This is a genomic window from Klebsiella sp. C239, assembly GCF_048822715.1.
Lineage (GTDB): Bacteria > Pseudomonadota > Gammaproteobacteria > Enterobacterales > Enterobacteriaceae > Klebsiella > Klebsiella quasipneumoniae.
In genome coordinates this window covers 281,214-508,059 of the sequence record NZ_JBMEZK010000002.1, presented here as the reverse complement: position 1 = coordinate 508,059, position 226,846 = coordinate 281,214, and the positions used below count along the sequence as shown (strand labels likewise).

Annotated in this window: 222 protein-coding genes, 1 tRNA gene, 1 other RNA gene, 6 pseudogenes and 1 riboswitch (2 of these 231 only partly in view); of the genes and pseudogenes, 137 read left to right on the top strand and 93 right to left on the bottom strand. The window is 55.6% G+C overall.

The genetic code is table 11. From position 1 onward, the window contains the following. From ACOI6Z_RS07625 to ACOI6Z_RS07515, 23 genes are all read left to right on the top strand, one after another. Window positions 1-191: the 3' portion of a hypothetical protein gene (locus tag ACOI6Z_RS07625; RefSeq protein ID WP_074424936.1), read on the top strand. Its footprint begins 163 nt before the window's first position; 191 of the gene's 354 nt are visible here — the last part of the coding sequence; the start codon falls outside the window, past its left edge; it ends in the stop codon at window positions 189-191. Next, window positions 188-679, top strand: a complete 492-nt coding sequence (locus tag ACOI6Z_RS07620) for a glycoside hydrolase family protein (protein ID WP_338260792.1) — start codon at window positions 188-190, stop codon at window positions 677-679. Before ACOI6Z_RS07625 ends, ACOI6Z_RS07620 begins: the two co-directional genes overlap by 4 nt. A 26-nt stretch (window positions 680-705) precedes the next feature. Beyond that, window positions 706-1,038: a hypothetical protein gene (locus tag ACOI6Z_RS07615; RefSeq protein WP_139102936.1), complete on the top strand. Its 333-nt coding sequence runs from the start codon at window positions 706-708 to the stop codon at window positions 1,036-1,038. 17 nt (window positions 1,039-1,055) lie between these two features. Next, complete coding sequence (locus ACOI6Z_RS07610; RefSeq protein ID WP_065762104.1) at window positions 1,056-1,289, top strand: phage protein; 234 nt, start codon at window positions 1,056-1,058, stop codon at window positions 1,287-1,289. A 17-nt stretch (window positions 1,290-1,306) separates the two neighbouring features. Then, window positions 1,307-1,588 carry a putative phage head protein gene (locus ACOI6Z_RS07605; protein ID WP_074424946.1) on the top strand — a complete coding sequence of 94 codons (282 nt, stop codon included), beginning with the start codon at window positions 1,307-1,309 and terminating at the stop codon, window positions 1,586-1,588. A 2-nt stretch (window positions 1,589-1,590) separates the two neighbouring features. Further along, complete coding sequence (locus tag ACOI6Z_RS07600; RefSeq protein WP_074424937.1) at window positions 1,591-1,905, top strand: phage tail protein; 315 nt, start codon at window positions 1,591-1,593, stop codon at window positions 1,903-1,905. A 17-nt stretch (window positions 1,906-1,922) separates the two neighbouring features. After that, window positions 1,923-3,575, top strand: coding sequence for a portal protein (locus ACOI6Z_RS07595; RefSeq protein WP_074424938.1), 1,653 nt, complete (start codon window positions 1,923-1,925; stop codon window positions 3,573-3,575). 50 nt (window positions 3,576-3,625) lie between these two features. Continuing rightward, window positions 3,626-4,483 carry a capsid assembly protein gene (locus ACOI6Z_RS07590; protein ID WP_074424939.1) on the top strand — a complete coding sequence of 286 codons (858 nt, stop codon included), beginning with the start codon at window positions 3,626-3,628 and terminating at the stop codon, window positions 4,481-4,483. Between the two features lie 132 nt (window positions 4,484-4,615). Further along, window positions 4,616-5,599, top strand: a complete 984-nt coding sequence (locus ACOI6Z_RS07585; RefSeq protein WP_420687158.1) for a hypothetical protein — start codon at window positions 4,616-4,618, stop codon at window positions 5,597-5,599. An 83-nt stretch (window positions 5,600-5,682) separates the two neighbouring features. After that, window positions 5,683-6,273, top strand: coding sequence for a hypothetical protein (locus ACOI6Z_RS07580; protein WP_074424940.1), 591 nt, complete (start codon window positions 5,683-5,685; stop codon window positions 6,271-6,273). Between the two features lie 14 nt (window positions 6,274-6,287). Further along, the gene (locus ACOI6Z_RS07575; RefSeq protein ID WP_420687155.1) at window positions 6,288-8,672 is read left to right on the top strand and encodes a hypothetical protein; all 2,385 of its coding nucleotides are present in this window, start codon (window positions 6,288-6,290) and stop codon (window positions 8,670-8,672) included. 86 nt (window positions 8,673-8,758) lie between these two features. Then, complete coding sequence (locus ACOI6Z_RS07570) at window positions 8,759-9,217, top strand: phage protein Gp13 family protein (RefSeq protein ID WP_100663580.1); 459 nt, start codon at window positions 8,759-8,761, stop codon at window positions 9,215-9,217. Between the two features lie 2 nt (window positions 9,218-9,219). After that, window positions 9,220-9,915, top strand: coding sequence for a virion core protein, T7 gp14 family (locus ACOI6Z_RS07565; protein WP_139102938.1), 696 nt, complete (start codon window positions 9,220-9,222; stop codon window positions 9,913-9,915). Between the two features lie 11 nt (window positions 9,916-9,926). Beyond that, window positions 9,927-10,136: a hypothetical protein gene (locus tag ACOI6Z_RS07560; protein ID WP_420687152.1), complete on the top strand. Its 210-nt coding sequence runs from the start codon at window positions 9,927-9,929 to the stop codon at window positions 10,134-10,136. A 45-nt stretch (window positions 10,137-10,181) separates the two neighbouring features. Then, window positions 10,182-12,284: a hypothetical protein gene (locus ACOI6Z_RS07555; RefSeq protein ID WP_420687151.1), complete on the top strand. Its 2,103-nt coding sequence runs from the start codon at window positions 10,182-10,184 to the stop codon at window positions 12,282-12,284. A gap of 66 nt (window positions 12,285-12,350) precedes the next feature. Continuing rightward, entirely contained in the window at window positions 12,351-16,856 is a 4,506-nt protein-coding gene (locus ACOI6Z_RS07550) for a transglycosylase SLT domain-containing protein (protein WP_074424942.1), read from the top strand. 77 nt (window positions 16,857-16,933) lie between these two features. Then, window positions 16,934-18,685, top strand: a complete 1,752-nt coding sequence (locus tag ACOI6Z_RS07545) for a phage tail fiber protein (protein ID WP_420687150.1) — start codon at window positions 16,934-16,936, stop codon at window positions 18,683-18,685. 58 nt (window positions 18,686-18,743) lie between these two features. Next, window positions 18,744-19,013 (top strand): hypothetical protein, encoded by a 270-nt coding sequence (locus ACOI6Z_RS07540; RefSeq protein ID WP_065762112.1) that lies wholly within the window; start codon window positions 18,744-18,746, stop codon window positions 19,011-19,013. A 2-nt stretch (window positions 19,014-19,015) separates the two neighbouring features. Then, window positions 19,016-19,186, top strand: a complete 171-nt coding sequence (locus ACOI6Z_RS07535) for a hypothetical protein (RefSeq protein WP_170347676.1) — start codon at window positions 19,016-19,018, stop codon at window positions 19,184-19,186. Beyond that, entirely contained in the window at window positions 19,170-19,667 is a 498-nt protein-coding gene (locus ACOI6Z_RS07530) for a lysis system i-spanin subunit Rz (RefSeq protein ID WP_065762113.1), read from the top strand. Before ACOI6Z_RS07535 ends, ACOI6Z_RS07530 begins: the two co-directional genes overlap by 17 nt. Before the next feature lie 60 nt (window positions 19,668-19,727). Further along, the gene (gene terL, locus ACOI6Z_RS07525) at window positions 19,728-21,482 is read left to right on the top strand and encodes a phage terminase large subunit (protein ID WP_420687204.1); all 1,755 of its coding nucleotides are present in this window, start codon (window positions 19,728-19,730) and stop codon (window positions 21,480-21,482) included. 275 nt (window positions 21,483-21,757) lie between these two features. Continuing rightward, a complete protein-coding gene (locus ACOI6Z_RS07520; protein WP_149302024.1) occupies window positions 21,758-22,000 on the top strand; it encodes a hypothetical protein in 243 nt (80 codons plus the stop codon). Between the two features lie 103 nt (window positions 22,001-22,103). Next, complete coding sequence (locus tag ACOI6Z_RS07515; RefSeq protein ID WP_065762115.1) at window positions 22,104-22,664, top strand: hypothetical protein; 561 nt, start codon at window positions 22,104-22,106, stop codon at window positions 22,662-22,664. Here the strand turns inward: ACOI6Z_RS07515 and ACOI6Z_RS07510 are convergent. Further along, a complete protein-coding gene (locus ACOI6Z_RS07510; protein WP_139102941.1) occupies window positions 22,636-23,331 on the bottom strand; it encodes a hypothetical protein in 696 nt (231 codons plus the stop codon). The two genes, ACOI6Z_RS07515 and ACOI6Z_RS07510, sit on opposite strands and share 29 nt — an antisense overlap. Before the next feature lie 302 nt (window positions 23,332-23,633). Between ACOI6Z_RS07510 and ACOI6Z_RS07505 the strand changes: the two genes are divergently transcribed. From ACOI6Z_RS07505 to ACOI6Z_RS07480, 6 genes are all read left to right on the top strand, one after another. Next, window positions 23,634-24,425: a hypothetical protein gene (locus tag ACOI6Z_RS07505; RefSeq protein ID WP_065762118.1), complete on the top strand. Its 792-nt coding sequence runs from the start codon at window positions 23,634-23,636 to the stop codon at window positions 24,423-24,425. A gap of 13 nt (window positions 24,426-24,438) precedes the next feature. Next, window positions 24,439-24,918, top strand: coding sequence for a hypothetical protein (locus ACOI6Z_RS07500; RefSeq protein ID WP_139102942.1), 480 nt, complete (start codon window positions 24,439-24,441; stop codon window positions 24,916-24,918). A 714-nt stretch (window positions 24,919-25,632) separates the two neighbouring features. Continuing rightward, window positions 25,633-26,019: a hypothetical protein gene (locus tag ACOI6Z_RS07495; RefSeq protein ID WP_065762120.1), complete on the top strand. Its 387-nt coding sequence runs from the start codon at window positions 25,633-25,635 to the stop codon at window positions 26,017-26,019. Beyond that, entirely contained in the window at window positions 26,003-26,401 is a 399-nt protein-coding gene (locus tag ACOI6Z_RS07490; protein WP_065762121.1) for a hypothetical protein, read from the top strand. The genes ACOI6Z_RS07495 and ACOI6Z_RS07490 overlap by 17 nt, the downstream gene beginning before the upstream one ends. 512 nt (window positions 26,402-26,913) lie before the next feature. Next, window positions 26,914-27,888, top strand: coding sequence for a type IV pilus twitching motility protein PilT (locus tag ACOI6Z_RS07485; RefSeq protein ID WP_420687146.1), 975 nt, complete (start codon window positions 26,914-26,916; stop codon window positions 27,886-27,888). Between the two features lie 348 nt (window positions 27,889-28,236). Then, window positions 28,237-28,890, top strand: coding sequence for a LuxR C-terminal-related transcriptional regulator (locus ACOI6Z_RS07480; protein WP_420687145.1), 654 nt, complete (start codon window positions 28,237-28,239; stop codon window positions 28,888-28,890). A 51-nt stretch (window positions 28,891-28,941) separates the two neighbouring features. Here ACOI6Z_RS07480 and ruvX read toward each other — a convergent pair whose 3' ends face one another. The 9 genes from ruvX to ACOI6Z_RS07435 all read right to left on the bottom strand — a co-directional run bounded on the left by ruvX (window position 28,942) and on the right by ACOI6Z_RS07435 (window position 36,518). Beyond that, window positions 28,942-29,358: a Holliday junction resolvase RuvX gene (gene ruvX, locus ACOI6Z_RS07475; protein WP_004205178.1), complete on the bottom strand. Its 417-nt coding sequence runs from the start codon at window positions 29,356-29,358 to the stop codon at window positions 28,942-28,944. Beyond that, the gene (locus ACOI6Z_RS07470; RefSeq protein WP_002916603.1) at window positions 29,358-29,921 is read right to left on the bottom strand and encodes a YqgE/AlgH family protein; all 564 of its coding nucleotides are present in this window, start codon (window positions 29,919-29,921) and stop codon (window positions 29,358-29,360) included. Before ACOI6Z_RS07470 ends, ruvX begins: the two co-directional genes overlap by 1 nt. A gap of 174 nt (window positions 29,922-30,095) precedes the next feature. Then, on the bottom strand, window positions 30,096-31,046 hold the full coding sequence (gshB, locus tag ACOI6Z_RS07465) for a glutathione synthase (protein ID WP_004205176.1): 951 nt from the start codon (window positions 31,044-31,046) through the stop codon (window positions 30,096-30,098). A 20-nt stretch (window positions 31,047-31,066) separates the two neighbouring features. After that, window positions 31,067-31,798 carry a 16S rRNA (uracil(1498)-N(3))-methyltransferase gene (gene rsmE, locus ACOI6Z_RS07460; protein WP_023290991.1) on the bottom strand — a complete coding sequence of 244 codons (732 nt, stop codon included), beginning with the start codon at window positions 31,796-31,798 and terminating at the stop codon, window positions 31,067-31,069. Between the two features lie 91 nt (window positions 31,799-31,889). Continuing rightward, window positions 31,890-32,597 carry a deoxyribonuclease I gene (gene endA, locus ACOI6Z_RS07455; RefSeq protein WP_065812828.1) on the bottom strand — a complete coding sequence of 236 codons (708 nt, stop codon included), beginning with the start codon at window positions 32,595-32,597 and terminating at the stop codon, window positions 31,890-31,892. 94 nt (window positions 32,598-32,691) lie between these two features. Further along, on the bottom strand, window positions 32,692-33,192 hold the full coding sequence (locus ACOI6Z_RS07450) for a SprT family zinc-dependent metalloprotease (protein WP_032428989.1): 501 nt from the start codon (window positions 33,190-33,192) through the stop codon (window positions 32,692-32,694). A 77-nt stretch (window positions 33,193-33,269) separates the two neighbouring features. Continuing rightward, window positions 33,270-34,664 (bottom strand): sugar porter family MFS transporter, encoded by a 1,395-nt coding sequence (locus ACOI6Z_RS07445; protein ID WP_004205171.1) that lies wholly within the window; start codon window positions 34,662-34,664, stop codon window positions 33,270-33,272. A 381-nt stretch (window positions 34,665-35,045) separates the two neighbouring features. Then, complete coding sequence (gene metK / locus ACOI6Z_RS07440; protein WP_004205170.1) at window positions 35,046-36,200, bottom strand: methionine adenosyltransferase; 1,155 nt, start codon at window positions 36,198-36,200, stop codon at window positions 35,046-35,048. Window positions 36,201-36,359: 159 nt separating this feature from the next. After that, the gene (locus ACOI6Z_RS07435; protein ID WP_065812829.1) at window positions 36,360-36,518 is read right to left on the bottom strand and encodes a hypothetical protein; all 159 of its coding nucleotides are present in this window, start codon (window positions 36,516-36,518) and stop codon (window positions 36,360-36,362) included. A 148-nt stretch (window positions 36,519-36,666) separates the two neighbouring features. Here ACOI6Z_RS07435 and ACOI6Z_RS07430 point away from each other — a divergent pair, with 148 nt between their 5' ends. The 4 genes from ACOI6Z_RS07430 (at window position 36,667) to speB (ending at window position 40,171) form a co-directional block, all read left to right on the top strand. Then, window positions 36,667-36,816, top strand: coding sequence for a hypothetical protein (locus ACOI6Z_RS07430; RefSeq protein ID WP_418272254.1), 150 nt, complete (start codon window positions 36,667-36,669; stop codon window positions 36,814-36,816). An 84-nt stretch (window positions 36,817-36,900) separates the two neighbouring features. Beyond that, window positions 36,901-37,032: an acid stress response protein YqgB gene (yqgB, locus tag ACOI6Z_RS07425; protein WP_002916578.1), complete on the top strand. Its 132-nt coding sequence runs from the start codon at window positions 36,901-36,903 to the stop codon at window positions 37,030-37,032. Window positions 37,033-37,040: 8 nt separating this feature from the next. After that, window positions 37,041-39,017, top strand: a complete 1,977-nt coding sequence (gene speA, locus ACOI6Z_RS07420; RefSeq protein WP_004205167.1) for a biosynthetic arginine decarboxylase — start codon at window positions 37,041-37,043, stop codon at window positions 39,015-39,017. Between the two features lie 233 nt (window positions 39,018-39,250). Continuing rightward, window positions 39,251-40,171 carry an agmatinase gene (speB, locus tag ACOI6Z_RS07415; RefSeq protein WP_004205166.1) on the top strand — a complete coding sequence of 307 codons (921 nt, stop codon included), beginning with the start codon at window positions 39,251-39,253 and terminating at the stop codon, window positions 40,169-40,171. 131 nt (window positions 40,172-40,302) lie between these two features. On the opposite strand, the gene ACOI6Z_RS07410 is transcribed toward speB, so the two are convergent. Both ACOI6Z_RS07410 and ACOI6Z_RS07405 read right to left on the bottom strand, forming a co-directional pair. Continuing rightward, window positions 40,303-41,571, bottom strand: coding sequence for an OprD family outer membrane porin (locus tag ACOI6Z_RS07410; RefSeq protein ID WP_065812830.1), 1,269 nt, complete (start codon window positions 41,569-41,571; stop codon window positions 40,303-40,305). Window positions 41,572-41,948: 377 nt separating this feature from the next. Further along, window positions 41,949-42,707 carry a M48 family metallopeptidase gene (locus tag ACOI6Z_RS07405; protein ID WP_017899781.1) on the bottom strand — a complete coding sequence of 253 codons (759 nt, stop codon included), beginning with the start codon at window positions 42,705-42,707 and terminating at the stop codon, window positions 41,949-41,951. 279 nt (window positions 42,708-42,986) lie between these two features. On the opposite strand from ACOI6Z_RS07405, the gene tkt reads away from it, so the two are divergent. The 7 genes from tkt to ACOI6Z_RS07370 all read left to right on the top strand — a co-directional run bounded on the left by tkt (window position 42,987) and on the right by ACOI6Z_RS07370 (window position 51,455). Continuing rightward, the gene (gene tkt, locus ACOI6Z_RS07400; protein ID WP_044524697.1) at window positions 42,987-44,978 is read left to right on the top strand and encodes a transketolase; all 1,992 of its coding nucleotides are present in this window, start codon (window positions 42,987-42,989) and stop codon (window positions 44,976-44,978) included. A 385-nt stretch (window positions 44,979-45,363) separates the two neighbouring features. Next, the gene (gene epd / locus ACOI6Z_RS07395) at window positions 45,364-46,392 is read left to right on the top strand and encodes an erythrose-4-phosphate dehydrogenase (RefSeq protein ID WP_004205289.1); all 1,029 of its coding nucleotides are present in this window, start codon (window positions 45,364-45,366) and stop codon (window positions 46,390-46,392) included. Window positions 46,393-46,431: 39 nt separating this feature from the next. Continuing rightward, the gene (gene pgk / locus ACOI6Z_RS07390; protein ID WP_023290986.1) at window positions 46,432-47,595 is read left to right on the top strand and encodes a phosphoglycerate kinase; all 1,164 of its coding nucleotides are present in this window, start codon (window positions 46,432-46,434) and stop codon (window positions 47,593-47,595) included. 97 nt (window positions 47,596-47,692) lie between these two features. Continuing rightward, window positions 47,693-48,772: a class II fructose-bisphosphate aldolase gene (fbaA, locus tag ACOI6Z_RS07385; protein WP_008806452.1), complete on the top strand. Its 1,080-nt coding sequence runs from the start codon at window positions 47,693-47,695 to the stop codon at window positions 48,770-48,772. Window positions 48,773-48,962: 190 nt separating this feature from the next. Further along, window positions 48,963-49,820: a small-conductance mechanosensitive channel MscS gene (locus tag ACOI6Z_RS07380; RefSeq protein ID WP_420687139.1), complete on the top strand. Its 858-nt coding sequence runs from the start codon at window positions 48,963-48,965 to the stop codon at window positions 49,818-49,820. A gap of 151 nt (window positions 49,821-49,971) precedes the next feature. Next, window positions 49,972-50,607, top strand: a complete 636-nt coding sequence (gene argO, locus ACOI6Z_RS07375; protein ID WP_049014206.1) for an arginine exporter ArgO — start codon at window positions 49,972-49,974, stop codon at window positions 50,605-50,607. 89 nt (window positions 50,608-50,696) lie between these two features. Continuing rightward, window positions 50,697-51,455: an oxidative stress defense protein gene (locus tag ACOI6Z_RS07370; RefSeq protein ID WP_023290983.1), complete on the top strand. Its 759-nt coding sequence runs from the start codon at window positions 50,697-50,699 to the stop codon at window positions 51,453-51,455. 54 nt (window positions 51,456-51,509) lie between these two features. Here the strand turns inward: ACOI6Z_RS07370 and argP are convergent, their stop codons facing one another. Next, on the bottom strand, window positions 51,510-52,403 hold the full coding sequence (gene argP, locus ACOI6Z_RS07365; RefSeq protein WP_002916497.1) for a DNA-binding transcriptional regulator ArgP: 894 nt from the start codon (window positions 52,401-52,403) through the stop codon (window positions 51,510-51,512). A gap of 167 nt (window positions 52,404-52,570) precedes the next feature. On the opposite strand from argP, the gene rpiA reads away from it, so the two are divergent. Further along, window positions 52,571-53,230, top strand: coding sequence for a ribose-5-phosphate isomerase RpiA (gene rpiA / locus ACOI6Z_RS07360; RefSeq protein WP_002916495.1), 660 nt, complete (start codon window positions 52,571-52,573; stop codon window positions 53,228-53,230). Window positions 53,231-53,499: 269 nt separating this feature from the next. Further along, complete coding sequence (gene serA, locus ACOI6Z_RS07355; protein WP_008806446.1) at window positions 53,500-54,732, top strand: phosphoglycerate dehydrogenase; 1,233 nt, start codon at window positions 53,500-53,502, stop codon at window positions 54,730-54,732. An 83-nt stretch (window positions 54,733-54,815) separates the two neighbouring features. On the opposite strand, the gene ACOI6Z_RS07350 is transcribed toward serA, so the two are convergent. The 3 genes from ACOI6Z_RS07350 to zapA all read right to left on the bottom strand — a co-directional run bounded on the left by ACOI6Z_RS07350 (window position 54,816) and on the right by zapA (window position 56,066). Next, window positions 54,816-55,412: a 5-formyltetrahydrofolate cyclo-ligase gene (locus ACOI6Z_RS07350; protein ID WP_072413555.1), complete on the bottom strand. Its 597-nt coding sequence runs from the start codon at window positions 55,410-55,412 to the stop codon at window positions 54,816-54,818. Between the two features lie 99 nt (window positions 55,413-55,511). Further along, window positions 55,512-55,695: non-coding RNA, 6S RNA (gene ssrS, locus ACOI6Z_RS07345), on the bottom strand. Between the two features lie 41 nt (window positions 55,696-55,736). Further along, on the bottom strand, window positions 55,737-56,066 hold the full coding sequence (gene zapA, locus ACOI6Z_RS07340) for a cell division protein ZapA (protein WP_004205298.1): 330 nt from the start codon (window positions 56,064-56,066) through the stop codon (window positions 55,737-55,739). A 166-nt stretch (window positions 56,067-56,232) separates the two neighbouring features. Here zapA and ACOI6Z_RS07335 point away from each other — a divergent pair, with 166 nt between their 5' ends. The 8 genes from ACOI6Z_RS07335 to ACOI6Z_RS07300 all read left to right on the top strand — a co-directional run bounded on the left by ACOI6Z_RS07335 (window position 56,233) and on the right by ACOI6Z_RS07300 (window position 66,294). Continuing rightward, the gene (locus ACOI6Z_RS07335; RefSeq protein WP_002916486.1) at window positions 56,233-56,811 is read left to right on the top strand and encodes a YecA family protein; all 579 of its coding nucleotides are present in this window, start codon (window positions 56,233-56,235) and stop codon (window positions 56,809-56,811) included. Window positions 56,812-56,834: 23 nt separating this feature from the next. Next, on the top strand, window positions 56,835-58,151 hold the full coding sequence (pepP, locus tag ACOI6Z_RS07330; protein WP_004205299.1) for a Xaa-Pro aminopeptidase: 1,317 nt from the start codon (window positions 56,835-56,837) through the stop codon (window positions 58,149-58,151). Then, the gene (gene ubiH / locus ACOI6Z_RS07325; RefSeq protein WP_065812832.1) at window positions 58,148-59,326 is read left to right on the top strand and encodes a 2-octaprenyl-6-methoxyphenyl hydroxylase; all 1,179 of its coding nucleotides are present in this window, start codon (window positions 58,148-58,150) and stop codon (window positions 59,324-59,326) included. The genes pepP and ubiH overlap by 4 nt, the downstream gene beginning before the upstream one ends. A 10-nt stretch (window positions 59,327-59,336) precedes the next feature. Next, complete coding sequence (ubiI, locus tag ACOI6Z_RS07320) at window positions 59,337-60,539, top strand: FAD-dependent 2-octaprenylphenol hydroxylase (RefSeq protein ID WP_032454040.1); 1,203 nt, start codon at window positions 59,337-59,339, stop codon at window positions 60,537-60,539. A 422-nt stretch (window positions 60,540-60,961) separates the two neighbouring features. Further along, entirely contained in the window at window positions 60,962-62,056 is a 1,095-nt protein-coding gene (gene gcvT, locus ACOI6Z_RS07315; RefSeq protein WP_004205303.1) for a glycine cleavage system aminomethyltransferase GcvT, read from the top strand. A gap of 24 nt (window positions 62,057-62,080) precedes the next feature. Continuing rightward, window positions 62,081-62,470 (top strand): glycine cleavage system protein GcvH, encoded by a 390-nt coding sequence (gcvH, locus tag ACOI6Z_RS07310; protein WP_023290979.1) that lies wholly within the window; start codon window positions 62,081-62,083, stop codon window positions 62,468-62,470. A gap of 145 nt (window positions 62,471-62,615) precedes the next feature. After that, window positions 62,616-65,489, top strand: coding sequence for an aminomethyl-transferring glycine dehydrogenase (gcvP, locus tag ACOI6Z_RS07305; protein ID WP_065812833.1), 2,874 nt, complete (start codon window positions 62,616-62,618; stop codon window positions 65,487-65,489). Between the two features lie 61 nt (window positions 65,490-65,550). After that, on the top strand, window positions 65,551-66,294 hold the full coding sequence (locus tag ACOI6Z_RS07300; RefSeq protein ID WP_023290977.1) for an SDR family oxidoreductase: 744 nt from the start codon (window positions 65,551-65,553) through the stop codon (window positions 66,292-66,294). Between the two features lie 110 nt (window positions 66,295-66,404). Here the strand turns inward: ACOI6Z_RS07300 and ACOI6Z_RS07295 are convergent, their stop codons facing one another. The 6 genes from ACOI6Z_RS07295 to ACOI6Z_RS07270 all read right to left on the bottom strand — a co-directional run bounded on the left by ACOI6Z_RS07295 (window position 66,405) and on the right by ACOI6Z_RS07270 (window position 72,334). Continuing rightward, window positions 66,405-66,908: a protein disulfide oxidoreductase gene (locus tag ACOI6Z_RS07295; protein ID WP_065812834.1), complete on the bottom strand. Its 504-nt coding sequence runs from the start codon at window positions 66,906-66,908 to the stop codon at window positions 66,405-66,407. Next, window positions 66,898-67,509, bottom strand: a complete 612-nt coding sequence (locus ACOI6Z_RS07290) for a DsbA family protein (protein WP_023290975.1) — start codon at window positions 67,507-67,509, stop codon at window positions 66,898-66,900. The genes ACOI6Z_RS07295 and ACOI6Z_RS07290 overlap by 11 nt, the downstream gene beginning before the upstream one ends. Window position 67,510: 1 nt before the next feature. Beyond that, window positions 67,511-69,520, bottom strand: coding sequence for a protein-disulfide reductase DsbD family protein (locus ACOI6Z_RS07285; RefSeq protein WP_065812835.1), 2,010 nt, complete (start codon window positions 69,518-69,520; stop codon window positions 67,511-67,513). Between the two features lie 49 nt (window positions 69,521-69,569). Beyond that, a complete protein-coding gene (locus tag ACOI6Z_RS07280) occupies window positions 69,570-69,929 on the bottom strand; it encodes a hypothetical protein (protein ID WP_023290973.1) in 360 nt (119 codons plus the stop codon). Window positions 69,930-70,053: 124 nt separating this feature from the next. Further along, window positions 70,054-71,487: a 6-phospho-beta-glucosidase gene (locus ACOI6Z_RS07275; protein WP_044524684.1), complete on the bottom strand. Its 1,434-nt coding sequence runs from the start codon at window positions 71,485-71,487 to the stop codon at window positions 70,054-70,056. Window positions 71,488-71,605: 118 nt separating this feature from the next. Beyond that, complete coding sequence (locus tag ACOI6Z_RS07270; protein ID WP_032454033.1) at window positions 71,606-72,334, bottom strand: MurR/RpiR family transcriptional regulator; 729 nt, start codon at window positions 72,332-72,334, stop codon at window positions 71,606-71,608. 50 nt (window positions 72,335-72,384) lie between these two features. Between ACOI6Z_RS07270 and yqfB the strand changes: the two genes are divergently transcribed. Both yqfB and trhA read left to right on the top strand, forming a co-directional pair. Continuing rightward, window positions 72,385-72,696 carry a N(4)-acetylcytidine aminohydrolase gene (gene yqfB, locus ACOI6Z_RS07265; protein WP_023290970.1) on the top strand — a complete coding sequence of 104 codons (312 nt, stop codon included), beginning with the start codon at window positions 72,385-72,387 and terminating at the stop codon, window positions 72,694-72,696. Window positions 72,697-72,859: 163 nt separating this feature from the next. Next, the gene (gene trhA, locus ACOI6Z_RS07260) at window positions 72,860-73,519 is read left to right on the top strand and encodes a PAQR family membrane homeostasis protein TrhA (protein ID WP_008806429.1); all 660 of its coding nucleotides are present in this window, start codon (window positions 72,860-72,862) and stop codon (window positions 73,517-73,519) included. A 156-nt stretch (window positions 73,520-73,675) separates the two neighbouring features. Here trhA and ygfZ read toward each other — a convergent pair whose 3' ends face one another. Then, window positions 73,676-74,659, bottom strand: a complete 984-nt coding sequence (gene ygfZ / locus ACOI6Z_RS07255; protein ID WP_023290969.1) for a tRNA-modifying protein YgfZ — start codon at window positions 74,657-74,659, stop codon at window positions 73,676-73,678. 245 nt (window positions 74,660-74,904) lie between these two features. On the opposite strand from ygfZ, the gene sdhE reads away from it, so the two are divergent. Further along, on the top strand, window positions 74,905-75,171 hold the full coding sequence (gene sdhE / locus ACOI6Z_RS07250; protein ID WP_002916312.1) for an FAD assembly factor SdhE: 267 nt from the start codon (window positions 74,905-74,907) through the stop codon (window positions 75,169-75,171). Next, window positions 75,152-75,562: a protein YgfX gene (locus tag ACOI6Z_RS07245; RefSeq protein WP_023290968.1), complete on the top strand. Its 411-nt coding sequence runs from the start codon at window positions 75,152-75,154 to the stop codon at window positions 75,560-75,562. Before sdhE ends, ACOI6Z_RS07245 begins: the two co-directional genes overlap by 20 nt. 6 nt (window positions 75,563-75,568) lie before the next feature. Here the strand turns inward: ACOI6Z_RS07245 and fldB are convergent, their stop codons facing one another. After that, window positions 75,569-76,090: a flavodoxin FldB gene (fldB, locus tag ACOI6Z_RS07240; protein ID WP_004205324.1), complete on the bottom strand. Its 522-nt coding sequence runs from the start codon at window positions 76,088-76,090 to the stop codon at window positions 75,569-75,571. Window positions 76,091-76,190: 100 nt separating this feature from the next. Here fldB and xerD point away from each other — a divergent pair, with 100 nt between their 5' ends. From xerD to lysS, 5 genes are all read left to right on the top strand, one after another. Further along, window positions 76,191-77,087: a site-specific tyrosine recombinase XerD gene (xerD, locus tag ACOI6Z_RS07235; RefSeq protein WP_044524682.1), complete on the top strand. Its 897-nt coding sequence runs from the start codon at window positions 76,191-76,193 to the stop codon at window positions 77,085-77,087. Window positions 77,088-77,109: 22 nt separating this feature from the next. Then, complete coding sequence (gene dsbC, locus ACOI6Z_RS07230) at window positions 77,110-77,823, top strand: bifunctional protein-disulfide isomerase/oxidoreductase DsbC (protein ID WP_002916301.1); 714 nt, start codon at window positions 77,110-77,112, stop codon at window positions 77,821-77,823. Between the two features lie 5 nt (window positions 77,824-77,828). Beyond that, window positions 77,829-79,562 carry a single-stranded-DNA-specific exonuclease RecJ gene (recJ, locus tag ACOI6Z_RS07225; protein WP_032454029.1) on the top strand — a complete coding sequence of 578 codons (1,734 nt, stop codon included), beginning with the start codon at window positions 77,829-77,831 and terminating at the stop codon, window positions 79,560-79,562. An 85-nt stretch (window positions 79,563-79,647) separates the two neighbouring features. Further along, a protein-coding gene (gene prfB / locus ACOI6Z_RS07220; RefSeq protein WP_101862173.1) for a peptide chain release factor 2 occupies window positions 79,648-80,746 on the top strand; the annotation gives its coding sequence in 2 pieces (ribosomal slippage) (window positions 79,648-79,722 and window positions 79,724-80,746; 1,098 coding nt in all). Window positions 80,747-80,755: 9 nt separating this feature from the next. Continuing rightward, window positions 80,756-82,273, top strand: a complete 1,518-nt coding sequence (gene lysS, locus ACOI6Z_RS07215) for a lysine--tRNA ligase (protein ID WP_080820262.1) — start codon at window positions 80,756-80,758, stop codon at window positions 82,271-82,273. 203 nt (window positions 82,274-82,476) lie between these two features. Here the strand turns inward: lysS and idi are convergent, their stop codons facing one another. Then, window positions 82,477-83,031 carry an isopentenyl-diphosphate Delta-isomerase gene (gene idi, locus ACOI6Z_RS07210; RefSeq protein ID WP_032454025.1) on the bottom strand — a complete coding sequence of 185 codons (555 nt, stop codon included), beginning with the start codon at window positions 83,029-83,031 and terminating at the stop codon, window positions 82,477-82,479. 315 nt (window positions 83,032-83,346) lie between these two features. On the opposite strand from idi, the gene actS reads away from it, so the two are divergent. From actS to ACOI6Z_RS07185, 5 genes are all read left to right on the top strand, one after another. Beyond that, window positions 83,347-84,060: an amidase activator ActS gene (actS, locus tag ACOI6Z_RS07205; RefSeq protein WP_420687129.1), complete on the top strand. Its 714-nt coding sequence runs from the start codon at window positions 83,347-83,349 to the stop codon at window positions 84,058-84,060. An 80-nt stretch (window positions 84,061-84,140) separates the two neighbouring features. Then, a tRNA-Gly gene (locus ACOI6Z_RS07200) sits at window positions 84,141-84,214 on the top strand. Window positions 84,215-84,303: 89 nt separating this feature from the next. Further along, window positions 84,304-84,540 (top strand): DUF6538 domain-containing protein, encoded by a 237-nt coding sequence (locus ACOI6Z_RS07195; RefSeq protein ID WP_256565316.1) that lies wholly within the window; start codon window positions 84,304-84,306, stop codon window positions 84,538-84,540. Continuing rightward, window positions 84,534-86,255: a site-specific integrase gene (locus ACOI6Z_RS07190; protein ID WP_420687127.1), complete on the top strand. Its 1,722-nt coding sequence runs from the start codon at window positions 84,534-84,536 to the stop codon at window positions 86,253-86,255. The genes ACOI6Z_RS07195 and ACOI6Z_RS07190 overlap by 7 nt, the downstream gene beginning before the upstream one ends. 162 nt (window positions 86,256-86,417) lie before the next feature. Beyond that, window positions 86,418-87,575: a Shedu immune nuclease family protein gene (locus tag ACOI6Z_RS07185; protein WP_063613488.1), complete on the top strand. Its 1,158-nt coding sequence runs from the start codon at window positions 86,418-86,420 to the stop codon at window positions 87,573-87,575. An 87-nt stretch (window positions 87,576-87,662) separates the two neighbouring features. On the opposite strand, the gene ACOI6Z_RS07180 is transcribed toward ACOI6Z_RS07185, so the two are convergent. Then, the gene (locus ACOI6Z_RS07180; RefSeq protein ID WP_420687125.1) at window positions 87,663-87,989 is read right to left on the bottom strand and encodes an NIPSNAP family protein; all 327 of its coding nucleotides are present in this window, start codon (window positions 87,987-87,989) and stop codon (window positions 87,663-87,665) included. A 969-nt stretch (window positions 87,990-88,958) separates the two neighbouring features. After that, window positions 88,959-89,491 (bottom strand): annotated as a pseudogene (locus ACOI6Z_RS07175) (GNAT family N-acetyltransferase). 189 nt (window positions 89,492-89,680) lie between these two features. Here ACOI6Z_RS07175 and ACOI6Z_RS07170 point away from each other — a divergent pair. Then, window positions 89,681-90,241 carry a recombinase family protein gene (locus tag ACOI6Z_RS07170; RefSeq protein ID WP_420687123.1) on the top strand — a complete coding sequence of 187 codons (561 nt, stop codon included), beginning with the start codon at window positions 89,681-89,683 and terminating at the stop codon, window positions 90,239-90,241. 200 nt (window positions 90,242-90,441) lie between these two features. Here ACOI6Z_RS07170 and ACOI6Z_RS07165 read toward each other — a convergent pair whose 3' ends face one another. The 3 genes from ACOI6Z_RS07165 to ACOI6Z_RS07155 form a co-directional block, all read right to left on the bottom strand. Further along, window positions 90,442-90,978 carry a hypothetical protein gene (locus ACOI6Z_RS07165; RefSeq protein WP_253320035.1) on the bottom strand — a complete coding sequence of 179 codons (537 nt, stop codon included), beginning with the start codon at window positions 90,976-90,978 and terminating at the stop codon, window positions 90,442-90,444. Next, the gene (locus tag ACOI6Z_RS07160) at window positions 90,975-92,090 is read right to left on the bottom strand and encodes a hypothetical protein (protein ID WP_000110610.1); all 1,116 of its coding nucleotides are present in this window, start codon (window positions 92,088-92,090) and stop codon (window positions 90,975-90,977) included. Before ACOI6Z_RS07160 ends, ACOI6Z_RS07165 begins: the two co-directional genes overlap by 4 nt. A 236-nt stretch (window positions 92,091-92,326) precedes the next feature. Continuing rightward, on the bottom strand, window positions 92,327-93,079 hold the full coding sequence (locus tag ACOI6Z_RS07155) for a hypothetical protein (RefSeq protein WP_420687121.1): 753 nt from the start codon (window positions 93,077-93,079) through the stop codon (window positions 92,327-92,329). 122 nt (window positions 93,080-93,201) lie between these two features. Between ACOI6Z_RS07155 and ACOI6Z_RS07150 the strand changes: the two genes are divergently transcribed. Together ACOI6Z_RS07150 and ACOI6Z_RS07145 are read left to right on the top strand one after the other, a co-directional pair. After that, window positions 93,202-93,660 carry a helix-turn-helix domain-containing protein gene (locus ACOI6Z_RS07150; RefSeq protein WP_139070342.1) on the top strand — a complete coding sequence of 153 codons (459 nt, stop codon included), beginning with the start codon at window positions 93,202-93,204 and terminating at the stop codon, window positions 93,658-93,660. 175 nt (window positions 93,661-93,835) lie between these two features. Continuing rightward, entirely contained in the window at window positions 93,836-94,708 is an 873-nt protein-coding gene (locus ACOI6Z_RS07145) for a DUF6998 domain-containing protein (protein WP_065813335.1), read from the top strand. 291 nt (window positions 94,709-94,999) lie between these two features. On the opposite strand, the gene ACOI6Z_RS07140 is transcribed toward ACOI6Z_RS07145, so the two are convergent. Further along, window positions 95,000-96,388: an MFS transporter gene (locus ACOI6Z_RS07140; RefSeq protein ID WP_065813334.1), complete on the bottom strand. Its 1,389-nt coding sequence runs from the start codon at window positions 96,386-96,388 to the stop codon at window positions 95,000-95,002. A gap of 129 nt (window positions 96,389-96,517) precedes the next feature. Between ACOI6Z_RS07140 and ACOI6Z_RS07135 the strand changes: the two genes are divergently transcribed. Further along, the gene (locus tag ACOI6Z_RS07135) at window positions 96,518-97,447 is read left to right on the top strand and encodes a LysR family transcriptional regulator (RefSeq protein ID WP_065813333.1); all 930 of its coding nucleotides are present in this window, start codon (window positions 96,518-96,520) and stop codon (window positions 97,445-97,447) included. Between the two features lie 362 nt (window positions 97,448-97,809). Here ACOI6Z_RS07135 and ACOI6Z_RS07130 read toward each other — a convergent pair. Beyond that, a pseudogene (locus ACOI6Z_RS07130) lies at window positions 97,810-98,511 on the bottom strand (carboxymuconolactone decarboxylase family protein); the annotation flags it as partial. Between the two features lie 216 nt (window positions 98,512-98,727). On the opposite strand from ACOI6Z_RS07130, the pseudogene ACOI6Z_RS07125 reads away from it, so the two are divergent. Beyond that, window positions 98,728-98,990 (top strand): annotated as a pseudogene (locus ACOI6Z_RS07125) (hypothetical protein). 3 nt (window positions 98,991-98,993) lie between these two features. On the opposite strand, the gene ACOI6Z_RS07120 reads toward ACOI6Z_RS07125, so the two are convergent. Then, window positions 98,994-99,566, bottom strand: a complete 573-nt coding sequence (locus tag ACOI6Z_RS07120; RefSeq protein WP_420687118.1) for a DUF1349 domain-containing protein — start codon at window positions 99,564-99,566, stop codon at window positions 98,994-98,996. Between the two features lie 18 nt (window positions 99,567-99,584). Further along, window positions 99,585-99,878 (bottom strand): YciI family protein, encoded by a 294-nt coding sequence (locus ACOI6Z_RS07115; protein WP_049013765.1) that lies wholly within the window; start codon window positions 99,876-99,878, stop codon window positions 99,585-99,587. Window positions 99,879-100,095: 217 nt separating this feature from the next. Here ACOI6Z_RS07115 and ACOI6Z_RS07110 point away from each other — a divergent pair, with 217 nt between their 5' ends. The 6 genes and pseudogenes from ACOI6Z_RS07110 (at window position 100,096) to ACOI6Z_RS07085 (ending at window position 103,849) form a co-directional block, all read left to right on the top strand. Then, window positions 100,096-100,425 (top strand): metalloregulator ArsR/SmtB family transcription factor, encoded by a 330-nt coding sequence (locus ACOI6Z_RS07110; RefSeq protein WP_065813329.1) that lies wholly within the window; start codon window positions 100,096-100,098, stop codon window positions 100,423-100,425. 51 nt (window positions 100,426-100,476) lie between these two features. Continuing rightward, window positions 100,477-100,620, top strand: coding sequence for an ArsB/NhaD family transporter (locus ACOI6Z_RS07105; protein WP_111459414.1), 144 nt, complete (start codon window positions 100,477-100,479; stop codon window positions 100,618-100,620). Next, window positions 100,554-100,907 (top strand): annotated as a pseudogene (locus tag ACOI6Z_RS07100) (ArsB/NhaD family transporter); the annotation flags it as partial. The gene ACOI6Z_RS07105 and the pseudogene ACOI6Z_RS07100, both read left to right, overlap by 67 nt. Before the next feature lie 9 nt (window positions 100,908-100,916). Next, window positions 100,917-101,338, top strand: a pseudogene (arsC, locus tag ACOI6Z_RS07095) (glutaredoxin-dependent arsenate reductase). Window positions 101,339-101,811: 473 nt separating this feature from the next. Further along, complete coding sequence (locus ACOI6Z_RS07090; RefSeq protein WP_023290949.1) at window positions 101,812-103,365, top strand: peptide MFS transporter; 1,554 nt, start codon at window positions 101,812-101,814, stop codon at window positions 103,363-103,365. A gap of 184 nt (window positions 103,366-103,549) precedes the next feature. Then, window positions 103,550-103,849, top strand: coding sequence for a DUF1889 family protein (locus ACOI6Z_RS07085; protein WP_004205347.1), 300 nt, complete (start codon window positions 103,550-103,552; stop codon window positions 103,847-103,849). A 438-nt stretch (window positions 103,850-104,287) separates the two neighbouring features. Here the strand turns inward: ACOI6Z_RS07085 and ACOI6Z_RS07080 are convergent, their stop codons facing one another. From ACOI6Z_RS07080 to ACOI6Z_RS07065, 4 genes are read right to left on the bottom strand one after another with little or no spacing between them, the layout of a single operon-like run. Continuing rightward, window positions 104,288-105,736, bottom strand: a complete 1,449-nt coding sequence (locus ACOI6Z_RS07080) for an MdtP family multidrug efflux transporter outer membrane subunit (protein ID WP_044524654.1) — start codon at window positions 105,734-105,736, stop codon at window positions 104,288-104,290. After that, window positions 105,733-107,670 carry a multidrug efflux transporter permease subunit MdtO gene (gene mdtO / locus ACOI6Z_RS07075; protein WP_044524652.1) on the bottom strand — a complete coding sequence of 646 codons (1,938 nt, stop codon included), beginning with the start codon at window positions 107,668-107,670 and terminating at the stop codon, window positions 105,733-105,735. The genes ACOI6Z_RS07080 and mdtO overlap by 4 nt, the downstream gene beginning before the upstream one ends. 12 nt (window positions 107,671-107,682) lie before the next feature. Further along, entirely contained in the window at window positions 107,683-108,708 is a 1,026-nt protein-coding gene (gene mdtN, locus ACOI6Z_RS07070) for a multidrug transporter subunit MdtN (RefSeq protein WP_065813327.1), read from the bottom strand. Between the two features lie 6 nt (window positions 108,709-108,714). Further along, window positions 108,715-108,987, bottom strand: coding sequence for a YtcA family lipoprotein (locus ACOI6Z_RS07065; protein WP_032454006.1), 273 nt, complete (start codon window positions 108,985-108,987; stop codon window positions 108,715-108,717). A gap of 224 nt (window positions 108,988-109,211) precedes the next feature. On the opposite strand from ACOI6Z_RS07065, the gene yjdI reads away from it, so the two are divergent. Further along, window positions 109,212-109,442 carry a 4Fe-4S mono-cluster protein YjdI gene (yjdI, locus tag ACOI6Z_RS07060; protein WP_004205354.1) on the top strand — a complete coding sequence of 77 codons (231 nt, stop codon included), beginning with the start codon at window positions 109,212-109,214 and terminating at the stop codon, window positions 109,440-109,442. Window positions 109,443-109,453: 11 nt separating this feature from the next. Further along, window positions 109,454-109,726, top strand: a complete 273-nt coding sequence (locus ACOI6Z_RS07055; protein WP_002916201.1) for a GNAT family N-acetyltransferase — start codon at window positions 109,454-109,456, stop codon at window positions 109,724-109,726. A gap of 267 nt (window positions 109,727-109,993) precedes the next feature. On the opposite strand, the gene ACOI6Z_RS07050 is transcribed toward ACOI6Z_RS07055, so the two are convergent. The 9 genes from ACOI6Z_RS07050 to fimB all read right to left on the bottom strand — a co-directional run bounded on the left by ACOI6Z_RS07050 (window position 109,994) and on the right by fimB (window position 118,721). Continuing rightward, window positions 109,994-110,899 carry a fimbrial protein gene (locus ACOI6Z_RS07050; protein ID WP_049013376.1) on the bottom strand — a complete coding sequence of 302 codons (906 nt, stop codon included), beginning with the start codon at window positions 110,897-110,899 and terminating at the stop codon, window positions 109,994-109,996. A 17-nt stretch (window positions 110,900-110,916) separates the two neighbouring features. Next, window positions 110,917-111,402, bottom strand: coding sequence for a fimbrial protein (locus ACOI6Z_RS07045; RefSeq protein ID WP_072199039.1), 486 nt, complete (start codon window positions 111,400-111,402; stop codon window positions 110,917-110,919). A 27-nt stretch (window positions 111,403-111,429) separates the two neighbouring features. Continuing rightward, window positions 111,430-111,960: a fimbrial protein gene (locus tag ACOI6Z_RS07040; protein ID WP_065813326.1), complete on the bottom strand. Its 531-nt coding sequence runs from the start codon at window positions 111,958-111,960 to the stop codon at window positions 111,430-111,432. A 10-nt stretch (window positions 111,961-111,970) separates the two neighbouring features. After that, window positions 111,971-114,583, bottom strand: a complete 2,613-nt coding sequence (locus ACOI6Z_RS07035) for a fimbrial biogenesis usher protein (RefSeq protein ID WP_420687114.1) — start codon at window positions 114,581-114,583, stop codon at window positions 111,971-111,973. Between the two features lie 81 nt (window positions 114,584-114,664). Further along, on the bottom strand, window positions 114,665-115,348 hold the full coding sequence (locus tag ACOI6Z_RS07030; RefSeq protein ID WP_369808580.1) for a fimbria/pilus periplasmic chaperone: 684 nt from the start codon (window positions 115,346-115,348) through the stop codon (window positions 114,665-114,667). Window positions 115,349-115,418: 70 nt separating this feature from the next. Then, window positions 115,419-115,955 (bottom strand): fimbrial protein, encoded by a 537-nt coding sequence (locus ACOI6Z_RS07025; protein WP_012967260.1) that lies wholly within the window; start codon window positions 115,953-115,955, stop codon window positions 115,419-115,421. A 71-nt stretch (window positions 115,956-116,026) separates the two neighbouring features. Next, window positions 116,027-116,575 (bottom strand): type 1 fimbrial major subunit FimA, encoded by a 549-nt coding sequence (gene fimA / locus ACOI6Z_RS07020; RefSeq protein ID WP_004205364.1) that lies wholly within the window; start codon window positions 116,573-116,575, stop codon window positions 116,027-116,029. Between the two features lie 479 nt (window positions 116,576-117,054). Beyond that, entirely contained in the window at window positions 117,055-117,663 is a 609-nt protein-coding gene (gene fimE, locus ACOI6Z_RS07015) for a type 1 fimbria switch DNA invertase FimE (RefSeq protein ID WP_032454002.1), read from the bottom strand. Between the two features lie 452 nt (window positions 117,664-118,115). Further along, on the bottom strand, window positions 118,116-118,721 hold the full coding sequence (gene fimB, locus ACOI6Z_RS07010) for a type 1 fimbria switch DNA invertase FimB (RefSeq protein WP_050533775.1): 606 nt from the start codon (window positions 118,719-118,721) through the stop codon (window positions 118,116-118,118). A gap of 168 nt (window positions 118,722-118,889) precedes the next feature. On the opposite strand from fimB, the gene ACOI6Z_RS07005 reads away from it, so the two are divergent. Further along, window positions 118,890-119,150 carry a hypothetical protein gene (locus tag ACOI6Z_RS07005; protein WP_032428979.1) on the top strand — a complete coding sequence of 87 codons (261 nt, stop codon included), beginning with the start codon at window positions 118,890-118,892 and terminating at the stop codon, window positions 119,148-119,150. Between the two features lie 348 nt (window positions 119,151-119,498). Here the strand turns inward: ACOI6Z_RS07005 and ACOI6Z_RS07000 are convergent, their stop codons facing one another. Next, the gene (locus ACOI6Z_RS07000; RefSeq protein ID WP_023290936.1) at window positions 119,499-119,744 is read right to left on the bottom strand and encodes a hypothetical protein; all 246 of its coding nucleotides are present in this window, start codon (window positions 119,742-119,744) and stop codon (window positions 119,499-119,501) included. A 399-nt stretch (window positions 119,745-120,143) separates the two neighbouring features. Here ACOI6Z_RS07000 and ACOI6Z_RS06995 point away from each other — a divergent pair, with 399 nt between their 5' ends. After that, window positions 120,144-121,100, top strand: coding sequence for a nickel/cobalt transporter (locus ACOI6Z_RS06995; RefSeq protein WP_065813440.1), 957 nt, complete (start codon window positions 120,144-120,146; stop codon window positions 121,098-121,100). On the opposite strand, the gene ACOI6Z_RS06990 is transcribed toward ACOI6Z_RS06995, so the two are convergent. Further along, window positions 121,097-121,603, bottom strand: a complete 507-nt coding sequence (locus tag ACOI6Z_RS06990; RefSeq protein WP_023290934.1) for a MarR family winged helix-turn-helix transcriptional regulator — start codon at window positions 121,601-121,603, stop codon at window positions 121,097-121,099. The two genes, ACOI6Z_RS06995 and ACOI6Z_RS06990, sit on opposite strands and share 4 nt — an antisense overlap. An 81-nt stretch (window positions 121,604-121,684) precedes the next feature. Between ACOI6Z_RS06990 and ACOI6Z_RS06985 the strand changes: the two genes are divergently transcribed. Beyond that, complete coding sequence (locus ACOI6Z_RS06985) at window positions 121,685-122,581, top strand: EamA family transporter (RefSeq protein WP_023290933.1); 897 nt, start codon at window positions 121,685-121,687, stop codon at window positions 122,579-122,581. A 95-nt stretch (window positions 122,582-122,676) separates the two neighbouring features. On the opposite strand, the gene ACOI6Z_RS06980 is transcribed toward ACOI6Z_RS06985, so the two are convergent. Further along, complete coding sequence (locus ACOI6Z_RS06980; protein ID WP_002916131.1) at window positions 122,677-122,886, bottom strand: DUF1471 domain-containing protein; 210 nt, start codon at window positions 122,884-122,886, stop codon at window positions 122,677-122,679. Window positions 122,887-123,591: 705 nt separating this feature from the next. Here ACOI6Z_RS06980 and mrkA point away from each other — a divergent pair. The 5 genes from mrkA to mrkF all read left to right on the top strand — a co-directional run bounded on the left by mrkA (window position 123,592) and on the right by mrkF (window position 129,130). Next, complete coding sequence (gene mrkA / locus ACOI6Z_RS06975; RefSeq protein ID WP_000756959.1) at window positions 123,592-124,200, top strand: type 3 fimbria major subunit MrkA; 609 nt, start codon at window positions 123,592-123,594, stop codon at window positions 124,198-124,200. A gap of 95 nt (window positions 124,201-124,295) precedes the next feature. After that, a complete protein-coding gene (gene mrkB / locus ACOI6Z_RS06970) occupies window positions 124,296-124,997 on the top strand; it encodes a type 3 fimbria chaperone MrkB (protein ID WP_048298224.1) in 702 nt (233 codons plus the stop codon). Between the two features lie 11 nt (window positions 124,998-125,008). Then, window positions 125,009-127,495 (top strand): type 3 fimbria usher protein MrkC, encoded by a 2,487-nt coding sequence (mrkC, locus tag ACOI6Z_RS06965; protein WP_044524639.1) that lies wholly within the window; start codon window positions 125,009-125,011, stop codon window positions 127,493-127,495. After that, entirely contained in the window at window positions 127,486-128,481 is a 996-nt protein-coding gene (gene mrkD / locus ACOI6Z_RS06960; protein ID WP_023290930.1) for a type 3 fimbria adhesin subunit MrkD, read from the top strand. The genes mrkC and mrkD overlap by 10 nt, the downstream gene beginning before the upstream one ends. Window positions 128,482-128,494: 13 nt before the next feature. Next, window positions 128,495-129,130: a type 3 fimbria minor subunit MrkF gene (gene mrkF / locus ACOI6Z_RS06955; protein ID WP_065812385.1), complete on the top strand. Its 636-nt coding sequence runs from the start codon at window positions 128,495-128,497 to the stop codon at window positions 129,128-129,130. Between the two features lie 33 nt (window positions 129,131-129,163). Here the strand turns inward: mrkF and mkrJ are convergent, their stop codons facing one another. The 6 genes from mkrJ to ACOI6Z_RS06925 all read right to left on the bottom strand — a co-directional run bounded on the left by mkrJ (window position 129,164) and on the right by ACOI6Z_RS06925 (window position 134,513). Continuing rightward, window positions 129,164-129,880: a phosphodiesterase MrkJ gene (mkrJ, locus tag ACOI6Z_RS06950; RefSeq protein ID WP_023290928.1), complete on the bottom strand. Its 717-nt coding sequence runs from the start codon at window positions 129,878-129,880 to the stop codon at window positions 129,164-129,166. Window positions 129,881-130,023: 143 nt separating this feature from the next. Beyond that, on the bottom strand, window positions 130,024-130,596 hold the full coding sequence (locus tag ACOI6Z_RS06945; RefSeq protein WP_074423613.1) for a LuxR C-terminal-related transcriptional regulator: 573 nt from the start codon (window positions 130,594-130,596) through the stop codon (window positions 130,024-130,026). A 17-nt stretch (window positions 130,597-130,613) separates the two neighbouring features. Next, complete coding sequence (gene mrkH, locus ACOI6Z_RS06940) at window positions 130,614-131,318, bottom strand: transcriptional activator MrkH (protein WP_420687108.1); 705 nt, start codon at window positions 131,316-131,318, stop codon at window positions 130,614-130,616. Window positions 131,319-131,699: 381 nt separating this feature from the next. Then, a complete protein-coding gene (locus tag ACOI6Z_RS06935; RefSeq protein WP_065812383.1) occupies window positions 131,700-132,578 on the bottom strand; it encodes an aldo/keto reductase family oxidoreductase in 879 nt (292 codons plus the stop codon). A gap of 120 nt (window positions 132,579-132,698) precedes the next feature. Then, a complete protein-coding gene (locus ACOI6Z_RS06930) occupies window positions 132,699-133,928 on the bottom strand; it encodes an amino acid permease (RefSeq protein ID WP_023290924.1) in 1,230 nt (409 codons plus the stop codon). 123 nt (window positions 133,929-134,051) lie between these two features. Beyond that, entirely contained in the window at window positions 134,052-134,513 is a 462-nt protein-coding gene (locus tag ACOI6Z_RS06925) for a multidrug/biocide efflux PACE transporter (RefSeq protein WP_065812382.1), read from the bottom strand. A gap of 102 nt (window positions 134,514-134,615) precedes the next feature. Here ACOI6Z_RS06925 and ACOI6Z_RS06920 point away from each other — a divergent pair, with 102 nt between their 5' ends. The 3 genes from ACOI6Z_RS06920 (at window position 134,616) to ompK26 (ending at window position 137,727) form a co-directional block, all read left to right on the top strand. Next, the gene (locus tag ACOI6Z_RS06920; RefSeq protein WP_032453992.1) at window positions 134,616-135,485 is read left to right on the top strand and encodes a LysR family transcriptional regulator; all 870 of its coding nucleotides are present in this window, start codon (window positions 134,616-134,618) and stop codon (window positions 135,483-135,485) included. 118 nt (window positions 135,486-135,603) lie between these two features. Further along, window positions 135,604-136,782, top strand: coding sequence for an acetyl-CoA C-acetyltransferase (locus ACOI6Z_RS06915; protein ID WP_065812381.1), 1,179 nt, complete (start codon window positions 135,604-135,606; stop codon window positions 136,780-136,782). A 249-nt stretch (window positions 136,783-137,031) separates the two neighbouring features. Next, complete coding sequence (ompK26, locus tag ACOI6Z_RS06910; protein ID WP_004205398.1) at window positions 137,032-137,727, top strand: KdgM family porin OmpK26; 696 nt, start codon at window positions 137,032-137,034, stop codon at window positions 137,725-137,727. 132 nt (window positions 137,728-137,859) lie between these two features. On the opposite strand, the gene ACOI6Z_RS06905 is transcribed toward ompK26, so the two are convergent. After that, window positions 137,860-139,035, bottom strand: coding sequence for an oligogalacturonate lyase family protein (locus ACOI6Z_RS06905; protein ID WP_032453989.1), 1,176 nt, complete (start codon window positions 139,033-139,035; stop codon window positions 137,860-137,862). 483 nt (window positions 139,036-139,518) lie between these two features. Between ACOI6Z_RS06905 and kduD the strand changes: the two genes are divergently transcribed. Continuing rightward, window positions 139,519-140,280, top strand: coding sequence for a 2-dehydro-3-deoxy-D-gluconate 5-dehydrogenase KduD (kduD, locus tag ACOI6Z_RS06900; protein ID WP_023290920.1), 762 nt, complete (start codon window positions 139,519-139,521; stop codon window positions 140,278-140,280). Between the two features lie 296 nt (window positions 140,281-140,576). Then, on the top strand, window positions 140,577-141,998 hold the full coding sequence (locus tag ACOI6Z_RS06895; RefSeq protein ID WP_004205402.1) for a sugar porter family MFS transporter: 1,422 nt from the start codon (window positions 140,577-140,579) through the stop codon (window positions 141,996-141,998). On the opposite strand, the gene ACOI6Z_RS06890 is transcribed toward ACOI6Z_RS06895, so the two are convergent. Next, on the bottom strand, window positions 141,995-142,990 hold the full coding sequence (locus ACOI6Z_RS06890) for a LacI family DNA-binding transcriptional regulator (RefSeq protein WP_065812388.1): 996 nt from the start codon (window positions 142,988-142,990) through the stop codon (window positions 141,995-141,997). The genes ACOI6Z_RS06895 and ACOI6Z_RS06890 overlap by 4 nt on opposite strands. A gap of 94 nt (window positions 142,991-143,084) precedes the next feature. Between ACOI6Z_RS06890 and ACOI6Z_RS06885 the strand changes: the two genes are divergently transcribed. The 4 genes from ACOI6Z_RS06885 (at window position 143,085) to ACOI6Z_RS06870 (ending at window position 147,391) form a co-directional block, all read left to right on the top strand. Beyond that, a complete protein-coding gene (locus ACOI6Z_RS06885; protein ID WP_032429210.1) occupies window positions 143,085-143,219 on the top strand; it encodes a hypothetical protein in 135 nt (44 codons plus the stop codon). Between the two features lie 12 nt (window positions 143,220-143,231). Beyond that, on the top strand, window positions 143,232-144,473 hold the full coding sequence (locus tag ACOI6Z_RS06880; RefSeq protein WP_023290917.1) for an MFS transporter: 1,242 nt from the start codon (window positions 143,232-143,234) through the stop codon (window positions 144,471-144,473). A gap of 19 nt (window positions 144,474-144,492) precedes the next feature. After that, the gene (locus ACOI6Z_RS06875; protein WP_032429209.1) at window positions 144,493-145,926 is read left to right on the top strand and encodes a glycoside hydrolase family 32 protein; all 1,434 of its coding nucleotides are present in this window, start codon (window positions 144,493-144,495) and stop codon (window positions 145,924-145,926) included. A gap of 121 nt (window positions 145,927-146,047) precedes the next feature. Beyond that, entirely contained in the window at window positions 146,048-147,391 is a 1,344-nt protein-coding gene (locus tag ACOI6Z_RS06870) for a carbohydrate porin (RefSeq protein ID WP_065812380.1), read from the top strand. 59 nt (window positions 147,392-147,450) lie between these two features. On the opposite strand, the gene ACOI6Z_RS06865 is transcribed toward ACOI6Z_RS06870, so the two are convergent. From ACOI6Z_RS06865 to ACOI6Z_RS06850, 4 genes are read right to left on the bottom strand one after another with little or no spacing between them, the layout of a single operon-like run. Then, window positions 147,451-148,737 (bottom strand): ABC transporter substrate-binding protein, encoded by a 1,287-nt coding sequence (locus ACOI6Z_RS06865; RefSeq protein ID WP_065812379.1) that lies wholly within the window; start codon window positions 148,735-148,737, stop codon window positions 147,451-147,453. Window positions 148,738-148,753: 16 nt separating this feature from the next. Next, on the bottom strand, window positions 148,754-149,881 hold the full coding sequence (locus ACOI6Z_RS06860; protein WP_017899248.1) for an ABC transporter ATP-binding protein: 1,128 nt from the start codon (window positions 149,879-149,881) through the stop codon (window positions 148,754-148,756). A gap of 12 nt (window positions 149,882-149,893) precedes the next feature. Next, window positions 149,894-150,796, bottom strand: coding sequence for a carbohydrate ABC transporter permease (locus ACOI6Z_RS06855; RefSeq protein WP_023290913.1), 903 nt, complete (start codon window positions 150,794-150,796; stop codon window positions 149,894-149,896). After that, entirely contained in the window at window positions 150,789-151,679 is an 891-nt protein-coding gene (locus tag ACOI6Z_RS06850) for a carbohydrate ABC transporter permease (protein WP_002915995.1), read from the bottom strand. The genes ACOI6Z_RS06855 and ACOI6Z_RS06850 overlap by 8 nt, the downstream gene beginning before the upstream one ends. Before the next feature lie 259 nt (window positions 151,680-151,938). Between ACOI6Z_RS06850 and ACOI6Z_RS06845 the strand changes: the two genes are divergently transcribed. Next, window positions 151,939-152,136, top strand: coding sequence for a hypothetical protein (locus ACOI6Z_RS06845; RefSeq protein WP_032428974.1), 198 nt, complete (start codon window positions 151,939-151,941; stop codon window positions 152,134-152,136). On the opposite strand, the gene ACOI6Z_RS06840 is transcribed toward ACOI6Z_RS06845, so the two are convergent. Continuing rightward, a complete protein-coding gene (locus ACOI6Z_RS06840) occupies window positions 152,133-152,459 on the bottom strand; it encodes a cupin domain-containing protein (protein WP_023290912.1) in 327 nt (108 codons plus the stop codon). The two genes, ACOI6Z_RS06845 and ACOI6Z_RS06840, sit on opposite strands and share 4 nt — an antisense overlap. 139 nt (window positions 152,460-152,598) lie before the next feature. Here ACOI6Z_RS06840 and ACOI6Z_RS06835 point away from each other — a divergent pair, with 139 nt between their 5' ends. Beyond that, window positions 152,599-153,312, top strand: a complete 714-nt coding sequence (locus tag ACOI6Z_RS06835; protein ID WP_023290911.1) for an aspartate/glutamate racemase — start codon at window positions 152,599-152,601, stop codon at window positions 153,310-153,312. On the opposite strand, the gene ACOI6Z_RS06830 is transcribed toward ACOI6Z_RS06835, so the two are convergent. After that, a complete protein-coding gene (locus ACOI6Z_RS06830) occupies window positions 153,278-154,204 on the bottom strand; it encodes a LysR family transcriptional regulator (protein WP_023290910.1) in 927 nt (308 codons plus the stop codon). The genes ACOI6Z_RS06835 and ACOI6Z_RS06830 overlap by 35 nt on opposite strands. A gap of 136 nt (window positions 154,205-154,340) precedes the next feature. Here ACOI6Z_RS06830 and lysA point away from each other — a divergent pair, with 136 nt between their 5' ends. Further along, a complete protein-coding gene (lysA, locus tag ACOI6Z_RS06825) occupies window positions 154,341-155,603 on the top strand; it encodes a diaminopimelate decarboxylase (protein WP_023290909.1) in 1,263 nt (420 codons plus the stop codon). On the opposite strand, the gene ACOI6Z_RS06820 is transcribed toward lysA, so the two are convergent. Then, window positions 155,596-156,597, bottom strand: a complete 1,002-nt coding sequence (locus ACOI6Z_RS06820; RefSeq protein WP_004229436.1) for a LacI family DNA-binding transcriptional regulator — start codon at window positions 156,595-156,597, stop codon at window positions 155,596-155,598. The genes lysA and ACOI6Z_RS06820 overlap by 8 nt on opposite strands. A gap of 299 nt (window positions 156,598-156,896) precedes the next feature. On the opposite strand from ACOI6Z_RS06820, the gene ACOI6Z_RS06815 reads away from it, so the two are divergent. The 4 genes from ACOI6Z_RS06815 (at window position 156,897) to ACOI6Z_RS06800 (ending at window position 160,986) form a co-directional block, all read left to right on the top strand. Beyond that, window positions 156,897-158,234, top strand: coding sequence for a PTS sugar transporter subunit IIC (locus ACOI6Z_RS06815; RefSeq protein ID WP_050533523.1), 1,338 nt, complete (start codon window positions 156,897-156,899; stop codon window positions 158,232-158,234). 7 nt (window positions 158,235-158,241) lie between these two features. After that, complete coding sequence (locus ACOI6Z_RS06810) at window positions 158,242-159,669, top strand: glycoside hydrolase family 1 protein (RefSeq protein ID WP_420687102.1); 1,428 nt, start codon at window positions 158,242-158,244, stop codon at window positions 159,667-159,669. 67 nt (window positions 159,670-159,736) lie between these two features. Then, complete coding sequence (locus tag ACOI6Z_RS06805) at window positions 159,737-160,510, top strand: GntR family transcriptional regulator (RefSeq protein ID WP_004205433.1); 774 nt, start codon at window positions 159,737-159,739, stop codon at window positions 160,508-160,510. Then, the gene (locus ACOI6Z_RS06800) at window positions 160,507-160,986 is read left to right on the top strand and encodes a GNAT family N-acetyltransferase (RefSeq protein ID WP_065812378.1); all 480 of its coding nucleotides are present in this window, start codon (window positions 160,507-160,509) and stop codon (window positions 160,984-160,986) included. The genes ACOI6Z_RS06805 and ACOI6Z_RS06800 overlap by 4 nt, the downstream gene beginning before the upstream one ends. On the opposite strand, the gene galR is transcribed toward ACOI6Z_RS06800, so the two are convergent. Continuing rightward, window positions 160,947-161,963 carry an HTH-type transcriptional regulator GalR gene (gene galR, locus ACOI6Z_RS06795; RefSeq protein WP_002915981.1) on the bottom strand — a complete coding sequence of 339 codons (1,017 nt, stop codon included), beginning with the start codon at window positions 161,961-161,963 and terminating at the stop codon, window positions 160,947-160,949. The genes ACOI6Z_RS06800 and galR overlap by 40 nt on opposite strands. Before the next feature lie 620 nt (window positions 161,964-162,583). Here galR and aas point away from each other — a divergent pair. Both aas and lplT read left to right on the top strand, forming a co-directional pair. Then, the gene (gene aas, locus ACOI6Z_RS06790) at window positions 162,584-164,743 is read left to right on the top strand and encodes a bifunctional acyl-ACP--phospholipid O-acyltransferase/long-chain-fatty-acid--ACP ligase (protein WP_032453978.1); all 2,160 of its coding nucleotides are present in this window, start codon (window positions 162,584-162,586) and stop codon (window positions 164,741-164,743) included. After that, window positions 164,736-165,929 (top strand): lysophospholipid transporter LplT, encoded by a 1,194-nt coding sequence (gene lplT, locus ACOI6Z_RS06785; protein WP_023290904.1) that lies wholly within the window; start codon window positions 164,736-164,738, stop codon window positions 165,927-165,929. Before aas ends, lplT begins: the two co-directional genes overlap by 8 nt. A 198-nt stretch (window positions 165,930-166,127) precedes the next feature. Here the strand turns inward: lplT and ACOI6Z_RS06780 are convergent, their stop codons facing one another. The 5 genes and pseudogenes from ACOI6Z_RS06780 to ACOI6Z_RS06760 form a co-directional block, all read right to left on the bottom strand. Further along, window positions 166,128-167,168, bottom strand: a complete 1,041-nt coding sequence (locus tag ACOI6Z_RS06780) for an NADP(H)-dependent aldo-keto reductase (protein WP_008806332.1) — start codon at window positions 167,166-167,168, stop codon at window positions 166,128-166,130. A gap of 221 nt (window positions 167,169-167,389) precedes the next feature. Beyond that, window positions 167,390-167,608, bottom strand: a complete 219-nt coding sequence (locus tag ACOI6Z_RS06775; RefSeq protein WP_002915974.1) for a YgdI/YgdR family lipoprotein — start codon at window positions 167,606-167,608, stop codon at window positions 167,390-167,392. 123 nt (window positions 167,609-167,731) lie between these two features. After that, a complete protein-coding gene (locus ACOI6Z_RS06770; RefSeq protein ID WP_023290903.1) occupies window positions 167,732-168,445 on the bottom strand; it encodes a TerC family protein in 714 nt (237 codons plus the stop codon). Between the two features lie 63 nt (window positions 168,446-168,508). Then, entirely contained in the window at window positions 168,509-169,204 is a 696-nt protein-coding gene (mutH, locus tag ACOI6Z_RS06765; RefSeq protein WP_048298206.1) for a DNA mismatch repair endonuclease MutH, read from the bottom strand. A gap of 88 nt (window positions 169,205-169,292) precedes the next feature. After that, window positions 169,293-169,433 (bottom strand): annotated as a pseudogene (locus ACOI6Z_RS06760) (hypothetical protein); the annotation flags it as partial. Window positions 169,434-169,886: 453 nt separating this feature from the next. Between ACOI6Z_RS06760 and rppH the strand changes: the two are divergent. From rppH to recD, 12 genes are all read left to right on the top strand, one after another. Then, window positions 169,887-170,417, top strand: coding sequence for an RNA pyrophosphohydrolase (rppH, locus tag ACOI6Z_RS06755; protein WP_004205443.1), 531 nt, complete (start codon window positions 169,887-169,889; stop codon window positions 170,415-170,417). 12 nt (window positions 170,418-170,429) lie between these two features. Continuing rightward, window positions 170,430-172,676 (top strand): phosphoenolpyruvate--protein phosphotransferase, encoded by a 2,247-nt coding sequence (gene ptsP, locus ACOI6Z_RS06750; protein ID WP_023290901.1) that lies wholly within the window; start codon window positions 170,430-170,432, stop codon window positions 172,674-172,676. 244 nt (window positions 172,677-172,920) lie between these two features. Beyond that, window positions 172,921-173,796 (top strand): prolipoprotein diacylglyceryl transferase, encoded by an 876-nt coding sequence (lgt, locus tag ACOI6Z_RS06745; RefSeq protein ID WP_004205445.1) that lies wholly within the window; start codon window positions 172,921-172,923, stop codon window positions 173,794-173,796. A 6-nt stretch (window positions 173,797-173,802) separates the two neighbouring features. Beyond that, window positions 173,803-174,597, top strand: a complete 795-nt coding sequence (gene thyA, locus ACOI6Z_RS06740) for a thymidylate synthase (protein WP_065812376.1) — start codon at window positions 173,803-173,805, stop codon at window positions 174,595-174,597. Window positions 174,598-174,786: 189 nt separating this feature from the next. After that, on the top strand, window positions 174,787-175,338 hold the full coding sequence (locus tag ACOI6Z_RS06735) for a prepilin peptidase-dependent protein (RefSeq protein ID WP_065812387.1): 552 nt from the start codon (window positions 174,787-174,789) through the stop codon (window positions 175,336-175,338). Beyond that, entirely contained in the window at window positions 175,335-175,892 is a 558-nt protein-coding gene (locus ACOI6Z_RS06730; protein WP_032453975.1) for a prepilin peptidase-dependent protein, read from the top strand. Before ACOI6Z_RS06735 ends, ACOI6Z_RS06730 begins: the two co-directional genes overlap by 4 nt. Beyond that, window positions 175,889-176,296 carry a DUF2509 family protein gene (locus tag ACOI6Z_RS06725; RefSeq protein WP_263063126.1) on the top strand — a complete coding sequence of 136 codons (408 nt, stop codon included), beginning with the start codon at window positions 175,889-175,891 and terminating at the stop codon, window positions 176,294-176,296. The genes ACOI6Z_RS06730 and ACOI6Z_RS06725 overlap by 4 nt, the downstream gene beginning before the upstream one ends. Next, window positions 176,281-176,604, top strand: coding sequence for a prepilin-type N-terminal cleavage/methylation domain-containing protein (locus ACOI6Z_RS06720; RefSeq protein ID WP_065812374.1), 324 nt, complete (start codon window positions 176,281-176,283; stop codon window positions 176,602-176,604). The genes ACOI6Z_RS06725 and ACOI6Z_RS06720 overlap by 16 nt, the downstream gene beginning before the upstream one ends. Window positions 176,605-176,616: 12 nt before the next feature. Then, complete coding sequence (recC, locus tag ACOI6Z_RS06715) at window positions 176,617-179,994, top strand: exodeoxyribonuclease V subunit gamma (RefSeq protein ID WP_065812373.1); 3,378 nt, start codon at window positions 176,617-176,619, stop codon at window positions 179,992-179,994. A gap of 120 nt (window positions 179,995-180,114) precedes the next feature. Continuing rightward, window positions 180,115-183,000, top strand: coding sequence for a pitrilysin (gene ptrA, locus ACOI6Z_RS06710; RefSeq protein ID WP_065812372.1), 2,886 nt, complete (start codon window positions 180,115-180,117; stop codon window positions 182,998-183,000). Next, on the top strand, window positions 182,997-186,533 hold the full coding sequence (recB, locus tag ACOI6Z_RS06705; protein ID WP_065812371.1) for an exodeoxyribonuclease V subunit beta: 3,537 nt from the start codon (window positions 182,997-182,999) through the stop codon (window positions 186,531-186,533). The genes ptrA and recB overlap by 4 nt, the downstream gene beginning before the upstream one ends. Further along, on the top strand, window positions 186,530-188,374 hold the full coding sequence (gene recD / locus ACOI6Z_RS06700; protein ID WP_064154995.1) for an exodeoxyribonuclease V subunit alpha: 1,845 nt from the start codon (window positions 186,530-186,532) through the stop codon (window positions 188,372-188,374). The genes recB and recD overlap by 4 nt, the downstream gene beginning before the upstream one ends. Before the next feature lie 208 nt (window positions 188,375-188,582). On the opposite strand, the gene argA is transcribed toward recD, so the two are convergent. Then, window positions 188,583-189,914, bottom strand: coding sequence for an amino-acid N-acetyltransferase (argA, locus tag ACOI6Z_RS06695; RefSeq protein WP_004149616.1), 1,332 nt, complete (start codon window positions 189,912-189,914; stop codon window positions 188,583-188,585). 226 nt (window positions 189,915-190,140) lie between these two features. Between argA and amiC the strand changes: the two genes are divergently transcribed. Further along, window positions 190,141-191,394 carry an N-acetylmuramoyl-L-alanine amidase AmiC gene (gene amiC, locus ACOI6Z_RS06690; protein WP_023290890.1) on the top strand — a complete coding sequence of 418 codons (1,254 nt, stop codon included), beginning with the start codon at window positions 190,141-190,143 and terminating at the stop codon, window positions 191,392-191,394. Between the two features lie 17 nt (window positions 191,395-191,411). Then, window positions 191,412-192,488 (top strand): threonine-phosphate decarboxylase CobD, encoded by a 1,077-nt coding sequence (gene cobD, locus ACOI6Z_RS06685; RefSeq protein ID WP_065812370.1) that lies wholly within the window; start codon window positions 191,412-191,414, stop codon window positions 192,486-192,488. Between the two features lie 3 nt (window positions 192,489-192,491). On the opposite strand, the gene ACOI6Z_RS06680 is transcribed toward cobD, so the two are convergent. The 21 genes from ACOI6Z_RS06680 to pduA form a co-directional block, all read right to left on the bottom strand. After that, window positions 192,492-193,358, bottom strand: coding sequence for an L-threonine kinase (locus tag ACOI6Z_RS06680; RefSeq protein WP_032429207.1), 867 nt, complete (start codon window positions 193,356-193,358; stop codon window positions 192,492-192,494). Window positions 193,359-193,449: 91 nt separating this feature from the next. Beyond that, the gene (locus ACOI6Z_RS06675; RefSeq protein WP_064154997.1) at window positions 193,450-194,664 is read right to left on the bottom strand and encodes an acetate/propionate family kinase; all 1,215 of its coding nucleotides are present in this window, start codon (window positions 194,662-194,664) and stop codon (window positions 193,450-193,452) included. After that, window positions 194,649-195,101: a propanediol utilization protein PduV gene (pduV, locus tag ACOI6Z_RS06670; RefSeq protein ID WP_065812369.1), complete on the bottom strand. Its 453-nt coding sequence runs from the start codon at window positions 195,099-195,101 to the stop codon at window positions 194,649-194,651. The genes ACOI6Z_RS06675 and pduV overlap by 16 nt, the downstream gene beginning before the upstream one ends. Window positions 195,102-195,105: 4 nt before the next feature. After that, window positions 195,106-195,456: a propanediol utilization microcompartment protein PduU gene (gene pduU / locus ACOI6Z_RS06665; RefSeq protein ID WP_000441103.1), complete on the bottom strand. Its 351-nt coding sequence runs from the start codon at window positions 195,454-195,456 to the stop codon at window positions 195,106-195,108. Then, window positions 195,456-196,010 carry a propanediol utilization microcompartment protein PduT gene (gene pduT / locus ACOI6Z_RS06660; protein WP_000075777.1) on the bottom strand — a complete coding sequence of 185 codons (555 nt, stop codon included), beginning with the start codon at window positions 196,008-196,010 and terminating at the stop codon, window positions 195,456-195,458. The genes pduU and pduT overlap by 1 nt, the downstream gene beginning before the upstream one ends. Before the next feature lie 2 nt (window positions 196,011-196,012). Beyond that, window positions 196,013-197,368 carry a cobalamin reductase PduS gene (gene pduS / locus ACOI6Z_RS06655; protein WP_101881267.1) on the bottom strand — a complete coding sequence of 452 codons (1,356 nt, stop codon included), beginning with the start codon at window positions 197,366-197,368 and terminating at the stop codon, window positions 196,013-196,015. Further along, entirely contained in the window at window positions 197,365-198,477 is a 1,113-nt protein-coding gene (gene pduQ / locus ACOI6Z_RS06650; RefSeq protein WP_023290884.1) for a 1-propanol dehydrogenase PduQ, read from the bottom strand. Before pduQ ends, pduS begins: the two co-directional genes overlap by 4 nt. A gap of 11 nt (window positions 198,478-198,488) precedes the next feature. Further along, window positions 198,489-199,880, bottom strand: a complete 1,392-nt coding sequence (gene pduP, locus ACOI6Z_RS06645) for a CoA-acylating propionaldehyde dehydrogenase PduP (protein WP_065812367.1) — start codon at window positions 199,878-199,880, stop codon at window positions 198,489-198,491. Beyond that, window positions 199,877-200,887, bottom strand: a complete 1,011-nt coding sequence (gene pduO, locus ACOI6Z_RS06640) for a two-domain cob(I)yrinic acid a,c-diamide adenosyltransferase PduO (RefSeq protein ID WP_102003806.1) — start codon at window positions 200,885-200,887, stop codon at window positions 199,877-199,879. The genes pduP and pduO overlap by 4 nt, the downstream gene beginning before the upstream one ends. Before the next feature lie 9 nt (window positions 200,888-200,896). Next, complete coding sequence (gene pduN, locus ACOI6Z_RS06635) at window positions 200,897-201,172, bottom strand: propanediol utilization microcompartment protein PduN (protein WP_000549823.1); 276 nt, start codon at window positions 201,170-201,172, stop codon at window positions 200,897-200,899. 3 nt (window positions 201,173-201,175) lie between these two features. Next, a complete protein-coding gene (gene pduM / locus ACOI6Z_RS06630) occupies window positions 201,176-201,667 on the bottom strand; it encodes a microcompartment protein PduM (RefSeq protein ID WP_016809891.1) in 492 nt (163 codons plus the stop codon). Then, a complete protein-coding gene (locus ACOI6Z_RS06625; RefSeq protein ID WP_065812365.1) occupies window positions 201,664-202,296 on the bottom strand; it encodes a phosphate propanoyltransferase in 633 nt (210 codons plus the stop codon). The genes pduM and ACOI6Z_RS06625 overlap by 4 nt, the downstream gene beginning before the upstream one ends. Continuing rightward, on the bottom strand, window positions 202,296-202,778 hold the full coding sequence (locus ACOI6Z_RS06620; protein ID WP_087775372.1) for a BMC domain-containing protein: 483 nt from the start codon (window positions 202,776-202,778) through the stop codon (window positions 202,296-202,298). The genes ACOI6Z_RS06625 and ACOI6Z_RS06620 overlap by 1 nt, the downstream gene beginning before the upstream one ends. A gap of 3 nt (window positions 202,779-202,781) precedes the next feature. Then, the gene (gene pduJ, locus ACOI6Z_RS06615) at window positions 202,782-203,057 is read right to left on the bottom strand and encodes a propanediol utilization microcompartment protein PduJ (RefSeq protein WP_001057755.1); all 276 of its coding nucleotides are present in this window, start codon (window positions 203,055-203,057) and stop codon (window positions 202,782-202,784) included. Window positions 203,058-203,076: 19 nt separating this feature from the next. Continuing rightward, window positions 203,077-203,427 carry a propanediol dehydratase reactivase beta subunit PduH gene (pduH, locus tag ACOI6Z_RS06610; protein ID WP_050533537.1) on the bottom strand — a complete coding sequence of 117 codons (351 nt, stop codon included), beginning with the start codon at window positions 203,425-203,427 and terminating at the stop codon, window positions 203,077-203,079. After that, window positions 203,417-205,249, bottom strand: a complete 1,833-nt coding sequence (pduG, locus tag ACOI6Z_RS06605; RefSeq protein WP_065812364.1) for a propanediol dehydratase reactivase alpha subunit PduG — start codon at window positions 205,247-205,249, stop codon at window positions 203,417-203,419. The genes pduH and pduG overlap by 11 nt, the downstream gene beginning before the upstream one ends. 15 nt (window positions 205,250-205,264) lie before the next feature. Further along, on the bottom strand, window positions 205,265-205,786 hold the full coding sequence (pduE, locus tag ACOI6Z_RS06600; RefSeq protein ID WP_016809888.1) for a propanediol dehydratase small subunit PduE: 522 nt from the start codon (window positions 205,784-205,786) through the stop codon (window positions 205,265-205,267). 14 nt (window positions 205,787-205,800) lie between these two features. Further along, the gene (gene pduD, locus ACOI6Z_RS06595; protein ID WP_004105135.1) at window positions 205,801-206,475 is read right to left on the bottom strand and encodes a propanediol dehydratase medium subunit PduD; all 675 of its coding nucleotides are present in this window, start codon (window positions 206,473-206,475) and stop codon (window positions 205,801-205,803) included. 10 nt (window positions 206,476-206,485) lie between these two features. Then, window positions 206,486-208,150 carry a propanediol dehydratase large subunit PduC gene (gene pduC, locus ACOI6Z_RS06590; RefSeq protein ID WP_004105132.1) on the bottom strand — a complete coding sequence of 555 codons (1,665 nt, stop codon included), beginning with the start codon at window positions 208,148-208,150 and terminating at the stop codon, window positions 206,486-206,488. Between the two features lie 18 nt (window positions 208,151-208,168). Beyond that, window positions 208,169-208,981: a propanediol utilization microcompartment protein PduB gene (gene pduB / locus ACOI6Z_RS06585; protein ID WP_004105122.1), complete on the bottom strand. Its 813-nt coding sequence runs from the start codon at window positions 208,979-208,981 to the stop codon at window positions 208,169-208,171. Further along, window positions 208,978-209,262: a propanediol utilization microcompartment protein PduA gene (gene pduA, locus ACOI6Z_RS06580; protein ID WP_001183618.1), complete on the bottom strand. Its 285-nt coding sequence runs from the start codon at window positions 209,260-209,262 to the stop codon at window positions 208,978-208,980. Before pduA ends, pduB begins: the two co-directional genes overlap by 4 nt. Before the next feature lie 525 nt (window positions 209,263-209,787). On the opposite strand from pduA, the gene pduF reads away from it, so the two are divergent. From pduF to cobU, 20 genes are all read left to right on the top strand, one after another. Further along, complete coding sequence (gene pduF, locus ACOI6Z_RS06575; RefSeq protein WP_004105118.1) at window positions 209,788-210,588, top strand: propanediol diffusion facilitator PduF; 801 nt, start codon at window positions 209,788-209,790, stop codon at window positions 210,586-210,588. Between the two features lie 188 nt (window positions 210,589-210,776). Continuing rightward, window positions 210,777-211,688, top strand: coding sequence for a transcriptional regulator PocR (pocR, locus tag ACOI6Z_RS06570; RefSeq protein WP_023290877.1), 912 nt, complete (start codon window positions 210,777-210,779; stop codon window positions 211,686-211,688). A 301-nt stretch (window positions 211,689-211,989) separates the two neighbouring features. After that, a riboswitch (cobalamin riboswitch) is annotated at window positions 211,990-212,281 on the top strand. Between the two features lie 87 nt (window positions 212,282-212,368). Next, window positions 212,369-213,748, top strand: coding sequence for a cobyrinate a,c-diamide synthase (locus tag ACOI6Z_RS06565; RefSeq protein ID WP_065812363.1), 1,380 nt, complete (start codon window positions 212,369-212,371; stop codon window positions 213,746-213,748). Next, window positions 213,745-214,704: an adenosylcobinamide-phosphate synthase CbiB gene (gene cbiB, locus ACOI6Z_RS06560; RefSeq protein WP_065812362.1), complete on the top strand. Its 960-nt coding sequence runs from the start codon at window positions 213,745-213,747 to the stop codon at window positions 214,702-214,704. Before ACOI6Z_RS06565 ends, cbiB begins: the two co-directional genes overlap by 4 nt. Before the next feature lie 10 nt (window positions 214,705-214,714). Then, window positions 214,715-215,347, top strand: a complete 633-nt coding sequence (locus tag ACOI6Z_RS06555; RefSeq protein ID WP_065812361.1) for a cobalt-precorrin-8 methylmutase — start codon at window positions 214,715-214,717, stop codon at window positions 215,345-215,347. After that, window positions 215,344-216,483 carry a cobalt-precorrin-5B (C(1))-methyltransferase CbiD gene (gene cbiD, locus ACOI6Z_RS06550; protein WP_065812360.1) on the top strand — a complete coding sequence of 380 codons (1,140 nt, stop codon included), beginning with the start codon at window positions 215,344-215,346 and terminating at the stop codon, window positions 216,481-216,483. Before ACOI6Z_RS06555 ends, cbiD begins: the two co-directional genes overlap by 4 nt. Then, window positions 216,477-217,082: a cobalt-precorrin-7 (C(5))-methyltransferase gene (locus ACOI6Z_RS06545; protein ID WP_060591999.1), complete on the top strand. Its 606-nt coding sequence runs from the start codon at window positions 216,477-216,479 to the stop codon at window positions 217,080-217,082. The genes cbiD and ACOI6Z_RS06545 overlap by 7 nt, the downstream gene beginning before the upstream one ends. Further along, window positions 217,072-217,641, top strand: coding sequence for a decarboxylating cobalt-precorrin-6B (C(15))-methyltransferase (locus ACOI6Z_RS06540; protein ID WP_032453946.1), 570 nt, complete (start codon window positions 217,072-217,074; stop codon window positions 217,639-217,641). The genes ACOI6Z_RS06545 and ACOI6Z_RS06540 overlap by 11 nt, the downstream gene beginning before the upstream one ends. Then, entirely contained in the window at window positions 217,634-218,407 is a 774-nt protein-coding gene (locus tag ACOI6Z_RS06535) for a cobalt-precorrin-4 methyltransferase (RefSeq protein WP_060591996.1), read from the top strand. The genes ACOI6Z_RS06540 and ACOI6Z_RS06535 overlap by 8 nt, the downstream gene beginning before the upstream one ends. After that, complete coding sequence (gene cbiG, locus ACOI6Z_RS06530; RefSeq protein ID WP_049013369.1) at window positions 218,388-219,443, top strand: cobalt-precorrin 5A hydrolase; 1,056 nt, start codon at window positions 218,388-218,390, stop codon at window positions 219,441-219,443. The genes ACOI6Z_RS06535 and cbiG overlap by 20 nt, the downstream gene beginning before the upstream one ends. Further along, on the top strand, window positions 219,443-220,168 hold the full coding sequence (locus ACOI6Z_RS06525) for a precorrin-3B C(17)-methyltransferase (RefSeq protein ID WP_004124467.1): 726 nt from the start codon (window positions 219,443-219,445) through the stop codon (window positions 220,166-220,168). The genes cbiG and ACOI6Z_RS06525 overlap by 1 nt, the downstream gene beginning before the upstream one ends. Next, window positions 220,165-220,950 carry a cobalt-precorrin-6A reductase gene (locus ACOI6Z_RS06520; RefSeq protein WP_004105100.1) on the top strand — a complete coding sequence of 262 codons (786 nt, stop codon included), beginning with the start codon at window positions 220,165-220,167 and terminating at the stop codon, window positions 220,948-220,950. Before ACOI6Z_RS06525 ends, ACOI6Z_RS06520 begins: the two co-directional genes overlap by 4 nt. A gap of 10 nt (window positions 220,951-220,960) precedes the next feature. Beyond that, a complete protein-coding gene (gene cbiK / locus ACOI6Z_RS06515) occupies window positions 220,961-221,755 on the top strand; it encodes a sirohydrochlorin cobaltochelatase (RefSeq protein ID WP_014226628.1) in 795 nt (264 codons plus the stop codon). Beyond that, window positions 221,752-222,465, top strand: coding sequence for a cobalt-factor II C(20)-methyltransferase (locus ACOI6Z_RS06510; protein ID WP_023290868.1), 714 nt, complete (start codon window positions 221,752-221,754; stop codon window positions 222,463-222,465). The genes cbiK and ACOI6Z_RS06510 overlap by 4 nt, the downstream gene beginning before the upstream one ends. Next, window positions 222,462-223,199 carry a cobalt ECF transporter S component CbiM gene (gene cbiM / locus ACOI6Z_RS06505; protein ID WP_048335175.1) on the top strand — a complete coding sequence of 246 codons (738 nt, stop codon included), beginning with the start codon at window positions 222,462-222,464 and terminating at the stop codon, window positions 223,197-223,199. Before ACOI6Z_RS06510 ends, cbiM begins: the two co-directional genes overlap by 4 nt. A gap of 1 nt (window position 223,200) precedes the next feature. Then, complete coding sequence (locus ACOI6Z_RS06500) at window positions 223,201-223,482, top strand: energy-coupling factor ABC transporter substrate-binding protein (RefSeq protein WP_004105092.1); 282 nt, start codon at window positions 223,201-223,203, stop codon at window positions 223,480-223,482. Continuing rightward, the gene (locus ACOI6Z_RS06495; protein ID WP_014839396.1) at window positions 223,469-224,146 is read left to right on the top strand and encodes an energy-coupling factor ABC transporter transmembrane protein; all 678 of its coding nucleotides are present in this window, start codon (window positions 223,469-223,471) and stop codon (window positions 224,144-224,146) included. Before ACOI6Z_RS06500 ends, ACOI6Z_RS06495 begins: the two co-directional genes overlap by 14 nt. 8 nt (window positions 224,147-224,154) lie before the next feature. Next, window positions 224,155-224,970: an energy-coupling factor ABC transporter ATP-binding protein gene (locus ACOI6Z_RS06490; protein ID WP_420687081.1), complete on the top strand. Its 816-nt coding sequence runs from the start codon at window positions 224,155-224,157 to the stop codon at window positions 224,968-224,970. Next, a complete protein-coding gene (locus ACOI6Z_RS06485) occupies window positions 224,967-226,490 on the top strand; it encodes a cobyric acid synthase (RefSeq protein ID WP_065812357.1) in 1,524 nt (507 codons plus the stop codon). Before ACOI6Z_RS06490 ends, ACOI6Z_RS06485 begins: the two co-directional genes overlap by 4 nt. After that, window positions 226,484-226,846 carry the 5' portion of a bifunctional adenosylcobinamide kinase/adenosylcobinamide-phosphate guanylyltransferase gene (cobU, locus tag ACOI6Z_RS06480; protein ID WP_065812356.1) on the top strand. It continues 183 nt past the right edge of the window, so 363 of the gene's 546 nt are visible here — the first part of the coding sequence; it begins with the start codon at window positions 226,484-226,486; its stop codon lies off the right edge, out of view. The genes ACOI6Z_RS06485 and cobU overlap by 7 nt, the downstream gene beginning before the upstream one ends.

Below are 226,846 nucleotides of genomic sequence, written 5' to 3'. Positions count from 1 at the left end.
GGACTAGTGAAGATAGAACTAAGCATAAGTTAGTAAGAGAAGCTAACCCTGATTTAGATATAAGATTTCTATTTCAGAAAGATAATAAATTAAGTCCAAAATCCAAAACGCATTACTCCGACTATTGTAAAAAGAAAGGTTGGAAGTTTTCTATTGGAAACGAAATACCAAAGGATTGGTTAAACGAATGAATATTTTTGAAATGTTAAAATATGATGAGGGTATTAAAAATACTTTATATAAAGACACGCTTGGATATTACACAATTGGCATAGGCCATTTAGTAACTAAAGAAGCAAATAAAACAAGGGCTATTGAAATTTTGGATAAAAAATTTTCAAGAGCAACTAATGGAACATTAACTGATAAAGAAGTAGAGATACTATTCAATGAAGATGTTCAAACTGCAATAAATCAAATTAAACAAAACAGAGTAGTAAACGATGTATATCAAAGTCTAGATAGTGTAAGGCAAATGGCATTAATCAACATGGTTTTTCAAATGGGGATTGGTGGCGTAGCAACATTCACTAATAGTCTTGCACTACTTAAAAACAAAGATTGGGAAAAGGCCACAATTAATTTATCAAAGAGTAAATGGTATTCTCAAACGCCTAATAGAAGTTATCGAGTCATTGAAGTATTCAGGACTGGAACACTTAAGGCATATATGAAATAACAATAAAAATAAAGGAAATTAAAAAAATGATTAAATTCAAAGAAAGGAGTGTCACAGAATATGTAGAAATTCAACTAACTAATACGACCGATGATGAAGATTTATCTATACGTGAATTACGAAGAATGGAACTTAAAAATGGTTCTTTAGAAATAAGAGCGAATTATGTTTTACATCGTTCTGGTGACTTAGTGGAAGTAAGAGGATTACATAGTGTATCCGGTCAAGGTGATAATAATATTATAATTCTTGTTGTAGGTAGTAATACGAACTCAAATCAAAATGAAGCAATAAAAACTATCTACGCAAGAATAGCAGAAGAGTTTCCAAATATAAAAATTGTATCCTATAAGGAATAACAATAAAAGGGAGTTATATGATTACTAATGACATTCAAAATGTTTTTGATGCTGAATCAACACCTTCTATCTCAAAAGAGTTAACCGAACATCTAGTAACTGTATTTTCATATGAATACTTAAAGATGAGTGGTGTAGTCGATAATATGAGAATGAATGGTTTTAATGAGGCGTTTATCAATGGTTATATTGAGGGTGTATATTCAGCACTTCAGGAAATTATAAAACTATCAAATCCCAATTGGGATTAAAAAAGGAGAAAAATAAAGTGTGCTTTTCCCCAAAAGTGAAAATGCCAAAGACTACAGTTACTACGACTCCAATTGATCCAGCTCCGATTTCTGATGAAGTTGCAGGTGTTCAATTTGGAGATTCATCTGATGATGATTCTAAATCAACTGATGACTTTGCTATTGAAAAAGACAAAACAACTGATGATTCCACTGATAAGGATGATTCACTATCAAATAAAGCTACTAGTTCAGCAGACATTACTGCTTCAACTATTGGCAAATCAATTAAACGAAAATCCGTATTTGGAGGAAAATAATAATGGGTTTATTCAAAAAAATTAAAAAGGCAGTAAAGAAAGCTGTTAAACAAGTTACTAAACCAGTAGAAGACGTTGCCAAAGGAGCCGTTGGTCTAGTTGCAGGTGGTAATGATGGTGTAACTGTTATTGAAAAAGAAACACCAGCGGCAACAGTTTCTGCACCAACACCAGCAGTAGCCATTGACGCACCGTCACAAGACGATATTGAAAGTGAAGATGATGCAACTACTGAATCTGCAAAAAGGAAAATTGCTGCAAGTGGTAAACGTTCACTAAGTATTGCTCGTTCAAGCGGAACTGGTATCAATATCTAATAATAGGAGAATTCATTATGTCTTCAAGGAAGAAGAAATTAAAACAACCTAAACCTCGTTTTGGTCTAGGTCGCAATGGAGCAGAAAATGCTTACAGTAGTTTAATTCAAGATCGCGATATGTATATTCAACGTGCTCTAGATTGTGCTCGTGTAACTGTTCCATCTTGGTTTCCTGATTGCAGTGATAATAGCTCTACTTACTATGTAACCCCATATCAAAGTATGGGGGCAATGTGTGTTAATAACTTAACTGCTAAATTAGTTAATGCATTGTTTCCGATGTCTCAACCTTGGTTTAAATTAAATCTTAATGAATTCGTTCTAAAACAAGTTGAAAGTGATAAGTCACAGATGGCTCTTGTTGATCAAGGCTTGAGTATGTGTGAACGTATTCTAATGCAATGGATGGCAGATAATAGTTATAGAGTTACATTAACCGAAGCTATCAGACAGCTAGTAATTAGTGGTAATGCCTTACTATACATTACTCCACCAGAAAGTATTGCTGGATATAACCCATGCAAATTATACAAGATTCACAACTACGTGGTTCAACGTGATGGTTATGGAAATATTCTTCAAATTGTTACTACTGAAAAGATTGCATTTGCAGCATTACCTGATGATTTAAAAGAATCATTGGATTATCCAGATGCTTATGAAGATACGTCTGAACTGGATGTATATACTCACGTATATCTTGATGATAAAACTGGTCAATATCTTTCATATGAAGAGATTGATGGTAAAGAGATTCCGGGAACTGCTAGTTCTTATCCAGTAGAGTCACTTCCATGGATTGCTATTCGTATGAATCGTCTTGATGGTGAAAGCTATGGACGTAGTTATACAGAAGAATACTTGGGTGATTTACGTGCTCTAGAGAATCTTAATAAGAGTATTCTAGATATTACAATGATTAGCTCTAAAGTAATTGGTATTGTTAACCCATCTGGTGTTACAAAACCTAACCGTTTAGTTAATGCTCGTAATGGTGATTTTGTTCCGGGTAATCCTAATGATATTCAATATCTGCAAGTTAATAAAAGTGGAGACTATCAACTAATTCAAAATCTACTAAGTCAAATTGAACAACGCCTAGCCTCTGCTTTTCTATTAAATAGTGCAGTTCAACGTCAAGCTGAACGCGTAACTGCTGAAGAAATACGTTATATGGCTGATCAATTGGAACAAGTAATGACTGGTGTGTATTCAGTTCTTAATCAAGAAATGCAATTACCAATTATCCGTGTATTACTAAATCAACTTCAGGCAACTCAAAAGATCCCAAATCTACCCAAAGAGGCACTATCACCAAATATTTCAACTGGTGTTGAGGCTCTTGGGCGTGGTCAAGATCTAGATAAATTAAATCAGTTTGTTACTGCTATGAGTGCAGTTAGTCAACTAAGTCAAGATCCTGATGTGAATATGTCAACGCTTAAATTACGTATATGTAACTCACTAGGTATTGATACGGATGGTTTACTACTAACCGATGCAGAGAAACAACAACAACAAATGCAAGAAATGAGACAGCAAGGTATGCAAAATGCAGCAGCGGCTGCTGGTCAAGGTGTGGGTGCATTAGCTACTCAATCACCAGAAGCATTAAGTCAGACAATGCAAAATATGAATATTGATCCTAATAATCTAGGGTCTCAATAAGAAAACAAAAGGGGTATTAATTTACCCCGAACATAAAGGAAAATAAAAAAATGAGTCAATCAAATAGTGATGTATATGCAGAATTTGGTGCAACTAGTGAATCGATTATTAGTGATGGTTCTCTTTCAGAACATGACCTAGCAATGCTTGAGATGGATGTTTCTGTACGAGATGGCGATGATAGTATTGAACTTGGTGAAGATATCGACTTTGATGAAATTGAAGAAGAAGAAGAAACTGAAGAAGAAGTGGAAGAAATTAATGAAGTTGAAACACCTAAAACTTCTAATGAAATTTCTGAGTTAGTTGATAGTAACTCTCGTGAAATTCAAGAAGGCCGTGATGGTCTTGAGAGTATGATTGAATCCGCAGTTGCTAATGGTATGCCACAAGAAGCAGTAAATTCAATCATTGGTGAATATCTTGAAGATTCACAACTATCTGAAAAGTCACTAGCAACACTAGAACAATATGGTTTTAATCGTAAGTTTGTTGCTAATTATATTGCTGGTCAACAAGCAATGGTAGACCGTATGGCTAACAGTCTTGTTGAATATGTAGGTGGTGTAGATAAATGGAACACCATTATTTCACATCTTGAGACCAATGATAGTGACACACTAGATGCTCTTCAAGATGCGTTGGATAACAATAATATTAAAGTCGTTAAATCAATTCTATCTCTAACTAATAAAACAATTACTACTTCTAAATCTCAAAAGTTTGGTAATAAAGCACAACGTTCAGTTACTAAATCTGCTCGTCCTCAAATTCAAACTAGAGTAGATACAGTCAAAGGTTATGCTACTTCACAAGAAATGGTAGAAGCAATGAGTGATAAACGTTATTCACGTGATCCAAAGTATCGTGCAGAAGTAGAACAACGTGTAATGCGTAGTAATTTCTAAAATGTATCATACAGGGGAATTACCTTTTCCCCTTTACAACTAGGTAATTCCAAAAGAATTATAAAAGCCGAAATGGATTTCGGTAATTAAAAATCAATTAAAAAAATAAAATTATGAAATGGAGGTCATTAAATGGCTAATATTAACGGTGGTTCTTTCCAAGGTCTAGATCAAGGTAAAGGCTCAACTTCAACTGACAAACTAGGTATGTTCCTAAAGGTCTTCTCTGGTGAAGTCCTAACTGCTTTCCAACGTCGTTCTGTGACTATGGACAAAATTGTTGTTCGTACAATCACCAGCGGTAAATCTGCAACTTTCCCTGTATTGGGTCGTGCTACTGCTCACTATCTACTCCCTTCTGAGAGTCTAGATGATAAACGTGAAGCGATGAAAGCAACTGAAAAAGTAATTAATATCGATGGTCTACTAACTGCTGATGCTCTAATCTTTGATATAGAATCTGCAATGAACCATTATGATGTTCGTGCTGAATATGCTAACCAACTCGGTGAATCTCTAGCAATTGCTAATGACGCCTCTGTTCTAGCTGAAATTGCAAAACTAGCTAATAGTGATGAAAACATTGCTGGTCTAGGTGCACCAACTGTTCTAGAAGTAGGGACCGCAGCAGATCTAGCTGAACCTAAAACTCTAGGTGAGAAAGTAATTGAGTTTCTAATGAAAGCTCGTGGTTCTCTAACCCAGAATTATGTTCTAACTGGTGATCGTTATGCTTATGTTCTACCAGAAACCTACTCAGCTATCCTAGCTGCTCTTGGTCCAAATGCTGCTAACTACAGTGCTCTAGGTAATCTAGAGAAAGGTATTCTAACTAATGTTGCCGGTTTCACTATTGTTGAAGTTCCACACTTCACCACTGGTGGTGCTGATGGTAAACATGCTTTCCCAACTACTGGTAAAGTAACTGCTTCTAACGTTGTTGCTCTTATTGCACACCGTTCTGCTGTTGGCGAAGTTAAAATAAAAGACATGAGCCTAGAACGTGCTCGTCGTCCAGAATATCAAGCAGATCAAATCATCGCTAAAATGGCGGTTGGTGTTGGTGGTCTTCGTCCAGAAGCTACTGCTGCTCTAGTGTTCACTGCCGGCGAATAATAGGTTTAAATAATCTAAAAAAATATACCCATATCCACTTTTGTGGGTATGGGGTTTTTTTCAAAATAATAGGAGGCCAAGGAATGGCTACAGAATATATAACTAATATCTACAGTTCAAGAGCATTAGATTGTGTAAATGATATTATTGGTTCTATCGGTGAACCTTCAGTTACATCACTCGATACATCTAATGTAGATGTAGTAAACGCATTAAGAATTTTAGATAGAGAAAATAGAGTTGTTCAATCAGAAGGATGGACATTCAATACTCTATTAAACAAGAAACTTCTACCTGATGTTTTCAGTAATCAAATTATGTGGCTACCAAGTTACATTTCGTTGATTGAACCAAGTAATAGAACACGTTATATAAATCGTGCTGGATTTGTTTATGACAGAGTTAATGAAACTAATTATTTCTCATCACCAATAATTGTTAATTTGATTGAGTATCAAGATCTTGATGAAATGCCTGATTGTTTCATACAACTAATTGTTGCCCGTTCAATCAGACGTTTCAATAGTGAATACTTTGGTGCAGCAGAAATTGATGGTAAATGGGAAATTTCAGAAGCACAAGCAAAACAACGTTGTATGGAATATGAACTTGATTATGGGAAATACAATATGTTCTCAGATGATGCATTTGTAATGTTTCAAAAATATAGATAACAGGAGACAAAGGAATGGCTTTAGTCGGTCAAGAAATTAAAAACCTAATTGGGGGTATAAGCCAACAACCAGATAATCTTAGATTTCCAGAACAATGTGAAGAACAGATTAATGGATTTAGTTCAGAAACTGATGGACTACAAAAACGCCCACCTTCAAAGTTTATAAAGTGTATGGCTGCACAAGGAACATATGGTTCTAAGCCATTGGTTCACTTTATTAATCGTGATGCTACTGAACAATATTATGTGGTTTTTACTGGTAATAATATTTACACAGTAGATTTAGCTGGTAATCAACGAACTGTCAGTGGTGATAAATCATATGTAACAACTTCAAATCCTCGTGATGATTTACGTTGTATTACAATTGCTGATTACACATTCATTATCAATAAAAAGAAAGTAATACAGTCGGGTGGTGGAACTACTCAAGCTTTTGATAGTGATAGACATGCAATCATTAACGTTCGCGGTGGTCAATATGGACGTACACTCAAAGTTTGCCTAAATGATGTTTGGACAGATGATTACACATTACCGAATGGTTCAGCAGCAGACGATGTGAAAGCATGTGATGCACAAGCAATTGTTGCACAATTAGCAATCAAATTACGAGCTAAATTTCCTTCGTGGGCCTTCAACGAAGGTGAAGGTTTTATTGAAATCGTGGCTCCAAGCAATGCTACTATAACAATGGTATCTACACGCGATGGTTATAATAATGATTTAATCAATCCAGTTTGGAAACAAGTGTCACAAGTAAGTAAACTACCATTGGTTGCCCCAGATAATTACGTAGTGAAAATTAATGGTGTAAGTAATTCCACCAGTGATGATTACTATGTTCAGTTTAATAGAGCTAACCGTGTTTGGAAAGAATGTCCAAAACCGGGGATTACTGCTGGTCTTAATGGTGCTACCATGCCATATGTATTGATTCGCCAAGCTGATGGTAGTTTTACATTTCAACAATTTTCATGGGGAACACGTAAAGCCGGTGATACGGATACTAACCCTGATCCATCTTTTGTTGGTTCTACAATAAATGATGTGTTTTTCTTTAGTAACAGACTTGGATTTTTAAGTGGTGAAAACGTAATACTATCTCGTCCTGCAAAGTATGGTGATTTTTATGTTCCTTCAGTTTCTGTGTCCAGTGATGATGATCCAATTGATATTGCAACATCAGATAATAGAATTAACATTCTTAAATTTGCTGTTCCCTTTAGTGAGCAATTACTATTGTGGAGTAATGATAGTCAGTTTATTCTTAGTAAATCAGGAACCCTAACTACAAAAAATATTAACTTAGACTTAACGACTAACTTTAGTGTTAGTGATTATGCAAGACCTTTTGGATTGGGTCGTGGTGTTTACTTCTGTTCACCTCGTTCATCATTCAGTTCTATTAATAGATTCTATGCAGTCCAAGATGTTACATCAGTTAACAACTCTGATGATATATCTGCTCATGTCCCAAACTATATCCCAAATGGAGTTTTTAATGTAACAGGTAGTAACACTGAAAACTTTGTTACAATTCTTACAGAAGGTGCAAGGAATAAGATCTTTATCTATAAGTTTCTTTATATTCAGGAGCAAATTAGACAACAAAGTTGGTCTTCGTGGGAATTCCCATCTGATTTTCACATTTTAGCTTGTAACTGTATTAATAGTAAAATGTTCTTACTATATGAAGCTACTGGTGGTATTTGCTTAGAATCAATTGATTTTACACAAAACACAGTTGATATATCTGGTGAACCATATCGTCTTTATATTGATGCTAAAACTAAGTTTACACCAACTGCTGCAATGTATGACCAATACACCGATACAACAAACTTTAGTCTAATTGTTAACTATGGGTTGAATGGATCAATTGGTCCTCAAACTGATTATTCGGTTATATTGAGTGATGGTTTTGTCTATGTTTTTGAACAACCAGCTGAAGGTTGGAATGCTAATAATATAAAACTATCTTTAGCTGGTAACTTAACTGGTAAGACCATTTTCATCGGTAGGAATATTAACTTCCTTTATACATTCAGTAAATTGTTAATCAAGAATACAGCAGATGATGGAACTACATCAACTGAAAGCTCTGGTAGATTACAGCTTAAGAGAACGTATCTTAACTATAAAGATACCGGGGCGATGGACTTGATAGTTGATAATGGGTCAACCTCATATGTATACAATCAAGCCGGAGCGTTAATAGGGACTGAACAATTGAGGACTAACAGAGTTAATATTCAAACTGGTCAAGTAAGATTCCCAACTACTGGTAATGCAAAAAACATTACTATAAGTATATTCAGTGCTCATCCAACACCAATATCAATTGTTGGTTGTGGTTGGGAAGGAACTTATATTCGTAGAACAAATGGCATTTAATTAATTAACCCATATTCACTTAATTGTGAGTATGGGTTTTTTTTGTAGCCTATAAGGAAGAATATTTTAATTAAAGGAAAAACAACATGAAACTAATTAATACCACAGTAGAACACATCGATGTAGTAGTTAAAAATATATCAGAAGAAGATTTCAATGAATATATTGCTTATAAAAAGTATATTATCGGTAATGAGGATATACAATTATACGACCATCTAGTATTGGCATTAAGTCAATATCAACTATTAACACTAATACATAGTGATATAGTTATTGGAATTGGTGGTGATATCAATGGCAATTCTTGGTTTTTAGTTACAAAAGAACTTGCTACTCTTTCCAAAGAAGAGAAAAAAGAATTTTTTATAACAATGAATCAACATAAAGAAAAAGTTTTAGATGAATCTGGCCTCATCTGGAATTATGTATGGGAAGGAAATATAACTCACATTGAATTTCTTAGGAGATTGGGTGCTGTCTTTCCACTAAATATCCCAAATGTGCCAGAACAATTTAAATATTTTGAAATTCGGAGGAATTAATTATGTGTGGACCAATCGCAGTAGCCGCAGTAATGGCAGGTGCCTCAGCTACTCAATCTGCAATGTCTGCAAAAAATGCAGCTAAGGCAGAAGGTAATCGTGCCGATGCAGCACGCTTACAAGCACAAGAGTATGTTAAAGCTAATAACATTACTCAAGCAAATTTAAACTTATCTAATAGAGATGCATATGAAAATGCGGTATCTAAAATGACCGCAGCTAATATGCAAGGCATCCAAAATATGGGTGCATTGAATACAGCAATAGCTGAGTCTGGTATTAAAGGTAATAGCATTAATAGACTAAGACGTTCGCAAGAAGCATCTAACAGTGCAGAACAACTTTCTATTACTAATGAATACAAACGAAACTATGCTGAGATATTCGGTAAACAATTAGAAAGTCAACAGAATACAATATCGGCAGTAAGTGGGCTAGATCAGGACGCTCATAAAACGAGCGGTTTACAGCAAGCTTTAGGGATAACTATGGCAGGTGCACAAGGTGCAGCTCAAGGTTATTCAATGGGGTCTGCAATGTCTGGTGCAATGTCTGGTGGTGCATCTTCTGCTGGAGCTAGTGCAGGAACATCTGCTGGAGCTAGTGCCGCATCAACTTCAACTGGAACTGCTATCCAAAATTACGGATATAGTAACGCGGGACAACTATCAACAAACTTTTCAACTTACACTAGATAAGGAGTGAACCAATGGCTAAGAATACCATAGGTCAAACTATAAATAATTTCCAACAAACTAATATGGCTGTAGGTGGTTCTTCGACTGTTGGGACAAACTTTTCATATACACCTACTCGAATTAGAACACCTTACAATGATGATTCAGCATCTAAAATGTTAGGTTCTCTAATGGACTTTGCCAAAACAGGAACAGTCTTAATTCAAGAATATGACAAATAGAAGAAACAAGATGCTGATGAAAGAAGTAATCAGATTTTACAATCATTGAGTCCTGAACAACGTGCAGCAGCATTAAAAAATGGAACATTACTATATCAAGATGATCCATATACAATGAATGCACTAAAACGTAAAGTTGCTCAAAACGCAACTGTAATGGCTGATAGTCAAATTCTTGATGGTATTAATAAAGGCCAATTCAACTCTACTAAAGAACTAGATGATTACATTTATACACAACGTGCACAAGCCGCAAAAGATGCTGCTGAATTGAACGGTTTTGATTTTAATGATTCGGAGTTTCAATATGGATTTTCTTCCAATGCTGATGAAAGAAATATGAAACTCCAAGAGGGTTATGCTCAATGGCAATCTGGGCAGATTCAAAAGACTAAAGCACTTCATGATTCTGCATCAATTAATGGTATTGTTAGTGTAGTTCCACAATCTGATCCTAATATCAGTGCTCAACAGTTGCATGGGTATATTATGACATCTGGTGGTTCCGACGATGATAAAGTTAATCTTTTAAATCAAACCATGAAAAATCTATCCGGTGTTAGTGGTGGTGCACAAGTAATACAATCTCTTCGTAGTATGGACTTTAATCTTTATGGTCAAAGAACTACTATCGATGGATTATATGGTAAAACAGGTGCTGAGAAGTTGATTAGTGATGCAGGTGCATCTAATTATTCTTCTGATCGTGCTGCTCGTGACTCGTTCAATGATCGTCTTGCTACTGGTATGTCATCCAATGATCCAACAGTTGCGTTGCAAGTTTATCAGGACTTGTCATCTGAACTTGATCGTACACAACCCGGTCAATATGATACACCACAACGTCAAGCTCTAGCTAATTACAAAGAATCTATTGCTCGTAAACAAGCTGCTTTGGCACAGCAAACACAAGAGTTAACTACTAAGCAAGCTCAAAAGGACAACCGTGCTGATGTATTGTATCAACAATATGTCCATGCCGCTCAAGGTGATACTAATGCAGTAACTGATTTTAATGCTCAAACAACTAATGAATCATCGGGTAACTATACAGCAGAAGATTCTATTAACGCAGGTAGACGCTATTATGAACACGTTATGGGTAGTAAAGATTTAACTCCAGAACAAAAATCAACTGCCATTAGTAACCTATCTTTGAATACACCTAAAGATCAAGGTATCAACGTTATATTGAAGAACAAGATTGGACAAGCTAATAATGAGTTAATGTCTGCTGCTTTACAAGGTAAATTAGATTTTAGTAAAACACCTAATACTAATAACCTTATTCAATTGTATAGATCTAATCCAGCGGCTTTAGCCAATATAATGTCTACTGATCCATCTTATGCAGATTCCTATGCAACTATAGCATCTATTGTTGGTTTTTCAGATAACGGTATAGACCCAACTATATTACTAACTGGAAAACAAAAGATCGCTAGTATGTCAGATATTCAAAAGAATGATCTACGAACTAATGGTAATAAGTTTATTACTAAAACTTCTACTGATAGTAGATTTAGTGGTATGGGTGGATTACCTATGCAGATAGCAGGAAGTATTTTCAATAACGTTTATGCTTCAACTGGTGATATTGATACAGCTACTAATATGGCTCGTAGTTTCTTAGTTAATAACGTAACTGATATTTCTAAAGGTGGTGATTACACTGGTCAAGTATTGAAGTCTTCTCTTCAAGTTTCATCTGATGTTAAGTCAGTTGAAATTGGTCGTGGAATTTTACAAGATAAAGTTAATGACCTTGTAACACAATATCCCGGACTAAAAGGTAAACTTACAGTTTCTACTGATAGTGATGGTTCTATTATCATTCAAGATCCTTCTACCGCTTTAAAAGCATATACAGGACAACCATATATTAGAATATCTCGTTATGATTTAGTTAGTGAATACAATGAACGTAACAAAGCCAGTTATGCTAAAGAACAACAAGCTGTTACTGCTGAAGAGAATCGTATTAGATCCAATCAAGGAAAATACAATCCTACTAAACCAACTGGTAATGGAAACGTTACAAGTATGGAAGATGCTTATAATCAAGCATCAACTAAAAAATCTAAGCCTAGTAAATTAGAAGAGGCTAATAACCAACTTCAAGGTTTAACTAATCCAAGAGGTAAATAAAACAAAAGGTATTGCTCATAATGGGTAATACCTTCTTATAATTAATTTAATAAAAGGGGTCATTAAATGGCGACTAACAATAAAAAAATAAATCCTTATCAAGACCAAATCAACGCAGCAGCAGCAAAATATAATATCGATTCTGGTTTTTTAACTCGTCTACTCGAAGTTGAAAGTGGATTTAATCCAAATGCACAATCTAAAACTGGACCACGTGGTATCGCTCAGTTTACGAAAGCGACCGGTGCTAAGTATGGTCTAGTAAAAGACTCAGACTTTTACGATCCAGATAAATCAATTAATGCTGCTGCTGCTCATGTTAGTGATTTACTTAAAACTAATAACCAAGATTATGTTCGTACAGCTTTAGCTTACAACCAAGGTGAAGGGACTGCTGGTAGACCACAACTAGTAGCATATGATTCCGGTGACTTCACTATGATTTCTAATGAAGGCCAAAACTATATCAAGAAGTTTCGTGATTGGGATAATGGTTCAAATGCTCAAAGAACACAATACTTAATTAATGATAATAACATTCAATATAAATCCCAGCAAAGTTTCCCATCTGCTAATGGTTCTACTACAACATTCGAAGGAACAACTAAAGCAGAGATTAAATCAAATCCTGATAACTTTCCTACTCCTGTTACAATGGATATCAATGGCGGAGCACCAGTTCAAGTTCCTTCTATTGGTAATAACTATGAAGCGGATATGTTTACTCAAACAGGTAGAAATGTTGAAGACAACGAAGATCCTACATTAACACAACGTGCCAGTGACTTTGGTTCAACCGTTTCTGATTATGCACAAAAATCTGTTGGTTATGGCGTTTATCGTTCTATTCAATATGGTCCACAGAATGTAACGGCTGATAGATTCCGTTCAATAGAAACTAACCAATATGCTCCAGATGATGATGATTTTAAATACGCTCGTGATAATGGAGTGATGGCTAGTAACTACGGAATGATTGAGGGTGCTAGTTCGAAAGAAAACTGGAAATTCCTTGTTGATGAAGTTAAACGTACGCAAGGATTACAAGCAAGTATCGACGCCAGTGATTCTACTTCTGGTAAAATAGTTGGTTTCGTTGCTGATATCGCATTAGATCCAACTTCATATATTCCATTCATGGGTGGTTCGATGCGTGGCGTTAAACTTGGTAACGCTATGCTTACTCGTGCTGGACAAGGTGTTGTAGCTGCAAACTCTTCAGCTTTCATGCATCAACAATTTAGCGGTGAACAAGCAGATTATGCAACTGCAACTGTATTTGGTGCTTTTTTGGGTTCCGGTTTTGGTGCTGTTGAAAGTCGTGGTGCTCGTAACCTTTTTAAACGTGGTGGAAACACAGCTAATGAAGCTGTTCCTACTAGTATTCCTCATGCATCACAAGAAGCAGCAGATAATTTTAGTTCCAATGCTCAAACTATTAGTCAACGTATCGAAGCTCGTGAATCAGCCGATACGCTAAATGGTGTGCATCTAGAGCGTGTTATGCCAGATCCTAATACCAAACCTGATTTTGTCAGTGATGGTAATCTGTTCTGGAACCATCCACATGATCCTAATGCTGTAGTTATGGCTGATGGTTCTGTTATTGAAGGTGGTAACATGCTTAACCCTAAAACTATGATGAATGTTAGAGAGTTGATGAATGGTAATATACCAGCAGGACAAGTTGGTGGTGATGTTGCTAACGCATTTGAACGTGCTGCTAATGAAGCTGTTCCTGATAATATTGGTTCCAGTAAAGTAGCGACTAATTCCTCTGATAGTATCATGCCTGAACAATCTACAACTAAAACTTCTGATAGTGGTGATATTGTAAGTAATGCAGTTGAAGGTAAAGATGCCAGTGGTAAATCAATTAATGCTACTCAAGAAACTACACAACCTAAAGCAACTGATGAGGCTAGTGTAACTCCACCATCTAATTCTGCTGATGAGTTAGTTAAAGATGCTAGTAGTAAATCAACTAAATCATTCCATTTAAATTTAGGTAGTTTTACTGAGATTGGTAACAGAATGATTGGTAGTGATGATGATGCGGTTCGTGGACTTGGTGCAATGTTTTTCCGTCCAACTATGGATCGTAATGGTTCACGTGGTCTTGCTGAAACTACATCATCCGATATTATCCAACGAATGAAAGGTGTTGATAATCTTTGGTATAGTAAGTTTTCTGATTTAAAATCTAAAGCATTAAATGATATTAAGTATTCTACTTTAACTCGTTCCGAACGTGAACTTCAACTTAATAGAAATGTTGTCGAAGCAGTAGAGGATATAAGTGGTTCTAAGTTGAATTCTTTGTCTAAAGATGAAAGAAATCTTGCTGAACATATTCGTAATAACTTTATTGCTAAAGAAGACTATGCTGTTAATCCAGCACAGTTGGGTAACTATAATGCTGTTCCTGTTATGGATAGATCATTCAAGTCTGGTAACTATGTTCCTCGTTATTATAACCAACATAGTATTATGGAATTGAAAGATAAACTACTTAACATGGGTATTAAGCAAGAAGACGTAGCAGTAGTTGCTAAAGATATGGTTAAGAAGAGTTTCAAGCAAGCTTATCTTAAAAATGCTGATGAAGCTGCTGAACTCAATAGTCGCATTATTCGTAAGTTATATGGTAAGAAGGGCAAAATGTTAGAACGTCCTGATATTAACGATTTCCCAACACGTGATGAATATAATGTAGCTAAGAAAGCTTTTGATGAACAACAAGCAGCATTACACAATGCAGTTGAAGAACATATTGAAAAGTTATCTTATGGTATTGTTAATGGGGGCGAAGATAATATTGGTGGAATTGTTGCTAACTTATATGGACATGGTGATGGTGCAGTAACTAAAAATGCTGCTGACTTTCTTAAAGAACGTTCGCCTCTATCAACTGATGAAGTTGTTCGTTTACCAGATGGTTCTGCTTTTAGTGTTAACGATATTCGTGATTTTGATTTACATACTATTATTCCTTCATACAACTCTAATATGAATCATAAACTAGCTACTCATGGTGTTGGATTTACTGATGATGAGTTAAGAGACTTTGTTAATACTAACATGCAAAGACTTATGAAAGAAGGTAAGAAACGTGATTCAGAAGCATTAGAGAATGGTTACAAAATCATTACTGGTCAAAATCGAAGAGACACAATGGAAGGTGTTTTAGATAACTTTATGTCTGCTGCTCAAACAGCTACATTTGGTTCTCGTAACACATACTTTGGTGCAATGACTGCTACTGAAATTAACAATATGCTAGCTCAAGGTTCTTGGAGGGCTATGCTAGACAATATTCCAATTTTACGTGATGCATTTGCATATAACACAAAAGCTGGGCGTGAAACATTGGAAGAGTTGCACAACTTAACATTTGGTTCGTATCTAGATGATTCAATCCGACCTCGTTATAAAGATCGTGTTGCTGCTATCAATGCTAATCCGAATGCTGCTGAGTCCCAAATTCTTGTAAAATCAGCAGCGGGAGCAAGAACAGCGGCTGATGTATATGCTCATTATAATCCGTTTACATATATACTACGTGAAACTACCAATGGTGTTATTAACACTGCTCGTAAAACACTCGTTAGTGATATTGTAAGAAACGTATTTGATGGTGCAGGTATGCCACGCTATCTACGTAACGAAGCAAAGTTGAATGGTTTATCTATAACAGAAAAGCAAATGGATGAAGTAAGAGATTTGATTAAAGACCATATTGAATTTAAAGGTAAAGGGAACTATACACTTAAAGATCAAAAAGCGTGGGTATCAGATCCCCGTACAGCTATTCTGTTTAGACTTGCTGATAATTACGCTGATAAAGTTATTTTACGTCCTGAGACTATTAGTAGTGCTCAAACTAAGTTGTTCCCTCGTTCATTGAATATGTTAACTCAGTTTAAAATGTTTTCTGTACGTTCTATCAACGGTCGTATGATGAGTATGTTAGGTGATACACGTTTCAATCAACAATATCTAGATAATGCGATGGAGTTAACTTTAGGTTTCTTAACTGCTGGACTAGGTTATATGGGACAAACATATGGTCAATCATATGCTCTACCTCCTGAAAAACGTGATGAGTATTTGGCTAAAGCCTTAGATAATAATAACTTCATCTGGAATGTTATGTCCCGTAGTTCAGTAATTGGTGGTCCAATCGGTCTAGCTTCTACTGCTTATACTATCGTTACGGGTGAAGGTCCGGGGCAATATCTACGCTCTACTGTAACCCCAAGTATTAACGATAAAGATGATAGTAGTATATTTAAAGGTCAAACTAGCCAGAATCCATCATTCACTGGTGCTTTTGGTCGCTTAGTCCAACAAATGCCACCTTTATCTTATACCGTTAATCTATTGTCGGCTCCGTATTATACAAGTCGTATGTTAATGAGTGATGAGTATAGTTACGATAAATCTGATTATGCTACTGCTGCGTTTAATAACTGGCGTGGGATATTACCAAATAACCCACTAACTTATGCATTTCTTGATCAAGTATTCAGAACACAAGGACTAGATACAGATTACTTACGTAATCACTAATAATAAAAAACAAAGATAACTTTAGGAGGGTTAGCAAAGGAAGCTAACCCACTATTAATTAAATGGAGATTTTCTAAATGGCATATATTACAAATATATCAACTGTCATTACATATGCACTCGATGGTTCAACCAAAAACTTTACAATTCCGTTCGAGTATCTATCACGTAGTTTTATCGTGGTAACATTAATTGGTGTAGATCGTAAAGTATTGACTTACGTTACTGATTACACTTTTAACTCAAGTTCAGTTATTACAACTAATAAAGCATGGGGTGTTTCGGATGGCTATACAACTATAGAAATTCGTCGCCAAACGTCTGCTACAGAACGTATCGTGGACTTCCAGAACGGCTCTGTTCTTCGTGCTAATGACCTTAACACTGCACAGATTCAAGCTATCCATGTTGCTCAAGAAGCACGTGACTTAGTGTCAGATACTATTGGTGCTGATGCTGACGGTAACTTAGATGCTCGTGGGCGTCGTATTGTTAATCTTGGTGATGCAGTAAATGAGTCTGACGCTATAACTCTTCGTCAAGAAAAGGCATGGGGTCAGTCTGCCCTTAACCAAGCAAACGCATCTGCTACTAGTGCTGCTGCGGCTAAAGTTTCTGAAACGAATGCTAAGACTTCAGAGACCAATGCTAAAGCATCAGAGAACGCTGCTAAAGCCTCTCAGACAGCCGCTAAGACTTCAGAGACCAATGCTAAGACCAGTGAAACTAATGCTGCTGCAAGTGCTGCTACGTCCACTACAAACGCTAATCAGACAGCACAAGACCGTACAGCAGTAGCTGCTGATAAAGTGAATGTCCAAGATAATCGCGATTATGTTCAAAGTGTACGAGATGAGATGATAACAATCGCAGGTGGACCAGTAATGGTAGGGACTAATAACCTATCTGAAATTACTAATCCGACTACTGCTCGTAACAATATTGGAGCATTTGCTACATCAGGTGGAACCATTACTGGTGCAGTAACAATTAACAATGGTAGTTTAAACGTTGGTCTTTCTACACAGACTACAACAGTTAAATTATCGGCTTCATCTCAATTACGTGATAACGGAATTGGTGCATTAATCATTACTTCTAACTCAAGTGGTTTTAGTGGCACTGCTAAGGGGATTTATCTACGTCCATTGGGTGATACAGTTTCATCTATTCAACTTTTAGGTAGCGATACCGGATTCTATTTTACTGGTAACGTAACTATAAATGGTAACTCTACTGTTACGGGGTCTTCTACTTTACAGGGTGCAACAACTATTACTGGTTCTCTTACTAATACATCACAAGCGTTTTTAGAAAAGACTGGTTTTTATACTACTGGTTCTAATAGATCTACTAATGGTGTGAGAATTAGAGGTAATAGTGATTTATATGCTGATTTGTTTCACTATGAAAGAGTTGGTCAAGAACACTTTTTTGGCGTCCATGTAGCTAATGGTGGTGGTGATTCATATTATGAATTCTCTAATGGTGGTGAATTTAGAAGCAACTCTATTAGAATGGGTGGTTCAGGTGGACAAGGTTTTATTGATTCATTCGGTAATATAAGGTCTTCAAAGTGGGGTAATCGCTGGTTAGACTCAGTAATACTCGATCCGGGAACAGATATCGGAACTGTAATGATGTGCCGTTGGACTGGTTCTGGTTCTGTTGGATATGGTGGAACTGTTGCAGGATCTACACTAGTTCCAGCAAATGCTGAGGGTGCAAGCGGTAGTAATGGAACACTAAGTGGAACATGGCGTTGCATGGGCTTTGCTCAAACTACTAACGATGGTCATAGAACAACGTTGTGGCGTCGTATTAGTTAATAAAAAATAAATCAAATACAGGGGATATCATATCCCCTTTTTTATAAGGATAAAATATATGAGTGCATTCGATATAAACTCATTCGAGGATATGCTTCTATCTATTAAGTCTGAAACAGCTAATATGTTGTTAGCAGATTTACTAGATGAGGAAAAACGTACACCTCAATTGTATAACGCAATTATCAAATTCCTAGAAATGAATAAAGAACATATAACAAAGTATATGAATGAAGACTTAGAAGTAACTGATGAAATGGAAAGTATATTAAATTCTATTCCAGATTTGCCAGAAGTCCAAAATGTCTATCATATGAAAGGAGCATAAAAATGGAAGGATTTTCTTTCAGTGCTCTCTTTATATTTGTTTTAAAGTTAATAATTGTTCGTATTTTTTGGGCAGGAATATTGTGGTGTATAAGAACGATAAGGAAAAAACTTAAAAATAATAAAGTCACTAAAACTAACATGGAGGATAGTGAATATGATGGCAAAGGTTAAATTTCTAATCTTAGATATAATTCTCGTAATTTTGTTAACAGTTGGTGCTTATAACTTTGGACATAGTAGAGGTGTTGATGATCAACTTCTAGTTTCACAAAATGAAATCACCACTATGAAACTTAATTACCAAAAAGAAATAAATCAACTCAAAGAGGATAAACAAAATGATGTTAATCAAATTAAAAAAGATTATCAAGCAAAATTGGACGACTTGCAAGGTATTACTGATGGCGTTATTGATAGTATTAATAACGACAATAAGCGGTTGCAACTCAAGGTCAAACGTTGCTCCAGTCCAGAAACCGGAAGTAATAACAGTTCAACTACCGGACAATCTGATGCAACAGCCGAGCTTTCAGAAGGATCTAGTCGGTTTCTTGTCGGACAATCAATAAAAGCAGATGAGTGGATTAAACACTTACAGCAACTCGTTTTAAAGCTAAATGAGGAAAATAAAGAATTAAAGAATAAAAAATAAAAAGGATTTTATATGGCAACAACACAACCAAAATGAAAAGCCTCTAAACAACAACAGCAGATTAAAGAGTTAAAAGGTTCTTTCGTAAAGTTTCTATACGTTCTCTGGAATCAATTAAAATTACCCCAACCAACACGTATTCAAATAGACATTGCTCAAAGTCTTGAAGCATGTGGTAAAGATGAACGATATATCATTCAAGCTTTCCGTGGTATCGGTAAATCATTTGTTACTTGTGCTTTCGTAGTATGGAAACTATGGAATAACCCCGATTTAAAAATTATGATTGTTTCTGCAAGTAAAGATAGAGCTGATGCGAACAGTGTTTTTATTAAACAGATTATTGAACTACTACCTTTCTTACATGAATTAAAAGCTGATAGTTCCAAAGGACAGCGTGATAGTAAGTTGATATTTGATGTAGGTCCAGCTAAACCTGATGCTTCACCTTCTGTTAAGTCAGTAGGTATCACTGGTCAATTAACTGGTTCTCGTGCTGATATTCTAATCGCTGATGACGTTGAAGTTCCTAATAACAGTGGAACATCTACTACAAGAGAAAAACTTTGGGAAAGTGTAAAAGAATTCGATAGTATTCTAAAACCGGGTGGAATGATTATCTACCTTGGAACACCACAATCAGAAATGACTCTTTATAAGGAATTAGAAAATCGTGGATATCATACTAACATTTGGCCTTGTCGTTATCCTCGTAACTATCAAGAGTTAGAGCAATATGGTGATAGGATTGCTTCTATCATCCGTAATGATATGGAAGAACAAGGCCATGAGGCTCTATTCTGGCTACCAACTGATCCTGTACGTTTTGATAATGAAGACTTAGTTAAACGTGAAATCTCGTATGGTAAAGCTGGCTTTGCTATGCAGTTCATGCTTAACCCTAACTTATCCGATGAAGCTAAGTATCCTCTTAAACTTAAAAACCTTATTATTGCTGACGTAGAACGTGATAAATCACCTCTTACTTGGAAATGGCTTCCTAATCCAGATAAAGTAATGAAAGATTTGCCAATGGTAGGACTGAAAGGTGATAACTACTATTTGTATGCTGGTAGTAGTGAACAATTCCATGAGTATACTTCTAGAATTTTAGTCATTGACCCATCAGGGCGTGGTAAAGATACAACTGCTTATGCCGTATTGTATTGGAACAATGGATATATATATTTGATGGATATCGGAGGGTTTAATGATGGATACGGTGATTCTACTCTTGATAGTCTTGCTAACATAGCTAAACAACATAAAGTTAATAAGATTTGTATAGAAAGTAACTTTGGTGATGGTATGTTTAATAAACTACTCATGCCAGTAGTGAATAAAATCCATGCCACTGAATTAGTAGAGATTCGTTCTAATAAGCAAAAAGAAGTTCGTATATGCGATACACTTGAACCTGTATTGGGTGCTCATAAACTAATTGCAACTCCTGAAGTTATTACTAAAGACTACCAATCATCCAAAGATAAAGATGGTAAGCATAGTATCATTCATTCTTTAATGTATCAGTTAACTCGTATAAGTAGGGATAAAGGTGCTCTGAAACATGATGACCGTTTAGACGTTCTTGCAATGGGTGTTGCACAGTTTACAGAAATGATGGCTATCGATGCTCAAGAGAATATGGATTACCTAATGGAAGAGTTTTTGATTGATCACTTAGAACGTAGTATGAAAACTACTCTAAGCACTGCTTATAAGTCAGTTGGTGGTGATATCACTATTTCTTGGGAAGATGACGATGACTGGTGTAACTCCAATATTCTGAACGGAAGAAATGACGACTGGGTGTAACTCTGGTTGTAAGTATAAACAAGGGGACACGAAGTGGACTCTGGTTGTAAGTCCATTAAGAATTAAAAGAGATCAATGGCGACGGCGAATGCCTCGCAACTCTGTTATTATATAGAAAATACATGACTTGAGAGGCGAATGCCTCTCAACTGGACTCAATTACTTTAAAGTATAAACAATAAATGGACTTACAACCAGCAACTACAATAATTCCAAAACCGACTCGTACAGGGAGATATTCAATCTCCTAACTCTTGCTATGGAGGTATATTATTATGAAAACTAAAATTTCTGATAACCTCAAAGGTGCTATTAAATTTGTTTACAGTAAAACCATTTCGGTATTAAAACTAAAAACTACTTGGGTATCCGTTGGTTCAGCAATCTCTTATTACATTAGTCATAAGAAAGATGAACTTGGTAACTCAGTCTTTGATGCAGGTGATGCCAACACTGTCGATATTATCTTACATGGCGTTGAGGTTGCTGTTTGTACAATCCTTGATGGTTGTAGTTAATCATTTTCCTTTTCTTAAATTCCTTATGTAAAAACCCATATTCACTTCATTGTGGGTATGGGTTTTTTTTAATAATCCACAACAACAAGAGATTACAACTATTATGATAACTTCAAAAACACTAAATTATTTCATTACTGAAAATGTATTAAACAACAGTAATGATAAACTTAAAATCAATAAAATTATTAATAGAAAAGATATACTCAACACTGATCAAAAGTGGAAGTGTATTAATTGCAATAAAGAAATATTCCATCCAGTTCAAGTATTACCCCTCATCCACTGTAGATGTGAGTATGAAGACTGGCAATTCAAAAATCAATCACTATACATCCAGAAAATATATAGAGATGAAAAACAACAAGAATTAGTAGCTATTAAAATAGGTATAACTAAACAAGACGGTAACGTAAGAAAAAACTTCACAGACTCTTTTAGTATCTATCACCATAAACTCTTCTTTGAAGTCCGTATGGAGTATGCCCTAGCAGCACGCATAGAACGACGTATAAAGAAAGAATTGCCAGTAGGGTATCTTTCTAAGGATGAGATGAAAGATGGCTACACAGAGTCGTGTAGCCCCTTATATTTGGATGATATGATGCGTATCTACGAAGAAGAAATAGCTACTACTACTCTACCTTTTTTGAGGGTGATGTGATGAATATATCGTTAAAAGTTGAGTGGTTTAACTTATCCATATATTCGCTTATGGCTTTAAGTTTTTCCTTGTAGATACTTTCATTTTCATCTAACGATATGTTCTGTGATGGTTGTGCTCTCTTTATTGTTGATGTTGTATCTATTACTATATCCCGATATTCCTTGACGCAATCAAGTAAGGTGATCGGATTGTATTCTTCCTTTATATCAAATCCCCATATATTAAGGTGCATATAATGACCAACTATTGTGTTTCGTATTTCGTTAATCTTAAGTATGGATTCATGTATGTTTTCAATTTTTTTTTCTATTTTCACACTATCTAGTATAATTAGTTTGTTCTTGTATAGTATGGTAATGTCGCTATTGATTCGTCCTATTTCAATTGCTATTTCTTGAATCTTATCAATTATCGATTCGCACTTCTTGAATCCTTTCTCATTAACTTTATTTCCTAACCATTTCTTAACTTGAAATGCTGAGTATATAGCCAAAACTAAAGCACAAACGGCAATAAGTGATGATAATCCTGGTGCAGTTACTCGTTTAATATCTTTATATAATAACCAGTTAAATCCTTCTGCTAGAAGAACTCCAGCCAATAACCACGCTATGTGAGAAGGTTGTAACTTATTCAATATTTCTTTTACTTTCTTTTTCATCATAACTTTACCAAAGGTTAATTTTTAACAACACGGAGAATATTACTATGGACAGTTTTAGACAACAACTAAAAGCAGGAACATACCAACGTTCCAGTAGTATCAAATCGAGTATCCATAAGTTCATTGGCAACTTCACGATAACTGATGAGGGTTACTGTGATTTCAACGATGTAGCGGATGAAAACTTCTTCCTTCTAAAAGCCTCCAGAAATCATTCTAAGAGGTGCAAAGGGGTGATGCGGTAAGTGTATCAGGTAGTGTAAGATAGTGGCTTACAAAGGGTTAGGGAAGGATTCAGTCTTGTGAATGTGATCAAGAAAGTGTGGCACCTCGCGAAACCATACATCTTCAAATACTATGTTGCTTTCTTTTGTGGCGGCCTCGCTTGGATGCTACTTGATGTATACGTTACTAAAGGGATTGACGCTTCTTTCGTTTCTGCTGTTATGGATTCAATCATGGCAGGAACTGCTATCTTGGCGGTATTAGCTGCAAGAAATTACTTAGCTCAATTTACTGCACAAGAAGGGTATAAACTTGCGATTCACTTTGTTAATTTTTCCTTTCATGAACTTCTATCACTATCAACTGAGTTAAAAGAATACAGCGTTTCTTTAGAAAACTATTATAAAGGTTTAGTTGATAAAGAAAAGACTACAGTGGACTTGAATGGTTTTACAAAATATCCTGAAACTTTTAAGGGTAAACTTCAAAAGATTAATGAGTGCAAAGCAGCATTAGATAAAGAATTGGCTTCAATTAAAACGTATGGCTTGCATCTTAATTTAGAGCGGTTTTTTTTGTATGAGCAAATTCCAGAATTTTTAAAACAATTAAACGATATATTTGATGATTTCACCGACCATAACAATTATTATATAGATGCACTTGATAGAGAACTCGACCTTGAAATGAGAAATCCATTTCCTAAACTTCCTATCAGTAGAGATAAATTTGCTAAAACAAATGATACCGCTTTAAATAATTTAGTTACTTACTCATTACGTATTAAATGCATATCTAAGGATATTAATTCATGCTGTGATGAATTCATTAGTAAGTCTGAAAAAATCACCAAAATCTTTGTAGTTTAATGAGGGGTCTATTGTGGATAAAGATATGATAATAGTTGTATCTTCTTTAATCGCAGTTAGCGGAGTGATTCTGTCTGCTTTTATTAATTTTTGGATAAATAGTATTAACCGTGATAAGTCTCGCAATGAATGGAAGCGTGATAAACTGTTATCTTTAACCAATGAATTTATAAAGATATTTTACAAAGATATTAAGTATGCTAAAGCTAATGGAGATGGTAGCGGAGTTAACAACGTACAGGATTATGTGCCAACGCTTTTCTCAAGTAGTGAACAGGCTATGTATCAACTATGTATGCTGTTAGATGTAGATGCCAGTAGAAAAGCTTATGAACATTATATTGGTATGAGGGTTGTAGCTTCAGATTTTGTGACTTCTCGTATACTCAAAATGCACTTAGGCGATTTTGAAGCACAGTTCGAAACAATGAAAAATAAAGAAGTTAGACTCTTTATTCAGTTCATTAGTAGTGAAATAAGTAAATTGAAATAGAGGGAGCAAGTTGAGTTATATTTTTGGCGAAAAATTTGAAACGTCTTCTAATAATTTGAGGGAAGTCGATTTTCCCCATTATCCCTTAAAAATCAGCCTCTTAATTATTTTTCTCACGGTCTCCAGCATTATTAGAAAAACTGATGATACCGATCTCATTTACACTTTGTAACGTACAGAAGAATTGATCTCAGTAGGGGAGGGGATAGTGTTTTTTATAGTTATCCTCACTATTTAACATAATCTTTGTTATCGGAACTGATATTAGAAAGATTGATAAATTATTGGTGGACTCAGTTTTGCTATTAATCTTACCTCTATTATGCCTGTACGTTATTATCATTATCTTTTTCTAGTATGGTAGTGTATTTGATTGTTTTTCCAGATGTCTAGCCGTCTAGACATCTAAATGTCTATCTCTGTTTTTCACACCATCTGTGGTTCCAAAGCCTCTTAACTATATCAATAATAGTCTCTTAACTTTAGTCTTCAATGATAACAATAATAGTCTCTTAACTATAACATGAAAATCTGCTTTAACTATATCTACTAGTTTAATCACTCACTCATTAACTCTTCAACTCGTAAGTATTAATTTACTCTTAACTTTATAGCTGTTCACTTATCCATGTTGGTTCATTATGTATCCTATTAGAGACTATTATTATAAATAGTTTTACATATGAGTTATTTAACAACAAGGAGTAGACGTTAATGAACATAGATTTAAGTAAGAGTTATACAATAGCCTTTGATTGCATGTATATGGAAGAGAGTGATGCATACAATGGATATGTATTGAGTATTGAGCAATACAGGACTGATGGTGTTGGTGATGTATTGAGTATAGAAGTTAAGTTATCAATGGTTGGTAACAGTCAATATAGTTTTAAGTTTATTGAGAGTAGTAATGTAGTTAATCATAGAAGTAGTATTGGTGGTGAAGAAGTATATGGGTTTGTTGTTGATGTATCTGATTGTGGAGAGGATAGATTATTTCAGTGTAGTTTATTAGCTCCAATGGATGGTGTTTCGTTAGCTATGATGATTAGGATGTATGATGGATTGAAGAAGGTGTATGAAGATGTTGTGGGTAATTAAGGATAGAGATGTAGAGTTAGGGAAGTCAGGTGAGTTAGTATTGTTTACTGTTAGTGATTCATTGATGTCTTTGATTGAGGCGTATAACTATAGGTATAATAGTAGAGTAATATTTGAGATTATAGATAGCGATAGGAAAGGGGAGGAATCATTCTTTGATCCATTAACTAAGAGTTATACTATATTGATTCCTTTCAGTGATACTCATAGTTGGTTTTGTAATCGTGAGTATATAGATTTGCCTTTAGAGTTTGATTCAGACTTTATCTTTCAGTTAGAGGTGTTGCATGATATATCTTGTATTGATGTAATGCTTGAGAGTTGTAGCTGTGGTTGGAGTTGCATACAAATTCGTGAGATTGGCTTTGTGCAGGACTGGTAAAAAATATTTGGTGGGTGTAACTCTGGCTGTAAGTCTATGATGGTTTATACTTTAAAGTTATTGAGTCCAGTTGAGAGGCGAATGCCTCGCAGGTCATGTATTTTCTATATAATAACAGAGTTGCGAGGCATTCGCCGTCGCATTAACTCGCTACTTTATGTCTTGTATCATTAATGGACTTACAACATGAGGTCACCTCGTAATTCACTTCGTTCATTACTTACGTTCTCAGTTTGATTTGGTGTCTACTTAGTGGAGGCCACTGGTTGTAAGTCGATAAAGGGACTTATAGATAAGTAATAACAAGTATGAATTGATAGCTCGATTTAAGTAGAGCGTTCTTTGAACGCGAATACTTAGGAGAGATAGCAAGAGATTTAGATAGGGACGAAGTTCCTATGTGAATCTAGAGACCTCGCAACTCTGTTATTATATAGAAAATACTACACCTGCGAGGTCTTCACTTCGTAACTCCCTTTGTTCGCTACTGCGTTCGTGTTGACCTCGATACTATGAGTATCAACTTTAGTGTAGATAGAAACTACAAACCCTCCGATCTACACCTGTGCAATTCCGCCGCACCGCGCTGGCGGCGGCAGGGCAAGCTGGAGGCCGCTCCCTTTCCCGCGCCGGATATCGCGGATTTACTCAACGACTGGCTCGATGCCGCACAGTTCCAGCACTGGCAGGAGCACGGCCAGATTGACTTTGCGCTGACTCTGGCCTGCGGTTCGCGGCTACGCGCCAGCGCTTTCGCCCATACGCGCGGAATATCGCTGGTGCTGCGTCTGCTGCCCGTCCAGTGCCCGCGTCTGGAGACGCTGGGCGCGCCGCCTGCGCTAAGCGAGCTGCTGGCGGAAGAGAGTGGCCTGCTGCTGGTCACCGGGGCGACGGGCAGCGGCAAGTCGACTACCCTGGCGGCGATGGTCGGGCATCTCAACCAGCATCTTGATGGCCATATTCTGACGCTGGAGGATCCGGTGGAGTTTATTCATCACAGCGAGCGCTGCCTGATCCAGCAGCGGGAGATTGGCCGTCACTGTCCTTCGTTCTCCGCGGCGCTTCGGGTGGCGCTGCGCCAGGATCCGGATGTGATCCTGCTTGGGGAGTTACGCGACAGCGAAACCATCCGTCTGGCGTTGACGGCTGCGGAAACCGGGCATCTGGTGATGGCGACATTACACACCCGCGGCGCGGCGCCGGCGGTGGAGAGATTGATCGATGTCTTTCCGGCAGAGGAGAAAGATCAGGTTCGGAGTCAGCTGGCCGGAAGCCTGTGCGCGGTGCTGGCGCAAAAATTATTACCCGCACGTCAGGGCGGCAGAGTTGCGCTATACGAGCTTCTGGTCAATACGCCGGCGGTGGCGAATTTGATCCGCGAAGGAAAAGTGCACCAGCTGCCCGGTGTTATGCAGACCGGGATGCAGGCCGGAATGCTGACATTTACCCAGAGTTTTCAGCAACGTGTGGCCGCAGGCCAGCTGTAAGGGGGGCGTGAAGCGGGTTGGGTGGTTAAAATGATGTGTTAACTGAATGTTTAAATGCTGTTTCTGGATATTATTTGATAATACAAATAATCTTTCTGAATAAATTCAAATAAGACATTCAGCTAAGATATTTCGACAGTGAATACGCATTTCCAGGAAAAAAGTTTGATTACCTTTTGACAGCTTTGCGGTATTCGATTTATGCTGTTTACGGGAATAGGATGATTCTCATGGAATAACGTTTCAATTTGTGAATTGCTAAGGCTATTTATAAATTCATGACTGATTGTATATTTTTTTACTCATTTAACCACCATGACGGTGGATAGCAGCTAAGGAGAGTTTTAAGTGATTAATTTAAATGGAAATTCATCATCTTCTCGTCAGGTTACATTTATTACCCACCCGTCAATCCAGAGTAAAGCCTTTGCCAGCTATCTCAGCGAAACCCTGATGGCACCGGTAGTTTTACAAAATATTAATAAACCGCTGGCACAGCGACTGGCGAAAGACTCTGTAATATTATTTGATATCGCCGTTTCAAATAAGAAATTAAATGGGGTGTGGCGAGATATTATTCGGCTGCAGTCACATAATCCCCGCTTGCTGATTATCAACAGCGCGCAAAAGTATGAGTTATACGAAATGGCGCAGTGGCCGGCTTTATATGGCGTGTTCCGTCATGACGATGATGAATCGCGCTTAATTGAGGGCGTCAAGGCCGTGCTGAACGGCGAACAGACGGCTGAATTGAGCGTGATGCACCCGGCGATGTACGCTGCGGACCATACATCGGCGCCGGTTGAAAACTCGCCGCTGACCGAACGAGAATGCGAGATCCTCAACGAACTGCGCTGCGGCGCGACCAACCTGGATATTGCCCGCGCGCTGTTTATCAGCGAGAACACGGTGCGGACGCACCTGTATAACGTGTTCCGTAAGCTGAGCGTTAAGAATCGCACCCAGGCGGTGAGCTGGGCTAACGAACATCTGCGCCACTAGGCGGGAGGATCTGCGCCGTTAGCGGTTCGCCGGCGGCGCAGAAGACAGAGCTTAAAAGCTCTGCTCGAAGTAGCTTTCCAGAATGACCACCGCAGAGGCCGAATCGACGCTGCCTTTATTCAGCGCCCGATAGCCGCCGTGTTCGAACAGGCCCGCCCGGGCCTCAACCGTACTCAGACGTTCATCGTGGAGAAGGATCGCGACGCCAAAGCGGCCATGAATTTTATTGGCGAAATTACGTGCGCGCGCCGTCAGCGGTTGCTCGGTGCCGTCCATATTCAGCGGCAGGCCGACGATCACCGCCTCAGGCTGCCACTCCTTAAGCAGTTTTTCGATGATATTCCAGTCCGGTTTGCCGTCCTGCGCCTTCAGCGCCGGCAGTGGCCGGGCGGTGGCGGTGATGCGTTGCCCCACCGCCACACCGATGCTTTTCGTCCCGAAATCAAAGCCGAGAAAGGTTCCGCTCATCATGCATGCCCCGCGACGCCTGGCATCGTCACGATGTCGATGCCAATCAGTTTAGCCGCCTCGCGCCAGCGATCGGCGATGGGCGTACGGAAAAGAATATTCTGGTCCGCCGGGGCGGTGAGCCAGGCATTATCTAAAATCTCCTGCTCCAGCTGCCCTTTCTCCCACGAGGAGTAGCCCAGCGCAACCAGCACGTTGCCCGGCTGCCGGTCGGTGCCTAAGGTTTCGAGGACATCCCGCGAGGTGGTGATCACCGTGTTATCCGAGATACGGATGCTTGAGGAAAAGTCAGAGGGCGGGGTATGTAAAATAAAGCCGCGGTCTTCCGCCAGCGGGCCGCCCAGCATCACCGGTTTATCCAGGCGGATCTCCGGATTACGCGGCTCCGGGACAATTTTGAGCTTCTCAAGGATCCCTTCCACCTGCAGATTTTCCAGCGGCTTATTGATAATAATGCCCATGGCACCCTCGTCGTTATACTCGCAGATATAGACCACGGAGCGGCGGAAAATGGGGTCCTGAAGCGCAGGCATGGCAATCAGAAAGTGATGCTGTAAATTCATTGTCAGAGGTTCTGTTCCTGGTTCAAAAAGCAACACCCAGTATGCGGGCAAAGTAGAATGGTGTCGATGCACTTTATCTGGCAGGCGCCTGAGCGGCGCCTGGCTGGAAGGGTTTCACCAGCGCGGCGATCCGCGCTCGCTGTGCCCTGAGCGGACGTTCGTCCGCCGTAGTGCTTATCGGGCGAGACGTCTTTCAATAGCGTCCATCAGCATGCCGGTGATCGAAATATCCGGGAAGGCGGCTTCGATCTCACGTACGCAGGTGGGGCTGGTGACGTTAATTTCCGTCAGACGGTCGCCGATGATATCCAGGCCGACGAAGATAAGACCTTTGGCCTTCAGCGTCGGGCCGACGCGGCGGGCGATGTCCCAGTCGCTTTCGGTTAGCGGGCGAGCTTCGCCGCGGCCGCCGGCGGCCAGATTGCCGCGGGTCTCGCCGCCCTGCGGAATGCGCGCCAGGCAGTAAGGCACCGGCTCGCCATCCACCACCAGCACGCGCTTGTCGCCATCTTTAATGGCTGGCAGATAGTTCTGCGCCATGCAGTAGCGGCTGCCCAGCTCGGTCAGCGTCTCGGCGATCACCCCAAGGTTCGGATCGCCGGCTTTGACGCGGAAAATAGAGGCGCCGCCCATGCCGTCGAGCGGCTTCATGATGATATCGCCGTGCTTTTCCCAGAAGGCTTTCAGCTGGGCTTTATTGCGGGTGACCAGCGTTTCCGGGGTCAGCTCGGAGAACCAGGCGGTGAACAGCTTCTCGTTACAGTCGCGCAGGCTCTGCGGCTTGTTGACGATAAGCGTGCCTTTCTCTTCCGCTCGCTCCAGAATATAGGTCGCATAAATAAATTCGGTATCAAACGGCGGATCCTTACGCATCAGAATGACGTCAAGATCCGCCAGCGGCAGGTCCTGTTCGCCGGTGAAGTCATACCATTTGTCGTAGTTCTGTTCGACGCTCAGCGTGCGCGTCCGGGCGCGGGCTTCGCCGTTGATCAAATAGAGGTCGTTCATCTCCATATAATGGAGTTCATAGCCGCGACGCTGCGCCTCCAGCAACATAGCGAAGCTGGTGTCTTTCTTGATGTTGATGGTTGCGATGGGATCCATCACGATGCCGAGCTTGATCATGGTTCTTCTCCGTTAACGCCTCAACCTAAGTCGCCAAAACGCACCTGCAGGGCGGTGATGGCGGTGAGCGCAGTAGTCTCTGTACGCAGAACGCGCGGTCCCAACAGGATATCAGTAAACTGGTATTTCGCGGTCATCGCTATCTCTTCAGCCGACAGCCCGCCTTCCGGGCCAATCAGCAGACGGACGCGTTCAACCGGCAGCGGCAGCGTGTTAATGCTGGCGCTGGCGCGCGGGTGCAGGTTGAGCTTCAGCCCGCTGTCCTGCTCGGCGCACCACTCCTCCAGCTGCATCGCCGGACGAATTTCCGGTACCACGTTACGACCGCTCTGTTCGCAGGCGGCAATAGCGATTTTCTGCCACTGCTGGATCTTTTTCTGCAAACGTTCGGCGTCCAGTTTAACGCCGCAGCGCTCGGAAAACAGTGGCGTTATGAGGCTTACCCCGAGTTCGATCGATTTCTGGATGGTGAATTCCATTTTTTCGCCGCGGGACATCACCTGGCCTAAATGGATATGCAGCGGCGATTCCCGATCGTCGGGTTCGCCACTGAGGACTTCAACCGCGACGTTTTTCTTACCGGCCTCGGTGATGACGGCGTCAAACACCTGGTTACTGCCGTCGAAGAGCTGAAGGTGCTGACCAGCGGTCATGCGCAGGACGCGGCCGACGTGGTTGGCCGCGTCATCGCTCAACGCGATCAGGCTGCCGACAATGAGGCGTTCTGGATGATGGATGCGAGGAATGCGCATGCTTGATATTCCGTTCTTTGCGCAGATGCCAGCTTCCCGCCATTGGGCGGGAAGCACAGGGCTGCAAATTAACAATTGCCGCTAGTGTAGGTTAGCTCTTTTGCGCCTGGCAAGCCTGCAGGACATACGGATTATGGTTGCCCTGTACTTTCGCGATGCGTTCATCGCGTTCACACTCCCAGGCGGTGACCGGGTACTGTTTATTCCAGGCGGTAAACAGCTGAGTTTGCTGGCGGGAAAGATTCAGCTGGTAGCGGTCGCGCATATAGAAGTAGGTGCGGGCGATGGAGCCGCGTGCGCGGGCAGGGGGCTCGGCGATTTTATCTTTAAAATCGACCTTCATGGTGCACTGGCCGTACTGGCCTTCACCGCCGTTCCACTGGCTGTACATAAAGTTGCCGCGATCGCCATTCACTTCTCCCACCGCCGGCTGCAGATTGTGCATGTCGCTTTCCATCTTGCGGTACTCCGGATCTTTGGCGCAGTTTTTACGTCCGCCCTCCTGCCAGCACTGGCGCTGATGGCCGAACTGCCACGCCGGCACCACGTGTTCCCACTCAACCCGGCTGGCGCGGTTCTCATTTTTACGCACTTTATAGCCGCAAGATTCCAGATCGATAACGCCTTTTTTACCCTGCCAGTCAATTTTACAGCCGCAGTAAAAGTCGCCGGGAACGTCGGCGTTTACTTTGACGCCAGCGGCCTTGGCCTGGGAAAAGCTGGTAATTTCGGCGGCCGCAAGCGGGCCACTCACTGCCGTGCACAATACTGCAACGGCTAAAACATGCATACGGGACATCGTTCACTCCGTGTCAAAACGAGCCCGCAACGTAGCGAATGAGGGTGCCGGATGCAATCAGTCAGATCAGAAAGTTTCTAATTAATTCCAATGGTTATTTTTCAGCCACCAGCAGATCGCCGCAGCGCACGCAGCGGTAAGTGGCTTCGCCGCGCACCACCCGGTTATGGCGACGAACGGTGAGCTGATGCTGCTGGCAGCGGCAGCGGTAGGGGAAGGTATTCTGGCGGACCGAATCAAGTTCAAAACGGTGGGTGCGACGCGCGGGAACGCCCAGGACGCTCTCCATCATCCATTTCCACTCTTTGCCGTGCGGGGCTACCCGGCCAAAGTGTTGCCACACCAGCAGGTGCGCCAGCTCATGGGGCACCACTTCATCGATAAACTCCTGCTGATTCTCCAGCAGCAGCACCGGGTTTAAACGAATTTCGTTTTTCTCCAGCCAGGCGGTGCCGGCGGAGGTACCGCGCTGCTGGTAGACCAGCGTCGGCTCCGCGTAGCGGCGTTCCAGCTTGAGGTTCGCTTTGGCGAGATGCTCCCGCAGGCTGCGCATCACGGCCTGCTGAATAGCGATGGGAATACGGGGTGTTTTCATAGCGCCAGAGGATAGTGCGGCGGAGGGGGGAGAGCAAGAGGAAGCTTCCTCCCGTGAGGGGAGGAAGCTCAGGCGGGTTAATCGCGGGCGCCGATCTCGCGCAGCGGACGACCCTGCATCAGGTTGCGTTCGATATGTTCCAGCGAGACGTTTTTGGTTTCCGGGATCAGCCACAGCGTCAGCAGGATAAACAGCACGTTCAGACCGCCGTACACCCAGAAGGTGTTGGCGCTGCCCAGCGAATTGAGCATGGTCAGGAAGGTAGCCCCGACAATCATGTTGGCAATCCAGTTGGTCGCTGTGGAGCAGGTGATACCGAAGTCGCGGCCTTTCAGCGGCTGGATTTCGGAACACAGTACCCAAATCAGCGGGCCGGCGCTCATGGCGAAACCGACGATAAACATCAGCAGCATCAGGACGGCGATGTACTGGGCGGTTGAGGAGTGAATGCCGATGTGCATCATGCTGCCCAGCACGCCCATCCCCGCGGCCATGACGATAAAGCCAAGGATCAGCGTCGGTTTACGGCCCCAGCGGTCGACCAGACCGATGGCGATAAAGGTAGCCAGCACGTTAGTCAGGCCGACGATCACCGTCCCCCACATCTGCTCGGTGGTGTTGGCATAGCCCGCCAGCTCAAAGATCTTCGGCGCGTAGTACATGATGACGTTCATCCCGGTGAACTGCTGCATCACCTGCAGCAGAATGCCGAGGAACACCGCGCGGCGGAAGTTGCTGTTGTCTTTAAACAGCGACCAGCCGGACTGTTTTACCTTCAGGCTTTCGCGGATCTCGTCGAGTTCGCGTTTCGCTTCGGCGCTGGTATCGCGCAGGCGCAGCAGCACGCGCTCGGCATCGACAAAGCGACGTTTAGCGGCGAACCAGCGCGGGCTGTCCGGCAGGAAGATAACGCCGATCAGCAGCAATACCGCCGGAATAATGATTACGCCGAGCATCCAGCGCCATGCGCCGCTGTAGCTGAAAGCGGTGTCGGAGAGGTAGGCGCCAAGAATACCGATGGTGATCATCAGCTGGTACATGGAAATCATACTGCCGCGAATTTTCTCCGGAGCGATTTCCGACAGATACAGCGGCGCGGTGTAGGAGGCGACGCCCACCGCCAGGCCCAGCAGCACGCGGGAAACCAGCAGGATCTCGACGTTTGGCGCGGCGGCGGAGAACAGAGAGCCGGCGACGAAGAGGATGGCGCCGATCATCAGGCTCTTTTTACGGCCCAGTTTGAAGGAGAGCCAGCCGCTGCCGACCGCACCGACGGCGGCGCCGAACATCATGGAGCTGACCACCCACTCCTGAGTGTGAGCGGAAATCTGGAACTCATTGGCAATAAAGGGTAAGGCACCCGCAATAACACCGATATCAAGGCCGAACAGCAGGCCAGCCAGCGCGGCGAGGAAACAGACGAAGAACGTCATGGTCTTGTTTGAACGCCCTTGTTTTTTGTTGTCAGGCATAACGCCCTCCAGTTGAGTTATTGATTCTGTCGATGGTTAGCGTAGGACACTCGTCGGTAAAAAAACGTGATTATAGTCACGGCTGTGTAATCGTTTCCACAAAGGTAAAGAAACGTAATTCATTAAATGCTTTTTAAATCAGCAATATAAATAAGGATAGACGACAATTTTAAAAACGGTAATCAGAGTTAACCGAAACAATATGTAACATTGTGAAAAATGCGCGCATATGGAGGCGCTTGCAGGCAGCAATCGACCATTATCATGATGTAATCGCTTTCATTGCATCGCCGCGGTTCGCTGAAGCAGGGCATGGGAGGGTGGGTAACGGACATAAAAAGGCCAGCGCGAGGCTGGCCTTGAAGAGTGGAAGCGGGGAGATTATTTCAGACCAGCCGCTTCGCGCAGCAGGGCCGCTTTGTCGGTTTTTTCCCATGGGAAATGTTCGCGACCAAAGTGACCGTAGGCAGCGGTTTCTTTGTAGATCGGGTGCAGCAGATCCAGCATCTGAATCAGGCCGTACGGACGCAGGTCGAAGAACTCGCGCACCAGCAGGGTCAGCTGTTCAGAAGGCACTTTTTCTGTACCAAAGGTTTCCACCATGATGGAAGTCGGCTCTGCAACGCCGATGGCGTAGGAAACCTGAATTTCGCAACGGTCAGCCAGGCCTGCGGCAACGATGTTTTTCGCCACATAGCGCGCCGCATAGGCTGCGGAACGGTCAACTTTAGATGGATCCTTACCGGAGAAGGCGCCGCCGCCGTGACGAGCCATGCCGCCGTAGGTATCGACGATGATCTTACGACCGGTCAGACCGCAGTCGCCCATCGGGCCGCCGATAACGAAACGGCCGGTTGGGTTGATGAAGAATTTAGTGGACGCGCTCAGCCATTCGGTTGGCAGAATGGGTTTGATGATCTCTTCCATCACCGCTTCCTGCAGCGATTTCTGGTCGATATCTTCCGCGTGCTGCGTGGACAGCACCACCGCGTCGATGCCGACGATTTTGCCGTCGTCATACTGGAAGGTCACCTGGCTTTTCGCATCCGGACGCAGCCACGGCAGGGTGCCGTTTTTACGTACTTCAGCCTGGCGCTGCACCAGACGGTGAGCGTAGGTCACCGGCGCCGGCATCAGCACGTCGGTTTCGTTGGTGGCGTAGCCAAACATCAGCCCCTGGTCGCCTGCGCCCTGTTCCAGCGGATCGGCACGGTCAACGCCCTGGTTGATGTCCGGAGACTGTTTACCAATGGCGCTCAGTACGGCACACGAGTTGGCGTCAAAGCCCATATCGGAATGCACGTAGCCAATTTCGCGGACGGTGTTGCGGGTGATCTCTTCGATGTCAACCCATGCGCTGGTGGTGATTTCGCCGCCTACCAGCACCATGCCAGTTTTGACATAGGTTTCACATGCGACACGCGCTTTCGGATCCTGCTCGAGGATCGCATCCAGCACGGCATCAGAGATTTGGTCAGCAATTTTGTCAGGATGCCCTTCTGATACGGACTCAGACGTAAAAAGGTGTTTTGCCATATTTTATTTCACCTGTGGACGATTCGGATAGCTCATACTGTTGTGTAATGTGGCTTTGGTGGATAATCAGCGCAAAGCCGCGCAGGTAGCGACACGAGCAGTCTGAGTGTTAATCAGTATAGACGGATTAACTTCTGGACGGCTATTTTAGGTCAAATCTTAAGCCCATTTCCAGCCTTTTTTGATGGCGGTCGCATTTATCGGAAAACTCGCCTGGCAAAATTTCCTGACAACCGCGCAAACCTGCACATTTTTATTTTGCTTTTTACCCCGCTTCTCGGTATAAAACGCCGCGCGCGGCTCATTAAAAAAGCGCACGGGGATCTCCCCGTGGTGCCACTTCCAGCCGGGTTAAGCAGTCTGTATTTACAGAATCTCGCAACGGCATAGCGCCTGTTGCCCGGTATGTATAGCTTTGGCTTGTCGCCGACCCTGACCCAGGGCGGTGTGGAGGTGATACCAGATAATGAACCAACGTTTTTCGCTTGATTCGTCGCGTCGTTCTGTCGCGCGTCAGCACTCCGCAACCTGCATCTCTCTCATGCAAACCAGCCGATGTTCACCCCATCTCGGCGCTTCTCAGGATTCCAGGGCCGGTCGGTCGTCAGAAAACTGAACAAGGGCGCTCTTGCCTGGCAAGAGTTTTCTCGTGGTTTCTCCGGACTGTCATACTCTGTTCGGCTACGTGTTTTACGATGATATGAATAAGAAACCGGTCGCGCAGTCGCAAAACCAGCAGATAGTGCTGGGCTTTAGGACTGTTCATGGGTTGTTATCGCATCTTTGGACTGCGATAGTAGTTAACTGTCTTACACTTATTATTAAAAATTGAGGTTCGCTATGTCTGACGACATGTCTATGGTTTCGCCTTCGTCAGCAGGCGAACACGGTGTACTACGTTCCATGCAGGAGGTAGCGATGAGCTCCCAGGAAGCCAGCAAGATGCTGCGTACTTATAATATTGCCTGGTGGGGCAATAACTATTATGACGTCAACGAACTGGGCCACATCAGCGTTTGCCCGGATCCGGACGTCCCGGAAGCGCGCGTTGACCTCGCTGAATTAGTCAAAGCGCGCGAAGCGCAAGGGCAACGCTTGCCGGCGCTGTTCTGCTTCCCGCAGATCCTGCAGCACCGCCTGCGCTCAATCAACGCCGCATTCAAGCGCGCGCGCGAATCCTACGGCTATAACGGCGATTACTTCCTGGTCTACCCGATCAAGGTGAACCAGCATCGTCGCGTCATCGAATCGTTGATCCATTCCGGCGAGCCGCTGGGTCTGGAAGCCGGTTCGAAAGCGGAACTGATGGCCGTGCTGGCGCACGCCGGGATGACCCGCAGCGTCATCGTCTGTAACGGCTATAAAGACCGCGAATACATCCGCCTGGCGCTGGTGGGCGAGAAGATGGGCCACAAGGTCTATCTGGTCATCGAGAAGATGTCGGAGATCGCCATCGTGCTGGAAGAGGCCGAGCGCCTGAACGTGGTGCCGCGCCTTGGCGTGCGCGCGCGTCTGGCCTCGCAGGGGTCCGGTAAATGGCAGTCTTCCGGCGGCGAGAAGTCCAAGTTCGGCCTCGCGGCGACCCAGGTTCTGCAGCTGGTGGAGATCCTGCGTGCCGCAGGACACCTCGACAGCCTGCAGCTGCTGCACTTCCACCTCGGCTCGCAAATGGCTAACATTCGCGATATCGCCACCGGCGTGCGTGAATCGGCGCGTTTCTACGTCGAGTTGCATAAGCTGGGCGTCAATATCCAGTGCTTCGACGTCGGCGGCGGCCTGGGCGTGGATTACGAAGGCACCCGCTCGCAGTCTGACTGCTCGGTGAACTACGGCCTGAACGAATACGCTAACAATATCATCTGGGCCATCGGCGACGCCTGTGAAGAGAACGGCCTGCCGCACCCGACGGTGATCACCGAGTCCGGCCGCGCGGTGACCGCGCACCACACCGTGCTGGTTTCCAACATTATCGGCGTGGAGCGCAACGAATACACCGAGGCGACCCCGCCGGCGGAAGACGCCGCGCGCCCGCTGCAGAGCATGTGGGAAACCTGGCTGGAGATGCACGAAACCGGCAATCGCCGCTCGCTGCGCGAATGGCTGCACGACAGCCAGATGGACCTGCACGATATCCATATCGGCTACTCCTCCGGCACTTTCAACCTGCAGGAGCGCGCCTGGGCAGAACAGCTGTATCTGAACATGTGTCATGAAGTGCAGAAGCAACTCGACCCGAGCAACCGCGCCCATCGCCCGATTATTGATGAGCTGCAGGAGCGCATGGCGGATAAAATCTACGTCAACTTCTCGCTGTTCCAGTCGATGCCGGATGCGTGGGGGATCGATCAGCTGTTCCCGGTGATGCCGCTGGAAGGGCTGAACAAGTCGCCGGAGCGCCGCGCGGTGCTGCTGGACATCACCTGCGACTCGGATGGCGCCATCGATCACTACGTGGACGGCGACGGGATCGCCACCACCATGCCGATGCCGGAATATGACCCGGAGAACCCGCCGATGCTGGGCTTCTTTATGGTCGGCGCCTATCAGGAAATCCTTGGCAACATGCACAACCTGTTCGGCGATACCGAGGCGGTAGACGTGTTCGTCTTCCCTGACGGTAGCGTTGAGGTTGAGCTGTCCGACGAGGGCGATACCGTGGCGGATATGCTGCAGTACGTGCAGCTGGATCCCAACACGCTGCTGACCCAGTTCCGCGATCAGGTGAAAAACACCGGCCTGGACGACGCGCTGCAGCAGCAGTTCCTCGAAGAGTTCGAGGCGGGTCTGTACGGGTACACTTATCTGGAAGACGAGTAACCACTGATGCCCGGTGGCGTTGCGCTTACCGGGCCTGCGTATGTCGGCCGCCTAAGGCGAAGCCGTCATCCGGCAGAAGGCGATACTCACTTGAACCCGTATGCATTACCGGCGATAATTCACGCCAATAAGCGATTTATCTATCAAACCCTTCCTCGTCGGGCCTAACGACGCGGAGGGGTTTTTTTATACTTATTTTTTACGTTCCACGACTGTGAAAAGAGGTCATATCCATGAGCACTTTAGGTCATCAATACGATAACTCCCTGGTATCCAATGCCTTTGGCTTCCTGCGTCTGCCGATGAATTTCATGCCCTACGACAGCGATGCTGACTGGGTGATCACCGGCGTCCCGTTCGATATGGCGACCTCCGGGCGCGCGGGCGGCCGTCATGGCCCGGCGGCGATCCGTCAGGTTTCCACCAATCTCGCCTGGGAGCACAACCGTTTTCCGTGGAACTTCGACATGCGCGAACGCCTGAACGTGGTTGACTGCGGGGATCTGGTGTACGCCTTCGGCGACGCGCGCGAAATGAGCGAGAAGCTGCAGGCCCACGCCGAGAAGCTGCTGGCGGCCGGCAAGCGCATGCTCTCCTTTGGCGGCGACCACTTCGTTACGCTGCCGCTGTTGCGCGCCCACGCCAAGCACTTCGGTAAAATGGCGCTGGTGCACTTCGATGCCCACACCGACACTTACGCCAACGGCTGCGAGTTCGACCACGGCACCATGTTCTACACCGCGCCGAACGAAGGGCTCATCGATCCGAACCACTCCGTACAGATCGGTATTCGCACCGAATTCGATAAAGATAACGGTTTCACCGTGCTTGATGCGGGCCAGGTTAACGACCGCAGCGTCGATGACGTGATTGCCCAGGTGAAGCAGATCGTTGGCGATATGCCGGTGTACCTGACCTTTGATATCGACTGCCTGGATCCGGCGTTTGCGCCAGGAACCGGTACCCCGGTTATCGGTGGGCTCACCTCTGACCGCGCGATCAAGCTGGTGCGCGGTCTGAAGGATCTGAACATCGTCGGGATGGACGTGGTGGAGGTCGCCCCGGCCTACGATCAGTCCGAAATCACCGCCCTGGCGGCGGCGACCCTCGCGCTGGAGATGCTGTACATCCAGGCGGCGAAGAAGGGCGAATAACCCGAGGTCACCCAACCCTCTCCCTTCCGGGGAGAGGGTACCGCACGGCACAGGGGGTTAATCAAGGCGCCGGACGGTTGCTCCTGCGGGCCGGGAGAGGGCCGACCCGCAGGAGAGGGTTCATCAGGTGCTTAAAACACGTTAAATGGATATTCGACGTAGAACCGCACTTCATTACCGCTGACGTTATAGTCGCTGGCGTTGCTGGAAACCCGCAGTACCGAATAGCGAAGCCTGAATTTCAAATCTTTCGCCGCCCCGTTTTGCACCTGGTATTGAACCTGGTTGAACCATTCATGTTCTTTGCCGTTGCTGGTCTCTGACGTTTTAATGTTATCCCCGCGCACGTAGGCGGTGGTCCAGGTCAGCCCCGGTAGCCCCAGCCCGGCAAAATCCAGTCCATACGATGCCTGCCAGGAGCGTTCATCTTCCCCGTTAAAATCAGACCAGTAGGAGTTGGCCAGCCAGATGGTGTTCCCGCCATCGCCGACGCCGCCCTGGTTCTGGTAGCCGCCGTAGTGGTAGCCGGTGCTGCCGCTGCTTTGCTGGTAAGCGACCTTAAAGGTATGGATATCCCAGATGTAGCTGGCGGCCAGGCTCCAGATACTGTTGCTGCGTCCGGTGTCATTGGCATCGGCATATTGCTGATCAAGGCGTGAGTGATAGCCGTTGAAGTCGAGAACCAGCTGTTGGTTGGCGGCGAACGGCTGCTGATAGTTCAGGCCGAGATACTGTTTGTTCAGCACATCTTCGACATGCGACGCATACAGCGCGCCGCTGAGCTGGTCGTTGAACCGGTAGCTGGCGCCGCCGAAGGACAGGCTTTTCAGACCGCTGTTATGGCTGTCGTCGCTTTTACGCTGCTGATCGGTCAGGTAGCCGGCGTTAATTTCCAGACCGTCGATTTCGCGTGAGGTCAGCATGGTGCCGGTATAGCTCTCGTACAGCAGACGTGAATCATCGGCGTAGACGATGGGCAACATCGGGCGCTGACTGCCGTAGCTGAGCACAGTATTCGAAAAGCGCATTTTGCCGGTGGCGCCGAATTTCGCGAGGTCGGATTTTGCCCGGCCGTCGTCATCCTGGGCGAAAAAGTCAATGCCGCCCGCGCCGCTGCGGCCGCGGCCGCCGTCGAGGCGCACGGCGTACTGGGCGATGCCGTCCACGCCGAAGCCGACCGGTCCCTCGGTAAAGCCGGATTCGAAGGTGGCGATAATTCCCTGGCCCCATTCGGCTTTATCCGGCAGCCCATCGCGATAATCGCGTTTGATATACGCGTTACGTAAAAAGAGATCCAGATGGCTGTCTTGAATAAAGCCCTGGCTGGTAGATTGTTGGCTGGCGAAAGCCGGCGCGGCGGCAATAATGCCAAGTGCGATGAATGATAATTCTTTTTTCACTGAGGGCACTTCTCTGTCTGTCGATATATTCAAGGGAATCACTGCAATCGCGATATTCTCCTGAAATAATGTCAAAAGCAATCATTGTGTGAGCAATGGTATCGGCAGGAAACAAGCGGTGTGGCCAACGCCGGCCAGGTTTGGCGAAGAGGGGTGGACTATTTAATATTTGGTCTAACCCGGCTCTGAAAGGCGGATTGTGTACGCCGTTTTTCATTTGCCAAATAATATTTTGCTGAGTGACAGCATATAAAATAATTGGCTGCGACGAGGTGAAATAATAATTAACGGTTTGTGCGCTTAAGTTATCAATTGATGCGGCTAAATATTTTTACTGGCAGATATAAAAGGGAGGCAGTCATGCCTCCCGCTGGCGATTATTTAATCCCGTCGGCCTTCATGCGATCGCGAATATGCTGGGCGCGCGCTTCTGAGGCCGGGTGATCGTCAAACATCGAGCTCTGACGGCCGGCTTCCAGCTTGGCCAGTTTCTCGAAGCTGGTGGCCAGTCCCGACGGATTGATGCCGCGCTTACGCAGCAGGTCGTAAGAGTAGTCGTCCGCTTCCGATTCCTGGCGCTGGGAGAACTGCGAGTTCACCAGTTTTTCACCCAGATCGCCGAGCTGCGACTGGGACAAGCTGCCGACGATGCCGCCGGCGGAGGCCGCCGCCGCGCGCACGGCGTTAGTGCCCAGGGCGACCTGCATGCCTTTCTTCACATGGCCCAGCGCGACGTGGCCCATTTCGTGGCCGATCACCGCCTCGACTTCATTATCGTTCATCAGATCCATCAGCCCGCTGTAGACGCGGATGCAGCCGTTAGCCATGGCGAAGGCGTTGACATCCTTGGTCTCATAGACCTTGTAGTTCACGGGCTGACCATTGATGTTATCGCCCAGCGCGGCCGCGATTTTGTTCAGCCGCTGGCTGTATTCACTGCTGGCCGGGGCGATTTTCGCTTTGGCGTCCATCTCTTTACAGGCCTGGTCGCTTAAGGTTTTCACCTGCGCGTCGCTGAGGGAGTATGCCTGGAAGGCTTCGGCCCCTGAGCTGAGCAGACCGTTGGAGTCCATGTTCTGACATCCGGTGAGCGTTGCTGCGATCCCAAGAGCAAGTACGGTTGAGCGAATTTTCATTTTTTATCTTCCACAATCTTATGGTTGTTTATCCGACAATACGGCGACGGCAGGGAACCGTATTCTGCGTAAATTATAAAGAGTATCGCAGGATGCGGGCGAGCGGATTCCGGCGTAGCACAACCTGTTCCAGAGATTTCTTAAAGGGCAAAAGGATGCTCCATGTACATGACTTGTCGCTTGGGTTACATTGTTCACACTTTTTTCCGGCGTAGCCCAAAACGCGCTCTCGTCAAGTCGTTAAGGGCATGGCCTTCAACAGTCCGAACTGGAGTCAAAATGTCCTCACGTAAAGAGCTTGCTAACGCTATTCGTGCGCTGAGCATGGACGCTGTACAGAAAGCCAAATCCGGCCACCCGGGTGCCCCGATGGGTATGGCTGACATTGCCGAAGTGCTGTGGCGTGATTTCCTGAACCATAACCCGAACAATCCGGCCTGGGCTGACCGTGACCGTTTTGTACTGTCCAATGGCCATGGTTCGATGCTGATTTACAGCCTGCTGCACCTCACTGGCTACGATCTGCCGATTGAAGAGCTGAAAAACTTCCGCCAGCTGCACTCCAAAACGCCGGGCCACCCGGAAGTCGGCTACACCGCGGGCGTGGAAACCACCACCGGTCCGCTGGGCCAGGGTATCGCTAACGCGGTCGGGATGGCTATCGCCGAGAAAACTCTGGCGGCGCAGTTCAACCGTCCGGGCCACGACATCGTCGACCACTACACCTACGCCTTCATGGGCGACGGCTGCATGATGGAAGGCATTTCTCACGAAGTGTGCTCCCTGGCCGGTACCCTGAAGCTGGGCAAACTGGTGGCCTTCTATGATGACAACGGCATCTCTATCGACGGCCACGTTGAAGGCTGGTTCACCGACGATACCGCCAAACGCTTTGAAGCCTACGGCTGGCACGTGGTGCGCGGCGTTGACGGTCACGACGCTGACGCCATCAAACGCGCAGTAGAAGAAGCGCGCGCAGTCACCGACAAACCGTCCCTGCTGATGTGCAAAACCATCATCGGCTTCGGTTCGCCGAACAAAGCCGGTACCCACGACTCCCACGGCGCGCCGCTGGGCGACGCCGAAATCGCCCTGACCCGCGAAGCGCTGGGCTGGAAACACGCGCCGTTTGACATCCCGTCTGACATCTATGCGCAGTGGGATGCCAAAGAAGCCGGTCAGGCGAAAGAAGCGGCATGGAATGAGAAGTTCGCTGCTTACGCCAAAGCCTTCCCGCAGGAAGCAGCCGAATTCACCCGTCGTATGAAAGGCGAGATGCCGTCTGACTTCGACGCGAAAGCCAACGAGTTCATCGCGAAGCTGCAGGCCAACCCGGCGAAAATCGCCAGCCGTAAAGCCTCTCAGAACGCCATCGAAGCTTTCGGTCCGCTGCTGCCGGAATTCCTCGGCGGTTCCGCTGACCTGGCGCCGTCCAACCTGACCCTGTGGTCTGGTTCTAAGCCGATCAACGAAGACACCGCGGGTAACTACATTCACTACGGCGTGCGTGAGTTCGGTATGACCGCTATCGCCAACGGCATCGCGCTGCACGGCGGCTTCCTGCCGTACACCTCCACCTTCCTGATGTTCGTGGAATACGCGCGTAATGCGGTACGTATGGCCGCGCTGATGAAACAGCGTCAGGTGATGGTCTACACCCACGACTCCATCGGTCTGGGCGAAGATGGCCCGACTCACCAGCCGGTAGAGCAGGTGGCTTCTCTGCGCGTAACGCCGAACATGTCCACCTGGCGTCCGTGTGACCAGGTTGAATCCGCGATTGCATGGAAATATGGCGTCGAGCGTCAGGACGGCCCGACCGCGCTGATCCTCTCCCGTCAGAACCTGGCGCAGCAGGAGCGTACCGAAGAGCAGCTGGCGAACGTGGCCCGCGGCGGTTACGTGCTGAAAGATTGCGCCGGCCAGCCGGAGCTGATCTTCATCGCCACCGGTTCCGAAGTGGAGCTGGCGGTGGCCGCGTGGGACAAACTGACCGCCGAAGGCGTGAAGGCGCGCGTAGTCTCCATGCCGTCCACCGACGCGTTCGACAAGCAGGATGCGGCCTACCGTGAATCCGTACTGCCGAAAGCCGTGACCGCGCGCGTTGCCGTGGAAGCGGGTATTGCTGATTACTGGTTCAAATACGTTGGCCTGAACGGGGCGATCGTTGGCATGACCACCTTCGGTGAGTCTGCGCCGGCTGAGCAGCTGTTCGAAGAGTTCGGCTTCACCGTCGACAACGTGGTCGCTAAAGCGAAAGCGCTGCTGTAATTGCGGTTACGGTGCGGGCTGATGCCCGCACCGTAACCCTCTCCCACAGGAGAGGGTGCAAACGCCAAAAACGGTAACCCCTGGGTTACCGTTTTGCTTTTACCTCGCCACCCGGCTTTTTTGTATCTGCTATTCCTGAACCATGTAATACGGTTGTAAATTATTCCAGCGAAAATGTGATGTGAGTCATATAGCTGGTTTATTGCGCTGGACAAACATTCCTTTTATTCCTCGTTTGGCTTATTCTAGCTGAAGCGTTTCAGTCGTTTAAATGTTCGACAATTAATCAATCAGTCGCAGTTTGCAGCTGGTAAGGTTTCCCTCAGAGCGTAGCTGGATTACTCTGTCAGCCACCTCATAACAGGGACAGCCTTGCAGGAGATCTATGACCATTCGCATCGCGATTAATGGCTTCGGTCGTATTGGACGCAACGTGGTTCGTGCGCTATATGAATCCGGGCGCCGTGCGGAAATCACCGTGGTGGCTATCAATGAGCTGGCGGATGCTGCGGGCATCGCGCATTTGTTGAAATATGACACCAGCCATGGCCGTTTCGCCTGGGATGTTCGTCAGGAGCGCGAGCAGCTGTTTGTTGGCGATGATGCCATCCGTCTGCTGCACGAGCCGACCATTGCGGCGCTGCCCTGGCGCGAGCTGGCGGTAGACGTGGTGCTCGACTGCACCGGCGTTTACGGGAGCCGTGAACACGGTGAGGCGCACCTGCAGGCTGGGGCGAAGAAAGTGCTCTTCTCGCATCCCGGCGGCAACGACCTCGACGCGACGGTGGTGTACGGCGTCAATCAGGATGAACTCCGCGCCGAGCATCGCATTGTCTCCAACGCCTCCTGCACCACCAACTGCATTATTCCGATCATTAAACTGTTAGATGATGCCTATGGCATCGAGTCCGGCACCGTCACCACCATTCACTCGGCGATGCATGACCAGCAGGTGATTGACGCCTACCATCCGGATCTCCGGCGTACCCGCGCGGCCAGCCAGTCGATCATTCCGGTGGATACCAAACTGGCGGCAGGGATCACCCGTATTTTCCCGCAGTTTAATGACCGTTTTGAAGCGATTGCCGTGCGGGTGCCGACGATAAACGTGACGGCAATTGACCTGAGCGTGACGGTCAAAAAACCGGTAAAAGCATGTGAAGTCAACCAGTTGCTGCAAAAAGCAGCACAAGGTGCATTTCATGGTATAGTTGACTATACGGAATTACCGTTGGTCTCAACAGATTTTAACCACGATCCGCACAGCGCCATCGTCGATGGCACGCAAACCCGGGTCAGTGGCGCGCATCTGATCAAAACGCTGGTCTGGTGCGATAACGAATGGGGCTTTGCTAACCGAATGCTCGACACGACGTTAGCGATGGCGGCTATTGGTTTCAGGTTCGACGCGTAAACGTCGACAAAACTTTATGAATCAACGAGAGGATTCACCATGTCTGTAATTAAGATGACCGATCTGGATCTGGCTGGTAAACGCGTTTTTATCCGTGCGGATCTGAACGTACCAGTTAAAGACGGGAAAGTAACCAGCGACGCACGTATCCGTGCCTCTCTGCCGACCATTGAACTGGCGCTGAAGCAGGGCGCGAAAGTCATGGTTACTTCTCACCTGGGTCGTCCGACCGAAGGCGAGTACAACGAAGAATTCTCTCTGCTGCCGGTTGTTAATTACCTGAAAGACAAACTGTCCAGCCCGGTACGTCTGGTTAAAGACTACCTGGACGGCGTGGAAGTCGCTGCCGGCGAGCTGGTGGTGCTGGAAAACGTTCGCTTCAACAAAGGCGAGAAAAAAGACGACGAAGCGCTGTCCAAAAAATACGCCGCGCTGTGCGACGTGTTCGTGATGGACGCTTTCGGTACCGCGCACCGCGCGCAGGCTTCCACCCACGGTATCGGCAAATTTGCTGACGTGGCGTGCGCAGGCCCGCTGCTGGCCGCTGAACTGGACGCGCTGGGTAAAGCGCTGAAAGAGCCGGCTCGTCCGATGGTCGCTATCGTCGGTGGTTCTAAAGTATCCACCAAACTGACCGTGCTGGATTCCCTGTCTAAAATCGCTGACCAGCTGATCGTCGGCGGCGGTATCGCCAACACCTTCGTTGCCGCTCAGGGCCACAACGTCGGTAAATCCCTGTACGAAGCGGATCTGGTTGATGAAGCCAAGCGCCTGCTGAGCACCTGCGATATCCCGGTTCCGACTGACGTTCGCGTCGCGACCGAGTTCTCCGAAACCGCAACGGCGACTCTGAAATCTGTTAACGACATTAAAGATGACGAGCAGATTCTGGACCTCGGCGACGTTTCCGCACAGAAACTGGCTGACATCCTGAAAAACGCCAAAACCATCCTGTGGAACGGCCCGGTTGGCGTATTCGAATTCCCGAACTTCCGTAAAGGGACTGAAATCGTGGCTAACGCTATCGCGGACAGCGAAGGTTTCTCCATCGCCGGCGGCGGCGACACCCTGGCAGCGATCGACCTGTTCGGCATCGCTGACAAAATTTCCTACATCTCCACTGGCGGCGGCGCGTTCCTTGAATTCGTCGAAGGCAAAGTCCTGCCGGCAGTAGCGATGCTCGAAGAGCGCGCTAAGCAGTAATTCAGTTCAGGCGGGGAAACCCGCCTGTTTTTCAGCGCGCTTAAGGGCTCGCGAACCTTCTTCAACGGTCGAAGATACAGATACAGGACTAAGTAACATGTCTAAAATTTTTGATTTCGTAAAACCGGGCGTCATCACTGGCGACGACGTTCAGAAAGTGTTCCAGGTAGCGAAAGAAAACAACTTTGCACTGCCGGCGGTAAACTGCGTAGGTACTGACTCCATCAACGCCGTTCTGGAAGCTGCTGCGAAAGTTCGCTCTCCGGTTATCGTTCAGTTCTCTAACGGCGGCGCGGCGTTCATCGCAGGTAAAGGCGTGAAAACTGACGTTCCTCAGGGTGCTGCTATCCTCGGCGCTATCTCTGGCGCGCACCACGTGCACCAGATGGCTGAGCACTACGGCGTGCCGGTTATCCTGCACACTGACCACTGCGCGAAGAAACTGCTGCCGTGGATCGACGGCCTGCTGGACGCGGGTGAAAAACACTTCGCCGCTACCGGCAAACCGCTGTTCTCTTCTCACATGATCGACCTGTCTGAAGAGTCTCTGCACGAAAACATCGAAATCTGCTCTAAATACCTGGCGCGCATGGCCAAAATGGACATGACCCTGGAAATCGAACTGGGTTGCACCGGTGGTGAAGAAGACGGCGTGGACAACAGCCACATGGACGCTTCCGCCCTGTACACCCAGCCGGAAGACGTGGATTACGCGTACACCGAGCTGAGCAAAATCAGCCCGCGCTTCACCATCGCCGCTTCCTTCGGTAACGTACACGGCGTGTACAAACCGGGTAACGTCGTTCTGACCCCGACTATCCTGCGCGACTCTCAGGAATATGTTTCCAAGAAACACAACCTGCCGCACAACAGCCTGAACTTCGTCTTCCACGGCGGTTCCGGTTCTTCCGCTCAGGAAATCAAAGACTCCGTCAGCTACGGCGTAGTGAAAATGAACATCGATACCGACACCCAATGGGCAACCTGGGACGGTATCCTGCAGTACTACAAAACTAACGAAGCTTACCTGCAGGGCCAGCTGGGCAACCCGAAAGGCGAAGACCAGCCGAACAAGAAATACTACGATCCGCGCGTATGGCTGCGTGCTGCACAGACTTCCATGGTGACTCGTCTGGAGCAGGCATTTAAAGAGCTGAACGCGATCGACGTTCTGTAAGAAAAATCTGTTTCTTACCCTGAAGCCCGCAGCAATGCGGGCTTTTTTATTAGCTTAACAACAGGATAGCGCGGCAGAAAACTGTGATCCATTTGGCAAAACGTGCACTTATTGTTTACCCTATAACCTGACTGCCCTGTCGCAGGCTGAGTTATTTACTTCCCCCTGGGGGATTCATAAGGAATGTTAAATGGAAGATTTGAACGTTGTCGATAGCATCAACCACGCCGGGACGTGGCTGGCACGCAACCAGGAGCTGCTGCTGAGCTATGCCGTCAACATCGTCGCGGCTATCGCTATCCTGATCGTCGGGATGATCGTGGCGCGCGTCGTCTCTAACACCGTCAACCGCCTGATGCTGGCGCGTAAAATTGACGCCACCGTTGCCGATTTCCTCTCCGCGCTGGTGCGCTATGCGGTTATCGCCTTTACGCTGATTGCCGCCCTGGGCCGCGTGGGCGTGCAGACCGCCTCGGTCATTGCGGTGCTGGGCGCCGCGGGTTTAGCCGTCGGTCTGGCGCTGCAGGGGTCACTGTCTAACCTCGCGGCTGGCGTACTGCTGGTGATGTTCCGCCCGTTCCGCGCCGGTGAATATGTCGATCTCGGCGGCATTGCGGGTACCGTACAGAATGTGCAGATTTTCTCCACGACCCTGCGTACCGTCGATGGCAAAATCGTGGTGGTGCCGAACGGCAAAATTATCGCCGGCAACATCATTAACTTCTCCCGCGAACCGGCGCGCCGCAATGAGTTTATTATCGGCGTCTCTTACGATGCCGATATCGACAAGGTGAAGCAGCTCCTGACCTCGATTATCGAATCTGACGATCGTATTCTGTGCGATCGGGAAATGACGGTGCGCCTGAACGAACTCGGCGCCTCGTCGGTGAACTTCGTGGTGCGCGTGTGGAGCAAAAGCAGCGATCTGCAAAACGTCTACTGGGATATCCTCGAGCGCATCAAGCGTGAATTTGACGCCAATGGCATCAGCTTCCCTTATCCGCAGATGGATGTTCATGTGGTGCGCCTGCCGGAAAAAGCCGAGTAAACCACCACTCAGTGACTCAGGCCGGCCATGCCGGCCTTTTTTAATGGCTCATTATTAGCTTCGCTTATTAATGATTAATACTTTCAATTTCCGCTAATAATTTATTCGCGTTATAGTCAGCGCCACTCTCGAAGACAGCGGAAAAATCCTCATGTTTACCTATTACTTTCAGGGCCTTGCCCTGGGAGCGGCAATGATTTTGCCGCTTGGCCCACAAAATGCTTTCGTGATGAACCAGGGCATCCGTCGTCAGTATCACCTGATGATTGCCTTGCTGTGCGCCGTCAGCGACTTGCTGCTGATCTGCGCCGGCATTTTTGGCGGCAGCGCGCTGCTGATGCAGTCCCCCTGGCTACTGGCGCTCGTGACCTGGGGCGGCGTGGCCTTTTTACTGTGGTACGGCTTTGGCGCGCTGAAGACGGCGTTCAGTCCGAATCTTGAGCTCGCCAGCGCCGAGGCGATGCAGCAGGGGCGCTGGAAAATCATTATCACTATGCTGGCGGTCACCTGGCTGAATCCGCACGTTTATCTGGATACGTTTGTGGTGCTGGGCAGCCTGGGAGGCCAGCTGGCGGTGGAGCCGAAGCGCTGGTTTGCGCTGGGAACCATTAGCGCCTCTTTCCTGTGGTTCTTTGGTCTGGCGCTGTTGGCCGCCTGGCTGGCGCCGCGGCTGCGTACCGCCAGAGCCCAGCGGATCATTAACATTGTGGTCGGCGCCGTCATGTGGTTTATTGCGTTTCAGCTGGCAAAAGAGGGCGTCGTCCATATCCAGGCGTTGCTCAACTAAGCGTTGTCCGATGGACTTTCCTGCTGTACGCGCTAAGCTTGCTGGCATGCGTCCCGTAAGGGCGATTTAAGTAACATGGAGAAACGACAGTGAAGTTAAAAGTCTTAGCCCTGGCGGCAACACTCGGATTTAGCACGATGGCGGCACAGGCAAGCGAATTGCCGGACGGTCCGCACATTGTGACTTCAGGCACAGCAAGCGTTGCTGCGGTTCCGGATATCGCTACCCTGGCGATCGAAGTGAACGTGGCGGCAAAAGATGCCGCATCGGCAAAAAAACAGGCTGACGATCGCGTTGCGCAATACCTCTCTTTCCTCGAAAAGAGCGGCATTGCGAAAAAAGACATCAACTCGGCGAATCTGCGTACCCAACCTGATTACGACTATCAGAACGGGAAAAGCATTCTGAAAGGCTATCGCGCGGTGCGCACCGTCGAAGTGACCTTGCGCCAGCTGGATAAACTCAACGGTCTGCTGGATGGCGCCCTGAAAGCCGGTCTGAACGAAATTCGCTCCGTCTCGCTGGGCGTTGCGCAACCGGACGCCTACAAAGATAAAGCGCGTAAAGCGGCGATCGACGACGCCGTGCACCAGGCGCAGGAGCTGGCCGCAGGTTTCCACAGCAAGCTGGGGCCGGTGTACAGCGTACGCTACCATGTCTCTAATTATCAGCCGAGCCCGATGGTTCGCATGATGAAGGCCGCTGACGCTGCGCCGGTTTCCGCCCAGGAAACCTACGAGCAGGCGACTATCCAGTTTGACGACCAGGTCGACGTCGTGTTTGAACTGCAGCCGGCGCAGGCCGCGGCTCCGGCGAAACCGGCTGAAGCGCCGAAACCGGCCCAGTAAGCGATAGAAACAAAAAAGCCACTTCAGCGAAGTGGCTTTTTTTATGCCCGCGGTTTAATCCTGACGCAGCACCTTGTGCCCGTAGTCGATGAGCGCATCGGTCACCCGCCGCATCATACGGCTTTCCGGGGCAAAGCGGTGCCAGTAGAGCATACGGCGCTGAAACAGGCCGGGAGTGAGATCGATAAGCTCGCCGCTGTTGAGCTCTTTTTCGATCTGCAGATGCGGGATCATACAGCAGGTAGTGCCCTGGCGCGCCAGCTGGACGAAGGCTTCCGACGAGTTGACGATATGGCAGGGGACGCTGCCCGGCGGCAGGTCGAAGTTTTGCTGCAGAAAGGCCTGATGCATATCGTCCAGATGGTCGAAGGCGACGACCGGGGCTTTCAGCAGCGCCGAACGCGTTACGCCGTTCGGGAAGTAGCGTTGCGCAAACTCTTTTGAGGCGACAAACAGGTAATCGAGCGCGCCGAGCTGATCCACCAGGCAGCTTGGCAGCGCCTGCGGCTGGATACTTACCGCGCCGACCACTTCGCCACGGCGCAGGCGCTCCTGGGTGCGGGTTTCATCTTCCACCTGCAGGTTGAGACGAATAGGGGAGTCCGACAGCACATTAGCCAGCGCCGGCAGCAGCCAGGTCGCCAGACTGTCGGCGTTCACCGCCAGCGACAGCAACAGCGGCGTGGAGCCAGTCTGCTCGTCGCCCAGCCACTCCTCTTCCAGCAGTTCAACCTGGCGCAACAGAGCCAGCAATTTTTGTCCTTGCTCGGTTGGGCGCGGCGGCACGGTACGTACCAGCAGCGGCTGGCCGAACATATTTTCCAGCTGCTTAATTCGCTGTGAGACGGCGGACTGGGTAATACATAGCTTCTGCGCGGCGCGCTCAAATCCTCGTTCTCTAATCACCGCGTCCAGCGCTTGTAGTGTCCTGTAGTCCGGTCGTTTCATTATTCTGGCGTGCCCCCATAACTAATCGTTATCTCGCACTATGACATAAATTTTTATTTGATACAGACGAAATTGGTCTGCTCTGTTGTGTGATCTGCATCGCAGGGACATTTCCACTGTCGATGTTCTATAATGCGCCACAGGCATTCACATCTCGGACCATGATTATGACGCAGGATGAACTGAAAAAAGCGGTAGGTTGGGCAGCGCTGCAATACGTACAGCCAGGGACCATTGTGGGCGTTGGCACCGGCTCGACGGCGGCCCATTTTATTGACGCGCTGGGCACCATGAAAGGGCAGATCGAAGGGGCGGTCTCCAGCTCCGATGCCTCCACCGAGAAGCTGAAAAGCCTCGGGATCACCGTCTTCGATCTCAACAGCGTCGATCGCCTGGGGATCTACGTTGACGGCGCGGATGAGATCAACGGTCACATGCAGATGATCAAAGGCGGCGGCGCGGCGCTGACCCGTGAGAAGATCATCGCTTCGGTGGCCGATAAATTTATCTGCATCGCCGATGCCTCCAAGCAGGTCGATATTCTGGGCAAATTCCCGCTGCCGGTTGAAGTCATTCCGATGGCGCGCAGCGCCGTTGCACGCCAGCTGGTCAAGCTGGGCGGTCGTCCGGAATACCGTCAGGGCGTGGTGACCGATAACGGCAACGTGATCCTTGACGTGCACGGCCTGGAAATTCTCGATGCTATCGCGCTGGAAAACGCGATTAACGGCATTCCTGGCGTCGTGACCGTAGGGCTGTTCGCCAATCGCGGCGCCGACGTGGCGCTGATCGGCACCGCTGACGGTGTGAAAACCATCGTAAAATAGTCTGTCCGCAGGGAGCCAACCGGCTCCCTCGCAAATATTTTTTCACCTGGTGCAATTTAGTGACTTCTGTCACATTTGTGCAACCATTCTGATTAACGCGCTACCGTTCATTATCTTTCTGGTGTTTTGTCCTGCCATTTCCTTCTGAATGACATTTCTTCAGGACGGCGACGCAAACGTTCATATTGCCGCGATAGTTTTTTTTGATATGTTGCTGAGACGAACTTTCGTTCAGCACGACATCAGTTAAGACAAAACAGGACGGGGAAATGGCTAAGGTATCACTGGAAAAAGACAAGATTAAATTTCTGCTGGTTGAAGGTGTGCATCAAAAGGCAATCGATAGCCTTCGCGCGGCAGGTTACACCAACATTGAATTTCATAAAGGCGCGCTGGATTCCGAACAGCTGAAAGCGTCGATCCGTGATGCCCATTTCATCGGCCTGCGTTCCCGTACCCATCTGACTGAAGAGATTTTCGCCGCGGCGGAAAAACTGGTTGCCGTCGGCTGCTTCTGCATCGGTACCAACCAGGTGGATCTGAACGCCGCCGCGAAGCGCGGTATTCCGGTGTTTAACGCGCCATTCTCTAATACCCGTTCGGTGGCCGAGCTGGTGATCGGTGAGCTGCTGCTGCTGCTGCGCGGCGTGCCGGAAGCCAACGCTAAGGCGCATCGCGGCGTATGGAATAAGCTGGCGGTGGGAAGCTTTGAAGCGCGCGGCAAGAAACTGGGGATTATCGGTTACGGCCACATCGGCACCCAGCTCGGCATTCTGGCGGAATCGCTGGGGATGCATGTCTTCTTCTATGATATTGAAAACAAACTGCCGCTCGGCAACGCCACTCAGGTACAGCATCTCTCCGACCTGCTGAACATGAGCGACGTGGTCAGCCTGCACGTGCCGGAAAACGCCTCCACCAAAAATATGATGGGCGCGGAAGAGCTGGCGCTGATGAAGCCGGGCGCGCTGCTGATCAACGCCTCCCGCGGTACCGTGGTGGATATTCCGGCGCTATGCGATGCGCTGGCGAGTAAGCATCTGGCCGGGGCGGCAATCGACGTCTTCCCGACCGAACCCGCGACCAACAGCGACCCCTTCACTTCTCCGCTGTGCGAATTTGATAACGTGATCCTCACTCCGCATATCGGTGGCTCCACTCAGGAAGCGCAGGAGAACATCGGTCTGGAAGTGGCCGGCAAGCTGGCCAAGTACTCTGACAATGGATCAACCCTGTCGGCGGTCAACTTCCCGGAAGTTTCTCTGCCGCTGCACGGCGGCCGCCGTCTGCTGCATATCCATGAGAACCGGCCGGGCGTCCTGACCGCCATCAACCAGATCTTCGCCGCGCAGAGCATCAACATTGCCGCCCAGTATCTGCAAACGTCGCCGCAGATGGGTTACGTGGTTATTGATATCGAAGCGGAAGAAGACGTTGCCCAGCAGGCGCTGCAGGCAATGAAAGCGATCCCGGGGACTATCCGCGCCCGTCTGCTGTTCTAACCATTGTTGCCTCTCGGGCAGGTCGCGTACCTGCCCGTTTTTTTGTTAATACTTTCCAGGCTGAATTTCTCGTCCCCGCGTACCTACCAACACCAGGTTTTGCCCGGGGTGATCACCGCCGGCAGCGGGATATCCCACTCTTCGCTCGGCAGGGTGTCCACCTGCTGGCAGTCGTGCGCGTAGCCCACCGGCTGCAGGCGATACTGCTGCCAGTTTTGCAGCGTCCGGTCGTAAAAACCGCCACCCATCCCCAGCCGTTGGCCGCCGGCATCGAAGGCCACCAGCGGGGTGACCAGCACATCGAGTTCAGCGAGCGGCAGCACGTCGCGCACGTCGAGCTTCGGTTCGCGGATCTTCAGGCGATTCACTATCAGTTCGCTCTGCGGATGGTAATGTAAAAACAGCAGGTTACCGGGGCTAAACGGATGCAGCACCGGGAGATAGACTCGCTTACCGGCCCGCCAGAGCTGGTCGATCAGCGGTTGGGTGTCCAGCTCGCCGTCAAAGGAGAGAAACAGCGCCACGGTGTGGGCGAGAACCACCGGCGGCCAGGCCATCATCCGCTCTGCGGCCTGCAGGGCAAACTGCCGCTGTTGCTCAGGGCTGAGCGCGCGTCGACGCTCGCGGATCTGCTGGCGAATGTGCTGGCGGGAGAGCAGGGTATCGGGCTGTAGAGTCATGCAGGTCTCATGGCGAGCAGGCGAAACAATAGAAAACAGTGTAATACAGTGCGGCATCAGCCGAAAACAGGCGTGGGGAAATAATGCGAGGTAAGGAAGGGAATCTCCGAGATGCCGCCGCAGGCTGTAACCCTTGAACCCTTGGTTCAAGGTGAATGTGTCGTCACAGTTTTAAGGCTTCTCGGACGGACCGAGCATGCTCACCAACCGTGGAGCGCCACATTCTTGTGGTATGAAATATCGGCTCAGGGGACTGGCCCGCTTGCAAACATCTCAGAGAAATTTTGTTCCTAGAGTTACTCTAACACAGTTAACTGCAAAGTGTTATTCAAACTTCGACCCTGGTCTTTCGCTTATGCGACCTTGCTCAAGCAATGCTTGCTCGATGGTCTGCTGAAGCATGCGAATGCGCTGCTCCATACTGGAAGCGTAGTCGCGGGTCTTCGCTTTTTCCTGAGTCAACTCATAGCTGATGTTCAACGCGGCGATGAAGACCAGCTGCTCAGTATTTGTGACTCTAGTGCGTTCTTTTAAATCTTGCAACCGCTGATTAAGGTCTTCAGCTGCCTGATTCAGGGCATCCCTTTGTTCAGGCGGGCAATTCACTCGCAGTGAACGGCCGAAAATTTGGAGATCTACGGGTTGTGCAGACATGCCACCTTCCTGCTGATTGACTGCGCTGCCTTCACACCCTGACCCGGGTCTGCGAAGGGGCGACACTATAGCTACCCTGGTGCGAAGATACAAGCCCTATTCTGGTTCACCAGGGTCCAAAGTGGTAGCATACCATGAATATTCCTCCCAACGATGACGAATGCGCATGTCTATACAGAACGAAATGCCTGGTTACAACGATGTAGACCAGTTACTGAACCAACAAGGGGTAGGGCTTACCCCGGCCGAGATGCACGGTTTGATCAGCGGATTACTGTGCGGCGGCAACACGGACAGCAGCTGGCAGCCGCTGGTGCACGACCTGACCAACGAAGGTCTCGCCTTCGGCCATGAGCTGGCCCAGGCGCTGCGTAACATGCATTCCGCCATCAGCGACTCACTGGATGACGACGGCTTCCTCTTTCAACTGTATCTGCCGGAAGGCGATGCGGTGAGCGTCTTTGACCGCGCCGACGCCCTCGCCGGCTGGGTCAACCACTTCCTTCTCGGCCTTGGCGTTAGCCAGCCGAAGCTGGATAAAGTGAAAGACGAAACCGGGGAAGCGATTGACGATCTGCGTAATATTGCCCAGCTGGGCTACGATGAAGACGAAGATCAGGAAGAGCTGGAGATGTCTCTGGAGGAGATTATCGAGTATGTCCGCGTTGCCGCACTGCTGTGCCACGACACCTTTGCGCGTCAGCAGCCAACCGCACCGGAAGTCCGCAAACCGACATTACACTAACTAAAATTCGTTCAGGGGGCGTCATGACTCAGCAGGAATTTCTCTCGCGTCGCCAGGCGCTGTTGGCGCAGATGCAGCCAGGCAGCGCGGCGCTGATTTTCGCCGCACCGGAAGCGGTGCGCAGTGCAGATTCGGAATATCCCTACCGGCAGAACAGCGATTTCTGGTACTTCACCGGCTTCAACGAACCGGAAGCGCTGCTGGTGTTGATTAAAAGCGATGAAACCCACAACCATAGCGTGCTGTTCAACCGGGTTCGCGATCTGACCGCTGAGATCTGGTTCGGTCGCCGTCTGGGCCAGGAGGCCGCGCCGGCGAAGCTGGGCGTGGACCGGGCGCTGGCGTTCAGCGAAATCAACCAGCAGCTGTATCAGCTGCTCAACGGTCTGGACGCTATCTATTTTGCCCAGGGCGAATATGCCTATGCCGATGAGATTGTGTTCAACGCCCTCGAAAAACTCCGCAAAGGCTCGCGGCAGAACCTGCAGGCGCCGAACTCGGTGATCGACTGGCGGCCCATTGTGCATGAGATGCGCCTGTTCAAATCCGCGGAAGAGCTGGCCGTGATGCGCCGCGCCGGGGAGATCAGCGCCCTGGCCCATACCCGGGCGATGGAAAAATGCCGCCCTGGCATGTTCGAGTATCAGCTGGAGGGCGAAATTCTCCATGAATTCAATCGCCACGGCGCGCGCTTCCCCTCCTATAACACCATCGTTGGCGGCGGCGAAAACGGCTGCATTCTGCACTACACCGAAAACGAATCTGAACTGCGCGACGGCGATTTAGTGCTGATTGACGCCGGCTGCGAGTATCGCGGCTATGCCGGCGACATTACCCGCACCTTCCCGGTGAACGGCAAATTCAGCCAGCCGCAGCGCGAAATCTACGATATCGTGCTGGAATCGCTGGAGACCGCGCTGGAACTCTATCGCCCGGGCACCTCAATCTGCCAGGTGAACCAGGAAGTGGTGCGCATTATGATCACCGGCCTGGTGCGGCTGGGGATCCTCAAAGGCGAGGTTGACGAGCTGATCGCCAACAATGCCCACCGCCCGTACTTTATGCACGGTCTGAGCCACTGGCTGGGGCTGGATGTACACGATGTCGGTCACTACGACACCGACCGTTCTCGCGTCCTGGAGCCGGGGATGGTGCTGACCGTCGAACCGGGGCTGTATATCGCCGCCGACGCCGACGTGCCGGCGCAGTACCGCGGCATCGGCATCCGTATTGAAGATGACATCGTCATTACCGAAGACGGCAACGAAAATCTCACCGCCGGCGTGGTGAAGAAGGCGGATGAGATCGAAGCGCTGATGGCGGCGGCGCGCCAGTCATGAGCGTGCTGATCGTCGGCGGCGGGATGACCGGGGCGACGCTCGCCCTGGCCATCTCCCGTTTGACCGGCGGCGCGCTGCCGGTTCATCTGATTGAGGCGCAGGATCCCCAGTCGGCTCGCCATCCCGGCTTCGACGACCGGGCGATCGCCCTGGCCGCCGGCACCTGCCAGCAGCTGGCGCGCATCGGTGTCTGGCAACCTCTCGCCGAGCGGGCGACGGCTATCCAGCGGGTACACGTCAGCGACCGCGGCCATGCCGGTTTTGTGAATCTGGCGGCGGCGGATTATCGCCTGCCGGCGCTGGGTCAGGTGGTTGAACTCCACGATGTCGGCCAGCGCCTGTTTAGCCTGCTGCGCGAGGCGCCGGGCGTGACGCTGCATTGTCCGGCGAAGGTGGCAGCGGTCAGCCGCAGCCAGGAGAGCGTCAGCCTTACCCTTGAGGGGGGCGAAACGATCAGCGGCAAGCTGCTGGTGGCGGCGGACGGTTCGCGTTCGTCGCTGGGCGCCCGCTGCGGCATCAGCTGGCAACAGCAGTCCTATGAGCAACTGGCGATTATCGCCAACGTAAGCACCGCGCTGCCCCACGAAGGCCGCGCTTTCGAACGTTTTACCGAGCATGGCCCGCTGGCGATGCTGCCGATGTCGCAAGGGCGCTGCTCGCTGGTGTGGTGTCATCCGCAGTCGCGCCGCGACGAGGTGCTGAGCTGGTCTGACGAACGCTTTTGTCAGGAGCTGCAGCAGGCGTTCGGCTGGCGTTTGGGGCGCATTACCCACGCCGGGAAGCGCAGCGTCTATCCGCTGGCCCTCACCACCGCCAGCCGCGCGGTGTCGCACCGCCTGGCGCTGGTCGGTAACGCGGCGCAGACGCTGCACCCGATTGCCGGGCAGGGCTTTAATCTCGGCCTGCGCGATGTGATGAGTCTGGCGGAGCTGCTCGCTGACGCCCATCTCAGCGGCGAAGATGTCGGCCATTATCCGCTGCTGTGTCGCTATCAGGCGCGCAGAACAGGGGATAAAGCCGCCACCATCGGCGTGACCGATGGGCTGGTGCATCTGTTTGCCAACCGTTGGGCGCCGCTGGTGGCGGGGCGCAATGTCGGTCTGATGGCCATGGAATTATTTACCCCGGCGCGCGATGCGCTGGCGCAGCGTACCCTCGGTTGGGTTCCCCGTTAAGGAGTAGAACGTGCAAAGTGTTGATGTTGCCATTGTTGGCGGTGGAATGGTGGGGCTGGCGGTAGCCTGCGGTTTACAGGGCAGCGGCCTGCGCGTCGCGGTGCTGGAGAAAGCGGAGCCGCAGCCGCTGGCCGCCGATGCGCCGCCGGCGCTGCGCGTGTCGGCAATAAACGCCGCCAGCGAAAAGCTGCTGACGAAGCTGGACGTCTGGCGCGAGATCGTTGCCCGACGCGCCAGCTGCTATCACGGAATGGAAGTGTGGGACAAAGACAGCTTCGGCCGCATTAGCTTTGATGACCAGAGCATGGGCTTCAGCCATCTGGGCCATATTATTGAAAACGCCGTGGTGCATTATGCGCTGTGGCAGAAGGCGCAGCGCTGCGCCGACGTCACCCTGCTGGCGCCTGCGCAACTGCAGCAGGTGGCGTGGGGCGAAAATGAGGCCTTTCTCAGCCTGCAGGACGGCAGCATGCTCACCGCGCGTCTGGTGATCGGCGCCGATGGGGCGAATTCGTGGCTGCGCAATAAAGCCGATATTCCGCTGACCTTCTGGGATTACCATCATCACGCGCTGGTGGCGACTATCCGTACCGCTGAGCCGCATCAGGCGGTGGCGCGCCAGGTATTTCATGGCGACGGGATCCTCGCCTTCCTGCCGCTCTGCGATCCGCACCTGTGCTCGATCGTCTGGTCGCTGTCGCCGGCGGAGGCGCAGCGGATGCAGGAGGCTGACGAAGCCACCTTTAACCAGGCGTTGAATATCGCCTTCGATAATGGCCTTGGCCTCTGCCAGCTGGAAAGCGCACGTGAAGTCTTCCCGCTGACCGGCCGCTATGCCCGCCAGTTCGCCGCCCACCGCCTGGCGCTGGTCGGCGATGCCGCGCATACCATCCACCCGCTGGCCGGGCAGGGCGTCAACCTCGGCTTTATGGATGCCGCCGAGCTTATCGACGAACTGAAGCGTCTGCACGCCCAGGGCAAAGATATCGGCCAGCATCTTTATCTGCGCCGCTACGAGCGCAGCCGCAAGCACAGCGCCGCGCTGATGCTGGCGGGTATGCAGGGCTTCCGCGACATGTTTTCCGGTAGCCATCCGGCGAAGAAGTTCCTCCGCGACATGGGGCTGAAACTGGCCGATACGCTGCCGGGCGTGAAACCGCAGCTGATTCGCCAGGCGATGGGCCTCAACGATCTGCCTGCCTGGTTACGTTAACCGCGTCACACTTCTTTCACCCGGCCTGCGCGCCGGGTTTTCCCCCTCATTTGAAATATTCTAATTTCACCTCTTTTTTCGCATTAGTTTTATTAATGCGCCCTTTTTTTTGTTAAAGAAATTAGGGCTACGAAATCGCATAAAACACCATCATTCCCTAATTCGAGCCGCGGTATTGTTAATTTTATGTGGCGTAAATCGCTTTTTTCCAGTCAATAACTCTGTAGGCTTTTCGGCGGATTTTAGTCATAAGCTAATGTGATGCCCTGAATGAGCTTATGGTTTAGCGCCGGGTTCGGTGGTAAGTTCAGGCAAAAGAGAACGTTTGCGTCGGTGTCCGTCAGCGATGCCGACGCCCCATTTCGTGGCGAAAAATCGCCGACAATCTCGTGGCTGGTTCCGTTTTATTCGATGAGGAAAAGATGGCTCAACAGACTCCGTTGTATGAACAACACACGCTGTGCGGCGCGCGCATGGTGGATTTCCATGGCTGGATGATGCCGCTGCATTACGGATCCCAGATTGATGAGCACCATGCGGTGCGCGGCGACGCAGGCATGTTCGATGTGTCGCATATGACCATCGTTGATTTCCACGGCAGCCGGACCAGAGAGTTCTTGCGCTATTTGCTGGCCAACGACGTGGCGAAGCTCACCACCCCGGGCAAAGCGCTCTACACCGGCATGCTGACCGCCTCCGCCGGCGTCATCGACGACCTGATTGTCTATTTCCTCTCTGAAGATTATTTCCGCCTTGTTGTTAACTCCGCCACCCGCGAAAAAGACCTCGCCTGGATTTCCGAACAAGCTGAACCTTACGGCCTTGAAATCATCGTTCGCGACGATCTGTCGCTGATCGCGGTTCAGGGTCCGCAGGCGAAAGCGAAGGCGGCGACGCTGTTCACCGACGCGCAGCGTCAGGCCGTGGAAGGTATGAAGCCGTTCTTCGGCGTGCAGGCCGGCGAGCTGTTTATTGCCACCACCGGCTATACCGGCGAAGCGGGTTATGAAATCGCCATGCCGAACGAGCAGGCGGCGGATTTCTGGCGCGGTCTGCTGGACGCTGGCGTTAAGCCGTGCGGTCTCGGCGCGCGCGATACCCTGCGCCTGGAGGCCGGGATGAACCTGTATGGCCAGGAGATGGACGAAGGCGTCTCTCCGCTGGCGGCGAATATGGGCTGGACTATTGCCTGGGAACCGGCGGATCGTAATTTTATCGGTCGCGAAGCGCTGGAGATGCAGCGTGAAAAGGGCACCGAACAGCTGGTTGGCCTGGTGATGACCGAGAAAGGCGTCCTGCGCGGCGGCCTGCCGGTACGTTTTACCGATAGCGACGGTAATCAAAAAGAAGGCATTATCACCAGCGGCACCTTCTCGCCGACCCTGGGCTACAGTATCGCGCTGGCTCGCGTGCCGGCCGGGATAGGCGACACCGCGGTGGTGCAAATTCGTAACCGTGAAATGCCGGTAAAAGTGACTAAACCTGGTTTTGTACGCAATGGCAAAGCCATTGTGTGATTTCCCTTTTTTGGAGATGAATTGATGAGCAACGTACCAGCAGAACTGAAATACAGCAAAGAACACGAGTGGCTGCGTAAAGAAGCGGACGGCACCTATACCGTCGGGATCACCGAGCATGCGCAGGAGCTGCTGGGCGATATGGTATTCGTTGATCTGCCGGAAGTGGGCGCCACCGTTGAAGCGGGCGCCGATTGCGCGGTTGCCGAATCCGTGAAGGCGGCTTCCGATATTTATGCCCCGATCAGCGGTGAAATCGTTGCCGTTAACGAAGAGCTGAACGACTCGCCGGAACTGGTCAACAGCGACCCGTACACCGACGGCTGGATCTTCAAAATCAAAGCCAGCGATGAAGCGCAGGTTGCCGCGCTGCTGGATGCGACCGCCTATGAAGCTCTGTTAGAAGACGAATAAATACGTTTCATCCTTCACGCTGCAGGGGCGTTGGCTTCCTGCCGCGTGGACGATTTTGCGTATTCCGGCCCGGTAAGCATCAGCGTTTGCCGGGCAAACCAGTCAGACAATCACGATTCACCGCACGTTTCAGGAACCATCGCTCATGACTCAGACTTTAAGTCAGCTTGAAAACCGCGACGCCTTTATCGAACGTCACATTGGCCCGGACGCTCAGCAGCAGCAAGAGATGCTGAAGACCGTCGGCGCGGATTCGCTTAACGCCCTGATCGGCCAGATTGTGCCGCAGGATATCCAGCTGGCGACCCCACCGCAGGTGGGCGACGCGACAACCGAATTCGCCGCGCTGGCAGAGCTGAAGGCGATCGCCGGTCGCAACAAGCGCTTCAAGTCTTACATCGGCATGGGCTACACCGCCGTGCAGCTGCCGCCGGTTATTCAGCGCAACATGCTGGAAAATCCGGGCTGGTATACCGCCTATACTCCTTACCAGCCGGAAGTCTCCCAGGGCCGTCTGGAATCGCTGCTCAACTTCCAGCAGGTTACGCTGGATCTCACCGGACTGGATATTGCTTCCGCTTCGCTGCTCGATGAAGCGACCGCCGCCGCCGAAGCGATGGCGATGGCCAAACGCGTCAGCAAACTGAAAAACGCCAACCGTTTCTTCGTCGCCGCCGACGTCCATCCGCAAACCCTGGACGTGGTGCGCACTCGTGCGGAAACCTTCGGTTTCGACGTGATCGTCGATGACGCCGACAAAGTGCTCGATCACCAGGATGTTTTCGGCGTGCTGCTGCAGCAGGTGGGCACCACCGGCGAAATCCACGATTACAGCAAACTGATCGCCGAGCTGAAAGCGCGCAAAGTGATTGTCAGCGTCGCTGCCGACTTTATGGCGCTGGTGCTGCTGACGGCGCCGGGCAAGCAGGGCGCGGATATCGTCTTCGGCTCCGCCCAACGCTTCGGCGTGCCGATGGGCTATGGCGGCCCGCACGCGGCCTTCTTCGCGGCGAAAGATGAATTCAAACGCTCCATGCCGGGCCGGATTATCGGCGTATCGAAAGATGCGGCGGGGAATACCGCGCTGCGCATGGCGATGCAGACTCGCGAACAGCATATCCGCCGCGAGAAAGCGAACTCCAACATTTGTACCTCGCAGGTGCTGCTGGCCAACATCGCCAGCCTGTACGCGGTATTCCACGGCCCGGCGGGTCTGAAACGTATCGCAGGCCGCATTCATCGCCTGACCGACATTCTGGCCGATGGCCTGCAGAAGAAAGGGCTGAAGCTGCGTCATGCCCACTACTTCGACACCCTGTGCGTGGAAGTGGCGGATAAAGCCGCGGTGCTGGCGCGTGCCGAAGCCCTGCAGATTAACCTGCGCAGCGATATTCACGGCGCGGTGGGCATTACGCTCGATGAAGCGACCACCCGCGAAGACGTGCTCAACCTGTTCCGCGCCATCGTCGGCGACGATCATGGTCTGGACATCGATACCCTGGATAAAGACGTGGCGCTGGACAGCCGCTCCATCCCGGCGGCGATGCTGCGCGACGATGCGATCCTCACCCATCCGGTGTTCAACCGCTACCATAGCGAGACCGAGATGATGCGCTACATGCACGCCCTGGAGCGTAAAGATCTGGCGCTGAACCAGGCGATGATCCCGCTGGGCTCCTGCACCATGAAGCTGAACGCCGCGGCGGAGATGATCCCCATCACCTGGCCGGAGTTCGCTGAGCTGCACCCGTTCTGCCCGGTAGAGCAGGCGGAAGGGTATCATCAGATGATCGCTCAGCTCTCCGACTGGCTGGTGAAACTGACCGGCTATGACGCCGTCTGCATGCAGCCGAACTCCGGCGCGCAGGGCGAATATGCTGGCCTGCTGGCGATTCGCCACTACCATGAGAGCCGCAACGAAGGCCATCGCGATATCTGCCTGATCCCAAGCTCCGCGCACGGCACCAACCCGGCTTCCGCGCAGATGGCGGGTATGCAGGTGGTGGTGGTCGCGTGCGACAAAAACGGCAACATCGATCTCGTCGACCTGCGTGAAAAAGCAGAGCAGGCGGGGGCGAATCTCTCCTGCATCATGGTCACCTATCCGTCGACCCACGGCGTATATGAAGAGACCATTCGCGAAGTGTGCGAGATCGTGCACCAGTTCGGCGGCCAGGTTTACCTTGACGGCGCCAACATGAACGCCCAGGTCGGGATCACCTCTCCGGGCTTTATCGGCGCTGACGTTTCGCACCTCAACCTGCATAAAACGTTCTGCATTCCGCACGGCGGCGGCGGCCCGGGTATGGGCCCAATCGGCGTGAAAGCGCACCTGGCGCCGTTCGTGCCGGGTCACAGCGTGGTGCAGATTGAAGGGATGCTGACCCGTCAGGGCGCGGTTTCCGCTGCGCCGTTCGGCAGCGCGTCCATCCTGCCGATCAGCTGGATGTATATCCGTATGATGGGCGCGGAAGGGCTGAAGCAGGCGAGCCAGAACGCGATCCTTAACGCCAACTACATCGCTACCCGTCTGAAAGACGCCTACCCGGTGCTCTACACCGGTCGCGATGGTCGCGTGGCGCACGAATGTATTCTCGATATTCGTCCGCTGAAAGAAGAGACCGGCATTAGCGAGCTGGATATCGCCAAGCGCCTGATCGACTTTGGCTTCCATGCGCCGACCATGTCCTTCCCGGTAGCGGGTACGCTGATGGTTGAGCCGACGGAATCGGAAAGCAAGGTGGAGCTGGACCGCTTTATCGACGCGATGCTGGCGATCCGCGCGGAAATCGACCGCGTCAAAGCCGGTGAATGGCCGCTGGAAGACAACCCGCTGGTGAACGCGCCGCATACCCAGGGTGAGATCGTTGGGGAATGGAACCATCCGTACAGCCGCGAGCTGGCGGTATTCCCGGCGGGTCTGCACAACAAATACTGGCCGACGGTGAAACGCCTGGACGACGTGTACGGCGACCGTAATCTGTTCTGCTCCTGCGTGCCGATGAGCGAATATCAGTAACGTGCGGAATTAGCTATACTTTTAAAGGCGCTGCGGCGCCTTTATTTTTTGGGAGAGAAGCATGGGGATAGCACTGATTAGCGGCGCGAGCCGCGGAATAGGTCGGGCGACGGCGCTGCTGCTGGCGCAGGAAGGGTATACTGTCGCGGTCAATTATCATCACAATATTAACGCTGCCACCGAGGTGGTGAATACCATTGTTGCCGCCGGCGGCAAAGCCACGGCGCTGCGGGCGGATATCAGTGATGAAGCGCAGGTGATGGCGATGTTTGAGGCGATTGACCGCATGGGCGAGCCGCTGACGGCGCTGGTCAACAACGCCGGGATCCTCTTTACCCAGTGTACGGTGGAGAGCCTGAGCGCCGAGCGCATTAACCGCGTGCTGGCGACCAACGTGACCGGCTATTTCCTCTGCTGCCGCGAGGCGGTCAAGCGCATGGCGCATCAGCATGGCGGCAAGGGCGGGGCGATAGTTAACGTGTCGTCGGCGGCGTCGCGCCTTGGCTCGCCGGGAGAATATGTTGATTACGCCGCGTCGAAAGGGGCGGTGGATACCCTGACCACCGGCCTGGCGCTGGAGGTGGCGGCGCAGGGGATCCGGGTAAATGGCGTGCGCCCTGGGCTGATTTATACCGAGATGCACGCCTCCGGCGGCGAACCGGGGCGCGTGGATCGGGTGAAGCATTCGCTGCCGATGCGGCGCGGCGGTCAGCCGGAAGAGGTCGCTCAGGCCATTGCCTGGCTGCTGAGCGACAAAGCGTCTTATGTGACGGGCAGTTTCCTCGAACTGGCGGGCGGTAAATAACCCGTAGATGTCTATTGCCCGGCGGCGCTGCGCTTGCCGGGTAACCTTCCCGGATGGCGGCTACGCCTTATCCGGGCTACCCAACAACGCGAGCCAGGTAACCCGACGGTCTACCAGAAGGCCAGCCACAGCCGTAGACGCATTCCCCAGCCGCTGGTCCAGCCGGTGGTGACCGACTTCACCTCGCCTCGATAAATCACCACCAGCGTTGGCGTCACCCGAATGTCCCACCGCCGCGCCAGCTGGCCGCTCGGGTCATTCACCGTCGGCAGCGCCAGTTTCTTTCTGGCAAGCCACGTCTCCAGCGCGGCGTTATCACCGGATCGCAGGGCCACGGTCAGCACATTGCCGCCATCGGCGGCAAGCGATGCCACCGACGGCGTGGTGTAGCGACAGACCCCGCACCAGGTGGCCCAGACGTACAGCAGCAGCGGCTTTTGCTGGCTCATGGCGTTCAGATCCACCGTCCTGCCGTCGAGGGTGTGCAGCGATGTGGCGCTGACGTTTTGCGGCAGCGCGGGCTGGCGAAAATAATCCACCGCCAGGCCCATCGCCGCGCCAATCAGCAGCCACACTGCCAGCTCACGCAGCCAGCGCCTGAGCTTACTGGCCACGGGCTTTCGCCAGCTGCTCTTTCACCAGCCCCTCCAGTTCGTCAGCAGGGATCGCCCCGGCCACCATCTGATCGCCGATGATGGTCGCCGGCGTGCCCTGAATATTCAGCACCTGCGACAAAATCAGGTTCATCTTCAGTGAATCCATGGTCTTGTCATCGAGACTGACGCTGTCGGTGGCGGTTTTCTTCTGCGCCGCGGCGATGCTGGCGTCATCGTGATAGCCTTTTTTCGCCATCAGCCGCTGATGCAGCGCCCAGAACTTATCGGGCTGCTGGCGCCAGGTAGAGAGCGCCGCTTTGGCGGCATTGACCGAACTTTGCCCCTTGAACGGCAGCAGCTTCACGATCAGCTGGATGTCCGGGTTATCGTGGACGATTTTTTCCAGCATCGGATCAAACTGTTTACAGTAAGGACAGTTGTAATCGGTAAACGAGACGATCGTCAGCTTCGGCGCTTTGGCGCCGGTGCGCGGGCTGTTCGGATCGTTAAACAGCAGCTGCGCCAGCTGGTCATTACCGTTTGCTGGTGGTTCTTCCGCCGGGGCGGCGAAGCTGAAGGCGGATACGCACAGCAGCAATAAGGCGGTGATAGCTCTCATGTTAGTTTCCTTTGGCGGCGGACAGGGTGGCGAGGAGGTGGTCGCGATCTAACAGCGCAGGCAGGATCTCTCCCTGCGGCAATCCCGGTCCGTAAATCTGGTTAAACGGCACCGCGGCGCTGCCGCGGTCGGTTAAAAACTGACTAATCGTGGCGGAGGGGCGGCTCCAGTCGCCGCGCAGGGCGACCACGTCCGGCGCTAACAGCGCCTGCTGGACGTCATCGCGCAGCAGCACGTTGTATTTATTGGCTTTACAGGTCACGCACCAGTCGGCGGTGACATCAATAAACACCCGCTTATGTTCCGCCAGGGCGCTGGCGATAGCCTGCTCGCTGAGCGGCTGCCAGTTAACCCGGTCGCGGCGCGGGCCCTCGCCGTCAGGCCGGGAGACAAAGGCGACGGCGCCGGCCACCACGATGGCCAGAGCCCCTGCGCGCAGCGCGGTCCGCCAGCGGTAGCGCCAGGCGGTGGCCAGCAGCAGGGCTACGGTCAGTATCACCAGCAGGGTAAGCACCGGGGTACGGCCGATGTGGATCGTCAGCAGGCTGACCAGCCATAGCGCCGAGCCAAGCATCATCACCCCCAGCGCCACCCGCAGATGATTCATCCAGCGGCCTGGGCGCGGAAGGCGTTGCGCCAGCCCCGGCCAGGCGACGTTCAGCAGCCACGGCAGGCTCATACCGATCCCCATGGCGAAGAAAATCCCCCACAGCAGCGGCAGCGGCGCCACCAGCGCCACCGACACGGCGGTGCCAAGGAACGGCGCGGTGCAGGGCGTCGCCAGCAGGGTGGCGAAGGCGCCCTGCCAGAAATGGCCCATTAAGCCGTTGCCGCCTCGGGTGGCGAGGAAGGTGCTGGCGGTGGAGGAGAGGCGGATTTCGAACAGCCCCAGCAGACTGGCGCTGAACAGGACCATCACCAGCGCCATGGCGCCGATAAACCACGGGTTCTGGAACTGGATCCCCCAGCCGAGCGCCTGATTACCCAGGCGTAGCGCGGTCATCATCAGCGCCAGCGCCAGGAACGAGACGACGATCCCGCACGCCGAGGCGAGGAACTGTCGGCGAACCGCGCCGCGTTCGCGATGTTCGGTTTGCACCAGCGAGCCGAGCTTCATCGCCAGCACCGGCAGGACGCAGGGCATTACATTGAGGATAAGCCCCCCGGCCAGCGCCATCAGCAGCACCCAGCCTAACGTCAGCTCCGGCGCGGCGCTGCCGGCGCTGATGGCGAGCTGGCTTTCCTGCGCCTGGCCGCTATCCGCCAGCACCAGCGACAACGTTTTACCGCGTAGATCCGGCGCCGCTTCGCCCCAGCTATCGGTGATCGGCACGCTGGCGGTCAGCGTATCGCCGCGGGTGGTAAAGCTCGGCTTGCCGAAATCGACATCCTCCATGCCGTCGATAAACAGCGCTGGCTGCTGCCAGCCGGCATCACGGCGGGCGGTCACCGTCAGTTTGCCGCTGACGTAGCTGGCGCTCAGCTGCGAAGTCAGGCCATCGCGCAGCGGCAGCGTGCCCATCGCACGGGTGTAATCGTAGGCAAAACCCTCCCCTGGCGGGGCCGTCATATCCAGCGAAAAGGGATAGTCAGTGAGAATGCAGACATTGCTGCAGGTGGATAATGTCAGTACGCCGCTGAGCGTCGGCGGTATCTTCCCGCGCAGGGTCATCGGGAAGCTGACGTCGCCGTGATACCCCTGAGTGGAAATGCCCGCAACGTCGAAACGCTGCGGCGTCGGCCAGCGCCAGTCAACCGCCAGCGGCGTGCCCCAGGCGATAGCCGGCGCGATGCCGCCTTCCCCTGGCGAGCGCCAGTAGGTTTTCCAGCCCTTTTCCAGCGCCACGTCTAAAAGCAGGCGGGTATCGCCATTGCTCTCGGTTTGCGCCCGCAGGCGCACGCTGGCGTGTTGATTATCGGCGGCGCGTAGCCAGCCGCTGTCGGCGGCCTGGCTGACGGGCAGCCATAGCCAAAGCAGGCAGACCAGTAGTCGCCTGAATAACATAGACATAAATTTGCTCCATAAATGATGAATTAACCTGAACTGTCAGGAAAATCAGTCACTCACGGAAGACGCATAATCGCAGATGCACCCGCAATCGGGGCGGGGAGATAACGCGGGGAGGCCACTGGCGTTCGATACGCGGCGGGATCGCCGCCAGCACCGCCAGCAGCAGGGTGATAGCCAACAGCGCCCCTTCGAACAGCATCGGCGGGACGGCCATCAGCGACTTGGCGCTGAGCTCGCACGGCGTGACCGGCGCGTCGGCCTTATCCTGGGTTTGCTGTAGCGACGGGCTGTCGGCAGCGAGGTTCATGACCAGCGCGTGCATCCCGGCCATTCGCTGGGCGGTGCAGACCAGCACCACCAGACAGGCCAGGAGGACAAAAAGAATGGCTTTGCGTTGTCGCTTAATCATGAGCGCCTCAAATATTCACGAGGCATATCTTATCGGGCGAACGCGTTTTGGCAATGGTAAAGCTGTAAAGAAGTGTCTGGCGGATAAGCGATTTGCCCTCCCCCGGCCGGGAGAGGGCAGTCAATTACAGATTCTCACCGTTGCTGGCGATGACCTCTTTGTACCAGTTGAAGCTCTTCTTGCGCGAGCGGGACATATCGCCGGTGCCGTCGTCGTGTTTGTTGACGTAGATGAAGCCGTAGCGTTTGCTGTACTGGCCGGTGGTGAAGGAGACGCAGTCGATGCAGCCCCACGGGGTATAGCCCATCAGATCGACGCCGTCGTAGGTGACGGCTTTCATCATCTCTTCGACGTGGGCGCGCAGGTAGTCAATGCGGTAGTCATCGTTGATGCTGCCGTCGGCTTCGACTTTGTCGTAGGCGCCAAAGCCGTTCTCGACGATAAACAGCGGCTTCTGGTAGCGCTCATACAATTCACACAGGGAATAGCGCAGACCGACCGGGTCAATCTGCCAGCCCCAGTCGGAGGCTTTGACGTGCGGATTCGGCACGCTGCCTTCGAAGCCGGAAATGGCGTCGCCGGTGCCGCCTTCGGCTTTCACCGCGTTGGTCATGTAGTAGCTGAAGCCAAGATAAGCGCAGGTGCCTTCGCGCAGGATCTGCGCGTCGCCATCTTCCATCTGGATGTTGAAGCCGCGGCGCTCCCACTCATTCAGCACATAGCTCGGATAGTAACCGCGCAGCTGAACGTCGGTAAAGACGTAGCGCTCGCGCATCGACTCCTGAGCAAACATCACATCTTCCGGTTTGCAGGAGTAAGGGTAGAGGGCGACCATCGCCAGCATGCAGCCGACCTGCATGTCCGGGTTAATACCACGCGCCGCTTTCACCGCCAGCGCGCTGGCGACGAACTGATGGTGCAGCACCTGGTACATGGTCTCTTCCGGGTTGTCATGCTCGGTATAAACCACCCCGGAGCAGCAGTAGCCGAACAGCGGCGCGCGCCAGTTACGCTGGTTATTGATCTCGTTGAAGGTCATCCAGTATTTCACTTTGTGCTTATAGCGCTCGAAGACCACTTCGGCGAAGCGCACAAAGAAATCGACCACTTTACGGTTGGTCCAGCCGCCGTACTGCTGCACCAGGTGCAGGGGCATCTCGAAGTGGGAAAGGGTGATCACCGGCTCGATGTTGTACTTCAGCAGCTCGTCGAACATGTCGTCGTAGAACTTCAGCCCCTCTTCATTCGGCTGGGTCTCGTCGCCCTGCGGGAAGATGCGGGTCCAGGCGATGGAGGTACGGAAGCATTTGAAGCCCATCTCGGCGAACAGTTTGATGTCTTCTTTGTAGCGGCCGTAGAAATCCACCGCTTCGTGGTTGGGGTAATATTTACCGGCTTCAACCTGGTGGGTGATTTCACGCGGCACGCCGTGCGCCCCGCCGGTCAGTACGTCGCAGATGCTCGGGCCTTTGCCGCCCTGATCCCAGCCGCCTTCAACCTGATGCGCGGCAACCGCGCCGCCCCATAAAAAATCTTTCGGAAGGGTTAATTTTTTCATCCTGGCTAATCTCTCTAATAACTATTGCTCTCGAGTCTAGCAAAGTGAAATTGAATGTCACGATATAACAAATTACGCCAAACGTAATATGTTACATCGAAAAAACAGGCTGTTATTTTTAGCTGATTTTGCGCGCTAATTTACGTCCGAGCGTTTCGAGAATATAGATCACTGGAATTTGCGTCGTAATATCGTAGACACCGCCAATGCGCGTCTGCGGCACGTGCCAGGAGAGATTGAAATCGGCCAGTTTGGCCAGCCGCGAGTGTTCGTGACTGGTAATGGACATCACCTTGCAGCGGTGCAGGCTGAACTGGCTGGCGAAGCGCAGGATCTCTTCCGTCTCGCCGGAGACGGAAAGCACGATCGCCAGCGCGTTACGGGCCATATCGTTAGTCACCGGAAAATAGGGGTCATCAATATGATTACTAAATTTCCCGACGTTGGAGAAGAAGCGGGCGCCATATTTTGCCAGCGCGCCCGAGGTGCCTGCGCCGACGAAAATAATACGTTCGGAGGCGAGAATAATATCGACGGCCTGCTCGAGTAATTCATCGAACTCGTCATTATTAACGCTTTTAAAAAAGCTCATGATTTCGCTGGCGCCGATATTTGCCTGTTGAGGCTCGTTCTGCTCAAGATATAATTTAAAGCGCACGCGAAATTCAGAGTAGCCCTCGCACTGCAGTTTGCGGCAGAAGCGCAACACGGTGGTGGTGGAGACGCCGGCGGCTTCGGCCAGTTCGCGGATGGTCATGTACATCACTTTGTCACGATTCTTAATGACGTAGTGGTAGACCATCATCTCAAGATTATTGAGACTGGCGACAGCGGCGTGGGAGAACATACTCACAGTGGCGAACTCACAATTCATAATGACCAGGACGGAATTATATCATGCAGGCCAATGACATTACCTTTTTTCAGCGCTTTCAGGAGGACATCCTCGCCGGGCGCAAAACGATCACCATTCGCGATGCGGCGGAGTCGCACTTTAAGCCCGGCGATGTGCTGCGCGTCGGGCGCTATGAAGACGACGGCTATTTTTGCACCATCGCCGTAACCGCGACCTCGACGGTGACTCTCGACACGCTGACCGACCAGCATGCTCAACAGGAGAATATGACCCTCGGGCAGCTGCGTCAGGTCATCAGCGACATCTATCCTGGGGAGAACCAGTTTTATGTCATTGAATTCAAAACGCTTTAAGACAATCAGGAACAGCTGTGAGTTGAAATAAAATTGTAACTTCATGATTTTAATGTGTTTACAAATATACATCGTTTTATTTTAGCTAACAGGTGTTCACTGGAATCATTCTCAGTTACCCTAAGTGGGCAATGAAAGCGTTCTTGTTTTCACGGAGTCAAATATGGTGCGCAAACCATTAATCACTCAGGGATATTCTCTGGCAGAGGAAGTTGCCAACAGCATCAGTCATGGGATCGGGCTGGTGTTCGGTATCGTCGGCCTCGTGCTCTTGCTGGTGCAGGCGGTGGACACTAACGCCAGCGCGACGGCGATCACCAGCTACAGTCTGTACGGCGGCAGCATGATTATGCTGTTTCTCGCCTCCACGCTCTATCACGCGATCCCGCATCAGCGGGCGAAACAGTGGCTGAAAAAGTTCGACCACTGCGCCATCTACTTGTTAATCGCCGGGACCTATACGCCGTTTTTGCTGGTAGGGCTGAACTCGCCGCTGGCGAAGGGGTTGATGATCGTCATCTGGAGTCTGGCGCTGCTGGGGATCCTGTTTAAGCTGACCATCGCGCACCGCTTTAAAATCCTGTCGCTGGTGACCTATCTGACCATGGGCTGGCTGTCGCTTATCGTGGTCTATCAGCTGGCGGTAAAGCTGGCGGTGGGCGGTGTGACGCTGCTGGCGGTCGGCGGGGTGGTGTACTCGCTCGGGGTCATCTTCTACGTCTGCAAACGCATTCCCTATAACCACGCTATCTGGCATGGCTTCGTGCTCGGCGGCAGCGTGTGTCACTTCCTGGCGATCTATCTGTACGTCGGCCAGTCCTGATAAACATCCCACGGTGGCGCTGCGCTTACCGTGGCTACGGTTATCTGCGGCCTGGAAATCCCACGGTGGCGCTGTGCTTACCGTGGCTACGGTTATCTGCAGTCAAGTAGCCCGGCTAAGGCGCGAGCGCCGCAAGCCGGGAGTCATAACGCTTTATTACGCGTCTTCCAGTGAATAGGGCAGCGGTTCGATGCGCAGGCTGCCGGCATCGTCGCGCACGCGGAACACGCTGTCCGGCTCCATATCGTTATTCATCACCACCTGCACCAGCAGCTGGCCATCATCCAGCTGAACCGCCGCAAGCACCGTACCGGTGCGGCGCCAGTTTTCGCCCATCTTCAGCTCCAGATCTTCTCCGGCCTCCGGCACCCGGCTGGCGGTACCTGACAGCGTCCACAGCGCGCGCTTATTGGCGCCGCGGAATTTCGCCCTGGCGACCATTTCCTGGCCGGTATAGCACCCTTTTTTGAAGCTGATACCGCCCAGCGCCTGCAGGTTGGTGGCCTGCGGAATGAACTGCCCGCTGTTGGCGCTGTCGATAACCGGCAGACCGGCTTCAATATTCAGCGCCAGCCACTGCTGGCTGTTGTTGAGCTGCGCTTCGCCGCGCAGCGCGTCGGTGACGCGATTGGCGGTGTCGACATCGGTCACCAGCAGGAAGCGTTCGCCCGGGTGTTCAAACCACAGCAGGCTGGTGGCGCCTTCGCTAATCACCGGCGTCGCGGCGTCGGGCAGGGCGGCGAACAGCGGCGCCAGCGCGGCGCGCGCCTGGAAGCCGGCCACCCCCAGCAGAACCAGATCGTCGTTGGCGGCGATGGTGACTTTGGAGAAGACGGCATATTTTTTCAGCTCGGTCAGCTGCGCGTCGCGCAGGCTGCGGCGCTCAATCCACGCGAAGCCGCCGTCGCGGCGGAATACGCGCAGGTTGCTCCACATCTTGCCTTTGGCGTCACAGTGGGCGGCAAGCAGATGCTGGGCATCGGTGAGACTGCTCACATCGGCGGTAATCTGCCCCTGCAGATATTTTTCGCTGTCCGGTCCGCTAATTGTCGCCAGCGCCCAGTCATCCAGGGTCATCAGCGTTAACGGCAGACGAGCGGAAGAGGAAGGCTGACGCGGAGGAAAAGGTGTAAAAGCCATAGTCATATCCTGAATCGCTTAACGCAGTGTGTGTGACCAATGGTAAAAGAGCTATAGTGCATTGCAAGTGCTTTCAACAGGCCATTTGTGCGCTGACGTTTGGCGACGTCCTGACGCGGGAAAACAATAAGCCCATCATTATTTTATGGTTTTTATGGAAGGATGCTCGCATTCAGCGATATTCCTGTAAAGTTACGGCAGAAAACGGGTTAAACTAACCTATATTTTGCTGCTGGAAGGTCAACATGGACATTAACAATAAAGCACGTATCCACTGGGCATGCCGCCGCGGGATGCGCGAACTCGACATCTCCATCATGCCGTTCTTTGAGTATGAGTACGATACCCTCAGCGACGCTGACAAACAGCTGTTCATTCGCCTGCTGGAAAATGACGATCCGGATCTGTTCAACTGGCTGATGAACCACGGCAAACCGGCCGATGCGGAGCTGCAGCGGATGGTAACCTTAATTCAGACACGGAATCGGGAACGTGGTCCTGTGGCAATCTGATCTCCGTATCTCCTGGCGCGCGCAGTGGTTTTCCCTGCTGCTCCACGGCGTTGTGGCGGCGCTGGTGCTGCTGGTTCCCTGGCCGTTAAGCTACACCCCGATCTGGCTGCTGCTGCTGTCGCTGGTGGTCTTTGACTGTGTGCGCAGCCAGCGACGGATCCATGCCCGTCGCGGGGAGATAAAACTGCTCACCGATTCCCGGCTGCGCTGGCAAAACGCCGAATGGGAGATCCTCGGGACGCCGTGGGTCATCAACAGCGGTATGCTGCTGCGTTTGCGCCATGTCGATACCCGACGCGGTCAGCATCTGTGGCTGGCGGCGGACAGCATGGATCCCGGAGAGTGGCGGGATCTGCGCCGGCTGGTGCTGCAAAAACCGGCGCAGGAGTAAGCGGCGTCAGGAGAAGTGTTCGGCCATTTCGCCGAGGATCTGCTCGCACCAGCTCTGGATGCGCTCGTCGCTCAGGTCGTACTGGTTGGTTTCATCCAGCGCCAGGCCAACGAACAGTTGGCCATCAGCGATCACCGGTTTCGGGCTGGTGAACTCATAGCCTTCGGTTGGCCAGTAGCCGACAAACTTCACGCCTTTGGTCGCCAGCTTGTCATGCAGCATGCCCAGCGCGTCAAGGAACCATTCGCCATAGCCCAGCTGATCGCCCATGCCGTACAGCGCGACGATTTTGCCCTCCAGGTCCAGGGTGTCCAGCTGGTCCCAAACCGCTTCCCAGTCTTCCTGAATTTCGCCGAAATCCCAGGTCGGGATGCCGAGGATCAGTACATCGTACTGGCTCATCAGGGCGGGGGAGTCATCTTTCAGATTGTGCAACGTCACCAGCTCAGGGCCGATGATATCGCGGATTTTCTCCGCGGCCATTTCGGTGTAGCAGGTACTGGAGCCGTAAAACAGACCTATATTCATCGCGTAAACATCTCGATTCTTGCTGTGAATGGCGGGCAGTGTACCAGAAAGGCGTCCTCTTAAGGCATAATGAGAGCGTTTAACGAACAAAGAGGCCGATGTGAAACAGGATCTGGCACTAATCGAACAGTTTCTCGATGCCCTTTGGCTGGAGCGCAATCTGGCGGAGAATACGCTCAGCGCCTACCGTCGCGATTTGACGATGCTGGTGGAGTGGCTGCACCATCGCGGCCTGTCGCTGGTAAGCGTCGGCAGCGACGACCTGCAGGCGCTGCTGGCCGAGCGGCAGTCCGGCGGCTATAAAGCCACCAGCACCGCGCGCCTGCTGAGCGCCGTGCGTCGTTTCTTCCAGCATCTGTACCGGGAAAAAATTCGCCCGGACGACCCCAGCGCGCTGCTGGCCTCGCCGAAGCTGCCGCAGCGGCTGCCGAAGGATCTCAGTGAGGCGCAGGTTGAGCGTCTGCTGCAGGCCCCGCTGGTGGAGCAGCCGCTGGAGTTGCGCGACAAAGCGATGCTGGAGGTGCTGTATGCCACCGGCCTGCGCGTCTCGGAGTTGGTGGGGCTGACGATGAGCGACATCAGCCTGCGCCAGGGCGTGCTGCGGGTGGTGGGCAAAGGCAATAAAGAGCGGCTGGTGCCGCTGGGGGAAGAGGCGGTACTGTGGGTGGAAAATTACCTCGAGTATGGTCGCCCCTGGCTGCTGAACGGCGTGGCGTCGGATGTCTTATTTCCCAGCCAGCGCGCCCAGCAGATGACGCGTCAGACCTTCTGGCACCGGATTAAACACTATGCCGTGCTGGCGGGGATCGACAGCGAAAAGCTCTCCCCGCACGTGTTGCGCCATGCGTTCGCCACGCATTTGCTCAATCATGGCGCCGACCTGCGCGTGGTGCAGATGCTGTTAGGACACAGCGATCTCTCCACCACGCAGATCTACACCCACGTGGCGACCGAGCGTCTGCGACAACTTCATCAACAGCACCACCCGCGGGCGTGAGTGCTGAACAAAAGGACTGAGTATGAAAAAAGGTTTATTGATGTTCACCCTGCTGGCGGCTTCCCTTTCCGGGGCGGCGCATGCCGATAGCGCGGCAATTAAACAGTCGCTGGCGAAGCTGGGTGTGCAGAGCACCGATATTCAACCGTCGCCGGTTTCCGGGATGAGCACGGTGCTGACCGACAGCGGCGTACTGTATGTCACCGACGACGGCAAGCACATCATCCAGGGGCCGATGTACGACGTGAGCGGCGCGCAGCCGGTCAATGTCACTAACCAGCTGCTGCTGGGTAAACTGAACGCGCTGAGCAACGAAATGATTGTCTACAAAGCGCCGAAGGAGCAGCACGTCATTACCGTCTTCACCGACATCACCTGCGGTTATTGCCACAAGCTGCATGAGCAGATGAGCGACTACAACGCGCTGGGGATCACCGTGCGCTATCTCGCCTTCCCGCGCCAGGGACTGCAGAGCCAGGCGGAGCAGGATATGAAGGCCATCTGGTGCGCGAAAGATCGCAACAAAGCGCTGGATGACGCTATGAACGGCAAGGGCGTGCAGCCGGCGAGCTGCAGCGTGGATATCGCTAAACACTACACCCTTGGCGTGCAGATGGGCGTCAACGGTACCCCGGCGATGGTCCTCAGTAACGGCATGGTGCTGCCGGGCTATCAGGGGCCGAAAGAGCTGAAGGCGTTCCTCGACGAGCATAAAAAACAGACAAGCGGTAACTGATTCGCGTGAAACAACAGATACAACTACGCCGCCGCGAGGCGGTTGACGGCGTCGATTTACCCGCCGATCTGCCGCCGCTGCTGCAGCGGCTGTATGCCAGCCGCGGGGTGCGCAGCGCCCAGGAGCTGGAGCGCAGCGTCAAAGGCATGCTGCCGTGGACGCAGCTCACCGGCGTTGAAAAAGCGGTCGGGATGCTGCACGACGCTTTCCAGAAAGGGTTGCACATTGTCGTAGTCGGCGATTTTGACGCCGACGGCGCCACCAGCACCGCGCTCAGCGTGCTGGCCCTGCGCGCGCTGGGCTACGGCAACGTCTCCTACCTGGTGCCGAACCGTTTTGAAGACGGCTACGGCTTGAGCCCGGAAGTGGTCGATCAGGCCCACGCCCGCGGCGCGCAGATGATCATGACCGTCGACAACGGGATCTCGTCCCATGCCGGCGTCGATCATGCCCATGCGCTGGGGATCCCGGTGCTGGTAACCGATCACCACCTGCCGGGGGAGACGCTGCCGGCGGCGGAGGCCATCGTTAACCCTAACCTGCGCGATTGCGACTTTCCGTCGAAATCGCTGGCCGGGGTCGGGGTGGCGTTCTATCTGATGCTGGCGCTGCGCACCTTTCTGCGTGATAACGGCTGGTTCGATGCCCGCGGCATCGCCGCGCCGAACCTTGCCGAGCTGCTGGATCTGGTGGCGCTTGGCACCGTTGCCGACGTCGTGCCGCTGGATGCTAACAATCGTATTCTCACCTGGCAGGGGTTAAGCCGCATTCGCGCCGGCAAATGTCGGCCCGGTATTAAGGCGCTGCTGGAGATTGCCAACCGCGATCCGCAAAAGCTGGCGGCCAGCGACCTCGGTTTTGCCCTCGGGCCGCGCCTGAACGCGGCGGGGCGGCTGGACGACATGTCGGTCGGCGTCGCGCTGCTGCTGTGCGATAACATTGGCGAAGCGCGCGTGTTAGCCAATGAGCTTGACGCGCTCAACCAGACGCGCAAAGAGATCGAGCAGGGGATGCAGGCGGAAGCGCTAACGCTCTGTCAGCAGCTGGAACGCAGTAGCGACACCCTGCCCGGCGGGCTGGCGATGTACCATCCGCAGTGGCACCAGGGGGTGGTCGGCATCCTCGCCTCGCGAATTAAGGAACGTTTCCACCGGCCGGTGATCGCCTTTGCGCCCACCGGCGACGGCACGCTGAAAGGCTCCGGCCGCTCCATTCAGGGGCTGCATATGCGCGATGCGCTGGAGCGTCTCGATACGCTCTATCCGGGGCTGATCCTGAAGTTCGGCGGCCACGCGATGGCGGCAGGATTATCGCTGGAAGAGGCGCGCTTTGAGGAGTTTCAGCAGCGCTTTGGCGAGCTGGTGACCGAGTGGCTGGATCCCGCGCTGTTACAGGGCGAGGTCGTTTCCGACGGGCCGCTGGCGGCGGCGGAGATGAGCATGGAAGTGGCGCAGATGCTGCGCGACGCCGGGCCGTGGGGACAGATGTTCCCGGAACCGCTGTTTGACGGCCGTTTCCGCCTGCTGCAGCAGCGGCTGGTGGGCGAGCGTCACCTGAAGGTGATGGTCGAGCCGGTTGACGGCGGCCCGCTGCTGGACGGTATCGCCTTCAACGTGGATACTTCCATCTGGCCCGACAACGGCGTGCGTGAAGTCCAGTTAGCCTACAAGCTCGACATCAATGAGTTCCGCGGCAACCGCAGCCTGCAGCTGATCATCGATCACCTCTGGCCAAATTGACAACAGTGTATGAATAAGGGCGCGAATCCGGTAGAATTCCGCTCTTATCACCGCATTTTGACAAATCCATTAAAAGAAACCGACCATGTTTGAAATAAATCCGGTAAAAAACCGCATTCAGGACCTCACGGAGCGCTCCGACGTTCTTAGGGGGTATCTTTGACTACGATGCCAAGAAAGAGCGTCTCGAAGAAGTAAACGCCGAGCTGGAACAGCCGGACGTCTGGAATGAACCTGAACGCGCTCAGGCGCTGGGTAAAGAGCGTTCTTCCCTGGAAGCCATCGTAGATACCCTGGATCAGATGTCCCAGGGGCTGGAAGACGTTGCCGGCCTGCTGGATCTGGCCGTGGAAGCGGACGACGAAGAGACCTTCAACGAAGCCGTCGCCGAGCTGGATACGCTGGAAGAGAAGCTGGCGCAGCTTGAGTTCCGCCGCATGTTCTCCGGCGAATACGACAACGCCGATTGCTACCTCGATATTCAGGCAGGCTCCGGCGGCACCGAAGCCCAGGACTGGGCCAGCATGCTGATGCGCATGTACCTGCGCTGGGCGGAAGCGCGCGGCTTTAAGACCGAGATCATCGAAGAGTCCGAAGGTGAAGTCGCGGGCATTAAATCCGTGACCATCAAGATCATTGGCGATTACGCTTACGGCTGGCTGCGTACCGAAACCGGCGTTCATCGTCTGGTGCGTAAGAGCCCGTTCGATTCCGGCGGCCGCCGTCATACCTCCTTTAGCTCTGCGTTCGTTTACCCGGAAGTTGAAGACGATATCGATATCGAAATTAACCCGGCCGACCTGCGCATCGACGTTTACCGCGCCTCCGGCGCCGGTGGGCAGCACGTTAACCGTACAGAATCCGCGGTGCGTATTACCCACATCCCGACCGGGTTGGTGACGCAGTGCCAGAACGACCGTTCGCAGCACAAGAACAAAGACCAGGCCATGAAGCAGATGAAAGCGAAGCTTTATGAGCTGGAGATGCAGAAGAAAAATGCCGAGAAGCAGGCGATGGAAGACAACAAGTCCGATATCGGCTGGGGCAGCCAGATCCGCTCTTACGTGCTGGATGACTCGCGTATTAAAGATCTGCGTACCGGGGTGGAAACCCGCAACACTCAGGCGGTGCTGGACGGCAGCCTGGACCAATTTATCGAAGCAAGTTTGAAAGCAGGGTTATGAGGAACCAACATGTCTGAACAACAAGCACAGGGCGCTGACGCGGCAATTGACCTTAATAATGAACTGAAAACCCGTCGCGAGAAGCTGGCTGCGCTGCGTGAGCAGGGCGTCGCTTTCCCGAACGATTTCCGTCGTGACCATACCTCTGACCAACTGCACGCTGACTTCGATGCCAAAGAAAACGAAGAGCTGGAAGCGCTGAACGTTCAAGTGGCCGTGGCTGGCCGCATGATGACCCGCCGTATCATGGGTAAAGCGTCCTTCGTCACTCTGCAGGACGTTGGCGGCCGCATCCAGCTGTACGTAGCGCGCGATGACCTGGCGGAAGGCGTTTACAACGACCAGTTCAAAAAATGGGATCTCGGCGACATCATCGCCGCCCGCGGTAAGCTGTTCAAGACCAAAACCGGTGAGCTGTCTATCCACTGCACCGAGCTGCGTCTGCTGACCAAAGCCCTGCGCCCGTTACCGGACAAGTTCCATGGCCTGCAGGATCAGGAAGCGCGCTATCGTCAGCGTTACCTCGACCTGATCTCCAACGATGAATCGCGCAACACCTTTAAAGTGCGTTCGCAGATCCTGGCGGGTATCCGTCAGTTCATGGTTGGCCGCGGCTTTATGGAAGTGGAAACCCCGATGATGCAGGTGATCCCGGGCGGCGCCTCCGCGCGTCCGTTCATCACCCATCATAACGCGCTGGATCTGGACATGTACCTGCGCATCGCGCCGGAACTGTACCTCAAGCGCCTGGTCGTAGGCGGTTTCGAACGCGTCTTCGAGATCAACCGTAACTTCCGTAACGAAGGGATCTCCGTTCGTCATAACCCAGAGTTCACCATGATGGAACTCTACATGGCCTATGCGGACTATAAAGATCTGATCGAGCTGACCGAATCCCTGTTCCGCACCCTGGCGCAGGACATTCTCGGCAACACCGAAGTGCCTTACGGCGACCAGGTGTTCGACTTCGGCAAGCCGTTTGAAAAACTGACCATGCGCGAAGCGATCAAGAAATACCGTCCGGAAACCGAGATGGCGGATCTGGATAACTTCGATTCCGCGAAAGCGATCGCTGAGTCTATCGGCATCAAAGTGGAGAAAAGCTGGGGTCTGGGCCGTATCGTGACCGAGATCTTCGAAGAAGTGGCGGAAGCGCACCTGATCCAGCCGACCTTCATCACCGAATACCCGGCGGAAGTTTCTCCGCTGGCGCGCCGTAACGACGTCAACCCGGAAATCACCGACCGCTTTGAATTCTTCATCGGCGGCCGTGAGATCGGTAACGGCTTTAGCGAGCTGAACGACGCCGAAGATCAGGCGCAGCGCTTCCAGGACCAGGTTGATGCGAAAGCCGCGGGCGACGACGAAGCGATGTTCTACGATGAAGACTACGTGACCGCGCTGGAGCACGGCCTGCCGCCGACCGCCGGTCTGGGTATTGGTATCGACCGCATGGTGATGCTGTTCACCAACAGCCACACCATCCGCGACGTGATCCTGTTCCCGGCAATGCGTCCGCAGAAATAATCGCGTCTTGTGAAATGCAAAAACCCGGCTTGCCGGGTTTTTTTATGTCTGACGTGAGGCCTGAAGGCTGGCGGCGTAAATGTCTTATCCGGGCTACGCAACAGCGCAGAACCGTAGGCCTGTGCAAGCGTAGCGCCGCCAGGCAACGATGACAGGTACGGAGTCGCTTTTTGCGCCGGGTGGCGGCTGCGAGAATAGTTAGCTTACCCGCGCACACGCGCAACAAAGTCGGTCAGCGCCTGGCGAGCGTCCCGATTTTCCGCTTCCAGCACCATCCACGGGCTAAACGCCCACGGCGTGGCGGCCAGCGCGCTTAACATCGTTGCCAGGTCAACCCACTGATAATCCATGACTTCATCGTCGTTAGGCAGCACTTCGCTCACCACGCGCGCGGCATACACCGGGCATACTTCGTTCTCAACGATGCCGTTCGGGGCGACCGCCCGGTAGCGGAAGGCCGGGTGAACCGGCACGATGTCGGCGATCTCCACGCCGAGTTCGAAGCGACAGCGGCGCGTGACGGCCTGCTCGAAGGTCTCGCCCTGCTGGGGGTGTCCGCAGACGGAGTTGGTCCACACCCCGGGCCAGGCTTTTTTGCCCAGCGAACGGCGGGTGACCAGCAATTGACCCTGCTGATTAAACAACCAGCAGGAAAACGCGAGATGTAAAGGGGTATCAAGCGTGTGGGCGGCATACTTCTCCAGCATACCGGCAGGCTGATCCTGCTCATCCAGTAAAATGACGTGTTCCCCGGCCATGACGACTCCTGAAAATAAAAAATGACCCGGCACAAACCCGCCGGGTCATGTACTCAGGCCTCTAGGGTAGCCGATAAATGGGAGAAAGGCATTACCAAAACAAGCCCTGCAGTCCGCTCTGTGAGCGGCAACGCGTCATGGCGGGCAAACCCACCACGACGTGCGGCTCCAGCAGCAATCGCTGTTTGTCGCGGGCCGGATTCGATGGCAGGGGGGTATTGGTTTCGCCATCAGGGATGACGCCCTGCGCCGCGGACTGGTATGATATTCGCCCTGATTGCGAGGTAAGTGGTTGTGTTAAGTGCAGGATGCCTGATGATGAAACGCGTTTATATGACACTGATGCTTGTGGTAAGCCTGGCGCTGGCTGGCTGCTCCAGCACCTCCGATTCCGGTACGACCTACACCGTTAAACGCGGCGATACCCTGTATGGCATCTCCCGCACCACCGGCACCAGCGTTCGCGATCTGGCCCGCCTGAATAACATCTCCCCGCCTTACACCATTGAGGTGGGGCAGAAGCTGAGGCTTAACGGCAGCAGTTCAACGAAGACAACGAAGAAAAAATCTTCCTCTACGCGCACCGCGGCGGTCACGCCTTCGTCCGCAGTACCTCAGTCCTCCTGGCCGCCGGTGGGACAGCGCTGCTGGCGCTGGCCGACCAGCGGCAAAGTGGTCCTGCCTTATTCCACCGCCGATGGCGGCAATAAAGGCATTGATATCGCCGGGACTCGCGGCCAGCCCGTGTACGCCGCCGGGGCGGGCAAGGTGGTGTACGTCGGCAACCAGCTGCGCGGCTACGGCAACCTGATCATGATTAAGCACAGCGAGGATTACATCACCGCCTATGCCCACAACGATAAGCTGATGGTGAATAACGGCCAGAGCGTGAAGGCCGGCCAGCAAATAGCCACCATGGGCAGTACGGATGCCGACTCAGTGCGTCTGCATTTCCAGATCCGCTATCGGGCGACGGCCATCGATCCGCTGCGCTACCTGCCGCCGCAGGGCAGTAAGCCCAAGTGCTAAAAGGTTATTTTATCGCCAGTCAGCATCCGGCGGGCTTGTCACAGGGTGCGTAAGGGCTATAATGCTTCTCGCACCTCTTCGCGGGCGTAGTTCAATGGTAGAACGAGAGCTTCCCAAGCTCTATACGAGGGTTCGATTCCCTTCGCCCGCTCCAAAAACTCCCTAACGTATTCATTCCTCAGCCTTTTTCTGATTCATACGTGACGGCGCTCGTGATCCTCCTACAAAGGGGTCATACAGCCGATGGCGCAGCGTGATAATCTCTATCGACGTCCAAGCGGTATCTATGTTCTGCGGATCACCGTTCCGGTTCGTTATCGCGCCCTGATAGGGCAGCGTGAAATTCATGCATCTACCCGCACAACCCACCTTGCAAATGCCAGAGCTATTGCCGCGCGTTTGTTGGAGAAGTGGTATGCGTCTCTGGAAGAGTTCAGGCAAGTGGATAAAGAGAAGATCAGGGTAATGCCCCATTGTTGACTGGAGCAGGCAAAATCAGCCTGGCGTTGTTTTGCGATTCATTTGGGGTTGGGTCTGAGACTGTCGTCCAGCATCTTCTGGCAGCCAATGTGCCGCTGTATGCCCTTGTATCTAACCAGCGTGGCTTTCTGATTGATGATTTCAGCACGCTTGAGCGTGATCCTGATACGCATGGATTCGTTTTGAATAACATTGCTTATGACGGTGCTGAGGCTGCGGTAAACGGCTATATGCAGCTTTACCAGCCGCAGTTTGCCCTTGTTGAATTGCTGAACGGGCGAGAGGTTGAGGTTACGGCATTCAGGGCTAACAACGGCAATCCTCTTTCCCTCTGGTTGTTGGATTTACCCGGGGTGACGCTGAATGCAAGTTCTTTGTTCATCAACAACGTGCAGGCTGAAAAACTGCGTAGCGCTTGGGATAAGGCGCTTGCGAAATCGGAGCCAACATTAAGTGCTCTGCCATGCGCTCCGGTAGGTGTAACACCAGCGATTCCTGTGGCCGCTACCATCAACCCGTATTGCAACCCGACATATGCGAGCATGACGGTTTCAGCATTGCTGAAAGCGTTTTTGGTCTATAAAAATACGGGCGATATTAAGCTAGCCAGCGAGGGGAAAATTCGTTCCAGAATTGAACACTTCGTGGAGATAATGGGCGATTTAACTCTAGGCGAACTGAATCGTGACGTTGTGAAAGATTACGTCACCAAAATGCAGAATATGCCCGGTAATCTGTATTTGATGCGGCGAAAATACAAGATTTCAGATACGCAAAAGCTAATTGAAATAGCGCTAGCTGATGGTCAGCCAGTTATGAGCCGAGATGCTATTGGCAGGCATATTGAGTCACTGGGTTCTATGCTCAAATGGGCTAAGAGTGAACGTTACCTTTTTGATAACCCTGCTGAGAATGTGTTGGCTCAGCGTCGTGTGATGGTGCGTGAGCAGGATCGCCGCGACCTCTTCACCGACGATGAACTAGAGCAAATTTTCTCGGCTGACTGGTTTAAGAAAGGCGCGGGAAGGCCCAATCAATACGGACGTTATACGAGCTTCCGCCCGTTTCACTACTGGTTGCCTCTGTTGGCATTATATGTGGGCGGGCGCATCAATGAGCTTTGCCAGCTTTATCTGACGGATATTCGCGAAGATAAAAACGGGGTTGCCTATATTGATTTTAACCTTGATGCGCCGGATAAGGTGATGGATGAAGAAGCGCAGGCTGGTGGCGTTAAATCATTAAAGACGGTGAATGCGATCCGTCAGGTTCCAATTCATCCGCGACTTATCGAACTAGGGCTGCTGGAGTATGTAGATGCATTGAAAGCTGCCGGGTATGATCGTCTGTTCCCTGAGTTGAAGCACAACAAAATCAAAGGATATCGTGCCGCCGCCTCAAAATGGTTTAACGAAAACTACTTTGGCAAAGTCCTCGGTTTTACCCGTGACGGTAAGAAAACGTTCCATTCGCTGCGGCACACTTTCATCAACGCCGTAGACAAGTTTGAGATCAACGAACGCACGATTGCGCAGCTTGTTGGACATGTTCGGGGCAGCACCACCGCGATGACAACCTATCGTAAGGATGCTGATGTGGGAGAGCAATTAGGCGTGATTTCGCAGCTTCACTACAGTTTACCTGATATTGCGCAGTTTGATTCGCAAGCGGGTATAAAGGCGGTCATCGACGCACGGCGCAGGCATAAATCGTAAGATGTGCCAAACTCGCCAAGAAGCTATGTGGCGCGTTTCTATCAAAGATAGTGTCTATTAGAGAAAAAGTTGCATTAGCCCTCGCTTGTGCTCTTTGTATCTGTAACCTAACAAATCAGCTAAAATAATTGTATTAGATAACTTTATATAGAGGATGAATTAATGGACAGCTACATGGAGCCAGATCCGGAGAAAACTTATATAAGCCCCAGTTTGCCATCTTTTGGTAACAAAGATTTGAAAATACGAATTGCCTCAAAAGCGATAGTTAGTAATGAAGGATATGAGTTCGCAAAAATTAAGGATGAAATTATACTCAGGCACAAGCTAGATGCATCAACTTATATAACAGCGAAGTTTTTTGAAAGTAGTAAGGAAATATTTGTTCTATCTATTCAAAAGTTTTCCACGCAAACTGGACAGCCTTATGGTTCTGGTTTTTCTTTTATAGGTGATGAGATTGGTAAGTTTATTGAATTTCTAGCCAACATTAATTCAATGGGCTTTAACGGCAATGGCCCCATGAAAATTACGGATGAGGAGCTTAGGAAAATCGTTTTAACTAATAACCAAGCTTCACAACTTTTAAATGGGAATGAGGGGGCTATCTCTGAGGCGCTTAAAACACATGTGACTAAAAAAGATATTATATCAATAGCATATCGTAAAAAACAACTTGATACATTTAATCGACTTCTTAATGATGAAGCATTTTTTGAATATGCTAAGAAAGAAAAAAACTGTTCAAATGAGGCTTTGTGGCAAAAGTTTTTTGAAAAAAATCCTTGGATCTTTGGATATGGATTAAGTTATATCTACTTATCAAGTTTGAACGATAAGAAAATAGAGCAAGTTGTTCAGGGAGCGCAGATTGGCCAACATGGAAAACGAGTTGATGGATTGCTGAAAACAAGAGGTGCAATTTCTAATCTATGTTTCGTTGAAATAAAAACAAATACAACTGGCTTACTAGCTAATACTCCATATCGCTCAGGTTGTTGGGCCCCATCTAGTGAATTAACTGGTGCGGTGGCACAAATTCAAGGGACAGTTTCTTATGCTATGGATTCAATAAAAAGCAATTTAAATTTAACAGATTCTTATGGGGATCCAACAGGAGAGGAGCTATTTAATTTTAATCCAAAATCATTTTTGGTTGTAGGTAATCTCTCTCAGTTTTCATCTGATAATGGTATCAATCATGATAAACTTCGGTCGTTTGAAAATTTTAGAAGCAATTTGATCCGTCCAGAAGTTATCACTTTTGATGAGCTGTATGAAAGAGCTCGGTTTATTGTTGCATTTAGCGAAAATATATGATCTATTTTTTACATGAAAACTATAAATACCCCATAATGATCAAGGGGCTACAAATATTGTGGCGCCTTGAACCGTATCCCTAATTATTTATTTTCGAAGCCCGTCCACGCTTTCTGGCGGTAGGTTCATTACTGTTCTAATGCTGGTTTCGATACTGCGAATAATCTCTTCGCGTGGGCCGCTGCGCCAGTCATCGCTTGCGTAAAAAGCATCAAGAACTACAGCCATCTTTTCAGGGCTATCAAAGGTGCGAATGAGGTAGTAGCAATCCGGGTCATGAAGCGAGTTACCAAACGACACGACATCGATTCCGTAGCGCTGGTGTAGGGGAACGCTGATTTCCCGCATGATGGCATGAAAAGTGGCGCCGCTGCCTTTGCGTAAGGTGTATTGCAGTATCTCGACGGTTCTCAAGCGTTATCTCCGTGTCGCCCTTGGACGGCTCTTGGTTGATAGCAATAAAGTAAACCGGACTGGGCGATGAAGCTACCACTAATCAGGCAATCATCCGTAAGCAGAAGCCGCGATATGCAGTTCAAACGCAATGTAAGGCTCTCTGGAGAGTTTTTTGAAAGAAGGTAGTCAAAATCATGGTGCAGATTTCGCGGCGCTCTCATCGAGTGGCTGGCGAAGCCAGATGGAACAAACGTAGCGGAGTTCAAGCAATCAAAGAGAAATCTGGGTGAGCTTTAAGCTTTACCGCGCTTCTTAACTTTTGAGTCTGTTTGGCTCTATAAGGAGAAGCCTGCCGCTGCGGAAAATTTCGGACGCAATGCCTGAGAGGGGCGCTTCCAAACCTAGGAGATCCACTTTTCGGCGTGACAATTTTTCCGGTAGCTTTTGAAGTGTAGGTTGGGGGCTGGTGAGTGCTGAGCTGAAGCTTCAAGACAACAAGAACTTAATTCTGGTGTTGTCTTTTCTTTTTAACTTCTTGTTTTGTTTTATATGTTTTATTAAACCTCTTTTCTGGGGAGCAAAACTAGCCCTAAGGGCCAATGCGATGATTTGCAGTGAGGCACTTGGCTAATCAGGCTTCCAGAGTTGTAACCTCTTTTCTGGGTCCCTGCTTGGATCGGCGATGTGAGCTACTCTGCTTTAAAAAAGGCTCACGACGTAAGCCCTCTGCAAAACATGATAACTCACTATTGGATATTGGTTATGCAAGTCCAAGACTCAGCACCTTGCATAACCTCACGCACTCTGGCATACGCCGCCTTTCGGAACTAGACCAGTGGGTAATAGTGCGACCCCTCTTTTCACCCCGGCTCCGCTACGCTAGCGGCTGAGCCTTGTTGATGCGCCACTTCGGGTAAGCGTCTGTATACCAAAACCCCGACAATGTATACTGATAGTAACATTTTGAATCTTTTGTGCAAGCATCTGTCATTTACGGCGCCACTCATCAAGGGTGAGAGTAAACAGCAAACTGGGGGGGCATTATCTATGTCGCTGATCTCTCTGACATACTTTAATCCTGCTTTCATCAGGACTTTTTGTGATGCAAGATGATTTCCCCTGACGACACCCGAGATGGCTTCAAGCTGAAATTTTTCGAATCCATAACGAACGGCATAGCGTGAAAACTCAGTTGCCAGCCCTTTACCCCATGCTTCGGTAGCAAAACGATACCCAAGATTATTGATAGTAATACCGGCGTAAGTGCTAATACTCAGCCCACTAAATCCAATCACTTTTTCTGGAGCTTCATGCAAAGAGATTGCCCAGTTCCCGAAAGCATTTTCATTCCAGTGGCTAACCCAGCGGGCCAAGATTGTCTTTGCATGAGTTGGATTCGGATAAGGGCCAGCCGGGTTAAAAGTGTTAGTGGCAGGATCGCCATAAATCCTAAATAAGTCATCAACGTCTGATGTTGTAACCGGTCGTAGAGTCAGGCGTTCTGATTGTGTGCGTGTCATGTTCACCCTTATTTATATGATTGCAGCAGATGTTATATCTCACTTGATTAGAGTCATGCCAACAAACGACCGTTTTCCGGCACCTCTTCGCATGTATCTTCCGGGATGTTGAAAAATTAGCCTTGGCAATTGTTGGCAGGCGTCCTATTGTTGACACCGTTTTCTGACAGGTATTGAGAGGTGTTGAGAATGGCGATTTTCGGCTACGGGCGTGTCTCTACCGCTCAGCAAGATACGGAGAACCAGAGGTTAGAGCTTGAGCAAGCTGGTTGGACGTTTGACTTTTGGTTTGCAGATATTGTTAGCGGGAAAGTTCAGGCAATTCAGCGTAAGGCATTTGCTGAAATGCTTGGCAAAATTCGAACCGGTGAAACACTGGTAGTGGCAAAACTCGACCGTTTGGGGCGTGATGCTATTGACGTGCTCCAGACAGTCCGATTGTTATCTGATCGCGGCATCAAGGTGATCGTCCACCAGCTTGGAACAACTGACCTCACTTCTGCTGCCGGTAAGCTCCTATTGTCGATGTTGGCAGCGGTTGCGGAGATGGAGCGTGATCTACTGATTGAACGCACCCAAGCGGGTTTGTCGCGAGCAAAAGCTGAAGGCAAGAAATTGGGAAGACCGCCGAAAATTGCGCTAGAAGACCATAGAACAATCATAGAGCAAAATAATAGCGGTATGAGTGTCAGTGCGTTAGCACGCAGATACGGAGTTTCCAGAGCGACGATAGCAGCGATCTTAGATTAATGTCGGAAGGTCTATGATTGAATTGATACGGCATGGTCAGCTTACGAGAATATCTTATCTAAAATCCGCTGTCTGCCAAGTCGATGTCGAAAACATTACGTTAATTTCATTGACAGAGTCGGATATGACTCACTAATAATTGAAACTATTAAAGTAAATAAAAGCACATTATAAATGTGCTTTTATTATTGAGGTGTGTGTTATTTCTGTTTTCCATCAAGTTTTTCCGATAATCGTTTCTTTGTATTTAAGTTTTTTAAGTCGATAATGAAATTTACACTTGATGCAATTACCGCATAAATACAAAACAATTGCGCATAAATCAAAGACAGTAAACACCATAAGCCAATACCTGTAAATACTTGCCAGTATCGTGCAAAAATATCAGTTTTTGTCAGGAATGTTTTTAACGTAACTCCTGTTAATAATAATAACAGAATGAATGCTGAGGAAATTACCACCCCGACTAACAGTTTTACTCTTTTTAGGTCATCTTCTGAGAAAATTGTTGTCACTTTTGAGGGTTGAACAATTTTTAAAACAGCATTTGGATAAACATAAGCAATCCAGATACCCATTATTGTAAAAATCATTGCTGATGTGTTTTGCAATATTGATATTATGGGGTCAACATCTTTAAAAGTAATATCTAGCCTAAAGCAGTAACTAATATAAGTTACTGCCACAGCTAAAAGTAGATGCCAGCCTATACAGGCTATAGTTGTGTAATTCTTCATGGTAATTCCCGAACTGCTTGGGGGGCAGCGGCTTCTGCCACGGCAACGCCGAATGGCGCAAGCAAACCATCGCGTTTGAATTGTAGAGCAGTAAACAGCCGCTGAGCCGTATAATGGCCTGTATCGTCCACGCCGCCACCAGTTGTATCATCTATTGGCAGAACATTTTTTACAACAAAGCTATTTAACCAACAAATACCACCAACACCTTCTTTTCTAAACCCAAGGTTACGCCAGCCGTCTAAACCGCCATTATAATCCTCGGCATATTGCTCGAAAATTTGCTGCAATTCTTCTGCCGTAGGTTTCGCTTCAATATTTATCTCTACTTTACGGGTATCTTTTGTAATTTCAGCAGAAACGAATGGAAGTCTTCCGAAAAATCGTGTCCAGTCGGATTGGTCGACTTCTCTTGCAGCAATTACCTCACGCTTTACAAAATGCGTTATGTCACGGGCGATAGCACCAAGATCTGCTCGTGTGGTGAGTTTTGTATACTGTTTTGAGTAAATGCGGAACCACAGATTTCCAGTTTCGCCAGCTTGCTGCGCAGGGAAGGATACACTTGTGTAAGCTCCTGTTTTTCCCTCTTTAACTTCTCGTCTTTTTTCTCTTATGTCTGCGTGTAAACAGACAAAATCCCTGAAAAATAAATTCATCAGGTTAGTATCTGCGATTGAGTTAGAGAATCGGATGGACGCAAACAAGTTTTTAGATGGGATAAACCAGTAATAGGAGGCTTCACCCCAAATGACTCGCGCTCCATCTGCTGCATTATTAGCATCATATAAAGTGTTGTCATCAAGTCGCGCATCAGCTTTAATGCCGTAAACACCATCGCCACTTCCCACCGCTCTCCAAAGGACAAGAATATACTCGCCAGTCTCCTCATCTTTTTCGATTGATTTTAGATAAACCTTTTTACGATGAGAGTAGCCAGGAGTTTCGTCATCCCAAAGAAGCGTGTCTTCAAGTGACACTCTATCCTGAAACCACACATGGAGAGATGAGAGAAGGGCATCCATTTCAAGTGGCTCACAGTAATCATCATGACCGTAACGGTAAAAACCAAGCTGGGTATGCTTGTGAAATGTGACAATGCCAACGCTCATACACTCATCTCTCAAATGTGGTTTTTTCCAAGTATTTCATGAAAATATTGAAAGATGAAGAAAAAATTATGAAGACACACATAGGGCAAGATCGCAACGAAGTTGTGCAAAGTAGCGGTATTTCTTTGCTTGTTCTAAATGTGTCTCGCCCTCTTAGTTATCCTTCAAGAGTGAATTAACCAGAGAGGTTTGTTCCAAAGCATGCTCTTAGGCTAACTTCTAAATCCAGAGCATAATTAGAAATTATTCAGGCAGTTAGCGTAAATAAATGCCGCAGAAACCTTAGCATCTTGTCTTGGATGATCATACACATAGTCAACAAAGCTCTTATAGAGTGTGATCATTTGAGGTGTGACGCCTGACTTACCGTTCATATTATCAAGTCGCTGATAATATTCTCCTTTCATCATTCCACTGTTTCGGCCTTCGGTTACGTTTGCAGTGAATTGTGCCATACCCGTGCACATTTGATCTTTGTTGTGACTCGTTTTGTCCGGATGGAGGACGCCTTCAAGCACTTTGTCACCGTTGATGACATGTTGAGCCCACATTGAATTGTTGGCGATAAACTTTTTGGAGCCGGTCGCAATACCGTATTCGATGCGAATGCCATTATCGTGATAGCTACCGTCAGCATCTTTAGTCGCTAGCTTTAGAGATATGCGGCAACCAGGGAGTGTTTTGTGTTCTTGCACCGAGATAATAACGGTGTCCGTATCGCAATCAGCAAAGCTGTATTCGGGGTTAATGTAGGTGTTAGTTTTGATGAGCAACCCGGTAAGTCCGTTTTTATAGCCTTTTGCCGGCAGCGTTTTGAAGGCGCTGCGATCACCCTTTTTGATTGCTTCCCGGAAGTGATCCATACCGATGCGCGTCGCCAGTTGATCGATGCTTTCTGCTGCATAAGATCCAGATGACGCAGCGATTAACATAATGGTCAGCACAGACTTGGCTGAAAAACCGGGCTTACTAAGTCGTGTTTTTGACATGTTGTTACCCCTCAGAATCCACCCCAGCGGTGTCAGTTATCGCATCATAGACCATTGATTCAAAATGTCACTATTGGAGCGTGGCTCTTTAGTGGACATCTGCGCAAATTCAGGGCATGAAAATGACCCTGAGAAAACTGTTTGGACAACGAGTAAAAGAGTTGCGCATTGCCACCGGAATGAGCCAAGAAGCCTTTGCCGATCGGTGTGGGTTTGCTCGTAGCTATATGAGCCGCATTGAACGCGGCGGTTCTAATGCGTCTTTGGATGCGATTGAGGTGCTGGCCAACGCTCTCAGTGTTGAGCCGTGGCAGTTGTTAGCGTCTGACTCATCTGAAGATAACGATCCGGAACTGTTGGTTCCATATGCAGCCGATGGTTCCTGTTTTCACCCCGGTTTGGCGAGCTCCCGTGATGGTTCGTTTGGCGTAGGTGATAAAGCGGCTCAGAAGCGTTTTGGCACGTTTTCTGAAGCTCTTGAGTATCTCCGTAGCATGGAGACAGCAAAATGGCGTAGGCCCAATACCAGTGGCAACTGGGGCATTGTTTCGGCAGTGCGGTGGGGCAAACTGAGAAAGTGAAGTAAGTGTAAGTTTATGAATTCTGGATGCTGTATTAATGAACAGTCTTCTTTGGCAAAAGGTGAGACACCTATGAATCAGTCTTACTCTTCTATAAGAGTCGACAAAACATCAAAATCCAGGTGCGTTACGTAGGCGTTACAGTGGCATTTCACTTCGGCAGTGGAGAGTATTTTTGAAAAATAATTATTTAATATCATATGATTGGCTAAATGCGCTGAATAATCTTGAGTTACTGTCACTTCATTCCGAAATATTAACGCAGTTGCGTTTTAGAGGTGTCATTCGCACCAAGAATAATCCTGTTGGCGACTATGCTGAATGGCTGGTTTCTAAAGCACTGGGTATGACTCTTCTCAGTAATTCGTCGGCGGGCGCTGATGCTATTGATGCTGATGGCCTGAAAGTGCAGATCAAAGCTAGGAGAGTTACGCCGGATAATCCTTCCCGGCAGCTTAGTGCCTTGCGTAACTATGAGGCAGCCGATTTTGATTATTTAATCGCGGTTATTTTCGATGAGACTTACAACATTCTTGATGCTTACAAAATCCCACATGAAGTAATACGAGATTATGCACGGCATAGTGACCACGTTAACGCACATATCGTAAACCTCAAGGGCGTGATTCTTACTGATCCCCGAGTTAGTTCCATCAAAGAAGACTTGATTGTCAGGAGTTCGGCTTCAGTCAATGAAGCGGCTATGCAAACCCTTCCACCCGAACCTATGAAAGAGGTTTTGAATCAACCAGAGAAGATAACGAGTAGTGTTACCCTGGTCAGCCTCCTTAAGGCTATTGGGATGGAGTGCTTCGTAAACTACTACCATCATTTTGCCGATTCAAATTTACCAAGCGCTTATATCATTGAGCAAATGCACTTACGTGAGGGTTATACAGAGAAAAGTTGCCGGAGCCGTCTCAGTAAAGCGCGAAAAGTGATCAGGGATGGTTTAAGTATTGAGGCTTTGGCGTTGATCGCTGACTCTGAGCGAATGCAAGATTCTGTCAGAAATGACGCGCTAAAACTTATCAGCGTTCTGGAGTGAAGCGGTTTGCAAAACGTTGTAGTTCCTCCTACAAAACCCTCCTACAATGCATCACGTTTTTGTTAATAAATCCATGGGATTACGAGAACTTTGGAGCGGGAGTGATTTCCCTTCGCCCGCTCCAAACTCAAGTCTTCTGAAGTCTACCCAACTCAATTTTCCCTTGATAAATAAGAAGTTATAGCATTCTGTTAGTCTATTAAACTCCGACGGAGGACTCCTCTTTGGTTGCGGGATCGGCGTTTTGCGCTGCTGGCGCTGGAGTAGTAGCGTTTAGTGATATTTTCGCACTTATCCTGTTTCCGCAGGATGAGTGATTTTACGCAACCGGCTCGCGCTGACGACGACCGATACCGCAGAGGCCGCGGCGGCGCTCCACAGCGCAACATGAATTGACCTTTCATCTGCTGCCAGCAGAACGCCTACGGCGGCGGCTCCCAGGCACTGCCCGAAAGTGCGCATAATGGATAAAACTCCGGACGCATAACTCGCGTGCTCACGAATAACGTTTGAGAGCATTTCCCGGTTATTGGGACTCTGAAAGCAGCCAAACCCTATTCCGCACACCAGACTTCGCAGGCAGATATCCCACATTGGAGGGCTGGCGGGTAACGTCGCCAGCAGGATCAAACCGACGACAAATATCACCAGCCCCAGGGTGGATATCGCCGGGGCTGATATCGTGTCCGCCCAACGGCCTGCATGCGGCGCAATCAGCACGATCCCTAACGGCCACGGCGTAAACAGCAGGGCAGACACTACCGGACTGTAGCCGTATTCGCTCTGAAACAGGAAGGGTAGCGCAATAAAGGTGATCCCCTGGCTGACAAAAGCAACCATCGATGTGAAAGCCGCGAGGGTAAAACGTTCATTTTTAAACATGCTCGGCGGCAGTAAGGGATGACCCGTGCGGCGGATTTGCCAGATAAAAGCCATGCCGCTCAGCGCAGCGAGAGCCATCCAGCAAAGGCTGCCGAATTGAGAAGTAGCGTTCTGTAGGCTGTTCGCCGCCATGATCGTCGAACCCAACAGCAGCGCCGACAATATGGCGCCCAGGGTGTCGAAGGGCGCCTGCATACGGATCGCATCACGCGGCAGCGCTCTGACCGCCAGCAGTAAGGCGAGGGTGCCGGGAAGAACGTTTATCGCAAACAGCCATTGCCAGCTCAGGGTGTGAAGGATCGTACCGCCCAATACCGGGCCGATAGCGGAGCTGGAGGCAATGAGCAGGGCATGGAACCCCAGAATGCGGCCAAGTAATCGCCCGGGAAATACGGACCTGAGTATTGCGGGGGCAATACTCAGCGTCGCCGCGCCGCCGATCCCCTGAAGCACGCGCATACCGATAAGCACTTCGGGCTTATTCGCCAGCGCGCAACCCAGTGATGTCAGGGTAAAGGTCGTCAGGCCCGCCAGAAATACGGGGCGATAACCCAGACGGGCCGCAAGCGCCGCGAATATCGCCAGCGTCATCGCAGCCGCCAGCAGATACCCGTTGGCGAACCAGACGGCAATACCGGCAGGTACCTGCAAATCCTGAGCCATTGAGGGCAGGGCAATGTTGATCATGGTGCCATCAAACACGCCCATTAAGGTGGTGGTCATTATTGCGGCCATCACCCGTGCGCGCGCCGGGCCAGGCAGTCCTTCGTCGCCGGGTTGGCTGGAAAAGAGCGTCATCATTTGTCCTCTGAGAAGAGTGTATGGATGACAAAACTATAAAGATGGCTTTTACCGGGCGGAAGGCGCACTATTTTCACTTTATTGTTGCATCAAACGCCTTATCTTAATGTGCTGGGAGAAAGGGGAATGTCTGATCCCGATTTTAATTTGCTGGTAGCACTCGACATATTGCTGAGTGAAGCGAGTGTCGCAGGTGCGGCACGTCGTCTGAACCTCAGCACCTCAGCCATGAGCCGGACATTAAGCAGGTTACGCGATGTCACAGGAGACCCGATCCTGGTGCGCGCCGGGCGTAACATGGTACTGACCCCGTGGGCCGAAGCGACCCGGGATCGCGCCAGGCGTGCAGTGCACGATGCCAGGGCGGTATTGCAGCCCTCAACTGAAACGTTCTGCGCGCGAAGTCTGGCGCGTCTTTTTACCATCAGGGCAAACGATGGTTTTGTGGTGGCGTTTGGGCCTGCGCTCATCGCAGCGGTTGCCGACGCCGCGCCGGACGTCTGTATACGCTTCGCGCCTAAGCCGGAAAAAACGTCGCGCTATATTCGGGAAGGGCTGGTTGATCTGGAGATTGGCGTTCAGAGTAATATGGGGCCAGAAATACGGCTGCAGCGACTGTTTGAGGATCGGTTTGTTGGCGTTGTGCGTAAAGGGCACCCGTTGGCTAAGCAGGCAGAAATAGGCGTGGGTGATTATGTCGCCTGGGGCCATGTGGTAGCGTCACCCGAGGGCGCGTTGCACGGATCCGTTGACGATGCGCTGGCCGAACTGGGGACAAAACGTAAAATTGCGAGCGTCGTACCGGGATTTCCGACAGCACTGTCCGTGGCGCTGGAATCGGATCTTATCGCCATGATACCCGCACTCTATTTACTCAATCAGCAGGTAACGGACCAGGTACACGTTTTCGAGCTGCCGTTCAAAAGCCGTCGTATTACGGTATCGCAGATGTGGCACCCAAGAATGGAACGCGACCCCGGTCACCGCTGGCTGAGAAAGCAAATTCTTGCGATATGCGGTGGGGGGAGGTCAGTCATGACTAAGGAGCCTGTATAGCGATTGCTATAACATCAACTTATATTAAATTGATAATACAATTAATTGATATTTAAGATAAAATAAATTAAGCGAAGTAGCGGTGTAGTAGCTAAATTGAGATGGCGATCTCTGACCAAATAGACATGTCCGCGCTACAGTCTCGCCACAGCGATCGCTGCTTTCAAAGGATGAGACTCATGACGGCATACGGAACGGAAATTTTCTCAATGAGCGCTCTGAACAGACTCACGATCGAAGTCTCCATACTTCGATAGACCGTTTATGTCCTTTCCGCGAGATTTAATCGAAAGCCCTCGTGCTACCTTTAAGCTAACTATTAACGATAAATAAAGGACAGCTTTCCTGTCCTTTATCCTTTTTTATTCAGCTTTGCTTTCGCGCGCTCGCAATACCTCACCGACCACAGGAGCAGCGGTAAACGCATTTGGCCATCCCGCGTAGAACGCCGCCTGGGCGACCACTTCTCCGGCCTCTTCAGCCGAAAGCCCATTATCCATCGCTCTGTTTAGGTGGTAGCCAATCTGCGCGCTCTGTCCGGCGGCGATTAACGCGCTGACCGTCACCAGGCTTCTGTCGCGGGGCGTAAGCGCGGGCCGTTGCCAGAGGTCGAGAAACAGCGGGTCGGCGGTAAATTTAACCAGGCCAGGCGAAATGGGACCGACATTTTTCTCCACGGTCTCTGCACGCTGTTTCTCTACCTGTTCATTGAGAGGCAGCAGCGTTGGCGAGGCGGCGGGCAGGGCCTCTGCCGTCACGCCCCTGGCTACAAAGATGGCTTTAGCGACGCTGACGGCTGACATCGCATTGGGCCAGCCAGCGTAGAAGGCGAGGTGAGTAATGATCTCTGACACTTCCGCGGGCGTCACGCCGCAATCGAGCGCGACGGCAATATAGTGCTTCAGCTCGCCTGGCTGGTTGCGGGCAATCAGCATCGCCATGGTCATGATGCTACGGTCGCGGGCGGACAGGGCGTCACGTTGCCAGAGGTCGTTGCTGATGGCCTCACGGCCAAAGCGTGCCAGCGCCGGGGAGACCGCGTGAATGTCAGCGTCCGAAAGAGTGAAAGCCCTGATTGATTTTCTGATAGCGCATACCGCGGAATGAAGGCTATTTTGCGTGCGAAATGTCTGAAGGCGCCGGCCCTGTCTTTCCCTCTGCCTTAACCCTATACTCCCTGTGGATAAAGCGTTTTTTTAATCGCGGCGCATGTTGCCGTGCAACGGCTTATCCCATCGTCAACGCGATGGGCGGGGAATTTCACTAAGGGAGAGGCAGCAATGGGCAGACGCTTAATGGTCTGTGTGTTCGCGCTGGTGGCGTTTTCAGCCACTGCAGCGCATGGTTATCACGGCCAGTCGGTAATATCGGGCGCCGACGGCGGCAACGGTTCAGACGGTGGCGATAGCGATAACTCCTCGGGCCGGGCAGGGTGCCCGGGCGGCACCGATCCCGATAAGCACGGCCAATTTTATCTGCCCGGGACCCGCGAACCTGCAATCCTGGCCCCCAGGATGCAGAGAAAGTCGGGTCTTCCCGCTAGCGTTCAGCTCAGATCGTGCAGTGCTTTGTCCAGCGGTGGGGAAAGCTGAATATCCAGAAAGGCAACCGCCAGTCCGCCGCGCTCCGGTGAGCAGCACATGACGCCGGCTTTCACCGGGCCTGGCGGAAAGTAGCCGAGCCGCAGCAGCTGCCAGCGCTCGCCGTCGGTCGAATACTGCAGCCTTAACGCATCGCCTTTGCGGGTCAGACGCAGCCAGAAGGTGCGTGGGTCGCCGGGAAAAAGCCCGGTGGCCCAGTCGGAGTGATTCAGCGTCAGTACGCTGCCGATGGCCGGGGCATCGTCATTGAATTCAATTCCCGCCTTCAGCCAGGTCTGCTCGTCCGTCATCATCATCAGCCCGGCCTGGTCGTAAAGCGTGGTGAAATCCGCACAGATTTTTGCCTGCAGGGTAAAATCGCCCTCCACCTCAGCGGCATAAAGATGGCCGGAGAAGCGCTCGAAGCCATACCAGGTATGACGCCAGAAATCGGTATGCTTATCGGTGATCACCGTCAGGCCGTCGGTATCGCGGCGCCACTCGGCAGGTTCATTGATCCAGTGAAAGGACGGCTGCATGTTTCCTCCGGGACAGGCTTATAACAGCGTCTGCAGCGCGGGGGACGCCATGCTGGCCTCAAAGGGGATAATCTCCGTATGGGCGAGACCCAGCTGCTGGAAGGGATCCTGGCTCAGACGCGATTCCAGAATTTCCCGGCTGTCACATTTCGCCAGAATCACCCCGCCGGTGCGGGGAAGGCGGCGGCCAGAGGCGAGAAAGAGGCCGTCAGCATAGCCTTTTTTGAGCCATTCGACGTGCGCGGGGATCGCGCTGTCAATCTCTTCGAGCGGTTTTATATATGTTAATACAACCACATAAATCGTACTCATCCTGAAAACCCTGTCAATCCGATGGGATCTTCAGCCTGACACATTTCGATGATGGTTAAAAGAAAACGCGGCATTTTTGCGTGCTATTGAGCAGGAGGCACATGTTGCAATGGTATGGAGATTTATCGCGGCTGTGAAAAACACATATGTTTTTTCGAATGCATATTGATCTTTGTTCGTGGTCCCGTATGCTGTCCGTCACGCTTGAGGAGAAACCATGTCTTTATTGCCCCTGCAACTGTTCAAAAACCTCGCCGATGAAACCCGGCTGGGGATCGTGCTGTTGCTCAAGGCGCGGGGAGAGCTGTGCGTGTGCGATCTCTGTATGGCGCTCGCCCAGTCCCAGCCCAAGATCTCCCGCCATCTGGCAATGCTGCGGGAGAGCGGGCTGCTGCTGGATCGAAAACAGGGTAAGTGGGTCCATTATCGCCTCTCTCCGCAGATGCCGGCCTGGGCGGCGCAGGTGATTGAGCAGGTCTGGCTAAGTCAGCAGGACGAGGTGCGGCTGATGGTCAGCAGACTGACTGACGAGCCGGGTTGTCGGTAAAAAATTTATCTTAACATATATGATTTTTCGAATGTGATTGGTGGGGGAACGATGTTGCTTGCAGGTGCGATTTTTGTCCTGACCCTGGTGCTGGTGATCTGGCAGCCGCGTGGGTTAGGGATCGGCTGGAGCGCGGGCTCTGGGCCGCGACGCTGGGCACCGGTATCCTGTCGGCCTTCCTCTCTTCGATCATGAATAATATACCCAGCGTGCTGCTCGGCGCCTTGTCGATCGATGGCAGCGCGGCAACAGGGACGATCAAAGAGGCCATGATATATGCCAACGTTATCGGCTGCGATCTGGGGCCCAAAATCACGCCGATTGGTAGCCTGGCCACGCTGCTCTGGCTGCATGTGCTGGCGCAAAAGCACATCACCATCGGTTGGGGGTATTATTTTCGCTGCGGCATCACCATGACCCTGCCGGTGCTGCTGGTAACGCTGGCCGCGCTGGCGCTGCGTCTCTCCTTCAATCAGCCATGAGAACGTGCTATGAGCATCACCATTTACCATAACCCTGAATGCGGCACCTCGCGTAATACCCTGGCGCTGATCCGCAACAGCGGCGCTGAGCCCACCATTATCTATTATCTGGAGACGCCGCCGTCGCGTGATGAACTACGCCAGCTGATCGCCGCGATGGCGATCCCGGTGCGGGCGCTGCTGCGGCAAACGTCGAACCCTACGATGCGCTGGGCCTGGCGGAAGACCGGTTTACAGATGACCAGTTAATCGACTTTATGCTCCAGCATCCGATCCTGATCAACCGTCCGATCGTGGTGACGCCGCGGGGCACCCGGCTCTGCCGCCCGTCAGAGGTGGTGCTGGAGATCCTGACGGCGCCGCAAAAAGGCGCCTTCGTGAAGGAAGACGGTGAGCGCGTCATTGATCGGACGGGGCAGCGTGTGAAATAGCGCGCAAAATGGCGCCGGCTGTAGCAGCCGGCAAGCCATGTGCATCCTGCCTCGCGGGAGGCTCTCCGGGTGTGAAACACCTGGATGGCTGAACAATATTCTCCCTTAGCGCTATTTCTGCCTCCTCAGCCCCGTTTCCCTTACTTTTCCTGTCGTTATATGCCCTGCCTGCACCGACGGTTTTTGTCCTTTGTTACTCAATCAACTTACTGTTTTTAATAAATAAAATTATGTATTCTTTACAATGGCATAATGTCAACGCCGTTTGCGCTTTTGCGAGCATTAAATCTATAAAACTAGATGTTAGTCGACTTTTCATCTAAAAAGGGAAGGTAAGGGGCTGGACAAAACCACTGCATGGTTATCAAATGGTTAAAAATGCTTGTTCCTGATGTTAAGACAAACAAATTATAAATCGTCAGCCCGCTTTATACGGTTAACTTGCGCTGCGGTGCACCTTATCTGGAGAATTTATGCATTCCTCTGTTAATAAAAACGAAAGCCGTACCTTTTTCGGCCATCCTTATCCGCTGGGCTCCCTGTTCTTCACCGAAATGTGGGAGCGCTTCTCGTTTTACGGCATCCGCCCCTTACTGATCCTGTTTATGGCGGCGACGGTTTACGACGGCGGAATGGGGCTGGCGCGGGAGAACGCCTCGGCGATCGTCGGGATTTTTGCCGGCAGTATGTATCTGGCCGCGCTGCCGGGCGGCTGGCTGGCGGATAACTGGCTTGGCCAGCAGCGCGCCGTCTGGTACGGCTCGATTCTGATCGCCCTCGGGCACCTGTCGATCGCCCTGTCGGCATGGCTGGGCAACGACCTGTTCTTTATCGGCCTGATGTTTATCGTCCTCGGTTCCGGGTTGTTTAAAACCTGTATCTCGGTGATGGTCGGCACTCTGTATAAAAAAGGCGACGCGCGCCGCGACGGCGGTTTCTCGCTGTTCTACATGGGGATCAACATCGGCTCGTTTATCGCGCCATTGATCTCCGGCTGGCTGATTAAATCCCATGGCTGGCACTGGGGCTTCGGCATCGGGGGGATCGGGATGCTGGTGGCGCTGATCATTTTCCGTGTCTTTGCCGTGCCGTCGATGAAGCGCTATGACGCAGAGGTCGGCCTCGATTCCACCTGGAACAGCCCGGTGGCGAAAAAGAATGGCGTTGGGGCGTGGCTGCTGGCGCTGGCGTTGGGAGTGGCTGTGCTGGTCACGCTCATTAGCCTGGGCACGATCGTGATTAACCCGGTGGCGGTGGCCAGCGTGCTGGTCTATGTGATTGCCGCTTCCGTAGCGCTCTATTTCATCTGGCTGTTCGTCTTCGCCGGCCTGAACCGTAAAGAGCGGGCGCGCCTGCTGGTGTGCTTTATTTTGCTGGTCTCGGCGGCCTTTTTCTGGTCGGCATTTGAACAGAAACCGACCTCATTCAACCTGTTTGCTAACGACTATACCAACCGGATGATCGGCGATTTTGAGATCCCCGCGGTCTGGTTCCAGTCGATTAACGCCTTATTTATCATTCTCCTCGCCCCGGTATTCAGCTGGGCGTGGCCAGCGCTGGCGCGTAAAAACGTTCGTCCGGGCAGCATGACCAAATTCGTCATTGGCATCCTGTGCGCGGCGGCGGGCTTTGGCCTGATGATGCTGGCGGCGCAGAACGTCCTGAACAACGGCGGGGCCGGTGTGTCGCCGCTGTGGCTGGTGGGCAGCATCCTGATGCTGACGCTCGGCGAACTGTGCCTGAGCCCGATTGGCCTGGCGACCATGACCCTGCTGGCGCCGGAGAGAATGCGCGGCCAGATGATGGGGCTGTGGTTCTGCGCCAGCGCGCTGGGTAACCTGGCGGCGGGCCTGATTGGCGGTCACGTGAAGGCCGATCAGCTGTCGCTGCTGCCGGACCTCTTCGCCCGCTGCTCCATCGCGCTGCTGATCTGCGCCGCCGTGCTGGCCGTGCTGATTGTCCCGGTCCGCCGGATGCTGGAGAACAGTCAGTCCAGCGGCGCGCAAAAATCCGTCAGCAACGCCTGACGCGACCCCCAGGCCGGTCCCGCGGGACCGGCTTGTTTTTTGTCCAACCCCCGCCCCGGCAGTGCAAAATCCCCTTTTCTGAATGCGCGATGTCCCATAACGTGAGCGTGTTCTTTGAAATCACGTCGCTTTCCGGTCCATAGTGTAGTCAGGTTTACTATGTGGTTAATATAAGGACACACCTATGCCAGCAGTCATTGATAAAGCATTGGATTTCATTGGTGGTATGAATACGTCTGAGCCAGTACCACAGTCTATGGATGAAAGTACCGCGAAGGGAATTCTCAAATATTTGAAAGAGCTGGGCGTGCCAGCCAGCCCGGCCGACGTCGCTGAGCGCGGTCAGCAGCAAGGCTGGAGCGCCGGGTTTACCGACAAAGTGGCGGAGTGGGCTGAACGGGTCGCCGCCGGCGAACGGCTGGTGATTAAGCATCCGGAATTCTTTTCCACCTACATGCGGGAAGAACTGCGCGCCCTGGTGTAATCGCCGCGCATCAACCCCGCGTCTTCTGTTTAATGCCTTCCCCGGTGGGGAAGGCATTCTGGCTGATGACAAACCTGTTTCATTATTGTGCCCGCATTTCTGCCGGGTGGCGGCTTTCGCCTTACCCGGCCTACGAAAGACGACAATATCAACCCGTTATGCGGTTGGCCGTAGGCCCGCGCAAGCGCAGCGCCGCCGGGCAATCCCTGAAGACGGTTTAATGGCTTCCCCACCGGGGAAGGCATTCTGGCTGATGACAAACCTGTTTCATTATTGTGCCCGCATTTCTGCCGGGTGGCGGCTTTCGCCTTACCCGGCCTACGAAAGACGACAATATCAACCCGTTATGCGGTTGGCCGTAGGCCCGCGCAAGCGCAGCGCCGCCGGGCAATCCCTGAAGACGGTTTAATGGCTTCCCCACCGGGGAAGCCATTTTTGTTACTGGCCGCGGTAGCCGCCGCCCAGGGCTTTGATCAGGGTAATGTCGGTGCTCAACCGCTGGGCCTCAATATCCAGCAGCAACAGCTGCTGGGCAAGGACCGCCCGCCGGGCCTCTTCGGCGGCGTAGCGGCTGAGCAGGCCGCGCTGATAATGGGCGCGAGCGCTGTCGGTGGTGGTCTGCGCCGCGGTGACCTTCAGCTGCTGCAGCGCGCGCTGCTGATTCAGGTCGTTAAGCTGGCTGGAGCTGATGGCGACATCGCGAACCGCGTCCAACACCGCCTGGTTGTACTGTTTGATCAGAATATTGCTGGCGGTGCGCACCGACTGCAGATTGGCGTTCAGACGACCGCCGTCGAAGATCGGCAGATAGAGCCCAGGCAGCAGGTTGATCTGCTGGAAAGAGGACTTAAACAGATCCCCGACGCTCAGGGCGTTATAACCCCAGAACGCTTTGATATCAAAATGGGGATAAAACGCCGCTTTCGCCGCATCGACCTGGCTCAGGGAGGCGGTCACATACCCGCGCAGCGCCTGCAGGTCCGGGCGGCGGGCCAGCAGCTCGAAAGAGAGCGACGGCGGCAGCGTCTCCTGGAGCGCAGGCAGCGCCACCGGATGGATCGCCGGCATGCTTTGCGCATCGGCGCCGATCAGCGCCCGCAGGGTTTCACGATACTGGGTCAGCGTCCCCTCGGCGCTGATGATCTGCTGGCGGGCGGCGAGCTGCTCGGCCTGGGCGTTGGCCACATCCACGCTGTCTTCCACGCCGCGTTGGGTCCGATGCTCGTGGGCCGCCACCGAGAACTGGGCAATGCCTTCCAGGTCCTGCAGCAGCGCGATTTTCTGGAACGTCGCCTGCATGGCGAAATAGAGCTGCGCCACGCTGCTGGCGATGTCGAGCTCAATGCCGGCGGTCTCCGCCAGCCGGGCGTTTTTCTCGCCAATGGCGGCGGCAACCCGGGCGCGATCGGCTCCCCAGAGATCGATATTCAGCTGCGCCCCGACGCCAACGGTGTTCAGCGTATACCAGGGACCGTTCTTATCCACCGGCAGGGAGTAGGAGTAGGGCCAGCTAAAGGATTTGTCGGTGATCCGCAGGCGGTTTTGCGCCGCGACGGCGGTGGCCTGCAGGCCCATCGCCGACTGGGCGAGTTCCACCGTGGACTGCGACTGAGAGATGCGCAGCCGGGCGGCCTGCATGGTCGGCGAGTTCTGCAGCGCCCGGTTGATCAGCATATTAAGCTGAGGATCCTCATAGGCCTCCCACCAGCGGGCTGCCGGCCAGTCGCTATTCGCCAGGTGGATCACCTGCGCCAGCTGGGCCTGCTGCGGATTGACGATGGCGACCTGGGCTGGCTCGTCCTGGATCAGCGCGCAGCCGCTGAGCAGCGTCAGCGTCAGGGTAAGGAGAGTGCCGCGCAGCCGCGCGGAGAAAGGAAGGATCATCATGACGTTTTAGCCTGTTGCTCAGTCGCTATCGGTGTCGGGCCCCAGTCGGGCAGGGCGGCCAGCGCGGCGGCCAGCGCCGGGCCAAAGGGGTTAGTCAGGTCGGCGGCCAGCTGCTCGGCAGGCGCTGTCGCCTCCTGTTCGATACGTTCGGCGTAGCGCCGCAGCTGTTCGGCGCAGCGGGTCAGGGTCGGGTCTCCCGGCGCGGCGTTGAGCCGGTACCCTTCGCTGAGGCGGGCGATCTCCTCGGCCCGGGCGAGGGTGGCGCGCACCGGCCAGTCTTTCGCCTGGGGCCAGGGGTGGGCATACGTACCCAGCGGTTCGGCGCGAACCCGATGGATCAGCGCTTCGCTGTCGGTGAAGGCGACAAACAGAGGGGCCAGCGGCACCGCATCGTGCGGGGCGGCGAGGCAGTCCGCCAGCCGGCGATAGAGTCCGGCGAGGCGCGATTTCAGCTGCGGCGCTTCGCTGTCCGGCCAGAGATACAAATGGACAATGGAGGAGACCAGCACCCCAAGCAGGATGCCCAGCACCCGGTCCCGCAGCTCGGTGAGGTTTGTCAGCGGACCAAACCAGCTGAGGAAGGCCAGCGCAAAGGTGAAACCAATCTGGATCCCGGCGTAGGCGATACGCTCCGAGCCGGCGGCAATCCAGGCCGCCAGCGCCAGCACCGGCAGGGACATCGCCAGCAGCCCCGACAGCGAGTCGGTCCAGGGCTGGACAAAGACGATTAACAGCAGCGCCAGCAGAGTGGCGAGCAGCGCGCCGCCGATGCGCAGCCACGTCTTCTGCATCGTGGCGCCCAGCCCGGGCTGGGCGACGATCACGCAGCTCAGCATAATGGTGTGCAGCCCCTGCCAGTCGGCAGCGGTATAGAAGACATAGCAGATTAGCGTCGCCAGCAGGGTCTTGAGCGCAAAATGGAGATACGCCGGGTTGCGCCAGGCGTCCGGCGCCAGCAGAGGCGGTTTTTCCACCTCGCCCTGCGGCAGGGCCACCGGCTCACCCTGGGCCAGCTGCTGCAGAAGGGCAGCCATCTCCTGCAGAACGGCGCGATTGGCGCCGCGGCCGCTGAGCGCCAGGGGGGGAATGGCGCCGTCAAACGGCCCCTCGCTAAGGGCGCTCTTCAGCTGCAGTACCGCCTGCGACAGCAGCAGGCGATCGTCGCTATCGGCCTCGTCCGCTTGCAGCAGCGCCGCCAGCTGGTAGCAGCGCAGGGTTGCGGCCAGCCGCGAGCGCCAGGCCTGCGGATCGGCGGCGATCTCCGGCGTCGCCCGGCAGGCCTGGGCGAACAGCGACTGCAGCTGGTTGAACTGCGCGGCGGTCTCGCCGAAGGTCGGTGGCGTTTCTCCGCCCGGGGTCGCCAGCCGGCTGGCGACCGACTGCAGCATCTCCGCCAGACGCGCCTTAAACTGGTTGCCGGGAAAGGCCTGCTGAAAACAGGCGTTGACCAGCAGGGTGACAAGGATCGCGGTGTTAATCGCCACCCACAGCCAGAGCAGCAGACGCACCAGGATCTCGCTCTGGCTGGTCATCGACGGGAAGGTTTGGGCGTAAATCACCGCCAGCGCCACCACGAAAAAGGCCAGTCCCAGCTTGCCCAGCACCCGCATCAGATAGATGGCGCAGAAAAAGAGCGCCACGGAGGCCGCCAGGCGGATCAGCGGGTAGTCATAGGTCCACTTGATGATCAGCAGCACGCCGCCGAGCGCCACGCTGACGGTGACAAAAAAGACCACGCTGACTAACTTAATCATCAACACGTTAGGCTGGCTGACGTAGAACACGACGATCAGCGCGACGGCCAGGAAGGGGATCTGCAGGGTCATGAACAGGGTGATGAGCACCGCACAGCTCAGCGTCAGGCGCAGCGTGTAGCTGGCGCGTCCCGGCGCGTCGCGCAGTTCCTGGCGTAAAAAATGGGCGAGAGGAAACATCGCGTCGCCCGGCTACGGCTGCAGCACGGCGCTGGCCGAGGCGCCCATGCGGAACAGAGCCGGATCGGGATCGCTGACGGCGATTTTCACCGGGAAGCGCTGCGAGACGTGGACCCAGTTAATGCTTTTCTGGATCAGCGGCAGGCCTTCGATGACGCTCCCGCCTTCGGGCAGGACCCCGGAGCCGACCGAATCGACCACCCCGTTAAAGGTCCGGTTGTGGTTGGTCATCACGGTGATCCGCGCCGCCACGCCGGGGCGCACGTTGTTCAGATCGGTCTCGCGGAAGTTCGCGATCACATACCAGCGGTCGTCATCCAGCAGGGTGAAGACCGGCTTCAGCGCCGAGGCGTACTGGCCGACGGTGGTTTTCAGCGCCACTACCACGCCGTTGAACGGCGCGCGCACTTCGGTAAATTCCAGATGCAGTTCGGCGAGGGCGATTTGCGCCAGGATCCCGGCGCGTTGCGCCACCATGGCATCCACGCCGGTCACGGCCGCCGAGGCCTGTCTGGCCTGCAGCAGCGTGGCTTCCAGCTCCGCCCGCGCCGCTTTCTCGGCGGTGCGCGCCTGATCGAGATCTTCCTGCGAGGCAAACCCCTGCGGCACCAGCGGTTCAAGGCGGATGCGCGTGGAGGTGGTCTGCTTGACCAGCGCTCTGGCGCGCTCGACGGCGGCCGCTACCGACTGGGCGTTATACTCCTGCGCTTTGATGGTGCGCTGGGTCAGAATAATCTGCGCGTCGAGGGTCGTCAGCCGGGCTTTCGCGTCATCGAGCATCGCCTGATAGGGACGGGGGTCGATGCGGAACAGCAGATCGCCTTTTTTCACCCGCTGGTTATCGCGGATGGGCATCTCCACGATGCGTCCGCTGACCTCGGGCACCACATCGATGGTATCGGCATAGACATAGGCGTCATTGGTCTCCGGCGACGTTTGCAACTGCCAGATAACCAAGATCAGCGCCAGGATGGCGGCGAGGACCAGCGCCAGCAGAGGCCATTTCTTGCGTAACAGGGGAGTGCGGGAAGTAGTCATAAGCGATCAGTGAACAAAAAACAGAAACCACAGCAGCGTGGCGAACAGGAACATCAGCGCGACATAGCTGAAGACCAGGGGAGAAAAGCGCGGCTGCCAGCCGTTACGGGTAATCAGGATATGGCAGGGGATGAGTAAAAACGCGCCGCCCAACAAGCAGAAAAACCAGCCGGGGAACGCGGCACCCAATACCGGGATCGCTGGTGAGAGTGAGCAGCCGGTGAGCGGCAAGACGAGCAGTAGCCGCGCCGGGCGGGCTATGGTGGCAATATGATTCAATGGAACATCCCTGAGTGCTCTTACCAGTGTGTCATGAGTGTAATCGCCTCGTTGCGGGAATGAAAGTCAACCGTTCGTTGACTGCGGGATCCGTGCGCGCCGGAAGAGCGGGAGGATGCGCCAAATCCCTCTCCTGACGCCCATTACCGACTTGCGCATAGTCAGCCGTCACGGGGAGGGCTATGCTTAGCCTGAAAGTCATAAAACAAGACCGAGGCAATGTCATGGATAAGGAATTACTGGAAGCCGGCTACCGGGCCTACACCGGGGAGAAAATCGACGTCTACTTTAATACGGCGATCTGTCAGCATTCCGGGAACTGCGTGCGCGGCAGCGCGAAGCTGTTCAATCTCAAGCGTAAGCCGTGGATCATCCCGGATGAAGTGGATGTCGCGACGGTGGTGAAGGTGATCGATACCTGCCCGAGCGGCGCCCTGCAATATCGTCATAAATAAGCGAGGAGAAGATGGAAATACTGGAAGGGCACAACAAATTTTATGTTAACGACGCGCAGGGTAACCAGGTCGCGGAGATTGTTTTTGTTCCCACCGGCGAACACCTCAGCATTATCGAACATACCGATGTCGATCCCAGCCTGAAAGGCCAGGGCGTGGGGAAACAGCTGGTGGCGAAGGTGGTGGAAAAAATGCGCCAGGAGCAGCGGAAGATTATTCCACTCTGCCCGTTTGCCAAACATGAATTCGATAACACCCGCGAATACGACGATATTCGCGCCTGACGTACCGGCACCGGTGTAAACCGGTGCGCTTTTCACTCGCCAGCGCATCCGCGCCATTAGTCACTCATCGCTTCCCCCCATGCCTGTTCAAACGCCGACCGTGAGTTTGCTGATGAACGAGGCGGCTACCTGCGCGGAAAGCGAGGGGCCATATGCGGGGGATGTTCCACCCGCTTTTTACCCCCGCCAGCCGCTTCGCCGCGTTCAGCATCCGCTGGTTCAACCCCCGGGCGGCCAGCGAGCAGGAAGAGAGGATGTCATCGGTCATCATTGATAGACAAAGGTAATGCCGATGATCGACTGCACATTACCGGCGGTGACCTGGCCTGTGGTCCGGGCGTAGGTCGCCGTCAGGCCGAGATTGACCGGCGAGGTTCCGACGGTGCCCAGCGAGACCGTGCTGTTCGCCGGCACGGCGCTGCCGTTGCGGGTAAGCTGGACGCCTATCCCCTGCGCCGGCGAGGCGGAGGCGGTGTTCGTGAAGATCGCGTGGGCGCTGTCTGCGGTGGCGCCGGAGAGGTAATACCCCAGCTGCTGGCTCTGCGCGCAGTGCACGGTGAGCGGCACGGCCATGGAGCCCGGGTAGTCGGGGAGAGTGACGGTGACATCGCGGGCAGAGACATCGCAGCCGCCGGTGGGGACCACCACGTCGTTATTGGCGTAGATGTTCCAGATGAACTGGAAGGAGTCGCTATTGTAGTTGTTGGTCTGATGCAGGATCAGCACCGCGATTAACGATCCTGCGGTGATCGCCACCCCGCCGGCGGTGCTGACCGGCGTCAGATACAGGACGGCGGGCCAGGGCTTATCGGTCCGTGAATCGTAAATCACCCGCGCCGTTTCCGTGGTGGTCGGGAAGGGGTAAGAGGTGCCGTTATATTTCACGGTGCCAGAGAAACTCGACAGCACGCCGCCATAGGCGGATCCGCGCTGCAGGGTCACGTAGTCAGTGATCGTTTCCGGATAGTCGTTATGGCAAAAAATCTGCGTGGAGAGGTCGACCACCAGGTTTTGCCCGACGTTGACCGCCGGGGTCAGGTTAACGTAGACGTTGGCTGAACCGCCGCCGATGGGGATCGTCGCGCCGGTGGCCGTTTTGCAGGCGAAGGACCAGGCGTTTATCGACCAGCCCAGCAGCAACAGGGTGGTGAACAGAGGGATAATTTTTTTCATCATGATGCTCTCCTGGCTCAGGCGTAGGTATAGGTGACGTTAATCACCGCCTGAATGGTGCCTTGCGTGGCGCCGCCGTTGACCGACAGGGCCCTGACCTGCAGCGGGAAGCGGGCGGACTGGCTGGCCTCATCCACCTGTACCGACTGGCTGCTGCCGTTGTTCAGCGTGGCGCCGTCCTCGCTCTGCAGTTCGAGCTGAATATTGCCTGCCGTCCCCTGGTTTTTGTAATAGCCGGTGCTGTCCGCGGTCCCGCTGAAGGTGGCCTTCACCCGTGAGGTACCGACGGGGCAGTTGCTGAGATCCAGCGCCACGCTGTGCCAGGCCGATGCCGAGCCCGCGCCGATCAGGCTGAAGGTGTAAAGATCGCCCAGCTCGACGGTGGCATTGACGGTGGAGACCGTGCAGGGTCTGGCCACCACCTTCCCGTTGACGGTGAGGGTGACATCGGCCGCCCGCAGGGAAGGGCTCGCGGTTAACAGGCCGGCCAGCAGCCAGCCCACGTGGGTCCATTTCATTGCAGTCTCCGCTTACTGAAATTCCAGGGTGAATGTCGCTGTCGCATTGACATGCCCGGCGGTGACGGGCACCTGGGTCGCCATCAGACGGGCGTAAAAGTTCAGGATGTTGGTCTGGCCCGGCGTCAGCGTGGTCCAGGCGATGGCTGACGACGGGGCATTGACGGGCAGCCGGGACTGCTGCTGGTCGAGAATCTCCACCCCCATTCCCGCCGCCGCCGCCGAGGCGCCGGCGTCGAGTTTTAACAGGCTGGTATTGACGCTGTCCGCCACGCCGGTGAAGCCGACCTTCACCGCGGTGACGGAAGTGCCGCAGGGCGACAGCACGATACGGAACGGCACCGGCGGGGTCGTTGCCCCGACGGCGTAAAACTGCTTCGCGGCGTTGTCCTGCAAATCGACGGTGAACTCCTTCGACTCTCCGGCCACCGCGCAGGCGTTGTCGCGCACATAGCCGCTGATGGCGATCGTGCTGTCGGCAGCGAAGGCCAGCGGCGCGGCCAGCGTGAGCAGGGCGCCCAGCAGATACTGCGGTGTTCTCATCATCATCTCCTTAGCGACACGCGACGGACAGCTGGCTGAGCGCTTGCTGCCGGCTCTCCGGCGGCAGACGATAATCGGCCACGCACTGGGCGTCGGGGCCATCGCCCCATTTCACCCGCACCTTACCCGCCAGCGGCATCCCGCTGAGGTAGACCTGACCGTTATCCGCGACGATGCTGCCGCTCTGGTTGCTGTCGCTGGTGGCGAGGGCGCCAAACGGCACCGGTTTGCCGCGATGGGTGAGCGTCATCAGGATCTTCATCCCCACCTGGGCGTTAAAGCTGGCGCGGACGATCGCCCCATGGGTAGGCACCACGCTGACCACCGCATCATCAAGGTCGACATTGTCCGCCAGGGTATTGGTGTCCAGCGCGACCCGGTTTTCGCGATACTCGGTGGCATACGGCAGGACGGCATATCCGCGCCAGTCGGTGCGTACCCCGGTCTGGTTTTCGACCTTCACGCCGCCGGCGCCGGGGGCTTTCACCAGCACCACGGTATCGTTCAGCGGCTGGCTCAAGGTGATGCCGTTGGCGTGCGCCAGCACGCCGCCGCTGACCCCGTAGTAAAGCTGTTTAAAGCCATCGCTGCGGCTGTAGCCGACGTTGGCGTTGCCGTAGCCGCCGCGGTAGTTGAGCGCGGTATAGCCGGTGCTCCCGTTGTCGCCGTTGCCGCCGCCGGCATAGCCGGTTTGCACGCTATAGCTGAGGTTGTTGTCATCCAGCAGGGTGCCGTACAGGCCTGCCAGATTGGTCATGCGGCCATTGAGATCGTGCGACAGGCTGTAGCTGGCGCTGGCGTGCCGCCAGACCGAACGGCTATCGGAGCGCAGCCAGTGGCTGAAGGGGATATTGACGTTAACCGCCAGCATCTGATCGCGTCCCTGCTGCCAGGCGTTTTTCGTCAGGCTGTAGCTTAGCGACCAGTTGATATCGTCTACGGCGGCGTTGAGGCCGGCCTGCAGTTGCTCATCGGCATCGTCGGTGCCCCAGTAAGTCTGGTGGCTGCCGCTCAGATAGAGGGTGGCGGTGCGCCCCAGCTGTTGGGTCACGCTCAGCTGCACCTTGCCGCGTTTGCTGTAAGCCAGATTGTAGTAGTCGGTAAATTTGGGTTTCACCTGGATAACCCCGTCCTGAGTTTCCACGCTGTAGCCGCTCATCCGGCGGTAGGTGGTATCGGCAAAGTTATAGTAGCCGCGGGTGGAGTAGCGGTAGCCCACCAGCTGCAGGTTGGTGCCGGTCTCATCCAGTGACTTGTTATAGAGAAAGCGCACCGACTGTCCCTGATGCTCGCTGTCGTCAGGCAGGGGGGCGTTGGCCTGGGTGATATCCAGCGACAAGGCGCCGAAATAGCCCATGTTTTTCCCTACCCCGAGGTTAAAGGCGCGATAGCGGTCCGCCAGCTGGGCGCCGCCGTACAGGGTCCAGCCGGCCGGCAGGCCATGCATGGCCGTGCTCTGGAAAAAGTCGGGTGTTTCCTGCTGGCTGTTGCCGCTGCGGTACTCCCCGGCGGAGAGGGCGAAGCGGGTATGGCCTTCGCGCTGCAGCACCGGCACCGTTGACCAGGGCACGCTGAAGACCTGGCGGGTGCCATCCGCTTCTTTAATGGTGACCTGCAGATCGCCGCCGTTGCCCGCGGCGTAGAGATCGTCGATGGTAAACGGCCCCGGCGGCACCGTGCTCTGGTAGATTTCGTAGCCGTTTTGTTTGACTGACACCTGCGCGGTGCCGCGGGCGATCCCGTGGATCACCGGCGCGAAGCCTTTCTGGCTGTCCGGCAGCATATTGTCATCGGAGGCCAGCTGCGCGCCGCGGAAGTTGATCCCGTCGAAGACATCGCCGTTGGTGTAGCTATCCCCGAGGGTAAGCCGCGACCGCAGGGGAATGATGTCCCGCTCAAGCCAGCTGTTGACGTGCTGCCAGCGGTTCTCATTGGATGAGGCGCTGCCGCCGCTGCTGTAACTCCAGGTGCTGTTATCGCGCAGGCGCCAGGCGCCGAGGTTCAGCCCGCTCTGCAGATTCAGATAGGCGTAACGGCTGTTCCCCCCGGTGGCGTTATGAACGTTATTGCCGGTGAAGTTATAGTTAATCAGCCCGGCGGTGATGCCGTTATCCCATAGCTCCGGCGGAATATAGCCGCGGGCGTGGCTGCCCATAAACGCCTGGGGTACGGTGAGATACAGGCGCTGCTGGCCGACATCGAAGCGGGTGGTGGCTTCGCTGATGAGCGTCGTTAGCGGCACGCAGGCCTTACTGTCCAGGGCCGCCATGCCCGTCACCCGTCCGGTATCCACCCCCATGCTCGCCAGCTGGCCGCGGGTCAGGCAGGGCGACAGGCCATGGCCCTGCGCGTCGGCCTGGAAAGTAACGTCCCGGGTAGTCATATAGCCGTTATTGAGGTAAATATCGACGCGATAGGTGCCCGGCGGGACCTCCTGGCCTTTTTCAAATCCCGACAGGTCTGCCACCGCCGCCGGATCGTCAGCTAAAAAGCGGGGGTTAAAATAGAGGTCCGCCTGCGCGGCAAACGGCTGCGAGCAGAGCCACAGCGTCAGCGCCGGCGTAATCAGGCGCCGGGCGCTTCGGCGACCTCCACGGTCCAGTCCATATTTTCGATGTGACATAATCCCTCCGGTCCGACGTTGCCCGGCAGTCAGTGCTTCTGGTCATGCGCAGCGTGGCCCGCGCGGCGGGGCACACCAGAGTTAACGCAGTACGCCATTCATTTTCGGCGTCAGCGCGCCGTAATCGTTAATGGTGCGATAGGTGATGGTGCTGCCGGCATCCGCGGGCAGCTTGACGCTGGTTTTGCCCATCGGCGGCACCAGGGCGTTTTCCAGAATGCGCGTTCCGGCGTTCAGTTCGGTCACCGTCAGGTAATAGGGGGTGGGATTAGTCAGCGTTAGCGACGATCCGTTGCGGCTAAAGGTCAGCTTATCCGGCGCCTGATCCGGGGGCAGGGCCAGTTTTGCCGGTCGGTAGTAGAGCTTGATGCGGCTGATAATCGCCAGCTGGAGGGTGTTGTCGCTGAGCTTCGATTTATCCATTGAAGGAATGGCCTTCACGTTCATCCAGAACAGGCTTTCCCGATCCTGCGGCAGCTGGTTATTGGTCGCGTCGATAATGCGCAGGGTGTTCTCTTTTTTGCCCTGCATGGCAAACAGGGGGGGAGTGATAACAAACCGGCCGTCTCGCTGCCCATCGGCATTTTCCACCCATGACTGAATAAGCCAGGTGCTGTTGTCGTCGTTATTGGTGACCGCCAGCTGGACCTGTTTCTGACCCGCCGGGTAGATGACCCGGGTCGCGCCCAGCGCGACGCCCGCGTGCGCGCTGGCGCTCAACGCGCTGGCGGCGAAAAGCGCACATCCCGTCAGTATGCCGCGTATCGTCGTTGCCGTTTTTCTCACATTATCTCCTTGTCTGCTCACGGTGTTGTCCTGCTGGTCTGCGGGTTGATTACTGGTAGGTTAATGAGAACCAGGCCTGGGCGTTGGCCGCCCCGCCGGTGACCTGGCGTCCGGTCGCCCGATATTTGGCGACGAAATTTAGCGTCGTCGGTCCGCGGTAGAGCGGCACCCAGCGATCCGGCGGACGATTGAGGGGCAGCTGCTGGCCCTGACTGTCGAACAGCGCAATGCCGATCCCGCTGGCGATCCCCGGGCCTTCGCCCACCGACAGCACATCGGGGTTTTTGCCGTCAGCCACGCCGTGAAATGCCACCCCGACATGCTGGCTGACCGCCGTACTGCAATCCTGTAAATGAATCGCGAAAGGGATCGGGTTGCTGTCTTCGCCCACGTCGTGAAATCGGTTACTGCTGATCTGTCCCAGATTGACCGTCATCTGCCGATCGCCGGCTTCAACGCGGCAGGAACTGGCCATGATCAGGCCCTGAAAGCGCATGCTCCCTCCCGGCAGCGTGACGTTCCACTGATTACCGGCCAGCGCCAGCGGAGGCAGCAGCAGTAGCAGACCCGATTTCATTCCCTGCATCGTTTCACCCCGGTTGCAAAATTATGCGCGGGCCCTCCTGGCCCGGATGGCTTCCTTGCCTGATGGTTGCCTTACTCGTACTGCACTTTGAAGGTGGCGTCCGCGTTCGCGATACCGGCGGTCGCGGCGCCAGTGGCGTAGTAACGCGCCTGGAACGGAATGATGTTGGTGCCGTCATTCAGGGTGGTGGCTGCGCTGAAGGTGGCGCCGTCCAGCGCCAGCGGCGTGCCGGTGTTGTCGAGGATCTGTACGCCGACGTTGGTCGCGCTGCCGGCGGCAGAGTTTTGCAGCGCCAGAACGGTGGTATTGCTGCTGTCGATAGCCGTACCGGCGAAGGCGACGGACGCTTTGGTTGCTACCGTGGTGTCACAATCATCCAGCTGAATGTTGAAACCGACGGACGAACTGGTGCTCCCCGCCGTGGCCAGTTTCGCGGAACGCACCTGGCCCAACTGGACGGTTTGATCGATAGAGCCGGCATCTACCGCACAGGCCGCGTTAACGACTTCCCCTTTAAAATGGACGGTCCCGCCGTTAACCGTGGTGGTATCGGCCAGGGCCGCCGCGGAGCTCAGAGACAGGGCTGACACAACAATCATTGCCAGTGTTTTGATTTTCATACTGTTTTCCTTTGAACGATGTCGAAATAACGAACCGGATTGGCAGCCGTTGTGCCTTCCAGGCATTTCAGATTTCAGCCGAGTGGTCCGGCTGCCGGCTCTGCACAGTTTTCGCCCAACCGATGAGACAATTGGGGCCATTTTGACTCGTTGAGATAAACGATCTGATTTCCGTTTAATTACGCCTGTTTTATGGTGTTAAGTTCTGAGAAATGTTGTTTATATGGATATTTAATCTGTGGTTGTTGGCGGAGTGCGAAAGGAAGAGCGATGCCGCTGGCGAAGGCGCGTCGATGCCCCGGGAGGTCAGGGTGAGAAAAGTGCGTAATTGATGTTTTAAAAATGATTTAAAATCAGATGATTATGAATTTTTTTGCACAAATATGGCGTGGTGAGTTGCAAAATATGTCAAAACATTTTTATGATATAAACAGTTTGGCCCCAATTGACCTGTTCACGGTTTATTTTTTTAATTAAATTCAATCGGTTGTATCAATTCCCGCTTCTGCATTGTTTTCTCCAATAAGATTATTTCTTTCCCATATTCCGGCAAAACGCGCCGCATTGCTGGCGGTGTAGCGCACCGTGTGTCGAATATTACGATGACCGAGATAATCCTGGATCAAACGGGTATCTGTCCCTCTTTCCGCCAGTTCGTAGCCGCAGGCGTGACGCAGCATATGGGGGTGGGTCTGCGTTACGGTACCTGCCTTTTCCCCGGCGGCGCGAATAATACGATATGCCTGCTGGCGTGAGAGCGGGGTACCGCGACGGGAGATAAACAGCGCGTCGGTTTTGGCCGCCGCTTTCCAGCCGGCGCGGACCTGACTCCAGCGCTCAATAGCCTCACGTTCATCAAAGCGCAGCGGGTGAATAGTCGAAAAACCGTTCTTCAACCGCCGCACATTGACCCGGCCTTCCCGTAGATCCAGATCGTGATAGTGCAGATCCAGCAGTTCGCTGATGCGCATCCCGTGGCGAAAGGCGAGCAGTATGAGGCAGTAGTCCCGCTCGCCGGTGGCGCCCTGACGCGCGGCCTGCATCATAGCCTGAACTTCTTTGGCGGTAAGAAAACGACGTCGGTTCACAATAGTTGCTCCTGAAAAAGATGTGAGGGGTCGTCATGGCGAAACCATACGCCATGACGGAAAAGATCCGGAATGCGAGAACGGTACAAGGTGAAGGCGATTAACCACGCATAGATAGCATATTATATTTACAGCCAGTCAAAATATCGCCTGGCGATAATTCTTAATTTTAGAGATTTTAAGCAAGGCCACAATAGATCTGCTCGGGTTTCATAGCATGTGCATAAAATAAAAGGTTTTTTTCAAACGATAGATTTTAAAAATAGCGGGATGGATTTTAGCCAACAATAAATAGTCACGGCAAAACCGGAATTTATGCAGGGTTAATTGAACGAGGTGACCGCAGGATTAAATAAGAACTTGCGGGAACAGTAATCATAATTAACCGAGGGTTAATTTATTGATATTTAATTTCCCCGCAACGCGGTACAACGCCATCCGTGGCGTCAGGCTTACTGAAGCAGCGTCAGGCGCTGTTTGTCGCGCGTATTGTCCCAGATACCATAGAAGCGTCCCGCGTTGCTGGCGGTATACCAGACGGTATGGCGAATATTGCGGTGTCCGAGATAGTCCTGGATCAGGCGGGTATCGATACCCATATTGGCCAACGCAAAGCCACACGAGTGACGCAGCATGTGCGGGTGGATCTCCAGCGGCAATCCCGCCTGGTCGCCAGAAGAGGCGATAATCTGATAGAACTGCTGGCGGGAAAGGGGATTGCCTTTGCGGGAGAGAAACAGCCACTCGCTGGCGGCCTGCGGCCAGGTGTTGCGAATGGCCAGCCAGCGCTTTAGGGCGTGGATCTCTTTATTCAGCAAAGGGTGGGTGGTCGAGAACCCCTTTTTTAGCCGATGGATATAAACGCAGCGGGAAGCAAGGTCGATATCGGATATTCGCAGGCGACAGATCTCGCTGGCGCGCAGACCATGGATGAAGCACAGCAGCGTCAGGCAATAATTACGTGCGGCGTAGGGACCGCTATCGGCGGCTTTTAGTAGCGACTCGATTTCATTCTGAGTCAGGAAGTTCCTTTTTTTAATATCGGCGTTATTCGTCATGGTGTTCCCTTTTATGGCAGGCAAATATTACGCTTTCCAGGCCTGCGTCAGGTCATTGTTAAATGCGACTGCCTTTTTATTTTTAAACAGCGTGCTGATAACGTTTTTATTTGCTACGGGTGCACGCAGTGTCATGGGCTATCGCCATCCCCTGCGATAAGACGCCGCATGCTGAAGGGTAAAGAAAGGGTTAGCTGGTTGAACTGGCGAATCTTTCCTGGAGGTTTCCACGTCCTGTACATCCCTGATCCTCTTGATGATGCCCACGTGATGATGAAGGCACTGGCTTCCGGCCACGGCAAGGCGGCCATCAATGCCGTCATGATTTATTTCCCGGCTGTCGGGGCGGCACGGCGTCAGCCAGCCGGCCGCCCGTATCTCAGCGACGGGAATGGCATGAGTAATTTCTCAGACAGAATACAACCTTGAACCGTCTGGATAGCATTCACTGCAAAACTACAACAGTGATTAAACCATACTGCAAAAAGCCTGGGGATAATAGCCATTGTCTCTGTAAGGGCACTTTACGTATTATTTAAAGGGTTGAGCTTAATCTTAATAGTGCAGGGGTAGCAGCGGGCGGTAATCGGCGGTAGCGGTGATATCAGGCTGTGGGTATTAGTAGCCATGGACTGCGGACCGGTTGCGGGTAATATTCTGCAGCAAACTAAGAATAAAGGGCAGGCAGGGCTGGACGCGACCGTCCGGCGTCACAGGCGGAGTGAAAGGCTCCGGTGGCAGAAGACCTCGATCTGACATTCGCCGGAGCAGGCTGACTTACCATTTTTCGTCGCGGGCTTCCTGACGACCTTCGCGGCGGTTTTCCCGCTTATCGTGACGGCAGCTGGCGTTGCTTTGATTGTTGTTGCTGACGCACTCTTGCTTGGTTTCACGGCCCTGCTCGCGGCTATCCTGGCGGATATCGCGGGCGTCCTGGCGCTGGTCGCTGCGCCAGGTCGCCTGCGCCGAAAGCGAGGGCGTCAGCAGCGCGACGCACGCCAGGGCGAGTAAACATCTTTTCATCGGAGTGGTCCTGTTAATGCATGTATTAAATAAATAGCAGTTAATGAATATTCGTGCCTGATGCGCAGGATGATAAAGTACATAAAGTGCCAGGATAGCGATAACTGATTTATTTTTATCTGTTTTTAGACGTGTAACGACTGCTCTTATATGTTATTCAGGGTGCCAGCATTAAAAACAAACGTCTGTGGTATGCTGAAGAGAGTAAAGTGCTTTGTGCAAAGATAGGGCAGAGGGTAGGTACAGGAGCCCGCTGATGCTGATAATGCGGAGCCTTGTGACCTCGAGCATTGACGAGAAAAACGCCGACAAATCATCCATCCTTGAAAACAGGCACTATTGTTCGCCGGGCATGAGATTGTCGTCCGGTGGTTCATCTCTTTTCACCATGGCATAACGATGATGATTCCGATTGCGCAGCGCGACTGGCGCCTGCTGGTCGCCGGGAGCGGCGGCCTTCTTCTGCTGGCCGCCGGCGTCACCTTGCACAGCCACTGGAGCGACTTTCTCCAGTGGTGCCTCGCCACGCAAATTACCCTGCATCGCTATCTGGTGATGTACCTTTTGCTGCTGAACAACCATCAGTACAGCGGCGGCGTCTGGCTGCTGGTGGGCGCATTTCTTTACGGCGTGCTGCACGCTATCGGACCGGGCCACGGTAAGTTTATCGTCACCACTTACCTGAGCACCAACCAGGAGAGCCTGACCGCGGCGCGGGTGGTGCCTTTTCTCGGCAGCCTGCTGCAGGGCGTGAGCGCCATCCTGTTTGTCTATATTCTCGCGGTGGGGCTGAATCTGGCCGCCGGCGATCTCAGCGCCAGCCGCTGGTACGTCGAGAAGATCAGCGCCCTGACCATCGCCGCCTTTGGGGTTTACGTTATCTGTCGCGCGCTGCAAAGCCTGCGGCCGGGTAAAACAAGGATACGCGCCCTGAGGCCGGCGCATCAGCATGATGCCGCGTGCGGCTGCGGGCACCACGGCGTGGGGCAGGACCTGCAGGGCGCCGACTGGAAGACACGTCTGGGCGTGGTGCTGGCTATCGGCGCCCGGCCCTGCAGCGGAGCGATTATGATCCTGCTGTTCGCCAACGCGCTGGGGATCGTCAGCTGGGGCATCGCCGCGGTGATGACCATGGCGCTGGGCACCGCGCTCTCGATCCTCGGTCTATCGCTGGCGGTGCACTATGCCCGTCACCGTACCGTCAACCGGCTGGCGGCGACCAGCCGTCCGCGGCCCTGGCTGGTGCCGCTGGTGAAGATCCTCGGCGGGCTGGCGCTGATCCTCTTTGCCGCCGGGTTGTTTTTCACCGTGGTGCCGATCAGCGCTAACGGCGACTTTATCGCCGCGGGCTGTTAACGGCTTTCCAGCAGGCGCATCAATATCCGCAGCGCCTGATCCAGCTGCTGGCGCTCGCCATCGCTGAGCCCCGCCAGCAGCTGCCGTTCATTATCGACATGGGTCTCCACCGCCTCATCGATGCGCTCACGTCCGGCGGGCGTCAGGGCGACCAGCATACTGCGGGCGTCTTCCGGATTGGGCAGGCGGGTAATAAACCCGCGTTTTTCCAGCGCCTTCAGGCGATGAGTCATGGTGCCGGAGGTGATCATCAGCGTGGAGAAGAGCTGGGTCGGCGAAAGAATGAACGGCGCCCCGGCGCGGCGCAGCGTCGCCAGCATGTCAAACTCCCAGCGCACCAGTTCGTGGCGCGTAAAAGCCACTTCCACCTGCGGCTCCAGCAGCATGGCGCACCGTTTCAGACGGCCAATCGGCCCCATTGGGCTGCAGTCGAGATCCGGCCGCTCCCGTTGCCACTGGGCGAGAATCCGATCAACGGCGTCGATCGGCGGTGATTTGTCCATGAGTGCTCACTTGTCTTGATATCAAGATAATTGCGGGTACATACTTGAGGCACCAATTTAACTTGAAGTGAAGATAAAATCATGGCTTTTCTCTCGCGTAGTCTGATGCTCGACCTGCTGCTCACGGCGCTGGCGCCCGCTATCTGGGGGACGACCTACATCGTCACCTCCCAGTTTCTTCCCCCTGACCGGCCGTTTATTGCCGCACTGCTGAGGGTGTTGCCGGCAGGTATCGCCCTGCTGATCTGGAGCCGCCGCTTTCCGCAGCGCGGCGAATGGCTAAAGCTTATCGTTACCGGCATCTTAAATATCGGCGCGTTTCAGGCGCTGTTGTTTATCGCCGCCTATCGCTTACCCGGCGGGCTGGCGGCAGTGATTGGCGCGATCCAGCCGCTGCTGGTGATGCTTCTCGCCTGGTGCGTAGACCGGCAGCGCTCGCCCTGGCTGGCGGTATTCTCAGCCCTCGCCGGCATACTCGGTATGGCCATGCTGCTGCTGTCGCCGCGCACCGTCCTCGACCCGCTGGGCATCGGCGCGGCGTTTCTCGGGGCGATCAGTATGGCGCTGGGCACCTGGCTCTCCCGCCGCTGGGCGCTCTCCCTGCCGATCGTCGCGTTAACCGGCTGGCAGCTGGCGATCGGCGGGGTGGTGCTGGCGCCAGTGGCGCTGATCGTTGACCCCCCTTTGCATCAGGTGACTGCGCTGCAGGCGGCCGGCTATCTGTGGCTGTGCGTGGCGGGCGCCATGCTGGCCTATGGCCTGTGGTTCCGGGGGATTGGCCGCCTCTCGCCGGTGGCGGTGTCGGCAATGAGCCTGCTGAGCCCGGTGACCGCCGTGGTGCTGGGGTGGATTTTCCTTGGACAAACGATCCAGGGGATGGCGCTGGTCGGGCTGATCGTGGTGCTGGCGAGCGTATTGTCTATTCAGCGCGCGCTGGCGCGCCAGGCGGCGGGGGCAAAAACGAAAAAAGCCCCATAACGGGGCTCGACATTGCTGTGTGCGGGGTAGGCGGCGGGAGCCAGACCAGCCGCCCGCAGGCGGCCTGTCCGGCAGCTCCCTCTGCAACCATTCGCTTATTTAGAGAGCTCGGCGGTCATATGGACCTGGTTGCCGGTGTACGCTTCGGTGATGTGGTAAGAAGCGCCTTGTTCTTTCGCAATGGTCGCGATTTTCGCTTCTGCGCTGTCCAGGGTATCTGCTGTTACGCTCACCGGATGAGCGAAGCTAGCGAAAGAGACCAGGGAGAGCATACCGGCAGCGGCGAGTAATTTTACGTTTTTCATGGTGTTTGTCCTTTTAACTTTTATGGTGGAAAGCGTGTTTGCTTTCGATGGACTTATAATAAGTCTGCTAACTATAACGCGCGTGGCAAAAAGTGCGATTTAGATCACATTTTTATGGTGGTTTGATGATGGGGAAATGAAGCTTCCTCTATTTTTTAATTTAAAAACAAAGGATTAGTGATTAATTTCTGCAGGGGATATCACGCGGACTGCCTGTGCTCAGAGTGTGGAATGCGCCTCATTTACGCGTTTACCATTCATTGTGTGAATTGTTTGGGCGGTTTTTAACCGCCGTCATGGCGGATTCGGACGATTCGCAATAGCCCTCTGGCGGCCATTTCGGCATGCTGTGGCGGCCATTTCTCTCGTACCCTGGCGTCAGGCTTTCCGTGCTGTAAACAACCACCACCCCGTTTTCACCTATCAATAATTATTTATTAATAGCCATTAGGTATATGTTATATAACTTAATGAAACGTGAACAAATGTATATTTGTCGGCGAATAAATAGCATTCTTTGACGCCGATAGCACCAGCGAACTTATATTTTTTGGTTCGTTACCTGACGCCTTAAATATTGCGGCTCCCGGTCAGTCGAAGATTCTATTAGCAGTGGCATAAATCAGCATCGCCTGATGTTTCTGGTTCTATGCGAATTCACAGTGTGCTCATTGATTCGTAATTCACTCTGACAAGGAAATGGCAATGAAAAAGGTTCTTCTCTCTGCAGCAATGGCAACCGCGTTTTTTGGCATGACTGCTGCCCATGCAGCTGATACCAATGTTGGCGGCGGCCAGGTTAATTTCTTCGGTAAAGTTACCGATGTATCCTGTACTGTTTCTGTTAACGGCCAGGGCAGCGATGCGAACGTTTACCTGTCTCCGGTAACCCTGACTGAAGTTAAAGCGGCAGCAGCGGATACTTACCTGAAACCGAAATCTTTCACCATTGACGTCTCTAACTGCCAGGCGGCTGACGGCACCAAACAGGATGACGTAAGCAAACTGGGCGTAAACTGGACCGGCGGTAACCTGCTGGCTGGCGCAACCAGCAAACAACAGGGCTACCTGGCGAACACCGAAGCTTCCGGTGCTCAGAACATCCAGCTGGTGCTGTCTACTGACAACGCTACCGCGCTGACCAACAAAATCATCCCGGGTGACAGCACTCAGCCGAAAGCGAAAGGCGATGCTTCCGCTGTAGCCGATGGCGCGCGTTTCACCTACTACGTAGGCTACGCCACCAGCGCGCCGACCACTGTGACCACCGGTGTGGTAAACAGCTACGCGACTTACGAAATTACTTACCAGTAATTCCGTCAGAAAATAAAACTGCCCCGCGATGGGGCAGTTAATAACAATAATAAAGCGGCAATGTCCGCCGCTTGTATTTTTATTCTGAGGTCAGCATGAAGCGTATTGCCCTTTTTTTCTGTTTCATTTTTAGTTTTGCGGCCCATGCCAACAATATTATTGTTAACGGTACCCGCTTTATTTATCCAGGAAATGAAAAAGAAATAACGGTACAGCTTTCAAATAACGCCGACCGTCCGGCGCTGGCGCAGGCCTGGCTGGATAACGGCGATGCCGATGCCACACCGGATACCATTACCACCCCGTTTATTATCACCCCGCCGATTTCGCGCGTTGACGCCAAGAGCGGCCAGACGCTGCGTATTAAGCTCGGCAGCAGCGCCGGTCTGGCGAAAGATAAAGAGACGCTGTGGTGGCTGAATCTGCTGGAAATTCCGCCGGTGGTGGCTGATCAGAAAAATGAAGGCCAGAACGTGCTGCAGCTGGCGATCCGTTCCCGCTTTAAATTTATTTATCGTCCTGCCGGGCTGGGCAACCGCGATGCGGCGGCCGAGAAGCTGACCCTGACCGCCAGCGGCAGCAGTCTCGCCATCAACAACCCGACGCCGTTCTACATTACCGTCAGCCGTATTTCCCGCGACGGCGGTAAAGCCCTGAACAGCAAAACCGTGATGCTGGCGCCGCAGTCCAGCCAGACGGTGGCGCTCTCCACCGCCGTCAACCGCGGCGAAACCCTGACCGTTAACAACATTAATGACTATGGCGCCGATGTCGCAGTGAAAGTGGCCGTTAAATAAGGGAAAAGCTAATGAAGCAGAGGTCATTCTGCCCGGGAAGATTAAGCACCGCGATCGCCATCGCGCTGTGCTGCTTTCCGCCATTTTCCAGCGGACAGGAAAACCCGGGAACGGTATATCAATTTAACGACGGCTTTATTGTCGGCAGTCGCGAAAAGGTCGACCTGTCACGCTTCTCGACCAGCGCGATTACCGAAGGCACTTACTCCCTTGACGTCTACACCAACGACGAATGGAAAGGGCGCTACGATCTGCGCATCGCGCGCGACAAAGACGGTAACCTTGGGGTCTGCTACACCAAAGCGATGCTGACCCAGTACGGCATCGCGGCGGAAAAGCTCAATCCGCAGCTGAGCGAACAGGAAGGCTATTGCGGTAGCCTCAAATCCTGGCGCAACGAAGACAACGTCAAAGACAACCTGGTCCAGTCCTCCCTGCGGTTGAACATTTCAGTGCCGCAGATCTATGAAGATCAACGCCTGAAAAACTATGTCAGCCCGGAGTTCTGGGACAAAGGCATTACCGCGCTTAATCTTGGCTGGATGGCCAACGCCTGGAACAGCCACACCTCTTCGGTCGGCGGGTCGGATAACAGCAGCGCCTACCTTGGCGTCAACGCCGGTCTGTCGTGGGACGGCTGGCTGCTGAAGCATATCGGTAACCTGAACTGGCAGCAGCAGCAGGGTAAAGCGCACTGGAACAGCAACCAGACCTATCTCCAGCGGCCGATCCCGCAGATCAACTCCATCGTCAGCGGGGGGCAGATTTTTACCAATGGCGAATTTTTCGACACCATCGGTCTGCGTGGGGTCAACCTCGCCACTGATGACAATATGTTCCCGGACGGCATGCGCTCCTATGCCCCGGAAATTCGCGGCGTGGCGCAGAGCAACGCCCTCGTCACCGTGCGTCAGGGCAGCAACATTATCTATCAGACCACCGTTCCGCCGGGGCCGTTTACCCTGCAGGATGTCTATCCATCCGGCTATGGCAGCGATCTTGAAGTCTCGGTAAAAGAGGCGGATGGCTCGGTGGAAGTGTTCAGCGTGCCTTATGCCTCCGTTGCTCAGCTGCTGCGTCCGGGCATGACCCGCTACGCGCTCTCCGCCGGTAAAGTGGACGACAGCGGGCTACGCAACAAGCCGATGCTCTATCAGGCGACCTGGCAGCACGGGATCAATAACCTGCTGACCGGCTACACCGGGGTCACCGGCTTTGACGACTATCAGGCCTTCCTGGTGGGCACCGGGATGAACACCGGGATCGGCGCGCTCTCTTTTGACGTCACCCATTCGCGGCTGAAGAGCGATACCCATGATGACTCGGGGCAGAGCTATCGCGCCACCTTTAACCGCATGTTCACCGATACCCAGACCAGCATCGTGCTGGCGGCGTATCGCTACTCGACGAAAGGTTATTACAACCTCAACGATGCGCTGTACGCCGTCGATCAGGAAAAAAACAGCCGCAGCAACTATACGCTGTGGCGGCAAAAAAACGGCATGACCTTCACGGTGAACCAGAACCTGCCGGAAGGCTGGGGCGGGTTTTATCTCAGCGGTCGTATTTCCGATTACTGGAACCGCTCCGGGACCGAGAAGCAGTATCAGGTCAGCTACAACAATTCGTTTGGTCGTCTCTCCTGGTCGGCGAGCGCCCAGCGCGTCTATACCCCGGACAGCTCCGGCCATCGCCGCGACGATCGCATTTCACTCAACTTCAGCTACCCGCTGTGGTTTGGCGATAACCGCACCGCCAACCTGACGTCGAACACCTCGTTCAACAACTCGCGCTTTGCCAGCTCGCAGATTGGTATCAATGGCTCGCTGGACAGTGAAAACAACCTTAACTACGGCGTGTCGACCACCACCGCCACCGGCGGTCAGCACGATGTGGCGCTCAACGGCAGCTACCGTACGCCATGGACCACCCTCAACGGCAGCTACAGCCAGGGCGAAGGGTATCGTCAGAGCGGCATTGGCGCCAGCGGGACGATGATCGCCCACAGCGGCGGCGTGGTGCTCTCGCCGGAAAGCGGCTCGACGATGGCGCTGATTGAAGCCAAAGACGCGGCCGGCGCCATGCTCCCGGGATCGCCGGGCACCCGCGTGGACAGCAACGGTTACGCCATCCTGCCGTATCTGCGCCCGTACCGGATCAACGCCGTCGAGATCGACCCGAAAGGCAGCCATGACGACGTGGCCTTCGATCGCACTGTGGCGCAGGTTGTGCCGTGGGAAGGCAGCGTGGTTAAGGTGGCGTTCGGCACCACGGTGCAGAACAACCTCACCCTGCAGGCGCGCCAGGCGAACCATGAGCCGCTACCGTTCGCGGCGAGTATTTTCTCCCCCGACGGCAAGGAGATCGGCGTCGTCGGTCAGGGCAGCATGATGTTCATCAGCGATGCGAACGCCAAACGCGCGATTGTGAAGTGGAGCGGCGGGCAGTGTTCGGTGGATCTGGGACAGCAAACAACAAAGGATAGCGTATGTCGCTGAGGAAATTACTGACGCTTTTTATCGTCTTAATGGCGCTGGGCACCACCTCGTCCTGGGCCGTCTGTACGCGTCTCTCTTCGCCAACGGTGATGCTGGACATGGTGGTGGGCAGGGTGGTGGTGCCCCCGGATCTACCGGTGGGCTCGGTGATCCTCACCCGCGACTGGACGATGAGCGCCCCGGGCGGGGCGAGCTATCGCTGTACCTCCGGCACCAACCGCTTCGCGGCGAAGATCGTCTCGCCAGGGGCCACCGATCTTGGGAATAAAATTTATTCCACCAACGTGCCGGGGATTGGTATGCGTTTCAGCCGCGGCGGCGCGACGGTGAATATCGTCTATCCCGACGTCTATTCGTCCCGGGTGTATAACACCACCAACTATTCCCTTGAAGGGTCACGTTTTACGCTGGAGATTATCAAAACCGCGGCAACCACCGGCAGCGGCACCCTTGCGGCGGGAAAATACACCTCCTATGACTGGGAGAGCGGCGGCAACCCGATCCTCGAAACCTATCTGAGCGCCAATGCGATCACCGTGGTCTCGCCCTCCTGTTCGGTACTGAGCGGGAAAAATATGAATGTTGATGTGGGCGCCATCAGACGCACTGACCTGAAAGGGGTGGGCACCACCGCGGGCGGGAAGGATTTTAATATCGATCTGCAGTGCAGCGGCGGCCTGAGTGAAACGGGATACGCCAACATCAGCACCTCTTTTTCCGGCACCCTGGCGACCAGCACCACCGCCACCATGGGCGCCTTGCTGAATGAAAAGGCCGGCAGCGGGATGGCGAAAGGCGTCGGCATCCAGGTGCTGAAGGATGGATCCCCGCTGCAGTTTAATAAGAAATATACCGTTGGCCGCTTGAATAATCAGGAGACTCGCTACATCACCATCCCGCTGCACGCGCGCTTTTATCAGTATGGCCCGACGACCAGCACCGGCGAGGTGGAGTCGCATATGATCTTTAACCTGACGTACGATTAATACGGGAGGGGGAATGAAGGGATTGCCGAAACATACTATCGCGTGGCTGCTGCTCTGCGGCAGCCTCGCCGCCCCCTCGGCGTGGGGTTTCGAGACCAATTATGATCGCGGACGGGTCGATTTTGCCGGGCGGGTGACGGATATTTCCTGCAGCGTCGCGCTCAATGGCGGCCAGCATGCCGGCAGCGGCAACGTCTGGCTGGCGCCGGTCAGCCTGGCGGAAGTGCACGATCGCGGGGCCGGCGCGTTTATGAAGCCGCAGCCTTTTACCCTGGCGCTGTCAAACTGCCAGCTGCGTCATGACGGCGGCGACGCCTCGCAGGACGAGGTGCGGCGGGTCAGCGTTCGCTGGGTCGACGGTTTTTTACTGACGGCGGTCGGCAATGAGAACGCGGGCTATCTGGCCAATACCTTGCCAGACGGAGCGCAGAATATTTATCTGGCGCTGTCGACCAATGATAATAATACGCTGGATAAGAGTAATAAAATTGTCCCTGCGGACCCGCAGCAAAATCAGGTGCATTTGCAGGAAAGCGCGGTCAGCGGCGGCCTGTTCACCTATTATGTGGGCTACGTTTCGCCGACGCCGAAAAGCGCCACCAGCGGGCCAATTACCAGCTGGGCAACGTGGGAATTAGTTTATAATTAAGCGAGACGAAAAAGCCGGGCAAGCCCGGCTTTTTTATATGACAATATCGTCGGCAACCAGCTGTTCAATGCTGACTTCCTGCCAGTAATGCCCCTGAATAGCAAACCACTCCATACCCTGCAGCCATTTTTTATGGGCTTCGCTTTCCACGCCTTCAATAATCACGTTGTGATGATTGCGGGATAAAAAGGTGACCAGCGCATCCATCAGCTGACGGCCGGACTCTTTGCGCATCAGGTGCCAGAAAAAATCTTTATCAATTTTGACATAGTCAAAATGATAACCGCTGATGGCGTTTATCCCCGCGTAACCAGAGCCGAAGTCGTCGAGCCACAGCGAGGTATCCTGCGGGCTTTGCCAGGCGGCGAGGGAATTATTCAGAAGTTTCTCGGCGTTTTCGGTCACTTCAAAATGGACGCAGGTCAGGGCGGCAATTTTCTCTTTTATTTCCTTCTGGCGTAGCAGATTCAGGATATGGTCATCGACGTTAATGGTGGCGGAAATATGGTTACGTAAAAACCATGCTTTATGCTGTTCAATCAACGCCAGTTGCTCGAGAAAAATACGTTCACGAACCGCCGCGGTGGCATGGCGGAAAAAATATTCTGGCGAAACGGGAAGATTATCGAAGCGGCTTAAGCATTCAACCGCGACTAAGGTACCTTGTGGGGAAAACATTTTCTGAAAGACGTAGCGTACAGCGATATCATTACGAGATAAAATGTTGTCTTCGAATATTTTAGTGTTCATTATCCCTCTTCACGAGGTTAGTCAGACAATAAGCAGAGGATAGACTAATTATAGGCTACCTGATGGTTAATGGGAATGGCAGGAAATGTAAATCAACAGCGAATAAGTACGCTTTATCCGCTATTGATTTACCGCTGTATAATTTAACATTGATGAAGGGCGGCAATACGCTGGTTCATCGTGCGGGAATTATCAATGCCCAGCTTTTGCATGATATGGATACGATGGCTGTGGACCGTTTTATGGGCAATGCCGAGCAGGGCGGCAATACGCTTATTATTATTGTTGGCAATCAGCAGTTCGAGGATCTGGCACTCCCGCTGCGACAGCTGTTTGCGCAATCGTCGCGGCGGCGGTTCGCTGGCGCCCTTCGCGCGCTGGATAATGGAAGTAAACATAGATAGCGGTGAGTTTTCGCTAATAATCATGGCATTATCGACAGTTATCAACTCTCGGCATAGCCCGGCAATGTCGCTTTTTACCATCAGCACCGGCTGCTGGCAGCGCTGCAGGGAAAGGCGGAGCGCATTCAGCAGATCAAGGATTCTGATGGCAGAAATATCCTTATTAATTAAATTGAAAATAACCGTTTGGGCCACAGGCAGATGTTTTCTCAGGAAAACATCGTCATAGCCAAAACGGGTGGCATTTTCATGACTATCAATAAGGTAGTGATAGATTGAGTGACCAATGAGATTATCATTGGTGTACAGCAATATACTTTCCAAGGGTATCAGATTCTCTTTTTGCGCTTGGCTTCTAAGATCAGGTCCAGCAGAATCTTCTCTATTCTGCGCTGGTCGTCGAGATGACGGAACTTAAACTGGCAGGATATCTGATAGTAGCTTTCGCTCTCTTCATTGGGATTGTCGAGGGTGATAATAATGACATTTTTTACCACCAGGTCGATGGTGATCTCGCCATATTCCGCCAGCATCAGTACGGCATTTTTCAGCAATGCGTTATGACTGAGAAATTTCAGGTTTGGCGTTTTGGTCATCAGCGCGCAACCGCCGTCCGAAATGTCTTTGATGTCGAAAAGATAGTTTTCGCCATTTTTATGGCGCCCGCGGCAATAAAAGTCATGCTCGTGGCGTAAACGAAAGCGGGGATCGCGGCGACGCTGCACGACCTGCAGGCATTCAGGCAAGGAAAAGGCGTAGCGGATACCTTTATCGACACCGCTATTGTCATGTTTTGTCAGGGCTGCATTAAACTCTATTTTCCCTGAATCGCTATGCAGTAGAAAACGAATTTTATGACCCGGTGGGATTTTGCGATGGGTCTGAATATGGAACTCGGCAAAGTCCACGCGCGTCAGTTGGGTTATGATACTGGTGTTGTTAAAAAATATTTCAATTTCAGTACGTTTGCGCAACTCCTCTCTGAAAATAGCAATAATTTCATACTTACTGATCTTTATCGTTCCCTCTGTCATAGGCTTCCCTTGTAAATAGTTGTCGTGAGGCGTTTGATTTTTCTTATAGCAATAGCAACATTCTGATTGGGTTAATCAGATGTTTTTATGAGCGTTTGATGTTATTGACTATCTTTGCAGCCAGATTGATATGTATAAACTTGGAATTCGATATTGTGTTTCCTGTAATCAAGAGTTTCAAATTTTGGTCATGACAAAAACGACAACGGCCTCCAAGCTGGAGACCGGTCGAAGGAAAAAACTTAAGTTTAATTAACGGGGATAATGAGAAAACGATCGTCGATCATGCCCCATTTGTAGGATCTATAGTGCCAGCAGTGTTGAGGTTTTTCCAGGCAAATATTGAGGAGGGAAGTCGTTCCCTCCATTTGGCCTGAGGGGTCAGGGATGCGCGCGATTGGCGATATTATCCAGGATGCGTAGCGCATCCGCTGGCAGAACCAGCCCGGCGGCGGCAATATTTTCCGCCAGGTGCGTGCGGGATGAGGTGCCGGGGATCAGTAGAATATTGGGCGCGCGCTGGAGTAGCCAGGCGAGGGCGACCTGCATCGGCGTCGCCTCAAGCGAGGCCGCGACCTCGTTCAGCTCCTGCGCCTGCAGCGGGGTAAAACCGCCCAGCGGGAAGAAGGGGACCCAGGCGATGTGCTGGGCGGCCAGCGCATCCACCAGCGCGTCGTCGGCGCGATGGGCAATGTTATAGAGGTTTTGCACGCAGACGATAGGCGTCATTTTCTGCGCATCCGCCACCTGCTTTGCCGTCACGTTGCTAAGGCCAATATGGCGGATCAACCCTCGCGCCTTCAGCTCCAGCAGGGTGGCGAGCGGCGCCTCCAGCGACCCCTCCACCGGGCCGTGGGGGCTCAGCATACTGCGCAGGTTCACCACCTCCAGCACGTCGAGCCCCAGGTGACGCAAATTGTCCTCGACGGCCTGGGTCAGTTCAGCAGGCGACATGGCTGGCAGCCAGTTGCCTTTTTCGTCACGGCGGGCGCTGACCTTGGTGACAATGCACAGATCGTCGGGGTAGGGGTGAAGCGCTTTGCGGATCAGCTGATTGGTCACATGGGGGCCATAGAAATCCGAAGTATCGATATGGTTTACCCCAGCTTCGACGGCGGCCTGCAGCACGCGCACCGCTTCTTCAGGATCTTTCGGCGGGCCGAAGACGCCGGGGCCGGCCAGCTGCATGGCGCCGTAACCCAACCGATAGACCTGGCGATCGCCGAGCATGCCGCGACCGGATAAGGTGACACTGGACATAGGAACTCTCCTCACGGTGGCTAAGCCGTAAGTGTAATGCGCTCACAAGGAAGGGAAGGGCGAGAATGTTGTCAGAATGTGCGACAGCGGCTCAGGCAAGCCGCTGTCGCCGGAGGCGGATTAGCCGAAGAACATCACGGAGACGCAGAGCAGGCCGACCACCAGAGTGATGGCGTTCCCCACCGAGCGATACGGCTTCAGCGCCGGGATAAGCCAGGTTGACAGCGTGGGCATGATAAACAGGATCATGGCGATAAGCGGTCCGCTGATGGCGTAGATCATCGAGATCGCATTCGGGTTGATAAAGCACACCGCAAAGGTGAAGGCGGAGACCAGCATGATCGACATCGCGCGGTTGAAGGCGCGGCTCTTGCGCACGCCCATCAGGCCCAGCGAGCTTTTGACGATTTCGCTGGCGCCTTCAATGACCCCGAAGTAGGTGCCGAGAAAGGATTTCGACATGGCGACCACGGCGACGATAATGCCGGTCACCGCCAGCCAGCCCGGCGCGCCCGGCACCATCGACAGGGCGGAGAGGATAGTCACCCCCTGATCGCGGGCGGTCTCAATATAGGTCGCCGGGATAGCCAGCAGGCAGCTGAAGACGAAAAACAGCACGCTGGCGCAGATGATGGTGTAGGCCACCTTCATGATTTTTTTGCATTTACCCATGGCCAGGTCGCCGTGTTTCTCCTGCTGGTCGATAGCAAAAGTCGAGATGATCGGCGTATGGCTAAAAGCGAAAACCATCACGGGTATGGAGATCCAGACCTGGTGGAGCGTCTGCGAGCTGAACTGCATCTGGCTGGTGAGATGTTCCGGATGCCAGTCGCGGATTAAATAGAGGGAGAGAAACAGAAAGCAGGCGATGAGCGGGAAGACCAGAAAGCCCATCACCTTGATGGTGATCTGCCGGCCCATGAGAAAGATCAGGTTAAGGACCAGCACCACGCCAAGACTCAGCAGCGCGCGTAGCGCAGGCGTCATCGGCGTGTGATGCGCCACCTGCTCGGCCAGCGAGTTGGTGATGGCCACGGCGTAGATCAGCACGACCACAAAGAAGGCGAGGAAATAGAGGCCGGTGATCAGGTTGCCAATTTTCTTACCATAGTAGTGATTGACTGCGCCGGTGATCCCGGTTCCCGGCGCGATATTGGCCGAGAGAATAAACTGGCTCAGCGCTTTGTGAGGCCAGTAGGTGAGCGGCCAGGCGACCAGCGCGGTGATGAAAAGGACGATGGCGCCAGCCGAACCCAGCTGGATCGGTAGAAATAGCGTCCCAGCGCCTACTGCAGTGCCATATAAGGCAAAACTCCATAGAGTTTCTTCTTTAGACCAAATTTTAGACATTATGCGACTTTATCAACCGTCAAACCAAAAAAAAGGAGTGCAATTTACCATATTTATGGTTCATCTGTTGCGATAGTTTTTGGTGATAAAGCCGCGGCGGATCGCGAAGGATCCGCCGCGGGGCTAGCCGCGTGCCGCCTGGCGCGGGCGGCGGTGACGGATCACGCGCTCGCGCAGGGTGTCCCAGACCCAGTTAAACGCCATGGTGTAGGGCAGGAAGAAGAGCATGAAGCCGATCTCCAGCATAAACGCCTGCAGTAGCGATACCCCCAGCACGATGGCCACCATGGTGACGCCGATGATAACAAAGCCGGTCTCGAAGCCGATCGCGTGCAGCGCCCGCACTTTCAGCCGACGGGGGACGCGGGAGACCGGCCACAGTCGATCGAAAGCCGCGTTATAAATGATGTTCCATACCATCGCCAGGGTGGCGAGCAGAATGCTCAGCCCGCCCATCTCCACCACCGAACGCTGCATTAGCCAGGCGGCGGCGGGGGCGAGGATCAGCGTCGCCAGTCCTTCGAAGGTGATGGCGTGGATAACGCGTTCGGTGAGCGTCTTGCGCTGATGTGGGGTCTGTTGCATGGCGAGCTACCTCCAGTTTTAGCCTGAACAGGAAATTACCCGGCAGTTTATGGAAAAATATGATAAACAAAAGATAGAAACCATCGATAAAGTAGATACATCATGCGTTATTCACCGGAAGCGTTAACCGCCTTTGTCGAGGCCGTTGACAGCGGGTCGTTCTCCGCGGCCGCCCGTCGCCTGCGGAAAAGCCAGTCGACGATCAGTACCGCTATCGCCAACCTGGAGGCTGACCTCGGGGTGACCCTCTTCGATCGGGCAACGCGGCAGCCGACGCTGACGCCGCAGGGGGAGCAGGTGCTGAGCTATGTCAAAGCGATCCTCGCCGCCAGCGAGCGGCTGGATGAGCTGGCGGTGTCGCTGTCCGGCGAGACGGAGCCGCGACTGACCTTTGTGCTCTCGGATACCCTGCACCCGGACGTGCTGGAAGATCTGCTGGTGCAGTTTGACCGCCGCTTCCCTCATACCGAGTTTGAGTGTTTGATTGGCGAAGATGAGGACGTGATCGATCTCCTGCAAAAATCCCGCGCCCAGGTGGGATTGATTGAGGCGAGAGAGCGCTACCCGACCGATATCGGCAGCACCCGCCTGCCGCTGCAGACGGCGATGGGCATTTACGTGGCGCCTGACCATCCGCTGGCGGCGCAGGGCAAGGTTGTCTGGGATGAGCTGCGCAGCTGGCGCGAGCTGCGTTTGAGCACCTTTCTGGCCAGCGCCACGGAGCCTGCTGCCGGACAGGTCTGGTCGGCGCCAAACTACCTGCTGCTGCTCAGCATGGCGGTGCAGGGCTTCGGCTGGTGCATTCTGCCCTGCGCCCTGGTGGCGGAGTTTGCGCCGCAGGGCGGGCTGGTGGCGCTCGATATCCCCGGCTGGCCGCGGGCGATTTCGGTGGATCTGCTGTGGAATAAGAAAGCGCCGCCCGGGGCGGCGGGCAGCTGGCTGCGTCAGCATCTGCAGCGGCGTGAACGTTAACGAATGGCTAATTCTTTGTGATTGGCCTCACTTTTTTTAAACAATTACAAAGTTTTTTGATAACAATTATCTAGTATATCGCTGTTTCTTTGCGCAAAAGCACGGGCAGGGGTAGAGGATGAAGGATGTCGTGATCGTCGGGGCGCTGCGAACGCCGATTGGCTGCTTTCAGGGCGCGCTATCGCGCCATTCAGCCGTTGAGCTGGGTAGCGTGGTGGTGAAGGCGCTGGTGGAGAAGACGGGAATCGATCCGCAGAGCGTGGATGAGGTGATCCTCGGCCAGGTGCTGACCGCGGGAACCGGGCAAAACCCGGCCCGTCAGTCCGCTATTCGCGGCGGGTTGCCCAACACTGTATCGGCTATCACCATTAACGACGTCTGCGGTTCCGGCCTGAAAGCCCTGCACCTCGCCACCCAGGCCATCCAGTGCGGGGAGGCGGACGTGGTGATCGCCGGCGGCCAGGAGAACATGAGCCGCGCTCCGCATGTCCTCACCGACAGCCGCACCGGCGCCCAGCTGGGCAACAGCCAGCTGATTGACAGTCTGGTCCATGACGGCCTGTGGGACGCCTTCAACGATTACCATATGGGCGTCACGGCGGAAAACCTCGCCCGGGAATACGGCATCAGCCGCGAACTGCAGGACGCCTGGGCGCTCAGCTCGCAGCATAAGGCGCGCAAGGCGATTGATTCCGGACGCTTTCGCGATGAGATTGTCCCGGTCGTTACCGAGCATAACGGCGCGGCGCGCACCGTGGATACCGATGAACAACCGCGGGTGGATGCCAGCGCGGAAGGGTTGGCCAGCCTGCAGCCTGCCTTCGATCGTCTCGGATCGGTGACCGCCGGCAACGCTTCCAGCATCAATGACGGCGCGGCGGCGGTGATGATGATGAGCGAGGCGAAAGCCGAGGAGCTGAGGCTGCCGATCCTCGCGCGGATCCGCGCCTTCGCCAGCGTCGGCGTCGATCCGGCGCTGATGGGCATCGCCCCGGTGCACGCCACCCGCCGCTGTCTGGAACGGGCCGGCTGGCGGCTGGACGACGTCGATCTGATCGAAGCCAATGAGGCCTTTGCCGCTCAGGCTATCTCCGTTGGCCGGGTACTGGAGTGGGATGAGCGACGGGTCAACGTCAACGGCGGCGCGATCGCCCTCGGCCACCCGATCGGCGCCTCCGGCTGCCGGATTCTGGTGTCGCTGGTGCATGAAATGATCAAGCGCGATGCGCGTAAAGGGCTGGCGACGCTGTGCATTGGCGGCGGTCAGGGCGTGGCGCTGGCGGTAGAGCGCGCGTAGCGCTGAATGTCGATTTCCATGGCCTCCTGCGGGAGGCCTTTTTTATGCGCCGCGCTTTGCCGACCCCCTCTTTTTTGCCGTATTTCCCTTCTCCCCATCGTCAATTTATTGAGCTCCGTCACGTCTTGTTGTGCCACCTTTTTTGAAACAAATAACTACGATCCTGGTCACTAAAACTGAGGTGCTTAAAAAATAAAATAACGTTTCATAAAAACGAAATGACATTTTATTTATTATAAGGGGTACCCTATGTTAAAACGATCTCTGGTTCTGGCCGCCCTCTGCGGTATGTCTTTTGCGGCAACCGCGGTCACGATAGATTTACGTCATGAATTTATTGATGGCGGCAAGAGCGATAAAAGCAATGCCGACCGCGTCTCGGTATCCCACCGCTTCGCCAACGGGCTAGGCTTTACCGTGGAGGCCAAATGGCGTTCAGGCGGCGACAACGGTTCGCAACCCTATTCGGACGTGGTGGGCAACGGCCATGAAGACACTATCAGCTGGCGCTGGAAAGCGACGTCGAACCTTTTCCTCACCCCCGGGTTTACCATAGAGAGCAACGACAGCCGCTCCATTTACAAGCCGCATCTGCACGTACAGTACAGTTTCGACAATGGCTTCTATGTCGCCGCTCGCTATCGCTATGAGTACACCCGCTATCCGAACGATGCCGGTAAAGATGATGACAAGGTGAATCGCGGCGACGCGTGGGCCGGGTTTGCCCTCGGCGACTGGCGCACCGAGCTGAACTATGTCTATGCCCGCAGTTCGGAAGGGGTGAACCGCAACGACAACAAACCCTACTCACAGGAATATAACGTGAAGGTAGCCTATAAGCTGGATAACAACTGGTCGCCGTATGGTGAAATCGGCAACGTCGGCGTGAATGACCGCAGCGATCGCCAGACCCGTTTCCGCGTCGGGGTGGCCTACTCGTTCTGATTTCCGCCAGACCCTCATCGCCTCTCTTCCCCGGCGCCGTCAGCCGGGGTTTTTTATGCGCCAAAGCGAGAGAACAAAAAAAGCCCTCCGCGAAGGAGGGCAAGGCCAGTTACAGAAAAACGTTCGCCGGGCTCAGGCGCTCAGCATCGGCGGATGGTCAGGTAATTTCGCGATATAGATGGCCGGCTTGCCGTCTTTATCGGAGCTGAACAGAATGGCGCTGTCATCCGGCGTAAACGAGGGGTGCGGGTGAGTCACCTGGCGGCTGTTGGCTACCGTCGCCCACGAGGTATCATGGCGCGCGACGCGGAAGTAGCGCTTCTCCGCCACGTTAAAGACGTAGAGATAAGGATCGTTATCAATGGAGTAGCCGCCGGTATCTTTGACATCGACCGGCGTGCCCGATCCATCGCCCACCAGCAGCGTGCCGTCGAAATTGCTCATCAGATGCGAGCAGGCGGGCATCGTCATCAGGGCCTCGTTGACGCCGCTTTCCGGATCAAAGCGATAGATCGTCCGTCCCTGCTGGCCTTTCAGATAGGAGACGTAGATCAGCGCTGAACCGTCCGGTACCCAGAATTCATGGGTGCAGCTTTCGCCCGGGGCATGCGCTTTGACTTTACGCACGTTGCTGCCATCTTCATTGACCAGCCACATGCGGGCGTCAACCAGATCGTGCGGCCCTTCATGGCAGAAGGCGACGGTATGGTCGTCGAAGGGACGATAGATCGGATGTCCCAGCCAGATTTTTTCCTCATGGATCACCTGGCTCTCACCGCTGCGCAGGTCGACGCGCAGCAGGCGGCAGTGCGGTCCTTTGTGGAAGAAGTCATGAAAAATCTGCCAGTCGTTGAGCGGCGTCCAGTCGCTTTTCGCAATCTCAATGCCTACCAGTTTGCTGCAATCGCTGTTCGCCACCCAGGTGCCATAGCCGACCCACTCCTCGCTGACGCGGTAAACTTCACGCTCGGCGAGGGTGGTGAGGTTCACCTCCAGCAGGGTACGGTCATTTTTCACGTAATAGAGCGACTTATCGTCCGGGGAGAGGAAGCCGCCGAAGGTGTTATCCCCGGCGCCTTCCGTCAGCTGGACGGCTTCGGCGCTGGCGATATTCAGCAGATAGTAGTTCCAGTGGCCGTCAAACTCGCCGGCGAACAGTAAATGGCTGCCATCGTTAAAAAAGCACTTCTGATAGAAGTAGTTGCGATGACAGGTGACCTCCGGGGGGGTTAAGCGGGTGACTTCCGCCCCGGTATCCGGATCGCGGCTGACGTGATAGTTCAGTTTGACCCGCATGCCTTTAGCCATGTAGTGCTCCTTTCTTTCCTGCGATGCCGCTGGACCAGAGGCGTGTCGCTGAGTGATGTGTTTTAAAAGATGGGTATTAATTTATCAAAACAACGTTTCATTATTTGTGATGTCTCACGCAGTTCAGCGCAATTCCCGCATCTTCCGCGGCCTGCTGGCCTCACTTCGACCGTCTCTCCAGGCAACCGGTTGAATCATCATCCTTTTAAAACCGCTTCCTGTCCGGCGCGGGTTGCCGCATCCGTTCGCTTTTTCTTTTTTTGTAATCGACGTCATAAAAAATGAAACGATGTTTTAAATATCATTGAAAATGACAGGGAGCGGGGCTAAGATGGCACCCATTAGTAAAACGGAACTCTGTTTTATTTTTATGATGGGCTATGCCCGTGAGTTCGCCCTACGCTCAGTCGCGCCGCCGGCGCGAGCCGGGCCGAGAGAACCTTGCCTGCATACTGCAGGCTCTGAACGACTAAGGAACACATTATGATTCTTGATGCATTCTCCCTGCAGGGAAAAGTGGCCGTCGTGAGCGGATGCGATACCGGTTTAGGTCAGGGGATGGCCCTCGGTCTGGCGGAAGCGGGCTGCGATATTGTCGGTATCAATATTGTCGAGCCGGTGGAAACCATCGAGCGGGTGACGGCGCTGGGACGCCGCTTTCTTAGCCTGACCGCCGACCTGCGCCAGATCGACGGTATCCCCCAGCTGCTGGAGCGGGCGGTGGCGGAGTTTGGCCATATTGATATTCTGGTCAACAATGCCGGCCTCATCCGCCGCGAGGACGCGCTGGCGTTCAGCGAAAAGGACTGGGACGACGTCATGAACCTCAACATCAAGAGCGTATTTTTCATGTCCCAGGCGGCGGCGAAGCACTTTATCGCCCAGGGCAGCGGCGGGAAGATCATTAACATCGCCTCGATGCTGTCGTTCCAGGGCGGGATCCGTGTGCCGTCGTATACCGCGTCCAAAAGCGCGGTGATGGGCGTCACCCGCCTGCTGGCCAACGAGTGGGCTAAACACCATATCAATGTCAATGCCATCGCCCCGGGGTATATGGCGACCAATAACACCCAGCAGCTGCGCGCTGACGAGCAGCGCAGTAGCGAAATCCTCGACCGCATTCCCGCCGGGCGCTGGGGCCTGCCGTCCGACCTGATGGGGCCGGTGGTCTTCCTCGCTTCCCCAGCCTCCGATTACATCAATGGCTACACGGTAGCGGTGGACGGCGGCTGGCTGGCGCGCTAACCGTCGACGACGGCCGGCGCGACACTCATCGCCCCGGCCGTCTGAGCAATTATTGTCCATACCGTAAAATGAGGATCGTCCATATTCCAGAGTGCAGAATGAATGTTACCGCCCTGTATGAACAGGGTTATTAACTATGCGAAACGAATTTTTTGTTACTTTGAAAGTTTAATGTCCATCACAAAACCCATCTTGCCAGCAAAATAGTCCATATCTTTGGCGTATCCAGCCTGACAAACTCCTCCGCCAGTCACGTACTTTCGTCCTATGTCTTTCTCTGTGTGGCAGGAATAAAAATGACTTCAATCAGTAACGACTCTGCATTAACGCCGCGGGCGCAACGTGACACTCGGCGGATGAACTGGTTTGTTTCTATCGCCGCGGCGGTGGCGGGGTTGCTCTTTGGCCTGGATATCGGCGTGATATCCGGGGCGCTGCCCTTTATAACCGACCACTTCACCTTATCCAGCCAGCTTCAGGAGTGGGTGGTCAGCAGCATGATGCTGGGGGCGGCGATAGGCGCGCTGTTTAACGGCTGGCTGTCGTTCCGCCTTGGCCGCAAATACAGCCTGATGGCGGGGGCCGTGCTTTTTGTCGCCGGCTCTATCGGCTCCGCTTTTGCCGCCAGCGTGGAAGTGCTGCTGGTGGCCCGCGTGGTGTTGGGGGTGGCCGTTGGGATCGCCTCTTATACCGCGCCGCTGTACCTCTCCGAAATGGCCAGCGAGAACGTGCGCGGAAAAATGATCAGTATGTATCAGCTGATGGTGACCCTCGGCATTGTGCTGGCGTTTCTTTCCGATACCGCCTTTAGCTACAGCGGTAACTGGCGCGCCATGCTGGGCGTGCTGGCGCTGCCGGCGGTGATCCTGATCGTTCTGGTCGTCTTTCTGCCGAACAGCCCTCGCTGGCTGGCGGAGAAAGGGCGCCATATCGAAGCGGAAGAGGTGCTGCGGATGCTGCGCGATACCTCGGAGAAGGCGCGCGATGAGCTTAACGAGATCCGCGAAAGCCTGAAGCTGAAGCAGGGCGGTTGGGCGTTGTTCAAGGTCAATCGTAACGTGCGCCGGGCGGTGTTCCTTGGCATGCTGCTGCAGGCGATGCAGCAGTTCACCGGCATGAACATCATCATGTACTACGCCCCGCGTATTTTCAAAATGGCGGGCTTTACCACTACCGAACAGCAGATGATCGCCACCCTGGTGGTGGGCCTGACCTTTATGTTTGCCACCTTTATCGCGGTGTTCACGGTGGATAAAGCGGGCCGCAAGCCGGCGCTGAAAATCGGTTTCAGCGTGATGGCGCTGGGCACCCTGGTGCTCGGCTACTGCCTGATGCAGTTCGACAATGGCACCGCCTCCAGCGGCCTCTCCTGGCTTTCCGTCGGCATGACCATGATGTGTATTGCCGGGTATGCGATGAGCGCGGCGCCGGTGGTGTGGATCCTCTGCTCCGAGATCCAGCCGCTGAAATGCCGCGACTTCGGCATCACCTGCTCCACCACCACCAACTGGGTGTCGAACATGATCATCGGCGCCACCTTCCTGACGCTGCTTGACGCGATCGGCGCCGCCGGGACCTTCTGGCTCTACACGGTGCTCAACGTGGCCTTTATCGGCGTCACCTTCTGGCTGATCCCGGAGACCAAAAATGTCACCCTCGAGCACATTGAGCGCAACCTGATGGCGGGCGAGAAGCTGCGCAACATCGGTAACCGTTAATGTGAGGCGCGCGGCAGCCACGGGCTGGCGACCTTGCGCGTCTCCCGATGGTTGTCGCCGTGAATGATATGCAGGGCGCTCAGGCGCCCGATGTCGTAGTGCGGCAGCTGCACCGTGGAGAGCGGCGGCAGAAACAGATCGCCAATGCCCACCATATTGTCGTATCCCACCACCGCCACGTCCTGTGGAATGTGTAGCCCCTGGCCCAGCAGCGTCTGATAGACCATAAAGGCGATGCGGTCGTTGCCGCAAATCACCGAGTCAAAGCCGGGTTTACCCTCGCGGATATGCGCCATCACCACCCCCGAAATATCGTGGTAATGCTCATCGCCCTGGGCCATATACGAGTGGGTCAGGCTGTCCGGTTCGATGCCCGCCTCCCGGCAGGCGCGCTCCAGCCCCTGACGGCGGCGGATTGTCGCCAGCTGGCTGGCGGGTAAGTGCAGGCACAGCGGACGACGATAGCCCGCGGCAAGCAGGGCTTTTACCGCGTCGTACTGACCCTGTTCATCGTCCGGGATATAGCTGGCCACCGGCTGGCTGAGGCTTTCGCAGTTGGCCAGCACGCAGGGCAGGGTCAGCAGTTTGTCCGGCAGCGGCACCTGGCGCAGGCCCATGGTGGTAAAGATAATGCCGTCCGGACGGTGGGAGAGGAGCAGGTCGACCACCGCTTCCGGTCGATCGTCGGAAAACATGTTGACCACAAAGCTGTTCCAGCCGTGGGCGCGGGCGGTCTCTTCGATCGAGAGGGTGATCTCCACCGAAAAGGGGGTGGTGACGGTATCCAGCGCCAGCACGCCGATGGTGCTGGGGGTGGCCCGCGCCCCGCGGATCTTTTTCGCCGACAGGTCGGGGACATAGTTGGTTTCGGCGATGGCGGCCTGCACGCGGGCCAGCGTCTCCGGCTTGAGCCGCTCCGGGGTGTTCAGCGCCCGAGAGACGGTCATCAGAGATACATTCGCCAGTTTTGCTACATCTTTCAGGGACGCCATTTTTTCCTCCGCCATAGCTGCAGAGTACAGGCTATACAACTAAGTCGCTGATGTAAAAGCGTGAAACGATTTTATGCTAGCCTCGTCCTCCACGCTGCCGCGGTTAATATTTGATCGCGATCGCATCTTCATTATGTTAACGTTAACTTTTGTGATTAACATCATGTATCGCAGCGAATCCCCCTGCGCTTTGTTTTTTGTTAACGTTACCATAATTGCATTCCTCTAACACGAGAATGTCATGATGAAAGCGCATCACTCACACAGCTACCCGTTGCTCAGTGCCTTACTGTTTTTCTTTTTCGTGACCTGGTCGTCATCCGGCTCCTTGCTCTCCATCTGGCTGCACCAGGAGGTCGGGCTGAAGGCCGGCGATACCGGTATCATCTACGCCGTTCTGTCGGTTTCCGCGCTGTTTGCGCAAGTTTGCTATGGCTTTATCCAGGATAAGCTGGGGCTGCGCAAACATCTGCTCTGGTATATCACCGCGCTGCTGATCCTCTCCGGTCCGGCGTATCTGCTGTTCGGCCATCTGCTGAAAATTAACGTCCTGCTGGGCAGCATCTTCGGCGGGATCTACATCGGCTTGACCTTTAACGGCGGCATTGGCGTGCTGGAATCCTATACCGAGCGCGTGGCGCGCCAGAGCCAGTTTGAATTCGGCAGGGCGCGGATGTGGGGCTCGCTGGGCTGGGCGGTGGCCACCTTCTTCGCCGGTCTGCTGTTTAACATCAACCCGCAGCTTAACTTCCTCGTCGCCAGCTGTTCCGGACTGGTGTTTTTTATCCTGCTGGCGCGGCTGCGCGTCTCCTCGGCGCCGCATGCGATGCAGGAGGCGGTTTCGGGCGGCAAGGTGACCCTGGAAGATGCGCTGCGCCTGCTGACGCTGCCGCGCTTCTGGGCGCTGGTCTTCTTCGTCATCGGCACCTGCATCTACGGCGTCTATGACCAGCAGTTCCCGGTCTATTTCTCATCGCAGTTCGCGACCCTGCAGGAAGGCAATGAGATGTATGGCTACCTCAACTCCTTCCAGGTGTTCCTCGAGGCGGCCGGCATGTTCTGCGCGCCGTGGCTGGTGAACCGCATCGGCGCCAAAAATGGTCTGATTTTCGCCGGCATGGTGATGGCGATGCGCATGGTGGCCTCCGGTCTGGTGGAGGGGCCGCTGCTGATCTCCATCACTAAACTGCTGCACGCGGTGGAGCTGCCGATACTGCTGGTGGCTATCTTTAAGTACAACAGCATCAACTTCGATAAACGCCTCTCCTCCACCCTCTATCTGGTGGGCTTCGCCTGCACCAGCTCGATTATCGCCAGCGTTTTGTCGCCGCTGGCGGGCTACAGCTATGAAAAATATGGCTTCGCTCAGTCCTATCTGATCATGGGCCTGCTGGTGTTCTGCACCACCTTTATTTCCATCTTCTTGTTGCGCTCCGGCAAATCCTCCGCCGATCCGCTGGTGTCGCAACCTACCGCTGTCTGAATCAAAAAGAGTGAAAATGATGACTTACACAATCTCCAGGGCTGAACAGGTACTCCAGACACAACGCCAGGCGCTCAATCTGCGCTGGTATCCGCACTATCACCTGGCGGCCCGCGCCGGGTGGATCAACGACCCCAACGGTCTGGTGTGGTTCGACGGCTGGTACCATGCCTTTTATCAACATCACCCGTACTCCACTCAGTGGGGGCCGATGCACTGGGGGCACGCGCGGAGTAAGGATCTGGTGCACTGGGAGCATCTGCCGGTGGCCCTGGCGCCGGAGGGGCCGGAGGATAAAGACGGCTGCTTCTCCGGCTCGGCGGTGGTCGATGGCGATACCCTGGCGCTGATTTACACCGGGCATAAATTCCACGGCGATCCGGGCGACGAAGCCAATCTGTATCAGGTACAGTGTCTGGCCACCAGCCGGGACGGGATCCACTTCGAGCGCCAGGGGATGGTGGTCGACACCCCGCCGGGCATGCACCACTTCCGCGACCCGAAGGTCTGGCGGGAAGGAGACAGCTGGTACATGATCGTCGGCGCGCGCGAAGGCGATACCGGCCAGGTGCGGCTGTACCGCTCAGCCGATCTGCGCCAGTGGCAGGATGTGGGGGTGCTGGATGAAGCGGAAAGCGCCATGGGCTATATGTGGGAGTGCCCGGACTTCTTCACCCTCAACGGCAAACGCGTTCTGATGTTTTCCCCGCAGGGGATGCAGGCCGAGGGGTTCCGCAACCGCAACCTGTTCCAGAGCGGCTATCTGATCGGCGAGTGGCAGCCGGGGCAGCGATTCGTCCGCCACGGCGAGTTCAGAGAGATGGATCACGGCCACGATTTCTATGCGCCGCAAAGCTTCGCCACCCCCGATGGCCGGCGGATCGTGATTGGCTGGCTGGATATGTGGGAATCACCGTTGCCGGAGCAGCAGGACGGCTGGGCGGGCATGCTCTCCCTGCCGCGCGAGCTGAGCCTGAGCGCGGATAACCGCCTGCAGATGCGCCCGGCGAAAGAAGTGGAGAGTCTGCGCGGCGCCTGGTTCCCGTGGCCGGTAAGCACCCTGAACAATCAGCAGACCACGATGGTCGACAACTGCGAGGCGATGGAGGTGAACCTGCGCTGGAACTGCGCCCGCAGCAGCGCCGAGCAGTATGGTCTGCGCTTTGGCGATGGCCTGCGCCTCTACGTGGATGCCCAGCAGCAGCGTCTGGTGCTGGAGCGGCATTATCCGCAGCATGGCCTGTGCGGGACGCGCAGCGTGCCGTTGACCGCGGGGGCGGATCTCAATCTGCGGATATTTTTCGATAGCTCTTCGGTGGAGGTGTTTGTCAATGACGGCGAAGCCTGCCTGAGCAGCCGTATCTATCCGCAGGCTCCCCGCCGTGAATTAGCGTTATTTGCCTGGAGCGGCTCAGCGGCATTAACTGAAGCCGGAGCCTGGCAGCTCGAATAATAATAAGGCTGTTGTCGTTAATAACCCGTCTTTGACGATGGGCGGGTTATTATTGCCTGCATCGTCGTGCATTACCCATTAATAACAAATTTAGTTCATTTCATAATAAAAGGGTTTACCGATGAATAAAATCTGGGTCGGGTGTTTTCTCACGTCTCTCTCTCTGCCACAGGCGATGGCGCAGGCGCCGTTATCGCTGGAGGATCGGCTGGCGCAAATGGAGCAGCGGCTGAAGGCGACGGAGGCGCGCGCCGCCAGCGCAGAGGCGGAGATTAAGACGCTCAAAGGCCAGCAGCAGGCCACGACGGTCGCCCGCGCGGCGCCGGCTACGCCGCGCCTGCAGCTAAACGACAATGGCGAATTAAAATTTTATGGCGATGTCGAATTTAATCTTGATGGCGCCAGCCGCACCGGCAGCCTGACGTCGGTCAAAACCAGCGCGAATAAAAGCTGGGCGCCCGGTGATAAAGAGCGTTGGGATATTAATGGCCGTATTCTGCTGGGTTTCGATGGCAGACGTAATGGCGCCGACGGGAAATATGCCGGATTCAGCGTGCAGCCCCTGGCGGATATGGATGGCAAAATGAATCTCGATGATGCGGTATTTTTCTTTGGTCAGCAGGATGACTGGAAAATAAAAATAGGCCGCTTTGAAGCCTGGGATATGTTCCCCCTGAATCAGGATACCTTTATTGAATATTCAGGAAATACCGCCAACGACCTCTATTCCGACGGCTATGGCTATATTTACATGATGAAAGAGGGGCGCGGGCGCAGCAGCAGCGGCGGCAACCTCCTGTTCAGCAAAACGGTGGATAACTGGTATTTCGAGGTTAACACCCTGGTGGAGGATGGCAGTTCGCTGTTTGTCGATCAGAACTATCACGGTAATGCGCTGGAAAACCGCAAAAACGTGGTGTACGTGCGGCCGGTGGCGGTGTGGCAGTCCGGCGCGTGGTCGGCGGCGGCGGCGATAGAGAGCAACCTCGTCAACAACGCCTACGGCTATCAGAACCAGGGCGGGCGCTGGGTCGACCAGTCAAACCGTACCGGCTACGGGATGACCATGAGCTGGAACACCCTGAAAAGCGATCCGCAGGACGGGGCGGTGATCAATCTGAGTACCGCCCTGCTGGACGCGGCGGACGAAACCGACTTCAGCGCCGGGATCAACGCCCTGTGGCATCGCGTGGAGCTGGGCTATATCTACGCGCATAACAAAATCGACCAGTTCAACATGGCCGGGGTGAGCAGCGAGTGCGATGACGACTGCGCAATCCTCGCGCCGGGGCGCTATGACATCCACACCGTGCATACTTCCTGGCAGTTGCCGAATATTATGGCGATGCCGAACTTCAATATTTACCTTGGCGCCTATGCCTCGTGGCTCGATTCCACGGCAGCGAAGAGTGGGAATCCCGATGAACGCTACGGCGCCCGGGTGCGCTTTAAATATTTCTTCTGACAGGATACTCAGGCAGGCTCTCCCGCGGCGGACGCCGCGGGAGGTTTCCGACGGGCAGGTTAGCGCATCGCGCGGCGCAGAATGCGGTCGGTCTGGCGCTGGAAGTCCTCGGCCGCTTCTTCTACCGACTTTTTACCGTAGTCGATGTACTGCAGGGTAGTGCCGAACTGGGCGACGATCTGCGGGTCGTCGAAGTACGGCGAGACCGGCAGAGTGGTGGGCAGGGATTGCGCCAGCTTCAGACCGGACACCGCCGGATCGTCGGCTTGGATGATCCCGTCTTCGGTCAGGTAGGCGACCGCCGCTTTACTCAGCGGCACGCCGCGCTCTAGTCCGAGAATATCCACCCCTTCTTTACTGTTCAGCAGGAAGTTAATCACTTTCGCCGCCGCCTGCGGGTTTTTCGTCGATTTGCCAATCGACAGCATTTGCGCAGGCTTGAAGAACAGTCCGGCATCGGTGGCTCCGGGGAGCATCGGGTATTCCCCCAGCACCAGCTTCGCCGGCGGCTTCAGGTTGTCGGAATATTTGTTGATGGTGGAGTTCCACATGTAGGTCCCGCCCCATTCACCCTGGATCCACGGCTTCATCTCGTACATGTTGCTCTTGCCGAAGGAGGCATAGTAGCGGGTGTCCGGCATGACATGGCTGTCGATAAGCTTCTTATACATGCCGAAGAAGTCCGCCCACTGCGCTTTGCTGTAGGAGAATTTGCGTCCTTTCTCATCGATGGCCGGCTGGTTGTATTTTTGCACCATGTAAGAGTTGAGCAGGGCCAGCACGTCCTGGTGCTCAAGCACCACCGGGTAGTACTGTTTCCCGAGTTTGCTTTCGAAAGTTTTCCCCGCCGCCAGCAGTTCGTCCCAGGTTTTCGGGAAGGGGATGCCCGCTTTTTTCCACGCTTCGTCGTTAAAGTAGAAGACCCGGGCGGTGACCGACACCGGGATGCCGTTGAGCTTGCCATTGACCGTGGTGGACTGCAGCTCTTTGGCGTCGAACTGGCTGAGATCAATCTCGTCTTTCAGAGTGTTGAGATCGTAAAAACCCTCGCCATTTTTCGAAAAAATCGGCAGCCAGTTCCAGTTGGTCTGCATCACGTCTGGCTCGGTGCCGCCGGCTATCTGGGTGGTCAGGCGCGAAAGATGGCCGTCCCAGCCGGTATATTCCGCTTTGACATTGATATCGGGATATTGCTGGTGAAAAGCCTCCAGCGCCTTGAGAGTCACCTGATGGCGGCCATTGCCCCCCCACCAGGACATACGCAGGTCGACATCCTGCGCCAGCGAGGAGAAGGCGCTAAGGCCCAGGGTGGCGGAGAGGGTGGCGCTTATCAGCACGTTTTTCATTGTTATGCTCCAGGGTTCACAGAGAGAGGTTCTGTTCGGTTTTGGCGTCAAAGATGTGACACTTGTTAAGATCAAAGGTGAAATAGACTTTTCGATTCAGTCCCTTAGCTATCATCGGCTTCGCATCGTCCGACGGCACGCGAGCGGTCAGCTCGTAGCCCGCGACCTGCAGATAGACAAAGAACTCATGGCCCATGTTTTCCACCCGCACCATCTCGCCCATGCAGCCGCCTTCGGCGAACGGCGCGTCGGAGAGCGACACGAATTCCGGGCGGACCCCGTAGAACACCTCCTGATGCTGATACGCGCCGACTTTCTCCGCCAGACGGTCGTTCAACGGCAGGCGCTGGTCGCCAAGGGTCAGGCACAGGCGGCCGTCGTGTTCAACCAGCTGGCTGGGGCGAATATTCATCTCCGGCGCGCCGATGAAGCCGGCGACAAACATATTTTTCGGCTGGTGGTAGAGGTTGTCAGGGGTATCGACCTGCATAATGTGGCCGAGCTTCATCACGCAGATGCGGTCGCCCATGGTCATCGCTTCCGTCTGATCGTGGGTAACGTAGACGGTGGTCGCCGGTTTACCGGATTTTTTCAACTGCTTATGCAGATCGGAAATGCGGATGCGCATCGAGGCGCGCAGCTTGGCGTCCAGGTTGGAGAGCGGTTCGTCGAACAGGAAGACGTCCGGTTTTTTGACGATCGCCCGGCCCACCGCCACGCGCTGCGCCTGGCCGCCGGAGAGCTGGCGCGGCAGACGCTCCAGCAGCTCCTCCAGTTCAAGAATTTTCGCCGCTTCCTCCACCTGCCGATCAATCTGCGCCTTGGGCAGCTTGCTCAGCTTCAGGCCGAAAGCGAGGTTTTCCCTTACTGTCATATGCGGGTAGAGGGCGTAGTTCTGGAACACCATCGCGATACCACGGGATTTAGGCGCCAGGTTGTTGACGATCTTATCGCCGATCCGCACCTCGCCGCCGCTGATGGTCTCCAGACCCGCCAGCATGCGCAGGGTGGTCGATTTGGCGCAGCCGGAAGGGCCGACGATCACCATAAATTCGCCATCGGCAATCTTCAGGTCGATACCATGCACCGCTTTAAACCCGTTTGAGTAAACTTTTTCCAGTTTGTTGAAAATCACTTCAGCCATGATATTTCCCTCTTAACCTTTGATTCCGCTGCTGGTCACGCCCTGCACGAAGTAGCGTTGAGCCAGGAAGAAGACGATGATGGACGGCAGAATGGAGATGCTCGCCATTGCCAGAATTTCGTTCCACGGCGCGCCTTCCGTGACGTCGATAGACATTTTTAGCGCCAGCGCGATGGGATACTTATCGACGCTGTAGACGTAGATCAGCGGACCGATAAAGTCGTTCATCGACCACATGAACTGGAACAGCGCCACCGAGATAATGGCCGGCTTGAGGATCGGCACTACCACATACCACAGCACCTGGATGGAGTTGCAGCCGTCGATCTGCGCCGCCTCTTCCATATCGCGCGGGACGCCGCGCAGAAACTGGATCAGCATGAAGACAAAGAATCCCTGGGTGGCGAAGGCCAGCGGCAGATACAGCGGCAGATAGCTGTTCAGCATCCCCATTTCACGGAACATCAGGTACTGCGGGATCAGCAGGACGGTGCTCGGCAGCAGCATGGTGGTGATGAGCGTCGCGAACCAGAACTTCTTCCACGGGATCTCAAAGCGTGCGAAGCCGTACGCCACAATGGTGGAGGAGATGATCGTTAACACGACCTTCGGGATCACATACTTAAAGGTGTTCAGCATATAGTGGCCGAAATGGTATTCGGTGCCGGTCTTCCAGCCGTTGATGAACCCGTCCCAGGTGGCGTGAGTCGGCCACAGCCCGAGGGTGGTGAAGATCTCATGGTTCGGCTTGAACGAGGCGGAGAACATCCACGCCAGCGGGTAGAGCATCAGCAGGCCGACGAACACCAGCACGACGTAGCGCACCACCCGGCTCACCTTTTCCCGGCGCAGCGTACGGGCGACCTCACGATCGGCGTCGCTTATCACCGGCGCCATCTGTTGAATATCAGCCATTTTTGCCTCCCTTATCGGCGGAATAGAAGACCCAGTATTTCGATGACTTAAAGGCTATCGACGCAAAGACCGCCACGACGAGGAACAGCACCCACGCCAGCGCGGCGCCATAGCCCATGTCGAAGTACTTAAAGGCGGTATCGTAGATGTAGAGCGAGAACAGGTAGGTGTAATAGGTCGGGCCGCCGCCGGTTATCACGTACGGGCCGGTAAACTCCTGGAACGCCTGGGTGGTCTGCATAATAAAGTTGAAGAAAATCACCGGGGTGATCAGCGGCACGGTGACCTTCATAAACATCTGCCACTTCGAGGCGCCGTCGATCATCGCCGCCTCATACTGCGACTGCGGGACGTTCTGCAGCGCGGCGAGGAAGATGACCATCGCGGAACCAAACTGCCAGACGCGCAGCAGGGTGACCGACATCAGCGCCAGCGAGGGTTCCCCCAGCCAGTTGATGGCATCGATGCCAAAGACGGCGAGAAAACTGTTCAGCAGGCCGTCAATGGCGAACAGGGCGCGCCACAGCACGGCAATCGCCACCGAGCTGCCAAGGATCGACGGGATATAGTAGGCGGTGCGGAAAAAGCCGATACCGCGCAGTTTGAAATTGAGCACAAAGGCAATGCCGAGGGCGAAAGCCAGTTTTAAGGGGATAGTTAAAAAGACGTAGGCAAAGGTCACCCCCATCGATTTCCAGAACAGGCTATCCTCGGTCAACATATAGCGATAGTTTTCAATGCCGTTAAATACCGGCGGACTCATCAAGTCGTACTCAGTAAAACTGAGAAAGAAAGATGAAACAAAAGGAAAAGCGGTAAAGACAATCAGCCCGATGATATAGGGCGATATCCATGCCAATCCCAGCAGCTTGTTTTCATTCATACATACCTACCTGGCTTACGAGTTGTAATACGGATCCGGTGACGCGGCGCTGTCGGCCTTTGGCCGCGAACCACGCAAAAAAGTCTGAACGCTTCCTCTGGTTAACATATCCTTGTTAATGAATGGATTAGGTTTTAACTGGCCCAGCGTGGAGGGGCCGTCAGGCTCTTTTTTTATGCTGAACTGTTTTTTATAAAACACCGTTTTAATTTCATTTTATTGCGATTTATTTCCGCGTCATGCAGATCTGGATGGAAATGTGATCAAAGTCGAAACGATGTTTCAAAAAGGTGAGATGGTAAGCATTTTAGGCGTTTGTGAGGGGCTGAAAAGTATGAAATATCAGCGTAAGCGAGGCGGGGAATATTATTATCAGGGTAATGATTTTGCTGGTATATTTTATTCGAAGGTACAGATAGATAACCGGGGGCGGCAAGCGCCCCCCGACATGGATTAACCCTGGAGGAAATCTTCGCGGATGGGGGTAAAGGTATCGAGCAGCGTGCCAGGCTGCAGACAGACGCAGCCGTGCATGATCCCCGGCTGCTTGTACAGCGTATCGCCAGCGCTGACGACGCGCGTCTCCTCGCCGATGGTGAATTCGAACTCGCCGGAGAGCACGTAGGTGAGCTGTTCGTGAGGGTGGTTATGCATTGGGCCGACGGCGCCGGCGGCAAAATTCACCTCCACGGCCATCATTTTGCCGTCATGGGCCAGAATGCGGCGGGTTACGCCATTGCCAAGGTCTTCAAGGGTGGTGTCTTTATGGAAAATAAACATCTGCCGATCCTGTTGTTAAACTGAAACATTGTTTCACTTAAGTTATCTCACTCTTCATGAAAAAGAAATACGCGGCCAGAGAAGTGGAAAGTTGATCACAAGTTTGTTTCACTGGCAGAAACAACATAAGGAGCAAAAGATGAAAACCATTGGCCTGTTAGGCGGCATGAGCTGGGAGTCAACGATCCCTTACTATCGCCTGATTAATGAAGGCGTGAAGGCGCGACTGGGCGGGCTGCACTCCGCCAGACTGGTGTTGCATAGCGTCGATTTTCACGAGATTGAAGCCTGTCAGTCCACCGGCGACTGGGATCGCGCCGGCGCGATCCTTGCCGACGCCGCGGTTGGGCTGCAGCAGGCGGGCGCCGAGGGCATTGTCCTGTGCACTAACACCATGCACAAGGTGGCGGATGCCATCGCCGCCCGCTGCCAGGTTCCCTTTCTGCATATCGCCGACGCCACCGGAAGGGCGATTGCCGCCAAGGGCCAGCGGCGGGTCGCGCTGCTGGGCACCCGCTATACCATGGAGCAGACCTTTTACCGGGGTCGTCTGCAGGCGCAGTTTGCCATCGAGACGCTGATCCCCGAGGCCGACGATCGGGCGCGGATCAATCAGATCATTTTCGACGAACTCTGTCTCGGCACCTTCAGCGAGGCGTCGCGGGATTATTATCTGCAGGTGATTGCCGCCCTGGCGGAGCAGGGGGCGGAAGGGGTTATTTTCGGCTGCACGGAAATTGGCCTGCTGGTGCCTGCCGAGCTCAGCCCGCTGCCGGTCTTTGACACCGCGGCGATCCACGCTGAGGACGCGGTCAACTTTATGCTCTCTGCAGAACCGACGCCAGCGGCGTGAGGATCTGCGGCAGACTCTGCTGCAGGTGCGTCACGAAGGCGTCGACCAGCGCCGATCGCGGGCGATGGAGCGGGCGGATCAGGCTGACGGTAAACGGCACTTCGACGCTGAAGCGGCGCACCACCACGCCGCTATCGGCATAGTCCAGGGCGGTCAGCGGGTTAACCACCGAGATCCCGGCGCCGGCGCGCACCATGGCGCAGATCGAGGCCGCGCTGTGGGTTTCGACCACCATCCGCCGCTTGACCTGATGCTCAAGGAACAGGGCGTCGAGCAGCTGGCGATAGCTGTCGGTGCGCGACAGGCTGATGTAGTTCTCGCCCTGAAAATCGGCGGGGGTCAGCGTCGTCTGCGCCGCCAGCGGATGGCCGGCGGGCAGCACGCAGACTTCATTCAACGTCAGCAGCGGGGTGCGTTCAGTGCCCGCGGGGGTATGCAGGGTCTCCGTCAGGCCAAGGTCATGGCGCTGGGCGGAGAGCCACTCCTCCAGCAGCGGCGACTCCTGGGGGACGATCTGCAGGCTGACCTCCGGGTAGCGGGCGAGGAACGGCGGCAACAGCAGCGGCAGAAAGGACTGGGAAAAGACCGGCAGACAGGCTATCGACAGCTCGCCCTGGCGGAACTCGCGCAGGCTCTCGGCGGCGCTGACGATGCGGTCCAGGCCGTACCAGGAACGCTGAACCTCCTCAAACAGGCGCAGGCCCTGCACGGTTGGCTGCAGGCGACCGCGGGTCCGTTCAAACAGCCGCAGGCCGAGCACCTTCTCAAAGCGCGCCAGCTCGCGGCTGACGGTGGGCTGGGAGGTATGCAGCATCCGCGCGGCTTCGGTCAGGTTGCCGGCGGTCATCACCGCATGAAAGATTTCGATATGACGCAAATTGACGGCTGGCATGCAGTCTCCCTGAGGCTCGGCTGGAACTATATCATTTTTGCATAGAGTCGCGATAAAACGATATTTTTTATTCGTCCGGCGCTGTGGCGTAATCAGAAAAAACAGCGACCAACACACGCACTACACCGGAGTTCTTATGCCACACTCGCTTTACGCCACCGATACCGATCTGACCGCGGACAATCTGCTGCGCCTGCCGGCGGAATTTGGCTGCCCGGTCTGGGTCTATGATGCGCAGATTATTCGCCGCCAGATTGCCCAGCTCAGCCAGTTTGATGTGGTGCGTTTTGCGCAAAAAGCCTGCTCTAACATCCATATTCTGCGTCTGATGCGCGAGCAGGGGGTGAAGGTGGACTCGGTGTCGCTGGGGGAGATCGAGCGTGCGCTGGCGGCGGGCTACGATCCGCAGCAGAATCCAGAGGATATTGTCTTCACCGCCGATCTGATCGACGAGGCCACCCTCGATCGCGTCAAGGCGTTACAGATCCCGGTGAACGCCGGCTCGATCGACATGCTGAGCCAACTGGGTGAAGTGTCGCCGGGCCATCGCGTCTGGCTGCGCGTCAACCCGGGCTTTGGCCACGGCCACAGCCAGAAAACCAATACCGGCGGTGAGAACAGCAAGCATGGCATCTGGTACAGCCACCTGCCGGCGGCGCTGGAAGTGATGCGTCGCTATCAGCTGCAGCTGGTGGGGATCCATATGCATATCGGCTCTGGCGTCGACTATGGTCACCTGGAGCAGGTGTGCGGCGCGATGGTGCGCCAGGTTGTCGACTTTGGTCAGGATCTGCAGGCCATCTCCGCCGGCGGCGGCCTGTCTATTCCTTACCGCGAGGGCGAAGAGGCCATCGACACCGCTCACTATTATGGCCTGTGGAACCGCGCCCGGGAGCAGATTGCCACCCATCTGGGTCACCCGGTGAAACTGGAGATTGAACCCGGACGCTTCCTGGTGGCCGAGTCCGGCGTGCTGGTGTCGCAGGTGCGCAGCGTGAAAGAGATGGGCAGCCGCCACTTCGTGCTGATTGACGCTGGCTTTAACGACCTGATGCGCCCGGCAATGTACGGCAGCTATCATCATATCACCGCTCTGGCGGCGGATGGCCGCGATCTCAGCGCCGCGCCGCAGGTGGAGACCGTGGTGGCCGGGCCGCTGTGCGAGTCCGGGGACGTCTTTACCCAGCAGGAAGGGGGGAAAGTCGAGACCCGTCTGCTGCCGGCGGTGGCCCCAGGGGATTATCTGGTGCTCCATGACACTGGCGCCTACGGGGCTTCGATGTCATCCAACTATAACAGCCGTCCGCTGCTGCCGGAGGTGCTGTTTGATGGCGGCAAGGCGCGGCTGATCCGCCGTCGCCAGACCATCCAGGAGCTGCTGGCCTTAGAGCTTATTTAAAAAAAGGTCCCGTCGTCACCGACTCACGCAATACCAGCGTGCCGGTGAACGGCGGGATCGTTTCGATCGGCTGCTGGTTAGCAAGCTTGATCGCCTGATCGATAGCCGTGGTGATCATGTTGTCGATCGGCAGATAGACCGTCGACAGCCCCGGCTCCAGCCATTTCGCGCTTGGCGCATCGTCGAAGCCAAACAGCGACACATCCTGCGGAATACGCAGCCCCGCCTGATGCAGCGCCTTAGACGCCCCCAGCGCCATATCATCGTTACAGGAAAACAGCGCGCTGAAGCGGGCTTTCTCGTCCAGCAGTTCCCGGCACAGCTCGTAGCCGCGGGTCATCGTCGAGTCCCCGTATTTCACCCGGCTCGGATCCCACTCAATACCATGTTTTATCAGCGCGTTGCGATAGCCCTGCAGGCGCGCCTGGCCGGTGGGGGTGTGCATCGGGACGGTGATGCAGGCGATATCGCGGTGCCCCTGGGTAATCAGATACTCCACGGCCTGGAAGGCAGCTTCCTGCTGTTCGAAGAACACGCAGCGTTCGCGGGCCTGCGCCACATCACGGTTAATCACCACCAGCGGCATGGCGATCGAGTTAATCAGCGACATGATCGCCTTTTCGCTCATATGCCGGGTATAGAGGATGATCGCATCGCACTGCCGGTCGGCGAGCATCTGCACCGCTTCCTCTTCGCGCTCCGGCGTATCATGGCCGTCGGTGACGATAAGCTGTTTTCCCCAGGCTTCGGTCTGGCGTGACGCCTGCTGCAGCAGACGGCCAAAGTAGAAGCCGTCAAAGGTGGAGACGACCAGCCCGATACTGTTGCTGGTCTGATTGGCCAGCGAGCGGGCAAGGAAATTCGGCCGATAGCCCAGCTCTTCCATCGCTTTAAAGACCTGTTGGCGGGTGCTCTCTTTCACCTGACCTGTGCCGTTCAACACGCGGGAAACCGTCGCTTTCGAGACGCCTGCGCGAATTGAGACATCCAGCATTGTAGCCATTCATCGATTCCTGATTTCACGTGGTAAGGCGCAGTTTATCACAGACCGAAAAGGGACATATCGACGGGGCGGGGCGGAAAAACCATCGCGATCACGCTTTTAGCAGGAACTGACCAACCGGCGCTATCTGGTATGCCAATAGCATTTATTATCGATATTTGGGATACCACGAAGCGGGTTGCGAGCGCTGTCACAGAACAATTTTTACCTGGCAACTATGTTTTGGTATGCCAAAAGTCTCTGGCTGTCCACCTGGCCGCAATAAGCCCTTTACTCTGAGGTACTCTTTTATGGCATTACAGGACAAACTGATCGACGCGCTGGGGCGTTTCGCGACGACATTCAACAGCTATCGCTACATTATGGCGATCAAATCGGCGTTTATTACCCTGATGCCGGTGATCATCGTCGGGGCCTTTTCGGTACTGATCTCCAATATGGTGCTGGATCCAAAGAATGGGCTCGCCAGCTTTTCCTCGCTCTCCTTTCTCGCTGCGCTGAAGCCGATCACCAGCGCGCTGAACTACGCCACGCTCAACTTCCTCAATATCGGCGCCGTGTTTCTGATCGGCATTGAGCTGGGGCGGATCAACGGCATCAAAAGCCTGTTTCCCGGCCTGTTGGCGGTGATCTGTTTTATCTGCGTCACGCCGACCACGGTGGAGATGATGGTCGATGGCCAGATGCACGTGGTGAAAGATGTCCTGCTGCGTCAGTTCTCCGACACCCGCAGCCTGTTCCTCGGGATGTTCATCGCTATTCTGTCGGTCGAGATTTACTGCTGGCTGGAGGGGCGCAAGGGACTGAAGATCAAGATGCCGGATACCGTGCCGCCGAACGTTTCAGCCTCTTTTTCCGCGCTGATCCCGGCGATCATCACCACCACCGCGATCGCCACCTTGGGTTTTCTCTTCCACCAGCTGACGGGAATGTATCTCTACGATGCGGTCTACCAGGTGGTACAGCAGCCGCTGGAGCGGGTGGTGCAGAGCCTGCCGGGTATCCTGCTGCTGATGTTCGTCGCCCAGCTGTTCTGGGTGATCGGTATTCACGGCAACCAGATGATCAAGCCGATCCGCGAGCCGCTGCTGCTGGGGGCGATCACCGTCAATATGAGCGCTTTTGAGCAGGGAAAAGAGGTACCGAACATCATCACCATGCCCTTCTGGGACGTCTACATGAGCATCGGCGGCTCGGGGCTGACCATCGGCCTGCTGATTGCGGTGATGATCGCCACCAGGCGCAAAGAGATGAAAGAGATCGCCAAGCTGTCGATAGGCCCGGGGCTGTTCAATATTAACGAGCCGGTGATCTTCGGGATGCCGATCATGCTCAACCCGATCCTCGCCATCCCGTTTATCATCACCCCGCTGGTGACCGGCAGCATCGGCTATTTCGCCACCCTGACCGGCTTCGCCGGCAAGGCGGTGGTGATGGTGCCCTGGACCACGCCGCCGCTGATCAACGCCTGGCTCTCCACCGCCGGCTCGATGGGGGCGGTGGTCACCCAGCTGATCTGCATCGTGGCCGCGGTGCTTATCTATCTGCCTTTCGTCAAAATCGCCTCCCGCCGCGCCGATGCCGCGCAGCGTCAGGCAGACAATCAACAGACCGCCAACCCTGTCTGAGGAGCCTATGACTACCGTACGGATGACTATTCCCGATGATTTTATCCTTGGCGCGGCGGCTTCCGCCTGGCAGACCGAGGGCTGGAGCGGGAAAAAACCGGGGCAGGACTCCTGGCCCGATCTCTGGTACAAAAACGACCGTCACGTCTGGCATAACGGCTATGGCCCGGCGGTGGCTACCGATTTTATCAACCGCTTTCAGGAAGATGTGCAGCTGATGAAGCTGGCCGGGCTGACCCACTACCGCACTTCGATCAACTGGTCGCGCTTTCTGACCGACTATGAAAACGTCACGGTGGATGAGGAGTATGCGGCCTATTACGACCAGCTGTTCGATGCGCTGCTGGCCAACGGCATCACGCCGATGATCTGCCTTGAGCATTACGAATTACCGGGCTATCTGCTGGAAAAGTATGGCGGCTGGGGGTCGAAAACGGTGGTCGAGCTGTTTGTGCGCTACGCGGAGCAGGTTTTTGCCCGCTACCACCCGAAGGTGACCCGCTGGTTTACCTTTAATGAGCCGATCGTGGTGCAGACCCGGGTCTATCTTGATGCCCTGCGCTGGCCCTATGAGCAGAACACCAGCACCTGGATGCAGTGGAACTACCATAAGGTGCTGGCGACCGCTTGCGTCGTGAAGCGATTTCGCGAGCTAGGCTATCCCGGGACCGTCGGCTGCATCCTCAATCCGGAGGTGACCTACCCGCGCTCCCGCGCCCCGCATGACCTGCGCGCGGCGGAGATCTACGATCTGTTCTACAACCGTATGTTTCTCGACCCGCTGGTGCACGGGGTCTGGCCGCCGGCGCTTCTCGCGCTGCTTGAGCAGCATCAGGTGACGTGGGAGGCCAGCGCGGAGGATCTGGCGATTATCCGCGAGCACACCCTCGATGAGCTGGGGATTAACCTTTACTATCCGCACCGGGTCAAAGCCCCGTCGCGGGCCTGGCATCCGCATACCCCGTTCCATCCGGCCTGGTATTATGAGCCGTTTGAGCTGCCCGGCCGGCGGATGAATGCCTCCCGCGGCTGGGAAATCTACCCGCAAATCATCTTTGATATGGCGATGCGGATAAAAAATGACTATCGCAACATTCCCTGGTTCGTGGCGGAGAGCGGGATGGGGGTGGAAAACGAAGGCCAGTTCCGTAACCGCGAAGGCGCCATTGACGACAGCTATCGCATTCGTTTTATCAGCGAACATCTGTGGCACACCCTGCGTGCCCGCGAGGCAGGGGCCAACTGCCAGGGCTATATGCTGTGGGCGTTTACCGACAACGTGTCGCCGATGAACGCCTTTAAAAACCGCTACGGGCTTATCGAAATCGATCTGCAAAACCATCGCGCCCGGCGACCCAAAGCCTCGGCGCACTGGTTTCGTCAGCTCGGCGAACGGCGTGAACTGGTGCTGGATATCGATGATGAATACCGCTAGCCGGGGGCAATATTTGCTAAGATAGCGCCGTGTTTGACTCGCAGGCATGTAACGCACAGGTGATTTTGTGGAAAAAGCGATAATTCCGCCGGAAAAGAAGCCCTATCAGGAGATTGGTGATGACCTGCGCGCCCAGATCGCGCAGGGGCGCTACCCGGTCGGGTCGCGTTTGCCGCCGGAACGCCATATTGCCGAAACCTATGGCGTCAGCCGGACCATCGTGCGCGAAGCGCTGCTGATGCTGGAGCTGCAGGGGACGGTGGATATCCGTCAGGGATCCGGGGTGTACGTCATGCGTATCCCGCACGAAAACGACAGCGAAGAAGAGCAACTGCTCAGCAGCGACGTTGGTCCGTTTGAAATTCTCCAGGCGCGCCAGCTGCTGGAGAGCAATATCGCCGCCTTTGCCGCGAAAATGGCCACCCGCGCCGATATCGATAATCTGAAGCGGATTATCGAGCAGGAGCAGCGGGCAATCGCCCTCAACGACACCGCCCAGGATAACGCTCGTCTGTTCCATCTGGTGCTGGCCGGGGCGACGCAGAACCAGATGCTGTTAGCGACGGTGGAGCGGATCTGGCTGCAGATGGACAGCAGCCCGCTGTGGCAGCAGTTTAATGTGCATATTGCCAGCCGCGCCTGGAGGCTGAAGTGGCTCGGCGACCGGCAGACCCTGCTTGCCGCGCTGCGGCGTCGCGATGTGATGGGCGCCTGGCAGGCGATGTGGCAGCATCTGGAAAACGTTAAAAACAGTCTGCTGGAGCTGTCCGATGAAGACGCCCCGGACTTTGACGGCTATCTGTTCGACTCGGTGCCGATTTTTCAGGGGAAGCTGGTATGACGATCCTGCCGCTGTACGCCGCGCCGCAGTTCGCCCGGGAGGTGACCGACTGGCTGTGGCAGGCCTTTGGCGGCGAGGCGCTGCCGCGGGAGTTTTTCGCCAGCATTGTGCAGCATAGCCAGACGGCGGAGGCGCTGCCGCTGACCTTTATTGCCGTGGAAGGGGAGCAACTGCTGGGAACGATTGGCCTCTGGCGCTGCGATTTGATCAGCCGCCAGGATCTGTTTCCCTGGCTGGCGGCGCTGTACGTCGCGCCCGCCGCTCGCGGTCAGGGGCTGGCCGGACAGCTGCAGCGGCATGTGATCGATTATGCCCGCCGCGCGGGCTATCGGGAGCTTTATCTCTACTCCGCCTGCCGCGATTTTTATGAACGCTTCGGCTGGTGCTACATCGGCGAGGGGCTGGATTACCCGGCCACCGCCGTGCATCTCTATCGCTACGACTTATCGCCTTCCTGCGGGGCCACCACCGAATGACGGCGCACCAGCGTCGGGCTGAACAGGTGGGTGATCTCCGGCGCCGGGCGCTGCTCCGCCAGGGCTAAGGCCAGCTCGGCCGCCTGGGTCGCCATCGTGACGATCGGGTAGCGGACGGTGGTCAGCCGCGGGCGAACATAGCGCGAAATCAGGACATCGTCGAAGCCGATCAGCGAAATTTCCCGCGGGACGTCGATGCCGTTGTCGTTCAGCACCCCCATCGCGCCGGCGGCCATCGAGTCGTTATAGCAGGCGACGGCGCTAAAGTGGCGGCCGCGGCCAAGCAGTTCGGTCATCGCCTGTTCGCCGCCGCTTTCATCCGGCTCGGCGAACGTGACCAGCCGGTCGTTGCACGGCAGGCCGCTCTCCTCCAGCGCCGCGTAGTACCCCTGCAGGCGATCTTCCGCATCAGAGATATCGTGGTTTGAGCACAGGTAGCCGATACGCGTGTGCCCCTGCTGGATCAGATGGCGGGTCGCCAGCCAGGCGCCGTAGCGATCGTCCAGCGCCACGCAGCGCGTTTCATATCCGGGCAGGATGCGGTTGATCAGCACCATGCCGGGGATCTGCTTCATCAGCCCGGCGAGTTCCTCATCGGGGATCATTTTGGCATGCACCACCAGCGCCGCGCAGCGGTGACGGATCAGCTGCTCTATCGCCTGGCGCTCCTTCTGCACGTTGTGGTAGCCATTGCCAATCAGCAAAAAGTTGCCGGTGCGATAGGCCACCTGTTCGACGGCTTTGACCATCGCGCCGAAGAAGGGGTCGGAGACATCGCCCACCACCAGGCCGACGGTTTCTGTGGACTGCTGGGCCAGCGCCCGGGCGTTCGCGTTGGGATGATAGTTGAGGGTTTCCATCGCCGCGCCCACGGACTGACGCGAGGCTTCGCTGGCTTTGGGAGAGTTGTTGATGACGCGGGAGACGGTAGCGACGGAGACTCCTGCGAGTCGGGCTACATCCTTAATTGTCGCCATACCATGCCTTTTATAGGGTAAGCGTTTACATACTGCTATGTTACGGGAAAGAGCGGCAGATTCAAGGCGCGGCGGCGAAGGAATGGCGCAAATGTGATTCAGAGCGGGCTTATCAGTGACCTGTTTACATTGACGCTATCAGTAATTGAAACCGGCTCGGGGAAATACAAACCTTTGCTTACACTTTGCGATGCGCTGTTGCGAATGTTCGCTGGTTTGTCCGCCGAGCAGGTTGATATTCTGGCTATCCCAGAGGTATTGATAGGTGGAGTCAACGTCATGTTGACCACTTTACTTACACCAGCCTGCGCAGATGCGCAGGTTTTTTTTTGCCCGTCGCCGGCGTTGTTACAGATAGCGAAAATCGTAATAACTGGTTGCACTTAGGCTCACTCCCTTGCGTTTTCCCGCTGGCCCGAAGCGGGCGAAAAACGCGACAATCGAGATCCCAGAGGTATTGATAGGTGAGTTTCTCAGGTACGCTCTTCGTACTGGACGTCTTACACCAGCCTGCGCGGATGCGCAGGTTTTTTTTATTCTGAAAATCCCCCCGCTGCACTGCTTTCCCACGCCTTCTCGTGTAACCTGCTTTGACTCATCACCGGTCACATGGAGTTGTTATGCTTTTGGGATTTTTCAGACTGCTGTTCAAGGGGTTATACCGGGTCAGACTGACCGGCGACACGCAGGCTTTGCACCAGCAAAAAGTCTTAATTACCCCGAACCACGTCTCGTTCCTCGACGGCATTCTGCTGGCGCTGTTTTTGCCGGTCCGACCGGTTTTTGCCGTCTATACCTCAATCAGCCAGCGCTGGTTTATGCGCGCGCTGACGCCGATTATCGATTTTGTGCCGCTGGACCCGACCAAACCGATGTCGATCAAACATCTGGTGCGCCTGATTGAACAGGGGCGGCCGGTGGTCATCTTCCCGGAAGGGCGAATTTCGGTCAGCGGCTCGCTGATGAAAATTTATGACGGCGCCGCCTTTGTCGCCGCCAAATCGCAGGCGACCATCGTGCCGCTGCGCATTGAAGGCGCTGAATTGACGCCCTTCAGCCGACTGAAGGGGCTGGTGAAACGTCGCCTGTTCCCGCGTATTCAGCTGCATCTGCTGCCGCCCACCCATCTGCCGATGCCTGAGGCGCCGCGCGCCCGCGACCGGCGCAAAATCGCCGGAGAAATGCTGCATCAGATCATGATGGAAGCCCGGATGGCGGTGCGTCCGCGGGAAACCCTGTATGAGTCGCTGCTGGCGGCGCAGGACCGCTTCGGCGCGCGCAAACCCTGCGTGGAGGATATCAACTTCCAGCCGGATACCTATCGCAAGCTGCTGACCAAAACCCTGTTTGTCGCCCGCATTCTGGAAAAATACAGCCAGCGGGGCGAGAAGATCGGCCTGATGCTGCCCAACGCCGGCATCAGCGCGGCGGTGATTTTCGGCGCGATCGCCCGCGGGCGCATTCCGGCGATGATGAACTATACCGCCGGGGTGAAAGGGCTCAGCAGCGCCATCGCCGCCGCGGAACTCAACACCATTTTTACCTCGCGCACCTTCCTTGATAAAGGCAAGCTCTGGCACCTGCCGGAGCAACTGACTCAGGTGCGCTGGGTGTTCCTGGAAGATCTCAAAGGCGATATCACCCCTGCGGACAAACTGTGGATTTTCGGCCATCTGCTGGCGCCGCGTCTGGCGCAGGTTAAGCAGCAGCCGGAAGACGCGGCGATGATCCTCTTCACCTCCGGCTCGGAGGGCAATCCGAAAGGGGTGGTGCACAGCCATAAAAGTCTGCTGGCCAACGTCGAGCAGATCAAAACCATTGCCGACTTTACCGCTAATGACCGCTTTATGTCGGCGCTGCCGCTGTTCCACTCCTTTGGCCTCACCGTCGGTCTGCTGACGCCGCTGCTTACCGGTGCGGAGGTGTTTCTCTATCCCAGCCCGCTGCACTATCGCGTGGTGCCGGAGCTGGTCTACGATCGCAACTGCACAGTGCTGTTCGGCACCTCGACCTTCCTCGCCAACTATGCCCGCTTCGCTAACCCCTATGATTTCTATCGTCTGCGCTATGTGGTCGCCGGGGCGGAGAAGCTGCAGGAGAGCACCAAACAGCTGTGGCAGGATAAATTCGGCCTGCGCATTCTCGAAGGCTATGGCGTGACCGAGTGCGCCCCGGTGGTCTCGATCAACGTGCCGATGGCGGCGAAGGTCGGCACCGTGGGGCGTATCCTGCCGGGGATGGACGCCCGCCTGCTGGCGATGCCTGGCATTGAGCAAGGGGGGCGGCTGCAGCTGAAAGGGCCGAACATTATGAAAGGCTACCTGCGGGTGGAAAATCCCGGGGTGCTGGAAGCGCCGACGGCGGAAAATCAGCACGGCGAAAAGGAAGCGGGTTGGTATGACACCGGCGATATCGTGACTTTCGATGAGCAGGGCTATGTCCGCATCCAGGGCCGCGCGAAGCGCTTCGCCAAAATCGCTGGCGAAATGATCTCTCTTGAGATGGTGGAGCAGGTGGCCCTCGGCGCATCGCCGGACAAAATGCACGCCACGGCGATTAAACAGGACGCCAGCAAAGGCGAGGCGCTGGTGCTGTTTACCACCGATAATGAACTGACTCGCGAAGCCCTGCTGCGCTACGCTCGCCAGCACGGCGTACCGGAGCTGGCGGTGCCGCGCGATATACGCTGGCTGAAACAGCTGCCGGTGCTGGGCAGCGGCAAGCCAGACTATGTCACCCTGAAAAACATGGTCGACGAGGCGGAAACAACCCATGAGTGAGTCAGTGCATACTAACCCTTCGCTGTATTCGAAAGGGATGATGGCGGTGATCTGCGCCCAGTTCCTGTCGGCCTTCGGCGACAATGCGCTTCTCTTCGCCACCCTGGCGCTGATGAAGCAGCTTTATTATCCGGAGTGGAGCCAGCCGGTCCTGCAGATGTTGTTTGTGGGCGCTTACATCCTGTTTGCCCCCTTTGTCGGCCAGTTCGCCGACAGCTTTGCCAAAGGCCGGGTGATGATGGTGGCCAACGGCCTGAAGCTGCTCGGCGCCGGCTGCATCTGCTTCGGCGTTAATCCGTTTATCGGCTATACGCTGGTGGGGATTGGCGCCGCCGCCTATTCGCCGGCCAAGTATGGCATTCTCGGCGAACTGACCACCGGCGATAAGTTAGTGAAGGCTAACGGACTGATGGAGTCCTCGACCATCGCGGCGATCCTGCTGGGCTCCATGGCCGGCGGGATCCTCGCCGACTGGCACGTGCTGGCGGCGCTGATCGTCTGCGCGCTGGTCTACGGCGGGGCGGTGGTGGCTAACCTGTGGATACCCAGGCTGCCGGCGGCGCGTCCGGGGCAGTCATGGCGTTTTAAGCCGATGACGCACAGCTTCTTCAGCGCCTGCCGCACGCTGTGGCGCAACGGCGAAACCCGCTTTTCGCTGATGGGCACCAGCCTGTTCTGGGGCGCTGGCGTGACCCTGCGCTTCCTGCTGGTGATCTGGGTGCCGGTAGCGCTGGGCATTACCAGCAACGCCATGCCCACCTATCTTAATGCGATGGTGGCGGTGGGGATTGTGCTGGGGGCCGGGGCGGCGGCGAAGCTGGTGACTCTGGAGACGGTGTCGCGCTGTATGCCGGCCGGGATATTGATCGGTATTGCGGTAATGGCGTTTGCGGTGCAGCAGTCGCTGCTGCCGGCGTTCGGACTGCTACTGCTGCTCGGGGTGTTCGGCGGCTTCTTTATCGTGCCGCTGAATGCGCTGCTGCAGGAGCGCGGGAAACACTCGGTCGGGGCGGGTAACGCGATTGCGGTACAGAACCTGGGCGAAAACGTGGCGATGCTGCTGATGCTGGGGCTCTATTCCCTGGCGGTGAGCGTGGGCGTTCCGCCGGTCGCCGTGGGGATAGGTTTTGGCGCGGTGTTTGCCGTGGCCATCGCCGCGCTGTGGGTCTGGGGGCGGCGTAAATAACTTCTCGTCGCGGTTGACTCGAAATCGTAACCCCTGCCAGGCGCGCGGGCAGAGGGAAACCCCGGGTTGCGGCTTACGCCTGACCCGGGCTACCGCGGCTGCTGAGGCGGCTACCCGACCTGGGTAGCGAAGGCCCGGTAAGGCGTAGCCGCCACCGGGCAACAACGCGACGCCAGAAGCCGGCGTCGACAGGTCATGCTACGGAGCCGGGTAGGTATAAACCTGATGCACCGCTTCAATCTCCGCTAATACCTCTTCGCTCAGTTCAAGCTGTAAACTTTCCACGTTGGCCTGCAGCTGCGCCATGGTCGTCGCCCCCAGCAGGGTGCTGGCGACAAACGGCTGCCGACGCACAAAGGCCAGCGCCATTTGCGCCGGATCGAGGCCGTGGCGTTTGGCGATATCCACATACGCCGCCACCGCTTTCTGCGACTGCTCGCTGCTGTAGCGCGTAAAGCGGCTGAACAGCGTATTGCGCGCCCCCGCCGGCTTCGCGCCGTTGAGGTACTTCCCGGTCAGGGTGCCGAAAGCCAGGCAGGAGTAAGCCAGCAGCTCCACGCCTTCGAACTGGCTCACTTCCGCCAGGCCGACTTCAAAGCTGCGGTTCAGCAGGCTGTAGGGGTTCTGAATGGTCACGATCCGCGGCAGGTCGTGCTTATCCGCCAGGTGCAGATAACGCATCACGCCGAAGGCGGTTTCGTTCGACACGCCGATGTAGCGGATCTTGCCGGCGCGCTGGAACTCGGTCAGCGCCTCGAGGGTATCCAGCAGGGTCACCGCGGGGGCGGCGTCGGCCCAGGTGTAGCCCAGCTTGCCAAAGCAGTTGGTGGGGCGCTGCGGCCAGTGTACCTGATACAGGTCGAGATAATCGGTCTGCAGACGCTTCAGACTGGCGTGCAGCGCCTCGCGGATATTTTTCCGGTCCAGGACGTGGTTTGGTCGAATACTGCTGTCGTTATTACGCGCCGGCCCGCTGACCTTCGAGGCGAGCACCAGCTTTTCGCGATTGCCGCGTTTCGCCAGCCAGTTGCCGACGTAGGTTTCGGTCAGCCCCTGAGTTTCCGGGCGCGGCGGGACAGGGTACATTTCAGCGACATCGATCAGATTGATGCCGTTGGCGACCGCATAGTCGAGCTGCTGATGGGCATCGGCCTCGCTGTTCTGCTCGCCAAAGGTCATGGTTCCCAGCCCGAGGGTGCTGATTTCAAGTGAACTGTGTGGGATACGGTGATACTGCATAGCCAGCTTCCTTTTTATTTATAAGGTCAGGCATTCCCCGACAAAGGAGTATCAACATGGCAGAGGGTGAGAAAAAGAGGAAGTAAAAAAATCAAAAAAGCCGGGTGACGAGGAGGAGCGGTGGGTGAAACCCGCGGTGTCCTGGTGTGTCCCGACTCTTCTCAGAAGACTGGTTGTCGGTAAGCGCAGCGTCAACAGAGGCTGGGGCCGACGGGGAAAAATTAACGCTTAATGATTTGTGAAACGTCGTCACGATTGATCTGCATTTTATTACCCTGCTGATCTTCGTAGCTGATAAGACCGGTATCGTCATCCACGGTGGGTTTACCGTCGGTCAGGATCATTCGCCCATCTTTGGTCGCCATGACGTAATCGCTGCTGCAACCGGAAACCGAGAACGCCAGTCCTACGGCGGAAATCAAGACTGCCCATTTTTTCATCGTCATCACCTCTTGAGTAGCTGCACCCCATACCTGTCTATTAATAGCCTGATTTGTGAGACATAAAAAGCAGTAAAGTCTGAAAAAGGGTTGCAGCCTGTGACCAGGCTGCAATTTTGTGGTTTACAGCGGGTTTTTCTTATTGCGCAGCAGGTTAAGACTCTCCACCGCAATAGAGAAGAACATCGCGAAGTAGATGTATCCCTTCGGCACATGGACGTCGAAACTTTCCAGCATCAGGGTAAAGCCGACGAGGATCAGAAACGACAGCGCCAGCATTTTCACCGACGGATGACGGTCAACAAAATCGCCGATAGGTCGCGCGGCGAACATCATGACCCCCACCGCAATCACAACCGCCGCCATCATAATAAACAGATGATCCGACAGGCCGACGGCGGTGATCACCGAGTCGAGGCTAAAGATGATGTCCAGCAGCATGATCTGCACGATGGCGCCGAGGAAGGAGTGAACGTTAGTTTTCAGCCCCTCCTCTTCGCCTTCGATAGATTCATGGATCTCTTTACTGGCTTTCCAGATAAGGAACAGTCCGCCAAACAGCAAGATCAGATCGCGAAACGAAATCTCCTGACCGAGGACGGTAAAGAGCGGGTTGGTCAGCTTAACGACCCAGGCGATAGAGGCCAGCAGCGCCAGGCGCATGACCATCGCCCCCATTAAACCGATCCGTCGCGCGTGGGCGCGCTGGGCGGTGGGGAGCTTGGCCACAACCAGAGAGAGAAAAATAATATTATCGATCCCGAGCACGATCTCCAGCAGCGTCAAGGTGCCCAGCGCCAGCCAGGCGTTAGGATCGGTTATCCATGCAAATAACATTGTTCAAAGTCCTGCAAAATAGAAAGCAGCAATTATATGCAAGCCCCAACGCAGAACAAAAAATTAATCGTGTTGTAACAAGAAATGGCGGGCGAGCAGGGCGGCGGTAAAATTCTTTTTCAGGTAGAAGCCGCGCGGCAGCGTGAGGATCGTCTCCCCGCGGGCACCGATGGCTTCGGTCAACGCCTTGCTGTTGGCCGCTTTCGGTCTTAGCTGTAGCACCTCGCCGTGGCGGGCGGTAATGCGCTCCACCTCACCGAGGACAATAAGATCCATCAGCTCTTCCCAGTCCATGCGCAGCTGGCGCTCCTCTTCTTCGTCCGGACTCCACAGCAGCGGTGCGCCGACGCGCCGCGCCGCCAGAGGAATGGCGCGCTCTCCCTCCACAGGGATCCACAGGACTCGCTGCAGCTTATGCCGCACATGGCTGCTCTCCCAGGTGACGCCGCTATTGCCAGTTAACGGGGCGACGCAGACAAAAGTGGTCTCCAGCGGACGGCCCCGGCTGTCGATAGGGATCGTTTTGAGCTCCACCCCCAGCGCGGCGAAATCCTGCTCGGGTTTACTGCCCGCGCTGGCCCCCAGCCACAGCTCCAGCAGGATGCCCGTCCAGCCTTTATCACGTTTCAGATCGCGGGGAATGGGGATCCCGGCCAGCGCCGCCAGCTCACCCAGCGTATAGCCGGCCAGCTGGCGGGCCTGGGCCAACAGCTGTTCCTGACTTTGCGGCGGAGAGGAGAGCGGAGCGATAGCGGGCATAGGGCGACACCTTTGGTTAAAAAATGAGCGCTAATTTTGCGCGTTGTGGATAGAGTTTATCGTTTTCTGAGTAACTATACCAATCCCATGATTTATATGATTTTTTAAGGTCGTTACGCGGCAGGTGAAAACCATGAAAACAGGTTTTCCAGAACTGGTCACTGACAATAAACAGGATCTTACACCATGTTATCCACAGAAAAGTGGGATAACTGGGGAAAAGCCCCACTACTGGTTCGATTTACAGCCTTGACGTGCGACGAAAATCGAATTTTTAGAGAAAATATGCCCGCGACCTGCGCGTAATCTGTGGATAAAATCGACATTGCTCGATCTTTCATCAGTCGGCGGATCGCATGTGTGATGATCGTCACGTTACGCTGTAATAAGTGAAAGGAATATATTCTAACGTAATGAATATGCTATCATTATTATAAGGTGCTAGCAGTGCGACGTTCAGATTACTCCGGGTTTTCCCGGGTTAATTCCGTACTTCTTCACAACTCTATCCACAGAAAAAGTGAATAAAATCGGATGTCGGGCGCTTTCGCTGTTTATAACTCTGGCAATTACTGTGAGTTATTCAAATGTTATCCGTTCTCAGTGTGCGAACAGAGTGGTTTACCGTTTCCGACGAGTGTGAAACAATCATTCACATTGAAGCTTATCTTGAGGTAGTCCGGTGATTGATGACGATGGCTACCGCCCAAATGTCGGTATTGTAATCTGTAATCGTCAGGGCCAGGTCATGTGGGCCCGACGCTATGGTCAGCACTCGTGGCAGTTCCCGCAAGGGGGCATAAATCCAGGAGAATCCGCAGAGCAGGCGATGTATCGGGAATTGTTTGAAGAGGTCGGGTTAAGCCGTAAAGATGTGCGGATCCTTGCCTCAACCCGTAACTGGCTGCGTTACAAGTTGCCTAAACGTTTGGTGCGTTGGGACACAAAGCCGGTTTGTATCGGCCAGAAACAAAAGTGGTTTCTTTTGCAGTTGATCGGTAACGACGCGGACATCAATATGCAAACCAGCAGCACACCTGAATTTGATGGCTGGCGCTGGGTGAGTTACTGGTACCCGGTGCGTCAGGTGGTGTCGTTCAAACGCGACGTCTACCGCCGGGTGATGAAAGAGTTCGCCAGCGTCACTATGTCGCTGGCGGAGAGCGCACCTAAGCCGCAAAGCGCGCCTGCTTATCGACGTAAAAGAGGTTAAGCCACGCACATTATGCTCACTCGGTTGCGAGAAATAGTCGAGAAGGTCGCGAGTGCGCCGCGTTTAAACGAGGCGCTGGATATTCTGGTGACGGATGTCTGCCAGGCGATGGAGACGGAAGTCTGCTCGGTTTACCTGGCTGACAATGATCGACGCTGCTATTACCTGATGGCTACCCGCGGGTTAAAAAAACCTCGCGGGCGCACCGTTGCGCTGGCGTTCGATGAAGGCCTGGTGGGGCTGGTTGGCCGCCTGGCGGAGCCCATCAACCTCGCCGATGCGCAAAAACACCCCAGCTTCAAGTATATTCCCGCCGTCAAAGAGGACCGCTTCCGCGCCTTCCTTGGCGTGCCGATCATCCAGCGCCGCCAGCTGTTGGGCGTGCTGGTGGTCCAGCAGCGTGAGCTGCGCCAGTTTGATGAAAGCGAAGAGTCTTTCCTCGTCACCCTCGCCACCCAGATGGCGGCGATCCTCTCCCAGTCCCAGCTGAACGCCCTGTTCGGTCAGTATCGTCAGACGCGCATTCGCGCTCTGCCGGCCTCTTCCGGGGTGGCGATCGCCGAGGGCTGGATGGACGTCAGCCTGCCGCTGATGGAGCAGGTGTATGAAGCCTCGACGCTGGACACCGCCTCGGAACGTGAACGCCTGACCGGCGCGCTGGAAGAAGCGGCCAACGAGTTTCGTCGCTACAGCAAACGCTACGCCGCCGGCGCGCAAAAAGAGACGGCGGCGATCTTCGATCTCTACTCGCACCTGCTCTCCGACGCCCGCCTGCGTCGCGAGCTCTTTGCCGAAGTCGACAAAGGCGCCGTCGCCGAGTGGGCGGTCAAAAAGATCATCGAGAAGTTCGCCGAACAGTTTGCCGCGCTGAGCGACGGCTATCTAAAAGAGCGGGCCGGCGACCTGCGCACGCTGGGTCAGCGTCTGCTGTTCCATCTCGACGACAGTATTCAGGGACCTAACACCTGGCCGGCGCGCATTATCCTCGTGGCGGACGAGCTGTCGGCCACCACCCTCGCCGAGGTGCCGCAGGATCGTCTGGCCGGCGTGGTGGTGCGCGATGGCGCTGCCAACTCCCATGCCGCCATTATGGTGCGGGCCCTTGGCATCCCAACGGTGATGGGCGCCGATATTCAGCCCTCGCTGCTGCATGGCCATACGCTGATTGTCGATGGCTATCGCGGTGAGCTGCTGGTGGATCCTGAACCTGTTCTGTTGCAGGAATATCAGCGGCTTATCAGCGAAGAGAACGAGCTCAGCCGCCTGGCGGAGGACGATCTCCAGCGCGCATCGGAGCTGAAAAGCGGCGAACGGGTGAAAGTCATGCTCAACGCCGGCTTAAGCCCGGAGCACGAAGAGAAGCTCGGCAGCTTTGTTGACGGTATTGGTCTGTACCGTACCGAAATTCCTTTTATGCTGCAGAGCGGCTTCCCCTCAGAAGAGGAGCAGGTCGCCCAGTATCAGGGCATGCTGCAGATGTTTAACAGCAAACCGGTGACCCTGCGTACTCTGGACATCGGCGCGGATAAACAGCTGCCGTACATGCCGATCAGTGAAGAGAATCCGTGCCTTGGCTGGCGCGGGATCCGCATCACCCTCGATCAGCCGGAGATCTTTTTGATCCAGGTGCGGGCGATGCTGCGCGCCAACGCCGCCACCGGCAACCTCAGCATTTTGCTGCCGATGGTGACCAGTCTGGAAGAGGTCGATGAGGCCCGTCGGCTGATCGATCGCGCCAGCCGGGAAGTGGAAGAGATGATCGGCTACGCCATCCCGCGTCCGCGTCTGGGGGTGATGCTGGAGGTGCCGTCGATGGTCTTTATGCTGCCGCAGCTGGCCAGCCGGATCGATTTTATCTCGGTAGGCACGAACGACCTGACCCAGTACTTGCTGGCCGTCGACCGTAACAATACCCGGGTCGCCAGCATGTATGACAGCCTGCATCCTGCGGTATTGCGGGCGCTGGCGATGATCGCCCATGACGCGGAGCGCTTTGGCATCGATCTGCGACTGTGCGGCGAGATGGCAGGCGACCCGATGTGCGTGACGATCCTCATCGGTCTCGGTTATCGCCATCTGTCGATGAACGGCCGCTCGGTGGCGAGGGTGAAATATCTGCTGCGCCGCATCGATATCGAAGAGGCGCAGGAGCTGTCGCGTCGCAGCCTCGAAGCCCAGATGACCGCCGAGGTGCGCCATCAGGTGGCGGCCTTTATGGAGCGGCGCGGTCTCGGCGGCCTGATCCGCGGCGGGCGGTAGCGGTAGCCCGGGTGAGGCGTAAGCCGTAACCCGGGAATCCTCTGTTCGCACCCTCCTGCAAAATAGGATACCACCGGGAAAACGGCATTCTGTTAGCATCCGTATACATATCTTTTACACGCCGGCGCGGATCGCACACCTGGCTTATGCTATGATTCGCCTCCTTCGGCGTGCCCGTTTTAATCGGGCATGGATCATCACCGCTGTCCACTTTCGGCGGAATAACAAGTCTTTATGGTGACAGATGAATAGTGGCTACCTGCATTTTCCGGAGTTCGATCCGGTCATTTTTTCTCTAGGCCCGGTCTCCCTCCACTGGTACGGTTTAATGTACCTGGTGGGCTTTGTCTTTGCGATGTGGCTGGCCACCCGTCGGGCGAATCGTCCGGGCAGCGGCTGGACGAAAAATGAAGTGGAAAACCTGCTTTACGCGGGCTTCCTCGGCGTCTTCCTGGGCGGCCGTATCGGCTACGTGCTGTTCTACAACCTGCCGGTCTTTCTTGCCGATCCGTTGTATCTGTTCCGCGTCTGGGACGGCGGCATGTCGTTCCACGGCGGCCTGATCGGCGTGATCCTAGTGATGATTATCTTCGCCAGACGCACCAAACGGACCTTCTTCCAGGTCTCCGATTTTATCGCGCCGCTGATCCCGTTTGGCCTTGGCGCCGGGCGTCTGGGCAACTTTATCAACGGCGAGCTGTGGGGCCGCGTGGACCCGAGCTTCCACTACACGATGATTTTCCCGGGCTCCCGTGCCGAAGACCTGGCGCTGCTGCCGACCCACCCGGAATGGCAATCGCTGTTTGATACCTATGGCGCGCTGCCGCGCCACGCGTCGCAGCTGTATGAGCTGGCGCTGGAAGGCGTGGTGCTGTTCCTGATCCTGAACCTGTTTATCCGTAAACCGCGCCCGACCGGTTCCGTTTCCGGCCTGTTCCTGATTGGCTACGGCCTGTTCCGCATTATCGTGGAATTCTTCCGCCAGCCCGACGCCCAGTTCACCGGCGGCTGGGTGCAGTACATCAGCATGGGGCAGATTCTTTCGATCCCGATGGTGCTTGCGGGTATCATCATGATGGTTTGGGCTTACCGCCACCGTCCGCAGCAACTGAATTCTTGAGGAACCATGAAACAGTATCTTGATTTGATGCAGAAAGTGCTCGCCGAGGGCACGCCAAAAAATGACCGCACCGGCACTGGCACGATCTCTATTTTCGGCCATCAGATGCGTTTTAACCTGCAGGAAGGCTTCCCGCTGGTGACCACCAAGCGCTGTCATTTACGCTCCATCATCCTTGAACTGCTGTGGTTCCTGCAGGGTGACACCAACATCGCCTATCTGCACGACAACAACGTCACCATCTGGGACGAGTGGGCAGATGAAAATGGCGACCTGGGGCCGGTTTACGGCAAACAGTGGCGTTCCTGGCCTGCGCCGGACGGTCGTCATATCGACCAGATCAGCACGGTGATGGACCAGCTGAAAAACGACCCGGACTCCCGCCGGATCATCGTTTCGGCGTGGAACGTCGGCGAGCTGGATAAGATGGCCCTGGCGCCGTGCCACGCCTTCTTCCAGTTCTATGTCGCCGACGGCAAGCTCTCCTGCCAGCTGTATCAGCGCTCCTGCGACGTCTTCCTCGGCCTGCCGTTCAACATCGCCAGCTACGCGCTGCTGGTGCATATGGTGGCGCAGCAGTGCGATCTGCAGGTCGGCGATTTCGTCTGGACCGGTGGCGATACCCATCTGTACAGCAACCATCTCGAGCAGACCAATCTGCAGCTGAGCCGCGAACCGCGTCCGTTGCCGAAGCTGGTCATCAAACGCAAGCCCGCGTCGATCTTCGACTACCGCTTTGAAGACTTCGAGATTGAAGGTTACGATCCGCACCCGGGAATCAAAGCGCCAGTGGCGATTTAACCCCCTCTGCAGATATGACCAACCGGCGTCCGATGACGCCGGTTTTTTTATGCCGTTTTCACCACCTGAATGGGGTGGCAGCCCTCGTCGCCATTAGGATAGGAACGCTTCATCCCGCCCCCTGGCCACAGGCGGTTGTGGGCGGGAATGTTGGAAAGAGGCTCGCAAAAAAATGTTCTGCTGTTGATCATACAAACCTTTTTTGCGTGTCTGGCCGGGAAAGCTATTTTCCGTCGTCGCGCCAGGGCTAACCGCCGCGGCATACTCTGCGCCATGAACAGAGAACATGGCTATACCCTGATGGAAACCCTGTTGACGCTGACGTTAATGATGATCCTCAGCGTCGGCGGCCTGTACGGCTGGCAGCGCTGGCAGCAGCAGCAACGACTGTGGCAAACCGCCGTCCAGGTGCGGGATTTCCTGGTCTTCCTGCGCGATGACGCCAACGCCTACAACCGGGACCGCGTGCTTCGCGTCGGCCAGGATGAAGAGGGCTGGTGCCTGAGTGCGCAGGGGGAGGCGCCGGCGTGCGCCTCCGGGTCGACCTTAACGCTGCGCCCGCGCTGGCCGGGGATCTCGCTGGCAGGCGTCACGCCTGGCCTGGGATTCTACGGCCTGCGCAGCACCGCCTGGGCGGGGAATCTGCGGCTGCAGAGCGAGGCCGGCAGCTGGAGCATTGTGATTTCACACTGGGGGCGGATTCGTTTATGCCCCAGCGACAGCGCGGGAGGGTGCCAGTGAGCCGCCGCGGATTTTCCCTTGCGGAGGCGCTTATCGCCATGGCGATAGGCTCGCTGCTGCTGATTGGCGCCTGCCGCTTTCTACCCGCCCTGCAGCGCCATATTCTGCGCCAGGGCGAACAGCTGGCCCTGGAGAACGAACTGTGGCAGCGGGTGCATGCCGTGGGTAAACATCTGCAGCGCGCCGGATACTGCCGGGGAGCGTGCGGCGGAGCCGGACTGGAGCTTGCCGCCGACGGCGAGTGCCTGATTGTGCGCTGGGACGCGAACAGCAATGGGACATGGGAAACCTCCCCTGCGGCAGCGGCGGAGAGCACCGGCTTTCGCCTGCGCGACGGCGCGCTGGAGACTTTGCGCGGAGCCAGCGACTGCCGCGGCAGCGGATGGGAGAAAATCACCAATCCGGCCGCTATCGTGGTGACGCGCTTTGCGGCGCAGCGTCTGCTGACCGAGGGCTTCGCGCCGGAGCTGATCGTGACGCTGGCGGCGCGCTCTGCCCGGCAGGCGGGTCTGGCGGCCGAGGTGGAGCAGCGGGTGACGGGGTATAACCTGTGATCCGCCAGCGTGGAATGTCGTCGCTGCTGATGGTGCTCCTGTTGCTGACTCTCGGTAGCCTGCTGCTTGAGGGGCTTAACCTGCAGCAGCGGGCGCTGCTGGCGCAAGCCGCCAGCGAAACGCAGGCGATCCGCGATACGGCTGTGGCCCATTCGGCGCTACAGTGGGGAAAACAGCAGGCCTGGTCGACACAGGCGCCGCTGGCCTGCCGCGAGCAGGCGCAGCAGGGCTGGCGCGCCTGTCTGCGCATCTTCGACGACGGTTCGCTGCTGCTCAGCAGCGCCAGCGGCGAGGTGCAGGTCTGGCAGTCCGGCGAGGTGCGCGGCGGGCAGGTGCGTTTCTCCGCCCATGGCTGGAGCGATTTTTGCCCGCTCAGGGAGGTGAGCTTATGTCAAATGCCATGAAGCGCCAGCGGGGTTTTAGCCTGCCGGAGACCGTGCTGGCGATGGCGCTGATGGTGCTGACGGTCGCCGCGCTGGGCGGCTATCAGCGCGGAATGGCGCAAGGGGTCCACCAGCTGAACCAGACGCGTCAGCTATGGCGCAACGCCTGGCGCTATAGCCAGCTCTCCGCGCCGCCTCCGCCGGCAGGCGAGCAGGTAAGCCGTATGCAGACATCGACGCAAAGATGTGTCAGCATCACGGTAACGATCAGTATGCCCGTTGCAAAGCGGGCGCAGATGACCCGGCTGCATTGCCCGGTCAGCCAGTAGTCAGGAGCAATTATGTTAAGGGTATACCACTCAAACCGGCTGGATGTTCTCGAGGCGTTGATGGAGTTTATCGTCGAGCGCCAGCGGCTGGATGACCCTTTTCAGGCTGAAATGGTGCTGGTGCAGAGTACCGGTATGGCGCAGTGGCTGCAGATGACCCTGGCCTCGCGCTTCGGAATTGCCGCCAACATCGAGTTTCCGCTGCCGGCGAGCTTTATCTGGGATATGTTCGTGCGCGTCCTGAAAGATATCCCTGGCGAAAGCGCCTTCAGCAAGCCGAGCATGAGCTGGAAGCTGATGACTCTCCTGCCGCAGCACCTGGAAGAAGACGATTTTATCCTGCTGCGCCAGTATCTGAGCGATGACGGCGACAAACGCAAGCTGTTTCAGCTGGCCGCCCGGGTAGCGGACCTCTATGACCAGTATCTGGTCTATCGCCCGGAATGGCTGATGCGCTGGGAGGCCGACCAGCGGGTTGACGGCCTCGGCGACGCCCAGCAGTGGCAGGCGCCGCTGTGGAAAGCGCTGGTGCGCTATACCGCCGAGCTCGGTCAGCCGCAGTGGCACCGCGCCAATCTCTATCAGCGCTTTATCAGCGCCCTGGAAAAGGCAGATGAACCTCCCGCCGGGCTGCCGTCGCGCGTCTTTATTTGTGGAATTTCCGCGCTGCCGCCGGTCTACCTGCAGGCGCTGCAGGCGCTGGGTAAGCATGTCGATGTCTATGTGCTGTTCACCAACCCCTGCCGCTACTACTGGGGAGATATTAAAGATCCGGCGTTTCTGGCGAAGCTACTGTCGCGTCAGCGACGCCATCACCGCGAGGCGCGCGCGCTGCCCCTGTTCCGCGACGCCGGGCAGGCGCCAGGGCTGTTTAATGACGCCGGGGAGCAGGATGTCGGCAACCCGCTGCTCGCCTCCTGGGGCAAGCTGGGACGCGACTATATCTACCTGCTGGCGGGGCTGGAGCGCTATGAGGAGCTGGACGCCTTTGTCGATATCGTTCCTGATAACCTGTTGCATAACCTGCAGTCGGATATCCTCGAACTGCGTAACGCGGCGGTGGCCGGGCAGAGCGCAGAGGCGTTCGCTCACAGTCGCGACAAACGTCCGCTGGCGCAGGATGACCGCAGCCTGAGCATTCACGTCTGCCACAGTCCGCAGCGTGAGGTGGAGGTTCTGCACGATCGGCTGCTGGCGATGCTGGAGGCGGATCCGACGCTCACGCCGCGGGATATCATCGTCATGGTGGCGGATATCGATAGCTACAGCCCCTATATACAGGCGGTGTTTGGCGCCGCCAGCGGCGACCGCTGGCTGCCGTGGGCGATCTCCGACCGCCGCGCCCGGGAGTCGCACCCGGTGCTACAGGCGTTTATCACGCTGCTCTCGCTGCCCGACAGCCGCTTCGCCAGCGAAGATGTGCTGGCGCTGCTGGACGTGCCGGTGCTGGCGGCGCGCTTTAACATCAACGAAGAGGGGCTGCGCTACCTGCGCCAGTGGGTCAACGAGTCCGGGGTCCGCTGGGGAATGGATGACGACAACGTCCGTGAGCTTGACCTGCCGGCGACCGGCCAGCACACCTGGCGGTTCGGCCTTACCCGCATGCTGCTGGGCTACGCGATGGACAGCCGGGAGGGCGAATGGCAGTCGGTGCTGCCCTATGACGAATCCAGCGGTTTGATCGCCGAGCTGGTAGGTAACCTCGCATCGCTGCTGATGCAGCTTAACCTGTGGCGACGCGGTCTCGCCCAACAGCGGCCGCTGGCGGAGTGGCTGCCGGTCTGTCGCGATCTGCTGAATGACTTTTTCCTGCCGGACAGCGAGACCGAAGCGGCGCTGGCGCTGATTGAGCAGCAGTGGCTGGCGGTGATTGATAGCGGTCTGGAGGCGCAGTATGGCGACCAGGTGCCGTTGACGCTGCTGCGCGATGAGCTGGCCCAGCGCCTCGATCAACAACGGATCAGCCAGCGCTTTCTCGCCGGCCCGGTCAACATCTGCACCCTGATGCCGATGCGCTCTATTCCTTTCAAAGTGGTTTGCCTGCTGGGGATGAACGATGGGGTTTATCCGCGAACGCTGCCGCCGCTGGGCTTTGATTTAATGAGCCAGAAGCCGCAGCGCGGCGACCGCAGCCGGCGCGATGATGACCGCTACCTGTTCCTTGAGGCGCTGATGTCCGCCGAACAGACGCTGTATATCAGCTACATCGGCCGTTCTATCCAGGACAACAGCGAGCGCTTTCCCTCGGTGCTGGTGCAGGAGCTGGTGGATTACATCGGCCAGAGCCACTGTCTCGCCGGCGACGAGGAGCTTGATTGCGACACCAGCGAGGCGCGGGTTAAAGCCCACATCACTCACCTGCATACCCGCATGCCGTTCGACATCGCCAATTTCCAGGAGGACGAGAACAAGAGCTACGCCCGGGAATGGCTGGCTGCCGCCGGCCAGCAGGGTGAGGCGCATAGCGACTTCATTCAACCGCTTACCCCGCCGCCGATAGACAGCCTGCCGTTCGAGCAGCTCCTGCGCTTCTGGCAGCACCCGGTTCGCGCGTTCTTTCAGCAGCGTCTGCGGGTCAATTTCCGTGCGGAAGAGGATGATATTCCCGATGACGAGCCCTTCACCCTGGAAGGGCTGAGCCGTTATCAACTGAACCAGCAACTGCTCAATACCCTTATCGAGGAACAGGACGCCTCGGCCATGTTCCGCCGCTTCCGCGCCGCCGGCGAGCTGCCGTATGGCGCCTTTGGCGAGCTGGTGTGGGAGACGCAGCATCTGGAGATGCAGGCTCTGGCCGAGCGGGTGAAAGCCGAGCGCCAGCAGGCGCAGAGCATGGAGATCGATCTCCAGTGCGGCGGCGTTAATCTGACCGGCTGGCTGCAGCAGGTGCAGCCGGACGGGCTGCTGCGCTGGCGGCCTTCGCTGCTGAGCGTCTCCCAGGGAATGCAACTTTGGCTGGAACACCTTGTCTACTGTGCCAGCGGCGGCACCGGCGAGAGCCGGCTGTTTGTGCGTAAAGAGGGAGAGTGGCGTTTTCCGCCGCTGGCGCCCGCCGAGGCGCAGGCGTACCTTAATGAGCTGGTGGATGGCTATTTGCTGGGGATGTCGCAGCCGCTGCTGCTGCTGCCGGAAAGCGGTGGCGCCTGGCTGAAAGCCTGTTATGACGCCGAAAAGGATGTCATCGTAATGGACGAAGAGACGCAGCAGAAAGCGCGGAGCAAATTCCTGCAGACCTACGAAGGTAACATGGTGGTCAGCGGGGAGGGCGCCGATATCTGGTATCAACGCCTGTGGCGTTCGCTGGAGCCGGCGCATTACGAAGAAATCATTGCCCAGACGCAGCGTTATCTGTTACCGCTATATCGTTACCATCAGTCCACACAAATTTAAATAGTATAAAAATTGCGCAGTGAATGGCGGTTCATTTATTATGCGCAACGTATCACGGACTGATGGACATAAAAGGCTGCACGCCGTGCAGCGCAAGTTTGTTAATGATGAGGTTCGTGAATGCCCCGCAGTTTATGGTTCAAGGTTTTTGTCGTGCTGGCCGCCCTCTGGGCGCCGTTGAGTCAAGCCGACACCGGATGGCAGCCTGTTCAGGAGACGATCCGCAAAAGCGAAAAAGATACGCGTCAGTATCAGGCGATCCGTCTTGATAACGACATGGTCGTGCTGCTGGTTTCCGATCCGCAGGCGGTGAAATCGCTGTCGGCGCTGGTGGTGCCGGTGGGATCCCTGCAGGATCCGGCCGATCATCAGGGGCTGGCGCATTTTCTGGAACATATGACGCTGATGGGGTCGCAAAAATATCCCCAGCCTGACAGCCTTGCAGAGTTTCTTAAGCTGCATGGCGGCAGCCATAACGCCAGCACCGCGCCCTATCGCACCGCGTTCTATCTCGAAGTGGAGAATGATGCGCTGGACGGGGCCGTAGACCGGCTGGCCGACGCCATCGCCGCGCCGCTGCTGGATAAAAAATATGCCGACCGCGAACGTAACGCGGTCAACGCCGAGCTGACGATGGCCCGGACGCGAGACGGGATGCGCATGGCCCAGGTCAGCGCAGAAACCATTAACCCGGCTCACCCGGCGGCCCACTTCTCTGGCGGCAACCTCGAGACGCTTAGCGATAAGCCCGGCAACCCGGTTCTTGATGCGCTGCACACCTTCCGCGATAGCTGGTACTCCGCCAACCTGATGAAAGCGGTGATCTACAGCAACAAGCCGTTGCCGGAGCTGGCGCGCATGGCCGCTGACACCTTTGGCCGCGTGCCGAATCGTCAAATCAGCAGGCCGGAAATAAGCGTCCCGGTGGTAACCGATGCGCAAAAAGGCATCATTATTCACTATGTGCCGGCGATGCCGCGTAAAGTGCTGCGCGTCGAGTTTCGCATCGACAACAACAGCGATCGTTTCCGCAGCAAAACGGATGAACTGGTCACTTACCTGATCGGCAACCGCAGCCCGGGGACGCTCTCCGACTGGTTGCAAAAGCAGGGACTGGCGGAAGGTATCCGCGCGGATTCTGACCCGGTGGTGAACGGCAACAGCGGCGTGCTGGCGATCTCGGCCACCCTCACCGATAAAGGCCTGGCGCACCGCGACGAAGTGACGGCGGCCATATTCAGCTACCTCAACCTCCTGCGTACTCAGGGTGTCGACAAACGTTACTTTGACGAGTTGGCGCATGTGCTGGCGCTGGATTTCCGCTATCCGTCGATCAACCGCGACATGGATTACGTGGAATGGCTGGCGGATACCATGATCCGGGTGCCGGTCGAGCATGCGCTGGACGTGGTCAACATTGCCGATCGCTACGACCCGCAGGCGATCAAAGACCGGCTGGCGATGATGACCCCGCAGAACGCGCGCATCTGGTATATCAGCCCGCAGGAACCGCATAACAAGACCGCTTATTTTGTCGATGCGCCGTATCAGGTGGATAAGATCGGCGAGCAGACGTTCGCTGACTGGCAGCAAAAAGCGCAGGCGATCAAGCTGCAGCTGCCGGCGCTCAACCCCTATATTCCGGATGATTTCACCCTCATCAAAAGCGATAAAGCCTGGCCGCACCCTCAGCTGATCCTCGATGAGCCGACCCTGCGGGTGGTTTATGCCCCGAGCCAGTATTTCGCCAGCGAGCCGAAGGCGGATATCTCTCTTGTGCTGCGTAATCCCCAGGCGATGGACAGCGCTCGCCGGCAGGTGATGTTTGCCCTCAACGATTATCTCGCCGGCATCGCCCTCGATCAGCTCAGTAACCAGGCGGCGGTCGGCGGCATTTCATTCTCCACCGGCGCCAATAACGGGTTAATGGTCAATGCCAACGGCTACACCCAGCACCTGCCGGCGCTGTTCAGCGACCTGCTGCAGGGATACTTCAGCTATACGCCGACCGAGGAGCAACTGGAGCAGGCCAAATCCTGGTACGCGCAAATGATGGACTCCGCTGAGAAGGGCAAAGCTTACGATCAGGCGATAATGCCGATCCAGATGGTCTCCCAGGTACCGTATTTCCAGCGCGAAGTACGCCGGGCGCTGTTGCCTTCCATCACCTTGCAGGAAGTGCTCGACTACCGCGCCAACCTGAAAACCAAGGGGCGCCCTGAGCTGATGGTGATCGGCAATATGTCCGCCGATGCCGCCACGACGCTGGCTCACCAGATCCAGCAGCAGCTGGACGCTGACGGCAACGAATGGTGCCGCAATAAAGACGTGGTGGTGAACCGGCAGCAGCTGGCGATCTTCAACAAAGCGGGCAACAGCACCGACTCCGCGCTGGCCGCGGTGTTTGCGCCGCCCAACGTGGATGAGTTCAGCAGCACCGCCGCCAGCACCCTGCTGGGACAGATTATTCAGCCGTGGTTCTACAACCAGCTGCGCACCGAAGAGCAGCTCGGCTACGCGGTCTTTGCCTTCCCGATGAACGTGGGGCGCCAGTGGGGCATGGGCTTCCTGCTGCAGAGTAGCGATAAGCAGCCGGCTTTCCTCTGGCAGCGGTTCCAGGCCTTCTTCCCCACCGCGGAGGCGAAGCTGCGGGCGATGAAGCCGGAAGAGTTTGCCCAGCTCCAGCAGGCGGTGATAAGCCAGATGCTGCAGGCGCCGCAGACGCTGGGCGAAGAGGCATCGAAACTGAGCAAAGATTTCGATCGCGGTAATATGCGTTTTGATTCACGTGATAAAGTAGTGGCTCAGATTAAACTGCTGACGCCGCAAAAACTTGCCGATTTCTTCCATCAGACGGTGGTGGATCCGCAGGGCATGACGATATTGTCCCAAATTTCCGGTAGCCAGAATGGCAAAGCGGACTACGCCCAGCCGGCAGGCGGCAAAGTGTGGGAAAACGTCAGCGCATTGCAGCAATCCTTACCCCTGATGCGAGAGAATGAATGACCGACACCGCTGAGTCTTTGGATCCCCTGCGCTTGCCCTTGAGGGGCGAGCGCCTGATAGAAGCCTCTGCGGGCACCGGAAAAACCTTTACCATCGCCGCGCTGTATCTGCGGCTGCTGCTGGGGCTGGGCGGCGAGGCCGCCTATCCCCGCGCCATCAGCGTTGAAGAGCTGCTGGTGGTGACCTTTACCGAGGCGGCGACCGAAGAGCTGCGCGGACGTATCCGCAGCAACATCCATGAACTGCGCATCGCCTGTATGCGCGGTGAATCCGACAACCCGCTCTACAGCGCGCTGCTGGCGGAGATCGCCGATAAAGACGATGCCGCGAAGACCCTGCTGTTGGCCGAACGGCAGATGGACGAGGCGGCGGTGTTCACCATCCACGGTTTTTGCCAGCGGATGCTGAGCCTTAACGCCTTCGAGTCGGGCATGCTGTTCGAGCAGCAGCTGATCGAGGATGAATCCCGCCTGCGCTATCAGGCCTGCGCCGACTTCTGGCGCCGTCACTGTTATCCACTGACCCGCGATATCGCGGCGGTGATCCATGATGTCTGGAAAGGGCCGCGCGACCTGCTGAAGTCCCTTGACCGCTGGCTGCAGGGCGAAGCGCCGCAGCTCAAGTCGCCGCCAGCCGCCGACGAGACGCTGGCCGAACGCCATCAGCAAATCATCGGCCGCATTGACTCGCTCAAGCAGCAGTGGCGCGAGCAGGTGGGGGAGATCGAAGGCGTGCTTGAAGATTCCGGCCTTGACCGGCGGAAGTTCAATCGCGGCAACCAGGGCAAATGGCTTGAGAAAGTGACCGCCTGGGCGCAGGAAGAGACGTTGAGCTATCAGTTGCCCGACGCGCTGGAGAAATTTGCCCAGTCGTTTCTGCTTGAGCGTACCAAAGCCGGTGGCGAACCGCCCGTGCATCCTCTGTTTAGCGCCGTCGAATCGCTGCTGGCCTCGTCGCTGACGCTCACCGATCTGGTGCTGGCGAGAGCGATGGTCGAGATCCGTGATGCGGTCGCGCGCGAAAAGCGCCGCCGCGGCGAGCTGGGGTTTGACGACATGCTCAGCCGGCTTGACGAGGCGCTGCGCGGCGACAGCGGCGAGGCGCTGGCCAGCGCCATTCGCCAGCGTTTTCCGGTGGCGATGATCGATGAGTTTCAGGATACCGACCCCCAGCAGTACCGGATTTTCCGCCGTATCTGGCGCCAGCGTCCGGAGACGGCGCTGTTGCTGATCGGCGATCCGAAGCAGGCCATCTACGCTTTTCGCGGCGCCGATATCTTTACCTATATGAAAGCGCGCGGCGACGTTGCCGCGCACTACACGCTTGACACCAACTGGCGCTCCTCCCCTGGCATGGTGGGCAGCGTTAACCGGCTGTTCAGCCTCAGCGATAACCCCTTCATGTTTCGCGAGATACCGTTCCTGCCGGTGAAGTCGGCGGCGAAGAACCAGGGGCTGCGCTTTACCGTTGACGCAGCGGATGTCCCGGCGATGAACGTCTGGCTGATGCCCGGCGACACCGTTGGCGCCGGCGATTATCAGACGTTTATGGCCCAGCTCTGCGCCACGCAGATCCGCGACTGGCTGAGCGCCGGTCAGCAGGGGCGCGCACGGCTGTGGCGTGGGGAAACCTCGCGCCCGGTGCAGGCTTCGGATATTACCGTGCTGGTGCGCAACCGGCTGGAGGCGGCGCAGGTGCGTGAAGCGCTCCAGACGCTGGGCATCCCCTCGGTCTACCTCTCCAACCGCGACAGCGTTTTTGAGACGCTGGAGGCCCAGGAGCTGCTCTGGCTGTTGCAGGCGGTGTTGTCCCCGGAGCGGGAAAATACCCTGCGCAGCGCGTTGGCGACCTCAATGTTTGGCCTGACCGCGCTGGATATTGAAAACCTCAACCAGGATGAGCAGGCGTGGGACGCGCTGGTGGAGGAGTTCAGCGAATACCGCCAGATCTGGCGTCAGCGCGGGGTGATGCCGATGCTGCGGGCGCTGATGACGGCCCGGCACATCGCCGAGAACCTGCTGGCGACCCGGGGCGGCGAGCGGCGCTTAACCGACATACTGCACATCAGCGAATTGCTGCAGGAGGCGGCCAGCCAGCTGGAAAGCGAGCATGCCCTGGTGCGCTGGCTGACGCAGCATATCGCCGAGCCGGACAGCAACGCCGCCAGCCAGCAGATGCGTCTCGAAAGCGATAAACACCTCGTGCAAATCGTCACTATTCACAAGTCAAAAGGACTGGAATATCCCCTGGTCTGGCTGCCGTTTATCGCCCGGTTTCGCAAACAGGACCAGGCGTTCTATCACGATCGCGAGACGTTCGCGGCGGTGCTGGATCTGGGCCAGGATGAGGCCAGCCTCGAGCTGGCGGAGGCGGAACGGCTGGCGGAAGATCTGCGCCTGCTGTACGTCGCCCTGACCCGCGCGGTCTGGCACTGCAGCCTTGGCGTGGCGCCTCTCAGCAGTCGAAAGTCCGGCAACAGCGATTTTCATCTGAGCGCCCTCGGGCGGCTGCTGCAGGCGGGCGAAGCCATGGATGCCGCCGGGCTGGCCGCGCGTTTAGCGGACTTCTGCCATGGCGATATTGCATTACAGAGACCTGGCGAGCTGGATCTGACCCCGTGGCAGGCGCCGGCGGCGAGCATTCCCCCGCTGTCGGCGCGCGAGCTGCAGCGCCGCATCGCCGACGACTGGCGGGTGACCAGCTATTCCGGGCTGCAGCAGCATGGTTTCAGCGGCGGACAGGATCTGCTGCCGCGTCTGGATGTCGATGCCGCCGGCGTCGGCGAAGTCGTGGAAGATCCGCAGCTGACCCCGCACCAGTTTCCGCGCGGCGCCGCGCCGGGAACCTTCCTGCACAGTCTGTTTGAGGAGCTGGACTTTACCCAGCCGGTGCCGGACGGGTGGATGGCGGAGAAACTGCAGCTGAGCGGGTTTGACGCGCAGTGGGCGCCGGTGCTGACCGACTGGCTGGGGGGCGTGCTGAATACCCGTCTGCCGGGGCCGGATATCGCGCTCAATCAGCTTGCGGCGCGGGATAAACAGGTGGAGATGGCATTTTACCTGCCCATCGCCCAGCTGCTGACGGCGGAGCGCCTTGACGCGCTTATCCGCCAGTACGATCCCCTTTCCGCCGACACGCCGCCGCTGGATTTCCGTCAGGTGCGCGGTATGCTGAAGGGCTTTATCGATCTGGTCTTCCGCCACGAAGGCCGCTATTACCTGCTGGATTACAAATCGAACTGGCTGGGGGAAGATCGCGAGGCCTATACCCGGCCCGCGATGGAGCAGGCGATGCGGGCTCACCGCTACGATCTGCAGTATCAGCTGTACAGCCTGGCGCTCCACCGCTATCTGCGCCACCGGCTGGCCGATTACGACTATGACCGCCACTTCGGCGGCGTGATTTATCTCTTCCTGCGCGGCATGGACGGGCAGGAGGGGGGGCAGGGGATCTTCACCACCCGGCCGGTGCGACCGCTGATTGACGGTCTGGATCAGCTTTTTGCCGGAGAAACTCAGGAGGAGGCCTCATGACTTTCGAACAACTACTGCTGGCGGCGGTGGAGCAGCGTCTGCTGCGGCCGCTGGACGTCCAGTTTGCTCTGATGGTGGCGCAAAACGACCCGCCGGCGGTCAAGCTGGCGGCGGCCTTGCTGAGCCGGGACGCCGGCGAGGGGCACGTATGCCTGCCGCTCTCGCGGCTGAGCGGCGACGAGGCGCTCGGCGGGAAAGCGGGAGAGATCCGCGATCGGCTGCTGGCCGAAGCCGGCGCGCCGGAAGACTGGCCCGCGCTGCTGCTCGCTTCGTCGGCGGTGAGCGGCGGCGATGCCCCGGCGCCGATGATCTTATGCGGCGACCGGCTCTATCTGAACCGGATGTGGCGCAACGAGCTGACCGTCGCCCGCTTCTTCAACGAAGCCAACCGGGTGCTGGAGATGGATGAGGCCCGGCTGGCGTCAACCCTGAACGCTCTGTTCCCTGCCACCGGCGAAACCGACTGGCAAAAAGTGGCCGCAGCGGTGGCGCTGACCCGCCGCATCTCGGTGATCTCCGGCGGTCCCGGGACCGGGAAGACCACCACTGTGGCCAAACTTCTGGCGGCGCTAATCCAGATTGAAGACAGTCCGCGCTGTCGTATTCGCCTGGCGGCGCCGACGGGGAAAGCGGCGGCGCGTCTGACCGAATCGCTGGGCGCGGCGTTGAGAAAACTGCCGCTGACCGACGCGCAGAAAGCGTTGATTCCCACCGAGGCCAGCACGCTGCACCGTCTGCTGGGCGCCCAGCCCGGCAGCCAGCGCATGCGCTATCACGCCGGCAACCCGCTGCATCTGGACGTGCTGGTGGTGGATGAAGCCTCGATGATCGACCTGCCGATGATGTCGCGGCTCATCGACGCGCTGCCGGCTCACGGGCGGGTGATTTTTCTCGGCGATCGCGACCAGCTGGCCTCCGTGGAAGCGGGGGCGGTGCTGGGGGATATCTGCGCCTGGGCGAGTTCGGGCTATACCGCCGCGCGGGCGCAGGAGCTGACCCGGCTGACCGGTTCGCCGGTACCGGCGGGCGAGGGGGCTATCGCTGGCGCGCTGAGAGATAGCTTGTGCCTGCTGCAAAAGAGCTATCGCTTCGGCAGTCACTCCGGCATTGGGAGCCTGGCGCGGGCGGTGAACGCTGGCGCGCGCGCGGAGGTGAAGGCCACGCTGCGCCAGCCGTTTGACGATATCGCGCTTCATCCCCTCAGCACGACCGAAGAGTACGAAGCCATGCTCGGCGCGGCACAGCAGGGCTATGAGCGCTACCTGCAGCTGCGCCGCGAGCGGGCGGAACCGCAGGCGATGCTGGCCGCCTTCAGCGAATTTCAGCTGCTGTGCGCGCTGCGGGAAGGGCCGTACGGCGTGAGCGGCGTCAATGAGCGGCTGGAGCAGCGGCTCAACCGTCAGCGGGCGATCGCCCTGCCGCGCCACTCCCGCTGGTATGACGGCCGGCCGATTATGATCGCGCGCAACGACAGCGCGCTGGGACTGTTTAATGGCGATATCGGGATAGCGCTGGAGCGCAACGGCGAGCTGAGGGTGTGGTTCCTGATGCCCGACGGCGCCATCAAGTCGGTGCAGCCGAGCCGCCTGCCGGAGCATGATACCGCCTGGGCGATGACCGTGCATAAATCGCAGGGATCGGAGTTCGACCATGCGGCGCTGATCCTGCCGGCGCGCAGCGTCCCGCTGGTGACGCGCGAACTGGTCTACACCGCGATCACCCGCGCGAAACAGCGGTTGTCGCTCTATGCCGACGAGCAGGTGCTCTCCCAGGCCATTGTGACGCGAACCGAGCGGCGAAGCGGCCTGACGGAGATCTTCGCCGGGCACAAAGCCCCCTGAGATGCCGCGTTTGTGCGATGGGTAGCGTGACGACGCTCCTCGACGGCTGGGCGCATATCGGTGAGCCAGCGAGGTAAAGGGTCTACGCGAAAAGCAGAATTCTACCCGCGAGCCGCAGACAGCGTGCCGGCCAGGCGTAGCAGGGGACAGGCCCGGGGAGCGATAAACGCCGTTTTATCCCGGGCCGTTAGCAACAGCGAAGAAGGGCTTAAGCGAGGTCGGCCATCAGCACCTTCGACCGGCGCTGATAGTTATACATCTGCTTTTTACTCTCCGGCAGCAGGTCGATATCCACCGGCGTGAAGCCGCGCTCCTGGAACCAGTGGATGCTGCGGGTGGTTAACACAAACAGCTTGCTCAGCCCCATCTGTCTGGCCTGGGCGGCAATGCGCTCCAGCAGCACCTCTCCCCGCGACGAGCTCCGGTAATCCGGATGCACCGCCACGCAGGCCATTTCGCCGATCTTCTCTTCCGGGAAAGGATAGAGGGCGGCGCAGGCGATAGTGGTGTTATCGCGCTGAATAATAGTGAATTTGTCGATCTCCATCTCCAGCTGCTCGCGGGAGCGGCGCACCAGGATGCCCTGCTGTTCCAGCGGGCTTATCAGCTCGAGAATACCGCCGATATCGTTGATGGTCGCCCGACGGATTTGCTCTGCGCTCTCCATGACGATCTGGGTGCCGATGCCGTCGCGTGAGAATAGCTCCTGCAGCAGCGCGCCATTTTCCTGATAGCTGATCAGATGGCAGCGCCGCACGCCGCTGCGGCAGGCCTTCACGGCCCCGCGCAGGAAGCGCACGGTACCGGAGTTATAATCTTCGTCCGCTTCCAGCTCTTCGACGCGGGCCTGCGCTTCATTGGGGAACAGTTCGGAGACAATTTCCCCGGCCTGGTTGTAAACCCCTTGCGAAGAACAGAAGCCGATCATTTTCTCTGCTTTCAGCTTGATGGCCAACTGGGTGGCGATCTCTTCCGAAGTCAGGTTAAAGCTTTCGCCGGTAACCGACACCGCGACCGGCCCCATCAGCACAATGGCGCCGCTGTCGAGCTGGCGATGAATCGCCTCTTCGTCAATGCGGCGAATGCGGCCGCTGTGGCAATAATCAACGCCGTCATCAACGCCCAGCGGCTGGGCAATGATAAAGTTGCCGCTGACGACGTTGATATGGGCTCCCTGCAGCGGGGTGTTGTTGAGGCTCATCGACAGGCGGGCGGTGATCTCCAGCTGCAGCATACCCGCCGCCTGCTTAACCAGCTCCAGCGTTTTGGCGTCAGTCACTCGCGTCTGCTTATGATAGACCGGCTCGTGATGGTGCTCGGCGAGGTTAGCGTCAATCTGCGGGCGGGCGCCATAGACCACCACCAGGCGAATGCCCAGGCTATGCAATAACCCTATGTCATTGACAATATTTGAGAAATTTTCATGCTCAATGGCTTCGCCGCCCAGCATGATGACAAACGTTTTTCCCCGATGGGCATTAATATAGGGAACAGAATGGCGGAATCCTTCTACCAGTTCAGTGCGACGTTCCTTCACCATGACAAACCCTCAATGCATGATTATTCGTAATTATTGTATTTTTATTCTGTTTTGCCGTTAAACGCAAGCCCCAATTTGAGGCTAAGCCCTGAAAAACATGTGACCCGGCGCAGGGTGTCAATGAATGTTTACCCTTTTATAGATGACAGGTTATATGCCTTTCGTTAAAGTTTCTGGTCAATCTGTTTGTTTTGGGTATAAATGCGTTTTATTGCTTGGGAGTGGCATGTCGGGAAACAACTCTGGATTAAGCCGTCGCCGTCTGCTGCAGGGCGCGGGCGCCATGTGGTTAATGAGCGTGAGCCCCGTTGGGCTGGCCGCCGCCGCGCGGGTGGTTGCCGTTCGCGTCTGGCCTGCATCGACCTACACGCGCGTCACGGTGGAATCGAATCATGTGCTGAAATACCGGCAGTTTGCCCTCAGTAATCCGGAACGGGTGGTGGTGGATCTGGAAGGGGTTAATCTGAACTCGGTGCTGAAAGGCATGGGAGGGCAGATCCGCGATGACGATCCCTTTATTAAGTCCGCCCGCGTGGGCCAGTTTGATCCGCAAACCGTGCGCATGGTCTTCGAGCTCAAGCAGAACGTTAAGCCGCAGCTGTTTGCCCTTGCGCCGGTGGCCGGCTTTAAAGAGCGTCTGGTGATGGATCTTTACCCCGCCAACGCCACCGATGTGCAGGATCCGCTGCTGGCGCTGCTCGAGGATTACAACAAAGGCGATCTGCAGCGTCAGGTACCGCCGGCGCAAAGCGGGCCGCAGCCGGGCAAAGCCGGGCGCGATCGGCCGATTGTCATTATGCTCGATCCCGGCCACGGCGGCGAAGATTCGGGCGCTGTGGGCAAGTATCGCACCCGCGAGAAAGACGTGGTGCTGCAGATTGCCCGTCGCCTGCGGGCGCTGATCGACAAAGAAGGCAATATGAAGGCCTATATGACCCGCAACGAAGACGTGTTTATCCCGTTGAAGGTGCGTGTCGCCAAGGCGCAGAAACAGCGCGCCGACCTGTTCGTATCGATTCACGCCGACGCCTTTACCAGCCGCCAGCCCAGCGGCTCCTCGGTGTTTGCGCTCTCCACCAAGGGAGCCACCAGTACCGCGGCAAAATATCTCGCCCAGACGCAGAACGCCTCGGATCTGATCGGTGGGGTCAGCAAGAGCGGCGATCGCTATGTCGACCACACCATGTTCGATATGGTGCAGTCCCTCACCATCGCCGACAGCCTCAAATTTGGTAAGGCGGTGCTGGAGAAAATGGGTAACATCAATAATCTGCACAAAAATCGGGTAGAGCAGGCGGGCTTTGCGGTGCTCAAGGCGCCCGATATCCCCTCCATTCTGGTGGAGACGGCGTTTATCAGTAACGTGGAAGAGGAGCGGAAGCTGAAAACGGCCAAATTCCAGCAGGAGGTGGCCGAGTCGATCCTTGCCGGGATTAAAGCGTACTTCGCCGACGGCGCGACGCTGGCCCGGCGTGGATAACCACACAGGAAAAGGATATGGCCTTACTGAAAAGCGCCCATGGCGGCAATATCCGCGAGGCCGCCGCCCTGCTGGGCATTGCCCCCAACGAGCTGCTGGATTTTAGCGCCAACATCAATCCGCTGGGAATGCCTGCCTCGCTCAGGCAGGCGATCGTCGACAATCCCGGCTGCGCCGAGCGCTATCCTGACGTCGAATATCAACAGCTGCACCAGGCGCTGGCGGCCCACCATCAGCTGCCGGCGGGGCATATCCTCGCCGGCAATGGCGAAACCGAATCGATCTTCACCCTCGCCCACGGCCTTAAGCCGAGGCGGGCAATGATCGTCATTCCTGGCTTCGCGGAGTACCGGCGGGCGCTGCAAACCGTGGATTGCGCGGTCGTGGAGTATGCCCTTCGGGAGTGCGATGGCTGGCAGCTGACCGACGCGATCCTCGATGCCCTCACCCCGGCGCTGGACTGCCTGTTTCTCTGCACGCCGAACAACCCCACCGGCCTGCTGCCAGAGCGGGGCCTGCTGGAAGCCATTGCCCGGCGTTGCCAGGCGCTGAACATCAGCCTGATCCTCGATGAGGCCTTCCTTGACTTTATCCCCGACCAGCAGGGGTTTATTCCCCTGCTGGCGCAGTATCCGCACGTCTGGGTTTTGCGCTCGCTCACTAAGTTTTATGCCATTCCGGGACTGCGTCTTGGCTACCTGCTCAATGCTGACGCGCAGGCGGTAGCCCGACTTCGCGAGCGACAAATGCCGTGGTCCATCAATGCGTATGCCGCGCTGGCCGGCGAGATCATCCTCCAGGACCGGGCGTATCAGCGGGCCACCTGGCAGTGGCTGCAGGAGGAGGGGGCGCGTTTCTACGCGCAGCTGCAGGAGATGGCTGGGCTGACCGTGTGGCCCGGGCGCGCCAACTACCTGTTCTTGCGCTGCGACAGACCAGAGCTTGACCTGCAATATGCCCTGTTGCGCCAGCATGTGCTGATCCGCAGCTGCGCGAATTACCCGGGGCTTGATAGCCGCTATTTCCGGGTGGCGATCCGCAGCGCCGACGAAAACGACCAGCTGCTGGCGGCGCTGCGCCGGGCGCTGGCCTGAGCCCTATTGCAGGGTGACGCCCCCCGGGACCATCGCCAGCAAGTGCTGCAGCGGCCAGTGGGCGGCGATGTCGCTGTCTGCCAGCCGCCATTTTATAAAGTCGACGTCATGACGACGGCGGTCCAGCAGCAGGCCGACGACGCTGCCGCTGTGCGCCACGTTAAGGCCATAGAGCCCTGCGCTTTCCACCAGGTCCAGCAGCGCGTCAAACCCCGGCTTGGGCAACAGCCGCTGGCTGGCGATGGCGCTGATGGTCGCCGCTTCGCCCAGCAGCTGCGGGCTACCGCGCTGGCAGGCCTGCTGCACTTTCTCCCACGCCAGCTGCAGCCGGGAGGCGTTAGCCAGCAGACCCGGCTCGCGCGGCAGCTGGTGGTAGTCAGTGGTGCGCAGCGTCAGCGGGCTCTCCAGCACTAACAGGTCGAGCGCCGGCGGCGCAGGGCAGGCGATTTGCGTGGCGGCGGTATTATGGTCGAACAACGTCAGCTGGCGGAACAGGGTGCTGTCGGTGGGCTCCAGCGCGACGCACAGGCGCGCCAGCGTCGGCTCATCCAGCGCGTGGCCCAGATGATGGGCGGTAGCCGCCGCGGTGGCGGCGATATCGGCGGTGCTGCTGGCCATCCCTTTGGCGACCGGGATCGTCGAGTGCAGGGTGATGCGGATCTGCTGACTCAGCGCCGCCGGGTAGCCCCAGTGGGCCAGCAGCTGGTCGACCATCGCCCGCGACAGTGGCCGCTCATCGTTTCGCGGCGTGCCGGTCTCGACCTCGACGGTGCTGTACCAGTCCACCGGGCAGGAGACCAGCTTCTCGCTGCCGAGGATCCAGCCCTGGATAAGTTCTCCGCACGAGGCGGGACATTGTGCAACGGCCACGTTTTCACCTTTCCGCTTACCTTCGCCAGGGCGCATAGTGGCACGGCGATTCGCCGGTTACCATGATTCTCCGCAAGGGGAGAGGCGCCGTTTATACCGACACCGCCAGCTCGTGCGCCTGCGGCAGCGCCAGGCGCATCACATCGCGGGCAATCATCAGCTCTTCATTGGTATTGATGACCGCCACTTTGACCATCGCATTTTCGGCCTGAATAAAGGTAGCGTTGTGCTGGTTTTTCTCTTCATCGACCGACAGCCCGAGGAAATTCAGGTTATGGCAGATGGCGCTCCTGGCGCGGGCGGAGTTTTCGCCGATGCCGCCGGTAAAGATCAGCGCGTCCAGGCCGCCCATCTGCATAATATAGCTGCCGATGGTGGCGCGAATGCGCTCGGCAAACAGCGAGAGCGCCAGGGCTGCCTGACGATTACCGCCGTCCGCCGCCTGCTCGACATCGCGATAATCGTGCGAGATGCCGGAAACCCCCAGCAGGCCGGACTCGTTATTCAGCAGCTGATTAAGCTGCTCCGGCGTTTTTCCCTCATGCAGCGCCAGCCACGGTAGAATCGACGGATCGATATCGCCGCTGCGGGTGCCCATCATCACGCCGGACTGCGGCGTAAAGCCCATTGAGGTGTTAACCGAGCGCCCGCCTTTAATTGCGCATACGCTGCTGCCGTTGCCGAGATGGCAGCTCACCACGCGCAGAGCGCTCAACGGTACGCCCAGCTTTTCCGCCAGCGTCGCGCTAACGTACTTGTGGCTGGTGCCGTGGAAGCCGTAACGGCGAATGCCCAACTCGCTGTAGTAGCGCCAGGGCAGCGGATAGATAAACGCGCGCTCGTCCAGCGTCTGGTGAAAAGCGGTATCAAACACCGCCACTGACGGCGCGTCGGGCAGCAGCTGGCGGAAAACGTTAATGCCCAGCGCGTTGACCGGATTATGCAGCGGGGCCAGCTCCGCCAGGCGCTCGATTTCCGCTAAGGTCTCATCGGTTACCGGCGTCGAATCTTTAAAGCGCTCCCCGCCGTGCGCCACGCGGTGGCCGACGCCATCGATATCCTGCAAACTCTGGATAATCCGATGGTCGAGGAGCTTTTCCAGCAGCAGGGTGACGGCTTCACGGTGATCGGCTACGGGCGCCGTTTCCTGCCATTTCTGCGCCGGCGTTTTGAGGGTCACCTGGGCGTTTGCCATACCGATACGCTCGATCAATCCCTGGCAGAGCATATCGCCCTGAGGCATCTCCAGCAGCTGGAATTTTAACGATGAACTGCCGGCATTAATGGCCATTATTTTGTAAGACATAAAGGTTCCTTCGAATTCAGAAAATCCAGCACGGCATCAAGACCCAGATTATTTAGCGCACTGGTGTTAAAAATCTGCTGGGCGCCAGCCTGCCTGAGCCACTCGCCGATCAGCGATATCCGCTGCGGGTCGGCCAGGTCGGCTTTCGTGACCAGGCCAATCGTCGGGCGGTTCATCGGGGCGGTAAAACCCGGAGAAAACGGCGACCACTGAGCGTCGGCGTTCAGCACCAGAGCGATAACGTCGGCCTCGCAGGCGCTGGTTAACAGAGCGCTATAAAGGCAGCGGTTCTCCAGATATTCGCCCGGCGTGTCGATGGCCATCGGCGACCATTCAATCGCCTGGGTTTTCTTATAATGGAGCGTTTCGCCGCGCAGGCCCTGGGTCAGCGAGGTTTTGCCGCACTGGCTGGGGCCGATCAACATCAGACGTTTCATCGCGCTACGTCCGGGTTATTGAGCAGGTAGTAAACTGCATCATCTCGCCCAGGGTGCGCGTCACCTGCTTGAGGGCGTACTCGACGGCGGAAACGTCGCCGGTCAGCACCACGGCGCCGGTAAAGCGGTCAAGAAAACCGATCTCCACCGCGCCGGATTTGGTGGCGATATCGCAGGCGATAATCGACGCTTCGCTGGGCGTAATGGTGAGGATGCCGATGGCGGACACCGCATCCTGCAGGCCGAGTTTCTTAAAGAGATCTTTCCCAGGATTGGCAATCAGGTGCGCGAGGGTGACCTGTTTCCCGGGAACGTATTCCTGAATCATGCGATCCGTGGTCGGCTGTCTTTCCATTATCCCTCCACCATCTGTCGCCACATGGCTTCATGCGGTCGCGGGATCACCGAACGATAAACCAGCAGCCCTTTTTCACCCGCGCTTTCGCTGGCTACCGTAACCGCGTTGTTGACGTCGGAAACGTCGCCCGCCACCACCATGTAGCATTTACCGCCGATGCCGAAGGCCATATGCACCCGTACCAGGGTGACGTTGGAGCCTTTCACCGCCCGGTCCGCGGCGCTGATGCAGGCCGCAACGCTCCAGGTTTCAACGATGCCGACCGCCTGGCGCTTGTCTACGCTGTTCAGGCCGCTGATGGCCGGGAGTACGCTGGGATGGATATTCGCCAGCACCAGGCTGTCGACGAGCATTTCGCCGGCCTGCGAAGTGCCGGTTTCAATGGCCTGCTGGATGGCGCCGATATCCCCGCCGAGCATCAACAGAAACTTACCCGGGCAGATAGTCTTGCTGACCAGCAGATTGACGTTGGCGCTTTTCAGCATCGCATCGCCGAGTTCCATTCCTTTGGCAATGCTGGTGAGTTCTAAAATTCCTATAGCCTGAGACATGGTTAACCTCTTACCACCGTGATGGCCTGTTCGCTGATGGCCGCAACCACGCCGTCGATGCTGGCGTGAACCGGCGCGCCTAATGCGCCTGCCGGGATATCGGCAACGCATTGCCCACGCGTCACGCGGTCGCCCACTGCAACGTTCGCTACCGCGCTGGCGCCGATATGCTGGCGCAATTGCAAAGTCACTGTTTCTACTGCCGGTTCGTCTTCCACCAGCGGCGCCTCCTGATACCAGGGGCTCAGCCCCAGTTTGGCGATCAGTCGCTTCACCGGCACGAGGCGATATTTCGCCATTTCGTCGGCCGGATAGAGCGGCCCTTCATAGCGCTGGTTTTGCGCGCGCAGCTCGCGTTTCAGCATGCGGTTGATGCGCATCGGCGAGATCCCCACCGGACAGGCCACGCTTTCGCAGACGTTGCATTCCGAGCAGGTGAGGGCGCTCAGCAGCAGCTGGGGCGTGGCGGCCTGATGAAAGTTCACCGCCCGCACCAGCAGGTGCGGGGAGAGTTCGTGGCCGATCAGATGCCGTGGGCAGAGATCGGTACACAGGCGACACTGTTCGCAGACGGTACGGGCCACGGAAAGCACCGTGCGCTCGTCCTGCATCCGCCGCTGGATAAGCGGATGGCTTTTGGGCAGCACCAGCAGGCCGCCGGTAGTTTTGGTTACCGGGCTATCGAGAGAAGTCATCAGGCCGCCCATCATCGGACCACCGTTAATAAAACCGGGGTCGTCGACCGTCGCGCCGCCCGCCAGCGCCAGCACTTTGCGCAGCGACATGCCGATGGGGACGGTGACGGTCAGCGGCCGGGCGACCGCGCCGTTAACGGTCAGCGTGCGGCGGGTCACCGGAAACTGCTGCTCAACCGCACGGGCCATGTTGAGCACCGTTTGTACGTTATTCACCACGACCCCGACGCTGGCCGGCAGCGCGGCGGGCGCGACCCGGCGACCGGTCGCCAACCAGATAGTCAGCACCTCATCGCCTGCGGGATAGACATCCGGCAGAATATGCAGGCGAATACCGGCAGGCAGCAGCGGGGTGAGGGCGTCGATAGCCCGGCGGTACTTCTCTTTCAGGGCGATAACCCCTTCGCGCGCGCCGGTTGCCGTCATTGCATACTGCACGCCGCGTACCAGACGTGCAGCCTGCTGCCACATCAGCTGCTGGTCGACCTTGAGCATCGGTTCGCACTCGGCGGCGTTAACCAGAAAGATCTCCACCTGCGCCTGCAGCTTCACGTGGGCGGGAAAACCCGCGCCACCCGCGCCGACGACGCCCGCAGCGCGCACGCGCTCGCGGATCTCCTCGGCGCTTCTGGCCATTTCAACAGCGTTGACGGCGGTACTCATAGCAGTTCCTCCAGCAGTTCCTGAATTTCCCCGGCGCTGGCCGGGCGAGGATTCGTGCGCAAGGTCACGTCAGCCAGTGCGGCCTGCACCATGGCCGGAATGCGCGCTGAGTACGCGGCACGTCCCTCTTTCAGCGCGACCGCCAGTGACGGCAGCGCACAGCGCTGCTTGAGCCGTTCGATTTGCTGGATCAGCGCATTGATCGCCGTACTATCGCTGGCGTCTGCCGGACAAAAGCCGCAGGCTTTGGCCAGCCGCGCGTAGCGTTTTCCGGCGCGCGGATGACCGGCGTTAAAGCGGATAACCGCGGTTAACAGCAGCGCGTTGGCCAGTCCGTGCGGGAGATGAAACTGCCCGCCAAGCTGGTGGGCGATAGCATGGTTAAGCCCCAGCCCCGCCTGGCTGAACGCCATCCCGGCAAGCGTTGAGGCATTGTGCATTTTCCCGCGCGTCGCCACGCAGTCGCCTTTTTCCACCGCCGTGGGCAGATACTGGAACACCAGTTTGGCGGCTTTTTCCGCCAGCGCGTCGGTAAAGTCGCTGGCGTGCGGAGAGACCCACGCCTCCAGCGCGTGGGTCAGCACGTCCATGCCGGTGTTGGCCGTAATCTGCGGCGGCACGCTGACCACCAGCTCCGGGTCAAGGATCGCCATATCGGGATAGAGCGCATTGTTGAACAGCGGGTACTTGATGCCTTTATCCGGATCGCTAATTACGCAGGCGCTGGTCACTTCTGAACCGGTACCGCTGGTGGTCGGTATGGCCACGCAGGTTTCGATGCTGATGCCGCTCTGCTGACTGAACCAGACGATAGCTTTCGCCGCATCCATTGCCGATCCGCCGCCGAAGCCGATGACCACCTGCGGCTGCAGGGCCTGCATTTGCGCAATGCCCTGTACCACGGTGTGGATAGTGGGGTCCGGGGTTATCTCGCTAAAGACGCTAATGCGGTTATCTGCGGGCAACGCCTGACGCAGGGTTTCCAGCAGCGGCGAGCGCGCAAGAAAGCCATCGCAGATAATCCAGATGTGCTTGTTGGTAAAGCGCTTGAGCACCGCCAGGCTACCCTGACCGCTGTACAACCGCGTTTGTAGTGAGAAAGTCTTCATCGCGACCTCGGTTAGCGAATGGAAAAGCCGTTGGTCAGCACGCAGCGACGGGAGCGGGCAAACGTGCGCGCCGAGGTTGTCCCTTCACCGGTCGGCGTGGCGATAGTAAAGGTGGTAAAGCCTTCGCCGCCGACGCCGATCCCGGCATAAGAGGGGCCGTTCTTGACGAATATCGAGGTTTGCAGGGTGCGGGCCGCGAGGTTCAGGCGCGACACGTTCTGCGAGTGCATAATGGCGGTATGATGCAGTCCCTCTTCAACCTTCAGCGCCAGTGCCAGCGCGCTATCGAAATCGCTAACTTTCACTATCGGCAGCATCGGCATCAGCTGCTCGCTGGTAACCCACGGATCGTCGGCGTTAACCAGCGCTATCAGTAGACGCGGCGCTTTCGCCGGAACGGCGATCCCGGCCGCTTCCAGCATGGCTGATGGGCTTTTGCCGACCAGTTTTTTATTCGCCTGGCCTTCAGGCAGGCAGGCGGCCCGGAGTTTGTCAGTGTCGGCAGGGCCCAGCAGCAGCGCGCCGAAGGTTTGCATTTGCTGCACCAGACGTTCGGCGACGCTCTCCACCACAATCAGGCTCTTCTCGGCAATGCAGGGCAGGTTGTAATCGAACGAGGCGCCGTTGATGATATCTTCCGCCGCTTTAACCAGATCCGCCGTTTCATCAACGATGCAGGGCGGGTTACCCGCGCCAGCGCCAATGACTTTCTTACCGCTCTTCATGCCCATCGCCACAATACCCGGGCCGCCGGTAATGGCCAGAACCGCAATGCGCGGATGGGCCATCATCTGCTGGGTGGCTTCGAAAGTGGGTTCTGCTACGGTAACCACCAGATTGCGGATGCCGCAGCAGCGGAAGGCAATCTCTTCAATCATGCTAATCAGCTTCAGAGAGACCTTTTTTGCTCCCGGATGCGGGCTGAAGTAGACGCTATTGCCCGCCGCCAGCATGCTGATGCTGTTATTAATGATGGTTTCCGTCGGGTTGGTGCTCGGTGCGACCGACCCGATAACGCCAAATGGCGAATACTCAAACAGCACCATGCCGCCGTCGCCGGTCAGCGCCGTGGTGGTGAGATCTTCCACGCCCGGCGTGTTGTCCAGCGCAGCTTTGTTTTTCAAAAATTTATCTTCTTTGTTGCCCATCCCCGTTTCATTGGCGCTCTCTTCCGCCAGGGCGGCCAGATGCGGCGTCAGCTCCTGACGCATTGCGCTAATGATGGCGCTGCGGGTTTTCAGCGGGCACTGCTGATAACGTAAGAACGCCTGATGCGCGGCATCAATGGCCTCGCTCACGGACTGAAAAATCCCTTTGCCCTGCGCCGGGTTTGGCGTTTGGGCTGGGGTTAACTGTTCGCTAAGAATGGTGCGAATAAGCGTTTCGAGTTCAGAAGTATTCATTGATGAGTTCCCACGTTAATGGCCGCGATGGCGGTCTGTGCGATATCCATGTCCTGTTCAACGCTGCCGCCGCTGATGCCAAGACCCCCAATTAATGAGCCGTCGCGCCACAGGGCGTAACCGCCGCCAAAGGTCACCACTTTTCCCTGCAAATGCGTTTCGAGGCCATAAAGCGCGGCGCCCGGCTGAACGGCCTCGCTCAGCTCATGGGTCGCCGTTTTCATCGCCACCGCGGTCCAGGCTTTTTTCGGCGCCAGTTCGCTGCTGACCAGCAGGGCGTCCGGCATCCGCCAGGTCACGGTTTCGGTGCCGTGTGCGTCAACGATGCTGATCACCACCGGCACCTGAAGCTGCTGCGCGCGCTCAACGGCGGCGCGGGTGAGCTGGTGCAGATCGTGGAATGAGAGGGCCACGGGCGTCTTCTCCTTGCTGCGGCTCGGCAGAGTGGCGGCCAGATAGCGCCGGCTCACTTCACGAATGATGTTGTTCTGGTGCGCATCGCTATCTTCCGCGCGCGCCAGGGCGTACAGGCAGTCTGACAAGCGATTGATGTAGCGCATCAGCACCTGGCGCACGCTGACTTCCGCCGCCAGCTCAACCAGTCGCCGTTCGGCCCGGCGGGCCAGCGTGCGGGCAAAATGCAGGCGGCTCGCGGCTTCGCAACGGCCGGGTAAAATAAAACTGTGCAGCGGTTCGACGCGGGCCATGGCCCGATCGATGGCGGCTTCCAGAGCGGAAATCTCTTCGCTGCTGATGTAGCGCTGTTTCGGCGATGGCCGTTCGCTGTCGCTGGCCAGTTCTGCGCTAAACCAAAAAAGCTGCTGCTGGATGGCCTCAAGTAAGGCACGGTGATTTTCATCCGCGGCGGCGCAGGCGCACAGGCTCAGCGCGGCGTTCAGCTCATCCAGCGTGCCGTAGGCTTCAACCCGCGGGTGGGTTTTACTCACCCGCTGGCCGGTAAAGAGTGAGGTGGTGCCAGCGTCGCCCGTTCGGGTATAAATCGCCATATTCGCTCCTTAACGTGAAAGCGTATCGACAATGCCGACAACGGCGAGGTCGATGGCCTCGTTTGGCCCGGAAAAAACGTGCCTGGCGCTGGAGCCGCCGCTGAGCAGAACCAGCTCGCCGATCCCCGCGCCGACGGAATCCACGGCGACTTCATCGCCGGAGGTCGGCGAGGCGGGAAGCTCGCCATCGGCGCTGACCCGCCGCACCAGCAGCAGCTTTTTGCCGATCAGGGAAGGCGATTTTTGCGTGGAGACAACCGCGCCCGTGACTCGTGCCAGATGCATGATTTACTCCTGCTTAATTAATTGAATATGCCGCGCCTGTGCCGCTTCGCGCGCCAGCGCGGTCACGATGCATTTGCGGTGGATAACCAGGCGACCCTGGCCCAGCTGCGCGACGTCGCGATAGCTCAGCACCGATCCTGCGTGCAGGATCAGCGGCAGCCCGCGCTCGTCGGTGAAGATCGCCGGCAGGCGCGCCAGTTTTTTGACCGGGATAACCGGCAGCAGCTGGCTGTGCAGGGTGAGCTGCACGCGGATGCCGAAAGCCAGCGCGTCGTGAATTTTCCGGGCCGCAGGATCGTCGGTTTCCGCCTCCGTCAGCTGGCCCAGCAGCGGCAGGTCGACAAGCAGGATGCGCAGCGAGGCGTGCTGGCTGAACAGCCCGGGGCAGTCGGCATCGCGCAGCTGCGCAACGCTCAGCGTCGCCGTGCTGTGGGCGCGACGCTGCAGCCTGGAGACGATTTCCTCCACGATGCGCTGAAGAACTTCGCCGTTCATCGCGGGCCTACCAGCCGGGCAAAGGCCTGCGGATTATCGGCGCCGGCGGCGTTGGCTTCATCGGTATCAATGTGCATTTCGAGACGCATATCCGGTGAAACGCGAATCGCCACGTTGTTGAAAATCAGCCCGCGCTCGTCGCCTTCAATGGCCACGGAGACCCTATCGCCGTGGGAAACCCGCAGGATCAGCGCATCGAGCGGCGACATATGAATATGCCGCTGCGCGACGATAACCCCTGACGAGAGCGTCAGTTCGCCATAGGGGCTGACCAGACGGATGCCCGGCGTCCCTTTCAGATCGCCGGACATTCTCAGCGGCGCCGCAACCCCCAGGGTTCTGGCATCGGTACGCGATATTTCCACCTGGCTTACCGAACGCAGTGGGCCGAGCAGGCGCACATTTTTAAGCTGCCCCTTCGGCCCTACCAGGGTGACGGTTTGCTCCGCAGCGTACTGTCCCGGCTGCAGCAGCGCTTTTTTCTCGCTAATGGGATGGCCAGGAAACAGGCGTTCATAATCCGACGCCGACAGGTGGATATGACGATTTGAAACCCCCAGCGGAATGGGCCGCAGACGCATCTCGTCGAGGACTTTACTGACCGTTGATGCGAGAAGCTGTTTATCCATTACGCTTCACCTCGCTTGCCGGGATGAATGCAAAGGGTGCGCGGCTCGCCCTTCTGGCGCGGACATTTTGGATCCAGGCACAGGTTGCAGCTGACCACGCCTTGTTGCTGGAGGGGCTCTTCTGCTGGCGCTTCAGAAACGACATTAGCCGTCTCTGACTCTTCAGGCTCAGGTTCCATGACGGAGGGTGGGGGAGCCTCTGCGGGCAGGATCCCTTCTCCGGGTCTGGCGATGACTTTATGAGCCACCAGACCGTTTCGCTGTTCGGCAAACAGTGCACCGGTGGTGATGGCCGCCTGTACTGAGGCCACATCACCGGTAATTTTAATGACCGTCCAGCCTGAACCATTGGTCTTTTCGAGGGCGACCAGCGTGATAGAAGCGGATTTCGCCATGATATCGGCGCAGCTAATAGCCAGTGCCAGACCACAAACTTCAAGTAATCCCAGTGATTGCTTCACGCGGTGCTCCTTATTCGCCATCAATCAGGCTGATTTCGGTAAAATGGCCTCAACGTCGCTGTGCGGACGCGGGATCACGTGGCAGGATTTCACTTCGCCTACGACGCTTGCCGCCGCGCTGCCCGCATCTACCGCCGCTTTGACCGCGCCGACATCGCCGCGAACCATGACGGTCACCAGACCCGAGCCAATTTTTTCGTAGCCGACCAGCTGCACGTTGGCCGATTTCACCATCGCATCGGCGGCCTCAATGGCGCCTACTAACCCTTTTGTTTCAACCAGTCCCAGTGCGTTATTCATACTGCTGTTCTCCTGTTGCTTAGCTATTCAGATCCCGGAACGGGATCCCTTTGACCAGCCGTGCCGCGTTATTACCGGTGTTACGTTGGGCCTGACTGTCCTGATGATGCATCAGCGTAAAAAGCGGCGCCGATGCGGGTAAATTCTTGTAGTGCACGACCAGCGTATGGCGATCGCAGGCGATGCCCACCAGTAGCGGCGAGCTGCGCGCCGCCTGCCAGGCGCTGTCCACGACATCCCCGGCCGGGTGATGCTGGAGCAGGAAAGGAATGCCTTCCTCTTCGATACCCAGCAGCACGTCGCGCCACAGGCCGTCGCAACCGTCGATGGCGGCGATCACAATAGCCGGGGCGCTGTGATTACTGTCCATGCGCGAACTCCTTATGCCAGGAGAGAATCAGGCCGGTGGCCACCGCGTTTCTGGGGCCCTCGCTGCCGCGAATATTTCCCCGCCCGGCAACCAGGCGGTAGTGCGCTAGCGCATCGGTGACCAACTGCGGGACCTCGAAATCCAGCGACGAACCGCCGACCAGCACCACGAACGGAATATCGCGAATGTTGCCGGTGGGGCTGACCTGACGCAGTGCGCGCAGGGCGTTGGTGACAAAGACCCGCTCTTTGGCGCTGCGGCGAATGGCGCGTACTTTTTCCAGCGCTAAGTCGCCGGGTAGCGGCACCAGTTCGTCCGGTTTCACCACGCAGACGCGGGCGAATACGGCGGGGGGCAGCGGCGTGGAGAAGAACTGCACGCTGCCGTCCTCGTGGCGTAAATGGAACAGACTTTCCACCTTGGCCAGCGGATACTTCTTGATCTCTTCCGCCAGATAGCGGTCTTCCAGCCCCAGCTCGCGGGCAATAATCATCGTCACCATATCGCCAGCTCCGGCGAGGTGAGTGGCGATGATGTCGCCTTTGGGGTTGATGATGGAGGCATCGGTGGAGCCTGCGCCGAGGTCGAGGATCGCCAGCGGTCGGGTGGTACCCGGCGTGGTCAGCGCGCCCAGAATGGCGGCTTCGGCCTCGGCGCCGCCGATCTGCACGTCGATATTGAGCTTCTGCTCGATTTCGCGGGCAATCATCGCCATCTGCAAACGATCCGATTTCACCATTGAGGCGATGCCCACGGCCTGCTCCAGCGAGAACTCCCCGGCAAGACCGCCGGTGACGCTCACCGGCACCGAGGTATCGACGGCCAGCAGGTCCTGAATGAATATTTCGCTGCTGGGCTTGTTGGTCAGCTCGGCCATGGTCTGGCGCACGTGTTCCAGCATGCCGCCGATATTGGTCCCCGACTCGCCGGCGACGTTATCGAGCTTGCCGCAGCCGTCGACCGCTTTCATGATGGCTTCGGCGCCAGCGGCAACGTCTACGCGTACGCTCCGGCCCTGGGCCAGCAGCTCAAGGTTACCGGCGGGTATCGCGCGCGCTTTGACGTCACCGGATGGCGTTTTGACCACCACGGCGGAACGGTTGCCAATCAGCGCGCGAGCCATCGGGACGATGTTTTTCGTCTCCTCGGCGTTGAGGTGGAATACGGTGGCGATGCCGTAGGGGTTAGAGAGCGTTTCGATGACCTTCCCCGGGACGGCGACCTCAATTGCCGCCAGCATTCCCAGCGGAATGCGGTCGATGTACAGCACTTCGTCAACAATCGGCAGCGGTTTTTCCAGCCGGTTGCTGACCAGCACGCCATCGTCACGTTGCAAAATGACGCCGGTAATCTGATATCCGGCGCGCAGGGAAGCGTTAATCACGCTGGCGATATCGGCAAAATCGAACGCCGACGACACCACCAGGATATAGGGCGCGTCCGCCGGGCGGGTTAACAGCTCCTGCGGCGTAATGGTGATGCCCACGCCAAGCCCCGCGCCGCCGGGCGTTTTCGGGTTATGGCCGATCATGGTCGATTCGGTGATGATGGTCTCGGTTATGGTTTCCATCGCCACATCGCCAATCACCGGCGTAGCTTCATTAATGCGGATGAGCGAAATATCGCTGACAGCGATCCCGGCGCCTCTGGCGACGAGGGCGAGCGCCTCCTGAATACCGAACACGTTACGCAACGTGCCTTTGATCCCGGTGGTTTCCGCCAGCGCGCTGTGGGTGATTGTCAGCGTGCCAGCCTCATTCAGAGTCGCCAGGGCGACTTCCGTCGATGAGTTGCCGATATCAATGCCAGCTATATATCGCATCACATACCCCTGTAATTAATCGTCGCCTTTGAGTTTTTTACGCTCGACGTACAGCGTGGCCGCTTCGCGAACGAAAGCGGCGCAAATCTTCGCCTGATAGCGGCTTTCGAGATCGTCGGCGATCGCCAGCAGCTCCTCTTTCGTCGAGCGATAGGGGCGGAGGGCGTTGTAGATTTCAAGAATGCGATCGTCCGGTACCGCGGTCAGTTCGGCGGCGCGTTCGAAGTTCATCGCCAGCCGGTCGCGGCCCGCGTCCCTGGCGATAGAAGCCTGTAAGCGCAGCGTTTCCGGGGTAATACGCATATCCTGGGCGGTAACTTTGTTGCTCAGCACGTTTTCCAGCGTAAAGTCGTCCAGCGTTTTATTGGTGGCGGTTTTCACCCATTCCGGGTGTTTGTTCGCCAGCGGGTAGTCGCTGACCTTTGCGCTACGGGACGCGCCGTCTGCCGCCGGAGCTGCCGTCGGCGCCTCGCCCTGCAGGCTGTTCATGCGGCTTAATACGTCGCGCACCATCGATTCAATTGCGTCGGTATTCATGGAGTTATCCTTTATCAAAGCGCCACGCGCAGTTCCTGCGGGTTTTTGCCCGTCACCACGTACTTGGTCTCTTTAATGTGCAAAATGGCCGATTTCGCCTGGTATTTTGGCCGCGCCATCTGGTCGTTCAGCGTCGGGACCGGCTGCGGCGATTCGCGTTTCGCATAGCGGGCGGCGTTTTTACCAATCTGGCGATAGGTTTCCAGGGTCAGCAGCGGCGCCTGGGGGAACAGCTCCAGGTTAGAGAGCGGCGGCAGCCCCTGCTGGTGAATCACCGTGGTGCCTTTTGACTGGATGCCGATAGAGATGCCGGAACCGCTCAGGCGATTGCCTTCAACGGCGACGAAGGCCACGTCGGAGGATTTAAAGCAGCGAATCACGCGCGCCTTAATGCCTTCTTCTTCAATACCGGCAATGACTTCGCGCAAAATGCTCTTATGCGGTATGCCGACGATATTGACGGTCTGCGCCAGGCCGAAAGCCGGGCCGACGGCGATAATCACTTCGTCCTGCTGGGTTCCCTGACGCGCTTCGCCCACTTCCGTCAGGAAGCCGTCGCCGGCGGGCGGCGTGGCCTGGGGCGCCGCGGAGGCCGCTGGCGCAGTAAACGAGACGGGTTTATCGCTGCCCTTCATCTCGCTGAGCACTTCTTCAATTATCTGGCGCAGCAATTTTTCATTAATTTCCATTTCTCACCCCTTAATCAATCTCGTTGGGATCAAGAGCGCCAGGGATGTTTTTAATCTCTTCCCAGCGTTCGCCCTGCAGGCGATAGCCCGTTGCCGGACCGGCATAGTCGTTAACGTCGTTGACGGCTGACAGCACCTGCCCATCGCCGACGATAATTGCGGAGGTATGCAGATAGTCTCCGGTCAGCTTGGCTTTCTGGATGTTGAGCATGTCCTGGGCAACGTCGGTGAACCCGCCCTGCGCCAGCGCTTTCACTACTTCCAGGCCGTTGCGGTTTTTATTGATGATTTCCTGGGCGAACTTGATGTCTTCGACGATGTTGCGTTCCGGCATATCTTTCGAACCGTGGGCGTAGGTCGCGGCTTCCACTTCTTCATCGGTAATCGGCGGCAGCCCCATTCCGGCAAAAACGGCCTGCAGCGCGCGGGCAGCCTTATTACGGATGGCGATAACATCTTCTTCGCGAACCGGACGCAGACCACCGTCCACCTTCAGGTCGCGCTGGATGACGTTGTAGTCGTCAAAGTCTTCGGCATCTTCGTTGGAACCGGCGAACATGTTGTCGTAGTTCGGCACCGCGGAATAACCGGAAGAGATAAAGTCGGTCCCCGGCAGAAACTGCATCAGCAGGCGCGCGGTACGACGCATATCGGAGTGGGTGAAGGTCTGGTCGTTACTGGAGGCGCACTCCAGATCCAGCGACGAACAGATCAGGTTTTCCGCCAGCACCGCGCGAATGCCGGAAGGTACCGCAGACGGCACGCCGATGCAGCTAACGGAACCGTTTTGCAGGCCCTGTACGCCCGCGGCTTTGGTGATGTAGATGCAGCGCGCTTCCAGGTAAAGCATGGATTTGCCTTCGGCGTAGCCCATCTGCACTTCGGAGCCGGAGCCGGAGGTGAAGCGCATTTTCAGACCGCGAGAGGCGTAGGAGGAGGCTAAGAAACCCTTCGACCACGGCGTGTCGTCGCCGTCGGTAAAGACCGGTTCGGTACCGTAGACGGAGATGGTTTCGGCGTAGCAGGTGTGGCCCAGCATGCCGAGCTTCAGCTCGGTGGCTTCTTCCAGCGAGCACTGAGTCAGTACGCCCGGACGGCCTACCTGCGAGCCGACCAGCAGCGCGATGGCGTTGAACGGCGCGTAGCGCGCTACCGCAACGGTGGTTTCCTGTTCGTCAAATCCACGCCATGCGCCTTCGGCGGCGTCGGCGGCAATCTGTACCGGATTATCTTTGACGTTGGTGACGTGCGCCTGCTGGGATGGGGTGCGGCGGGCGCGCATTTTCTGCATCGCCATCATCATCTCAACGACGTTCATATGCGAAACCACTTCGACAATTTTTGCCGGCGTCATCGCGGTGGTCAGCGGGACGATTTCGCTGCGTTTAACGTTCGGATCGCACAGCATGTTGGCCAGCTTGACCGAATCCATCGCCATCACTTCTTCGGCGCGATTCAGGTTGATACCGTAGCGGGCGATAAAGTGGTCGATCAGGTCAAAATCGCTCACCGGTTTCCCGTCCAGCTCGGTCACCGCGCCGTTAACGATTTTTATCGACGGTTTCGGATCGTTCGGGCTTTCCATCGCGATAAAGCCTTCTTCGATCCACTCCTTAACGAAGCCGTCCTGATTCACAGGGCGTTTCGCCAGTGCTTCAAATCTTTTCGATCTCATGAATCAGCCTCGTGGGTATCAGATGTAGGACGGGCGATCGTTTTTCGGTTCAGAACCGAGGGTCGCAAGGACGGTTTTACCGATTTCGCGCGCGGAGGTGACTGCCTGGCGGACCGCGCCGGAGTCGCCGGAAATCACCAGGATGGCTTCGTTACTGAAGCTGGTGCCGTGCGCCGGAGAGCTATACGCCACGACTTCCACGTTGGCTGACTTCAGGGCGGTATCGGCCATCAGCACGCCAACGGAGGCCGGTGCGCCGACGATAATGCCGCAGGCGCGGCCAATCGGCGCGCCGAAGGCTTTTTCCAGGGCGTAGCTGGCGCGGGCGGTGTACTGCAGCTCGATATGTCCGGCTTCATTGCCGTAAACATCGCCGAAGGTGCGGTCGAGCTCTTTCAGCGCCACTTCAATCCCGCGCTTAACGTCGGACACGTCGTTGCCGCCTAAAATAATCAACGAACCGTGGCCCGCGCCGCCTTTGGTATCGCGCGGCAGCTCAATGCTGACCACTTCGGTGTTGGTGGCTTTCACCGCTTCGTCCGCCGCCATAATGTGCGGGCCAGCGCCGGTGCGGGCGCCGAGAATGCCGATGGAGCGATAGCGCTTTTCAAGCTTCATCGCGTCCAGCAGGGCGGTATCGACGTTGGCGATAACCAGACCCAGGGTGTCGCCAATAGCGGTCCCGACAAATTCCGTTAAACTGCAGCTTTTTTCTGCCATAGCCGTCTCTCGTATTGGATGGTTTTCAGTAGGGATGGCCTGCTGTTCCGGCGTTGCCACGCGGGCAATCACCTGAGCCATGATCTGTTCAACCAGCTCATTGCTGCTCATTGGCTAATTCCCTTCGGTAAGATTTTTTCTACATCGGTGTGAGGGCGTGGGATGACGTGTACGGCTTTCACTTCACCCACGTTACGTGCGGCGGCGGCGCCCGCATCGGTGGCCGCTTTTACTGCGCCAACGTCGCCGCGCACGATGACGGTTACCAGCCCGGAGCCAATCTTTTCATAGCCCACTAACATCACATTGGCTGACTTAACCATTGCATCAGCGGCCTCTATGGCTGCGGTTAAGCCTTTGGTTTCTACCATTCCTAGTGCTTCTTGTTGCATAAAGACCTCGCATGGAGTGTTCCGATAGTGGGGACTATAAGAAGATGCGAGGAAAAAGAATGGCTGACTTCAATGTGATGGTGAAAAAATAGTGGGTATTGGATAATATAAAATTGTCGTTTATTTATTTAACTGCTTGATGTTATTTGTTATTTTTATTTATTCTGATGTGATTATCTTGTTTTGTATATTCCATATTTACAAATTTGTTCATGACGATTTTAATTTAATCTGCTATGCGCGAGAAACTGATTTGTGATGTTTGTTGGAAAACGTTGAACTGGTTTTAGCAATATTTTTGCATGCCATGGCGGTGGCATAATGGCGAAAGCCGCGCGTGAGCAATGCAATTCTGCGTTATTTAATGACAATAATTTGTTATTGATGCCCGAATTTTCCGGAGGCTGCCGTCAGCAGGTTGCCAACAATTTGCGGACGGGAGTTCATATAGTGGTGCCCGTTGTACTCTACTGCCAGCAGGAGGTTGGCTGGTCAGGACACGAACTCTGCTAAGAAGGTGTCATAATGAATGATTCGTTAAAAGCGCAATGTACCGCCGAGTTTCTGGGCACCGGGCTGTTTTTGTTTTTCGGCATCGGCTGCCTGAGCGCGTTAAAGGTAGCGGGCGCCAGCCTCGGACTGTGGGAGATATGCATTATCTGGGGGTTGGGGATCTCGCTTGCCGTCTATCTGACGTCGGGAATATCCGGCGGGCATCTCAACCCGGCGGTGACCGTTGCGTTATGGCTGTTTGCCTGCTTTCCCGGCCGAAAAGTTTTCCCCTATATCGTTTCACAGGTTGCCGGCGCCTTTGGCGGCGCGGTGCTGGCCTATGTGCTGTACAGCACGATGTTTACCGAGTTTGAATCCGCCCACCATATCGCGCGCGGCAGCGTAGAGAGCCTGCAGCTGGCGAGTATTTTCAGCACCTACCCGGCGGCATCGCTGAGCATCTGGCATGCGGCGCTGGTTGAAGTGGTGATCACCTCCATGCTGATGGGGATGATTATGGCGCTGACCGACGACGGCAACGGCGTACCGAAAGGGCCGCTGGCCCCGCTGCTGATCGGCCTGCTGGTGGCGGTCATTGGCGCTTCAACCGGGCCGCTGACCGGCTTTGCGATGAATCCGGCGCGTGATTTTGGGCCGAAGCTGTTTACGTGGATGGCGGGTTGGGGCGATATCGCGATGACCGGCGGAAGGGATATTCCGTACTTTATTGTGCCGATTATTGCGCCACTGATCGGTGCTTGTCTCGGCGCGGCCATCTATCGTTATCTGATTGGTAATAATCTACCGTGTAATACCTGTAAATTAGAGGATTAAGGTCACGGCTGAAATAGCCAAAAATTTTCATGAACCGGTATCACGAACTCGCCAAAAACGTCTCCCACGGATGGGAGACTTTTGCTATCGTATTATTCTTTTATCGTTGGCGGCAATGGATGATGAAAGGAAGTAAATATTAAAGAAATGTTTTATTTATAACAAAAAATTAACTGAGAGGTTTTATCATGATTTCTGCGAGCACACTGAACTCAGAACTCATTAATAAAATCGCACAGGATTTTGCGCAGGCCACCAGTCTGGCGGTGGTGGTCGTCAATATTCATGGTGATGAAATATCTGAACTGTTTAACTTCACCCCTTTTTGCCAGCTGATGCGCCAGCATCCCCAGCACAGCACCCGCTGTCGAATGAGCGACCGCTGCGGCGGGCTTGAGGCGTCTAAAACCGATCAGCTCTGTATCTACCGCTGCCACGCCGGGTTAACCGATTTCTCCATTCCTCTGGTCATTGCCGGTCACCTTGTGGGCTTTGTGCTTTGCGGCCAGGTGCGCTTAAGCAACGATGTTGAACTGGTCGATATCCTCAACGTGGATGACCGCTGGCAGGCCGACCCTGAGCTGCTTAAAGCGTTTCGCGACGTGCCGGAAATGGACTACGCCAGAGTGATTGCTTCTGCTGATTTACTGAAGCTTATCGTCGAAAACTGCCTGAAAAAACAGCTCAACTTTGTGGTGATTAAAGATAATCCCCAGCAGCCGGAACCTGCGCGCGCCAGCCGGGTCGCCAGCCCTCATGACAGCAAAATGAAGAAGGCGCTGCGCTACATTGACGCCCATTTATCCGACGAGCTTCGCCTGGAAGACGTCGCCGCTCACGTCTATCTCAGCCCCTATTACTTCAGTAAGTTGTTCAAAAAATATCAGGGTATCGGCTTTAATGCCTGGGTGAACCATCAGCGGATGGTGAGCGCCAAAGAGCTGCTATGCCACAGCGACTGGAGCATCGCCAGCATTGCGCGGAATTTAGGATTTTCGCAAACCAGCTATTTTTGCAAAGTTTTTCGCCAGGCCTATCAGGTGACTCCGCAGGCCTATCGCCAGCAAATTAACGCCAGATCACAAACTGAGTCAGTTTAAATGACAATAATTTGTTATCGCCAGTTTTTGTTATACCCGCATATCCTGCTCATTCTAAAATGAAAATATCTCATTCACAGCAATAAATTGTCATAGCGCAACAAAATAATAATGAGAGAACGATAAACTGCACCAGTTTTTATTTATTTGATGGGATAGAGTGATATCCGAAATGGCTTTCAGCGCGCCATCGGCGTAATGAAACGGCTTTGGTAATTAAAAATTAAACACGACGGGAGCCATCCAGCTTCCGTAAAATGTTCCGGGAATCATTCGAGTGGGTTTCATCCCCCTCGAATCATGACGGACTAAACCGACAGGCGCCAGGGAAGGGGGTGTGAATCCCCCGCAGCCCCCGCTGCTGTGATGCTGACGAACCCATATATACGCTAAATAATTCGCGTTGTAGGAAGGCGGCAAGCGAGTGAATACCCAGGAGCTTACACAGGTAAGTGACTGGGGTGAACAAGTAAAGCCAACGCACATACAACGTGAAGTATGACGGGTATGACCACTGATCTGCTTAGCGGATTGGGAAGGATGGGAGAGGACGACGCTAAGCCAGAAGACCTGCCTGTCGGTAATAATCAACAACTTCGGTGGGAAGTGGGTTGCTCAGATGCGTACAGTCGAAAGACTGGGAATGCACGCAGCCCTACCACCCGGCACAGGATCGGGGTATGGCAGCCAGGCAGCACGCATTTATTCTCGCAGGAACCGGCAGCGGTTGTGGTAAAACTACGGTCACGCTTGGCCTGCTCAGCCTGTTGAAGCAGCGCGGCATGCGGGTTCAGCCCTGCAAAGTCGGCCCGGACTACCTCGACACCGGCTGGCACACCGCCGTCAGCGGCGTCGCTTCCCGCAACCTCGACAGCTTTATGCTCCCGGAGCCGGTGCTTAACGCGCTATTTTGCGAACAGATGCAGCGGGCGGATATCGCGGTCATTGAGGGCGTGATGGGGCTGTATGACGGCTTCGGTACCGACCCTGGCTACTGCAGCACCGCCGCGATGGCTAAACAGCTCGGCTGTCCGGTCATTTTGCTGGTAGATGGCAAAGCGGTTTCCACCTCCATCGCCGCCACGGTGATGGGATTTCAACACTTCGACCCCAGCCTCAACATTGCCGGCGTTATCGTCAACCGCGTCAACAGCGAATCCCATTATCAGCTTCTCAAAGGCGCCATTGAACGCTATTGCGGGCTGCCGGTGCTCGGCTACGTACCGCGAGTGGAAGGGGTGGCGTTACCCGAACGCCATCTGGGGCTGGTTACCGCCCGCGAGTCGCTGGTTAACCAGCAGCCGTGGCGCGATTTTGCCCAAACGCTGGCGCAAACGCTGGATATTGAACAGCTTCTTACCCTCAGCCAGCTCTCCATCCTGCCCGCCGGGGAGTGGCCGGCGCTGCCGTCTCCTGATGCTGGCGCGGGCCTGACGCTGGCGCTGGCCGACGACGAGGCCTTCAACTTTTACTACCCGGATAACCTCTCGCTGCTTGAACGCTGCGGAGTGAATATCGTGCGCTTCAGCCCGCTGCACGATAGCGAGCTGCCACCGTGCCAGATGATTTGGCTCGGCGGCGGCTATCCGGAAATTCATGCTGCCGCGCTGGCGGCCAATACGCCGATGCTGGCGCAGCTGCGGGAGGCGCACCGGCGCGGGGTGGCGATTTACGCCGAGTGCGGCGGTCTGATGTATCTCGGCAGCTCCCTGGAAGACGCCAGCGGCGATATCTACCCGATGGCCAACCTGATCCCCGGCCACAGCAAGATGGGTAAACGGCTTACCCGCTTTGGCTACTGCGAGGCGCGGGCGATGCGGCAAACGCTGCTGGCGGCGCCCGGCGAAACCCTGCGCGGACATGAATTTCACTACTCGGATTTTACTCCCGAGTCCCCGGCGGTTCTGGCCTGCCGCAAGGTCCGCGACGGTATGACCCTTCAGCAGTGGTCCGGCGGCTGGCAGGTAGGCAACACGTTTGCCAGCTATCTGCACCTGCACTTTGCGCAGCGTCCCACCATGCTCAACCACTGGCTGGCTGCGGCAAGGAGCGCGCTATGACGCTGCTGGCATGGGGCGTTGCCTGGCTCCTCGATTTTATCATCGGCGATCCGCAGAGCTGGCCGCATCCGGTGCGCTGGATTGGCAGCCTGATCGCCGCCGTTCAGCGCGGCGTGCGCCGCTATTGCCGGAGCGATGTCGCCCTGCGCGTCGGCGGCGGGGTGATGTGGCTGGTGGTGGTCGGACTAACGTGGAGCGTCTGCTGGGGCGTGCTGACGCTGGCGCAGAGGATTCATCCGTGGCTTGGCTGGCTGGTTGAGGTCTGGATGATTTTCACCGTGCTGGCCGGACGCTGCCTGGCGCAGTCGGCGCGGGACGTCGAGCGCCCGCTGCGCGCGGGGGATCTGGCGGAAAGCCGCGTCAAACTCTCATGGATTGTCGGGCGCGACACGACGCAGCTTGCGCCGCAGCAGATTAATCGCGCGGTGGTGGAAACCGTCGCGGAGAACACCGTTGACGGGATTATCGCGCCGCTCTTCTTCCTGCTGCTCGGCGGCGCGCCGCTGGCGATGGCCTATAAAGCGGTCAACACCCTGGATTCGATGGTCGGCTATAAGCACGAAAAATACCGCGCCATCGGCATGGTCAGCGCCCGCCTCGATGATGTCGCCAACTTTATCCCCGCTCGCCTGAGCTGGCTGCTTATCAGCCTCGCCGCGCTCCTCTGCGGTGAAGCGGGCGGCCGCGCGCTGCGCATCGGCTGGCGTGACCGCTACAACCACAGCAGCCCAAACTGCGGATGGTCGGAGGCCGCCGTCGCCGGGGCGCTCGGCATCCGGCTTGGCGGCCCTAACGATTACTTTGGACAGCGCGTGGAGAAGCCGTGGATTGGCGAGGCGACGCGCGATATTTCCGTAGACGATATTTCCCGAACGATTCGACTGATGTGGGTGTCTTCGACCCTGGCGCTGGCGCTGTTTATGGCGGTCCGGTTCTGGCTGGTCGGCGCTGCCTGAGGACAAATGAATGCACTATATCCAGCAACCGCAGGCGATTGAGGCGAAAAGCTTCGACATTATTGGCGACATTATTGCGCAGACCCGCCCGGACTACCGCTTTGCCAGCCCGCTACACGAAGCCATTATCAAGCGGGTGATCCACACCACCGCCGATTTTGACTGGCTGGATATCCTGTGGTTTTCACCCGACGTGCTTCCTCGCTTAAGCGCCGCCCTGAGCCAGCCCTGCACGCTTTATACCGATACCACCATGGCCCTTTCCGGGATCAATAAAACCCTGCTGGCGAAATTCGGCGGCGAGTGCCGCTGCTATATCAGCGATCCGCGGGTGGCGGCGGAGGCCAAAGCGCAGGGGATGACCCGCTCCATGGCGGCGGTCGATATTGCGGTCGCCGAAGAGGGCGAGAAGGTGTTTGTTTTCGGCAATGCGCCCACCGCGCTGTTTCGTCTGCTGGAGCATGACGTCGCGGTCAACGGCGTGATTGGCGTGCCGGTCGGCTTCGTCGGCGCGGCGGAGTCGAAAGAGGCCCTGACGCAGAGCGGCCTGCCGGGCATTGCCGCGCTGGGTCGTAAAGGCGGCAGCAACGTCGCCGCCGCTATCGTCAACGCCATTCTGTACCACTTACAGGGGGCGAGATGAGCGAGCAATCCTTCGACAACCCGGTATGGCACAACGGCAAGGCGCTGCGCAAAGGCTATACCACCGGATCCTGCGCGACGGCGGCGGCAAAGGTCGCGGCGCTGATGGTGATGCGCCAGCACCTCATTCATCAGGTCTCCATTGTGACTCCTTCCGGCGTCACCCTGTGCCTTAACGTCGAATCACCGCACGTCGAAGGGCAGCAGGCGATCGCCGCGATTCGTAAAGACGGCGGCGATGACGTTGACGCTACCCACGGCATGCTGATTTTCGCCCGCGTGACGCTCGACGACTCCGGCGAGATTACCCTGCGCGGCGGCGAAGGCGTCGGCACGGTCACCCGCAAAGGGATCGGCCTGCCCATCGGCAGCCCGGCGATTAACCGCACCCCGCGCCACACCATTGAGTCGGCGGTGCGCGAAGCGATAGGCCCGTCGCGTGGGGCGACGGTAGAGATTTTCGCCCCGGAAGGCGAGGCGCGGGCGCAGAAAACCTATAACTCGCGGCTCGGGATCCTGGGTGGTATCTCGATTATCGGCACCACCGGTATCGTGACGCCGATGTCGGAAGAGAGCTGGAAGCGTTCGCTTTCGCTGGAGCTGGAAATTAAGCGCGCGGCGGGGCTGGAGCGGGTGGTGCTGGTGCCGGGCAACCACGGTGAACGCTTCGTACGCGAGCAGATGGGCATCGACTCGCAGGTGGTGGTCACCATGAGCAACTTCGTCGGCTACATGATTGAAGAGGCCGTGCGCCTCGGGTTCCGTCAGATTGTGCTGATTGGCCATCCCGGCAAGCTGATTAAAGTCGCCGCCGGGATCTTCCACACCCACAGCCATATCGCCGATGCGCGCATGGAAACGCTGGTCGCGCATCTGGCGCTGTTGGGGGCGCCGCTGGCGTTGCTGCAACTGGTGAGCGAATGCGATACCACCGAAGCGGCGATGGAGCACATTGACGCGTACGGTTTTCAGCCTATCTATAACCATCTTGCTGAACGCATCTGCCTGCGGGTGATGCAGATGCTGCGTTTTACCAAAACGCCGCCCGTCTGCGACGCCATCATGTTCTCCTTTGATAACAAGGTCCTCGGCAGCAATCGCCCGGTGGCCGAGATTGCGCGGGAGATGTCATGTTAACGGTGGTTGGCATGGGGCCGTCAGGCCTGCATTTGATGACGCCGGCGGCGCAAGATGCGGTCGCCAGTGCGGATGCGCTGGTAGGCGGTAAGCGGCATTTGCAGCAGTTCCCCGGATTTCGCGGCGAACGGTTTGCGCTGGGCGCCAATATTGCCGAACTGCTGGTCTGGCTCGGCGAACGCGCAGCGCAGAAGGTGGTGGTGCTGGCCTCCGGCGACCCGCTGTTTTACGGCATCGGTACGCGGCTGATCGCCCACTTTGGCATCGAGCGCGTGCGCATTATTCCCGGCATCAGCGCGGTGCAGTATCTCTGCGCGAAGGCCGGTATCGATATGAACGATATCTGGTTGACCAGCAGCCACGGGCGGGACGTCTGTTTTGATGAGCTGGCGCGCCAGCGCAAGGTGGCGATGGTGACCGACGGGCGCTGCGGGCCGCGGGAAATCGCCGCCCAGCTGGCGGCGCGGGGTAAAGGGTATCGCTGGATGGTGATTGGCGAAAATTTGGCGATGGATAACGAGCGGATCCACTGGCTACCGGTCAGTGAGGTCGATGCCGAATATGAGATGAACGCGGTGGTGATCCTCGATGAAAGATGAGCTTTTTCTGCGCGGCGAGAAGGTGCCGATGACCAAAGAAGCGGTTCGCGCGCTGGCGCTGGCCAAACTTGAACTGCACCGGGCAAGCCACCTGATTGATATCGGCGCCGGTACCGGCAGCGTGTCGATTGAGGCGGCGCTGCAGTATCCCTCTTTGCAGGTAACCGCCATCGAACGCAACCCCGCGGCTCTCCGGCTGCTGGACGAAAATCGCCAGCATTTCACCTGCGGCAACATTGAGATCCTGCCCGGCGAAGCGCCGATGGTGATGACCGAGCGGGCCGACGCCATTTTTATGGGCGGCAGCGGCGGCCGCCTCGACGAACTGATTGACTGGTCGTGGCAGCAGCTCTACCCCGGCGGTCGCCTGGTGATGACCTTTATCCTGCAGGAGAACCTGAACGCCGCTCTCGACTATCTGCGGCTGAAGGGAATCGAACAGGTTGATTGCCTGCAGCTGAACGTTTCATCGCTGACCTCGCTGGGCAGCGGCCACTATTTCAAACCGAATAATCCCGTTTTTGTTATCGCCTGTCAGAAGGAAGAAAACCATGGCTGAGACATTTGACCCCCGTTGTGTGTGGTTCGTTGGCGCAGGGCCGGGCGACCGTGAGCTGATTACCCTCAAGGGCTACCGCTTGCTGCAGCAGGCCCAGGTGGTGATCTACGCCGGGTCGCTGATTAACACCGCGCTGCTGGAGTACTGCCCGCCTGGGGCCGAGTGTCACGACAGCGCCGAACTGCATCTGGAGCAAATTCTTGACCTGATGGAAGCCGGCGTTAAGGCCGGGAAAACGGTGGTGCGTTTACAGACCGGGGACGTGTCGCTGTACGGCTCGGTCCGCGAGCAGGGCGAAGAGCTGACCAAACGCGGTATCGACTGGCAGGTGGTGCCGGGCGTCAGCGCGTTTCTGGGCGCGGCGGCGGAGCTGGGCGTCGAGTACACCGTGCCGGAAGTTTCCCAGAGCCTGATCATCACCCGCCTTGAAGGGCGCACGCCGGTGCCGGCGCGCGAGCAGCTTGAATCATTTGCCAGCCATCAGACTTCAATGGCGATTTACCTTTCCGTGCAGCGCATTCACCGGGTAGCGGAGCGCCTGATGGAAGGCGGCTATCCGGCAACCACGCCGGTGGCGGTGATCTATAAAGCGACCTGGCCGGAAAGCCAGACCGTACGCGGTACGCTGGCGGATATCGGCGACAAGGTACGCGAGGCGGGGATCCGCAAAACGGCGCTCATTCTGGTCGGGAATTTCCTGGGCGCTGAGTATCACTACTCAAAACTCTACGCGGCGGACTTTAGCCATGAATACCGTAAAGCCTGAATCAATCGCGCTTTTCTGCCTGACGCCAGGGGGCGTTCGGCTGGCGAAACGGCTGGCGGCGATGCTGCCGTTAACCTGCTTTACCAGCGAGAAGCTGCTGGAAGAGGGGTTTCTTCCCTTTGAAAACGGTTTTGCCAGCGCCGCGCGCGAGGCCTTCAGCAGCTATTCGGCGCTGATTTTCATCGGCGCCACCGGGATCGCGGTACGCGTGCTGGCCCCGCTGGTCAATGATAAGTTCAGCGATCCGGCGGTGGTGGTGATCGACGAACGCGGCCAGCACGTCATTAGCCTGCTTTCCGGCCATGCGGGGGGCGCGAATGCCCTGAGCCGCTATCTGGCCGGGATGCTCGGCGCCGACCCGGTGATCACCACCGCCACCGACGTCAACGAGATGGCGGCCCTGGATACCCTGGCATTCCAGCTTAATGCCCGGATGAGCGACTTCCGCGCGGCGGTGAAAACCGTCAACCAGATGCTGGTCAGCCATCACCGCGTCGGCCTGTGGTGGGACGACGAGCTGGATGAAGACGTCCGCCACTGCGACCGGCGGGGGTTTATCACCGTGACCGATCTGCACCAGCTTCCCGAGCTGGACGCGCTGGTCTGCGTCACGCTGCGCAACGAACTGCCGCCGATCGCCGTGCCGCACTGGAAGCTGGTGCCGCAGCGGGTGGTCGCCGGAATTGGCTGCCGCCGCGATACGCCATTCCCGCTATTAGCGGCGCTGCTGGCGCGCCAGCTTGAGGCGCAGCGCCTGGATCCGCTGGCGCTGAAAGCTATCGGCAGCGTCACGTTGAAGAAGCACGAGCAGGGGCTGATTCAGCTGGCTTCCTGCTGTCGCGTACCGTTCGAAACCTTTCCCGCTGATGCCCTGCGCGAGCATGAGCATCACTTTCCCGCTTCATCGTTCGTCAGAAAAACCGTCGGCGTGGGGAGCGTATCCGGTCCGGCGGCCTGGCTGCTGAGCCATGGGCAACTGTTAGGCGAAACCCTGCGCGAACAGGGCGTCACTATTACTTTGGGAGTTTCACACTGATGTTAAGCGTAATCGGAATCGGCCCTGGCTCGCAGTCCATGATGACCATGGAGGCCATTGAAGCGCTGCAGGCGGCGGAAATCGTCGTTGGCTATAAGACCTACACGCACCTGGTGAAAGCCTTTACCGGCGATAAGCAGGTGATCAAAACCGGGATGTGCAAAGAGATTGAGCGCTGCCAGGCGGCGATTGAGCTGGCGCAGGCCGGGCACAACGTGGCGCTGATCAGCAGCGGCGACGCCGGTATTTACGGCATGGCCGGCCTGGTGCTCGAACTGGTCAGCAAGCAGAAGCTGGATGTGGAAGTCCGCCTGATCCCGGGAATGACCGCCAGCATTGCCGCCGCCTCGCTGCTGGGCGCGCCGCTGATGCACGACTTCTGCCATATCAGCCTCAGCGATCTGCTGACCCCGTGGCCGGTGATTGAAAAGCGCATCGTCGCCGCCGGGGAAGCCGACTTCGTGATCTGTTTTTACAACCCGCGCAGCCGCGGCCGCGAGGGCCATCTGGCGCGCGCCTTTGAGCTGCTGTCGGCCAGTAAAAGCGCACAGACCCCGGTGGGGGTCGTGAAATCCGCCGGACGTAAAAAACAGGAGAAATGGCTGACCACCCTGGGGGAGATGGATTTTGAACCGGTCGATATGACCAGCCTGGTGATCGTCGGCAACAAAGCGACGTATATCCAGGATGGCCTGATGATCACGCCGCGAGGCTACGTGCTGTGAGCCACGGCGAGGTGCTGGTGATGGGCGGAACCAGCGACGCGAGGGCGCTGTGTCAGCAGCTTGACGCGGCGCAGGTCCCATACACCCTGTCGGTGGCGACGCCCACCGGTCAGCAGCTGGCGGGGGATATTCGCGGCCAGGTGCGCTGCGGGCGCCTCGAGCTGGAGGAGATGATCGCCTGGCTGAAGGCTAACCGGACCCGCTGGGTGATCGATGCTTCGCACCCCTACGCCGAAGCGGTAAGCCGCAATATCGTCCGGGCCTGTGAAACCGCCGGCGTGCTGCTGAGCCGCTATCAGCGCCCAGAGCAGCTGAGCGGCCTGACGCATCCGCTGCTCTATACCGTGGAGAGCATTGAACAAGCCTGCGAGGTGGCGCGGCGTTTCGGCCAGCGCGTGCTGCTCACCACGGGAAGTAAAGATCTGGCGCGCTGGCGGGCGGGATTAGGTGACAAAACGCTGCTGGCCCGGGTGTTGCCGGTCGCCGATGTCATCGCCCAATGCGCCGCGCTGGGGTTTGGCGTAGGCGAGATTTTCGCCCTGTGTGGGCCGTTCAGCGCCGCGTTCAACGCCGCTTTCTACCGCCAGTGCCGGGCCGACGTGGTGATCACCAAAGCCTCCGGGGCCGAAGGCGGCTATCAGGAAAAAGTACAACCCTGTCTGGATGCCGGTATCCCCTGCATCGTGATTACGCGCCCGGCGCCGCTGGTGACGGGTGAAGAGTTACTGGAAAGTCAGGCTGCCTTTGCCCGGCGCTTATCGCGCTGGCTGGCCGCTGCTTAAGGAGTCAGAAATGAAAAAAGCGCTTCTGGTGGTCAGTTTTGGCACCAGCTATCCCGACACCTGTGAAAAGAACATCGTCGCCTGCGAGCGCGAGCTGGCGGCCAGCTGTCCGGACCGCGACACGTTTCGCGCCTTCACCTCCGGGATGATTATCCGCAAGCTCAAACAGCGCGACGGTATTGAGATTGATACGCCGCTGCAGGCATTGCAGAAGCTGGCCGAGCAGGGCTACCAGGATGTGGCGATTCAGTCGCTGCACATTATCAACGGCGATGAGTATGAAAAGATCGTCCGCGAAGTGCAAAGCCTGCGCCCGCTGTTCCTCCGCCTGACGCTGGGGGCGCCGCTGCTGAGCAGCCATCACGATTATGTCCAGCTGATGCAGGCGCTGCGCCAGCAGATGCCGCCGCTTGCCGCCGATGAAACGGTGGTCTTTATGGGCCACGGCGCCAGCCATCACGCTTTCGCCGCCTACGCCTGTCTGGATCATATGATGACGGCGAAGGGATTTCCGGCGCGGGTCGGCGCGGTCGAGAGCTATCCGGAAGTCGATATTCTTATCGACAGCCTGCGTCGGCAGGGGGTGAAGGGCGTGCACCTGATGCCGCTGATGCTGGTGGCCGGCGATCACGCCATTAACGATATGGCCTCGGACGAAGAGGACTCCTGGAAAACGCTGTTCAACGCCGCCGGCATTACGGCGACGCCCTGGCTGAACGGACTGGGAGAGAATCCGGCGGTGCGCGCAATGTTTGTCGCTCACCTGCAGCAGGCGCTGAGCCTGGCAATGGAGGAGGCGGCATGAGCGGCAAACTGTATGCCTTAAGTACCGGTCCTGGCGCCGCCGACCTGATCACCGTGCGCGCGGCGCGGGTGCTGGGCACGCTGGACATTCTCTACGCGCCCGCCGGACGTAAAGGCGGCGACAGCCTCGCGCTCTCCATCGTGCGCGAGTATATCGGCGAACGGACCGAAGTACGCTGCTGCCATTTCCCGATGAGCGCCGACAGCGCGGAAAAAGAGGCGGTGTGGGATGAGGTTGCCGCGGCGCTGGTTCAGGAAGTGGAAGCGGGCAAGCAGGTCGGCTTTATTACCCTCGGCGACGCCATGCTGTTCAGTACCTGGGTGTTCTTACTCCAGCGTATCGGCTGCCCGGAGTGGCTGGAGATTGTTCCCGGCGTCACTTCTTTCGCCGCCATTGCCGCGCGTTCAAAAACGCCGCTGGCCATGGAGCAGCAATCGCTGGCGGTGATCTCCTGCACCGCGCCGGAAACGGAAATCGAGCAGGCGCTGCGCCAGCATGAAAGCCTGGTGCTGATGAAAGTGTACGGGCGGTTTCCCCGCATCAAAGCGCTGCTGGCGAAAAACGGTCTGCTGGATGCCGCGCTGATGATGTCTGAAGCCACGCTGCCGGGCGAGCAGTGCTGGCGCCATCTCCGTGACGTCAGCGACGACCAGCCGCTGCCCTATTTCTCGACCATTCTGGTCAATAAACAGTGGGAGTATGCAGAATGAAACGTGAACAACAGCTAAAACAGCTGTCTTTCAGCGGGTTAGCTGCGGCGCTATTGCTGATAGTGGTTCCTGAAAAGGCTTTCGCGATGCACATCATGGAGGGGTTTTTACCGCCGATGTGGGCCCTGGCATGGTGGCTGCTGTTTTTACCCTGCCTGTGGTACGGGCTGGTGCGCCTGCGCCGCATTGTGCAGGAAGATAACAATCAGAAGGTGCTGCTGGCGCTGTGCGGGGCGTTTATTTTTGTCCTCTCGGCGCTGAAAATTCCTTCCGTAACCGGCAGCTGTTCCCACCCGACCGGCGTCGGCCTGGCGGTGATTCTCTTCGGGCCTGGCGTGGTGGCGATCCTTGGCGCCATCGTGCTGCTGTTCCAGGCGCTGCTGCTGGCGCACGGCGGGCTGACGACGCTCGGCGCGAACGGCATGTCGATGGCGGTCATCGGGCCGGTGGTCGGCTATATGGTGTGGAAAATGGCCTGCCGCGCGGGCATTCGCCGCGACGTCGGGGTGTTTCTCTGCGCGATGCTGGCGGATCTGGTGACCTACTTTGTCACCTCCGTACAACTCGGCGTGGCCTTCCCGGATCCCGCCGCTGGCGCGAGCGGATCGATCGTCAAGTTTATGGGGATCTTCTGCCTGACGCAGATCCCGATCGCCATTGCTGAAGGGCTGTTAACCGTCATGATCTACGACCAGTTGACCAAACGTCAGCTGATTACCGCACAGGGGCATTAACATGAAAAAGACGCTGATATTGTTCGCCATGGTGGTGGCGCTGGTGATCCTGCCGTTCTTTGTCGATCACGGCGGCGAATTCGGCGGTTCAGACGGCGAGGCGGAGAGCCAGATTCAGGTGGTCGCGCCGCATTATGAGCCGTGGTTCCAGCCGCTGTACGAACCGGCGAGCGGAGAAATTGAGAGCCTGCTGTTTACGCTCCAGGGCTCTCTCGGCGCGGCGGTCATTTTCTATATTCTGGGCTACAGCAAAGGCAGACAGCGCCGTGATGACCGGGTTTGACCGGCTCAGCTATCAGAGCCGCTGGTTTCACGTCGCGCCGGAGCGCAAGTTCCTGTTCTGGCTGCTGCTGATGGTGCTGGCATTTACCCTGCCTCCGCTGGGGCAGGGTATCGAAATGGCGCTGATTGCCGCCTTAACCTGTTGGTTGCTGCGGGTCTCGCCGTGGCGCTGGTGCCGTTGGATGGCGCTGCCGTTTGGCTTCCTGCTGATCGGTGTGCTGACCATTCTGTTCAGTGTTAGCCGCAATCCGCAGGATCTGCTGGTGAGCCTGCCGCTGGGCAGCGTCTGGCTGGGCATCACATCGGAGGGGCTGACGACCGCCAATCAGACCTTCTGGCGCAGCCTGGCGGCGCTGGCGTCCACCTTCTGGCTGGTGCTGAATCTGCCGTTCCCGCAGCTTATTGTGCTGCTCAAGCGCGGGCGGGTGCCGCGGCTGCTGACCGAGCAAATCCTGCTAACCTGGCGCTTTATTTTTATTCTGTTAGACGAAGCGCTGGCGATTCACCGTGCGCAAACATTACGTTTTGGCTACCGTAGCGTGCCGAAGGGCTATCGTTCGCTGGCGATGCTGGTAGGACTGCTGTTTACCCGGGTGATGATCCGCTACCAGCAGATGAGCACCACGCTGGATATCAAACTGTATCAGGGTGATTTTCACCTTTAAGGATAAGTATGCTTGCCACGACCGATCTCTGGTTTCGCTATCAGGACGAGCCGGTGCTGAAGGGGCTGACGCTGGATTTTTCCCATCACGCCGTGACCGGACTGGTAGGGGCGAACGGCTGCGGAAAATCCACGCTGTTTATGAACCTGAGCGGTCTGCTGCGCCCGCAGAGCGGGGCGGTGCTATGGCAGGGAAAACCGCTGGACTACAGCAAGCGCGGCCTGCTGGCGCTGCGTCAGCAAGTGGCGACCGTTTTCCAGGACCCTGACCAGCAGATTTTCTATACCGATATCGACAGCGATATCGCCTTTAGCCTGCGGAATCTGGGCGTAGCGGAAGAGGAAATTGCCCGCCGGGTGGACGATGCCCTGACTCTCGTCGATGCCCAGGGGTTTCGTCACCAGCCGATTCAGTGCCTGAGCCACGGGCAGAAAAAGCGCGTGGCGATAGCCGGCGCGCTGGTGCTGCAGGCGCGCTATTTACTGCTCGACGAGCCGACGGCGGGTCTCGATCCTTCGGGACGCGCGCAGATGATCGACATCATTAAGCGTATTGCCGATCGGGGCAACCACGTGGCGATCTCCAGCCACGATATCGATCTGATCTATGAAATCAGCGATGCGGTTTACGTGTTACTCCGCGGCGAAGTGCTGGCGTACGGCGAACCCGGGGAGGTGTTTGCCCGCAGCGAACTGATGGCCCGGGCCGGGCTCACCCAGCCGTGGCTGGTGAAACTGCACGCGCAGCTCGGGCTGCCGCTGTGTAAAACCGAAGAAGAATTTTTTACGCGGATGCGAAGCAACGCGATGAAGGAGGCGTCATGACGCTGGCAATTATGTTACAGGGCACCGCTTCTGACGTCGGCAAAAGCGTGCTGGTCGCGGGGCTGTGCCGCATCTTTTATCAGGACGGGCAGCGCACCGCGCCGTTTAAATCGCAGAATATGGCGCTTAATTCCGGTATCACGCCGGATGGCAAAGAGATGGGCCGCGCGCAGATTTTCCAGGCCGAAGCGGCGGGGATCGCGCCGGACGTGCGCATGAACCCGGTGCTGCTTAAGCCGACCAGCGACCGCAAAGCGCAGGTGGTGCTGATGGGCAAGGTGGCGACCGATATGGACGCGGTGAGCTATCACGAATATAAACCGCGCCTGCGCGAACAGATCCTCGCGGTTTATAACAGCCTGGCCGCCGAACATGATGTGCTGGTGCTGGAAGGGGCGGGCAGTCCGGCGGAGATCAATCTGCGCGATCGCGATATCGTCAATATGGGCATGGCCGAGATGGCCCAGTGCCCGGTGATCCTCGTGGCGGATATCGATCGCGGCGGCGTCTTCGCCTCTATCTACGGCACGCTCGCGCTGCTGCACGATCGCGAGCGCGCGCGGGTCAAGGGCGTGATTATCAATAAATTTCGCGGCGACGTGGCGCTGCTGTATTCCGGGATCGAGCAGATAGAAGCGCTCACCGGCGTCCCGGTGCTCGGCGTCATGCCGTGGCTGGACGTCGATCTTGAAGATGAGGACGGCGTCGCGCTGCAAAAAGGGAAATATCTGCGCACCGACAGGCGCGATATTGAGATTGCCGTGATTCAGGTGCCGCACATCTCTAATTTTACCGATTTCAACGCGCTGGCGGCGCAGCCGGACGTCCGCGTCCGCTATGTTCGCCAGCCGCAGGAGCTGGCGGGCGTGGATATGGTGATCCTGCCGGGCAGTAAAAATACGCTCGGCGACCTCGGCTGGCTTCGCGAGAGCGGCATGGCGCATGCGGTACTGCAGGCCCGGCGTCAGGGCGTACCGGTGCTGGGGATCTGCGGCGGCTATCAGATGCTCGGCGAAACCATTATCGATGAGGTGGAGTCGGGGCTTGGCACCCAGCCGGGGCTGGGGTTGCTCAATACCGTCACCCACTTTGCGCACAGCAAAACGACGACCCAGGTCACGGCGACTCTGGCTCCGGCGCTGCCGGCGTGGCTGGCGGCAACGGCGGGGCTGGCGGTAAGCGGCTACGAAATTCATATGGGCGAAACCGAGCTGCGCGACGGCTGTCGTTCGCTGATGCAATTACATAAAGGCGGCCTGAGCGTGGCGGACGGCGCGGTCAGCGATGATGGCCTGGCGTTTGGCACCTATCTGCACGGCCTGTTCGATAGCGATGCCTTTACCCGCGCGCTGGTTAACGGCCTGCGCCAGCGTAAAGGGTTGGCGGCGCTGGATAGCGATTTCGAGTATGCACAGTATAAATCGCGCCAGTTCGATCTGCTGGCGGACGCGATGCGTCAGCATATTGATATCGAAAAAATCTACGCCATCATGCGTCAACATCAGGAGCCCGTATGCTGACTTTAGTGACCGGCGGGGCGCGCAGCGGTAAAAGCCGCCATGCCGAAGCGCTGATCGCCCATGCGCCGCAGGTACTGTATATCGCCACCTCGCAGATCTTTGATGACGAGATGGCGGCGAGGATCCAGCACCACCGCGACGGCAGGCCCGCGCACTGGCGCACCGCCGAGCGCTGGCGGCAGCTTGATGAGCTGATCACCCCGGATATCGCCCCGGAGGAGGCGATTTTGCTGGAATGCATCACCACCCTGGTGACCAACCTGCTGTTTGCGCTGGGGGGCGACAGCTCGCCGGACGGCTGGGATTATGCGGCGATGGAGCGGGCGATCGACGCCGAAATCGCGGTACTGATTGCC

Excerpts from the sequence above, each read along its gene's own strand:
- dsbC (WP_002916301.1), top strand. The coding sequence starts at position 77,110 with ATGAAAAAAGGTTTATTGATGTTCACCCTGCTGGCGGCTTCCCTTTCC.
- fbaA (WP_008806452.1), top strand. The coding sequence starts at position 47,693 with ATGTCTAAAATTTTTGATTTCGTAAAACCGGGCGTCATCACTGGCGAC.
- ACOI6Z_RS07140 (WP_065813334.1), bottom strand. The coding sequence starts at position 96,388 with ATGACGCTCTTTTCCAGCCAACCCGGCGACGAAGGACTGCCTGGCCCG.
- ACOI6Z_RS06875 (WP_032429209.1), top strand. The coding sequence starts at position 144,493 with ATGACTTACACAATCTCCAGGGCTGAACAGGTACTCCAGACACAACGC.
- ACOI6Z_RS07290 (WP_023290975.1), bottom strand. The coding sequence starts at position 67,509 with ATGAGAGCTATCACCGCCTTATTGCTGCTGTGCGTATCCGCCTTCAGC.
- ACOI6Z_RS07035 (WP_420687114.1), bottom strand. The coding sequence starts at position 114,583 with ATGTCACATCGAAAATATGGACTGGACCGTGGAGGTCGCCGAAGCGCC.
- ACOI6Z_RS07005 (WP_032428979.1), top strand. The coding sequence starts at position 118,890 with ATGCTGAAGGGTAAAGAAAGGGTTAGCTGGTTGAACTGGCGAATCTTT.
- ACOI6Z_RS07610 (WP_065762104.1), top strand. The coding sequence starts at position 1,056 with ATGATTACTAATGACATTCAAAATGTTTTTGATGCTGAATCAACACCT.
- ACOI6Z_RS07445 (WP_004205171.1), bottom strand. The coding sequence starts at position 34,664 with ATGCCTGACAACAAAAAACAAGGGCGTTCAAACAAGACCATGACGTTC.
- ACOI6Z_RS06850 (WP_002915995.1), bottom strand. The coding sequence starts at position 151,679 with ATGAATGAAAACAAGCTGCTGGGATTGGCATGGATATCGCCCTATATC.
- ACOI6Z_RS06780 (WP_008806332.1), bottom strand. The coding sequence starts at position 167,168 with ATGCAGTATCACCGTATCCCACACAGTTCACTTGAAATCAGCACCCTC.
- ACOI6Z_RS07270 (WP_032454033.1), bottom strand. The coding sequence starts at position 72,334 with ATGTTCTCCCACGCCGCTGTCGCCAGTCTCAATAATCTTGAGATGATG.
- ruvX (WP_004205178.1), bottom strand. The coding sequence starts at position 29,358 with ATGAGCGGAACCTTTCTCGGCTTTGATTTCGGGACGAAAAGCATCGGT.
- ACOI6Z_RS06820 (WP_004229436.1), bottom strand. The coding sequence starts at position 156,597 with ATGCTGGATGTCTCAATTCGCGCAGGCGTCTCGAAAGCGACGGTTTCC.
- ACOI6Z_RS06535 (WP_060591996.1), top strand. The coding sequence starts at position 217,634 with ATGGCTGAGACATTTGACCCCCGTTGTGTGTGGTTCGTTGGCGCAGGG.
- ACOI6Z_RS07300 (WP_023290977.1), top strand. The coding sequence starts at position 65,551 with ATGGGGATAGCACTGATTAGCGGCGCGAGCCGCGGAATAGGTCGGGCG.
- ACOI6Z_RS07280 (WP_023290973.1), bottom strand. The coding sequence starts at position 69,929 with ATGATTAAGCGACAACGCAAAGCCATTCTTTTTGTCCTCCTGGCCTGT.
- amiC (WP_023290890.1), top strand. The coding sequence starts at position 190,141 with ATGTCGGGAAACAACTCTGGATTAAGCCGTCGCCGTCTGCTGCAGGGC.
- gshB (WP_004205176.1), bottom strand. The coding sequence starts at position 31,046 with ATGATCAAGCTCGGCATCGTGATGGATCCCATCGCAACCATCAACATC.
- ACOI6Z_RS07195 (WP_256565316.1), top strand. The coding sequence starts at position 84,304 with ATGGCGCAGCGTGATAATCTCTATCGACGTCCAAGCGGTATCTATGTT.
- pduP (WP_065812367.1), bottom strand. The coding sequence starts at position 199,880 with ATGAATACTTCTGAACTCGAAACGCTTATTCGCACCATTCTTAGCGAA.
- pduD (WP_004105135.1), bottom strand. The coding sequence starts at position 206,475 with ATGGAAATTAATGAAAAATTGCTGCGCCAGATAATTGAAGAAGTGCTC.
- ACOI6Z_RS07580 (WP_074424940.1), top strand. The coding sequence starts at position 5,683 with ATGGCTACAGAATATATAACTAATATCTACAGTTCAAGAGCATTAGAT.
- ACOI6Z_RS07115 (WP_049013765.1), bottom strand. The coding sequence starts at position 99,878 with ATGAGTACGATTTATGTGGTTGTATTAACATATATAAAACCGCTCGAA.
- ACOI6Z_RS07470 (WP_002916603.1), bottom strand. The coding sequence starts at position 29,921 with ATGAATTTACAGCATCACTTTCTGATTGCCATGCCTGCGCTTCAGGAC.
- pduQ (WP_023290884.1), bottom strand. The coding sequence starts at position 198,477 with ATGAAGACTTTCTCACTACAAACGCGGTTGTACAGCGGTCAGGGTAGC.
- ACOI6Z_RS06495 (WP_014839396.1), top strand. The coding sequence starts at position 223,469 with ATGACCGGGTTTGACCGGCTCAGCTATCAGAGCCGCTGGTTTCACGTC.
- pduB (WP_004105122.1), bottom strand. The coding sequence starts at position 208,981 with ATGAGCAGCAATGAGCTGGTTGAACAGATCATGGCTCAGGTGATTGCC.
- yqgB (WP_002916578.1), top strand. The coding sequence starts at position 36,901 with ATGAATAAGAAACCGGTCGCGCAGTCGCAAAACCAGCAGATAGTGCTG.
- lplT (WP_023290904.1), top strand. The coding sequence starts at position 164,736 with ATGAGTGAGTCAGTGCATACTAACCCTTCGCTGTATTCGAAAGGGATG.
- serA (WP_008806446.1), top strand. The coding sequence starts at position 53,500 with ATGGCTAAGGTATCACTGGAAAAAGACAAGATTAAATTTCTGCTGGTT.
- ACOI6Z_RS06980 (WP_002916131.1), bottom strand. The coding sequence starts at position 122,886 with ATGAAAAACGTAAAATTACTCGCCGCTGCCGGTATGCTCTCCCTGGTC.
- ACOI6Z_RS07135 (WP_065813333.1), top strand. The coding sequence starts at position 96,518 with ATGTCTGATCCCGATTTTAATTTGCTGGTAGCACTCGACATATTGCTG.
- argP (WP_002916497.1), bottom strand. The coding sequence starts at position 52,403 with ATGAAACGACCGGACTACAGGACACTACAAGCGCTGGACGCGGTGATT.
- ACOI6Z_RS07600 (WP_074424937.1), top strand. The coding sequence starts at position 1,591 with ATGGGTTTATTCAAAAAAATTAAAAAGGCAGTAAAGAAAGCTGTTAAA.
- ACOI6Z_RS07590 (WP_074424939.1), top strand. The coding sequence starts at position 3,626 with ATGAGTCAATCAAATAGTGATGTATATGCAGAATTTGGTGCAACTAGT.
- ACOI6Z_RS06720 (WP_065812374.1), top strand. The coding sequence starts at position 176,281 with ATGTCAAATGCCATGAAGCGCCAGCGGGGTTTTAGCCTGCCGGAGACC.
- ACOI6Z_RS07620 (WP_338260792.1), top strand. The coding sequence starts at position 188 with ATGAATATTTTTGAAATGTTAAAATATGATGAGGGTATTAAAAATACT.
- ACOI6Z_RS06485 (WP_065812357.1), top strand. The coding sequence starts at position 224,967 with ATGACGCTGGCAATTATGTTACAGGGCACCGCTTCTGACGTCGGCAAA.
- gcvP (WP_065812833.1), top strand. The coding sequence starts at position 62,616 with ATGACTCAGACTTTAAGTCAGCTTGAAAACCGCGACGCCTTTATCGAA.
- ACOI6Z_RS06855 (WP_023290913.1), bottom strand. The coding sequence starts at position 150,796 with ATGGCTGATATTCAACAGATGGCGCCGGTGATAAGCGACGCCGATCGT.
- cbiD (WP_065812360.1), top strand. The coding sequence starts at position 215,344 with ATGAGCGAGCAATCCTTCGACAACCCGGTATGGCACAACGGCAAGGCG.
- ubiH (WP_065812832.1), top strand. The coding sequence starts at position 58,148 with ATGAGCGTGCTGATCGTCGGCGGCGGGATGACCGGGGCGACGCTCGCC.
- ACOI6Z_RS07490 (WP_065762121.1), top strand. The coding sequence starts at position 26,003 with ATGTTGTGGGTAATTAAGGATAGAGATGTAGAGTTAGGGAAGTCAGGT.
- ACOI6Z_RS06880 (WP_023290917.1), top strand. The coding sequence starts at position 143,232 with ATGATGAAAGCGCATCACTCACACAGCTACCCGTTGCTCAGTGCCTTA.
- actS (WP_420687129.1), top strand. The coding sequence starts at position 83,347 with ATGATGAAACGCGTTTATATGACACTGATGCTTGTGGTAAGCCTGGCG.
- ACOI6Z_RS06625 (WP_065812365.1), bottom strand. The coding sequence starts at position 202,296 with ATGGATAAACAGCTTCTCGCATCAACGGTCAGTAAAGTCCTCGACGAG.
- pduE (WP_016809888.1), bottom strand. The coding sequence starts at position 205,786 with ATGAATACCGACGCAATTGAATCGATGGTGCGCGACGTATTAAGCCGC.
- rpiA (WP_002916495.1), top strand. The coding sequence starts at position 52,571 with ATGACGCAGGATGAACTGAAAAAAGCGGTAGGTTGGGCAGCGCTGCAA.
- sdhE (WP_002916312.1), top strand. The coding sequence starts at position 74,905 with ATGGACATTAACAATAAAGCACGTATCCACTGGGCATGCCGCCGCGGG.
- ACOI6Z_RS07335 (WP_002916486.1), top strand. The coding sequence starts at position 56,233 with ATGTCTATACAGAACGAAATGCCTGGTTACAACGATGTAGACCAGTTA.
- pduC (WP_004105132.1), bottom strand. The coding sequence starts at position 208,150 with ATGAGATCGAAAAGATTTGAAGCACTGGCGAAACGCCCTGTGAATCAG.
- fimB (WP_050533775.1), bottom strand. The coding sequence starts at position 118,721 with ATGACGAATAACGCCGATATTAAAAAAAGGAACTTCCTGACTCAGAAT.
- ACOI6Z_RS06930 (WP_023290924.1), bottom strand. The coding sequence starts at position 133,928 with ATGTCTAAAATTTGGTCTAAAGAAGAAACTCTATGGAGTTTTGCCTTA.
- pduT (WP_000075777.1), bottom strand. The coding sequence starts at position 196,010 with ATGTCTCAGGCTATAGGAATTTTAGAACTCACCAGCATTGCCAAAGGA.
- mrkA (WP_000756959.1), top strand. The coding sequence starts at position 123,592 with ATGAAAAAGGTTCTTCTCTCTGCAGCAATGGCAACCGCGTTTTTTGGC.
- mdtN (WP_065813327.1), bottom strand. The coding sequence starts at position 108,708 with ATGACTACTTCCCGCACTCCCCTGTTACGCAAGAAATGGCCTCTGCTG.
- yqfB (WP_023290970.1), top strand. The coding sequence starts at position 72,385 with ATGCAGGCCAATGACATTACCTTTTTTCAGCGCTTTCAGGAGGACATC.
- cbiM (WP_048335175.1), top strand. The coding sequence starts at position 222,462 with ATGAAACGTGAACAACAGCTAAAACAGCTGTCTTTCAGCGGGTTAGCT.
- cbiK (WP_014226628.1), top strand. The coding sequence starts at position 220,961 with ATGAAAAAAGCGCTTCTGGTGGTCAGTTTTGGCACCAGCTATCCCGAC.
- ACOI6Z_RS07535 (WP_170347676.1), top strand. The coding sequence starts at position 19,016 with ATGGAAGGATTTTCTTTCAGTGCTCTCTTTATATTTGTTTTAAAGTTA.
- ACOI6Z_RS07495 (WP_065762120.1), top strand. The coding sequence starts at position 25,633 with ATGAACATAGATTTAAGTAAGAGTTATACAATAGCCTTTGATTGCATG.
- ACOI6Z_RS07170 (WP_420687123.1), top strand. The coding sequence starts at position 89,681 with ATGGCGATTTTCGGCTACGGGCGTGTCTCTACCGCTCAGCAAGATACG.
- ACOI6Z_RS07025 (WP_012967260.1), bottom strand. The coding sequence starts at position 115,955 with ATGCAGGGAATGAAATCGGGTCTGCTACTGCTGCTGCCTCCGCTGGCG.
- ptrA (WP_065812372.1), top strand. The coding sequence starts at position 180,115 with ATGCCCCGCAGTTTATGGTTCAAGGTTTTTGTCGTGCTGGCCGCCCTC.
- trhA (WP_008806429.1), top strand. The coding sequence starts at position 72,860 with ATGGTGCGCAAACCATTAATCACTCAGGGATATTCTCTGGCAGAGGAA.
- aas (WP_032453978.1), top strand. The coding sequence starts at position 162,584 with ATGCTTTTGGGATTTTTCAGACTGCTGTTCAAGGGGTTATACCGGGTC.
- ACOI6Z_RS07485 (WP_420687146.1), top strand. The coding sequence starts at position 26,914 with ATGAGTATCAACTTTAGTGTAGATAGAAACTACAAACCCTCCGATCTA.
- ACOI6Z_RS07565 (WP_139102938.1), top strand. The coding sequence starts at position 9,220 with ATGTGTGGACCAATCGCAGTAGCCGCAGTAATGGCAGGTGCCTCAGCT.
- ACOI6Z_RS06935 (WP_065812383.1), bottom strand. The coding sequence starts at position 132,578 with ATGTCCAGTGTCACCTTATCCGGTCGCGGCATGCTCGGCGATCGCCAG.
- ACOI6Z_RS07380 (WP_420687139.1), top strand. The coding sequence starts at position 48,963 with ATGGAAGATTTGAACGTTGTCGATAGCATCAACCACGCCGGGACGTGG.
- ACOI6Z_RS07550 (WP_074424942.1), top strand. The coding sequence starts at position 12,351 with ATGGCGACTAACAATAAAAAAATAAATCCTTATCAAGACCAAATCAAC.
- ygfZ (WP_023290969.1), bottom strand. The coding sequence starts at position 74,659 with ATGGCTTTTACACCTTTTCCTCCGCGTCAGCCTTCCTCTTCCGCTCGT.
- ACOI6Z_RS06675 (WP_064154997.1), bottom strand. The coding sequence starts at position 194,664 with ATGTCTTACAAAATAATGGCCATTAATGCCGGCAGTTCATCGTTAAAA.
- mdtO (WP_044524652.1), bottom strand. The coding sequence starts at position 107,670 with ATGTTTCCTCTCGCCCATTTTTTACGCCAGGAACTGCGCGACGCGCCG.
- ACOI6Z_RS06815 (WP_050533523.1), top strand. The coding sequence starts at position 156,897 with ATGGCATTACAGGACAAACTGATCGACGCGCTGGGGCGTTTCGCGACG.
- ACOI6Z_RS07510 (WP_139102941.1), bottom strand. The coding sequence starts at position 23,331 with ATGATGAAAAAGAAAGTAAAAGAAATATTGAATAAGTTACAACCTTCT.
- ACOI6Z_RS07285 (WP_065812835.1), bottom strand. The coding sequence starts at position 69,520 with ATGTCTATGTTATTCAGGCGACTACTGGTCTGCCTGCTTTGGCTATGG.
- pduG (WP_065812364.1), bottom strand. The coding sequence starts at position 205,249 with ATGCGATATATAGCTGGCATTGATATCGGCAACTCATCGACGGAAGTC.
- ACOI6Z_RS07350 (WP_072413555.1), bottom strand. The coding sequence starts at position 55,412 with ATGACTCTACAGCCCGATACCCTGCTCTCCCGCCAGCACATTCGCCAG.
- ACOI6Z_RS06895 (WP_004205402.1), top strand. The coding sequence starts at position 140,577 with ATGACTTCAATCAGTAACGACTCTGCATTAACGCCGCGGGCGCAACGT.
- ACOI6Z_RS07085 (WP_004205347.1), top strand. The coding sequence starts at position 103,550 with ATGCCAGCAGTCATTGATAAAGCATTGGATTTCATTGGTGGTATGAAT.
- ACOI6Z_RS06545 (WP_060591999.1), top strand. The coding sequence starts at position 216,477 with ATGTTAACGGTGGTTGGCATGGGGCCGTCAGGCCTGCATTTGATGACG.
- ACOI6Z_RS07105 (WP_111459414.1), top strand. The coding sequence starts at position 100,477 with ATGTTGCTTGCAGGTGCGATTTTTGTCCTGACCCTGGTGCTGGTGATC.
- metK (WP_004205170.1), bottom strand. The coding sequence starts at position 36,200 with ATGGCAAAACACCTTTTTACGTCTGAGTCCGTATCAGAAGGGCATCCT.
- ACOI6Z_RS07530 (WP_065762113.1), top strand. The coding sequence starts at position 19,170 with ATGATGGCAAAGGTTAAATTTCTAATCTTAGATATAATTCTCGTAATT.
- ACOI6Z_RS07570 (WP_100663580.1), top strand. The coding sequence starts at position 8,759 with ATGAAACTAATTAATACCACAGTAGAACACATCGATGTAGTAGTTAAA.
- ACOI6Z_RS06840 (WP_023290912.1), bottom strand. The coding sequence starts at position 152,459 with ATGTTTATTTTCCATAAAGACACCACCCTTGAAGACCTTGGCAATGGC.
- ACOI6Z_RS07520 (WP_149302024.1), top strand. The coding sequence starts at position 21,758 with ATGAAAACTAAAATTTCTGATAACCTCAAAGGTGCTATTAAATTTGTT.
- mrkH (WP_420687108.1), bottom strand. The coding sequence starts at position 131,318 with ATGACAGAGGGAACGATAAAGATCAGTAAGTATGAAATTATTGCTATT.
- mrkB (WP_048298224.1), top strand. The coding sequence starts at position 124,296 with ATGAAGCGTATTGCCCTTTTTTTCTGTTTCATTTTTAGTTTTGCGGCC.
- ACOI6Z_RS07595 (WP_074424938.1), top strand. The coding sequence starts at position 1,923 with ATGTCTTCAAGGAAGAAGAAATTAAAACAACCTAAACCTCGTTTTGGT.
- ACOI6Z_RS06925 (WP_065812382.1), bottom strand. The coding sequence starts at position 134,513 with ATGCAACAGACCCCACATCAGCGCAAGACGCTCACCGAACGCGTTATC.
- ACOI6Z_RS07615 (WP_139102936.1), top strand. The coding sequence starts at position 706 with ATGATTAAATTCAAAGAAAGGAGTGTCACAGAATATGTAGAAATTCAA.
- ACOI6Z_RS06870 (WP_065812380.1), top strand. The coding sequence starts at position 146,048 with ATGAATAAAATCTGGGTCGGGTGTTTTCTCACGTCTCTCTCTCTGCCA.
- pduA (WP_001183618.1), bottom strand. The coding sequence starts at position 209,262 with ATGCAACAAGAAGCACTAGGAATGGTAGAAACCAAAGGCTTAACCGCA.
- ACOI6Z_RS06830 (WP_023290910.1), bottom strand. The coding sequence starts at position 154,204 with ATGCCAGCCGTCAATTTGCGTCATATCGAAATCTTTCATGCGGTGATG.
- pocR (WP_023290877.1), top strand. The coding sequence starts at position 210,777 with ATGATTTCTGCGAGCACACTGAACTCAGAACTCATTAATAAAATCGCA.
- lgt (WP_004205445.1), top strand. The coding sequence starts at position 172,921 with ATGAATAGTGGCTACCTGCATTTTCCGGAGTTCGATCCGGTCATTTTT.
- ACOI6Z_RS07450 (WP_032428989.1), bottom strand. The coding sequence starts at position 33,192 with ATGAAAACACCCCGTATTCCCATCGCTATTCAGCAGGCCGTGATGCGC.
- ACOI6Z_RS06860 (WP_017899248.1), bottom strand. The coding sequence starts at position 149,881 with ATGGCTGAAGTGATTTTCAACAAACTGGAAAAAGTTTACTCAAACGGG.
- gcvH (WP_023290979.1), top strand. The coding sequence starts at position 62,081 with ATGAGCAACGTACCAGCAGAACTGAAATACAGCAAAGAACACGAGTGG.
- zapA (WP_004205298.1), bottom strand. The coding sequence starts at position 56,066 with ATGTCTGCACAACCCGTAGATCTCCAAATTTTCGGCCGTTCACTGCGA.
- mrkF (WP_065812385.1), top strand. The coding sequence starts at position 128,495 with ATGAAGGGATTGCCGAAACATACTATCGCGTGGCTGCTGCTCTGCGGC.
- ACOI6Z_RS06540 (WP_032453946.1), top strand. The coding sequence starts at position 217,072 with ATGAAAGATGAGCTTTTTCTGCGCGGCGAGAAGGTGCCGATGACCAAA.
- ACOI6Z_RS07185 (WP_063613488.1), top strand. The coding sequence starts at position 86,418 with ATGGACAGCTACATGGAGCCAGATCCGGAGAAAACTTATATAAGCCCC.
- pduH (WP_050533537.1), bottom strand. The coding sequence starts at position 203,427 with ATGGACAGTAATCACAGCGCCCCGGCTATTGTGATCGCCGCCATCGAC.
- pduN (WP_000549823.1), bottom strand. The coding sequence starts at position 201,172 with ATGCATCTGGCACGAGTCACGGGCGCGGTTGTCTCCACGCAAAAATCG.
- pduJ (WP_001057755.1), bottom strand. The coding sequence starts at position 203,057 with ATGAATAACGCACTGGGACTGGTTGAAACAAAAGGGTTAGTAGGCGCC.
- ptsP (WP_023290901.1), top strand. The coding sequence starts at position 170,430 with ATGCTCACTCGGTTGCGAGAAATAGTCGAGAAGGTCGCGAGTGCGCCG.
- mrkC (WP_044524639.1), top strand. The coding sequence starts at position 125,009 with ATGAAGCAGAGGTCATTCTGCCCGGGAAGATTAAGCACCGCGATCGCC.
- ACOI6Z_RS07000 (WP_023290936.1), bottom strand. The coding sequence starts at position 119,744 with ATGAAAAGATGTTTACTCGCCCTGGCGTGCGTCGCGCTGCTGACGCCC.
- ACOI6Z_RS07405 (WP_017899781.1), bottom strand. The coding sequence starts at position 42,707 with ATGAAAATTCGCTCAACCGTACTTGCTCTTGGGATCGCAGCAACGCTC.
- ACOI6Z_RS07150 (WP_139070342.1), top strand. The coding sequence starts at position 93,202 with ATGACCCTGAGAAAACTGTTTGGACAACGAGTAAAAGAGTTGCGCATT.
- ompK26 (WP_004205398.1), top strand. The coding sequence starts at position 137,032 with ATGTTAAAACGATCTCTGGTTCTGGCCGCCCTCTGCGGTATGTCTTTT.
- ACOI6Z_RS06565 (WP_065812363.1), top strand. The coding sequence starts at position 212,369 with ATGGCAGCCAGGCAGCACGCATTTATTCTCGCAGGAACCGGCAGCGGT.
- ACOI6Z_RS07155 (WP_420687121.1), bottom strand. The coding sequence starts at position 93,079 with ATGTCAAAAACACGACTTAGTAAGCCCGGTTTTTCAGCCAAGTCTGTG.
- pgk (WP_023290986.1), top strand. The coding sequence starts at position 46,432 with ATGTCTGTAATTAAGATGACCGATCTGGATCTGGCTGGTAAACGCGTT.
- ACOI6Z_RS06835 (WP_023290911.1), top strand. The coding sequence starts at position 152,599 with ATGAAAACCATTGGCCTGTTAGGCGGCATGAGCTGGGAGTCAACGATC.
- ACOI6Z_RS06995 (WP_065813440.1), top strand. The coding sequence starts at position 120,144 with ATGATGATTCCGATTGCGCAGCGCGACTGGCGCCTGCTGGTCGCCGGG.
- ACOI6Z_RS07120 (WP_420687118.1), bottom strand. The coding sequence starts at position 99,566 with ATGCAGCCGTCCTTTCACTGGATCAATGAACCTGCCGAGTGGCGCCGC.
- rsmE (WP_023290991.1), bottom strand. The coding sequence starts at position 31,798 with ATGCGCATTCCTCGCATCCATCATCCAGAACGCCTCATTGTCGGCAGC.
- speB (WP_004205166.1), top strand. The coding sequence starts at position 39,251 with ATGAGCACTTTAGGTCATCAATACGATAACTCCCTGGTATCCAATGCC.
- ACOI6Z_RS06620 (WP_087775372.1), bottom strand. The coding sequence starts at position 202,778 with ATGGCGAATAAGGAGCACCGCGTGAAGCAATCACTGGGATTACTTGAA.
- endA (WP_065812828.1), bottom strand. The coding sequence starts at position 32,597 with ATGTCCCGTATGCATGTTTTAGCCGTTGCAGTATTGTGCACGGCAGTG.
- argO (WP_049014206.1), top strand. The coding sequence starts at position 49,972 with ATGTTTACCTATTACTTTCAGGGCCTTGCCCTGGGAGCGGCAATGATT.
- ACOI6Z_RS06905 (WP_032453989.1), bottom strand. The coding sequence starts at position 139,035 with ATGGCTAAAGGCATGCGGGTCAAACTGAACTATCACGTCAGCCGCGAT.
- epd (WP_004205289.1), top strand. The coding sequence starts at position 45,364 with ATGACCATTCGCATCGCGATTAATGGCTTCGGTCGTATTGGACGCAAC.
- kduD (WP_023290920.1), top strand. The coding sequence starts at position 139,519 with ATGATTCTTGATGCATTCTCCCTGCAGGGAAAAGTGGCCGTCGTGAGC.
- ACOI6Z_RS06890 (WP_065812388.1), bottom strand. The coding sequence starts at position 142,990 with ATGGCGTCCCTGAAAGATGTAGCAAAACTGGCGAATGTATCTCTGATG.
- ACOI6Z_RS06555 (WP_065812361.1), top strand. The coding sequence starts at position 214,715 with ATGCACTATATCCAGCAACCGCAGGCGATTGAGGCGAAAAGCTTCGAC.
- mutH (WP_048298206.1), bottom strand. The coding sequence starts at position 169,204 with ATGCCCGCTATCGCTCCGCTCTCCTCTCCGCCGCAAAGTCAGGAACAG.
- ACOI6Z_RS07040 (WP_065813326.1), bottom strand. The coding sequence starts at position 111,960 with ATGAGAACACCGCAGTATCTGCTGGGCGCCCTGCTCACGCTGGCCGCG.
- galR (WP_002915981.1), bottom strand. The coding sequence starts at position 161,963 with ATGGCGACAATTAAGGATGTAGCCCGACTCGCAGGAGTCTCCGTCGCT.
- lysA (WP_023290909.1), top strand. The coding sequence starts at position 154,341 with ATGCCACACTCGCTTTACGCCACCGATACCGATCTGACCGCGGACAAT.
- ACOI6Z_RS07585 (WP_420687158.1), top strand. The coding sequence starts at position 4,616 with ATGGCTAATATTAACGGTGGTTCTTTCCAAGGTCTAGATCAAGGTAAA.
- ACOI6Z_RS07160 (WP_000110610.1), bottom strand. The coding sequence starts at position 92,090 with ATGAGCGTTGGCATTGTCACATTTCACAAGCATACCCAGCTTGGTTTT.
- yjdI (WP_004205354.1), top strand. The coding sequence starts at position 109,212 with ATGGATAAGGAATTACTGGAAGCCGGCTACCGGGCCTACACCGGGGAG.
- ACOI6Z_RS06490 (WP_420687081.1), top strand. The coding sequence starts at position 224,155 with ATGCTTGCCACGACCGATCTCTGGTTTCGCTATCAGGACGAGCCGGTG.
- ACOI6Z_RS06865 (WP_065812379.1), bottom strand. The coding sequence starts at position 148,737 with ATGAAAAACGTGCTGATAAGCGCCACCCTCTCCGCCACCCTGGGCCTT.
- speA (WP_004205167.1), top strand. The coding sequence starts at position 37,041 with ATGTCTGACGACATGTCTATGGTTTCGCCTTCGTCAGCAGGCGAACAC.
- ACOI6Z_RS07515 (WP_065762115.1), top strand. The coding sequence starts at position 22,104 with ATGATAACTTCAAAAACACTAAATTATTTCATTACTGAAAATGTATTA.
- ACOI6Z_RS06810 (WP_420687102.1), top strand. The coding sequence starts at position 158,242 with ATGACTACCGTACGGATGACTATTCCCGATGATTTTATCCTTGGCGCG.
- ACOI6Z_RS07110 (WP_065813329.1), top strand. The coding sequence starts at position 100,096 with ATGTCTTTATTGCCCCTGCAACTGTTCAAAAACCTCGCCGATGAAACC.
- recB (WP_065812371.1), top strand. The coding sequence starts at position 182,997 with ATGACCGACACCGCTGAGTCTTTGGATCCCCTGCGCTTGCCCTTGAGG.
- thyA (WP_065812376.1), top strand. The coding sequence starts at position 173,803 with ATGAAACAGTATCTTGATTTGATGCAGAAAGTGCTCGCCGAGGGCACG.
- ACOI6Z_RS06915 (WP_065812381.1), top strand. The coding sequence starts at position 135,604 with ATGAAGGATGTCGTGATCGTCGGGGCGCTGCGAACGCCGATTGGCTGC.
- fldB (WP_004205324.1), bottom strand. The coding sequence starts at position 76,090 with ATGAATATAGGTCTGTTTTACGGCTCCAGTACCTGCTACACCGAAATG.
- pepP (WP_004205299.1), top strand. The coding sequence starts at position 56,835 with ATGACTCAGCAGGAATTTCTCTCGCGTCGCCAGGCGCTGTTGGCGCAG.
- pduF (WP_004105118.1), top strand. The coding sequence starts at position 209,788 with ATGAATGATTCGTTAAAAGCGCAATGTACCGCCGAGTTTCTGGGCACC.
- pduV (WP_065812369.1), bottom strand. The coding sequence starts at position 195,101 with ATGAAACGTCTGATGTTGATCGGCCCCAGCCAGTGCGGCAAAACCTCG.
- recD (WP_064154995.1), top strand. The coding sequence starts at position 186,530 with ATGACTTTCGAACAACTACTGCTGGCGGCGGTGGAGCAGCGTCTGCTG.
- ACOI6Z_RS06800 (WP_065812378.1), top strand. The coding sequence starts at position 160,507 with ATGACGATCCTGCCGCTGTACGCCGCGCCGCAGTTCGCCCGGGAGGTG.
- ACOI6Z_RS06510 (WP_023290868.1), top strand. The coding sequence starts at position 221,752 with ATGAGCGGCAAACTGTATGCCTTAAGTACCGGTCCTGGCGCCGCCGAC.
- gcvT (WP_004205303.1), top strand. The coding sequence starts at position 60,962 with ATGGCTCAACAGACTCCGTTGTATGAACAACACACGCTGTGCGGCGCG.
- lysS (WP_080820262.1), top strand. The coding sequence starts at position 80,756 with ATGTCTGAACAACAAGCACAGGGCGCTGACGCGGCAATTGACCTTAAT.
- ACOI6Z_RS07050 (WP_049013376.1), bottom strand. The coding sequence starts at position 110,899 with ATGAAAAAAATTATCCCTCTGTTCACCACCCTGTTGCTGCTGGGCTGG.
- ACOI6Z_RS07055 (WP_002916201.1), top strand. The coding sequence starts at position 109,454 with ATGGAAATACTGGAAGGGCACAACAAATTTTATGTTAACGACGCGCAG.
- ACOI6Z_RS06770 (WP_023290903.1), bottom strand. The coding sequence starts at position 168,445 with ATGTTATTTGCATGGATAACCGATCCTAACGCCTGGCTGGCGCTGGGC.
- pduM (WP_016809891.1), bottom strand. The coding sequence starts at position 201,667 with ATGAACGGCGAAGTTCTTCAGCGCATCGTGGAGGAAATCGTCTCCAGG.
- ACOI6Z_RS07540 (WP_065762112.1), top strand. The coding sequence starts at position 18,744 with ATGAGTGCATTCGATATAAACTCATTCGAGGATATGCTTCTATCTATT.
- ACOI6Z_RS06775 (WP_002915974.1), bottom strand. The coding sequence starts at position 167,608 with ATGAAAAAATGGGCAGTCTTGATTTCCGCCGTAGGACTGGCGTTCTCG.
- pduO (WP_102003806.1), bottom strand. The coding sequence starts at position 200,887 with ATGGCGATTTATACCCGAACGGGCGACGCTGGCACCACCTCACTCTTT.
- tkt (WP_044524697.1), top strand. The coding sequence starts at position 42,987 with ATGTCCTCACGTAAAGAGCTTGCTAACGCTATTCGTGCGCTGAGCATG.
- mkrJ (WP_023290928.1), bottom strand. The coding sequence starts at position 129,880 with ATGAACACTAAAATATTCGAAGACAACATTTTATCTCGTAATGATATC.
- ACOI6Z_RS07545 (WP_420687150.1), top strand. The coding sequence starts at position 16,934 with ATGGCATATATTACAAATATATCAACTGTCATTACATATGCACTCGAT.
- ACOI6Z_RS07080 (WP_044524654.1), bottom strand. The coding sequence starts at position 105,736 with ATGATGATCCTTCCTTTCTCCGCGCGGCTGCGCGGCACTCTCCTTACC.
- ACOI6Z_RS06990 (WP_023290934.1), bottom strand. The coding sequence starts at position 121,603 with ATGGACAAATCACCGCCGATCGACGCCGTTGATCGGATTCTCGCCCAG.
- ACOI6Z_RS07165 (WP_253320035.1), bottom strand. The coding sequence starts at position 90,978 with ATGAAGAATTACACAACTATAGCCTGTATAGGCTGGCATCTACTTTTA.
- ACOI6Z_RS07275 (WP_044524684.1), bottom strand. The coding sequence starts at position 71,487 with ATGAAAAAATTAACCCTTCCGAAAGATTTTTTATGGGGCGGCGCGGTT.
- cbiG (WP_049013369.1), top strand. The coding sequence starts at position 218,388 with ATGAATACCGTAAAGCCTGAATCAATCGCGCTTTTCTGCCTGACGCCA.
- ACOI6Z_RS07560 (WP_420687152.1), top strand. The coding sequence starts at position 9,927 with ATGGCTAAGAATACCATAGGTCAAACTATAAATAATTTCCAACAAACT.
- pduU (WP_000441103.1), bottom strand. The coding sequence starts at position 195,456 with ATGGAAAGACAGCCGACCACGGATCGCATGATTCAGGAATACGTTCCC.
- fimA (WP_004205364.1), bottom strand. The coding sequence starts at position 116,575 with ATGAAAATCAAAACACTGGCAATGATTGTTGTGTCAGCCCTGTCTCTG.
- ACOI6Z_RS07575 (WP_420687155.1), top strand. The coding sequence starts at position 6,288 with ATGGCTTTAGTCGGTCAAGAAATTAAAAACCTAATTGGGGGTATAAGC.
- pduS (WP_101881267.1), bottom strand. The coding sequence starts at position 197,368 with ATGAGTACCGCCGTCAACGCTGTTGAAATGGCCAGAAGCGCCGAGGAG.
- ACOI6Z_RS07430 (WP_418272254.1), top strand. The coding sequence starts at position 36,667 with ATGAACCAACGTTTTTCGCTTGATTCGTCGCGTCGTTCTGTCGCGCGT.
- ACOI6Z_RS06920 (WP_032453992.1), top strand. The coding sequence starts at position 134,616 with ATGCGTTATTCACCGGAAGCGTTAACCGCCTTTGTCGAGGCCGTTGAC.
- ACOI6Z_RS07090 (WP_023290949.1), top strand. The coding sequence starts at position 101,812 with ATGCATTCCTCTGTTAATAAAAACGAAAGCCGTACCTTTTTCGGCCAT.
- ACOI6Z_RS06985 (WP_023290933.1), top strand. The coding sequence starts at position 121,685 with ATGGCTTTTCTCTCGCGTAGTCTGATGCTCGACCTGCTGCTCACGGCG.
- cobD (WP_065812370.1), top strand. The coding sequence starts at position 191,412 with ATGGCCTTACTGAAAAGCGCCCATGGCGGCAATATCCGCGAGGCCGCC.
- argA (WP_004149616.1), bottom strand. The coding sequence starts at position 189,914 with ATGGTGAAGGAACGTCGCACTGAACTGGTAGAAGGATTCCGCCATTCT.
- recC (WP_065812373.1), top strand. The coding sequence starts at position 176,617 with ATGTTAAGGGTATACCACTCAAACCGGCTGGATGTTCTCGAGGCGTTG.
- ACOI6Z_RS06525 (WP_004124467.1), top strand. The coding sequence starts at position 219,443 with ATGTTAAGCGTAATCGGAATCGGCCCTGGCTCGCAGTCCATGATGACC.
- mrkD (WP_023290930.1), top strand. The coding sequence starts at position 127,486 with ATGTCGCTGAGGAAATTACTGACGCTTTTTATCGTCTTAATGGCGCTG.
- cbiB (WP_065812362.1), top strand. The coding sequence starts at position 213,745 with ATGACGCTGCTGGCATGGGGCGTTGCCTGGCTCCTCGATTTTATCATC.
- ACOI6Z_RS06500 (WP_004105092.1), top strand. The coding sequence starts at position 223,201 with ATGAAAAAGACGCTGATATTGTTCGCCATGGTGGTGGCGCTGGTGATC.
- idi (WP_032454025.1), bottom strand. The coding sequence starts at position 83,031 with ATGGCCGGGGAACACGTCATTTTACTGGATGAGCAGGATCAGCCTGCC.